The organism is Bradyrhizobium sp. USDA 4369, from assembly GCF_054056435.1.
The window spans coordinates 5731821-5962506 of the sequence record NZ_JBSRYH010000001.1 but is presented as its reverse complement, the minus strand read 5'-3'; the positions used below and the strand labels follow the sequence as shown (position 1 = coordinate 5962506).

The window sequence follows — 230686 nt, the reverse complement described above, 5'->3', positions numbered from 1 at the left end:
TCAAGCTCGTGTCGACCGCCGACACCGGCTTCTATTACGTTGCCAAGAAGAACTCGCGCACCATGACCGACAAGATGGTCAAGAAGAAGTATGACCCGGTCGCGCGCAAGCATGTCGAATTCCGCGAAGCCAAGATCAAGTAAGATCGCGGTTAGCTACGACTTCGACGGGGCCGTTTCGGCCCCGTTTTTTATTGTCCGCCGCGCCCTCTCCGGTTGTACCCGACCCAGGCTGCAACGGTATTATTTTGGTGGGTGGGCTGGAGTTTCCGGTTCCATTGCAAGGAACCATCAACCAAACCCATGCAGATTGGCAGGCAGAGCCTCCCCCCATCGCCCCCTTGCCCGGCAGATCTCGCATGACCGATTCCCAGAGCCTGCAATCCCGTCTCGACTTCCTCGGCATCGACCAGGCGACCCGGGAGATGCTGCGCGAGCTGCGGCCGCTGATCGGCAGGGTGCTGCCCGGCCTGCTCGACCAGTTCTACGCCCATGTCGGCCGGTTTCCGCATCTCTCCACGATGTTCGCGAGCCCGGCCGCGGTGCGCCACGCCAAGCAGGCCCAGCACGACCATTGGATGTCGCTGGCGACCGCCGCGTTCGACGACTCCTATGTGAAATCGGTAACGCGCATCGGCCAAGCCCACCACCGGATGGGGCTGGAGCCGCGCTGGTACATCGCGGGCTACTCGCTGATCGTGACCGGCCTTCAGAAGGCGATCGAGATCGAACAGTCGGATGGCTGGTTCGGCGGTCAGGCGGCGCGCGAGAAGAAGGCCGCAATGCACGCCGCCATCACCCGCGCGGCCATGCTCGACATGGACCTGGCGATCTCGGTGTATCTCGACGCGGCCAAGAAGGAGCAGTATCTGGCGATGCGCCGCATGGCCGATGAGTTCGAAGCCACGGTCGGCCAGATCATCAACCGGGTCCATGCCGACGCCCAGACGCTGGAGGTCTCGGCCAACACGCTGACCAGGACCGCCGAGCAGAACCAGCAGCTGTCGACCAGCGCTGCGGCCGCGTCGACCCAGGTCTCATCCAACGTTCAGTCGGTCGCCGCCGCCGCCGAGCAGATGGCGTCCTCCGTCAACGAGATCGGCCGCCAGGTCACGGCATCGACCACCATCGCCAAGGAAGCCGTGCGCCAGATCGAGCAGACCGATGTCGGCATCAGCGAACTGTCCCGCACCGCCGAGCGCATCGGTGACGTGCTGAAGCTCATCACCTCGATCGCCGCCCAGACCAATCTGCTGGCGCTCAACGCGACCATCGAGGCGGCACGCGCCGGCGACGCCGGCCGCGGCTTCGCCGTGGTCGCCTCCGAGGTCAAGGCGCTGGCGTCGCAGACCGCCAAGGCCACCGAGGAGATCGGCCAGCAGATCGAAGGCATCCAGGGCGCGACGCAATCCTCCGTCGCCTCGATCAAGCAGATCGGCGGCACCATCCAGCAGATTTCGGAGATCGCCGCCGGCATCGCATCCGCGGTCGAGCAACAGGGCGCGGCGACCGGGCAGATCTCGCGCAACGTCCAGGAGGTCGCCGGCGGCACCGCGCGCGTCGCCAGCAATATCGGCGACGTCAGCAAGGGCGCCAACGCCACCGGCACCGCGTCCTCGCAGGTGCTCGCCTCCGCGCACTCGCTGTCGCGCGAGAGCGATCATCTCAAGGACGAGCTGGAGAAATTCCTGCGTAAGGTCCGCGCGGCATAGACCACCTGTCGTCAGCGTCGCACCGCGCCCAGGATGGGCGCGGCGGCTCACGCGACGCGATCTGCTCTGAAGTCGGCGGGGCGCGCTACATTCCATGGCTCTGGAACACGGCCGAGCAACGCTTGCTCAGCTTCTGCCGGTTCTGGGTCAGGCAATTCTGGACCGCGAAATCGTCGCCGAGCTGACTGCGGCAGAATCGCTTGGCATCGGGCGCGCAGGCCTTTTGCTCCTGCGGCGTTCCCATATGGCCCTGGGCCTGGGTAAAGGACGGCAGACCAACCAGCGACAGCGCAGAGGCAAACATCAGCTTCTTCATCTCGGGGGGGCTCCTCCTTGGGAGGGGACAAACGTCTACCGCGCCGGGCGGTTCCGGTGACGCTCGACATCGAACCACAACGGAGGACGCGCGCTGTACGCCTCCGTCCTGCAAGCCCGGATGCCTCGACAGTCCATGAATATGGTCCGCCGTATCATCGAAATCGATGCAACGACCGATGCTCGCCTGTCCCAGCTGGCGGCCGAACGCGGCCAGGACGTCGCGGCCGTTCTTGCCGAGGCCGTCGCACTGCTCGATTCCGTGGTCGATATCGCAGGCCCCGATGTGGCCGAGGACCGCAGGCGTCTCGATGCATTCAAGCAGACCCGTCTCGGCGTTCCCCTGGACGACGCGAAAGCGTGGGTCGCCAGCTGGGGATCGGCAGACGAGTTGCCGCCCCCGGCCCCGCGCAAGCTCTGATGATCTTTCTCTCGCCCGAGGCGTGTCGGACCTTGAGCGCGTCAGGGCATGTCTCGATCAGCGCATGGCCGTGAGGCGCGCAGTTGACCGCCACAATCCATCACGGATGGGATGATTGCGATCCCGCCACCGCCCGCGCCAGCGCCGCGCGGGCGAGCAGCCTTGTCGAGTCCAAGGTCGGCAAGGGCGAGTTGGTGTCGTCGATGATCAGCGGAATCTCGGTGCAGCCGAGCGCGACCGCGTCGCAGCCTCTCGCCTGCAGCCGCGCGATGATCGCCTGAAACGCTGCGATGGATGGCGGCGCGAAGCGGCCGTAGACGAGCTCATCCATGATGATGCGGTTCGCGGCAATGCGATCGTCCTCGTCCGGGCGCGAGAACCTCAAGCCGCGCGCAGCAAGGCTGTCGGGATAGACATTGCTGTCGACGAGCCATTTCGTGCCGGTGATGCCGACCTGCTCGAAACCTCGCCTCGCGGCCTCCCGGGCGACCTCATCGGCGATGTGCAGCCATGGCAGGGGTGAGCGCGGCAACACGAGCGGCAGCGCCTGATGAATCGTGTTGTCCGGGCAGATGAGAAAATCCGCGCCGGCCGCCGCGAGCTTGCGCGCCGAGACCAGCATCAGTTCGGCAACGCCCGCGAGGTCGCCGCGGTCGAGACAGACCACGTAGTCGGCCAGCGACGGCGTGTGCATCGACACCTCGGGATGGGCGTGCGGGCCGAGGATGTCGGCGCCCTCCTTGCAGATCGTGCGATAGCAAAGCGCCGCCCCCTCGGCCGAGCAGCCGACGATGCCGATATGTTGCGTCATCCGTCTTAGCCTCCTTACACTTCCTCGCGGCTGATGGTCGAGAAATGCACCATCTCTCCTCCGTCCTTGCCTGGCAACGGCTCGCCAGCCAAATACACGGTGCCTCGGGGCATGTTGCGGCATCGCCAGGGCAGATCAAGCCGATCCACCCTGTCGACGACCCGCGCGGCCGGCGCCGTCGTGCGCAGCTACATCACGCCGCGCGATATCATCAGACGCGCCGTGCTGTCCTTGAGATTCTCCAGCGCGCGGTGCGCGGCGATGTGCTCGATATCGCCGCGGTTCAGCCCGATATCGATCAGCTGCGCCTCGCTCAGGTCACGCAGATGCAGTCGCATCATCCGGCGTCGGCGGCTCTCCTGAAACGCGATCCATTGGCGCGCGAGCCAACCGAAAAAGCCCGGCACGGCCGCGCCCGGCGGCCCGGCCGCGTCCTTCTCCGATGCCGCCCCGCGCTGCGCAGGGATCGGCGCATCGGGACGCGGCGCATGCAGAACGCCACGCCCGGCCTTCGCCGCAGCGCTGGGACGATCGAGCCCATGACGTGTGGCGTCGTGCGCGATCTTGAGGTGGGTCTGAGGTGGCATCGGTCGCTCCTGCTGTGTGGTGCCGGCAGGGAGCGTGACCAAACAAAAGGCCCCGTCCGATGCCGGCGGGGCCTGGTGGAATGATCGTGTCGTCGAAAACCTAGCGCACGACTCCTCCCACGGCCCGGCTGCAGCGGGTCGTATGTTTACGGTTGGAGCGGCGCACGACGTTGATCATGATTTGCAATTAGCACGGAGATGGCGCGGAATCAAGGCATGTAGTCAGGCGCGCGCAGATGACCACATCAACCGAGCTTCGAACGCTGCCAACGTCTGCGCGCAATCGACTCCGACACAGCCATGTCCACACGGGACGCCCTGCTTCTCCGCCGTCATTGCGCATGCAGCGAAGCTATCCAGAGTCGCGCGGGACCCTGGATTGCTTCGCTGACGCTCGCAATGATCTCGTGCCGGCCATCGCGTGCAGATGGCCGACATTCTCTGCTGCTGGGGCTGATGAGCGCGAGCAGCATCCGCCCCAGAACGTCATGGATCATGTTCTTCGGGTCCGCGGTTCCGAACTACATCACGCCCCGGCCCTGCCAGGGATTCATCACGTCGTTCCGTCGCGTCTCGAACGCCCGGAAGGCGACGATGTGATCGATGTCGCCGGGTGTGAGCCCGATATCCATCAGCTCCCGTTCGCTCAGGCCGCACAGGCTCGCGCGCAACCGCTCGCGCCGGCGGCTGTCTTGAAACGCGCGCCAGCCTCCCGCGAGCAGGCGAAACAGGCTCCACAGCGGCGTGCCCGGCGGCCCGGCACCGCTGTTCTCCGACGCTGCCTCGTTCGGCGCGGCGATGGATGCATCGCCGGACGGCGGCATCGCCGCGACGCCCATCGCGGTCTGCGACGGCGCGGCGTCGGGGCTGAGCAGCGCGGCGTTGCGCGCGCTCTTGCTGGTGAGATCGATCTGATAAGGTGGCATCGGCTGCTCCTGCTGTTGTGCCGACAGGGAGCGTGGCCAAATGAAAAGGCCCCGTCCGATGCCGGCGGGGCCTGGTGGACAGAGCGCGTCGTTGACGTCCTAGCGCACGAATCCTCCCACGGCCCAGCCGAAGCGGGTCATGTGGTCGAAGTTCATCATGTGCACCGAGTTGCTCATGGCATGTTGATACCATGAGGAACGAAGGATATCAAGCGACATGTCGCGGATGTGCATCCTGAAGGCGAGTTGGCCTTAGCTAACAACAACCCAACTGGCATGACGACCGAACGCCGGCGTCAGCTGTGTTGATCGAAGATCTGATCGACTCTCGTTCATTTTGGCCGAGAACGAAAACAATAGGAAACTAGTCGCGTTCTACTCAACGCGGATCATGGCGACCGTATCGTGTAATATCCGTTGCGATCCAATGGGTATGCCTCGGACGTGAAAGCGATGCATGATCGAACAGCCGATCCATATGATGCGCAGATGCGGACCTATCGCGAGTATCTTCGCGGATTGAACCGCCGCCTCGTGGAGGACTACGTCCGAGATCACAGCGAGCACGTTGAACTGGCCATCGAGGTTGACCTTGCCCCTCAGGCATAATCCAGTTTGAAGTTCGTTCTGGCCCGCAACGAGGACCAGAGCATGAAGCGCAGCCGCTTTACGGAAGAGCAGATCATCGGGATTTTGAAGGAGCACGAGGCTGGCGTTCCGGTCGCCGATCTGTGCCGCAAGCATGGCGTGAGCGATGCCAGCATTTACAAATGGAAGGCCAAGTTTGGTGGAATGGACGTCTCGGAGGCCAAGCGGCTGAAGACGCTGGAGGACGAGAACACGCGGCTGAAGCGGCTGCTGGCAGACGCCATGCTGGACAATGCCGCGCTGAAGGATCTCCTGGGAAAGAAGTGGTGACGCCCGCGGCGAAGCGGAAAGCTGTCGCACATCTCGTGGGCGTTCATGGGATGAGCGAACGGCGGGCGTGTAAAGCCATCGGCTGCTGCCGCATGACGGTCAGATATCAGACGAGCCGGGTCGATGATGCCGGGCTGCGGCAGCGCATGAGGGCGATCGCCCACGAGCGCCGCCGCTTCGGCTATCGTCGCCTGCACGTCCTGCTCAAGCGAGAGGGCTACCTGGTCAATCACAAGAAGCTGTTCCGACTGTACCGGGAGGAGCGGCTCACGGTGCGCCGCAGAGGTGGCCGCAAGCGCGCCCTCGGGACACGAGCGCCGATGACGGCGCCGCTGCTCCTGAATGATCGCTGGTCGCTCGACTTCGTGTCGGATCAGATGACCGATGGCCGGCGCTTCCGCATCCTGACCGTGGTCGACGACTGCACTCGCGAGTGCCTGGCGCTGGTGGCCGACACCTCACTCTCGGGCGCCCGGGTCGCTCGGGAGCTGGACCGGCTGGTCGCCGAGCGCGGCAAGCCCAGGATGGTGGTGAGCGACAACGGCAGCGAGCTCACCAGCAATGCCATCCTGAGATGGACCGATCAGAGCCGTGTCGCCTGGCACTACATCGCGCCAGGCAAACCCATGCAGAACGCCTTCATCGAGAGCTTCAACGGCCGCCTGCGGGATGAACTGCTGAACGAGACGCTCTTCACCTCGCTCGCCCAGGCCCGCGTCGCGCTCCAATGCTGGCGGACCGACTACAATGATGAACGACCGCACTCGCAGCTCGGGTGGAAAACGCCGTCCGAGTTCGCCGCAACCTTCAATCCGCGTCGGGATCTGACGCTGCGCTATGTCGAGAGCTCCGTGCCAGCTCCCGCCGCTACCACCGCCCGAATGGGCACATCCAACCGCCCGAACGAACTCAGACCTGGATAAAACTTGGGGGCAAGCTCAAGGTGTTGGCTCAGGCGGCTCCGGTCACGCTTGCCGTCGTACAGCTCCACAAGGCCATTCGCAGATCGCCCGCGCGCAATTTCTGGCCCTTCATCCGCAAGACAAAGGGCTTGCTGTTCGTCCGGTCAGCCGACACAGGCCGGGACAGCCCGTGGCCGTGGCAGCGAACCAAGACCGGCAATATGCGTTACGCGTTACCTGGCGTTCTGCTGTTTTCGCCATGGCTTCCGAATGTTCGTCGCCATGTGCGAAACTGCACGATCGAGCTTCAGCGCACGCGCGCGCATATCCGGTCAATGGCTGGCCAAGATGATGTTTGGTCCCAGCGCCTTCCCTGGTTCATTTTCTACGAGACTCGACGAGCCCGGTGGCTTCTTGAGGGGGTCAAAGCGCTCCAGGGGATTGCCGGGCCAGAGAGCATCGCGGCGCTGGACCGGTGGTCCGACGATCCGCAGCGGAACTCGAACATCACATTACGAATTTCGCGAAGCACCCTCGTCTATCGCAACGGGCCAGAGCGTTGCGAGATCGATCTCCCCGCCGCACTCACCAAGCCCCTCAGCATCCCCTCCACACCCGACCGGGATTTGGAGCTGCACTTGGTCAGGGCTGGACGACAATCGTATTTTCCGTAGCCGCCGCCCTGCCCTCAGCGGCCGCGGCCGGCGGCCTGCGGCAGGAATTGCGGCTGATGCACCGGGGCGATCGCCACCGCGCGGTTGCGGCCGTCGTTCTTGGCGCGGTAGAGCGCGGTGTCGGCGCGCTTCATCACGTCGGCGACCGGCTCGCCCTTCTGCTCCAGCGTGGAGATGCCGATCGAGGTCGTGACCGCGATGCGCTTCTCGCCCTTGTTCACCGCGAACGGCTCGTTGGCGACCGAACGGCGCAGCCGCTCGGCGACCATGCCGGCGACGTGGAGGTCAGTCTCGGGCATCACGATCACGAACTCCTCGCCGCCATAGCGGCAGGCGAGATCGATGCCGCGGATCGATTTGCGCACGCGCATCGCGAACTCGCGCAGCACGTCGTCGCCGGCATCATGGCCGTAGGTGTCGTTGATGGCCTTGAAGTAATCGATGTCGAGCATCATCAGCGCCAGCGGCTTGCCGCGGCTCGCCGCCTGGTCCGCCAGCGTCGCCAGATGGGTCTCCATGTAGCGGCGATTGTGCAACCCGGTCAGCGCATCGGTGATCGCCATTTCGATCGAGTTCTGCACATTGTCGCGCAGATGATCCGTGTAACGGCGCTTGCGGATCTGGGTGCGTGCGCGCGCCATCAGCTCGTTCTTGTCGACCGGCCGCAGCAGATAGTCGTTGACGCCGATCTCGAGCCCGCGCAGCAGGCGCGTGTTGTTCTCGGCCTCGGCAATGGCCAGGATCGGCACGTGCCGGGTGCGCTCCAGCGAGCGCAGCTGGCTGCACAGCCTCAGCCCGTCGAAATCGTCGAGATCGAGCGAGACGATAACGAGGTCGTAATTGCCTTCGGCGGCGTTGAACACGGCCTCGGACGGATTGGGCTCGACATCGACGGAATGCTCGGCCGCCAGCATCGGCCCGAGCCGCTCATAGGAGGACGGCCGGTCATCGACCAGGAGAATGCGCCCGCCCTTGCCCGTGTCGGCCACCGCGTTGCGCTCCGGCGCCTGCACGCCGATCTCGAGCGAGGTCAGCGCCCGCATCCGCAGCTCGTCGGTCATCATCTTGAGTCGCGTCAGCGAGCGCACGCGCGCGATCAGCACGACATCGGACACCGGCTTGGTCAGGAAATCGTCAGCCCCCGCCTCCAACCCGCGGACGCGGTCGGACGGGCTGTCGAGCGCCGTCACCATCACGACCGGAATGAAATGCGTGGCCGGATTCGACTTCAGCCGGCGGCAGACCTCGAAGCCGTCCATGTCCGGCATCATGACGTCGAGCAGGATGATGTCGCATTCGGCGCGCTGGCAGATCTGCAGCGCTTCGGCGCCGTTGGAGGCGGTCAGCACGTCGAAATACTCGGCCGACAGCCGTGCCTCCAACAGCTTCACGTTGGCCGGGACGTCGTCGACCACAAGAATGCGCGCGGACACTGCAGGAACTCCCTAGCCGATAAAGCGGCGTACCGTTTCAATGAATTTTCCGACCGAAATCGGTTTGGAAAGATAGGCTTCGCAGCCACCCTCGCGGATGCGCTCCTCGTCGCCCTTCATGGCAAAAGCCGTCACCGCCACCACCGGGATGGCGCGCAGATCCGGATCATCCTTGATCCAGCGCGTCACCTCGAGGCCGGAGACCTGGGGCAATTGAATATCCATCAGGATCAGATCGGGACGGGTCCGGCGCACGATGTCGAGCGCCTCCACGCCGCTGGAGGTCCCGGATGTCTGATATCCGTGGGCCTCCAACAGATCGCGGAAGAGCTTCATGTTGAGCTCGTTGTCCTCCACGATCAGGACGGTCTTGCCCATCCGCCCCTCCGAATCACTGACACCGGCATGCCCTCCGGCGGACGCCTGTCCACCGCTACTCATCTAATTCAAACTAGCCCCAGATTCGTTCTAAGCCGTTAAGTCGGTATTCGATCTTTCCCCGAGATGGTTTCCACTTGCTTGAACCCATTCCGAAGACTCGGGCATGATGGGCCCAAAGTAGAGACGACAAGTTAACGGAAAGGCAAATGCTCCGTTGAAAAAGCCAGTTCGAAATCCTCGCGAAGTCGCTGAAATCGTTGCAGTTCAGGCGCTCTCTTTCCTGGCTGGGGATCCCGAACGGATCGGCCGGTTCCTGGCTGAGACCGGGATTGGGCCGGAGACGCTGCGATCCTCGGCGGCCGACCCGAACTTCCTGGCCAGCGTGCTCGATTTCGTGCTGCGCGATGATGAGACGGTAAAGGCTTTTGCCGCCAGCTCCAAGTTACATCCGACCAATATCATGGCAGCAAGGCAGGTATTGGGCGACCGACAGTGGGAGCGCGACGTGCCGTGACAGCGGTTGCGCCAGAGGGAGCGTCGCGCGGGGTCAGCCGTCCGACCTGCTTCTGTCGCGACTGTCTGACGGACCTGGACTTCGGCACGCGCCGCTGCACCGCCTGCGGCTCGCCGCGCCTGGTCCGCCACGACGCCTTGCCCGCGCTGACATTGGCGCATATCGACTGCGATGCGTTCTACGCCACGGTCGAGAAGCGCGACAATCCCGACATCGCCGACCGTCCGGTGATCATCGGTGGCGGCAAGCGCGGGGTGGTGTCGGCAGCCTGCTACATCGCCCGCACCTACGGCGTGCGCTCGGCGATGCCGATGTTCAAGGCGCTGGAGCTGTGCCCCGCGGCGGCCGTCATTCCCCCGGACATGGCGAAATATGTCCGCGTCGGTCGCGAGGTCCGGCAGGCGATGCAGGCGCTGACGCCGCTGGTCGAGCCGCTGTCGATCGACGAGGCCTTCCTGGATCTCGCCGGCACCGAGCGGGTCCACGGCATGATCCCGGCCAAGGTGCTGGCGCGGTTCGCCCGCGAGGTCGAGCAGACGATCGGCATCACGGTCTCGGTCGGACTGTCCTGCAACAAGTTCCTGGCCAAGATCGCCTCCGACCTCGACAAGCCCCGCGGCTTCGCCGCGCTGGACCAGGAACAGGCCTGTCAGATGCTGGCGGACAAGCCGGTCGGCTTCATCTTCGGCGTCGGGCCCGCGACCCAGCAGCGCCTCGCGCAACACGGCTTCCGCAGCATCGCCGAGCTGCAGCGCGCCGACGAGATCGAGCTGATGAAGCAGTTCGGCGGCGAAGGCCGCAGGCTGTGGCGGCTGGCGCGCGGCATCGACGATCGCAAGGTGGTGGCCGATCGCGGCGCCAAGACGATCTCGAGCGAAACCACCTTCGAGACCGACATTCGCGATTATGCGACGCTGGAAAAACGGCTGTGGCGGCTGTCGGAGAAGGTGTCGGCACGGCTGAAGGCGAGCCAACTCGCCGGCTCAACCATCACGCTGAAGCTGAAAACCGCCGATTTCCGCCAGCGCACCCGCTCACAGTCGATCCCGGCCCCCACGCAGCTTGCCGGCAAGATCTTCGCCGTCTGCAAGGAGATGCTGGCGCGCGAGACCGACGGCACGGCGTTCCGGCTGATGGGCGCCGGCGTCAGCGCGCTGCGTCCAGGCTCCGAGGCGTCGGACACCGACATGCTGGACCGTCGCTCGGCCTCGGCCGAGCGCGCGATGGACGCGCTGCGCAAGAAATTCGGCCAGGCCGCGATCATTCGCGGCATCGCCTATGGCGGCCCGGAAACGGCGGACTGAGGCCCCGCGCGTCAGTTGCTGCAGGGCTTAGTGTCCTTGCTGTCCTTGACGTCGAACTTGCCGAGCGCGCCGGCGATGACGAAATCATTGTAGTCGAGCACAAGCGCGCGCGAGACGCCGTTCTCGTATAGTTCGAACGACATCGCATAGACTGGCGTCTGCTCGCCTTCGGTCCGCTTGGCATCGCGATCGTAATAGCTGACCGTGACCGGCCAGCGTGTCAGCGTCTTCAGCTCGTCGCTGGCCGTGGAGGCATCGGGCTTGGCCGCCGCCTTGTCGGCCGACATCGGCGCGCCGATCACGGTGAGCGTATTGTAGACCTTCTCGCCATTATCGGAGCCGTCATAGACCGACAATTCCAGCAGCGACTTGCCTTCGCGGGCCGCGGCGATGATGCGTTTGATCTGCTCGGTCGGGAACACGGTGGCGCCGTCGAGCGTGAAGGTCTTTGCTTCGGGCAGCTTGAGCTTGACGGTGATGTGGTCACCGGTGCGCTCGGCGATGCCGTCGACCGGGCTGGACGGCTGGTCGTTCATGCGCGAGTCGATCTTGAAGCGATAGCTCTTGCCGGCGCCATCCTCCCATGCGGTGGAGCGCAGGTCGCTCAGCGTCACCTTGCCTTCGCCGAGATCAAGTTCGGAGACCTGGCGGAAGTCCGACGTGTAGCCGTTACAGGCATTGCCCGTAAAATTGTAGAGGATGCGGCCGCGGGCGCTGTTGACCGGGCTCGATCCCCGCGACTTGACGAGGCTCAGCTCGTAAAGCGCCTGATGCGGCAGGAACGGCACTCCCGCCCCGGCCTGCGCCGGGCCGAAGGTGATCGCCGCAACAGCCAGCGCTCCCAGCGACAGTCGAAACGAATGAGCCATGCGTTATCCTCGCGGGATGTCTCGTTGAAGCGTCACATTAAAGACCGCTGCAATACGTCGCAACTGCGGCTGGCTCACGGAAACGTGCGATCCCGGCGGCGCTTCAGCGCCTGTGGCCGCGGCTTGCATGTCCCTGGCAACTGCGCCAAACAGGGCCGCGATCCGGCAGGCGATCGGCATCCAGGCGACAGAACGGGGATTTGATATGGCGGGTACGGTTGAACAGAATCTGGCGGCTCAGGGCATCACATTGCCAGCGCCGAAGGCACCGGTGGCCAATTACGTCCCGTTCGTGCGCACCGGCAACCTGCTGTTTGTGTCCGGGCAGGTCTGCCTTGGCGCCGACGGCAAGCTGATCGCGGCCGGCAAGCTTGGCGGCAATCTGTCGATCGAGGAAGGCTACGCGGCGGCCAAGGGCTGCGGCATCAACCTGCTGGCGCAGGTCAAGGCGGCGGTCGGCGACCTCGAAAAGGTCGTCCGCGTGGTGCGTCTCGGCGGCTTCGTCAATTCGGCACCGGACTTCGTCGACGGCCCGAAAGTCCTCAACGGCGCCTCGGACCTGATGGTCGCCGTGTTCGGTGACAAGGGCCGGCACGCCCGGACCACCGTCGGCGTGTCGTCGCTGCCGTCGGACGCGGCCGTCGAGGTCGAAGGCGTTTTCGAGATTGAATAAACAAAGCATTGAATAAACAAAGCATGGACGGGGCGAATGCGCGCACCTGACTGGCTGACGGCCCGCCCCGTCGCCCATCGCGGTCTGCACGATGCGAGCTGCGGCATCATCGAGAACATGCCGGCCGCTGCGCGCGGCGCGGTCGCCGGCCGGTTCGCGATCGAATGCGACATTCAGCTGTCCGCCGACGGCGAGGCGATGGTACATCATGATTACGAGCTTGGACGCCTGACCCAGGGCTCCGGGCTCCTGATCGAGAAGACCGCGTCAGAACTCAAAGCCGTCACATTCAAGCAGACCGACGAGCGGATGATGACGCTCAGCGAGCTCTGCGATCTCATCGCCGGCCGCGTGCCGCTGGTGGTCGAGGTCAAGAGCACGTTCCAGGGCGACCGCCGGCTGGTCCGGCGCATGGCCGAGGTGCTCGCCTCTTACGGCGGCCCTGTGGTGGGCATGTCGTTCGATCCCGACCAGGTGCTCGCATTGCGCGAGATCATGCCGAACCTGACGCGGGGAATCGTCGCCCAGCGCACCTATGACGACGGCTATTGGGCCAAGCTGACCCAGGCGAAGCGCGACAGCATGCTGCATCTCAAGCATGGCTTCAGCACCCAGCCGCACTTCGTCGCCTATTGGGTACAACAGCTGCCGGCCGCCCCGCCCTGGATCGCGCGGAACCTGTTCGGCTGCCCGCTTTTGACCTGGACGGTGCGCACGCCTGAGCAGCGCGCGACCGCGGCCCGCCATGCGGATCAGATGATCTTTGAGGGCTTTACGCCGGAGAGCTGACGCCGGCCTTGAACTCGCTGCTGCGATGCACGATCTTGAAGGGATGGCAATCCGGGCGTCTCGGCTGAGCGTTCCCTGGAACATGATGCGTTTCGACAGGAGTGCATCATGAACTTATCTCTTTGTTCGAGCATGATCTTTTCGGGAAACCGATTTCCGCTTTTTCGGATCACGCCTTCGTCGGCGCTGTTTCAAGGGTTCTATGACCTTACCTGAGATTACGCTCGAAGCCGTCCCCGGGGTCAGCGAGATCCCGTCCGCCGCCTGGGATGCCTGCGCCAATCCCGATGGCCGCGTGCCGCCCGGCTCATCTCCTCCCTGCGGCCGCGCCTATAATCCGTTTGTCTCGCACGCGTTTTTCTCGGCGCTGGAGGCCTCCGGCTCGGCCACCTTGCGCACCGGCTGGGCGCCGCGCCATCTGGTCGCGAAACGAAGCGACGAGATCCTCGGCGTCGTGCCCTGCTATCTGAAGTCCCACTCGCAGGGCGAATACGTGTTCGACCGCGGCTGGGCCGACGCCTATGAGCGCGCCGGCGGGCGCTATTATCCCAAGCTGCAAGTCTCTGTTCCCTTCACGCCGGCCACCGGACCACGGCTCCTGATCCGCGCTGATCAGGATCGCGAGGTCATCGGCAACGCCCTCACCCAGGGGCTCAAGGCGCTGTGCGGGATCAGCGAAGCCTCCTCGGTCCATGTCACCTTCGCCCAGAAGCCGGAATGGGACCTGCTCGCGGCGCAGGGGTTCCTGCAGCGCACCGACCAGCAGTTCCACTGGCACAACCAGGGTTTTTCAACCTTCGACGATTTCCTCGCGACCTTGAACTCGCGTCATCGCAAGGCGATGAAGCGGGAGCGGCGGGACGCCCTCGCGGACGGCATCACCATCCACTGGCTAACCGGCAAGGACATCACCGAGGACGCCTGGGACGCCTTCTTCGATTTCTACATGGAGACCGGCTCGCGCAAATGGGGCCGCCCCTATCTGACCCGCAAGTTCTTCGCGCTGATCGGCGAGAGCATGGCCGAGGACGTGCTGCTGGTGATGGCCAAGCGCGAGGGCCGCTGGATTGCCGGCGCCATCAACTTCATCGGCTCAGACACGCTGTTCGGCCGCAACTGGGGCGCCATCGAGCATCACCCGTTCCTGCATTTCGAGGTCTGCTACTATCAGGCGATCGATTTCGCCATTGCGCACAAGCTCGGGGTTGTCGAGGCCGGCGCGCAGGGCGAGCACAAGATCGCGCGCGGCTACCTGCCGCAGACCACCTACTCGGCGCACTACATTGCCGATCGCGGCCTGCGCCGCGCCGTCGACGACTATCTCAAGCGCGAGCGCGCTTATGTCGAGGAGGTCGGCCGCGAGCTCGCCGAATCCGCGCCGTTCCGCAAGGGCGCCGACGAGCCTTCTTGACCTGCGGCACGCGCCGGTGAAAGTAAGGCGCGACATCAGAGGAACCGCCGAGGGACTGCCCATGACCGCCTACGATCCCAACAACCCGTTCGCGAAGATCCTGCGCGGCGCATTCCCCTGCACCAAGGTCTATGAGAATGACCATGTGCTGGCGTTCCTCGACATCATGCCGCGCGTACCCGGCCATACGCTGGTGATCCCGAAGGCCCCGGCGCGCAACATCCTCGACATCAGCGAGGAGGATTATCTCCATGTCGGCCGCGCCGTGCGCACCATCGCCCGCGCCGCCAAGACCGCGTTTGCCGCCGACGGCATCACCGTGCAGCAGTTCAACGAACATGCCGGCGGGCAGATGGTGTTTCACCTGCATGTTCACGTGATGCCGCGCCACAATGGCGATTCCCTGCTCCCGCCGGCGAGCCGCAAGGAAGACCCGAAGGTGCTGGAAGAGAACGCCGCGAAGCTGATCGCGGCGCTCAAGGGCTGATCACCTCGCGTTTTCATCTCTCGTCGAGCCCGATATCGAGCGCGGCCGCCGAATGCGTGATCCAGCCGACGGAGATCAGGTCGACACCGGCCGCGGCGATGGCGGGGGCCGTCTCCACGGTGATGCGGCCGGAGGCCTCGGTGATGGCCCTGCCGCCGGTCATGGCGACAGCGCGCGCCAGCTCTGCCGGCGTCATGTTGTCGAGCAGCACCGCGTCGACGCCGAGCGCCAGCACCTCCTCGAGCTGGGCCAGGGTGTCGACCTCCACCTCGATCTTGACGAGGTGGCCGGCATGGGCCCTCGCGCTGGTGATCGCAGGCTTGATGCCGCCGGCGATCGCGATGTGATTGTCCTTGATCAGGACCGCATCATCGAGCCCGAAACGGTGATTGCCGCCGCCGCCGGCGCGCACCGCGTATTTCTCCAGCGCGCGCAGTCCTGGCGTGGTCTTGCGCGTGCAGACGATCTGCGCCCGCGTGCCCTTCACCGCCGTGACCAGGGACGCCGTCGCGCTGGCAACGCCGCTGAGATGGCAGAGGAAGTTGAGCGCGACGCGCTCGCCGGTCAGCAGCGCGCGCGCAGGCCCGCTGATCGTCGCGATCACATCGCCGGGCTCGACGACGCCGCCATCGCCGCGGATGATCTCCATACGGACCTCGGGCGAGAGCGTCTGGAAGGCGCAACGCGCGACATCGAGGCCGGCGATCACGCCAGGCTGGCGTGCCCTCAGCTGCAGCGAGGCGCGCCGCTCGGGCGGAACGATCGCATCCGTGGTGATGTCCCCGGCGCGGCCGAGATCCTCGGCCAGGGCCATGCGCACCAGCGGTTCGAACAGCAAGGACGGGAGCGGATTGAGGGTCATGGCAGAGCACTCCTGAAGGACGGCAGCTCGGTCTCGACGACATCGCGTGCGGCAGCGATCGCCTGCGACAGGGTGAAGCGCGATGGCTGCGCGACCGGCAGCGTGTCCGGACAATCGCTGCGGAAATGCGCGCCACGGCTCTCCTGCCGGCCGAACGCTGCGACCGACATCATCAGCCCGACCAGTGCCGGATCGGCCGCTGCACCAGCGGTTTCGGCCAGCGGCAGCAGGCCGCGAATGGCGGAAGCGATCGCGCTGCGATCCCTGAGCACGCCGAGCCCGTGCGACAACAGCGGCCGCACGGCAGCGGGATCGGACGCCGGCGGCGGCGCGGCGCTGTCGCGTTTCATGGCCCTGCCCTGCGCCGTGCCGGCCACGTCCTCGGCCACCCATTGCGCGCAGACGATGGCCTCCATCAGCGAATTGCTGGCGAGCCGGTTGGCGCCGTGCAGGCCAGTGCGGCTGACCTCGCCGCAGGCCCAAAGGCCGTCGACGGTGCTGCGTCCCATCGCATCAACGGCGATGCCGCCCATGTGATAGTGCACGGCCGGCCGCACCGGGATCGGATCCGCGGCCGGATCGATGCCGGCCATGCGGCAGAATGCGCTGATCACCGGATAGCGCGCGGCAAAATCCTGCCCCGGCCTGGCGCGCGCGTCCAGGAACACGCGACGGCCCTGTGCGCGCTGACGCCACACCGCCCGGGCCACGACGTCGCGCGGCGCCAGCTCGGCGCCCGGCTCGTCCGCCATGAACCGCGCCCCGGTGTCATCGATCAGGATGGCGCCATCGCCGCGGATCGCCTCGGTGAGAAGCGGCAGCGGCCGCGACGGCCCGTCGAACGCGGTCGGATGAAACTGCACGAATTCGAGATCGGACAGCACGGCCCCCGCCGATGCCGCCAGCGCCAGCCCCTGGCCGAAGCAGCCCGCCGGGTTGGTGCTGTCGAGAAACAGCCCGCCGATGCCGCCGGTCGCGATCACGACCCGCCGCGTCGCGAGCACAAGCGGTTCGTCGCCGCGCACCGCGACCACGCCCTGGATCGCATGATCTTCGACGATCAAGCGGCGCGCCTCGATGCCCTCCAGCAGCGTCACCGACGGGCAGCGCCTGACCGCGGCGATCAGCGCGCGCATGATCTCGCGCCCGGTGCCGTCGCCGGTCGCGTGCACGATGCGATTGCGCCGGTGCGCGGCCTCGAGGCCCAGGCGCCAGCGCCCGTCCGGGGCCCGGTCGAACGCGACGCCGAGCTGGGCGAGACGCTCGACCGCGGCCGGTGCGGCCTGCACGATCCGCTGCGCCGCAACGGCGTCGCACAGGCCGGCGCCGGCCGCGAGCGTGTCGGCCAGATGCAGCGCCGGATCATCATCCGCACCGACGGCAGCGGCCAGCCCACCCTGGGCCCACATGCTGGAGGCTTCGGCGCCGAGCGGCGACTTCGACAGCAGCACGACGGGTTCGGGCGCAAGCTGCAAGGCAGTCATCAGCCCGGCCGCGCCACCGCCGATGATCACGGGACGGCCGATGAGATCAGACAGATTACTGCTCATAGCGCCAGCATCCTTTCGACCGAGCGCCGCGCGCGATCCGACAGCGCCGGATCAATCGTGACCTCGTGCGCGTTGGTTTCGAGCGCTTGGCGGATGTTCTTGAGCGTGATCCGCTTCATGTGCGGGCACAGATTGCACGGCCGCACGAACTCGATATCCGGATAGAGCACCGCGACATTGTCGCTCATCGAGCATTCCGTCAGCAGCACCACCCGCGACGGTCGCTTGGCGCCGACATAGTCGGACATCGCAGCGGTCGAGCCGGCGAAATCGGCTTCCGCCACCACCTCGGGCGGACATTCGGGATGGGCGAGCACGGTGACGCCAGGATGATTGTCACGCAGGGTCCGGACGTCCTCGGCGCTGAAGCGTTCATGCACTTCGCAGTGCCCCTTCCACGCCGTGATCCGCACCTTGGTCTGGGCGGCGACATTGCGGGCCAGATATTCGTCCGGCAGCATGATGACGTGTTCGACGCCGAGCGACTCCACGACGGCGCGTGCATTGCCGGATGTACAGCAGACGTCCGCCTCTGCTTTCACCGCGACCGACGTGTTCACATAGGCGACCACAGGCACGCCCGGATGGCGGGCGCGCATCAGCCGGACATCGGCAGCGGTGATCGAGTCCGCGAGCGAGCAGCCCGCCCGCAGATCCGGAATCAGCACCGTCTTGTCGGGATTGAGCAGCTTGGCGGTCTCGGCCATGAAGTGGACGCCGGCAAGAACGATCACGTCGGCATCGACCTTGGTGGCCTCGCGGGCGAGCAGAAGGCTGTCGCCGACGATATCTGCGACGCCGTGAAATATCTCGGGCGTCTGATAATTATGCGCGAGAACCACCGCATGGCGCTGGCGCTTGAGCGCCAGAATGGCCGCGATGTCCTCCTCGAAGACCGCCCATTCGGGCGGCGGGATCACCCCCCTCAGACGATCAGGCAGCGATGAATTTGACCCGTTCGCGGGAAAAGATGGGTAGGCCATTTATACTCTCCATGAGCATAAGATGGCTTATACTTATCCTGAGCATAAGTCCTGTCAAGAGCGGGACAGCGGAAGCTTGGTTCCGACCACGGCGCGCTCGGCCAGCACGCCCTTGCGGAAGCGAAACAGCTTGGCCGGGCGGCCGATCGTGTCGGGGGCCATCGTGCCAGTCTCCTCGACGAGCTCCTGCTGCTCGATAAGGCGGCGGAAGTTCTGCTTGTGCACCAGCCGGCCGGCCAGCGCCTCGACCGACCGCTGGAGCTCCAGCAGTGTGAATTGCTCCGGCATCAATTCGAACACCACAGGCCGATATTTGATCTTGGCCCGCAGCCGGGCGATTCCGGTGGCGAGGATGCGCCGATGGTCCGCCACCATCGCGCGGCCGGGCAATGTCGGCTCGCTGCCGCCCTTGTCGCGCACGCTTTCAGGGAGCAATGCCACCTCGTACAGCAGCTCGTAGCGCTGCAAAGCCAGCTCCTCGTTCCACTCACGGCCATCGAGGCCGAACGAGATGGCGGCGCGACGCCACCGCGCTTTCTGCAGCGCCGGATCCTCTGCGGCTCTCGCCCAGTCCTTCAGCCGCGGCATGATGATCTTTGCCAACATGTCCGGCGGACCGTCGCGATGATCCTCCCAGGGGAAGTAGTCGTACCAGGACGACCATTGTGCATCCGTGCCCTCGCGTCCGCCCTCCTCGCGGGTCAGCCCGAGATAGCTGATGGAGATTCGATGCGGCGCGTCGGGATCGCCGGTGCGGCCACGATCGGCGAAGGTGTAGAGCTGCTCGACATAGCCGAGCGGAAGACCAGTCTGCGCTTCGACCCAGGCCCGCAGGCCCATCTGCAACGAGCGGTGCGCGAACTGGAACGGACCGCTCGGCAATGCCTGCGCGTGCTCGATCGTCATGATCTTGGGATACCCGTCGGTCACCGCCACCAGCACGGCGACGAGATCGGCGGTGATCGCATCCAGGGGCGTTGCGGTCTGTTGCGGCCGCTCATTCACATCAGACATCGCGTCTTTCTTATTTTCCGTCATCGTTGTCAGACGCAGCCTCGGGCGTGAACACGCAGCGATCCGGCTTCAAGTCGATCAGCGGCGTCTGGTCGAGACAATCCAGACCGCGCACCAGCACCGTGCTGCCCTCCAGCGCGACGAAACGCACCGTGGAAACGCCGATCGGATTGGGCCGCACCGGCGAGCGCAATGCGAAGGTGCCGCGGGTCTCGCCGTCATGGTGGCGCGGACTCTGGCGGACCAGATCGCGGCGCGCCTGGTTCAGCCAGTACAGCACCTGCAGATGGCTGAAGCCGTCGACGCCCTGCAGCGCCGCGACCCAGGGCTCGAAGATCTCGAGCCGGCACACCGGGCCCTCGAAGCTGCCCTGCCGCGGCGTCTCGAGCCGCGAGGTCCAGGGCGTGCGGATGCGGCCGATGAAATACAGCGACGCATCTCGAGGCAGCGGCGCATCCACCGCGACTTCACCCGGACGGAGATCGGTGTCAGTGCTCATCTCGGATCCCTTGGTTGTGGGCCATCTATTATCCCAACCTTTGCCCGCCGCAATTGCTGTGGCGCAAGTCAACCGAGCCACCATTTGCCGGTTAGCATGACCACCTCGCCGCAGACGACACCGGCGAAGATCGAGCGGCGCGTGGCCAGGAAGGCGGCGAGTCCGGCGACGACGGCCCCGTAGCGCAGGCCCCAGGGCACGCTGGCCAGCGCGCCGGGCGGCTGCACCAGGATCTGGGCGATAACGCCCGCCAGGATCGCGGTCGCCACCGCCTTGACCCACATGAGCAGATCCGAGCCTTCATCGAGCCCGCTGCCGAACCAGAGCCCGAGCAAGCGCCAGATCTGGTTCGGGATGACGCCCGCGACCAGGAGCACAAAGAGAGCATGCCAATCGCCGATGAAGTCGCTCATGCCGCCTCCCGCCGCTCGCGCCATTTGTGGGCGCCGAAGGCGATCGTTCCTGCTACGACCCCGCTGATCAGGATATCGACGCCGCTGTTGAGCTGGGCGGCCACGGGATAGAGCACGAGGCCGAGGCCCAGCGCGAGCACATCGGCGAGTCCCTTGGCGTTGCGCAGCGTCGAGAACAAGAAGGCCAGCGGGGTCAGCAACAGCACGGCGGCGCCGAAGGTCTGCGACAGGTTGGCGGCCAGGAGGTAACCGATGTTGGTCGCGACCAGCGCGACCGCCATCAATCCCGAGCCGAGCCCGTGGACGAAGGCGATGCGTCGCTCGCGCGGCACATGCGGCAGGAAGCGATAGCATTCGACCCACAGGGTCACCGCGGTGAAATGCGCGATCAGCACCAGATGCCGGCGCTTGGTCTTGGGCCCTCGGATCAGCGGCAGCACCGCGACCACCATCGGAAACAGCCGAATCGCGCTCATGGTGACCGCAATGGCCGATTGCAGGATGGTCTGGCCCGAGCCCAGCGTCGAGACCAGGATGATCTGCGCCGGCCCGGCCCAGACCAGCACGGTGCTGAGGATCGCCCACAGCATGCTGAAATGGGTGTCGTGGGCGAGCGCGCCGATGCCGATGAAGGTGACGAACAGCACGACCGACAGGATCGTCGCGGATGTCGCGCGCAGGCCGAAAGCGAACGCCTTGAGCGAGCCGTCCCATTGCGGCGAATCGAGCGGAGGAAGTGTCACGACGCGGGCGGCCCAGCAGAATGAAGCCGCGATAAGGCTGGCTCAGGCCGCTCACGTCAACCGCCAGCACGCGCGCGCGGGTCTGCGTCCGGCGCAACCATCCCCACCCGCGGCGCCGCGGCAGCGCTATCCGGCGCGATTGCGCAGCACGAAACAGGCGCCCCCGGCCTCGCGGATCCGGCTGCAGAGCGCGTCGGCCTCGGACCGTGTCTCGGCGCCGATCCGCACCTGGTAGAAGGCGCGATTGCCGCGCGAGCGTATCACCGACGACAGCAGGCTCGGATCGCGGTCGCCGATGATCGGGCCGAGCCCCTTGATCGCCCGCGAATACATCGCCAGCGCTCTGTTGCGGTCGAAACCCGCAGCCAGCTGGACGCCCCACGGTTTGGCGGCCGACAAGGCCACGTGATGCTCGAGCTCGGACACGAACGGGTTCGGCGCGCGCTTCAACATCGCCATCAGCTGACGACACGAGGTCGGCGGCGGGCTCGGCGGCGTCTTGCCGCCCTTGCCGGCGGCCGCCCACTCATCGATCGTCGCCCCCGTGATCGCCGAGACGTAGTTGCGGGTCTCCCAGGGCATTTGTCCCTTGCCGGCGAGCCAGTCCTGCACCCTGCGCGGCCCCGCACTATAGGCCGCCGCCGCCAGCCCGAGATTGCCGAACTGATCGCGCAGCTCGGCCAGGAATTGCGCCGACTTCGGCAGCGCCTGAACCGGATCGAACGGATCGAGCAGCTCGCGCTCGTTCGCCGTGCCCGGCATGAACTGCGCAATGCCCTGCGCACGCTGGCCGTTGCGCGTCACCGGCCCGACCGCATCGCTCTGGAAGCGGCTCTCTTGCCAGATCACGCGGGCAAAGAACTCGAGCGGCAGGTCGTTGGCCTTGGCCGCTGATTCGATCATCAGGCAGATCGCCTCGCGGGTGCCGCTCTCCTTCGGCTCCTCGGTCTTGTTCTCCGAGCCTTCTGCGGCAGCGTCTCCCGGCTTCGCAGTCTCCTGCGGCGAGTTCTGCTGCGCGCCGTCCTTCCGATCAGCCGGCGCGGCGACGTCACGGGTCGAAGCTTGCTCAGCCGCCATGCCGGACAACGTCATGGTCAGCATCAAGGCAAGGCCGAGACAGGCAATGCGAGCAACGGAAACCATGGAAAGCATCGTGAGCGAGGTGCAATGGAGGGCATTCTGCCGACAGACAAAGCCGAAGACCATGCGGGGTTCCACCGCGCGGCGCCTTGACACAGCGGATGAGCCGGCTAGCAATCGTCAAGTCCTGAAGGGAGCGCGACGGATGACCGCACCGACCGACGACCGACTCGGCTTCGCGCCCGACAGCGATGCGCCATTGTCCTACATGGCGCGCACACGCGACTACTATCTCGCGATCGGCTACGACACGCCCTATCGCTGGGCCCACTACACGTCGGCGCCGTTTCAGCCTTTGCGCAAGCCGCTCGCGCAGTCGCGCGTCACCATCGTCACGACGGCTGCACCTTTCGATCCCGCCAAAGGCGATCAAGGTCCCGGAGCGCCCTATAACGGAAGCGCGAAGTTCTATTCGGTGTATGACGGCGACACGCCGGCGCAACACGATCTGCGCATCTCCCACATCGCCTACGACCGCGTGCATACGACGGCCGAGGATTCCGGCACCTGGTTTCCGCTGCCGCAGCTGATCCGGCTCGCGCGCGAGGGACGCATCGGCGCGGTCGGGCCACGCTTCTTCGGCGCGCCGACCAATCGCAGCCAGCGTGTGACGATCGAGACCGACGCGCCCGAGATCCTGGCGCGCTGCCGCGCCGACGCCATCGATGCCGTCGTGCTGGTGCCGAACTGTCCGGTGTGCCACCAGACGGTGAGCCTGGTGGCGCGGCATCTCGAAGCCAACGGCATTGCCACCGTCGTGATGGGATGTGCCAAGGACATCGTCGAGCACGCGGCCGCGCCGCGTTTCCTGTTTTCGGATTTTCCGCTCGGCAACTCCGCCGGCAAGCCGCACGATCGGTCGTCCCAGGAATTCACGCTCGATCTCGCCCTGCGCGTTCTCGAGAGTTCACCAGCCGCACGCACGACCGTGCAGTCGCCGCTGCAGTGGAGCGAGGATCACAGCTGGAAGCGGGACTACAGCAATCCCGCTTTGCTCCCGCCCGACGAACTCGCACGCCGGCGCGCCGAGTTCGATGCGCAAAAGGCGATTGCGCGGGGCCTGCGCGAACAGCAGGTGTGAAAGACACACCCGACTGAAACTCGGCCGCTGATCTCTTCGGAAAAGGCTGATCAGGCTTGCCCTCCCGCCACAGTTGCGCTTGAGTTCCCCCGGGTTCCAAGGGGGATAGCACCAAATGAGAGTTGTAGCGGTGGCGTTGCTGTGCGCCGTAGTAGGTGGTTGCGCGTCGGTGACGCGGGGGACAACCGAGACGATCAGCGTGGCATCAACCCCGTCGGGAGCTGAAGCAACCATCGCGGGCCTGGAAGCGCCGATGACCTGCACGACGCCCTGCTCGTTCGTCGCCAAGCGCAACGCGGATATCTCCGTCACCGTCGAGAAGCCGGGCTACGAAAGCCAGACCATTCCGCTGACCAAGGACATCCCCGCAGCCGGCGCAGCCGGTTTCGCCGGCAACGTCCTCGCCGGCGGCCTGATCGGCATGGGCGTCGACGCGGCGACCGGCGCCGCGACCGACCACAAGCCCAACCCCGTCATCGTCACCCTGCAGCCGCGCATGGCGGCACCGGCCGGCCGAGCACAGCGTCCGCCGCGCCGTCCGGCGCCGCCCCCGGCGCAGCCCGAAGCCGGGACCTGACGATCAGAGCCCTGCTGTGCGACAGCCGGCGCGTGTCTGCTGAGGCGGCGCGCCGGTCGGTCGCGTCGTATTGGATCGCGTCTTCTCACGGATCTGCCGACGCGCTCAGCTGACGGCAGCGAGCATGCCCGTCTTGGCGTGACAGCCACGATATTCGAAGAACTGTTCGTCTGCAGCCGCCACCGTGACCTCGTGATAGAGCCGAAGCTTGGCGGCGGGGCCGAGCGACGACAGATATTTCATCGCTGCGCCGAAGATCCTGACATGGGTCGGATGCGATTCCGCCCAGCGCTCCAAGGCCGACAGGCTCTGCCACCAGCTCTGGCCGTAAGATTTTTCCGTCAGAGCCCCGTCCGCGCCTCGCAACCGCATATAGCGATTGGCATAGCAGCCGATCGACAGTCCTTGATCGCGCAGGAAATCCATGCCCTCGCGCAGCACCGGCTCGACATCGTCCAGATACATCCGGCGCTCTGCCGCATCTGTGTCGCTCCAGTCCTGGCCGGAGCGGATCATGCACAAATTGTCCTGCGCGATCACACGCAGGCGCGGCCCGTCCTGCACAAGGGTCGGCGTGCCAAGCGATCTCATCTCGCTGGTCTGCGACAGCGGGATTCGATCGCGCATGCCGCCCCAATAAGCGTGCTCCAAGACCTCGCCGCTCATGCCCTCGGCGATCACCGCGATCCCCTCCGGACGCCCCAGCGACGAGAACAACGTCTCGTAACGCTCGACGGCCGGGCGCAGCACCTCGATGAAGCGACCGCCCCCTTCCTCGGCGTCCGCCCCGGTCCAAGCCGCGCGCGCCGGCTCGAACCAGCTGTCGAAGCGCACGACATCGTCCCAATAGGCGACGAAGACATCGTTCGCAAATCCGGCCTGATCGACATGATGCGCGAGGTCCCAATGCGAGGGTCCGTCGGCGCGCGACCCCAGCGTCATGAAGTCGGCTGTCGAGGCCGTGCGGGCCGCCATTTCGGCGCGGTATTGCGCGCCGAAATAGGCCATGACCACCCGACTGACGTCCGGCCCATGACGCGCGACGAACGACGGATAAGGCGGCTTGTAGTCGTCATCGACGCGGCGATGGCGGCAACGCATGGTGGTCAGATGCGGGGGGATGGCCGACTCCATGGCGCCGTCCCTCAGATGGCTTGATCGGGCCGCGCAACGGCGGCCTCGCCGGGTGACGCCACGGCGGCGGCGCTGTCGACCGGCAGCGAGAAATGCTCCACGCGGTTGAGCGGCTTCTTGTTGAGCAGCAGCCGCGTCACGTCCGGACGCGAATAGTGGCCGGCCGGATCGGCAGCATTCTTGGCAATGCCGATCATGCCGAGGTCGATCTCGGCGATCAGCAGACCTTCCTGGTCCGGCGGCAATTGCGCGGCCAGCGCGCTGCCGTCCGGGCCGAAGATCGCGGCATGGCCGCCGCCGGCATGCAGCAGCGCGTGCTTGTCGGGCCGGTCGCACAGCTCGTCGATCATGGCCTGCGAGACCGTCGCGCATGGCGCCAGCACGAAGCACGAGCCTTCCGCGGCATAGACGCGCGATGCGGCGTTGTTGACCTCGGCGCCGAGTGCCGGCGCGAACGGATCATACAGCGAGAAGCTCGGCCAGGCCGCGACATGCACCTGCTCGTTCTGCGCATACATCGCGTATTTCGACAGGGGCTGCAGATGCTCCCAGCAACAAAGCGCGCCGATCCGTCCGATGTCCGGCCGCTCATGAACTGCGAGGTCGCTGCCGTCGCCTTCGCCATAGACGGTGCGCTCGGCATGGGTCGGCCGCAGCTTGCGGCGCTTGGCGATCGTCTCGCCATCCGGTCCGATCAGCCATTGCGCGATATAGAGGCTGCCGCCGTCGCGCTCGGACAGGCCGAGCACGGCCGTCAACTTGGCCTTGCGCACCGCGGCGCGCAGCGCCTCGGCCTGCGGGCTGTCATAGGCCAGCGAATTGTCGAAATAGCGCTGCACAAAGCCGCGTCCGATGCACCAGGCCGGCGAGTCCATCCAGATGTGCCAGGGATAGCCGGGGATGAACACCTCGGGGAATGCGATCAGCTTGGCGCCCTTGTCGGCCGCCTCCTCGATCAGCGCGATCGTCTTCTTGATCGAAGCGTCCAGATCGAGCCAGGCGGGCGCCGCCTGCACCACCGCCACCTTGTATTTCGGATGTGCCAGTCCCATCGCTCGTCTCCCCTGCCTGCCGATTGGCGCCGGCGGCGCCGCTGTCATGGCCGGACTATTGACCTCCGCCGTCATTCGCGCTCGTCTCGGAAGGAACGAAAACTCGACTGCGGCCACGGCGCGGCGTTGGCGGCCCGGAATTTGCTGCGGTGCCGGGCAAGTAATCGAAACAGGTGGGAGGCGGAGCTATGCCGGTCCTGTTCACCACGGATGGAAGCCCGGGCCACCGCCGGCTGGCGCAGTGGCAGGACATAGTTTGCGACGTCTATGTCGGCCTCGACTGCACGTCCGATCTCGGGAGCGCGTTTCGCGGCGCGGTGACGCATACGGCCTTGGGACGAGCCGTCTGCTCCGAGGTCGCGTCCGACCGGCAGCGCGTGCACCGCACGTCGCAGCGCATCGCCCGCGCCGATGCCGACTACGTGCTGATCGCGCTGGGGCGCGAGGGGATCGGCGGCGTGGTTCAGGATGGCCGAGACACGGCGATCCGGCCGGGCGAATTCGCCATCTACGACACGACCCGGCCTTACGAGCTGCAGTTCGACGGCGCGTTCCGGCAGACCGTGTTCAAGCTGCCGCGGGACATGCTGCAGCGCAGGATCGGCGCGACGGAAGCGGTCACAGCGATCAGCTTCGGCACCGATAGCCCGCTGCAGCCGCTTGCCTACGACTTCATCATCAAGCTGTGCGAGCGTGCCGACCACATCGGCACCGAACATGCCGAACGCCTGTCGGATCAGGCCGCCGACCTGATTGCGATGACCCTGGCCGAGCGGCTCCGCACCCAGCCCCTGCCCGCCTCCACCCATCGCGCGGCGTTGCTGTACCGGATCAAGGCGCATGTCCGGACGCGCCTCGCCGATCCCGATCTGTCGCTGGCGACGGCAGCCCGCGAGCTCGGGCTGTCAGCGCGCTACGTCAACGATCTGTTCTCGGACGAGCAGCTGTCCTTCCAGCGTTTCGTGCTTGCCGAGCGGCTCAGGCAGTGCCAGCGCGACCTCGGCATGCCGGCGCTGGCGCATCGTCACATCAGCGAGATCGCGTTGTCCTGGGGCTTCAACGATCTCTCGCATTTCGGCCGCGTGTTCCGGGCGCAGTTCGGTCTGTCACCGCGCGAGTGGCGACGCACCGCCGTGAAGCGCTAAGCTCGCCGGCACGCGGCGGCCCCGATGCATCGGCCGGTCGCGTCCGGATGATGCCATGCGCCGCTTTGCCATGAAGGCTCTGTTTGCCCTGCTGACGTTGAGCCGCGACGACGACGATCCGCCCCGCTGGGACCGGATCATTATGATCGCCTCGACAATCGTGACCATTGGCCTGGTCGCACTTTACGCCTATGGGAAGACGACCGGCCGCTGGTAGCCGGGACTGGAGTGAGCTGTTCCATGAGGATGCAAGCCGGGCTTGGACTGCTGTTGCTCGGTGCGCTGGCGAGCCCAAGCCATGCGCTGGACAGCGAGCAGAGCCGAGGAAAAGCGCTCTTGCAAAGGCTTTGCAGCAGATTGCCATGCGGTAGGTCGGACCGGCGCGAGCCCGCATCCCGACGCGCCGCCATTCAGGACATTTGGTGACAGCAAGCTTTACGACGAAGACTTTGCCCAGCGATTGCAGACCGGCCTCTCGACCATCCACAAGGACATGCCGAGCTTCCGCTTCGATCGGGCCGACGCGGAGGCCGCGGTCAATTATCTCAAGGCGATTCAGGTCCGCCTCAAGCCGAAATGACGCGCGCGCCGCGCTGACGAGCCTGGAACACCGTTTCCTCCGCGCGGTTGCCTGGTCCCGTTCGTTGTCCGCGGCCCGGCTGCGGCCGGAGCCGGGGCAATGACATCGACGTCCACGGTTCTGCACGCCGACGGCCTGCCGCTGCCGCAGCGGACCTGGGCGATCGTGACGATCGCGCTCGGCATCGTGCTGGCCGTGGTCGACGGCGCCATCGCCAATGTCGCGCTGCCGACCATCGCGCGCGACCTCAATGCCAGCCCGGCTTTCTCGATCTGGATCGTCAACGGCTATCAGCTGGCGGTAACGATCTCGCTGCTGCCGCTGGCGTCGCTCGGCGAGATCATCGGCTATCGCCGCGTCTATCTCGCAGGCCTCGTGCTGTTCACCGCGGCGTCTGCGTTCTGTGCGCTCGCCGACAATCTGCCGCTGCTGACACTGGCGCGCATTCTGCAGGGGTTTGGCGCCGCCGGCATTCTCAGCGTCAATTCAGCATTGGTGCGCTTCACCTATCCGCAGGCCCTGCTCGGCCGCGGCATCGGTATCAACGCCATGGTGGTCGCGGTCTCCGCCGCGGTCGGGCCGACCATCGCGGCCGGCATCCTCGCCGTCGGCAGTTGGCCCTGGCTGTTCGCGATCAACGTGCCGCTCGGCATCGTCACCTTCGTGTTCGGCTTCCGCTTCCTGCCGCACACGCCGCGCGCCCCGCACATGTTCGACTGGCAGAGCGCGGCGCTGAGCGCGGCGACGTTCGGCTTCCTCATTGCCGCCGTCGACAGCCTCGGCCATGGCGAGGCATTGGTGAGCTGCGCCATCGAGTTCGCCGTCGCCGTCATCGCCGGGGTGTGGCTGGTGTATCGGCAGACCCACATGGCCTCGCCGCTGCTGCCGCTCGACCTGCTGCGCATTCCGGTGTTCGCACTGTCGATCGCGACCTCGATCTCCTCGTTCTGCGGCCAGATGCTCGCCTTCGTGGCGATCCCGTTCTACCTGGAAAGCCATTTCGGCTACTCGCCCGTGCAGATGGGCCTGCTGATCACGCCCTGGCCGATCGCGGTCGGCCTGACCGCGCCGATTGCCGGCCGGCTGGTGGAGCGCGTTCCGGCCGGTCTGCTCGGCGGCATCGGGCTCGTGATCTTCGCCTGCGGGCTCGGCGCACTCGGGCTGCTGCCGCGGGAGCCTTCAGCCTGGGATGTGGTCTGGCGCATGGCGCTGGCCGGCTGCGGCTTCGGCCTGTTCCAGACGCCGAACAACCGCACCATGATCGCCGCCGCGCCGCGCGAGCGCGCCGGCGGCGCCAGCGGCATGCTCGGCACCGCGCGCCTGCTCGGCCAGACAACTGGCGCCGCGCTGGTGGCGATGTTCCTGGCCATCGACCCGGCGGACGGCACCCGGCTGTCGCTCCTGACCGGCGTCGGCTTCGCCCTGATGGGCGCCTTCCTGAGCATGCTGCGGCTGTCACCTGCCGGGGCGCGCGGCGCCGAGCATGTGCGAATTCACGACGGCCAGCGGCTCAAGGGCGAGTGATGCGCCCGCCGGATTATGGTACCAAGCGCGACAAAACCGTGAGACGCGGGCGACCGGAATGACCGACTGGACAATGCTGGCGCTGTTGGCCCTCGCTGCCTTCGGGTCCGGTATCGTCAACGCCCTGGCTGGCGGCGGCGCATTCCTGACCTTCCCAACGCTGCTCGCGGCCGGCATTCCCGCCATCGACGCCAACGCCTCCAGCACGGTGGCGCTGTGCCCGGGCCAGTTCGTCAGCGCCTTTGCCTCGCGCGAGGTGCTGAAGGACCCCAAGGCGCCGTGGCGCCGCGACCTCGTCCGGCTGTCGGTCATCAGCCTGATCGGCGGCACGCTCGGCGCGGTGCTGCTGCTGGTGACGCCATCGGCAGCGTTCAGCCGGCTGGTGCCGTGGCTGCTGCTGTTCGCCACCGTGGTGTTCGCCTTCGGCATGCGCTTCACGCCCAAGGACGGCAAGCCCTGGTTCGGCCCCCTGACCATCCAGGCGGTGCAGTTCGTCATCGCGATCTATGGCGGCTATTTCGGCGGCGGCATCGGCATTCTGATGCTGGCCGCGCTGGTGTTCTACGGGATGCGCGACATCCGCGCGATGAACGGCATGAAGGTGCTCCTCGCAGCACTGATGAACACGACCGCCTCGGTGATCTTCGCCTTCTCCGGGCGCGTGCACTGGATGGAAACGCTGACGATGATGGCCGCGGCCATGGCTGGCGGCTTCGTCGGCGCCCGGCTCGGCCAGATCATCCCGCCGGCCTATGTGCGGCGCTTCGTCATCGCGGTCGGCTGCGGCCTGACCGTGTACTTCTTCATCAAGCCGGCCTGAGCGCCGCAGGTCCCCGCGGCGGCGTCTCGAGCCAAGAGAAGTCCCGGCAAACAAAAAGGCCGGCACGAGGCCGGCCTTTCACATTCATGGCTATCGTGCTCACGCCTTGACCAAGGGCCCCTTCGGGGCCGGGCCCTTCGAGCCGCCGCCGCCGGATTTCGGCTTGCGCTTGCGCGCCGCCGGCACTTCCGATTTCGGCGTGACCGGCCCCTCGACGAACTCGAAGCCGATCTTCTCGTCGGCGCCGTCCTCGTCCTTGACGAGGACCACACGGACGTGGCCACCCCCCTTCAGCTTGCCGAACAGCACCTCATCGGCCAATGGCTTCTTGATGTGCTCCTGGATCACGCGGCCCATCGGGCGCGCACCCATCTGTTCGTCATAGCCGTGCTGGATCAGCCAGCTCTTGGCCGGTTCGGACAGCTCGATCGTGACGTCGCGATCGGCCAGCTGAGCCTCGAGCTGCAGCACGAACTTCTCGACCACCATGCCGATCACGTCGACCGACAGATGCGCGAAGGAGACGATCGCATCGAGACGGTTGCGGAATTCCGGCGCAAACTGCCGGTTGATCGCCTCGTGATCGTCGCCTTCCCGCTTGGAGCGGTGGAAACCGAAGGCCTGCTTGGCGAGGTCGGCCGCGCCGGCATTCGTCGTCATGATCAGGATGACGTTACGGAAGTTGACCTGCTTGCCATTGTGGTCGGTGAGCCGGCCATGGTCCATGATCTGCAACAGCACATTGTACAGATCCGGATGCGCCTTCTCGATCTCGTCGAGCAGCACCACGCAATGCGGATGCTGGTCGACGCCGTCGGTCAGCAGACCGCCCTGGTCGAAGCCGACATAGCCCGGAGGCGCGCCGATCAGGCGCGACACCGTGTGCCGCTCCATGTACTCCGACATGTCGAAGCGCAGCAGCTCCACACCGAGCGTCGCGGCGAGTTGCTTGGCCACCTCGGTCTTGCCGACGCCGGTCGGGCCCGAGAACAGATAGCAGCCGATCGGCTTCTCCGGCTCGCGCAGGCCAGCCCGCGCCAGCTTGATCGAGGCCGACAACGAGTCGATCGCCTTGTCCTGACCGAACACCACGCGCTTCAGGGTCTGCTCGAGATGCTTGAGCACCTCGGCATCGTCCTTCGACACGCTCTTGGGCGGGATCCGCGCCATGGTCGCGATCGTGGTCTCGATCTCCTTGATGCCGATCGTCTTCTTGCGCTTGTTCTCGGCCAGCAGCATCTGCGCCGCTCCGGATTCGTCGATCACGTCGATCGCCTTGTCCGGCAGCTTGCGGTCATGGATGTAGCGCGACGACAGCTGCACAGCGGCCTCAATGGCCTCGTTGGTGTATTTCAGCCGGTGATAATCCTCGAAATAGGGCTTCAGACCCTTGAGGATCGCGATCGCATCCTCGACCGACGGCTCGTTAACGTCGATCTTCTGGAAGCGCCGCACCAGCGCGCGGTCCTTCTCGAAATGCTGGCGGTACTCCTTGTAGGTCGTGGAGCCCATGCAGCGGATCGAGCCCGAGGCCAGCGCAGGCTTGAGCAGGTTCGACGCGTCCATCGCGCCGCCCGACGTCGCGCCGGCACCGATCACGGTGTGGATCTCGTCGATGAACAGGATCGCGTTCGGATGCGCCTCGAGCTCCTTGAGGACCTGCTTCAAACGCTCCTCGAAGTCGCCGCGATAGCGCGTGCCCGCAAGCAGCGTGCCCATGTCGAGCGAGAACACCGTCGCCGCGGACAGCACCTCCGGCACATCGCTGTCGACGATGCGCTTGGCCAGACCTTCCGCGATCGCGGTCTTGCCGACGCCGGCCTCGCCGACGAACAACGGATTGTTCTTCTGGCGGCGGCACAGCACCTGGATGGCGCGATTGATCTCGGAGTTACGGCCGATCACCGGATCGATTTTGCCGTCGCGAGCTTTCTTGTTGAGATTGACGCAATAGGTTTCCAGCGCCTCGCCCTTTTTCTTCGAGTCCTCGTTGCCCTTGGTCTCGGTCTCCTCGTCGACGCCGCGCACCGGGCGGGCTTCGGAGACTCCAGGGCGTTTGGCGATGCCGTGGCTGATGTAGTTCACGGCGTCGTAGCGCGTCATGTCCTGCTCTTGCAGGAAATAGGCGGCATGGCTCTCGCGCTCGGCGAAGATCGCGATCAGCACGTTGGCGCCGGTTACCTCTTCGCGGCCGGACGACTGGACGTGAATCACGGCGCGCTGGATCACCCGCTGGAAACCCGCGGTCGGCTTGGCGTCATCGCTGCCGTCCGTGACCAGATTCTCGAACTCGGTTTCGAGATAATTCACAAGACTGCCGCGCAGCTTGTCGAGATCGACGCTGCATGCGCGCATCACGGCCGCTGCATCGCTGTCATCGATCAAGGACAGCAGGAGATGCTCCAGCGTCGCGTATTGATGATGACGCTCGTTGGCAATCGCCAGCGCACGATGCAGGGATTGTTCAAGGCTTTGAGAAAAAGTCGGCATGCGCGTCCTCTGTGGCCCCCTGCCATCATGATCGCCGCCGCCCGGTCAGGCAACAACAACCTTTGTCAAATATAGTTATAACCGAGTGCGACAAAAGGCCGGCCGAGCGACTCGATTACGGGTTCACCGGATCGTCAATGCAAAACCCGTTCCGCCCCGGTTACGGCCGCCGATCGGCCCGGAACGGTCACGGCGCAAGATCGGCGCCGGGATCTCGCGACCCGGATCTCGCGACCTGGATCTCGCGACCTGGATCTCGCGACTCGATCGCGCCCGTGATTCTCCGGGCGGACGCCGTCGCGTTCGGTTGGCGGTGCGCAAGACGACCCCGCCAACAGCGCCTGACCAAAACCGCGTGACCAAAACCGCCTGACCAAGAGCGCGCCTGACCAAGAGCGCGCCTGACCAGAGGTCTCAGCGCCGCGGGAACGAGCGGCCTACTTCTTTTCCATCACACATTGCAGCGGATGCTGATGCTTGCGGGCGAAATCCATCACCTGCGTCACCTTGGTCTCGGCGATCTCGTAGGTGAAGACCCCGCACTCGCCGATGCCGTGATGATGGACGTGGAGCATGATCTTGGTCGCGGCCTCGACGTCCTTGTTGAAGAACTTCTCAAGGACGTGAACGACGAACTCCATCGGCGTGTAGTCGTCGTTCAGAATCAGGACGCGATACAGGTTCGGCCGCTTGGTCTTGGGCTTGACCTTGGTGATGACGGAGGTCACCGGGCCGCCGGTTCCGCCTGATTTGTTGTCGTTATTGCTCATCCTAGGCGCGGGTCGGTTCAATCTGGGTGGCTGCGACATTTTACATGCATTAGATATGACTGCGAGGATCCCAACAAAGGGTTTCCCGCATTGTCCCCTCGGGCGTCGTCCGGTCCGGGCTTCCGTCCGTAACACGTCCCTGCCGGGCCGCTTCCGCCGCCCGGTCCTGCTTTCCAGATCGCCTGTCCCAGCCGACCGGTCCGCTCGGACCGACACCAGGAATATGGGTCAGCAGCCGGTGTGCCGCAAGCGTAGCCGCCAATGGAGCGACATGCCGACAGGACCGGACCGATTCCCTCCCCCGGCGCTGAGCGGCAAGGTTAATCAAACCGAGCGCATTTGACAAAGCCGATTCATCGGACATTGACAGGGAACCTCCGCCGCGGCGACAGCCGGGCCGTACGGCGGCAATTGCTCGATTTTTCGGCTTTCGATTCACCCACCCTTGGCGAAAGGGCCTCGATATGGCCACCGGAAAACCATCACCGGTGAGCGACATGACCGTTGTGCCCCTCGTCCGCCTTTGCCGCCAGGTCTCGCGACGTTTTTCCGGCGACAGCAGCGGCAATATCGCCACGCTGTTCGCGATCGCGCTGCTGCCGATTCTCGCCTTCATTGGCGCCGCGATCGACTACAGCCGCGCCAACGCCGCCCGATCAACCATGCAGGGGGCGCTCGACTCGACGGCGCTGATGCTGTCGCGCGACTTGTCGCAGGGGACGATCACCGCCACCGATGTCGCAGCCAAGGCAAGCACCTATTTCAAGGCGCTCTATACCAGCACCGACGCCCAGAGCGTCGCGGTCACGGCGAGCTACACCGCGTCGACCAGTTCCTCGGCCTCCAACATTCAGCTGAACGCGTCGGGGCAGATCGTTACGCAGTTCATGAAGCTCGTGGGCTTCCCGACCATGACCTTCAACACCAAGGCCACCACCACCTGGGGCGACGTCAAGATGCGGGTGGCGCTGGCGCTCGATAATACCGGATCGATGGCCTATAGCGGCAAGATGACGGCGCTGCAGAACGCGGTTGCGGGAAGCGGCGGGCTGATCGACCAGCTCAGCGCGCTCGCCAAATCGCCGGGCGACGTCTATATCTCGCTCATCCCCTTTGCCAAGGTCGTCAACGTCGGCGCCAGCAATTACGCCCAGAGCTGGATCGACTGGACCGATTGGCAGAATCCGCCCACGATCCAGCCCAATAACGGGTCCTATCAGGCCGCAATTCCGAATGCGTCGTTCACGCAGTCGCAGTGGGACATGGTCGGACCGGGGTCGTCGTGTCCCTTTACCTCCGGCAACGGCTTTCCGTATTTCTCCTGCACCAGCGGGCCTGCGACCGCGAGTTCGAGCGCGTCGAAGATCCCCTCGAGCGGGTCGTATAGCGGCTACATCTGCCCAGGCTACGATTCCGCGTCCCACAGCTACTACAATGGCTGCTGGAACAGTGTGCAGAACAGCACCAGGGTGAATTGGTGCACCGGCAGCTATTGCAGCTGCCCCACCACCGGCAGCAATGTTCCCAACAACACCTGCAGTTGTACGGGAAGCGGCTCCAGCACGGTGTGCAAGGTCAACACCTTCACGCACACCTGGATCGCGAACGCCACGAGCACTTGGACGGGCTGCGTGGCCGACCGCACCCAGCCGAACGATGCGAACGCGGTCTCGCCGGCGAGCTCGGACGTCGCCACGCTGTTTCCCGCCAATCAGCACATGGAGAACAACGTCCAATATTGCAGCAGCTCCGCCTCGACGAAACTCGGGCAGATCGTTCCGCTCAGCTACAATTGGACATCCTTGAAGTCGGCCGTGAATGCGATGGAGCCGACCGGCGGCACCAACCAGGCGATTGGAATGGCCTGGGCGGTGCAGTCGCTGATCCCCAACGGCGTGCTCGGCGCGCCGGCCGAAGATGCCAACACGACCTACAACCGTGTGATCATTCTGTTGTCGGACGGATTGAACACCGAGGATCGCTGGCCGGACTATGGCAACGGCTCAACCCAGGCCTCGGGGAACCCGATTGACGCGCGCCAGGCCCTGCTCTGCTCGAACCTGAAGAACACGAAAGATTCGAAGGGCAATGCGATGTACACGATCTATACGATCCAGGTGAACACCAGCTCGCCCGCCGATCCGACCTCGACCGTGCTGCAGAACTGCGCCAGCAGCCCGGACAAGTTCTACATGCTGACGAGTTCGAGCCAGATCGTGACCACCTTCAACTCGATCGGCACTGCTCTGTCGAAATTGCGCGTCGCCAGATAGATCCGTCCACGACAGACGCGCGGTCGAGGCTCCCCATTATCACCAGACACAACGAAAAAGCCCGGCGTCAGCCGGGCTTCGTGCTTCCTGCGCGGGCGCAAACGACTTAGTGAGCGGCCGGCGGGGTGAACTTCGCAGCGATGCCTTCGAGCGGCTTGAACGCCTGCTTAGCGAGATCCGAGTACAGGCCGGCGATCTTCTGCGAGTCGGCGACGAAGGTCTCGTAAGCCGACTTGGCGAACTCGGTCTGGGCCTCGAGCACCTTGTCGAGCGACTTCACGCCCTGCAGCTTCTCGACGAACGACTTGGTGTCTTCGAAGGACTTCTTGGTGTAGTCGCCATAGGCGGTGGCGATCGCATGAAGGCCATTCTGCACCGTGGTCGCGGAATTGACGACGGTCTCGAACTGCTCCTTACCGTAGTTCTGGAAATCTTCGACCTTAAACATTGGCATTCCTTTCCCTGACTTTGAGCGCCCTCAGGGAAGCCCCGGCTCCCTGACGCAATCACAATATAGTGCACCGCACAAATAAATCAAGAATCTTGTGCAATGCACAATTGAGGGCATTGCGCTCCAAATCGGAGCGAATCGCCCGAAATCCTGTAGGTGCGCGCAAGATTTCTTTAATCTTTTGGCAACTCCGCCGTCCTAACCTCTCCGGTGGTCCCGGCCAGCGTCGGCGGGGACCGTAAAGCTGTTCCAAAACAGCGTCTTAACAAAACCTCAGTTCCGGACTTTCGATTGCAGGGCCACGTCAGGCCATGCGCGAGGGGTCGGCAGGTCTGATCACAGGGGCGTTCGGCACAATTTTGCCTTACGTGCCGGTGATCACGTCAGAAATTGGACGGGGATTTCATGCTTCGCAAAAACTTGGCTTCCTCGCGCCTGATGCGGGTCGGCGTTTACGGGCTGCTCACCCTGACGATGGCAGCCGTGGTCACCGTCGACAGCGCGGAGGCGCGCCGGCGCCACCGCCATCATCACGCGCGTCACTCCCCCCACAATGATGAGGGCAGCTACAGCCCGGCCTTCGCGTCGATCGTCGTCGACGGCAATTCGGGCGCTGTCCTGACCGCGACCAATCCCGACGCGCTCCGGCATCCGGCCTCGCTCACCAAGATCATGACGCTTTATCTGCTGTTCGAGCGGCTCGACTCCGGCAAGATGAAGCTAGACACCGAAATGCCGGTCTCGGAGCATGCCTCCGAGCAGTCGCCGACCAAGCTCGGCCTGCGCCCTGGACAGTCCATCCGTGTCGAGGACGCGATCAAGGGCTTGGTGACGCGCTCGGCCAACGATGCGGCCGTCGTGATCGCCGAAGCGATCGGCGGCGACGAGGACGAGTTCGCCAAGATGATGACGCGCAAGGCGCGGGCGCTCGGCATGAGCCGCACCACCTATGTCAACGCGTCCGGCCTTCCCGCCGACGAACAGATCACGACGGCGCGCGACCAGTCGATCCTGGGCCGGGCGATCCAGGACCGCTTCCCGCGCTATTATCGCTATTTCTCGACCGTGGTGTTCAATTATCGCGGCCAGTCGATCCGCAACCACAATCACCTGCTCGGCAATGTCGAGGGCATCGACGGCATCAAGACCGGCTACACCCGCGCCTCCGGCTTCAACATCGTGACCTCGTTGCGCCGCGGCAACCGGCATCTGGTCGGCGTCGTCCTCGGCGGCCGCAGCGGCGGCTCGCGCGACGCCATCATGCGCAACCTGCTCGCTGAAAACCTGGAGAAGGGCGCCACCAGGCGCACCGTGGCAGCGATCGGCGAGCGCGGCGCATCGGATGGCGGCGACACCGGCGACCAGAGCACGGTTCAGATGGCCTCTGCGGCAGCCGACGCCCCGACGCCGAGCCGCGCGGCCAAGATGATCTCGGCGCTCTCCGAGGCCACGGCCGCGCTGCCGCCCTCGCCCCCCAAGGAGACCAAGGTCGAACCCGCGCCGATGACCTCCGGCGTGATTCAGAACCAGCCGATGGCGCTAATCCCTGGCTCCACCGATCCAATGAAGCCGGTGAAGGTCAAGACGGTCCAGGTCAAGGCGGGCACCGTCAAGCTCGCAACAGCCGCGCCGCAGCCCGTCGCGCCGGCCCCCGCGCCCGCCCCGGCTCCGGCCGCCTTCGCTCAGCGCGTCGAAGCGGTCGCGCCCTCGCCTCCGCTGGTCCGCGCCGAAGCGCCGCGGCCCGAGCTGCCGGTCCAGCCGGCCGGCCACGGCACCGGCAACGGCATTCTCGGCGTGCTGCCGGCCTCCAGCCTGCCGCCGGCCTCATCGCAGGCGATGGCCTACGCGCCATCACCGCCACCGGCCCCTGCTCCGACCCAGCTCGCCTCCGCAAGTCCGACGCCCGAACCGATCTCGAAGCCGACAGTCACGCGCAGCGGCTGGATCATCCAGGTCGGTGCGCTCGACACCGAAGCCGAGGCGCAGAAGCGCATCGAGGCGGCCCGCAGCTCGGCGCAGGGTCTCCTGAGCAAGGCAGATCCTTTCACGGAGACGGTTGCGAAAGGCGACAAGAAGCTCATCCGCGCCCGCTTCGCCGGTCTCGATCGCGATCAGGCGGAAGCGGTCTGCAAGAAGCTCAAGCGCGCCGACATCTCCTGCATGACGATGCACAACTAACTCGCCAAGACACTCAGCCGATGCGGCCCGCGCGACACACGCGCGGGCCTTTTTGTTTGGCTCTGCGCGAGCGCAGGCGGGACGGCCGAGCGCAAACCTCTCGTCAAGGATTTGCCGCTAGAACTTCTTCACCATGAAGAACGATCGCGCCGGATAACGGCGCAGACCGCGGAGCACACGATGCCGCGGTGGAAGCGGATGTCGGTCTTGTGGCGTTGGTGGCGTTGCCGGAGTTAGCCGTGATGCGTACGAAGCAGAGTATCCTTGGCCTCGTTCACCCGCGCGGCGAGATACGTCGACCCCCCCTGGTCGGGATGCAGTTTCTTCATGAGCGCACGGTGGGCTCGACCGATCTCGTCGCGCCCCGCGCCCGGCTGCAGGCCAAGGATCTGATAGGCCTCCTCGTCCGTCATTTTGGAGCTCGCCGCCGCGCGGCGCTGCCGCCCTGCCGCGTCGCCCTGCGCGTTCTGACGCCATCCGGGAAACCGGCGGTCCAGATAAGTTTCAAGTAGGACCACGCTGTCCGCGTCGAGGCTCGAAATCGTCGCCGCGAGCTGCGCCAGATCGAATTCGTCCAGCGAGCGGCCGGCATGCGCGCCGGCGACGAAACGTCCCTCCACGCGACCGCTGTCGTGATCGAGCATCATCTCGATGAATTGCGAACGCACCCGCGAGCCTTGACCGCCGGAGCGCTGCGACCCCAGCCCGAACATGTTTCCGAAGCTGCCGAGGCCCGCCGGGCTCCAGCCCAGCAGCCCCGCTCCGAACAGGCCGATGGGAATGGCGACCACCAGCTCGCCCTTGATCCCGGTAAAGGCCGCGGCGGCCAGACAGCCGATGCCACCGGCGACCTTGATCGCGCGCGCCAGCGCGGCCGGGTTGGCGTTCCGGAACATCTGCAGCAACAAATAGAGGGTGACGACGGCGACAACGCCAGCGATCAGTGTCATCACTGGAATATAGGGCTTATCGGGAAAAAAGGCATCGTGCTGCGGACAACTCGGGGCGCCAACGCCCTCTCCGCCGCTGCGCACGCCAGATCGCTTTGCCGCTACCTCATTTGGCCGAGCAGCAGGGCCGCTCCGGATTCGGCCGCGGCCAGCCGACGGAGAGCCTCGCGGCCGCCGGCAGCGTAGGCCGCGGCGGCACGCAACAGATCGCGCAGCTGCGCCGCCGCGCCGGGATCGAACCGGCACCAGGCGCCGCCTGACAACCGCGCCATCTCGCGAAACGCCTGCTCGGCCGCCGGGTCGTTGCCCTCCTGGAACATGAACAGCGGCACCTTCAACAGTCCGAGTTCGCCAGCCCTGGCGCACAGATCGTCGACGCTCTCCTCCATCGCATCGCCGACGAACACCACCGCGCGAATTCCCTCGGCGGTCGCGTTGCGTCGCGCCTCGCCAAGGATCTTGCCGATCTGGGTCTTGCCGCCGCGGCAGTCAATCTTGCCCATCAGCCGCGCCAGCTCGCTGCTGTCGGAAATCCATCCAGTCGCACGGCACTCGCTGAAGCCGCGATAATAGACCAGCCTGATGTCGAGACTGCCGAGCGCCGCGGCCTCGCGAAACATTTCCGCCTGCAGCGCGCAGGCCATGTCCCAGGTCGGTTGCCGGCTCAAGGTCGCATCGAGCGCGAAGACGAGACGGCCCCTGGCGCTCTGGGTCGCGGGCGCCATGGCGCGGACCTGGGCAACGAAAGCGGCAATCGCATCGGCGCCGGACGGCTCGGCCTGCGGCAGCCGTTCGTCGGACGTCCCCTCACGCGGAGACGTTTTGGATCCGAAACGAGGTTTGGAAGGGACGTCGCTCATCACGCACCTGTTCGATGCGCCTGATGTGGGCAGCGACTCCGCGACCTTCAATGCACCGCAAGGACCATCGGCTTGTCATGGCGGCAGTCATGGCCGGCCGCACCGCCCGGCGCAAACTCAGGTCCGCGAGTTCAAGTTCGCAAGTTCAGGTCAATGCGTCAGCGGCTTGGCCGCGGTGGCGGCCTTGCCGACCGGCGCATAGGGCGCGACCGGTCCCGGATCGAGCAACGGCGTCTTGGTCTTGACCGGGGAGATGGCGCTCGAGGTGTCGCTGTCGGCCAGGAACTTGTCGAGCATGGCCTGGATCGACTGCTTGGCGTCGTCGGGGCCGGTGTCGCGCATGTCGTTATGCTGGAAATCGGTGTTGACGACGGTGATACCGGTCTTCTCGCAGATCTCGTCATCCGGAACGACGCCGGGATCTGGCTTGAACACCGGGTCCTTGGAGCGGAACGAGAGGATCTTGAACCGGCCGTCGGTCACGAACGGCACCCGCAGATTGTCGAGCGTGACCACCTTCCGCACATCGTCAGGATACTGCTTGGCGAAATACATCGAGATGTCGCCGCCCATTGAATGGCCGACGATGGTCAGATGATCGTAGTCGGCATTCGGCTGCAGCTGGCGCATCTGCTCAACGGCGAATCTGATGTTGGCAACGCCGCGCTGGATCTGCGGCAGGCGGCCGACATAGAGCTCGCCCGCCTTGGTCACCATCGGCGCGTCGGTCGGCAGGTCATGTTGAATGCTGACAGCCATGTAGCCGCGTGCAGCAAACACGTTGGCCAGGAACGAGTACTCGGTGAACTTGACGGTGTTGCCGTGGTTGAGAACAGCGACCGGCAGCTTGATCATGCCGGCTTCGGCCTGCATCTCCCGGTCGCGACGCACGGCGATATCGACCTCGACCAGCCGGTTACCGCGGGAGGAATCATAGAACCGCACCGTCTCGTGGCGGATCGCCCACTTGCTCGCCGTGAAGTAGCCGACGGTGGCCAGAACGCTGACAGACAGAAGAACGGCAATTCCACGCTTCATGTTCGTCCCTCGGGGTCCGCAACCCAAAGTCGCTTGAAACCTGTAAGACTCTCGCAGCCCGTTCTGTTGAATATATATAACGGCCCTGTGACAGAAAGGCTAAATGTTGTGTATCCGACGCCCGTTCGTTGTGCGGCGCACCTAGTTGCTGTGCAGCATGGGCCCAGCCGCCCTTCCATGAGATTTCAATCGTGAACGTCACGTTCAAATCCGTCAGGAATTTGACGGCAATCTAGCGATTACGCCCGTTTCCGCCTTGACCTGAGACAAATATGGCCAAAAGCCCGGCTGGCCAGTCCCAGGGCTCACGATGCGGAGCGGTCACCAAACACCGTCGCCTCGATTGTGAGCGCAGCGCTGGCACCCGTCCAGGACGCACAATGTCTCAGGCGACGCAGCGTCTCAGACCGGTGCCGGGTCACGCCGCCTCGGCCCGGCTGTGGGGCAAATCAGTCAGGTTCAAATCAGTCAGCGCTGACGGGCTCAGGCGCTGATGATGTCGTGCAGATCAAGCGGCTTGTCGACCTGGGCGAACCATTCGGCGCGATTGGCGGCGCGGCGGCGGCCGCGCTCGTCCAGCGGTAGCTTGAGCTGGCGCAGCAGACTCGTGACCTCCTCCCGGGCCGTGACATGGCCGAGATTGGGGCGGGTGCCGAGCGTCGCCTCGTCGATATCGTCCAGCGCCGTCAGTCCGCGCGGGAAGAATTCGCGATAGACGACGCGCTCGGCGAAGCCGTCGATGGCGCGGAAGCCGAGCCGCAGCGACAGCTCCTTCAGACCGTCGGCTACCAGCTGCTTGTTGCGCGAACCGAGCATCGACAATCGGTTACGGACGACGATCCAATCCGTCATCGCGCCGTCCACCTGGCGGCGCTTGCGCCGGACGTCGCGCACCATTTCGGCATAGTGGCTCTCACCGGTCACTGCATAGGTCGCAGGGTCGACGGTTCCGAGCACGTCGAAGTCGAGAAAGCTGTCATTGATCGGGGTGACCAGGGTGTCGGCCATCGAATGCGCGAGACGCATCAGGTAGCTGTCATTGCCCGGCGTATCGATCACGATGAAATCGAATGCATGCTCGACGGAGCACACCGCTTCCATGAACTGCTGGAATTCGGCTTTTTCATTCTCATCGATCTGCAACGTCTGGCCGAGCTTGATGCAGTAGTGAGTCGGCAGCTCGAGATGCAGTCCCGTCCGCCGCGCCCAGGCGCTGCGGTTGTTGATGTAATGGGTGAAGCTCTGCTGGCGGGAGTCGAGATCGATCGTGGCGACACGCTGACCTGCCTTCAAAAGCGCCACGGCAATGTGCAGAGCGGTCGTCGACTTGCCCGAACCGCCCTTCTCGTTTCCAAGCACAACCACATGGGCCGAGCCCGATTGTCCCTGGCTAGTCTGCAGCATGTTTTCGACCTCTTACGATCATCTTCGAGTCACGGTCGGTTGCGGTCAAGCGAAATACATCATCATCGTAAATCCACGGGGGGGGCGCATCCACCGCTACTACTTGATGTGCGCGTTTACCTACTCCGCATCGGCTGCGCAGACGTGCTAACAGAGGTGTTCAAGTCAGCTGAGCAGCGTCCCGCCTTTGTTAAGGGCGGTTGCCCGAGCGTCAAGGCCGAACGGAAAGACGGCGATTTTTCCCTGGAGACCGAGCAAAAATGTCACGAACACCATGTGTCGCCCGCAGTCTTTCCGCGCTTCGCCGCGAGCTCGACAGCCTGCGCGCGAGAAAGGCCACCGTTGCGCTCGTGCCCACCATGGGGGCCTTGCATGACGGCCACATCTCGCTCGTGCGACAGGCGAAGCGCCGCGCCGACAAGGTCGTCGTCTCGATCTTCGTCAATCCGACTCAATTCGCGCCGACGGAGGATTTCGGTGCCTATCCGCGCACCTGGAAGGAGGATGTTGCCAAGCTCGCGGCCGAGCGCGTCGATCTGATCTGGCACCCTGACGCCAAGGCGATGTATCCGGATGGCTTCACGACCCGGATCGTGCCGGAAGGCCCAGCCTTGGCCGGACTCGAGGATCGCTTTCGCCCTCACTTCTTCGGCGGCGTTGCGACCGTGGTGGCGAAGCTGTTCGCACAATGTCGTCCCGATGTCGCGATCTTCGGCGAGAAGGACTATCAGCAGCTCCGTGTGGTCACGCAGATGGCGCGCGATCTCGACCTCGGCGTTCGCGTCGTCGGGTCGCGTACGGTGCGCGAACGCGACGGGCTCGCGATGTCGTCGCGCAATGTCTATCTCAGTGCAGACGAACGCCGCGTCGCTCCGACACTTCACCGTGCGCTGAAGGAACTCGCGAGCCGGCTGCGCGCCGGCGGCGACATGCAGGACGCCCTTCGTGACGGCGCCGCCACCATCACCCAAGCCGGATTCGACCTGGACTATCTCGAGGTGCGCCACGCCGAGACGCTGGCCCCTGTCACGCAGCACGAGTCCGGGCCGAGGCGCATCCTCGTCGCCGCCCGGATTGGAACGACGCGGCTCATCGACAACATCGCGGTGTAGAGGCTGCGCTACAGCAGCCCGAGATCGCGCAACTCGCGCCGCAGCGGTTCCGGCATGGCTTCGAGCCCCGCGGCGCTGGCCTTGCCGAGATCGGCCGGCGCGTCCTCGGGGGTGAGATAGCGCCAGCCCTGGAACGGCCGCATCGGCCGCGGCGACACCGCGATCACCTTCGGCTGCATGATCAGGCGGCAACGCCCGATGCCGTCGCCATCCCGGAAGGGCTCGATGCCCACGATCTTCTCACGCGCGGCGACCTCGCCGCGGATGACCCAATAGAGCGAGCCGCCGGCGAGGATCTCGTCGACCCGCTTCGGGGTCATACGCGTGACATGGACATGCTGCTGCGGCAGGCCCTTCTTCTTGGCCGCGAGCATGCGCTCCGCGATCCATTCCTTCAGCTCTTTGACCGACTCGCAGCCGACGGCCAGCTTGATCAGATGCAGCGGCATGACGCGGTTCGACCAGCCTTATTCATTGTTCGCGGCGGGCTCTGCAGCCTCCGGCGCAGCCTGCGGAGCGGCAGCGGCGGGCTTCGGCTTGGGTGCTGCCTTCTTGGCCCCGACGGGCGCCTGGGCATGGCTGGCAGCAACGGTCGGCGGCGGTGCCGGTGCAGGAGCAAGCTGGGTGGGTGGCTTCGGAGCCGCCGGCGCGGGCGCAACCGAGCGCGTCGAGGCCGTGGGCTCAGGATTCATGATGCTGACCGCGGGCGTGTTGGCCGAGCTGGGGAACTCCGCGTTGGTCGGCTTGCCGGTCGGCGCCGACGTTGCCATGCCGGCGAAAGTCCCTGCGGCGGCCGATTGGGCGGTCTGGGCGGCCGGCGCATTCCATTGCGAGGCGTAGCGCGTCACCAGCCCTTCATAGGTCCGGCCTTCCATGTTGTTGACGAGTTGCTGGCGATCGCTGACCGCCCGGAACATCACGCAATCGGTCGGCGTGCAGCGGTCGCGCGTCAGCAGCACATAGGCCATCAGGCCATAGCGGTCGCGCTCCACCGCCCGTCGCAGCGCGAGCAGTTCCGCGGTCATCACCTTGTTGGCGCTCGCGAGGTCGCCCGCCTGGGCGAGGCGGCTCAGCATCGCCGCGGCATAGCTGACGGCGGCGGCCGTCATCTCCGGCGATCCGAACAGGTTCTTCTCGCAATTGGACAAGACCAGATCACCGGCGAGATCATCCACGCAAGCGAGGCCCGGCGGCGAAAAGCTGACGGAGGCCGTCGAAGCGGGATCGCTACCGCCCCGCGCGCCCTGATCCTGGCTTCGCATCATCGACGCCACCGCGATGCCGACGGCCAGCAAGGTGATGACCGTGAGCGCGCCATTGGCAACCGACTTCTCGGCCCTGAGCAGGGTGGCCAGCACGATCAGGGCGAAGAAGCCCGCCGCGGCCACGGTGAGCCACATCGGGAAAGCCGGTGAGTTCAAGAGCTGGTCGAACGAGGAAGGCCAGATCGAAGTCATGCGCGCTGATTCCTGCCGCGGGCCGTCGAGAACGGCCCTGATGGCGTCCTGCGATGGGGCGCCCGTGAAACGATCACCATTCCCAAACTATCACCCATCCATCACGGCCCCGCCCCATGATAAGACGATTCCAGGCCCGTTGCGGGCACAGGATGGTGCGCAGCTACCCGCTATCCCCAACGCGATCGCACCGCGGTCGCGTTCAGGCTTGGCAGCGACAGGCTGCGCCGCGGCACTGCCGCCTCTCGATCACCGACCGGCCGCGTCCGCCGACGCCGCCAGCCTCTTCAAGACAAGGCCAATTGGCTCTCTCTGGCAACCCGCTCAAAGGCTTCCGTCGAGCTTTTGATCCGGTACTGGCAGTCGTCGCCTTCTGTCGGAAGTTGCCGGACGATCTCATAGGTGCCGCTGGCCGCCGGGCGCGAGACGTTGCTCGCGGTGAAATAGACCGTCGTCCCGATCGGGAACTTGTGTTTCAACGCCCTCTCCTGCTCGCGTGCCGGCAAGAGCCCCTGGTCCCGCTGCCCGGGCCGGCGTGTCTTTATAACATTGACGTCTATAGCACGCCGGAGCGGGTTTTGACCAGCGGACTCCCGCCCGGCAACGCGGAGATTGCAAGCTTCTTCAACGAGATGGCGCCGTAACCGGTATTCCCGGACTAACAGGCGCGACCGGGAACCGGCCGCCCCCCCGCCGGTCAGACCTTCTCGACCCGCTCGATGATCCATGTCTCCGCCAGCCCGGCCTCGACCCAGGCGACGAAAGCCGGCATCGCCATCATCGTTTCCATATAGGCCCGCGTCTCGGCCACGACCGGAACCGCGAAGGTGTGGAAACGGGTGACCACCGGGGCGAACATGGCATCCGCGGCGCCGAAGCGGCCGAACAGGAACGGGCCCCCGCTGCCGAAACGGTCGCGGCAGTCACGCCAGATGTCCTCGATCCGCGCGATATTCGCCTTCGCATCTGCAGAAAGATCGACCGGGCGCACCGGCCGGTGCAGATTCATCGGGCATTCGTTGCGCAGGGCCTGGAAGCCGGAATGCATTTCCGCGCACACCGAGCGCGCGTGAGCGCGCGCCCCCGCCTCGCTCGGCCACAGTTTCACCTCGGGATAGCGCTCGGCGACATATTCGATGATCGCAAGCGAGTCCCACACCGTGACCGCGCCATCGATCAGGACCGGCACCTTGCCGGCAGGCGAATGCTTGAGGATGCGCGCCTTGTCGGCGGGATCGTCGGTGTAGAGCGGGATCACGATCTCGTCGAAGGCGATGTCGCAGCCGCGCAGCGCTAGCCATGGCCGCATCGACCATGAGGAATAGTTCTTGTTGCCGACCACCAGCTTCAGCGTCATGTCGCCATCTCCGTCCTCGTCCAACATCCAGCCGGCGCGGACTCACACGCGGCACGCGCGCCGACTGCAGCACGCATACAGGCGGGCCTCGACGGCGTCGACGATCAGCCGCCGAAATCCTGCGGCGAAAACGACAATTCGAGCACTTTCCACTCGCGATAGCGCGATGACGGCAGCATCGCATAAGGCTGGCAGGCCGCCAGCGCCTCCATCGCGCTCTGCTTCAGCTGCAGCGCCTTGACCGAGGCGGTGCCGGCGATCAACAACGGCTCGGCCGCAAGTCGCCCATCGGGGGTCATCGCCACCCGCAGCTTCACCATCACATTGTCGGCCGGAGACACCGTGGCGGGCAGACGCGCGCAGGACTTGAGATGGCGGCGAAACACGGCGACCAGATCTTCGGCAAGATTCGTGGTCGCCGTCGGCCCGGCATCGTCGCCCGCCCCATCGCCCGCCGGCGGCAGCGGCGCGAGCGGTGCCGGCAGCCCAAGCATGACGCCATATTTGACCGTGAGATCGGGCTCCGCAGGCACATAACTTGGTGAGGGAGCCGGCACCGGTTTGGTTGCGGATTTGGCGTCGGCGGCTTTCGATTGTGATTTGGCCGGAGGCTTCGTCTCGGCTTTGGAGGACGGCACCGGCGAAGGCTGCTGCTGCGCCTCCGGCGGAATCGGGGGCTTGGGCGTCTCCTTGGCCGTTTCCTTGGCTGCCTCCTTGGCATCCTGCGGCGGCGGGGCGGCCGGCGGCGGAGCAGCGGCCGTGGGCGACGGAGTGGCCGCCGGCTGCGGCAAGGTCAAATCACGCGTGGGCGACGGCGGCGGCAGTTCCGGCGTCTTCTGCGGCTCGTCGGCATCGACGATATCGACCGGCACCTCGTCGGCCTTCGGCAGCTCGTAGGGCCGCACCACGGTCGAGACCACGATCCCGCCAGCGATCAGAAGGTGCGCCAGCAGGGACGCAGCGATGCCCCAACGGATGAACTGCCAACGTTCCATGCTGCTTCACTACATCCGCGCCTGAGCGAACGCGCGCAGCGCGCGATCACCCCGATCATGGACAGGGCCCACGGCGCCAGCCGCCGTGCGGCCCGCCGGCCGCTCCCTGTCACATCGCGCTGTAGCATAAAGACGCGGGCGCCGCCCTCAATCCCATTTGGGCGCGAAGGCGAAGTCGGTCATCCGTCCCCCCGCGCTGCCCATCGCAAAGATGTCGGTCATGTCCTGCTCGGACAGCTCGAAATCGAACACGTCGAGGTTCTCGGACAACCGTTCGATCTTGGACGTCCGCGGGATCGCCACGACGTTCTGCTGCACCAGCCAGCGCAGGCAGATTTGCGCCGGGCTCTTGCCGTGGGCGTGGCCGATCCGGGTCAGGGTTGGATCATTCCTGATCTTGCCCTTTGCGATCGGACTGTAGGCGACCATGGCGAGGCCGTGCCGCGCGCAGGCCTCGCGGATCTTGGTCTGCTCCAGATAAGGGTGATACTCGACCTGGTTGCACACCAGCGGCTCCGGCGAGAGCGCCACAGCCTCGTCGAGCAGAGCGACGGTGAAATTCGACACGCCGATATTTCGCGTCAGCCCAAGCGTCTTGGCATGCGCCAGCGCGCCGAGCGTCTCGGCCAGCGGCACGTGTGAATTCGGCCAGTGCAGCAGCAGCAGATCGACGTCGCTGACGCGCAGCCGGACCAGGCTCTCCTTGGTCGAGCGTTCGAGATCGTTCGGCGCGAAATGCGTCGTCCACACCTTTGTGGTCAGGAACAATTCGCTGCGCCGGACGCGTGAGGCGCGCAGGCCCTCCCCGACCTCCTGCTCGTTCTCATAGACCTGGGCAGTGTCGATGTGACGATAGCCGAGCGTGAGCGCCTGCTCGACGATGCGGGCGCAGGTGCGTCCGCGCAACTCCCAGGTCCCAAGACCCAGGGCTGGAATCCTGGCACCATTGGCCTCGATCATCAGCATGGCCGTGCACTCCAGATACGTGCAACATTATGCATGCCACACGCGAACCGTGCCACGCTCGGCCGGTTTTTAGCTTAAGTCTTAGCTAAGGCCGCGAACACGGTATCGGGGGCATGCGCAATGACCGTGAGCAAAGCGCGGGCGGGTCCGCGCGGCATGCGCTTGCCCTGCTCCCAATTGCGAATCGTCTCGACCGGCACGCCGAGCTTGGCGGCAAATTCCTGCTGGGTCAGGTGCACCCGTCGCCGGAGATCGCGCACTTCGAGTGGCGCGACCGGCGCGGTGGTCGCAGGCGCCAGCGGAAACTCGCCGCCGTCGCGCAGCTCCACGATTCGTCCGTCTGCCTTCAGCCGTAAGCGTTGCATGATCCGACTCCGTCTCGGACGACAGTGTCGCCGAGCCGCGTTAAGGCTGGATTAACGATATAAGTCGTTCGGACAGTGGGCTTATTTCAAACCGAACCAGAGCGTCGCGATACCCAGGAAAGAGAAGAAGCCGACCACGTCGGTGACCGTGGTGACGAAGGTTCCAGAGGCGACGGCCGGATCGGCGCGTACCCGTTCGAGCACCATCGGGATCAGGATGCCGCCAAGCGCGCCGGCCACGAGGTTGGAGATGATGGCGAGCCCGATCACGATGCCGAGACCCGGCGTCTTGAACCAGGCGACCGCGGCGATGCCGGTGATGAGCGCGAAAGCGAGCCCGTTCACGAGGCCGACCAGCGCCTCGCGCATGACCACGCGCATGGCATTGTTCGGTCCGAGCTCGCGGGTGGCGAGCGCCCGCACCGCGACCGTCATGGTCTGGGTCGCGGCATTGCCGCCCTGGCTCGCCACGATCGGGGCCAGCACCGCAAGCGCCACCATCTGCTGCAGCTGGCCTTCGAACAGCCCGAGCACCGAGGAGGCCAGAAAGGCGGTGGCGAGGTTGATCAGCAGCCAGTTGAAGCGGCCCTTAGCGATGGTCCAGAAGCTGTCGGACAGTTCCTCGTCGCGCGACACGCCGCCCAGCGCCTTGAAATCCTCATCGGCCTCCTCCTCGATCACGTCGACGACATCATCGATGGTGATGACGCCGACCAGCCGGTTCTCGGCATCGACCACCGGGGTTGCGACCAGATTGTACTTGCCGAACAGCCGCGCCACCTCGGCGAGATCGTCGGTGACGGTGACGCGGCGGCGATCCTCGTCGATCAGTTCGGCGAGCGGCGCGAGACGCCGGGCGCGCAGCAGCGCGTCGAGCGCAACCGCGCCTTGCCAGTGCCGCGCCTCGTCCACGGCATAGATCTCATAGAAGCGCTCGGGAAGGTCGGGCGTCTCGCGCATGTAGTCGAGCGCCTGGCCGACGGTCCAGGCCGGCGGAACCGCAATGAACTCGCTCTGCATGCGCCGGCCGGCCGAGCCTTCGGGGTAATCCAGGCTGCGTTCGAGGACATCGCGCTCCGAGGGCGGCAGCCGCTCGAGGATCTCCTCCTTGTCCTCTTCGTCGAGGCTCTCCAGCAGTTCGACGGCATCGTCGGACTCGAGCTCGCGAACGCCCTCGGCGACGGTCGCAGGCTCCAGCTCCTCGAGGATCTCCTCGCGGACGGAATCGTCGACCTCGTTCAGTGCCGAGAAGTCGAAATCGGTGCCGGTCAGCTCGACCAGACGGACGCGCTGCTCGGGCGCGAGCGCGGCGATCAGGTCACCGAGATCCGCCTCGTGCAACTCGGCGACTTCCGCGCGCAGGAACGCCTCGTTTTCGGCGACAATCGCCGCCGTGATGGCGTCGATGAACTCAGTGCGAATCTCGCCGGAATCGGTGCGCATCGCGGCGCGATCGGATAGAGTCACACCTGGGGGGGCAACGTCCGATGTCTCGTTCATGACGTGCCTCACGAGCGGAATGCAGAGCAATTGGTCTGATTTGTGCTTTCACGCATTACATAATGGGCAACAGCGAGCGCAACGGGAAAAGATGCCTCGGACGCGACGGATGGTGGGATGGGTAAATGCAGCCGCGATGGCGGCCGCGCTGCTTGCGGGGCACTGCGCCGCGGCTGCGTCCGCCGAAGCCTGTCCGCGCGAAGGCACTCTCGGCACCTCGCGCGTGCTGAGCGTGGACCCCAAGCACTATCCGCGGGTCGGCCTGAAGAGCTTCCCTGACACGCTGCCGCTGCATGACGGCGAAGTGGTCCTCACCTTCGATGACGGCCCCTCGCCGCCTATGACCAACAAGGTGCTCGCAGCACTCGCCCGGGAATGCGTGCGCGCGACATTTTTCCTGGTCGGCAAGCCGGCCTCTGGCCGCGCCGCGCTGGTGCAGCGGATCGCGGCGGAGGGCCATACGATCGGCCATCACAGCTTCACGCATGCGCATTTTGCGCACATCACGCCGGAGCAAGCGGTCGAGGAGATCGATCGCGGCATCGCAGCCGACGAGAAGGCGCTCAACGGCATCGAGACCACCACGCCGTCGACGCCGTTCTTCCGCTTCCCCTATTTCGAATCGACGCCGGCTGCGCTCGATCTCCTGGCCTCCCGCGGCATCGCCGTGTTCGGCGCCGATCTCTGGGCCAGCGACTGGAACCCGATGTCGCCACAGCAGACCCTGAAGCTGCTCACCAGCCGGCTGAACCAGGCCCGCAAGGGCATCATCCTGCTGCACGATCCGCAACCACGCACGGCCGCGATGCTCCCGGCCTTCCTGCGCTATCTCAAGGAACACGGTTATCGCGTGGTCCATGTGGTGCCGGCCAAGGCCGACGCGCAGCCGCAACAGCACAGCGAAACACCGTCCGGTGCGGCCACGCCGCCCCTGGAAGGCGGTTAATCCACCGTTCAGGCGCGCCGGCTAGGCTGGAACGATGTGCGGCGCTTGCAAACCGGCAACAGCCATGCGCAAACCGGAACGCAAGGCGATGTGATGTCGCCGCCACCAATCATCCCTGCTATGCCTTCCTCCTTGTGGCGCGGTGTGATGTCCACGATATATCCGGGACCATCGAAGCGCCTGACCCAGCGGAGTCTGGCCATTACAGAGAATGCGGGCAGCGTGATGCGTGATCGTGCGTGGGCTTGGGTCGGATCGCCATCGTCATGGGTCGCGTTGCTGCTCGGCGCCCTGACCGCTGTCGGCTCAGGCCTGGGATTCCCGGGGGCCGCTGCGGCCGAGTGTCCCGGCCATCCCAATGCGCTCGGCACGTCGCGCGTCCTGGTTGTCGATCCGCATGAGCATCCGCGCATCGGCGCGATGCAGTACAAGGAGACCTTGCCGCTGCGGGACCACGAGGTGGTGCTGACCTTCGACGATGGTCCACTGCCGAAATACAGCAATCAGGTGCTGCAGATCCTCGCCGATGAATGCGTCAAGGCGACGTTCTTCACGATCGGCCGCCAGGCCAAGGCGGATCCCGAAGGTGTGCGCAAGCTCGCGGCGGCCGGCCACACGATCGGCACGCACAGCCAGAACCATCCGCTGAGCTTCAACCGGATGACGCTGGACCAGGTCAAGCCCGAGGTTGATCAGGGCATCGCCTCCACCGCGGCCGCGCTCAGCGATCCCTCGGCGTTGTCGCCGTTCTTCCGCGTGCCCGGCCTGCTGCGCGGCGAGGCGGTCGAGAGCTATGCCGGCGCGCTCGGTCTGCAGATGTGGAGCGCCGACTTCCTTGCCGACGATTGGCGCAGCATTTCGGGCAGCAAGGTCTATGAGCTCGCGATCAAGCGTTTGGAAGCGCGCGGCAAGGGCATTCTGCTGCTGCACGACATTCACGCCCGCACCGTCGCCGCGCTCCCGAAGATCCTGGCCGAGTTGAAGGCCAAGGGCTATCGCATCGTGCATGTGGTGCCGGCGACGCCGGATCGTCCGGCCACGCCCACCGAACCCGATGACTGGCTGGTGCATCGTCCATCCGATGAGACGCCGGTCGCCAAATGGCCTGCGATTACGCCGGTCGATCTCGCTGCTGCCGACACCCGTGCCCGCGCGACATTGGATGATTTCGGCGTGCTCGGTCCATTGCCGGCATCGCGAGCGGCGCCCAAACCGGCATGGCCGCGCCCAGCCTTGGGGTCGCGGATCGCGACTGCACCCGCCTTGCCGGCTCCCTCGGCCGATCTGTTCGTCTGGCCACCCGCAGCGCCGCTGGCATTGCTGACGGCGCAGCGCCGTCAGGTCGCCCGCGTCGAGCGTCCGGCCGTGAAGCCCGCGCCGCGCCCGGTTCGCATGGCCAGCCTGAAGCGGCGCTGAGGCGCGTCTGCAGGATTCGCCCGAGATCGCCTGATGGGGCTCGGGCGTATCGCTGCGGGTGCGTGATCAGTTGGTGACGAGCTTGCTGACGCAGAGGATGACGGCGGCTGCGAGGAAGAACAGGTCCATGTAGGACTTCTTCTCGCCGTCGCGCCGCAGCGAGCCGACATCGTTCATGGTCTGCTTGTTGACGACCTGACTGACCGGACCATCGCCGAGCATGCCGGCGAGGCGGCGAACATCGCCTTCGAGCTTTTCGATCCGCCCGAAGAAGTGGAACGAGCGAACGACCGTGACCGCACGCATGCCGGCATAGAGCAGGATGACCAACGCAAGAACCGCACGGTTCTGATATTTCTCGATGTAGTTGAGGCTCATATAGACGGCCCCGAGAAATACGAAATTGGAAACGAAGCGGTAGGCTAGGCCCGCGAAGTTCATCTGTTTACCCCACATGATGTCTGGATCACTGGCCGACAACAGAACTCACGAACCGCGTTCGCCCCCGCGTTCCGGCCCAACCAGCGCGACCCTAGGAGCGCCGGCTTGCGAATTCGTGAAGTGGGAGATTTTGACAGAACCGACCGGCTCGCTTGGTAAACGACTGGCTGAGCTTTGCAGCCGGCAATTGAAGCCTATTTAGATCACTCCTTTTCGAACATTGCTTCGCAACAACCGTGCGTGGACGCGCCTAGGTGTGGTCTTCCAGGAGGTTGTCCATCCGGTCTGAACCGAGGAAGCTGAGGTTGCGAAGCTTCAGTGTTCCAAGGAGAGACCAGATGGACGTCCACAAGAATGCGCCTATGACACCGAAAGGTCGAGAGGCGATGGTGCGCAGTGTCGTAGACGGTGGGCTGAGCTATGCTGAAGCTGCTTACCAGTACAATACGACGCCGAAGACCGTAGCCAAATGGGTGAGGCGGTTCCGCGAGGAAGGTGTCGAGGGATTGCTCGATCGCTCCTCCAGACCGCACTCATCGCCAGGCCAAACCACTGCTGCCACATGTACCGCTATCGAGGCTCTGCGCCGTCAGCGCCACACCGGCAAGCAGATTGCGGCTGAGGTTAAGGTGTCGCCGGCCACGGTCAGCCGCGTTCTGCGACGGCTGGGGCTGAACCGAATCCGTGATCTGGAGCCGATCGAACCGGTGCGTCGCTATGAGCACGCTGCGCCCGGCGAGATGATCCATATCGATATCAAAAAGCTCGGCCGTTTCGCGCAAAGCGGCCATCGCGTCACCGGTAATCGGAACGGTTATAGTCATTGTCGCGGTCTTGGCTGGGAGTACATGCATGTCTGCATCGATGACCACTCCCGTGTCGCTTTTTCACAGCTCAAGCCGGATCAGACCGCCGAGAGTGCTGTTGCGTTTCTCAAGGCCGCTGTCGCTCACTACAAGAGCTTGGGCGTTACCGTCACCCGCGTCATGACTGACAACGGAGGCTGCTATATCGGCTTCGATTTCGATAAGGCCTGCCGCGATATTGGTCTCAAGCATATCCGCACCAAGCCCTACACGCCCAGAACCAATGGCAAGGCTGAACGCTTTATCCAGACAGCGCTCCGGGAGTGGGCTTATGCACACACCTATCCCACTTCCGATCAGCGCGCCGCGCAACTGCCCATCTGGCTGCACCAGTATAATTGGCACCGGCCTCACGGCGGCATAAACTCCCAGCCGCCTATCAGCAGACTCGGTTTAACCGAGGACAACCTCCTGAGGCTCCACACCTAGGCACCGAAACGCGCCGGCGAGAGAGCATCGACCGCGACGCCGGGCGCTTCGCCGCTCATCAGTTCGGCCAGGAGACGGCCGGTCGCCGGCCCCAGCGTGAAGCCCTGATGACCATGGCCGAAATGCAGCCACAGCCCCTTGTGCCGGGCGGTCTCACCGACCACCGGCAGCATGTCCGGCATGCAGGGCCGCGTGCCCAGCCAGGGCTGCGGCTCGACCGGCTTGCCGAGATCGATCAGCTGCCGTGCCGCAGCTTCGGCTTTGCCGAGTTGCACCGGCGTCAGCTCGGCGTCCGGCGCCGACAGCTCCGCGCCGGTGGTGATGCGCACGCCCTTGGCCATCGGATTCATCAGATAGCCGAACGCCGCATCGCGCAGCGGCAGGTCGAGCGGCGCTCCGCCGCTGTAATGCCGATGATAGCCGCGCTTGCGCACCATCGGGATGTCATAGCCGAAGCGCTGCAGGAATGTCGGCGACCACGGCCCGAGCGACACCACCGCGGCCTCGGCTTCGATCCGCCCCTCATCGCTGATGACGCTCCAGCCGCTGCCCTGCTGGGCCAGCGTGGTCGCATCGCCGCGCAAGAGCTTGCCGCCGCGGCGCACGAACAGCTCGGCATAGGACGTCACCAGGCTGCCGGGATCGGACACGGTCCACGGCTCCTGCCAATGCAGCCCGCCAATGCCGCTGTCGTTGAGGCCGGGCTCGGCCTTGGCGAGCTCGCCTGCGCTGAGCACCTTGAACTTGACGCCGAACGCCTTGCCTACGGCCTCGGCGTCGTTCACTTCCTTGTCGAACTGCGCCTGGTTCCGGTGCAGTACGCGAAAGCCGTCGCGACGCACGAGATTGCCGGCGCCGGCTGCTGTGATCAGCGGCTCATGCTCCGGCGCGGCGCGCGCGATCAGCTGCGCATAGGTGCGTGTCAGCACCTCGTGCCGGGCGGGAAACGAGTTCCACCAATATTGCAGCAGCGGCCGCATGTGATACGGCAGCGCCGTCAGCTGATAATGGACGTCGTTGGTGCGTGCCAGCGCGATGTCGAGGACACCGGCGAGATCATAGGGCATCGCATAGGGCCTGACGGCCTCGCTCTGGATGATCCCGGCATTGCCGTAGCTGGTCTCGCGGCCCGGCTCCTTGCGGTCGACCACGGCGACCGACCAGCCACGGCTCTGCAGATGCAGCGCCGTGCCGACGCCGACCATGCCACCTCCGAGAACGATCGCGCTTCGCATCGTCATCACTCCTGCTCTCAGCTTCGCGCCGCCGCGACGACCGTGATCTCGATCTTCACGTCCGCCATCATCTGTGCCTGCACCGTGGTCCGCACCGGCAGCGGATCCTTGAAATGCTTGCGATAGGCTTCGTTGAACGCCGCGAAATCGGCCTTGTCGGCGAGATGCACCATGCAGGACACGACATCGTCGAGCGACAGGCCGTCGCCTTCGAGCGTCTCGCCGATCAGCTTGAACGTCAGGTCGGTCTGCGCCGCGATTCCTTCCGGGATGGTGCCGTCATCGGCGACCGGCACCTCACCCGAGAGGAACACCAGCCCGCCGGCGCGGCGCATCAGCGAGAACGGCCAGGAGGGTGAATCGGACATCGCTATCTCCAGATAGTGTTGATCATGACGGCGCGCTTCAATCCCACGCCATGAAGCCGGGTGCCTGGGCGAGCGCCGGCAGCGCGGCGAGCCTGGCGAGATCCGGCTGCGGCCGGCACAATTCGGCGTCGTCAGCGAAAGCCCGTTCCAGGGCCGCGGCAATGCCGAGCACCAGCGCATCGCCGCCCCGCGGGCCGACGATCTGCAGACCGAACGGCAAACCGTTCTCGTCGCGGCCGAGCGGCAGGCTCAGCGCGGGATGGCCGGCGAGCGTCACTGCATAGGCCAGCGCCAGCCAATGGAAGTAGGATCTGGTCGGCACGCCGTCGATCTCGGCCGGATAGAGCTCCGACCACGGCCGCGGGCTGAGCGTGATGGTCGGGCTGATCAGCACGTCATGCGCGGCGAAGAAGCTCTGATAGGCGCGGTAGATCCGGGTCTGGTTGGCCGCCGCGCGCGAAAAATCCTCGAGGCTGTAGGACAGCCCCTCCTCGACATTGGCGCGCACATTCGGCCCCAGCATCTCAGGCCGTTCGCGATAGTTCTTGCCATGCTGGGTGAGGAACAGCGAGGCGCGCAGCACCGCGAAGGTCTCGTCGGCGCCGCTGCAATCCGGCGTGGCTTCGCTGGCCTCCGCAAACAGCGGCGCGATGCGCGTCACCCGCGCGCGAAAGGCGCGGCGGATCAGCGCTTCCGTCGGCGCGAAACCGAAATCCTCGGTGAAGGCCAGGCGCAGCCTGCCGAGGTCGACCGTCGGCGGCACGGCCCAGCGCGAGGGCGCGCCGCGCACCGCCTCGCCGGGCAGCGTGTAGGCGAGCGGATCGCGCGCATCGTCGCTCGCCATCACCGACAGCATCAGCGCCGTGTCGGCCACATTGCGCGCCATCGGCCCGTCGGTCGACAGGCACGACCAGCCATGAGCGCGCTTGTCGCTGGCGACGAGCCCGTAGGACGGCCGCATGCCGACGATGCCGCAGAAGCCGGCCGGATTGCGCAGACTGCCGCCGGTGTCGGAGCCCGAGGCCAGCGGCGCCATGCCACAGGCGAGCGCCGCTGCCGAGCCGCCGGAGGAGCCGGCGGCCGAGCGCAGCGGATCGAACGGATTGCCGGTCGCACCGAACACAGGATTACGCGTGTTGCCGCCCGCCGCCCATTCCGGCGTGTTGGTCTTGCCAAAGATGATGGCGCCCGCCGCGCGCAGCCGCGCCACCGACGCCTGGTCGGCCACCGGCACATTGTCGGCCAGGATCGGGCTGCCATAGGTGGAGCGCATCCCCGCGGTGTCCTTGGTGTCCTTGATCAGCACCGGCAGGCCGTGCAGCGGCCCTTTGTCCTCGCCCCTGACGAGCTCGGCCTCGGCGGCCTTGGCCGCCGCCCGGGCCCCCGCCTCGTCCAGGGTCACGACGGCATTGACCGCCGGATTGACCACGGCGATCCGTTCGAGGCACGAATCGAGCAGGTCGACGGGGGAGATCTCCTTTGTTTTCAGCAGCTTGACCAGCTCGCCGGCGGTGTTGTCGCAAATCGATGCCAAGGGACTTCTCTTTCCGTTTCGGAAAACTATTTAGCATATAAGAAATCAAATGCACGATGTGAAAACGCAATGTTCCACCGCTGCTCATGCATGACCGCCGACGGTCGAGGCAGCTGATTGAATTGGCTGGTGTTTCGCGCGAGATTAGCCGTCCGCCTTGCGCAACGAGAAACGCGATCCGCTAACGGATTTTCCGGAGTCCCCTGTGACCGATACCGCTGTCAGCGAGTCCGCCTCCGAAAGCCCTCATTCCCAGCTCGGCCTCTGCCTGAAGGCGGCCCGGCAGGCGCGCGGGCTGACCCTGAAGCAGGTGGCGGAGAAGACGGGCATGGCGCTGTCGACCCTGTCCAAGGTCGAGAACGGTCTGATGTCGCTGACCTATGACAAGCTGCTGCAGCTGACCTCGGGCCTGCAGATGGACATCGCCGAGCTGTTCAGCCCGGCCGCATCACGCTCCGAGCCCGGCCGCCCCGTCACCGCCCGCCGCAGCATCAGCCGCGCCGGCCAGGGCCAGGTGGTGAACACGAGGTTCTACACCTACGTCTATCAGTGCACCGATCTGATCGGGAAACGCATGGTGCCGATGATCGCTGAGGTGCGCGCACGCACGCTTGACGAGTTCGGTCCCCTGCTCCGCCACAGCGGCGAGGAGTACTTCCTGGTGACCCGCGGCACCATCGCCGTGCACACCGAGTTCTACGCCCCCGAGATCCTGCACGAGGGCGACGGCATCTATCTCGACAGCACCATGGGCCACGCCTACCTCAACGCCGGCGAAACGGAGTCCGCGCAGGGCGTGTGCTTGTGCACGAGCGAGCAGGCCGATCTGTTCGAGCAGTTGCACCGGATCGCGAAGAAGGATGCGGTGTAAGCTCGGAATCGAAGCGGCCTCGTCGCTGGCCACATCGGCTGAATCAGTTTGGCCGCGTTTTCAAGACGACGCCTCGCGTGCTGAGCGGCGATAAGCCCCGCGTCCATTCTCGACCTGCTCCACGACAGCGAGATTCCTCGCGCTTCAAGAATGCAGAAGGACGTTTGTTTCTCCAGACGTTTCAGCGACCTACCCACTGTCCAGTCCCGCCAGAGAAAATATTCCGCTTTCGTTTTTCCGAAACTCATGCTTCTCTACCCCCGTCCTGCCTCGGCACGAGGGGCGTATCGCGATCGTCACGGCACGCGGGGTGGGATGCGGTGGGCGCGTGGGTCTCGCAGCATGCTGGGCATGCCGACGAACGGGGCCGGCGCGCCGGCGAAATCGTAGGGTCCTGGCCTCCCGATGCTGAGGCCAAGCTCGCAACAACGCGGTCGCGTTGCGCGGGCGACGGGGGCAAGACAGCCGGTCCCCGGGGAGAGGACGTATAAGCCGCCCAACCATCGTGCGGGGAATGCCGGACGTCTCGGCTGAACCTGTGGTTCCTGCCGCCTGCACTTTTTTCCGCAGGCGGGCCATGGGTGCGGCCAGCGCCCGGCATTCCCCGCGCCCTTGTCATTTCGAGGGCGAGACGACCGGCCCAACTCGGACGCATCTGCGCCGCGAGGCAGCATGGCGACGCGCGGATCACATCATCATCGCTCGGGGGTCATATCGCCGGGCTCATGTCGCGGTCCTGTCGCCAGCCGGCCGGCCAGGGACGACACGATCGCTTCCGACAATTGGCCGAGCCGGAACGGCTTGGCGAGCAGCCTGGTCGTGGCCCGGAAATCCTCGGGGACAAGCGAGGGGTCGGCGAAGCCGGACATGAAGACGATGGGCAGTTCCGGCCATCTGTGGCGCGCCTGGCGTGCGAGGTCGATGCCGTTGACGCCATCCGGCAGGACGATGTCGGTCAGCAGCAAAGCAATCGGCTCCGGCTGCTCCAATTCGGCGATCGCCGCGGCCGCATGGACGACGACGACCGGGCTGTAGCCCATCGACGACAGCATGGTGGAGGCCATCGCGCCGACCAGCGGATTGTCCTCCACCACCAGGATCCGCTCGGCGCGGTCGGGCCGCTTCTGCCGCGTCGTGCCGGCGCGCGCCTCCCCGCTTCCCCCAGGCCCGGCGCTCGGCAGGTACAGCGTGACCTGGGTGCCCTGCCCGACCTGGCTCGCGATCACGGCGGTGCCGCCCGACTGCCGGGCGAAGCCATAGACCATCGAGAGCCCGAGACCGCTGCCCTTGCCGAACTCCTTGGTGGTGAAGAACGGCTCGAAGGCACGGCGCGCGATCTCCGCCGGCATGCCGGTGCCCCTGTCGGCCACCGCGATGGTCACGTACTCGCCGGGGCCGATGCGCTCGTCGCCATCATCGAGCGGCTGATCGAGCACGGCATTTGCGGTCGTGATCGTCAGTCGTCCCTGGCCGGCCATCGCATCCCGCGCATTCAGCGCCAGATTGAGCAGCGCGTTCTGCAATTGCGTCGGATCGATCAGGCACTGCCACAGCTTCGGGTCCTGCGCGACCTCGATCTCGATGGTCTCGCCGAGTGTCCGCTGCAGGATCGTCGTCATCGCGCAGACCAGTTGGTTGACGTCGGTGACCTGCGGCCGCAGCGTCTGCTTGCGCGCGAATGCCAGCAGGCGGCGATTGAGATCGGCGACCCGCTCCGCCGCTTCCGCGGCGCGCTCGGCCAGGCTGCGGGCGGAGACCTCGGCCGGAGGCAGCGTATCGAGCAAGAGATCGAGATTGCCGAGCGTCGCCGCCAGCATGTTGTTGGAGTCATGCGCGATGCCTCCGGCGAGCTGTCCGATCGCCTCCATCTTCTGCGCCTGACGCAACTCATCCTCGATCCGCTTGCGCTCGGTGATGTCGACCGACAGCACGAAATAGCCGCGCACCGTGTCATCCTGGCGGCAATCCGGCACCCTGATGGTCTCGCACCAGCGTTCACGGCCGTCGGGAAACGTCGTCTTCTCCTCGCCGCCCGTGGTTCGGCCGGCCAGCGCGGCCTCGATCTTCGGTCTCGCCTCGCCCAGATGCGAGGGGTCGATGAAATCCTCGATCTTGCGGCCGCAGATGTCCTCGGTGGACGGCGCAGCATACCAGTCGCGTGCGACCCGGTTGGCATAGCGGATGCGGCCATCCGCCTGGACATGGACGATCAAGGCCGGCACGTTCTCCGTGACCAGCTGATGCTGCTCCAGATTGTCCCGCAAGGCCTGCTCCGACGTGGCGCGCAATCGCCATTGCCGCGCCAGGCCGAAGCCGAAGCCGGCGATCAGCAGATTGAGACCGGCCGCGATGACGCTGTAATACAGCGCATTGTTCTTCCAACCCGCCAGAAACTCGACCGGGTCGCGGGCGATCGTCACCACCAGCGGCATGCCTGCGACACGCCGATAGCTGATGCTCCGGGAGGTGCCGTCCGTCATGCCGCTTCCTTCGAAGCTTCCGCTTGGCGCCTGCGGAAGATAATAGGTAAACAGGCGGTTCGCGCGGACGTCGCGCCCGGCAAACTCGTCGGCATTCGGCGTGCGCAGCAGGATCGTGCCATCGTCGCGGTAGAGCGTCACGGTGCCCCGCTGGCCGACGTTCAGCGACAGGAAGAACCGCCGCAGATTCTCATAGTCGATCGGCACGAAGACGATGCCGCCAAAACGCCCCTCCGGCGTCAGGAAGGCTCGGCTGACCGCAAGAACGAGGCTGCCGCGAACGCGGGAGAACACCGGCACATCGATGAACAGGCCACGACCGGGGTCATCCCGCTGCGCCTTGTAGTAGGTTCGATCGGCAAAATTCCGCTCCCGGCCCGGGCCGCCATTGCCGAGGCTGTCGCCCAGCAGGTTTCCATCGGCATCGAGCACGACGATCGCATGGGCGATCGGATAGGGCGCAACCTTCTGCTTGAGTTCGCTGATCAAAGCCGGGTTGCCGGCGGTCAGCAGCGCCGGGTTCTTCGAAAGATCGTTGATCGTCCCGCTCAAGAGAACATCGACGCCCTGGATATTGCGCAGCATGTATTCTTCGAGGGCGCGGGCCAGATCGCCATTCGCGCCCTTGATGGTCCGATACGTCTCCCAATAGTTGACGGAGAGCATGTGCGCGACGAACGCATCGCACAGAACCGCCAGCACAAGGCCGCTCAGGACGATGATCCGCGGCGTCCAGCGCCGGTTCAAGCCAAGCCGAGCCTCTGCTCTCGTCAGGGCGCCGGCGAAGCCCTTGTGCCGCGAAGCGGGCTGATCGCCAGCTTGCGCTTTGGTTTGGTCCAACATGGCGCGAGAATTCAGGAGGCCGTCGAGCGGTTCGATGATCGGTTGAATGATGTGCCAGGGTCAGCTGACGGTTCGGAACGATGCGACATCTCGAAGTTGACGCCGCGCAACATTTCCCGATGTCGTGGTAGCATGTTTTGTCGCGGGATGTCATCTTTGGCGGCCAAGCGCAGACAGCGGTCCGGCGTGACGCCATCGGCACGTGCCGGACGCCTTTCACATGGTCGATGGCCTCAATCCTGGCCCGGAGCGGCCCTGCCTCGTCATTGGCGATGGAGCACGGCTCGCCCCGATTCGGCAATTGCGAATACCGCTCATCATAAACCCGCTTGCAAGCAACGGAGCTCTATGATGAAGCCTGACGGCGTTCATTCGCGCGCCCGGAGTCCGTCCAACAATTCGCCCCGGTGAGGTGGCAGATGAGCAAGACGCTTCGCATCTTTCCGACCGTCCCGCGCAATCTGCCGCCGCGCGATCATGTCGAGCAGTTGCTGCGCCTCGCCCGGTTCAGCGATGACAGCGAGCTGACGGGCATCCTGCTGTTCGCCGGCAACGACACGGTGGTCGAACCGTGGCCGATGGCGCAGCACATCGTGGCGAACACTCAACGGTGCTCGCCGTTGATCGCGGTCAATCCGGCCTATATGCATCCGTTCACCGTCGCGAAATTCGTTTCTTCGCTGGCGCTTCTTCATGGCCGGAAATTGTTTCTGAACATGATCACCGGCGCCGCCATGAGCGACCTGCAAAGCCTCGGCGAGACCCTCTCCCATGACGACCGCTATGCGCGGCTCGGCGAATTCGTGCATGTGGTCCGGCGGCTTCTGACCAGCGCACGGCCCCTGACGTTCAAAGGGCAGTTCTACAGCGTCGAACATCTGCAGCTGCGTCCGTCTCTGCCGCCCGCACTGATGCCGGAGTTCCTGATCGCGGGACAGTCCGACGCTGCGCGCCGGGTCGCGCAGGAGACCGGCTGCCTGATGATGCAGATGCTGCCGCCCGACCTCGATCACGGCATCACCTCCCCCGGCATGAATCTCGGAATTTTCGCGCGGCCAACGCGTGATGAAGCGCGGCACGAGGCGACGCTGCTGTTCCGGGACGATGCCGAAAAGCGCGCCCTGCTCGACTACAGCATGGCGCAGACCGACTCGGTCTGGAAGCGGCGCCTCAGGGATTCGGGCGAGACCGGCGACATTCATGACAACGGCTATTGGCTGCTGCCTTATCTGACCTTCGAGGCCGACTGCCCCTATCTCGTCGGCAGCTATGACGAGATCGGCGCGCGGCTGCGCCAATTCACCGAGCAGAATGTGACGACCATGATCCTCGACGTGGTCGCAAGCGACCACGAGCTTGCACACATCCGTAAAGCGCTTGCGTCTTGTGGGGTAATCTGATGGATTGAGGGCGCGAGATGAAGTCGTCTTCGTCCGCCCATTTTCATGTAGCAAGCGTACCGCCACAGATTTCGAGCGTCCGGGCTGACCGGGCGCTTCCATCGGGCCCTTCATTGTTCGCCCGGACGCGCGCCATGAGCCTCTCCCAGTCATCACGACGGTCTCGGCGCGCGCCATCCTTCACCAAGCGCACGATCAGACGGCGCGCAGGCGAAAGCCTGCATCACTCGGGACAGACATGTCGAACGTTCCAGCCCCATCATCGGTCACCGCGACGCCCAACGTGCAGCCGCAGTTCTGTTCACTGGCGGATGCCCTTACCCATTACGGACGGGTCCAACCGGAGCGCCTCGCCATTCTGGCGCCCGATCGAACCGCACTGACCTATGGCGGGCTGTGGCGGCGGACGACGGAAATCATCGCCGAGTTGCGCGGGTTCGGCATTGGCGCCAGGGATCGTGTGGCCGTGGTGTTGCCGAACGGCGCCGATGCCGCAGTGGCGACGGTCGCCGTCGCCTGCGGTGCCGTCTGCGTGCCGCTCCATGCCGGTTTTTCCTCCGACGAGGTGCGGCGCGCACTGAGCGACCTCGAGATCACCGCACTGCTGACCTGTCCGGGGATCGAGTCGGTCAGCCGCAGCGTGGCCTATGCGACGGCGATCCCGGTCATCGATCTGTCGTTCCGCACCGACGCGGCGATCGGATCCTTCGGTCTCACCTGCTCGGCGCCGCGGCCGGCCGTAACCTGCGACATGCCGCAACCGTCGGACGATGCCTTCGTGCTCCTGACATCCGGCAGCACGGCGCGGCCGAAGCTGGTGCCTCTGACACAGGCCGGCATTTGCCACTCGGCCTATAGCGCGGGCGTTGCTCTGGCGCTCGCGCCGCACGACCGGCTGATCAACGTCCAGCCGCTGGTGCATGCGCACGGCCTGATCTCCGGCCTGCTGACGGCGCTTGCATCCGGATCGAGCGTCGTCTGCCCGACGGAGTTCGACGCCGCGGCGTTCCTGGATTGGCTCACCACTTTCGAGGCCAGCTGGTACACGGCCGTGCCGCCGATCCATCGCGCGTTGATCGCAGCGGCGCGCCGGCGCAAAGACGGCATCAAGACCCACCTGCGGCTGATCCGATCCGCATCCTCTTCGCTGCCCACCAGCGTCCTCGACGAGCTGGAAAGCCTGTTTGGCGTTCCCGTCATCGAGACCTATGGCATGACCGAAGCCGCGAGCCAAATCGCCGCCAATCCCCTGGAACGGCGCAAGGCCGGCTCGGTCGGCAAGCCCGCCGGCGCTGCCATCGCGATCATGGACGACCAGGGCCGCGTGCTCGCGGCCGGGCAACGTGGCGAGGTCGTGCTCCAGGGGCCCGCGATCACCCGCGGCTACTACAAGAACGAGAGCGCGACGCGCGCAGCGTTCCGCGACGGCTGGTTCCGGACTGGCGATCTCGGCTACCTCGATTCCGATGGCTATCTCTTCTTGCTCGGCCGCATCAACAAGGCCGACATCATCAACCGCGGCGGACAGAAGGTCTCGCCGAAGGAGGTGGAGAATGCCTTGATGCGCCACCCCGACGTGGCCGAAGCCGTGGTGTTTCCGATTCCGCATACGCGGCTCGGTGAGGACGTCGCGGCCGCGGTGATCGCGAGGCCGCAGCACAAGATCGACGTCAAGAAGCTCCGACGCTTCGCCAGCGAGCGGCTGGCGCGGTTCAAGGTCCCCGGCCTGATCCGCGTCGTCACTGCTTTCCCGAAAGGCGCCGACGGCAGCGTTGTTCGCGGTGAGCTGGCCGGCCAGCTGTCGATCGCGGCGCCGCGTTCGCACATCCATCGCGGTGGACATCTGGTGCCCGCGCGGTCGGAAACCGAGTGGCAACTCGCCAGCATGTGGGCCGACCTGCTCGGGCTCAATGAAATCGGGGTGAATGAGGACGTCTTTGCGCTCGGCGCGGATTCGCTCACGATCACCCAGCTGATCGCCCGCCTCCGGGCGCGCTATGACGCCGAGATCACGTTCAAGGACATTTTCGACGCACCGACGGTGGCCGCGCTGGCGGAACGTGTCGAGACTCTGCAGGATCATGCAGGTGTGCAGCGCCTGCAACCGGCCGGCGCTCCGGACCAGAGCGGCCCCCTGTCGCTTCAGCAGCAGCGCATCCATCTGCTCGCCGCGATCGATCCCGATCCATCCAGATACCACGTGATCTCGGGACTCATGCTGACCGGCCCGCTCGACATCGGCGCGCTCGACGCCAGCATCGCGTCGATCTGCGACCGCCACGAGACGCTGCGCTCGATCTTTCCCGACCAGCTCGGAGAGGTGCGGCAGACCGTAACGCCCCGACATCCTTCGATCGAGCGGCGCGATCTTCGCGCCGTCCCTCAATCCGGGCAGATGGCGGCCGTCCAGACTCACATGCTCGACGTGCTGCGGTCTCCGTTCGAGATCGAGACCACCCCGCCGGTGCACATCCAGCTTCTGCAGCTCGGCGATCAACAGCACGTCCTTCTGGTCAAGCTGCATCATCTGATCACCGATGGCTGGTCGCACCGGTTGTTCTTCGACGAGCTCGAACGACTCTACAACGGCTACTGCCAGGGGAAGCCGTGCCGCCTCGACGCGCTGTCGCAACAATATCGGCACTTCGTGCAGTGGCAGCGCGCGTGGCTCGCCACGCCGGCGGCCGAGGCGCAATTGAACCACTGGCGCCGCCGGCTGGAGGGCCTGACCGAACTGCCGCTGCGAACCGACCAGGCCCGGCCCGAGCAGTGGACCGGCCGCGGCGCCCGCATCCCGGTTCGTTTGCCGGCAAAGCTGTCGGAGAGGCTGCGCAGCTTCAGCCGCGCCAACCATGTCAGCCTGTTCATGACGCTGCTGGGCACGTTTCAATGCCTGCTGTCGCGCTACACCGACCATCATGACATCGCCGTGGGCTCGCTGATTGCCAATCGCAGTCAGCTGGAAATCGAACGGCTGATCGGCATGTTCGCGAACGCGATCGTGCTGCGAACCGATCTGGCGGGCGATCCGACCTTCCGCGAAGTGCTGAAGCGGGTCCGCGACGTGACGCTGGAGGCCTATCGCCACCAGGAGCTGCCGGTCGAGGAGCTCCTGCGCACGCTGCGTCTGCCGCGCAGCCTGGACCGCAATCCGCTGTTCCGGGTGATGTTCATCCTGCAGAAGGCGGCGAAGCCGCTCGCGCTCGAGAGCCTGTCGGCGCGCGCCATCGATCCCGACCCGGGCATCGCGCGATCCGACCTTGTGTTGGAGCTGATCGACGACGGCGGAGCGCTGGGCGGCTGGCTCGAATATAGCAGCGAATTGTTCGAAGCGGCGACGATCGAGCGGATGGTCGGCCATTTCCGCACCCTGCTGGAGCAGGTCATCGCGGCTCCCGATCTGCCATTCTCGGAGCTGCCCTTGCTGTCACCGGCGGAGCAACGGCACCTCGTCGAGGGCTGGCCCCCCAGCTCGGCAACGCCGGCAAGCTCAGACGATGTCCTCACGCGCTTCGCGCGCCAGGTCGAGTGCGAACCTGAGGCTCCGGCCGTCTCCTGCGGCGAGACGAGGCTCAGCTATGCCGGGCTGGCGCAGCGCGCCGAGGCCATTGCCGGCGGGCTGCAACGCACGCCGATCAGCGACGGCGACATCGTCGTGCTGTTCGCCGAACGCAGCGTCGATTATGTCGCGGCGCTGATCGCCGTGCAGCAGGCCGGGGCGGCGTTCCTGCCGCTCGATCCCAGCTTACCGACGCTCCGGCTGACGAAAATTCTCCGGCACAGCGCAGCGCGGATCGTCCTCGCCACGCAGCGGAGCGCCGCAGCGCTACGAGCCGCACTCGCCGACCTGCCGCGCACGGCGCAGCCCGACGTGCTGCTGCTGGATGACATCGCGACCAACGACATCGCGCCCCCGGAGACGACGCGCGCGGTCCCGGCTTCGCCGCGATCGCCCGCCTCGCTCGCCTGCGTCATCTACACGTCAGGCTCCACCGGCGAACCAAAGGGGGCGATGATCGCGCAGCGGGGCATGGTCAATCATTTGCTGTCCAAGATCGCCGATCTTGGCCTGTCATCCGGCGACGTGGTCGCGCAGACCTCACCGCAGAGCTTCGTCATCGCAATCTGGCAATGTCTCGCACCGCTGATGGTCGGCGCCCAGGTCCGTATCATCGGTGATCACGATGTTCAGGACCAGGCGCGGCTGATGTACGAGATGGCGCGCGAGGGCACAACGGTGCTGGAGATCGTGCCGAGCCAATTGCGCACTTTCCTGCAGCCGGCTCCGGATGCCGCCACGAAGCGCGGACTCGGCCAGCTGCGCGCGCTGATCGCGACCGGCGAGAGCCTGGCGCCGGATCTGTGCGAGGACTGGTTCAGGCACTTCCCGCAGGTGCCTCTCATCAATGCCTACGGCGCCACCGAATGCTCCGACGACGTGGCGACCCATCGCATGATCGCGCCACCGTCCGCATCAAGCACGGTGCCGATCGGCCGTCCTATCGCCCATGTGCGGCTGCACGTCCTCGACCGGCACCTGCAGCCGGTGCCGATCGGGATCGCCGGTGAGCTCTATGTCGGCGGTGTCGCCGTCGGGCTCGGCTATCTCAACGATCCCGGTCAGACACGCAGCCGCTTCCTGCCTGATCCGTTCTCGCCGGACAGCAGCGCGCGCCTGTATCGCACCGGCGACCTCGCACGTTGGCGCGCAGACGGCACGCTGGAGTGCTTCGGCCGGGTCGATCAGCAGGTGAAGGTCCGCGGCTGCCGGGTTGAGCTCGAAGAGATCGAGCATGCATTGGCGCAGCACCCGGCCGTGCGAGCCGCGGCCATCCTGGCGCGCGACACACGCTATGGCGACACGCAGCTGACCGCCTATATCGTTGCTGCAAACGGCCAACTGCCAGCCGCCGATGAACTGAACGGCTTCGCCCGGAGCAGGTTTCCGGCGCATATGATTCCAGCCGGCTATGTCATGGTGGATCAGCTGCCGATGACCACTCACGGCAAGCTCGACCGCACCGCCCTGGCGGCGCTGGGATCGCTCCCGGCAACGACAGGCGGTGACCACGTTGCGCCGCGGACCCCGACCGAGCAACTGCTCGCCGGCATCTGGGCCGACGTGCTCGGATGCGGGGAATGCGGGGTGACCAGCAACTTCTTCGATCTTGGGGGACATTCGCTGCTCGCCGGCCGCGTCCTGGCGCGCGTGGCGAGCACACTCGGCGTCTCTCTGCCAATCCGAACCTTGTTCGAGGCCAGCACCATCGAAGCGCTGGCGCTGCGCGTCGACCAGGCCCGCGCCACGGCCGCACCACAAACGCTGCAGGTGCAATGGCGATCCGATCAGCGTACCGTCATCTCGATCCAGCAGGATCAGATCGTCCGTACCGAGCGCGGCCTGCCGGGCCTGCCGCAATTCAACCTGCCCTATGCCTACCGGCTGCGCGGCCTGCTCGACGCCCGGGCGCTCGAAGCCAGCCTCGTGGACGTCATCCGCAGGCACCCGTCCTTGCGCACCAGCTTCCACTCGGTTGACGCCGCCCCGGAGCCGCAAGTGCTGGACAGCACGGCGATCACGTCGGTGCTCGAGACCGAGACCATCGCGATCCCCGCGCCTCCAGGAGACAAGCGGGCCCGGACGCTCATGCTGAAAAAGGCGGAGCTGCGCATCGCGCAAGAGGCCTGGCGTCCATTCGACCTCGCACGCGCCCCGCTGCTGCGCGCCCGGCTGCTGCGGTTCGGTCCCGACGACCATGTCCTGGTGCTGATCGTGCATCATGTGATCGTGGACGGTTGGTCCATGGGTGTCCTGTTCGAGGAGATCGCCGCGCTGTATGCGGCCCACATAGGCGGTCGTGAGGCATCGTTGCCGAGCCCGGTGGTCTCATTCTCCGAATTCGCCGCCTGGCAGGCCAAATGGTGCATGAGCGCGGCCGCCGCCCGGCAGCTTGCCGATTGGACGCATCGCCTGCGCGGCGCCTCGCCCCTTTTCAACGCGCCCACCGGCCAGGCCGGAGAGCAGCTGAGCGCGCGTGTCGCCACTGCAGCGTTTCATCTGCCGCGGCGATTGATCGACCGGCTGACCAGGCTGAGCCATGGCGACGGCGCAACCATCTTCATGGCGCTGTTGGCGGGCTTCAAGGCGATGCTGATGGCACGCACGGGCCGCGGCGACATCTGCGTCGGCACCACCATGGCCAACCGCGTCGAGCGCTGGACGGAGCGCATCGTAGGCCCCGTCGAGAACACGACGATCGTCCGTACCCAGCTCGAACCCGAGCTGTCGTTCCGCGAGATGCTTCGGCGCGTCCGCGACAGCCTGCTGGACGCGCATGCCCGGCAGGAGCTGCCGTTCGAAACTCTGGTCGCGGAGTTTTCCGGCGCAGCCGAGCTCGACCTAGCCGCGCTCACGCAAGTGTATTTCATCTTCCAGAACGCGATTCCGAAGCCGTTCGAGCTGTCCGGACTCGACGTGCAGCGTTTCGACAGCGCAACGGCCGAGGGCCGGCCCGTGCTGCCCGTCGACAGCGCCTACCTGACCATCATGGTCGAGGAGTTGCCGACCGGGCTCACCGGCGCCTGCATCTACAAGCCGGACCAGCTCAGCGAAAAAACTGTGAAGTCCTGGCTCGATGACTATTTGGCGATCCTGGCAGATGGCGCCGATCGGCCGGACAGCCCGCTTCACCTCCTGCCCATCTCGCGCATGGTCGGCCAAGCCGACCATCACACCAGGCAAAGCCGGGCAGAATAGCGCAGGACGACGCATCGGCGGCTGCGCGACCACGTTGAGAGCCGTGCCGCACGGGTCATGCCCACCGCGCGGCGGCCGTGTGGGTCACATCAGAACCGCATCGCAAGCTCCACGAGCCTGCGGTGTGCCTGCTCGCGTGCCGAATGGATGCGCTCGTTCGGTCCGCTGGTCGGTCCGATCGCGACAAACGTGACGTCGAGAATGCCCATGAAGCGAAGACTCTCGCGGAGGTAGGGCGTTGCGTGATCGGTCCGGCCGCGGCTCATGCCGGTCGAGAAATCGCCGCCGCTCGCCAGGACCACCAGCGTCGGACGATCCTTCAGCAGCGGCAGATAGCCACGGGCGGGCTCGAAGCGGAAGGTGAGGCCCGGCTGATTGATGATGTCGAGCCAGTGCTTGAGCTTATAGGGAATGCCGAAATTCCACATCGGCGTCGAGATCACGACGCGCTCGGCGAGGTCGAGCCGCACCGCCATGCGCTCGGCCACCGCGAACGCCGCGCGCTGGCTGTCGGTGAAAGCGCGCCCGCCCATGCGGGCATATTTGGCCTGCAGGATCTCGCCGTCGAACTCCGGCAACGGCTCGCGCCACAGGTCGACCTCGTCGACCTCCCAGCCAGGACGCGCCTGTCCGAAGCGATCGAGAAAGGCGCGCGCGCCGGCGCTGGACTCGGAGTCCGCGCGTGGCGAGGCGATCAGATGAAACAGCTTCGGCATGTCTCACCCCAGCGCCTTGATCACCGCATCGGCCCGGGTGACCACGGCGACGTTCTGGAGCGCGAAGTTGATCGACGCGCTGTGCCAGTCGGCGTTCATGGTCGAGCAGCAGTCTTCCGGCACCACCATGAAGTAGCCCTTGTCGGCACCGGTGCGCGCGGTGTGCTCGACCGACATGTTGGTCCAGGCCCCGGTGTTGATGAGAATGTCGCGGCCAGTGGCCTTCAGAATGGTTTCGAGCCGGGTGCCCTCCCAGGCGCTCATCCGCATCTTCTCGACCACGAAGTCCCCGCTTCGCGGCTCGAGGCCCGGCACCGGCGCTGCGCCCCAGCTGCCGCGCACCAGCGCCTTGCTATCGACCAGCCCCTCGAACAGCGGCGCGTTCAGGGTCACGCCGGGCGCGCCGGGCTCGACGACGAACCAGACGTGGATGATGACCACGCCGCAGGCGCGGGCGGCCTCGGCGAGCCGCCGGACATTATCGACAACGCGCTGCTGCTTGGCATGACCGGGGGCGCCGGAATCGGCGAAGGCGCCGCCATCCATGATCACGTCATTCTGCAGGTCCTGGATGATCATGGCGCAGCGGCGCGGATCGAGCTGCATGTCGCCGGACGCCAGCAGCGGCGCCGATGGCGCGCCTGCGGAACTCGCGCTCGATGCCGCCGAGCCCGCTGTCGCCGCCCCGCGAGACCGTGCGCTCATATAAGGCTCGTGCCGCGGCCCGACCTTGGTCGCGATCGCATAGAGCGAATGCGTGGCGGTGAGATAGAGCGTGCGAAAATCCGCACCGCCCCAGGCCAGATTGGCGACCAGCTCCGGCACCCGCACCTTGCCGAGCAGCTCGCCTGTGGGGGCATAGACCCAGACGCCGCCGGGCGCGGTCACCCAGACGTTGCCGCGCTGGTCGCATTTCATGCCATCGGGCACGCCCGGCTCCAGTTCCGAGCGAATGCCGCTGGCAAAGACGCGGCCATTCGACAGCCCGCCATCGCTGCCGACGTCGAATACGCGGATCAACGCCTGCACAGTGTCGTTGACATAGAGCAGCCGTTCGTCGGGCGAGAAGCACAACCCGTTCGGCTGATCGAACAGACAACGGTCGACCAGCAGCCGCGGCGCGCCGCCGCCGGGCGGCACGCGATAGACGCCCTGGAAACCAAGCTGGCGCGGCCGCTCGACGCCATAGACCGGCATGCGGCCATACCAGGGATCGGAGAAATAGATCGTGCCGCTGGAATGGACACAGACGTCGTTCGGACTGTTGAGCTCCTGATTCTCGACATGCGACGCCACAATCTCCCGGCGGCCGTCTGGGCGCTCGCGCACCAGGGACGACGTCGCGTGCTCGCAGACGATCAAATTGAGGTCGGCGTCGTAGGTCATGCCGTTGCACTTGTTCGAGGGACGCCGCATCTCGACCACGCCGCGCTTCGCATCCCAGCGGCGGCGAACGTCGGCCGGCATGTCCGAGAACAGCAGGTACTGCTCGATCGGATGCCAGATCGGTCCTTCGGTGAAATCGAAGCCGGTCGCAACCTGCGCCACAGGTGCGTAGGGATCGATCAGGCTCTCAAACTCACTGCGCAAGGTCACGTGGGTCATGGCTGCGCCTCAAGCCTTCACGCCGGAAACCAGTGACGCTGCGGCAGCGACTGCACAACCGGGCCCGGCACCTGGTCGTGCAGTCGCCCCATCACCGTTCCGCCCTCGATCTTCGCTGGCCGATCATGCACCGGCAGCAAATAGCGCGAGCTCGACAGCAGCTTCTTGATCGCGGCTTTCTCGGCGCGCTTGCTGGTGCCGTGATTGCCTGTCGTGCGCGGCTCGCCGTCCTGGATCTCGTTGAACGGCGTCACGATCTGGTCGTTGAAATCGTAAATGACATCGCCACAGATCGTGGCGATGCCGTCAGCGGTGTGGACGTGGATGTTCATCGAGCCCTCGGTGTGGGCGTTGGCCGCCTCGCAATACACGCCGGGCATCAGCTCGACCGCGCCGGTGAGCTCCAGGTCGAGGAAGCGCAGCGCGCTCTTGGTATGCAGCCGGTCGATCAAATGCTTGATGTCGGGCGCCGGATATTGCGGATGCATCAGCCCGGAGACGGAATATTCCAGCTCACGGCGATTCAGCACCACCGTCGTGTTCATCGGAAACAGATCGTCCTTGCCGGCATGATCGATGTGCAGATGGGTGTGGCAGACATAACGGACATCGCCCATGCGCACGCCGTGCCGCGCCAGCTGGTTCTCGATCATGTTCTCGTGGTACTGCAGCCCGCGCATGCCCAAGGTCTCCATGATCTGGTTGGAGCGATAGCCGGTGTCGACCACGACCGGATAGGGTCCGCCCAGGATCAGGAAGCCGAGCGTCAGCACGCGGCGAGTGCGGCCGCAGTCGCGGCCGAGCACGAGGAAGCTCGATTCCAGCTCGATATCACCATAGTCGAGAATCTTGATTTCCAGCGCCATGAGCGTTCCCTGTTGCTTTTGGTGTCGTTGCGCGGGGCGTCATCCGAGTCGATAGATCCGCCGCGCGGTCTCTCCCATCACCTGCGCCCGCGCATGCACATCAAGATCCTGGATGGCTGCCTCGTAGGCAGCCACCAGCGCGCGATAGTCCGTCCAGAGCTTTTCGATCGGGAAGTTCGAGCCGAACAGGCAGCGTTGGGCACCGAACAGGCCGATCGTCTCGCGTACGATGCCTGCAACATAAGCGGGATCGGTGCGGCGGATGAAGGTGCCGAGGCCGGAGAGCTTGCTGACGACGTTGCGGCACGCGGCGAGCCGCTGCATGCCGTCGCGCCAGGCCTCGCGCCCGGCGGGCGACAGGTCCTCCAGCATGCCGGCGTGCTGCAGGATGAAGGTGACCGACGGACAGCTCTCCGCCAGCGCTGCTGCGCCGGCCATTTGCCCGGCGAACACCTGCAGATCGAACGACCAGCCATAGTCGGCCAGTCGCGCAACATTCGCACGGATATGGAGGTCGTTGCACAAATCCGGCGACGCAGCGAAGCGATACAGCGGATTGTCGTGCCAATGCAGCTGCATGCGCACGCCGCGGACCAGCGGATAGCGGGCGAGCCGATCGAATTGCGGCCGCGCGTCATCAACGGCGAGATCGGCATAGGCGACGGTCGCGTGCGGAAAGCCGTGCTCTTCAGCCGTTCGCTGCACCCACGCGGCCTCGTCCTCGAAACCGTCCTTGGCCCAGTTGGTCTGGACATAGACCGATTGCGTCACGCCGCTGCCGGCGATGTCGCCGAGATATTCCGAGATCGTGTAGTCGCGCCGAATGGGCTCATAGGGTCCGAAGATGCGCGGCTGCATCGGCCCGACCAGCCAGGGCAGATCGGCCTGGCGCCAGATGTGATGATGCGCGTCGACGTATCCGGTCATGCCGCCCTCCTCTGGGCCAGCGACAGCACATGGGCAACGATGGCCTCGTCGGAGCCGCCTGGCACGATGTCATCGACGAGCGGCGCGATCGCCTGCAACGCTGCCGTCTGCGGCTTGAAGCCGGGTCCGGTCGCCAGCGGCGTCAGCCAGCTCAGGCGCCAGGCGCGCAGCGACAGCTTCCACACGGCATCGCGGAGCGCCTGATGATCACCGCGCTCCAACCCATCCGAGATCACCAGCACCGCCGCCCCGCGCGCGTAGGTCGAGAAGCGCGGCACGGCGAGGAACGCCCGCAGCGCCTCACCGATGCGTGTGCCGCCATCCCAGTCGCTGACGAGATGCGAGGCCGCGAGCAGCGCCTGCTCGCGCCGCTTCAGCCGCAGCGGACGCGTCACGCGCGTCAGCCGCGTGCCCAAAGTGAACACCTCGACTTGCGGAATGGCCTGCACCAGCACATGGGCGAGCCGCATGTTGTCCTCGGTGCGCGCCTTCATCGAGCCGGACACGTCGATCAGCAGCAGCAGACGGCGCAGCCGCGGTCGCCGCCTCAGCCGGCGCAAGCACAGCACCTCGCCATCGTGCCGCACACTCTCGCGCAAGGTTCGGCGCAGGTCGACGAAGCCGCCTTGTCGCGCGCGCATCCGCCGGTGACCGCGCCGCTTCGGCAGCCTTGCCCGGGCCTGTCGTGCGAGGCGCTGCAAGGCATTGCCACCGGTCGAGGCAGCAAGGCGCCGCGCGACCAGCGCCTCGGCGCGCGTCGCCGCCAACCCCGACTCGTTCTGCTCCTCGGCGAGATCGGGGTCGACGGCGCCGTCGCTTTCCTCCTGCAGCCGCACGACGTCGTCACGCTGGTCGGACTCGCTGAGGGCCGCGGCTTCGCTCACACCGAAATGGATGTCGAACAGCAGATGATAGGTCGCAAGGCGCTCGGGCGGCGGCGCCAGCGTCGCCGCCCCGGCGCGGCGGATGTCGTCGAGGGAGGTCGGTCCCAGCAGCGCGATGGCCTCGAGAAACGAAGTGGTCTGCTCCGGCGCGATCGCGAAGCCGTTCCGCCGCAGCAATGCGGCGAAGGAGATGAAGATCTGGGTAGCATTGGGCAGGCGAGGCTCGCTCATGTCATCGCCTCCGCCAGCAGCGCATCGAGCCGCGGCGCGATGAAGGACAGATCCTCCTCGTCCTTCAGCGCGACACCGATCGAGCGCTTGAACGCATCCGGCCAGCGCGCGCCGGTCTGGTTCAGGAGCGTCGCGGCCTCGGCCCAGTCGACCGCTTCGGCGATCCCGGGTGCCTTGCTTAACGGCTCGCGCCTGAGCTTCGCCACGGCCGCCACGACGGCGCGCGCGGTCGCCTCGGCCACGCTGGAAGCCCGCATCATGACGATGCGCGCTTCGCGCGCCGCGTCGGGATAGTCGATCCAATGGTAGACGCAGCGGCGGCGCAGCGCCTCATGCAGGTCACGGGTACGGTTCGAGGTCAGGACGACGATCGGCCGCTCGGCGGCGCGCACCGTGCCGCGCTCGGGGATGGAAATCTGGAAATCGGACAGGAATTCGAGCAGGAACGCTTCGAACTCCTGGTCGGCCCGGTCGATTTCGTCGATCAGCAGCACCGTCGAGTCGGGCGCGCGCAGGCAGGCCAGCATCGGCCGTTCGATCAGAAAACTCTCGCCATAGATGTCGATGCTCTCCTCGCCAGCCTGGCGGATCGCCAGCATCTGACGCGGATAGTTCCATTCATAGAGCGCCGCCGCGGCGTCGATCCCCTCATAGCATTGCAGCCGGATCAGCTTGCGGCCGAGCACTGCGGCGATGGCCTTCGCCGCCTCGGTCTTGCCGACGCCGGGCGCGCCTTCCAGCAGCAGCGGCTTGCCAAGCGCGAGCGCGAGATAGGCCACGGTCGACAGCCCGTCATCGGCGAGGTAGTACGCCGCGCGCAGCGCCTTCTCCAGCGCCTGCGGCGAGTCGATGCCGACGATGTTGCTGCGGATCACCATCTCGCTCTATCGCCGCGTCTGCGGCCGCGCGCCGCCCTGGGCCCTGATCGCGCGCAGCACTTTTTCCGGCGTGATCGGCAGCTCGTCGATGCGGACGCCCACCGCATTGAAGATCGCATTAGCGATCGCCGGCAGCACCGGGTTGGCGCACATCTCACCCGGCCCCTTGCCGCCGAACGGACCATCCGGCGCCGGCCGCTCCAGCACCGCGATGTCGTGCGGGCAGATGTCGCCGGGGCCGGGCATCAGATAGTCGACGAAGTCGCGCGGCCCCTGCCTCGGATCCGGATAATACGGCTCGGTCGTCTCATACAGCGCGTGGCTCATCCCCATCCAGGCGCCGCCAACCAGCTGCTGCTCGACCAGACGCGGATTGAGCGCGCGTCCCAGCTCGTAGGCAGAGTCCATCCTGACCACGCCGACCTCGCCGGTCTCGTCATCGACCTCGACCTCGGCAACGAGGCAGGCATGTGCGTAGCAGGTGGCAGGAGACATCTCACCGGTCTCCGGATCGACGTCCGACAGCGGCACCAGGAAGATGCCCCGGCCGGAGATCGTCTTGCCCTGCTGGAACTGGGCGGCAATGGCGACATCCTTCACCGAGATCGAGCGATGCGGCGCGCCCTTGACGTGGATGTTGCCGCGGCCATCGGTCTCGAGATCGGCAGCGTTGACCTCGAGCTCTTCGGCCGCCGCCTCCATCATCACGCCGCGCGCCTCCTTGGCCGCCGCCATCACGGCATTGCCGACGCGATGCGTGCCACGCGACGCGAACGAGCCCATGCAATGCGGCCCGGTGTCGGAATCGGCCGTGTCGACATAGACGTCCTCGACGGGCACGCCGAGCGTCTCGGCGCAGATCTGCCGCGTCACCGACTTCATGCCCTGTCCCAGATCGATCGAGGACAGCGCCACCGTGAACTTGCCGCTCGGATTGGAATGCACCAGCGCCTGGCTCGGATCGCCGCCGAGATTCATGCCAATGGGATAGTTGATCGCCGCCATGCCGCGGCCGCGGTGCCTGGTCATGTCAGCGCCTCCTCGTGCCGAACACGGATGAGAACCGCGTCGCGCCATGCGACGATGAAGGCGCCGGGCTCTGCGGCGGCGGTGGCGGCGGCTCGGGCGGTGGAGATGAGAGCCCGCGGTCATAGCTGGTGCGCTGCTGCACCGGCGCAGGCCGCGCGCTGACCGGCTCACGCGACGTGGGGAGAACAACGGCCCGCGCACCGCCGCCATCCTTGCGCGACGACATCCTGCGGAACTCCTCGCGGATGGGCCATTTCGCCTTCTCGGCCGCGACCTGGACGCATTCGATCAGCGCGGTGTTCTTGGCCTCGCGCCGATGCGCCTTCATGTCGCCGTCGCGATAGGCGTTGAGGATGCGGAACTCCATCGGATCCATGCCGATGAGATGCGCGAGCTTGTCCATCTGGCATTCGAGCGCGAAGTCCATGCCGGTGATGCCGAAGCCGCGCATCGCGGTGGCCGGCGTTCGGTTGGTGAAGACGCAGTAGATGTCGCCGTGGACGTTCGGGATCGTATAGGGACCCGGCAGATGCGCGGCGCATTTGACGACGGCGTAGCTCGACAGCCGCGTATAGGCCCCGGAGTCGAAATAGCCGCGGATCTGACGCGCCACGATGCGGCCGTCGCGCATCACGCCGTCCTTGATGAAGATGCGCTCGGCGCCGCGCGGCGGCCCGAACTGCATCTCCTCTTCTCGCCCGAGCACATAGCGTACCGGCCGCCCGCTCAGCATCGCGGCCAGGATGGCGAGCGGCTCGGTCAGGGTATCGACCTTGCCGCCAAAGCCGCCGCCCACGGTGCCGCCGATGAAATGGAAGGTGTTCGACGGCAGATCGAGGATCTTGGCGCAGGTATCGAGCGAGAAGAACAGCGCCTGGGTCGAGGTGTAGACGACGTAGCGCCCATTCGTATCCGGCGCGGCAATGGAGCCGTTGGTCTCGACCGGCGCGTGCTCGATCGGCGACATCTGGTAGCGCTGCTCCAGCACGTGATCGGCCTGGGCAAAACCGCGCTCGACATCGCCGAAGCGCAGCTTCTGGTGGTCGTAGCGCTCGTGATAGGTGAAGGTATTCTTCGGATAGGTCTCGTTGACCGTGGGCGCACCCGGCTTCAACGCCTCCTCGACGTCGAACACGGCGGGCAAGGTCTCGTAATCGATGCGCACCCTGGCCGCCGCCTCGGCCGCTGCACGCGGTGTCTCGGCGACGACAGCGACGATGGGTTCGCCGCGATAGCGCACCTTGTCGACGGCGAGCGTCGGCTCGTCGTCCTTGCCGAAATTGATCAGGCTGAGCAGCGTGTTCAGGTTGCGCGGCACGTCGGCGCCGCGGATGATCCGCCGCACGCCCTCGCTCCGCTCGGCCTCGCTGGTGTCGATCCGGCGCAGCCGTGCATGCGGCTGCGCCGACCTGACGACCCTCAGATGCAGCATGCCCTGCAGCTTGTGATCGTTGAAATAGGTCGAGGTGCCCGTGACGTGGCCGAGCATGTCCTGGCGCTGGGTGCCCTTGCCGACCTCGTTGAGATTGTCGTCGCGCTCGTCGGCGAAGATGTCCTTGCGCAGTTCCAGCATGGCAATTTCCCCCTCACGCGCTCGCGCGACGCGATGCGGCCGCCGCCAGCACCGCGTTGATGATCGGCTCGTAGCCGGTGCAGCGGCAGATGTTGCCGGAGATCGCTTCCACCACCTGCTCGCGGCTCGGCTGCGGAATCCTGTCGAGCAGCGTCTTGGCCGCCATCAGCATGCCCGGCGTGCAATAGCCGCATTGGGCCGCGAACCCTTCGGCGAACGCCTGCTGCAGCGGGTGCAGATTGGGGCCGGTCTTGATACCGTCGAGCGTCTCGACCGCGCGCCCCTCGACGGTCTCGGCGAGCGTCAGGCAGGAGAGATGCGCTTCGCCGTCGATCAGCACGGTGCAGGCACCACAGCCGCCCTGCCCGCAGCCGAATTTGGGCGTGACGTCACCGACCATCTCGCGCAGCACGACGAGAAGATTTGTCCCGCCGTCGACGAACAGCGCGACGTCACGGCCGTTGTGACGGAATTGCAAAGGGGTCTTGGTCACGCTCTAGCTCTCCTGTCCCGACAGAAGCCGCCGCAGATGCACGCCGACGACCTCGCGGCGGTACCACGCGCTGGCCAGTGAATTGTCAGTCGGCGCGGTCCCCTCGCTCGCCGCGGCAGCGGCTGCGTTGATCGTGCTGGCGTCGAGCGGACGGCCTTCGAGCGCGCGCTCGGCGCCCTTGGCGCGGATCGCGGTCGGCGCCATCGAGCCAAGCGCAATGCGCGCGCCGGTAACGCGGCCGCCGCTCTGCGGAACATGCGCCGCGAGCGTGATGACGGATCCGCCCTTCGGCTTGATGCGGGCGATCTTGCGATAATAGAACGCTTCGGCCGACGCGGGCCGGATGCAGGACACGGCAACGACCAGCGCGCCGGCCTGGCGGTCGCGCGATTGCAGGAATTCCTCGAGCGGCATATCGCGCAGGCCGAAGCCGCCCTGCATGGCGACCATGCCGTCGAGTGCGAGCAGCGCGACCGTGAAATCGCCGAATGGCGCAGGCGCAAACAGATTGCCGCCGACGGTGCCCATGTTGCGGACCGCGGGCCCGCCGATCGAGCGCGCGGCCGGATGCAGGAAGGCGAGATCGCGCTCGGCCAGCACGCGCGCAAAGGTCACTCCGGCACCGATGCGGACGCGCGCGCCAGACGCGTCGATGGTCTGCAGTCTCCGATCGGTGGCGCGGACCACGGTCGCGATCGACACGTCACCCTCGTTGAGATCGCGCATCACCAGCGTGCCGCCGCCGAGATAGCGGGCGGCGCGGTCCGACGACAGCGCGGACGCCGCCTCACTCAGGGCCTGGAAGGTCTTCACCGTCACCGGCATCGGTTCACCTCGTGCTCATGCCGCCTGCTTCAGATGCGATCGGATCGCTTCGAAGCCGGCTTGGTAGATGTCTTCCGCGACCATGCGCGCCAGCGTCTCCGCCTGCTCGGGCCGGGCCGTGAAGCGGCTCTCCCAGTGCCAGAACGTGCGATCGCCGTCGGTGACCGGCAGCAGCCGGACATGGGCGACATAGTTGAACATCGGGATCGGCGTATCGAGCAGGCAATAGCTGAAGGTCTGTTCGAGATCCGACAGCGCGAGCAGCTGCTCGCGCAGCTCCGAGCCGTCCTTGAGGCGGAAGCGCCTGACACAGCCGATCTTGTCGGACGTCTGCGAGCGTTCGATCGCCGACGTGGCAACCGCCGGATGCCAGCGATCGTGGCCGTTGAAGTCGCGCAGCACGTCCCACACGACCGCGGTCGGCGCATCGATGATCGTGCTCTTGACCACGTGCGGCACCGTTCTAGCCTCCAAATGCCCGCTTGAGCGCGTCGAAGCCGCCCTGGAACACGCCGCCGCCGATCGAGCCAACCAGATCAGCCTCGCGCTCGGGCGCGCAGTCGAACTCGGCGGTCCATTCCAGGAACGTCTTGTCGCCGTCGGTCACCGGCGTCAGCCGCAGCGTCGCCACGTAGTTCGAGACCCCCATCGGCGATTCCAGAATCGAATAGGTGCAGAACATGTCGTAGTCGGACAGGCCGAGCAGCTTCTCGCGGATGCGGTCGCCATTGCGCAGGCGAAAATCCCTGACGCAGCCGATCTTGTCGGCTGGCTCGCCGCCTTCGATGCGACTCTCGGCGATAGCGGGATGCCAGTTCGGCAGGCCGTTGAAGTCGCGGACGCGCGCCCACACCCGGTCGTTGCGGGCATTGACGACGGTGGAGACGTAGACCCTAGCCATGACGCCTCACCCCTTCTTGCGCGGACCGCGATCGGCCGGCGGCTCGGACGAGCCGCCATCGCCCGCTCCGCCGCCCGTTTCCTTGCGCGCGGCGGTGTCCTTGCGGATGCCCTGCATGTCCCTGGCTTCGCGGATCAGGCCGGGCATCTTGGCGAGGCTGCCGCCTTCGACACCGATGTCGGACAGAATGGAATCGATCAGCGGCGCCTGGACGCGGTAGCGCAGAGCCGAGTCGATCACCTCGTCGGTGGCGCTGCGGCCGCCATTGCCGTTGCCGCCGTTCCCGTTCAGACCATCGACCTGGAGAATGCGGATGCCCTCGATCTTCTCCATCGGCTTGACGCTCTCGCGCACGATGCCCTCGATGCGGTCGAGCAGCTTGCGCCGGAACAGCGAGTAGCGGGCCTGATCGGTCAGCACGTTCTCGGCCTCGTTGAGCAGCCGCTGCGCTTCGGCCTCGACCGCGGCGCGCACGCGCTCGGCTTCCGCGGCGATCCGCGTTTCCTCCGCCTGCTTCTCGGCGATCAGCACCTCGACAGTCTTGCGCCGACGGGCGATCTCGCTCTCGCGCGCGGTGATGACTTTCTCCGTCGCTTCGGTGGCGCGGGTGCGCGCCTCCTCGGCCGCGACCTTGGCCGCGGATTCCTCGAGCGACTTCTGGTACAGCGCGATCGCCTTCTCCATCAGCGCGGTCTCGACGTCCTTCTCGCGGTTGACCTCGAGCTTGCGCAGCTCGCGCTCCCTGCCGATGCGCGCCTCGTCGAGGCCGCGGTCGGAGGCGATACGCGCACGTTCGACCTCCTCGCGCGCCGCGATCTCGGCCTCCTGCAGCGACTGGACGCGGGCGACCTCGAGCTGCTCAATGGCGCGGCGGCGCTCCAGCCGAACAGCCTCCAGCGCCTGCTCGCGGGACACGTCGGCAGTTTCGACCTGCTTGCGCGCGATGATCTCGGCCTCCTTGACCTGCCGGTCGGCATCGATGCGCTCGGCGCGCTTGGCCGCGAGCTCGATCACCCTGACCTCATCCGCGAGCTCGATCGCCTTCTTCTGATCGATGTTGAGCACCTCGCGGGTGCGCGACGAGGCGATGCGCTCGGCCTCCAGCGCCAGCTCGACCTCGATGCGGCGCCGCTCGACCGCCTCGCGCCGCTTGAGATCGGCGGCCTCGACGGCCTCGGTGCGCTCGATCTCCAGGCTCCGCGTCGCCTTCTCCGACTCGATCCGCTTGGCGGCCACAGCCAGCTCCTGGGCAATCCGGGCCGCCTCGATCGCCTCGCGCGAGGCGATGTCGGCCTCCTCGATGGTCCTGATCCGCGCGATCTCCAACGCACGCACCCGCTCCTCCTGCGCGATGCGGCTGGCTTCCGTGGCCTCGCGCGCAACGATGCCGGCGATCTCGATGCCCTGATTGCGCTCGATCTCCAACTTGCGCGTCGCATGCTCGGCGGCGATCCGTTCCGCCGACAACGCCTGTTCGCGCGCGATCCGGGCCGCCTCGACCGCCTTCTGCGCCTCGATCTCCGCCTCCTGGATGGCGCGCACCTGCGCGATCTCGGTGGCGCGCGTGCGCTCGTCAGAGCTGATGCGTTCCAGATTGACGATCATGGTCTGCGCAATCCGCGCCTTCTCGGTCGCCTCGCGCGCGGCGATCTCCGCCTGCTCGATGGCGCGGGTGCGCTCGATCTCGCGGCGGCGCGTCTCCTCGTCATTGGCAATTCGAGCATCGGTGACGACGCGATCCTGCTGGATCCGCGCCTTCTCCACCGCCTCACGCGCAGCGATCTCGGCTTCCTCGATCGTCCTGGTCCGCTCGATGTCGCGCTGGCGCACCTCGCGCTCCGACTCGATGCGCGCGGCATCGATCGCGCGCTGATTTGCGATCCGGGCCTTCTCGATGTCCTCGCGTGCCAAGAGCTCACGCTCCTCGACCGCGCGCGTGCGCTCGATCTCGCGCTGCCTTGTGTCGCGCTCGGCCGCGATCCGCGCTTCCGCAATCGTCAACTCATTGGCGATGCGCGCCTTCTCGATCGTCTCGCGCGCCATGATCTGTGCCTGCTCGGCCTCAGTCTCTCGCAGCGCGCGCTCGCGCGCGACCTCTGTTCGCTGCAGCGCGCGGCGCATCTCGATGTCACGCTCCTGCTCCAGCCGCGCCGTCTCGCTCTCGCGCTCGATCTCCAGAGCCTCGCGCTCGGCTTCGAGATTGCGGGTGCGGATCTTGATCATCGAATCCTGCTCGATGTCGTTGCGCAGCTTGCGCTTGCTCTCGATGTCCTCCATCAGCCGGGTCAGGCCCTCGGCGTCGAACCGGTTCGACGGGTTGAAGAACTCGAGGTCGGTCTGATCCAGATCGGTGATCGCGACCGATTCCAGCTCCAGACCGTTCTGAGCCAGCGCCTCGGAGGCGGCGGCCTTCACGCGGGACACGTAATCGCCGCGCTGCTCGTGCATCTGTTCCATCGTCATCTCGGCGGCGACCGAGCGCAGTGCGGAGATGAACTTGCCGGAGAGCAGCGCGTGCAGTTTTTCCGGTTCCAGGGTACGACGGCCGAGCGTCGCGGCCGCAATCGACACGGCCTCGCGGGTCGGCTGAACACGAACGTAGAAGTCGGCCTCGACGTCGACCCGCATCCGGTCACGCGTGATGACGGCGTCCTGCTTCGCGCGCGTGATGCCCATCGGCAACACGTTCATGTTCACGGGGGTGTAGTCGTGAATGAACGGCATCACGAAGGCGCCGCCATTGATCACGACGCGCTCGCCCATGAAGCCGGTGCGGACGAAGGAGACCTCCTTCGAGGAGCGGTGGTACAGCCAGTTGACGATGTAGACGGCGACCACGATGACGATGATCGCAACGATCAGCCACAGGATCAGCTCACCGATCAGAACCCCGGACATCCGTTTTCCTCCCTCAGTCCTCCGTCCGACGCGCGTGGCGCTAGGCGCCGCTGTCGTCGGATCACGTGTTGTCGCTTCAGACGCGGCGCGGCCGCGAGCTGATCGCCTTGAAATGCCGCACCTGCTCCGTCAGCGCCCGCTCCACCGGCAGCCGTTCCATCGAGGACGCGCCGTAGAAGCCGTGGCAATTCTTGGTATGTTTCATGATGAAGTCGGCATCGGCGGGCTCGGCGATCGGGCCGCCATGCGCCAGGATCAGGATTTCAGGATTGACGCTGAGCGCAGCCGAAGCCCAGCTGTCGATCAGGCCCGGGCAGTCTTCCAGCTTCGGCGCGGTCTGCGCACCGATCGAGCCGCCGGTGGTCAGACCGAGATGACAGACGATGATGTCGGCACCTGCGATCGCCATTCCCGTCGCCTGCGCCTCGTTGAACACGTAGGGCGTCGTCAGCAAATCCTTGTCATGGGCGCGCCCGATCATGTCGATCTCCAGCGCATAGGAAATGCCCGTTTCCTCGAGGTTGGCCCGGAACGTGCCGTCGATCAGGCCGACCGTCGGAAAGTTCTGCACACCTGAGAAGCCGAGCGCCTTGAGCTGATCGAGGAACACATCCATGTCGCGAAACGGATCGGTACCGTTGACGCCGGCGAGCACCGGCGTGCTCTTCACCACCGGCAGCACCTCGCTGGCCATCTCGACGACGATGGCATTGGCATCGCCATAGGCCATCAGCCCGGCGAGCGAGCCGCGGCCGGCCATGCGGTAGCGGCCGGAATTGTAGATCACGATCAGGTCGATCCCGCCGGCTTCTTCGCATTTGGCCGACAGGCCGGTGCCGGCGCCGCCGCCGATGATCGGCACGCCCCTTCGCACCATGTCGCGAAACTTCTTCAGCAGCGGTGCGCGCTCATATCTCGGCATCACCATCACCTCACCTGTCTGCGCCGCGCCGGCAGCCGCCCGAGCATCGGCCTGATGGCGCCGACGATCGTGGCGACGAACTCATGATCGTTGATATGATGCGGCACGCGGATCAGGCGCCGGTTCGAGGTCTGCCGCATGGTCTGCTCCAGACTGCGGAACAGCGCCTCATCCGCATCGTGGTCGAAGAACGGCTGCCCCTGGGCATCGAGTGCCGAGACGCCCTTCTCGGGCAGGAAGAACCTGACGGGCCCACCCATGCGATTGAGCCGCTCACCGATCCAGCGCCCCATCTGCGCGTTCTCCGCAGGCGTCGTGCGCATCAATGTGACCTGCGGATTGTGGACGTGGAACTTGCGGCCGCGGTAGCGCTCGGGAATGGTGTCCGGCGCGCCGAAATTGACCATGTCGAGCGCGCCGACCGAGCCGACATAGGGCACGCGGGTGCGAATGATGGCGCCGAACCGGTCTTCGGTGGCCGGAAACACGCCGCCCATCAGCAGGTCGCAGACCTCGGTGGTGGTGAGGTCGATCACGCCTGCGAGCATGCCGGAGTCGACCAGCTTCTCCATGGCGCGGCCGCCGACGCCGGTGGCGTGGAACACGAGGCACTCATAGTCGTCGCGCAGCTCGGCCGTGATTCTCTGCACGGCGGGCGTGGTGACGCCGAACATCGTGATGCCGATCGCGGGCGTCCGAGGCATGGCGCGATCGACCGTCGCAGCCTGTTGCTGCCGCGCAGCCACCATGCCGGCCAGCGCATGGGCGCCGTTGCTCAGCACCGCGCGCGAGATCGAATTCAGCCCCTGCACGTCGGTGACCGAGTACATCATGGTGATGTCGGCCGGGCCGACATAGGCGCCGACGTCACCCGACGCCACCGACGAGATGATCAGCTTGGGTACGCCCACGGCGAGCTCGCGCATCCCTGGCGCGACCAGCGACGTGCCGCCGGAGCCGCCGGCCGAGATGATCCCAGCGACGTTATCCTGTCGGCGCAGCCAGCGCGCGAACGCCTCGGCCATCGCGGTGACGGACACGCCGCGATCGGCGCCGAACACGGCTGAGCCGCCACGGGGATGATTGAGCGCGATCTCCTGGGCCGAGACGTCGCAGCTTCCCTGCTTGCCGCTGGTGGAGACATCGACCAGCCGGGTGCGCAGGCCATGGCCGGCAATGATGTCGCGGATGAAGCGAAGCTCGTCGCCCTTGGTGTCGAGCGTGCCGACCACGATCACTGCCGGCGGTCCGAATGTGATCGGCCCGGCGCGCTCCCGGCTCGAACGCGCCGCCTCGTCGAGCCGGGTGACGCTGGTCGAGACCGTGCGCACCTTGGCCTCGATCTGCGCGATCGGCACCGGCTGCGACCACCGCGTCGGCAGCACGGGGTTGGAAAGGTAGACTTTGACCGGCGCGGCCTTCGGCGTTGCTGGCGTGACCGGCCGCGCGGCAGCGTCCTGAGCGGCCTGCTCCGTGCCGAGATCCGTGTCATCCCCGGCATGCTGGCCGACGCCGAGCAGGCGCTGCTGCAGCTCGCGATCGGCGGCGAGCCGCGCGGAGTCGATGATGCGGTTGATGCGGCCGTTGACCATGATGGCGACGCGCGGCGAGACCGCCGTGGCGACGCCGATATTCTGCTCGATCACGAGCACCGCGATGTCGCTGTCCTGGCCGAGGCGGATCAGCATCTCCTCGACCTGGGTGACGATGACCGGCGCCAACCCCTCGGTCGGCTCGTCCATGATCAGGAGCTGCGGATTGGTCAGCAGCGCGCGCGAGATCGCCAGCATCTGCTGCTCGCCGCCCGACAATTGTCCGCCACCATTGTTGCGGCGCTCGGCCAGCCGCGGAAAGGTCTCGTAGACGCGGTCGACAGTCCAGGCGCCACGGCGCAACCCGGCCGCGAGCCGCAAATGCTCGTCGACGCTGAGCGAGCGCCACAGACGCCGCCCCTGCGGCACGTAGCCGACGCCGAGCCGGGCGATGCGGGCCGGATTGAGCCCGGTGATGTCCTCCCCGCGCAACCGCACCGATCCGCCGGACGGCCGCAGCAGACCCATGATGGCCTTGCACAGCGTCGTCTTGCCCATGCCGTTGCGGCCGACCAGCGAGAACACGCCGCTCTCCAAGCGAAGGTCGACGCCCTGCAGCGCATGCGAATGGCCGTAGTAGACATCGAGTCCCCGGACGTCGAGCGCGGGCGCGGAGCGGCTGCGATCATTCATGGCCGCCCCCGAGATACAGCTCCTGCACCTCCGGATCGGATTCGATCTCGTGCGGCGCGCCCTCCTTGAAGATGCGGCCATTGTGCATCATCGTCACGCTCTCGACGACACGCAGCGCCACGTCCATGTCGTGCTCGATGATGATGTAGCCGATATGCGCCGGCAGCGCGGTCAGGATCTCCACCAGCTCGCGCCGCTCGGTCGGCGACAGGCCTGCGGCCGGTTCGTCGAACAGGATGAAGCGCGGCGCCCCGGCCAGCGCCAGCGCGATCTCGAGCTGCCGTTGCTGGCCATGGGCGAGCTCGGAGACGAGATGCTCGCGAACCGACGTGAGATGCACGGCTTCGATCAGCCGTTCGGTCGCCTGCATCAGCGCATCATTAGCGCGGGCGCGCAGCATCGAGAAGCGCGCGCGCGACACGCCGCGGCAGGCGAGATAGACATTGTCCCGCACCGACAGGCCGAGGAACAGCGCGGAGATCTGGTAGGTCCGGCGCAGCCCGCGGCGGATCCGCTCGTGGGGCGGAAAGGCCGTGATGTCCTCGCCGAAGAAGCGGATCGTGCCCGAGGTCGGCAGGAAATCGCCGGTGACACAGTTGAACAGCGTCGTCTTGCCGGCGCCGTTCGAGCCCAGCACCGCGCGCCGCTCGCCTGGCCGAACCGTGATGGTGATATCGGTCAGCGCTGCCAGCGCGCCGAACATGCGGGTGACGCCGCGCAGTTCGAGTGCCGCCGTCGAGCCGAGCGCCGAGAGCCGGTCCGCCACTCTATCCATGGCCGTGACCTCCCGGCCGCGCCCGTGTGTCCCTTTGCTGGCTGCGCCGGCGCCAGCGCTCATAGAGACCGATCACGCCGTCCGACGACCAGAATACGATCGCGAGGAAGCCGAGGCCGATCAAGAGCCGGAAGCGGTTGCCGTCAAGCCCGACCTTGACCAGGAAATCGAGCGCGAAGGTGCGCAGCATGACGAAGATGAAGGCGCCGATATAGGCGCCGATCGGCCGGGTGACGCCGCCGACCACGGCGACGATCAGAATGTCGATGCAACGCTCGACGGCGACAGATCCTGGCGAGATCTGCCGGTAATTCCAGACCTGGAGCACGCCGCCGAGGCCGGCGATCAGGGCGGCGAAGGCATAGGCCGCGATGCGATGCGCATTGACGTTGAAGCCGAGCGCGGCCATGCGCCTGGGATTGTCGCGGACGCCCTGCAGCGCCAGGCCGAACGGTGCGCGGGACAGATAGAGCACGACGCCATAGCACGCGACCGCAACCGCCAGCGTCAAATAATAGAAGGCGATGTCGGAGCGCCAGTTGATGCCGAGAAAATGCGGCGTCGCGATCGTGTTGATGCCGGTATGGCCGTTGAAGATGGCCCAGTTCTGATTGGTGAAATAGTAGAACGCCGCGCCGATCGCGAGCGTGATCATGATGGTGTAGATACCCTCGGTCCGCACCGCCAGCGCACCGCCGAGCGTGCCGAACAGCACCGCGAGGACCAGCGCCATCGGCGTCGCCAGCCACCATGGCCAACCCAGGCTGATATTGGCGTTGCCGCTGACACCGAACACGGCGACCATGTAGCCGGCAAAGCCGGCGATCGTCAGCTGCATCAGGCTGACCATGCCACCATAGCCGGCGAGGAACATCAGGCTCAGCGCGATGGTGCCGAGGATCAAGGTCGTGCCAAAGATCTCGATCAGGAAGAAGCCATTGGCGATGAGCGGCATGATCAGCAGCAGCGCCGCCACGGCCCAGGCCCACGGATGCTCGGTGACCGACCACACGGCCGGCTGCGACGCGGCGCCCGGTTGCGCCAGCATGCCCTCTCTCGCCCGCGCCTCCTGGATCAGCGACATCTCACCGCCTCGCCAACAGGCCCTGGGGCCGCAGCGCCAGCACCAGCACCATAATCAGGAAGGTGACGACGATCGCGTAAGTCGGGATGTAGACCGACCCCAACTGCTCGGCGAGCCCGATGATCAGCGCGCCGAGCGCAGCACCGGGAATCGATCCCATACCGCCGACGATGACGACGACGAGCGACGCCAGCAGGAAGCGCGTATCCTCGCCCGGTGAGATCGATTGGAAGGTTCCGCCGACCACCCCGGCGATGCCGGCAAGCCCCGCGCCGAGCGCGAACACCAGGACGAAGACGAGCTGGATCTGCACGCCCGTCGCAGCAAGGATCTCGCGGTCATCGACACCGGCGCGCACGATCATGCCGACCCGCGTGCGGTTCAGCGCCAGCCACATCAGAACACCGATCACCACCGAGCTGCAGAAGATCACCAGGCGCACCAGCGGATATTGCAGGAACACCGCCTCGCCCGATGACTTCATTGCGGTCATCAGCGGCAGCTGGACCGGTCCGATCAGCCATGCCGGCGTCTGGATCTGATAGAAGTCGCCGCCGAACGCCCACAGCATCAGATCGGCGAACACGATCGACAACCCGATCGTCACCATGGTCTGGCGCAGATCCTGGCCCTCCATGCGGCGGAACACCAGGAACTGAAGCAGAATGCCGATGGCGGCGACCACGACGAAAGCGACGATGAAGGCGAGAATCCATGAGCCGGTCGCGGCCGAGATGCCATAGCCGACATATCCGCCGAACAGATAGAGCGAGCCGTGCGCGAGATTGACGTTGCGCATCAGGCCGAAGATCAGGGTGAAGCCGCTCGCCACGAGAAAGTAGAGTCCACCCAGCGTGATCCCGTTGAACACCGCGCTGAGAAACACCTTCTTCCGGCCGATCGCATCCTCCAGCCCGGGCGGCCAGACGGCGAAGATCAACCAGGCGAAAAGCGCGATGGCCAGAAGAATGACCAGCGACCAGATCGGCTGGCGCTCGATGAAGCGGCTCATCGCTCCTCCCTCACGCGCAGGCGGACCGGTCCGTCAGCGGCGCGGCAAGGCGCGTTCAGCCAGAGATCGCCGGGTGTGCCGGCCATCGCTCGTCCTCCCTCGTCGGATCCTTTGGCGGATCACGTTGCTCGCAGTGTAGCGGGGGACCAGCGTTCGTATTTGATCGACAGTCTCTTTTCGCGCGATGCGCAGCAGCACGTCAGGCGCGCAACACTTTTGCAGCGCGGCGATAATCAGTCGGCGCCATGCCGACATTGCCGGCGAAGAAGCGCGTGAAGCCGCTCTGCGAGGAAAAGCCGAGATCGAAGCCGATGTCGGCGATCGGCGACTCGGTCGCGACAAGCGCATCCAACGCCCGCTCCATCAACAGCGTGTTGAGATAGAGGTTCGGTGTCACACCGGTCTGGCTACGGAACAGACGATAGAAATGTGGCCGCGACAACCCGGACTCGCGCGCGATGTCATCGAGCTCGATCTCCGCGCAGGGGCTGTCGGACATCAGCTTGATGCATTTGCGAACACGGAAATCCGTCACCTCGGCACAGCGCCGCTCCGGCATCAGTTCGACGATCCGCCAGCTCTCCTCATAGCAACTGTCGATCAGCTGTCGCAGCTCGCCGTCGAGACAGCCGAGCGATGGCGCGCCACATACCAACGCTGCGGTGCGGCGAATGCAGCGGTCGAGCGCCGTCGTCCGCCGAAAACAGGTCCGGCCGAAGCGGAGGCCCTGCTCGCGCGCGGCCGAGGGCGCAAACCAATCGGCGTTGACATAGAGGACAAAGAAGATCGCGCCATTGTCGACGTCGTTAGGGAGGAAATTATGCGGTTCCCAGGGGTTGACCGCGACGATCCAATCTTCACCGATCTGATAGCGCTGCTCACAGACATCGATGTCGGCCGGCGTGCCGCCAACGTGGAAGATCAGATGCCCTTCACGATGCGCATGCACATTGAACGGCCGATTGAGCTGATAAACCGTTGCGCGACCGAAGCGAGCATGAAAAACGGCGAGAGCCCTACTCATCACTCCCCCACTGACAATGGTTTTCTTGCTTATAGCTCAGCGTCGATCATTGCTCCGTCAAAAGCAAGCGACGCGACGACGCGGCCCGAGCAAGCTCGAGCCGCGACGCTTCTGGAAAGGTCAGTATTTCTTACATTCAGGAACAGTCCGGCTGGGCAGCCCGATCTTGGCGAAGGTCGCGGGATCGTAGCCCAGCGTCTGGTTGACGTCGGGAATGACCTTCACGACCTTGCTGAACAGCGCGCCCTTGCCGTCGTCGACGACCTCGGTCACGAAGTTGGTACCGATCGCCTGGCGATTGGAGTCGAGCTTGATCTTCCCGTTCGGCGCATCGATCTCGATCTTCGCGAGCGCCTCTTTCAGCTTGGCCTGGTTGTTCGACAGATCGCCATTCACCTCCCGCAGCGCCAGGATGAGCGCCATGGTCGATCCGTAGTAGTTGGTCGCAAGCAGGGACGGGCTCGGGAAACGCTTCTCCGGCGGGAACGAGTCCTGATAGGCCTTGACGAATTTCTGCCAGCGCGGATCTTCCCAGGTGTCGGCTTGGCCCGACGCCGCGATGGTCCCGATCAGCGCGTTCTTGGCATTGCCTTTCGACGACAGGATGGTCTGATCTATCATGATCGAGCCGCCCATCAGGTGCGCCTTGCCGCCGGCCTGCTGATACTGATTGAGGAAGTTGACCGCATCGGCGCCGCCGAGGCCGAGATAGATCGCGTCGACATCGTCGGGAAGCGCCGCGATGACTGAGGCGAAATCCTTGGTGCCGAGCGGCACCCATTGCCGGCTCGTGATCTTGCCGCCGAGGCCGCAGAACTCCAGCGCCAGCCCGAACACCTGAGTATAGATGAAGGAGTAATCCTCGCCGACGGTCGCGATCTTGCGGTAGCCCTTGGTCTCATAGGCGTATTTGCCGAGACCGACCTGCCACTGGGCACCGTCCATGTTGTAGCGGAAGAAGTTCGGCGCCGGATCGACATAGGTCGTCTCCTGTGCACCCGACGCGGCATTGACGAAGGTGAGCTCCGGGTGCGTCTTGGCGAAATTCTTGACCGCGATACCTTCGTCGCCGGACAGCGGCGACAGCAGGATCTGCACCTTGTCCTGCTCGATCAGCTTGCGCACGGCACGGACGGCGGAGTCCGGCGTGGCATCCGTCGAGGCCACGACGAATTCGAGCTCCTTGTCACCGATCTTCTTGCCCAGCACGTTGACGGCGGTGACGTGACCGCGCATCCCGTCCTCGCCGAGCACGGTATAGGTCCCCTCAAGGGTGGCGGTGACCCCGACCCTGATCTTCTCCTGGGCAGAGGCCGTGCCTGACAGCAGCAATGCCGTGAGCGCAGCGAACCCCACACGTCGCATGACCATCGAACTCCTCCCTTTGCAAATCGCCGAAGCACTTGGATCGTGCCGGCCAGTCGTTGCTGGCCTCGTCGTGGACTTCGCCGGCACATGCTCGACATGCCGGCGACCCACGATCTGCAGGGAACGCTATCCGATGGGGCGAGAGAGGCGTGCGTGGTCCTCCTCGTCACCTTGACGGGGAGTCTCATTTTCCATGGTGCGGCGCAATCGCACGCGACTGACAGCTGGCGCTCAACCGCGCGTCGAGACGGAAAGCTTCAAGATCGGACGATCAAGACCGCTTCTTCGCGGCCGGACGGCAGGCCGTGCCGTCTGCAGCCGACGCCTCGGTCGCGGCGCGCGCCCCGTTCCACTTGCCTTTCACGACGAGGTTGAGCAGCGTCGTGCGACACAGCGCATGGACGCTCGACACGGCATGGCTGAGCGGCCGGTCCACCGGATGGGCCAGATGAACGGACCGTTTGATTTCGGGCTGGGTGATCGGCCAGGCTAGAAGCCGTTCGTTCTGCACATCACGCGCTATCGAATTATAGGGCAGAACCGAATAGCCGATGCCCTCCTCGACCAGCCCCTTGATGTTGGCGTAGGAGTCGACCTCGATCACCGGATCGAGCGACAGGCCGCGCGCGGAGGCCTCGCGCTCCAGCAGCATGCGCAGGCCGTGGTCGGCGCTCGGCAGGATCAGCGGCAGCTGGGTCACCTTGGCGTAGGCCACGGCGCCCGAGGCGGGCGGCTTGACGCCGGCCGGCATTTTCATGGGTCCGAGCAGCCACAGCTCCTCGCTGATCACCTCCGATGAGTTCAGCGCGTTGTCGCTGACCGGCATATAGAGCACGGCGAGATCGATGCGTCCCTCCCGGATCCATTCGGTGACGAAGCCGCTCATCGCCTCCGCAATGCACAGCTTGATCTTCGGAAAGCGTTTACGCACCTCGATGATCAGCGGCACCGACAGGATCTGACTGATGGTGCCAGGCAGCCCGAGCCGCACCTCGCCGGACGGCTCGGCCTCCTGCCCCTTGATCTCGTGCCGCGCGATCGACAGCTGGTCGATGACGATGCGCGCGTGGCGGATCAGGATCTCACCGGCCTCGGTCGCCACCACGCCCTGGGGACTGCGAAACAACAGCGACGAGCCCAGCTCCGCCTCCATGTTGCGCACATGCAGGCTGAGCGCGGGCTGGGCCACGTTGAGGGTCTCGGCTGCCTTGGAAAACGACCCCTGCTCGACGATCGCAATGAAATAGCGAAGCTGCCGCAGATCCATTTCCGCCCCAACATTCTTCTATGCAGGCCATATCTTTTCTGTATGGCAAGCGCGCAGCCGATCGACGATCGCTATAGATCAACGGCATCATGAGGCTGTCAAGCACAGGGGCTGCGCGCGCTCGGCGCGGCAGCCATACCACTTTGCCGTCAGCTGGCCGCGCCCCAGGCCACGCAAGGGGTCCGCCTCAATCCTGCGGCTTGGGCGCGAATTCGCGGCGCAGCCGCTCGCCATGCGCCCCGAGCGCCGGGATCGGCCCGAACGCAGGCACTTGACCATCGGCCACCGCGCCGGGCGCCATCATCACGACCGGCCCTGTCGGCGTGTCGATCTCGATGTAACGGTTCTGCGGATGCTCGGCGAAATCGGCCAGAGTCGAGACGCGGCCGAAGGCGAGCCGTGCTGCGCTGAGCAACTCGATCGCGCGATCGAGGTCCATGCTGAGCAGGATCGGCCCGATCTCGGCATCGAGGGCCGCGCGGTTCCTGACCCGCTCGCCATTGTTGACAAAGCGCGGATCGCTGGCGAGGCCCGGGCGCTGCAGCACCTCGCGACAGAGAATGACCCATTCACGCTCGTTCTGGATCGCAATCAGGATCGAACGGCCACCGCCGCAGGCGTAGCTGCCATAGGGCGCGATCGTCGGATGATGCAGCCCGACCCGGCCGATCGGCACGCCGCCATAGGCATATTGCAGATACGGCACGTTCATCCAGTCGGCCATGGCATGAAAGAGCGAGACCGCGATGTGCCGCCCCCGCCCGGTGCGCTCGCGGGCATAGAGCGCCTGGAAGATCGCCTGCGTCGCGGTCATGCCGGCGTTGATGTCGCAGACGGAGACACCGACCCGCGCCGCGCCATATTCGTTGCCGGTGATGTTGGCGAGGCCGCTCTCGCCCTGCACCAGGAGATCGTAGGCCTTGGCGTCGCGCAGCGGCCCCTCGTCGCCATAGCCCGAGATGGCGCAAGTGATCAGCCGCTCGTGCCGGGCCCGCAACGCCTGCATCGAGAAGCCGAGCCGGTCGATCGCGCCCGGCGCGAGGTTCTGGATGAACACGTCAGCCTGTTCCAGCATCGCTGCCAGCACGGCTTTGTCGGCGTCATCAGCAAGGTTGAGGCAGATCGATTCCTTGCCGCGATTGAGCCAGACGAAATAGGCGCTCTCGCCATGCACGAAATGATCGTACTCCCGGGAGAAGTCGCCCTCCGGGCGCTCGATCTTGATGACGCGCGCGCCCGCATCGGCCAGCTTGCAGGAGGCATAGGCCGCCGCGACCGCCTGCTCGATCGAAACAACCAGAAGTCCTTCGAAATCGGCAGCCATGGGTCCTCATCGCTTCCGGTAGCGGCACGCGCTTACCGCATCACGAACGGGTTCGGCACGTCCTTGCCATAAGACATCCAGACGCATTTCGTTTCCAGATATTCCATGATCGCGTCCTGTCCGCTTTCCCGTCCGATCCCGGACGCCTTGAAGCCGCCGAAGGGCGCCATGTAGCTGACGGCACGATAGGTATTGGTCCAGACCGTGCCGGCGCGCAGCCGCCTGGCCGCGGTGAAGGCGCGGCGCTGGTCGTTGGTCCAGACGCCGGCCGCAAGGCCATAGGCGGTGTCGTTAGCAACAGCATAGGCCTCATCGTCCTCGCGGAACTTGATGACGGACAGGACCGGCCCGAACACCTCCTCCTGCGCGATCCGCATCGCATTGTTGACGCCGGCAAACACCGTCGGCTCGACGAACCAGCCCCGGCCGCATTCCGGACGATCCGCCGGCTTGCCGCCCATCACACATTCGGCGCCCTCTTCGCGCGCCATCGCGATGCAGGACAGCACGCGCTGATATTGCGGCTGCGTGGTCACCGGCCCGACTTGCGTATCCATGTTCATCGGATCGCCCATGCGCGCCGTCCGCGCCAAGGCGACGAACTTGTCCAGGAACGCATCGTGGATGCTCTCATGCACCAGCAGGCGCGAGCCTGCGATGCAGGTCTGCCCTGTGGCGGCGAAGATGCCGGACACCACGCCCTTGACCGCATCGTCGAGATCCGCGTCCGGGAATACGAGCTGCGCCGATTTGCCGCCAAGCTCCAGCGTGGTCCGCTTGAAGGTTTGGGCGGCGTTGCGCAACACATGGCGGCCGGAATTCTCACCGCCGGTAAAGGCGATCTTGTCGACGCCCTTGTGGCTGGTCAGCGGCTCGCCGACGTCAGTCCCGAACCCGGTGACGACGTTGAGCACGCCGGGCGGAAAGCCCGCTTCCTCCGCCAGCCGCATCAGCTCGAGCGTCGATGCCGAGGTGAATTCGGACGGCTTGATCACGATGGTGCAGCCGGCCGCCAACGCCGGCGCGAGCTTCCAGGTCGCGAGCAGCAGCGGTGAATTCCACGGCGTGATCGCGGCGACCACGCCGATCGGTTCGTGGCGCGTGTAGGTGAACATGTCGGGCTTGTCGATCGGGACCACCGCACCCTCGACCTTGTCGGCGAGCCCGCCGAAATAGTGGAACCATTGCGGGATGTAGCCGACCTGGCCGCGCATCTCCGCATAGAGCTTGCCGTTGTCCTGCACCTCGATGCGGGCCAGATGATCGGCATCGCGCGCGATGAGATCACCGAACCGGCGCAGCAACTGCCCGCGCTGCGACGGATGCATGCTGGCCCACTCACCCTGCTCCAGCGCCTGCCGCGCAGCAGCGACGGCCGCGTCGACGTCGCGTGCATCGCATCTCGGGATCAAGGCCCAGGGCTGGGCGAGGAATGGATCGAAGCTTTCGAAATAGTCGCCGGAGGCCGGCTGCCGCCACTGGCCGCCGATGAAACATTGATAGCGCCGCATCGGCTCGATCCTGCTCATGCAAACCTCTCAGTTGAATTCGACGACCTGGCGGATCGCGCTGCCGTCGGCGAGGCGATCGAAGCCGGCATTGATGTCGTCCAGCCGGATACGGTGGGTCAGCAGCCTGTCCACCGGCAGCCGGCCGCGATGATAGAGGCCCAGGAAGCGCGGAATGTCGCGCGACGGCACGCCGGAGCCGAGATAGCTGCCTTTCAGCGTGCGCTCCTCCGCAACCAAGGACACCGCCGGCAGCGACAGCACCGCCTTGGGATTTGGAAGGCCGGCCGTCACCGTGGTGCCGCCCCGCCGCGTGATGGCGTAGCCCATCTCCAGCGCCTTGACGGAGCCTGCGAATTCCAGCGCCGCATCGACGCCGCCCTTGGTCGCCTCCTTGACCTTCGCAACCAGATCAGGATCCGAGCCGTTGAAGACATGGGTCGCGCCGAGCTCGCGTGCCAGAGCGAGCTTCGGCTCGAACATGTCGATCGCAACCACGGTCTCGGCGCCGATCGCGACCGCGCCCATGACCGCAGCCAGCCCGACGCCGCCGAGCCCGATGATGGCGGCCTTGCCTCCGGGACCGACGTCGCCGCCGTTGAAGACGGCGCCGGTGCCGGTCAGCACGGCGCAACCCATCAGCGCAGCAATGTGCAGCGGCACTTCCTTCTGTACCTTCACCAGCGAACGGCGCGACATCGTCGCGTATTCGGCGAAGCACGACACGCCGCAATGATGATGCACCCTGGCTTCGCCGCGATGCAGCCGGAAACCGCCGCTGAGCAGGTCACCCTTGCCATTGTGCTCGGCGCCCGGCTCGCACAGCGCCGGCCGCCCTTGCGCGCACGGCGCGCAATGGCCGCAGTTCGGCACGAACACGCAGACGACGTGATCGCCGCGCACGAGATCATCGACGCCGGCACCGACCTCCTCGACCACGCCGGAGGCTTCGTGACCCAGCACCATCGGCAGCGGGCGCGGCCGGTCGCCATTGATCACCGAGAGATCGGAATGGCACAGGCCGGCGGCGGCGATGCGCACCAGCACCTCGCCCGGACCGGGGCCGTCGAGCTCGACGTCCTGGATCTTCAGCGGACGCGAGGCGGCATAGGGGCCGGCGGGGCCCATATCCTCGAGAACGGCGGCCCTGATCTTCATGCGGTCATTCCCTCGAAAACTTCGGCGCGTCGCTCAATGGACGGCCGCGTACATGATCTTCTCTTCAGTCGCTTCATCGGCCGAGAATTCCTCGACGACGCGGCCCTGGCGCGACACCAGGATGCGGTCGGCCAGATTGAGGATTTCCGGCAGGTAGGACGAGATCACGACCACCGCAAGCCCGGCATCCGCCAGCTCGTTGATGACGTGATGCAGCTCGGCGATGGCGCCGACGTCGACGCCGCGGGTCGGCTCGTCGAAGATGATGAGCTTGGGCTGCTGCACCAGCGCGCGCGCGATCACCACCTTCTGCTGGTTGCCACCGGACAATTCGACCACGCGCGCCGCATTGCTGATGGCGCGCACGTTGAGCCGCTTGGTCCAGGTCGCCGCCAGCTCCATCATCTCCGAATAGGAAATCACGACGCTCTTGTTGAGATCGGCCGCCAGGAGGTTGAGATAGATGTTCTCGGCGATGGACTTGGTCTCGAAGAAGCCCTCGATCTTGCGGTCTTCGGTGACGTAGACGATGCCGTCGCGCACCGCCTGGCGCGGCACCCGGTAGCGCACCGAGCGGCCCTCCAGCTTGACCTCGCCGCCATGGAAGAAATCACGCTTGACCACGCCGGAGATGATCTTCGCGGTTTCGGTGCGGCCCGAGCCGATCAGCCCGAAGATGCCGGTGATCTGGCCGGCATAGACCGAGAACGAGTTGTTGCGGACCATGCGACCCATCGACAGGTTCTGCACGCTCAGCATCTTGCGCCCGTAGGGCCGCGTCGCATGGCCGTCGCCGGCCTTGCCATAGAGCTCGTCCGACAAGGTGCGGCCGACCATCGCGGTGATGATCTTGTCGCGGTCGAAATTCCTCGCATCGTCCGTCACGACATGCTGGCCGTCGCGCATGATGGTGATGCGGTCGGAGATCGATAGCGCCTCCTCCAGCGCATGCGAGATGAAGATGATCGAGACGCCGTCGCGCTTGAGCCGTTTCACCAGAGCGAAGAAATGGTGCTTCTCTTCCGGAGTCAGCGTCGCCGTCGGCTCGTCGAAGATGATGACGCGCGCCTTGTGGTGCACGGCGCGCGCGATCTCGACCATCTGCTTCTGCGCCGCGCCGAGCTGCGACACATACATCGTCGGATCGACGCCGAAATTCAGCGACTGCAGGAATTGCTGGGCGGCGATGTAGATGCCGCGCAGCCGGTTCAGGAACTTCTCGTTGCCGAGGTAGATGTTCTGCGCGACCGTCAGCGACGGCACCAGGCTGGTCTCCTGGAACACCATCGCGATGCCGCTGCGCAGCGCCTCCGCCGGTGTCTTGAACGACACCTTGGCGCCGTTGACGATCAGTTCGCCGCTGGTAACCTCGTAGACACCCGCCATGATCTTGGTCAGCGTCGACTTTCCGGCGCCGTTCTCGCCGAGCAGCGCATGGACCTCGCCGGGCCTGAGATCGAACGAGATGTTGCGCAACGCCGGAATGCCGTGGAATTCCTTGGTGACGTTCTTGAGCTCGACGACCGGCTGCATCACTTCACCTCCCCCGCCGTGCCATCGATCATGACGATTTCGTCGCCGCCCTTGGCGGTCAGCCATAGCCGTCCATCGATGTCGACCGCCGACGTGATGCCGTGGCGCCTGCCACCGGCACGGCTGTGCAGACTCTGGAGCGGCACGAAGTTGGCGTCCAACGCGACGACGAGGCCGTAGGACAAGGTCGGCGCCCATGGCTTGAGGATGCCCATCTGCTTCAAGGCGCCGCCCTGCATCGGCTCGTGGAACGAGATGCCGCTGCGCAATGCCGGCGCGATCCAATAGGCCGGCGGCACCTCGGCCAGCATCGCGCGGCGGTAATCATCCTCGCGCAGCGCAAACTCGATCAGCGGACTGCGCGGCGCGAACACCGTCAGCCAATAGCCGCCGCGCGCGGATGCCGCGATGCGGCCCGGATAGCCCGGAAGGTCGTCGAGCACGACGGCGAGCTCACGACCGTCCGGCGCGCGGCGCACGAGGCGGACATCCCAGGCCTCGCTGACGATCAACGTTTGATCGGCCGCGGCCACGACGCCGTTGGGGTAGCCGAGCCCTGCGGCCAGCCGCTTGGCCGCGCGCGTCACGAGATCGAGCTTCCACAATTCGCCGGCGCGGCGGTGCTCCATCAGGTCGCGCTGCCAGGCGTCGAGAGCAGTCTCGACCGAGCCGATGCAGACGACGAGGCTCGCCTCGTCGTCGAACGTCATCGCGGTGATGCAGGCGGCCGGCCAGCCGCTGCTGCGGCCGGTATCGGTCACGGTGCCGTCGCGGGCCAGGATCGAGATGCCCTTGCCGTCGCAGGCGACGGCAATCTGCCCGCGCGGCGACACGGCCAGCGCCGAGATGACGCCATCGAGTGTCGCGACCGGCTCCGGCTCGGCTCCGGCGGCGGCACGAAACAGCCTCGCCCCGCTCGACCACAACACCGCGCCGTCGCAAGCCACCAGATTGTCCGGCGCGTCGCTCGCGAGGCCGCGCGGCGCGTCTTCGAGACGATTGTTCGGCTTCAACGCCCCATCCAGCGGCGGCACAGTAACCGCAGCCCGGCCACGGCCGAGGAAACGCTCCAGCCAGCTTCCGACCAAGGCGCTCATGCCCGCTGCTCCCAATAGCTGCGCATGCCGCTCCAATTCGGATCAGCCTTGTCGAGCCTGATGCGGCCGATGCGGTTGTTGGTAATGCCGCCGAGATAGAGATAGCCGCGGTGCTCGCGCATCGAGGTGATCATCGGGTGGTTCTTGGCGCCCTGATCCCACAGCGACTCCAGCACCTCGCCCTTGTCATTGAAGCGGATCACGCAGCCGATGTTGAGGTTCGGGTACAGCCACTGGTCTGGCGCGATGCGGCGCGCCATCCTACGGCGGAAGCCCGGCATGCGCAGCGCGAGGTCGAGCGCCGGCGAGCGCATGCCCATGATCGCGCACCAATAGGAGCCGTCCGAGGCGCGGTTGATGTTGTCGGGATAGCCGGGCAGCGCGTCGAGCACGCGCTCGACCTGCCCTGCCTTCGGCCCGGCGATCCACAGACGGCTGACGCGGCAGGCCCAGCTCTCGGCGAACAGCACCGACTGGCCATAATGGGCGAGACAGACGCCGTTCGGGAAGATCAGGTTGCGCAGCGCCGTATGCGTCTTGCCGCTCTTCGGATCGTAGCAGATGATGCGGCCGTTCCCGCGGCTCTCCAGCGCGTCGACCGGCCAATCATGCATCTCGTAGCGGATCGTGGCCTCGCTGAAATAGATCCGGCCGTCGGGCGCGATGTCGAGATCGTCAGCGAGCCGCAGCCGGGAATCGTCGACCACGGAGAAGGCCGAACGATTGGTCTCGTCGGTGACCTTGCTGACGTTCCGCGCGCGGTCGATCTTGTAGAGGCCCATGCCGCCAACGCAGACATGCAGGTCGCCGGTCCGATCGAAGGCCATGCCGAGCGGCGAGCCGCCGATATGGGCATAGACCTCCCAGCTCGTGTAGTCCGGCGGCGCGAAGCGGACGATGTCGCCGTGGCGCGTGCCGCAATAGAGATAATCGTCGTCATCGAGGATGACGTCCTCGGGCGACTCGACCTCACCGAGGCCGATGATCTCCACTTGGCCGAGTCGGTCGTTGAGCGCGAACGCGCCGCCGGTCTCGGCCGAGGTCGAACGCGGCACCGGCAGCTCGACATAGGTCGGCGACACATAGACCTTCGACAGGAGCTTGTCTCGGTTCTTGAGCCAGCGCACGTCGATGAACACGGCGAGCAGCAGGGTCAGGCCGAGCACCATCGGGCCGGAGCCGCTGTTCAGGCCGATGCGCAGCACGCCATTGGTCATGACCAGCACGATGACGGCGCCGATAAGCGCCTTGGCGACCGAGCCGCGACCGCCACCGAGGCTGTTGCCGCCCAGCACCGCCGCCGTCAGCGCCGAGATTTCCAGGCCCATGCCGGTGTCGGTGCCGGCGCCGCTCAGCCGCGCCGCATAGAGCACGCCGGCGAGACCGCACAGCATCCCGGAGATCGTATAGGCGGCGCAGACCATGCCGCGCACGGAAAGACCAATGTTGTGCGCCGAGCGCCGCGAGCCGCCGATCGCCATCATGCGCCAGCCCGGACGGCTGCGCGTCAGCAGCACGTGGCCGATCAGCGCGACGATCACGAGGATGATGAAGCTCGACGGCACCTCGGCGAGGCCGCCCAGGCCGATCAGGTCCCAGACGTCGGACTGGTAGAAGCTGACCGACATCGCCTGCGCATATTTCAGGAGCAGCATGTCGACGATCGCGCGCACGATGATGAGCGTCACCAGCGTGGTGAGAAAGGCGCGCAGCCGGAGGAAGCCGATCAGGTAGCCGTTGAGCAGGCCGACGCCGCCGCAGATCAGGACGACAGCGGGGATCGCGAGGCCGACCGGCCAGCCGCCGAGATTGAGCAGCGCCAGGGTCATGAAATTGCCGAGCGCGAAATTGGAGCCGACGCTGAGATCGATGCCGCCGACGATGATGACGACCATCATGGCCATGCAGACCAGGCCGAACTCGCCGAGTTCGCGGGCACTGATGGCGAGGTTGGCGCCGGTGAAGAAGTTCGGGATCAGCGAGCCGAAGATCGCGATCACGCACAGCAGCACCAGAAACGGGATCGCGTTGTCGATCCACTTCTTCGAGAGCAGCTCGCCGATGACGTGGTCCGGGATGAAGCGATATCTCAGCTTCGTGAAAGTATGGGTCGACGCCAAGGCAGCCTCTGCACGCGATCGCGGGAAATCATTGTCGAAGAAAGCGCGTGGCCGCCGCAACCGGCGACCACGCCTGGATGAGGCGGATCAGCGCAGCAGCTTGGCGTACTGCTCGGGATCCCAGCAGGTGCCGGCCTTGACGTCGGCCTTGGTCATGACGCGCGTGGGCGAATAGAGCTGGAACTTCATCGTGCCGGCCTTCTGCTTGCCCTGTAGCACCGCGCTGATCGCGGTGAAGGCATCGCGGCCCATGCCCGGCGCGTCATAATTGATCGCGGCCGAGAAGGTGCCGTCGGCAAGCCGGTCGCACATACTCTGCGCGCCGCCGCCCGAGGTCACGAAGTAGACCTGATCCTGCTTGCCGGCCTGCTTGATCGCGGCCCCCGTGCCGACACCCTGGCCATCCCAGACGTCGATGACGCCGCACAGATCCGGGTTTTGTTGCAGCACTGTCTCGGTGATGGCGCGCGCCTTGGAGGCGTCCCAATCGGCCGCCTGGCTCGACACCACCTTGATCTCGGGGTTGGCCTCGAACACCTTCTTGATGCCCTGAACCTGGTAGTAGCTGACGCCGCCGGTGAGCACGCCCTGCACGATCGAGACCTTGTGCGAGGTCTCGGTGCCCTTGCCGCATTTGGCGACGACCATCTTGGCAGCCTGCTCGCCCATGGCGATGAAGTCGGGGCCGACGAAGGCGTCGGTCTGCACCGCGCCCTGCATGTTCATCTGGATCACGACGATGCCGGCGGCATTGGCCTGCTTGAGCAGCCGCGCCAGCGATTGCAGGTCCGGGTTCTGCGTCACGATCACGTCGGGCTTCTCGGCGATCAGCGAGGTCAGGCCCTGCGCCATCGCGCCGGTGTTCCAGTTCGGATCCTGCGACTTGAACTTCATGCCGTAACGCTCGGCCTCGGTCTTGACGACACCGCCCCAGGCCTGCGCCAGGTCGAAGCCGATCGAGATCGGCAGATAGACGATCGACTTGCCCTTGAGCGCGTCGAGCGCCGGCTGCCGATAGGGATCGTTCATGTCGTCGGCGCGGGCGGCGCCGATGGCGGCCGCAGCAATTCCGACGAACGCAGTGGCCGCAAGAGCCAGACGATGCATGGTCTTCAAGATGGTCTCCTCCGAGTTTGTTGATTGAGGCTCGTTGTCGGGGACGTCAGATGTCCCCCTGCTGGCCCGTCTGCTCGTCGCGCGGGTTGAGGATGCTGTCGACGACGATGGCGAGCAGCAGGATCAGGCTCTTGATGACGTTCTGGATCGTGTACTGCACGTCCATGATCGTCATGCCGTTCATCAGCACGCCGATCAGCAGCGCGCCAACGATCACGTTACGGACGTTGCCGCGGCCGCCGGAGAGGCCGACGCCGCCGAGTACCACGACCAGGATGACGTCGTAGATCATGTTGGAGTTGACGACGCGGGTGTTCATCGCCTCCGCCGAGGTCGCGGTCACGAGACCGGCCACGAAGGCGATGCCGCCGGCGATGACATATTGCGCAACGAGAATGGGGCGCACCGGCACGCCACCGATCCGCGCGCTGGCGAGGTTGTCGCCGATCGCATAGATGAAGCGCCCGGGCTTGGTGTAGCGCAGGAACAGATAGGCGATCAGCGCCACGGCGGCCGCGACGACGATCGGCATGGGAATACCGAACAGCGCCCCCTGCCCCAGGCCTGCAAGCAGGCCGATGTTGGGCGGCAGATAGACGACGTCGGTGCCGGTGATCAGATGGGCGCGACCGAAGCCGTAGACGAAGGTCGCCATCGCCAAGGTCGCAAACAGTGACGGGATCTCGGCATAGGCGATCAGGATCCCGGTGACGAGGCTCATGCCGAGGGCGAGCAGCAGGCCGATGCCCATCGCGCTTGCGACCGATAGGCCGCTGGCCGCAAGCTGCAGGCTCCACGCCACCGAGATCGCCATGGTTGCCACCAGCGACAGGTCGATGCCGCGGCCGAGCACCACGACCAGCATGCCGAGTCCGAGAATGCCGAGCACGGCGACGCTGCGAACCAGAGAGAGCAGATTGCTCGGCGCCAGGAATTTCGGCAATGTCAGCGCGAACAGGATCAGCAACAGCACCGTGAGGGCGAAGACGATCCGCTCCTGGTTGAAATAGCGAGTCCAAACGCGCATTCGCCGCCCGTCACCTTGTTCGCTTCATCCCGGCTCGACCCGGCGGCAGACGGCATCAACGCGTCCTCTGCTGATGGCGCAGGACTCGCGGACCGGCTGCGGCGGTCGAGCTATTTGAGGATCGACGCTAGGCGACGACCGCTGGCCCGCGGAAATACGGATTTGAGCTAGCGGCTATATCGTCGCGTTATCAGCGCACGCCGTGATCAAGGCGCAAGTAATGTCACATTCGGCGAGGGCAGCGGATCTTCTTCTCGCGCGCGCGGTCAATCTGCGGCACGGACCAGGCTTTGACATCGGAGCCGCCGCGCGAGCCGCCGTCATCTCCCGACTGGCGCGACGGCCATCACAGATCCGGTTCGACGCCCCATCTCCACCTGGTGCGCCCACTCGTCCGCCCGTGGCTTAACCGCTCAGGCGCCTCCGGACCGCCCCTTCCGGCTCCGCGTATTCTCAATCACGATGTGACCACCCGGCTCTCAGATCTCATCGAGATGTGCCCACGGTCGGATTTTGCCTCGAAGCCCTATTGGTCGAAATAGATGTCGGCGAGGCGCGCATTGATTCCGGTGACGCCGAGCGTGTGGTTCCTGATCGTCTTATTGAACAGCGTCACGCCATCGGGCGCGACCAGATGGATGGCTGCAACGTCGTCATAGATCAGGTTCTGGAACTTGAACCAGAGCGCTCTGCGCTTCTCGGCATCCGGCTCGACGGCGGCATCTTCGAGCAGCTGGTCGACGACCGGATTGGCGTAGTGCGAGGCGTTCGAGAACGGCAGGCCGATCTTGAATTTCTTTGACCAGAATGCGCGCTGGATGCCGGGTGTGGGATCGACGGTATTGGACAGCGATTCGAGCGTGATGTCGAACTCGCGGCCGGTATAGGTCTTGTTGATGTAGGTCGAGAAATCGAAGAACTGAAAATCGACGGCGATGCCGAGCTTCGTCAGCGCCTGCTTGACGAAGTCGCCGGCCGCCTGCAGGTTGAACGGGTTGGCGTAGAGCCGGATCGGGAAACGCGTGCCGTCGGCCTTCTTCGGATAACCGGCCTCATCGAGCAGCCCGTTCGCCTTCGCGAGATCGAGTGCGTAGGGCTTGATCGACGGATCGACAAACTCGGCCAGCTCAGGACTGACCGCCGACGGCGCGACCTTGCCATAGCCAAAATAGACGAAGTCGAGCAACCGGCCATAATCGATCGCGTGGGCGATCGCGAGCCGCACCCGCTTGTCCCTGAGGACCGGGTTGTCATAGTTGAACTAAAGCTGCGTCATGCCGGCATTGTAATCGTAACCGCGCGTCTCTGAGCCGAGATGCGGCAAGGCCTGCAGCCGCGCGAGATCGGAGCGCGGCACCGGCGGCCCGCCGCCGAGGTCGAGCTCGCCGGTCTCGAATGCGACCGAGCGCGCCGCCTGGTCGGCGATGAAGCGCACGATGATGCGGTCGAGATAGGGCTTGCCGGGATCCCAATAATTCGGGTTGCGTACGAGGATGATATGGCTGCCCTTGACCCATTCCTTGAACACGAACGGTCCGGTGCCGATCGGCGCGCTCGCGTTCTTGTTTCCACTTGTAAATGCTGGCGTCGCTCACGCCATGCTTGCGGCACAGATCGGCGACCGGAACGCCAGCCTCGTGCTCCTTCAAAATCCCGATGATCTGCTCTTCCGTAAAGCGGCTGCGCTTCATGCTCTGGTCCTCGTTGCGGGCCAGAACGAACTTCAAGCCGGATTAAGCCTGAGGGGCAAGGTCAACGGAGTCGCGACAGCCGGGCCAACGGGAAATAGGCAAACGACTCAAGTCGCCAGACGCAATCCACAACGATGGTATGCACGGCCACTCGTATTCACGCGAACAGCAAGGCGGGCGACTCCACCGAACACACGTCCGGCCGAGGAGAAGCGACCGATAGCCCTCCTCTTCGTACATGGGACATCGGCCAATATCGTAACGCTCGCGTACTACGTAGCGCGGCGCCGCGATCATCGGAAGTGTGAAGGTCGTGCCGGCCCGGAGTTCCTGTTTCCGCAGCTTCCATGCAGGATCTTCGAGGCCGTTTACCTAAACGCGCTTGCAGCCACCGTCGTCTTCCGCATGCCGCCGAACCTGCTCAGCAGCAGAGCGAAATCTGCCCCCTGGAGGCAGCCGAAAGAATCCCGCTTTCCTCCAGGATCCGTCAGCGCAAGCGTGCTTCGGTCACCGGCAGAGGCAGAAGCATAGTTTGTCGTCCCACATGATCATGATCTGGTAGTCCGGTGGCCATTGATTTTGACTGCATAGGTGCGCGATCTTCGGCTCCAGTTTTTTGCACACCTCGGGCGCGCACGGAGGTACGGGGTCCCCTTGCTCATCCTTGATCGTAGTCATGGTCGCTCTCCTCTTTCCCCATCCGCTCGGGCGGGAGCGGTGAGTTCTTCGACGTACCCACGGCTGCGTCCCTTGCAGCGACAACCTCACGCCGCTCCGCTGTCCGGATCCTGCTTTGGACGTTCGGTTCTCCCCAACGTGTGAGTGCAGGTCGAACAGGATCGGCGTCGGGACAGGACTCTGTGACTCTCCGCGCCTTGCTTGCGGTGAAGCAGCCGCAGAGCGAGCAGATGCTCCCGCTTGCGGCGTTACCGTCGAGTTGCGCGGCAACACCGTAAATGACACGATCCGGCCGCGGCTTATGGTGCGGACATGAGGCACAACCGGAGAGGCGCGCGCGATAGGTCTCCTCACTCACCGCCTCCAGCCCGGCGCGGGACCATACCCATAGTGATCTGGCGGCCTTGGCGAGAAGCTCGACAGCAGGGCCGCATTCTGTGGCGCCGCCCGAATCGGAATCGCGGTATAGCGGGGTATCTAGCAAATGGTTCAGAAACGCTGGCGCGGAACGCGCAGACACGAGATTGCGCGCATAGGTCCAATCCCGCATAGCGCGATCGAACACCTGCTGCGAAACGGGGCCGTCGAGGCCAAGAGTTGCACCCAGTTCGGCACGACCTTCCTCCATCGACGCGAACTCATGGAACGGCCGCAGTTGAAAGCGGTCAGAGACGGCTGGGTTCGCGCCCGCACTCAATAGCGCGGCTCTGTCGCGTTCCTCAGACAGATCTTTGGGCTTGTGCGCGGTTGACGGACGCTGCCGCTTGCTACCTTTAACACGCGCCGCCCGGGCGAGAGAATGCCAAGCGGACTCCCGCTCGAACTTCGCGAAGAACAGCTGCACGGCGAAGTCACCGGACACAATGCCCGCTGTGTTCAAAAGATGCATGTCGAGCCTCGTCGGTTCCTCGTCCAGTGTGGCAATGCGCCAAATATATCCGCGATAATCCGGGTACGGATCGCGCATGACCACGGCCGCGTCGTGGCCATCCGCAAGCAGCACCCTGTCTCCGATGGCAAGTTCGCCAGCTCGGACCAGCCTGCCATCCGGAGCGACGAACGGATGATCGGGCACAACGCTCAGCGTCGTCCCGGACCCCGTCGCCACCTTGATCCGGATCAGCCCGCCGTCATGTTCCGTTATAGCTATTCCAGCGCTGAAGCGTACAATCGCAGGTGACCATGCGAGCGCGGGACCGGCTGCCAGAACCGTCTCGCCGGGATCGAGCGCACTCATCGGCTGCCCACCAGAGGGGGTCGCCACAGACAGAATGCCGTCCTGTGGTCCGCAAGCGCATTCACAGGCTTTCAGCGTACGGCCGTCCACAATCAAAACTCGCTGCCCTGGCAGCAAGCCGCGCTGGACGCACGCCGTGTCGAGCTCTCTTGCGAAGCCGGCGGTAATCTGATGATCACATTCGGAGATCGTGTCTGCGCCATCTACTCGCATCTACTGCCTCTATCCGATGATCCTACAGGAACACTCCTGACGGCCTGCCGCGCCCGTTCGCGACACAATCCGCACACCATCTGGCAGCGGCCGGCCGCAGCGGAACTCTCTTTGCGCGGCACACCGCAATGATCATTGACCGGCCAGATACCAGCTCGCATGTAGACAGGAACGCCGGCTTGAGCAGACCCGTAGTGTGAGGCCTCGACGGCTACCGGCGGCGCCGGACTACAATCGTCCTGAAGATTGACTAAGGCGAATGCCCCCTGCGTCAGGAAGGCGGGTATCCATTGCGACCTTCCACCACCGACATGTCATTTCTCCTTTTTACATAACTGCGCTCGAACGGACGCCGAATTCTGCCTGACATAGCCACGCACCAGATCGCAATGGAGTACCATGTCTATAAACGACGCCCCCTGCAAAGCAGACCATAACGCCACTCTACTTGACATGGAGCACCTCGATGGACGGCACACATCCTATGGTTGGGAAAATAGGATAGTCAGATCGAACCAGATTTCAACTATAAATTGTTATACCAACTCGCCTGCTCGAGCAAGGTCGGTGACCGACAGAGTGAGACAAGAACAGCGTCTCGTTCACCAGTCGTCGCCCATTCGGCCGTTGAAGCTTTGGACGAAAGCATTCTGGATCTGTTTGCCCGTCGTCTTAAAGTAACAGCCAATAGCGCTGTCCTCGCACCAAGCCAGCATTGCATCGCAGGTAAGCTCGCTGCCGTTGTCCGAGACATCGGCCCGGCTTCCCCCGTCGAGCGATAATCGAGGCCGGCTTCCGCTCCGCTACGCCCACGTGGGAGGCTTATTTGCAGTGATATTTTTGCGGACAAGGTACATGGGAGGGGCCTTGCAGAATTTCTGCAATCTTCGATTGTGCACTTGACAAGATGAGTTTTCCCCGTCTATCAATTTTTGATTGCATAACTGTAGTTAGCCGTATCGCTACCTGTACTTCCGCGCACATGTTCCTCAGCAGATACGAGGCGGATCAGCCATGGATTCGTTTCCGACAGCGCACGTCAAGAATGTAACAATCAAGAAATTCCTAGAAGAAACTGCAGGGATAGACCTGCGCTCGTTTGACTTTCACGATCGCTCGGCCCTGGCCGAGCTTGCGGCTAGGCGCGCGCAGCAAGCGAGGCCCGACGCCGACCAACCGGCAAAAACCAAAGCCGGCGAGGACCGCAGACAGGCCGGAGCTAGCGCCGGCCGGCGCCCTAGCAGGGCGGCACTAGAAGCCGCCATTGGTCATGAAACGCTCGAGGCCCTGCGCTCTTTCCAGCGCAGCTACCGACTCACTCGCGACCTGGAGACCGCCGAAGGCCTGATGGAGCTCGGCCTCGATTCCGCTGCCAGGATTGCAGCCATGTCGCCCGCCCGCTTCGTCGAAACGACGAAGGAATTGTTCAAAGGCGACAAGGCGAGAGCGCTCGATGTTTACGGCCGCGCAGGCCATCTCAAGACGGCTGCTTTGCAACTTTATGGCAGCGTCAAGGATCTCGTCGCCTCTCCCTATTACAGCGGCACCAAGTTCAATACCGCGTCCGACGACTTGGTCGACTATTTTATGAACATCCCGAGCTACACGGCGCTGTTCGGCAACATGAACTATTTCGACGCCGATCCTGGCCAGACGATCTTCAGCCCATCAGCCTACTTTTTTGATGCGATGCGCATCATTGACGAATATATCACGTATCCCAATTGCAACCCGGTGCGCACCATACCGCCGGGCTATACTCTGGAAGAGCGCCGCCCGGATATCTTCGCGCTCAAGCTGACACCGACCAACACGTTTACGGAAATTCCCACCCTCACGCTCGTCAATGACGTACTCGCCTTTTCGATCAAGGCACGCAGCGGGCAGGACCCGTATCAGTATCTCGCCAGCGCACCCTATCCGTTCGACCTGCCGTTCACGCAGCCGCTCGTCGCATTGCGCCGGCCGCTCGAGGTGATGAACACGCCGCTATTGGCACTTTATCGCGGCATGGTGGTGCAGGGAGGCAGCGCTAGCAATGTGCTGCCGCTGGACGTGGCGCGCGAGGCGCTCAGGCTGTCCGTCACGGACTTGACACGTTTCACCACGCCCGATCCCAGCATCGCCGGCGTGACCGCCGCCTATGGCTACGATATTCCACGCACGCCCCTGCCCTATGCCGGCGTCGGCGAGGTCGGTACGTTGGTCGGCTCGACGGCGGTAGGCGGCATCGGCACGCGCTTTACCGGAGAAATGGCGGTCGGCGATACCATCAGCGTCGCCGGCGTGCCGCGCAAGGTCACCGCCATCGCCAGCGACACGCAAGCGACGGTGGATGCGGCCTGGGCAACACAAACGGCGCTGAACTACATCGTCGCACCGAACGCCGCACCGCCCAAGCCGCCCTTTACCGGTCAGGGCACGGTGTCGATTGAGCCCGACAACACCATCGTGACGGGTGTGGGCACGGCCTTCATCACCCAGATAGCCGTCGGCGACAAGCTTACCACCGCCGGCCAGACACGCACTGTCGCCTCGATCACCTCGGACACGACGCTGAACGTCGATACTGCTTTCCCTTATATCTCGACCGGCCTCACCTATACGGTGACGCCGGTGGCGCCGCAGCCGGTCCCTCCCTATGCGGGCCCGGGCGGCATCGTATTTGAGAAGAGCGGTACCGCTGTCACCGGCATCGGCACGGCATTCCTCACCGATTATGCCAATGGCGGCTCGATTGCAGTGGGCACGACGACGCTCATCGTCGGCACGGTATTTTCCGATACGGCACTCGCGGTCACGGCCGCATGGCCGTCGACGGGCGGTGTCGACTACATGGTGCAGCCGGCGCCTCGCACCGGCACCATCGTCGACGTGCTGCCGACGGCCGGCACCGGCAAGGTCTCCTGGCAGAAAACCTCGACGCAAGTCGTCGGCACCGGCACCAATTTCGTCAAGGAATTGCGCGTCAGCGACCAGATCACCGTGGGGACGGAAACGAGGACGATCACCGCCGTCCTGTCGACCACGCTGGCCGAGATCGAGATGGCGCCGAGCGCCGATGCCAGCGCGCAAACCTTCACCATTCTGAAGATGGACGGGCTCGATCTTGTCGACATCTTCCAGGCGCGGACCGGGCTGCTCCCCGAAGAGCTGACCGCACTGCTCGACCAGAATTTATCGAAATCTGAACGCGATGCCGGGGGCGCCAACGGGTTCTTCATCAACGATACCGGCGAGCAGCCTGCCGCCATCACCACCTATTTCTGCAACGATCCGGGCAATCCGACGCATCGTCTCGCCGGGCTGACCTTGAAGCGCCTTGATCGGCTGAGCCGCTTCATCCGTCTCGGCAAGCTCTGCGGTTGGTCATCTGCCGACCTGCAATGGGCGATAACGGCAACAGGCGCGACCGAGATCACTGAGGATTACCTGCTTGCGCTCGGCCGCATGGCCGGATTGATCAGTGCGGAAAGCGTCACGGCGCTCGATATCACGGGGCTGTTCTACGCACTCAAGACCACCGGCAAGATCGACGACCGCAACCCGCAGGATCAGTTCGATCTGATTTTCAACGCGCCTGCGATGCTCCAGGGCGCCCATCCGTACCTGCCGACCAGCGCCACGCCCTTCAATCCCTTCCGCACCCCGACGCAGCAATGGACGATCGCGAACACCGCCGGCACCGACGGCATTATTCGCGGTCGGTTGCGGGCGGCCCTGCAGATTGGCGACGCCGACACGACACGGCTAGCCACTTACGTGCAGAGCCTCATCGGCGCGCAGACGCCTGCGGTGATGGACTTGACTCTGGGCAACCTCACCTGGCTATGGCGGCTGGCAACGACGGCCCAGCGCCTCGACTGGAGCATCGATACCTACCTGACCTTCCTCGGGCTGATGTACTACCCGAGCGCACCCAACTATTATCTGCCGCCGAAAGACGCCGTCACCTTCGCGCTCGACACGCTGGCCGACCAGTTCGCCATGGCGCATTGGCTCGCGAACAGCGATTTTTCGGCTGCTGAGATCCAGTACATCACCACCGGCGCTTCGCCCGATTTCCCGACGCCCTACCCGGTTCAAGACGTCCCTTCCTTCCAGGCGGAAACAGCCGTTTCGGCCGCCACCACGCACCTGACGCCTGCAACGCTGGCGGTGCTGCAGCTCAACGGTGAGCAGGCGCAGGCGCTTTTCGACAAACTCGTGGTGCAGACATTCGTCACCGATATTGGCATTTCGCTGCGCTATGCCGCGACCTATACCGATGTCAGCGCCTATCTGCCGGTACGGGTCGGCGAAAGTGCCACCGTTTTCGGTTTTGATGAAGCAAGTTTCGTCGACGCGACGCTCGGCATCGACGCAGCGCAGTCGCAGCAGGTCTATGCCGCACTGCTTGCCGCCAGTCCGCCGGCGCTCGTTGCGGTCACCGCGACGATCGCAGCGGTCGCCCAGGACTTTACCGCTTCGACCGATCTTCCCTATCTGGCGACGATTTTCGCCGCCAATGCCGATCCGACCGCCTGCACGCAAGCGGTACGCACCACGCTATTGACCGCGCGCGCCGGCATCGACGGGCTGATCAAGACGATTGCACAGACCGCCAATCTACAGGTGACCAGCCTGGTGCGGGCCTTGAGCGAGTTTCTGGGCCTCTCGACAGAAAGCGTCGCGGCACTGCTGCCCTTTGCGTCAAGCATCACACCGCTCGCCGATTACCTCGCCGCTTTCCTGACGCCCCTGTCGTCCGGCACGCAGCCACCGTCGACGCTGAACACCTTCATCGGCTGGATCTCGCGTGCCGGCTTGATTGTCGACACCTGCCGGCTCAACGCGGTGGAAACCGCCTATATCACCTCGCTGGAGGGCGCGCCGCATTTCAACATCACTGACTGGAGCAAGATCGACATCGCCGGCATCGCCGCCATCGACGCCTACGCAGAACTGCGCAACGCCGTCGGCGCGCAGCAGAACCAGCTGATCGTCTATTTCCAGACGCCGACAACCGATCCGGTCAAGAAGGTTGCGGCGCTGGCCGCTGCGACCAATTGGTCGGCGAGCGATATCGCCCTGTTGAACGCCTATTTCTGGCCGACGGCGAGCCCGACCGACGCCAACACGATGGCCGGGCTGATCAGATTGTCGACCGTGTTCGATCTGCAGCGGCGCCTCGGCATCGGCACGTCGACCCTGAAGAGGCTCATCGGCACCAGCCATATGCCGGTTGAATCCGCGCCGGGCGTCGTCGATCCAGCAGCCTGGACAGCCTATGAAGACGTGGCACAGACAGCCCTCGGCATCGCCAATGCCAGCTTCACCGGCGATGTGCTGACCGAAGCAAACACCGCCATCACTGCCACCATCAACGGGCTGACGCGCGATGCGCTCGTTGGCAACGTGCTCTGGTGGATGAACGCCCGCAATCCGACGCTGCGCAGCGTCAACGACCTTTACAAATTCCTGTTGCTTGACGTTGAGATGGGCACTTGCGCGACCACCTCGCCGATCGCTCAAGCCATCGCCTCGGTGCAGCTCTATATGCAGCGCTGCCGCATGATGATGGAACCGGGCGTGCTCCAGATCGACATTCCGACGATCTGGTGGTCCTGGATCATGAACTATAGGGTCTGGGAAGCAAACCGGCGAATTTTCGTCTATCCGGAAAACTATGTCGAGCCCTCGCTGCGCCAAGGCGCGACGCCGCAATTTCGCGAACTGGCCGACGATCTGCTGCAGAACGACCCAACCAAGGCGAATGTCGTTCCGCCGTTCGAGGATTTCATCAAACAGCTCGCCGTCCTCGGCAACCTGAGCCCGGTCGGCTCCTATCAGGCCTCCACGAAAGATCAGCGCAGCGGCGAGGTGAAGGACACGCTGTTCATCGTCGGCCGCACGCGCACACAGCCTTACGAATTCTATTTCCGCGCCCTCGACAACGCTGTGGAATGGAACCCCTGGTACAAGATCGACCTGACGATCGGCGGCGACCGGGTGAGTCCCGTCTACGCCTTCGGCCGGATGTTTGTTTTCTGGACCGAATTCGATACGGCGAAGAGCAATTCCATTGCCAATCAAGCCTCGAACACCGAAACGGTCGACAAGGCGACGCTCAAATATTCGTTCTACAACAACGGCGCCTGGTCGAGCGTGCAGACGCTCGACAGTGCGGCGATGATCAACACATATCCGTCGACCTATCCGACGATCAGCAATCCAGGTCCAGTCGCCGACCTGTTGCGCAAGGAAAACAGCTACTGGCAGTTCCCCTACGTCGTTTCAACCGGCGATGGGCTCGTCGGCGCCGGACGGATCTCGATCTCAGCCGGACTCGGCACGGTCGACGGCACACGCACGCAGTTCACTCGCGAGGTACGGCCGGGCGATCGCATCGTCTGTTTCGGCGAGAAACGTGTTGTCGGTGCAGTGGCGAGCGACCTCTCGCTCGTCGTCACCGAACCGTGGACGTCGGCGGCGGACGATGCCGAATACAAGATCATCGCCTTCACGCAGGGCGGCCGCTTCCGCCCCTTCGTCGGCACCGGTACTGCCTCGACCACCACCGGCATGCCGCTGGTCAGCGGTGACGGCACACGCTTCCTCGACGAATTCGTATATGGCGACACCATTGCCATCGACAACGAATCCTACATCGTCATCCTGATCCAGGATCAGGAAAACCTGCTGGTCGATCAGAATTGGATCGGCTCCTACAACGACGCGCAATTCACCGTTGTGCCGGGCAACCAGGGTCAGGAGAATATTCTCGTCGCCTATAGCCCGCCGACCGACACCTCAAAGCCGCTCGCCTACGGCTCGAAGGTGATCACATCGAATCCGACGAAGAACAGTTTCATCACCGCGCAGAACCTCCTCAATACCTCCGTCTACAACGGCTTGTGGCTGGCCTCGCAGTATCAGCCGGAGCAGCAGAACATCCCCGGCGCCGTGCCGATCGTCGATTGCGCCTTCCTTGACGCCGACCTGTCGCGCGGCGCCGCCAAGGTGCTGTTCACGGAATACTTGTATGGCGCGGCGGCCAATCCGCAGCCCTACCGACCTGAGCTGATCCGCCGATATGCGCGCCTCTCGGTCTATCCGAGCAAAAACATCCTGTGGGACAATTACTGGGGCACCAACCTGCCGGGACAGTTCGATTCTGACCGCTTGCCATCGAGCAACCAGGGCATTGATCTGCTGTTCAACGTCGCCAAACAGACCTCGGCGTTGATGCCGGTCGGGAACAAGCCCGGATCCTTCGTATTCGACAATGTCGACGAAGCCTATCTGGCGCGGCCAACGACGCCGAACATCAACCTGATCTCCGAGATGATCCTGCGCACCCAGCGCCCGTGGAAACCCGATCTGCTCAACAGTCAGATCATCGCCACCGGCGCTTACACGGCGCAGCCACAGGCGCTCGCCGACACAAAGTTCTCGTTCGTGCGGCTCAACACCATCGTCATGCCGACGCTGGAGGCGCGGCTGTTCGCCGGGGGCATCGACCGCCTCCTGACGCTGAGTTCGCAATATCTCCCCGAACTCCCGTTCAACCGCTTCTACCCACCACCTGGCACGACGCCGCCGCCGAACGTCATTCCCGTCCCCTCGGCCTTGATGGATTTCGACGGAGCTTTCGGGCTGTATTTCTGGGAAATCTTCTTCCACTCACCGTTCCTGATCGCCGACAGGCTGCAGGGGAACGGGCGATTCGAGGAGGCGCTGTCGTGGCTCAACTACATCTTCAATCCGACGCAGCCGCCGAACGAGGCCGAGGATATCTACGACGCAGATCCGGCCAAGCGCTATTGGCGTTTCCGTCCATTCCGCGACATGGACCAGCCGTCGCTTCGCAAGGTGCTGACCGATCCGCTGCAAATCCGCCGTTACAATTACGACCCATTCGATCCCGACGCGATTGCCGCAGTCCGCCCCGTCGCCTACGCCAAGGCTATCGTGATGCGCTATGTCGACGTCGTGCTTGACTGGGCCGACATGCTCTTCACGCAATATACGCGCGAGACCATCACGCAAGCGACGAATCTCTATGTGCTAGCCGAAGACCTGCTCGGCGACAAGCCGCGCTCGCTCGGTCGCCTACCATTGCCCGAGCCGAAGAGCTTTAACGAGCTCAAAGCTGAATACCCGACCAACCAGATCCCACAATTTCTCATCGATCTCGAGAACACGCCCTATCTCGACCCCGATCACGACAATGAGCGTTACCCGAGTCAACCGGTCAACGATATCATCGCCTATTTCGCTGTTCCCGAGAACGCCAACTTCATGGCCTATTGGGACCGCGCCGAGGATCGCCTGTTCAAGATCCGCCATTGCATGAATATCGACGGCCAGGTGGTGCCGCTGGCGCTGTTCTCGCCGCCGATTGACCCCGCGCTGCTGATCCAGGCGATGGCATCGGGAGCCAGTTCGGCCCTCGCCCAGGCCTTGGCCGAAGACGTACCCTATTACCGCTTTGCCTACCTGATTGATCGTGCCGAAGCGCTGGTCAACCAGCTTGCCGGTCTAAACGCTGCGCTGCTCGCGGCGTTCGAGAAGAAGGATGCCGAGGCGCTCAGTGTGCTCACCAACCGGCAGGAAGCGGTGCTGCTCAAGCTAACGACGACGATCAAGGAACAAGAGATCGCCGACGCGGAGGTGAATGGCGAAGCGCTGCAGCAGAGCCTCGCCAGCGCCCAATATCGGCAGAACTACTATGCTGCGCTGATCAAGACAGGGCTCTCGGTGCGCGAGCAGGCCAGCCTCGACGCGATGCTGGCGGCTCTGGTGTTCAACACCTTGAGCACGGTCACGAAGACGGCCGCTTCGATCGGCTATGCCGTGCCGCAGGTCGGCTCGCCTTTCGCTATGACCTACGGAGGCCAGCAGATCGGTAATTCGCTCAACGCCGCATCAGGCGTCTTCGAAATCGGCGCCGCGGTTTCGACCTTCATCTCGCAGCAATCGCAGACACTGGCGAGCTACGAGCGGCGCGCCGAGGATTGGGGCCTGCAGGAGAAGCTCGCCGGCTATGATGTGGCGCTGTTCGAGGATCAGATCAAATCGAACCAGATCCGCATTGCCATCGCCAAGCAGAACCTCGTCATCCACGAGGAGACGATCAAGCAGAATTCCGAGCGGGCGAAATTTCTCAAGGACAAATTCACCAACACCGCGCTCTACCAGTGGATGGCCAATCAGATTTCGCGCGTGCAGTACCAGACGTACACGCTCGCGTATCAACTGGCATTGACCGCACAGCGCTCCTACCAGTTCGAATACGGCACCAGCCGCAGCTTCCTGAATTTCGACTATTGGGACGCCGCCCATCGCGGCATCACCTCGTCGGACGGGCTGCAGCTGGCGCTGGCGCAAATGCGCGCCAGCACCTTCGATGTGTCGCGCCCGCTTGAAATCGAACGTACCATCGCGCTGAGCGACATCGACCCGACGGCACTGCTCAAGCTGCGTCAGACCGGAGAATGCCTGTTCAGTTTCTCGGAAAGACTGTTCGACTACGATTACCCCGGCCACTACGCCCGCGTAATCAAGACAGTCAGCGTCTCCATCCCCTGTATTGTCGGCCCCTATCAGAATATCAAGGCGACTCTGACGCAGCTCAGCAACCAGGTGGTGCTGACCGCGGGCGATGCCGGTCTCAACGCCATCGCCTTCCTGCTCGGCAGCACCAGCGCCAAGACGCCGCCGGCCACCGCCATGCGCAGCAACTGGCGCAATTATCAGGAAATCACGATGTCCTCCGGCCAGAACGATAGCGGGCTCTTCGCACTCAATCTCGACGACAGCCGCTATCTACCGTTCGAGGGTACCGGCGCAGTCTCGAGCTGGCGCCTGAGCATGCCGAAGGGAACCAACCGCATCCTGTTCGAGACGATTGGCGATGTCATCGTCACGGTGAAGTATACGGCGCGCGATGGCGGCGAGGCGTTTCGCCGCAAGGTCGCAGGCCTTGATGCGCTAAAGCCCTACGCGGGCGTCGACTATGTCGATTGCCGGTCGATGTATTTCGACGCTTGGCAGTTGCTATTCGCCTCGGTCGGACCGGGCGTAACAACCCAGACACTGACCCTTGCCATCCCCGACTTTACGCCCCCGCATGTCGATAAGAGCAAGCTCATTGGCTTCTACATCCTGCTCTCTGCCGACGCGTCCGTGCCGGGCCAATATATCACCGTCAAATTGACCAACACATTGAAAGCCGACGTGACGCTCTCGGCCACCAACGACATGAGCTATTTCTTCGAACAGCAGCATCAGACTGCCCCGACTGTCGCCAAGGTGACGGCAAGCCCGATCGAGGTTCAGTTCGACCTCGGCAAGACGCCAGATTCCCTGAAGAACGCAAGCCAGACAGGGCTTTCGCCGGAAGCGCTGAGAGATATCCAGCTTGTCTTCTACTACACCGGCACGGTCATTCTTTAACGATAGACTTCGAAAGGATCATTCAATGCCGACCCAAAAGTGCCTGGACAACATCAAGTCCGAAGACCCGCCATACAACGTCTCCTGCACAGCCGATTTCTGCTACAAAACCTCGTTCGCGCGCGACGTGCATTGCTCGAAGCGCGGTCTCCCGGTCGATACGCCGGTGCTGACTTGGGACCCCAATCTCAACGGCGGCCAGGCCTGCTATTGCTGTTGCTCCTGCTTTGCGCTCGACACGCCGATCGAGGTTAAAAAGGGGCTCTACACGCTGATCCAGGACATCCAGTCGGGCGATCTCATCATCGCCTGCGGCGTCGATCTGATCTGGAAGCCGCACAAGGTCAAATATCGCACCGGTGATATCGACAAGTCGAATATTCCAAATATGTATTACGTCGAATATTTGATGCCCGGCGAGAAAGCCAATCGCAACCTGCTCGTCACCGCCGACCATCTGTTCCTGATGAACGGCACGAAACATCTCAAGAAGGTGCAGTTCCTCATCCCCGGCGACAAGCTGACCACTGCCGACGGCGCCGTCGCCGTCGTGCAGTTCGTCACGCACGGCACGCACTACACCGCGATACAGACCATCGAGATGAGCGGCCGCATCAATCCGCGCACGCTCGACGGCCACCTGATCAACAGCAACGGTGTGGTAACCGCCGACTACGCGGTTCAGGTTCACTACGAGCTCGGTGACCAGCTTAACGCCCTCCACGCCTCGCCGGACGAAGTCGAGGGTATGGCGGTGGGCAGCGACGCGTACGAGGCCAAGCACGGCAACGCGCAATCGCGCGCCTTCGCGCAAAACCCCGCATCCTGGCCCAAGGGCTTTGTCCCCGATCAATCGACCGAATTGTCGATCCCCAACTATGCGACCAGCTACATCTCGTCGGAGCAGGCTAAATCGGTCCGCAAGAACGGCAAGTTCAATCCCAACAACAACACGACCGGTCGGGCCAACATCCTCTATCTCTTCCAGCAGAGCCAGAAGATGTACCCGGATATCGTCTGCATTCTCGACTGGAACAACCGCACGCCCAATGCTTATGCCTGGGAAGCGTCGGGCCAGAAATACATCGTCTTCTGCGGCGGGTTGATCCGCCTCAAAGGCCTGTATCTCGACGGCCTTTCGCTCATTCTGGCCAGCCTGCAGGCCTCGCTCCAGGCCCAGGCCTGCGTCTGCGAATGGGATTATGCTGCCACCTCTTCCATCCTGCGCACGGCCTGGCCCGACAGCATTCTCGCCAAGCTCGTGCCGACCGGCATCGCACAGGTCCAGGATTACTTCAAGGCAGCACATGATGCGCCACCGCCTGACGGCACGGATCCCTGCAACGCTCCGACACTCGACTGCCGTATCCAGTCCTATTGGGCCGGCTTCAGCTTTGACCGTCTGCCCGAGTGCGCCGGCGTATTCCCCCGGTATCTGATGGTCGGAACGGCGTTCGCTACCATGGACAACCTCACGGTCAGCATCGTCTTCAATGACGAGCTCGATCCTGCAACCGCCACCGACATCGCCAACTACGCCTTCAGCCCGACCGCGACAATCACAGCTGCTGCGCTGAGCCCGACCGATGCGCGCCAGGTCGACCTCTCGGTCTCGGATCTGGACCCGGACAGCTACTATGTGCTGCTGCTGCAGAACCTGCAGTCGGTGCATGGCGCGCCGCTCGGCCCCGATCAGAACAAGGTCATCATAGCCACGCACGTCGTCTGAGCCGGCGACGCCCAACCCATGCGGTGCGCCGGTCTCCCCCGGCGCCCCCTTCTCCAGGGAGATGAGCATGTTGCCCATTTTACGCAACCTCGAAGCCGCTGGCGACACCTATGCCATGCAGGTACAGCTTGGCGTGCTCCTCGGCCTCGAGCAGGCCGTGCCGGTCGAAGTACTGGAGCGCGCGCACGCGGACGATCACTACGCCACCTATCTGTTGCGCAGCCGTGGCCATCCCGAACTTCTCACCATGCTGCTCAGCAGGGCGACCGACAACCGCCAGATGAGCCGAGCTGCGCCGCAAGTCGAATTGTCGAATACCGAATTGCTGCGCAAGGTCGGAAGCGCCACGCTCAAATGGGCGGCGAGCGGCTTCAAGCATATCGAACCTGAGGTGCTCGAGCGGCGTAACGCGGCCTGCAGTGCCTGCCCTTATCTGCAGGCGGCGCCCGACCGCATCCTCTACAAGGTAACCTTGAGCCCGCGGTCCGACCAGCGCGTCTGCAGTGCCTGCGGCTGCACCGCATCGCGCAAGGCCGGTCTGCCAGATGAGTCCTGCCCAATGGAGGATCCCGAACGGCCCGGATTCACGCGTTGGCACGACCCGATCCGTCCCGTGGACGGAAGCGTTCAGGACTAGGCGCGGCCTGAATCGGCTACGGGAGCACGAGTGATGCAGGCGCCGCCGGAAATCCAGGTTCCCAAGATCGACGCCAAGGAAGGCGGCAAGATTTCCGGCAATGGCGAACGCTTCGAGGTCAATCTCGTCAGCGGCTCTGCCAGCTTCGCCATGCCGGTGGTCGCACCGAAACTGCGCGAAACTGCGCCCGACCTGTCACTCAGCTATAGCGGCGGCGTCGGTAACAGTCCTTACGGCCTGGGATTCGATCTGGCGCTACCGGCGATTTCCCGCCTCACCGACAAGGGCATCCCGCGCTACACCAACGACGACCGTTTCGTCTTCGATGGCGGCGAACTGACCGCGCGTTACGATCTCGTCGGCGATGATTGGAGGAAGAGCGAGCGTATCGAGGGTGACTACCTCGTCATCGGCTTCCGGGCGCGCATCGAAGGCTCGGGCACGCTGGTCGAATGGTGGCAGAACCAGACAGACGGCACGTCCTACTGGCGGACCGTGAGCGCCGAGAACGTCACGGCACGCTATGGCGTCACCGCCGACGCCCGCATCGCTGATCCACAATACCCGACCCGCGTCTATTCCTGGCTAATCAGCGACAGCTGCGACGCGCATGGTAATAAGATCATCTATGATTACAAGCGCGAGGACGGCGCCGAGCTACCTGCTGGCGCCAATTGTGCTCAGCGCTACATACGCTCCATCCGTTACGGCAACTATCTCGATAACGCGACAGAGCGCTTCGCCGTCAATATCCTTTTCGATTACGGCGAGTATTCGCTGCCCTCGATCGACCCCGCCAAGCCCTGGCTCCTGCGCAGCGATCCCTTCTCCACCTATCGACCGGGCTTCGAGCTGCGCACGTGGCGACTTTGCCGCAACATCCTGACCGTGCACGACTTTCCCTCGCTGCCGGGAAACGGACGCTGCCTGAGCAATGTGCTGGCGCTCGGCTATGATGAGACGCCGTATTTCTCGATCCCGACCTCGGTGCAGCAGATCGGCTGGAAGACGCTGACCGACGGCTCGCAAGTGAGCGAAGCGAAATCGCCAGTCACCTTGTCTTTCAATCCCTTCAGCGCTGCCAATTCCCAGATGCAAACGCTGCAGGTATCAGGGCTGCCGCCGTTCCAGGGGCCGCCGGGGCGTGGCCAATACCAGTTTGTCGACCTCTATGGCGACGGCATACCCGGCATGTTGTTCAACGACACCAGCACGATCACCTATTGGCGCGCGCTCGGCGAAGGCCGTTATCAGCCACCGGTCGCGCCCGCGCAGTTCCCCATCGACCGGGCGCTCTCCGAGGGACGCTGCGCCCTGATGGATATTGACGGCAACGGCCAGCTCGATCTGGTGGTGCGCGATCCCAGCCGCGCCGGCTTTTACCGCAACAACAATGACGGCAATTGGGAAAGCTTCATACCGTTCTCCAGCGCACCGCCTGAAATCACCATGCCCGGCATGGAATTCGCCGATCTCGACGGTGACGGCAGGCAAGACCTGATGATCGGCGCCGGGAGCGAGCGCATCCGCGTCTATTCCTCGCTCGGCACGAGCGGTTATGCTGCGCCGACCCTGCACGGCATTTCAGAGCTTTTCCCGCTCGCTGCGGGCGAAAGCCCTGTCACCCTCGTCGGCTTCGCCAATGTTCTGGGCGACGGGCTGCAACATCGCATTCGCCTGACCGACGGGCTGCTCACCGTCTGGCCGACGCTCGGTTATGGCGAATTCGGTACGCCGCGGACGATCCGCAATACGCCGCGCTATGGCGCAGGCCTGACAACGGCGCGCATCTTCTTCGCCGATATGACCGGCTCGGGTTACGCCGATCTCATCTACGCCTACGACGATTATCTGGCCATTCATCGCAACGAGAGCGGCAACCGGTTTTCCGATCCGCTGCTGGTGCCGATTCCGCAGGGCATCGACGATCTCGACCAGGTCAACTTCGCCGATATTTTCGGCGACGGCCGCGCCGCCTTCGTGCTGAGCAAGGCGGCGGCACCGGTGTCACATTATGCGTTGCGTTTTCCCGACACCGAGGCGCCGTTCCATCTGAGCAGCATCGATAACGGCTTTGGTGGCACGACCGCCCTCACCTATCGCAGCTCCACGCATTTCCAGCTTGCTGACCGCAAGGCCGGGCGCCCCTGGCCGACGCCGCTTTCTACTGTTGTGCAGCTCGTCGAGCAGACGGTCATCACCGACGCCTCGACCGGACTCGCAAGCACAACGCATTACCAGTACGCCGACGGCTATTACGATCCGATCGAACGCGAGTTCCGCGGCTTTGCCTATGTGCAAACACTCGACCGCCAGGCGATTTCGCCGGTGCTATGGCATTTTCCCACTCCCGGCGGCCCGACCTTCGCGCCTGGTGAACCCTGCCTGAGCCGACGCTGGAACAACACCGGCGCGGCGACGCTGGTGGAGGCGCGTTCGATCCCTCTGCCGCGCTTTCGCGGCCAGCCGCTGGTGCCGGACGATTATCTCGACCCAGATATTTTCGCAGCGGGCGGCGCCACGGTGCGCGAAGCTTATCGTGCGCTGAAAGAGCGCGAGGCGGCGAAAAGCACCACCGGCCTCGATACCAGCGGAGAGGAGCGGCCGGTCGCCTATCAGAGCACGGCGCAAAATTACCGGGTACGCATGGTGCAGCCGCGCATCGGTGTGCATCCCGCCTCGTTTCAGGTAACGCAGCGTCAGAGCCGCACGCTGTCGCAGGAGGATAATCCGGCCGAAGCGCGCGTCGCGGACGCTTTCAATCTGAAGCAGGACGATTTCGGCAACGTCACGCTGATCGCCAATATCGCCTATCCCCGCCCCACCGGTCCCGATGTCGCGCCCCAACAATTGGCGTTGATCGCCACAGCAACGACGCGCGCCTACATCAATCATCCGGCGACGACGGCCGAACCCTATCGCTATGTCGGGCTGCAATGGCAGGAATCCGATCTCGATATTGGGGGATTGACCGCAGGGAGCGGCTTTTTCGACTTCGACACGCTCAATATTGCCTATACGCAGGCGCTGGCCAACACGATCGACTATGGCACGCCGTTCACGCCGGGAAAGATGCAGGCGCGCCCCTATCACTGGACGCGCGATCTCTACTGGAACGCGGCGCAAAGCGCACCGCTGCCCTTCGGCAGCCTCTCGGCGCAGGGCCTGGTCTACGAACAGCAGAAAGCAGTATTTCCGCCGAGCTTCGTCTCCGCCATTTACGGCACGCGCGTCGACGATACGATGCTCGAAGCCTCGGGCGGGCGCGGCGCCGGCTATATCCTCGCCGACGGCTACTGGTGGAACCCCGGCAGCCGGCGCTACTATGCCGATGGCACGCAGTTCTATCTCCCGATCGCGGTCGCAGATCCCTACGGCGCGCGCACGCAATACGGCTACGACGTTTACGCGCTCGAGATGATCTCGAGCACGGACGCGCTCGGCCAAATCACGCAATTCGCCATCGACTACCAGGCGCTGCAGCCCTACCTCGTCACCGACATCAACGGCAATTTCACCGAGACCTTCTACAGTCCGCTTGCTGCGATGCTGGCGTTCTCGCGCTACGGCACGATTGGCGATGTCAGCGTCGGCGACGCGCCGCTGACCAATTACAAGTATATCGCGCCGAAATCCCGCGCCGACATTCTGGCCGATCCGGAAAAATATCTGCAGGGCGCCGGTAGTTATTATTGGGAAGACTATTTCTCGGTGGCACGCGGCGACGGACCGGTCTGCAGCGTGCTGATCGACGCCGACCGGGCGATCAAGCCCGACGATCCGAAATGGGACCCAGGCCCACGGCGCTACGGCGCGACCCTGAGCTATATCGATGCGCAAGCGCGAGATCTCGCCAAACAGATCAAGGTCGAGGCAACGGCGCTCGATGCCGGCGCCAAGGGCGACAGCTGGGTTGTCACTGATCAGCTGGCCTATGACGAGCAGGGCCGCGAGGCGCGCCGCTACGCTCCCTATGTCAGTAGTCTGCCCGTGCTCGATCTTTCCCCGGACGCGCCCTGCACACTGAGTTTTCACGATGCGCTGGGACGCGTCATTCGCAACGATACGCCGCCGGGTTTCTTCTCGAAAACCGTCTACCGCACCTGGGCGCGCATCGTGTGGGACGAGGACGACACCATCATCGAGTCCTCCTACTACCAGGCGAATATCGGCAACCTGGACCCGTCCTTCGCCAATGAGCGCAATGCCTTGCTCAAGGCGGCGCAGTTTTCCGGAACGTTTACGACCATCAGCCTGGATCCTTTGGGGCGCGACTGCGTCGAGGCGAAGCAGATGACCTACGCTCCGGTGGGCACGACGCCGCCGCCACCGGAGTCCTATCAAACCGGCAGCTGGTACGACAGCGCCGGCTCGCTCGCCAAACAGGCAGACCCGCGCTTCTACAAGGGTGCGGGAACGGTGCTGTTCAATGTCGAGCAGACCTATGCGATGACCGGCGAGGTCGTCAGCACTATCTCCACCGATTGCGGCAAAGAGCAGCCCGGCACCGGGCGTGCGCTCACCGACAGTCTCGGCAATCCGCTCGACCGCTGGGACAATGCCGGCCAGCATGTGCGCCATGCTTACGACTCGTTGCGTCGGCCAACAGGGCTCTTCGTCGATCCGGTGATCGGTGCGCCCTATCAGGCCGAAAGCCTCATCTACGGGACGGATCCGAAAACCAACAGCTGCAACCGCATCGTCATCCGCCGCGATCAGGCGGAGGAAGCGCGCATTGCGCTCTACAACCTCACCGGCCAGCCCGCCGCCGAAACCCGCCAGTTTCCGGTCGACTACGGCACGCCGATTGATTGGAGCGATCCCTCGAAGGTCGCGATGCTGCCAAAGATCTGGGATCTCGGCGCGGTGTTCAATCGGCGCTCCTGGCCGCTCGCCCAATTCAACGCCGACGGCACGGTGACGACAACCAGCTATTATGTGAATGGCTGGATCTTGGCGGGCGCACTCGCTGCCGATGCCGGCCAGCCGGCCGCGCCAGTGCTGAGCGTGCGGCGCTATTTCGCGAATGCCCAGCCCACCGACAGCGTTTTCGCCAACGGCACGACGACGAGCCGCGCCTATGACACGCAAACGCAGCGGCTGAACGCCATCCGCACAGTGCGCGCCAGCGACGGCGCGGTGCTGCAGGACGACGATTTCTACTACGACGCCATCGGTAACGTGACGCGCATCGTCCACAAGGCCGAGCCGCCGAATTTCTGGAACAACGGCGTCGCCACGCCCGACAATGATTACACCTACGATTCCATCTACAGATTGCGGTTGGCGACGGGGCGCCAGCAGGCCGACCTGACGGCACCGGAGGCGCGACGCTTCGCTGGCGCGGCCGGCGACCAGCTCGTCTCCTATACGGAGAACTACACGCTCGATCCCTCCAACAACCTGCTGCAAGTCCAGCATGTCGCTGCGGGCAGTGGCGGACAGGGAAGCTGGACATGGGATTTTGCGGTTTCGCCGACCTCCAACCATGCCGTGCCCGCCGACATGGCGACCGGCGGCAAGGTCCCGGACGACTTTTACGACTTCAACGGCAATCTCGCGCAATTGCCCAATCTGCCGGCCATCGCTTTCGACTATCGCAAGCAGATGAGCACGGCGACGCTCGTCATGCGCTCGGACAGCACGGATGATGCGGAATTCTACCGCTATGACCGCGACGGCGCGCGCCGGCGCAAGACGAAACGCTTCATACAGAGTCCCACCGTTACGGTCGTCGAAGACACGTTCTATGTCGGAGCACTCGTCCATACGACGCGTACAAAACTGACCGGAGGTGGCAGCACGCCCGATGGTGACGCCTCCTCGCTCAGCGTCGGCGCAGGTAACGAGCGCCTACTCATCATCGACAGCGACAGCTCACAGCCAACGCCGCAGCAGCGCTATCAGGTCGCCAACAATCAGAGCTCGGTGACAATCGAACTCGACGAGACCGGGCTGCTGATCACGTTCGAGGAATATCTGCCCTATGGCGGCAAGGCTCTGGCCAAGGGCAAGAGCCAGCTCGATCTCGACCGCAAGCGGTACCGCTATGTCGGGCGTGAGCTCGATCCCGCGACCGGGCTCTATTGCATCGGCCTGCGTTATTACATTCCGTCGATGGGACGGTTCCTGACCACAGATCCGGCCGGCTACAAGGACGGACTCAACCTCTATGCCTATACAGGCTGCAATCCGACGACCTTTGTTGACCGAACCGGTACGGTGCGCCTGACCGGACAGAATACGCTCGTCCGACAACGTCAGGCGCGAATGGACGCCGATTTCCATCGGGCTGTCGATATGGTCGATGACGCGATCACTCTGCTCGAAGCGCAGATCGCCACCCGCAACGGCTGGTGGAACAGCACGCTCTGGAGCCGCGGCACGATCAATAACCCCGATCCACTGATTCAGCAATATTTCGGCATCACCGGCACGACGCGAACAGACGCGAACAACCTATTTGAGGTACTCGACAACTTCCGAACGATCCGCGATTATTTTGCCAGACCTCCCGTTCAAAGCCGCCTCTCCTGGCGCTACGTGCAAAGTTTCTTTGTGCATATCCCGCAGTTCAACGTGAGACCCGACCCGCCGAAGAACACAACGATCGCGTTCGTTCAGGGGGGCAGCGTCAGCTGGCCTGACTGGCGTATTCTACCACAATCGATCCGAGCGCGCCCGATGGGGCCCTTCACCGGGATTGGTCTGATTACGCCGCTGGCGAGAGGACTTATTCGCATGACCCCCTATGCGGGCATCAACCTTTACGACCGACTGCATTTCGCTCAATCGAACGGAAATACGCGAGCGTCGACGATCGTGCATGAAGCGACCCATCTGATCTTCTATTCGGAAGACTACGCTTACGGCTGGGATCCGGCGTTTCACAACCTTTCGACCCCACAGCGCATGTATAATGCCGACAGCTACGGGTTGTTCGCCCGAGCCGTCTATGAGCGCGATCACCACTAGGAACGTCATCGATGAGAGGACGCGTGATCTTTTCGGGCATGCTGGCAGCGGCTTCGCAGCTGAGCGAAACGCCTTTGCCGCATGATGAGGCGCGCCTCGAACTGATCCCGGGCAAGAGCACAGTGCTGGTTGCGAAAAAAGTCACACCGCGCCGGTTCTTCACCTACGATACCGGCTCGACGGAGACACTGTTCGTCGATCTCGGGTCGAATTTCGATCCGCAGCGCGAGGCGTTCGTCCTTGAGCAATTTCCGGCCGCCGGTCTGCAAATCGCCAGCATGCATATCCTCTATCGGAGCCAACGCGCCAGCGGCAGAATCGAGTTGCGCAAAGCGCTGAAGAAGCCGTGGTTCGGCAGGGCACACGCCGTGTTCGACGTCAGCGTCAACTTGTTATTCGACGAACCGACGCTCGATCGGCCCGGGTTCGGCGCCGTACCGATCGATTGGCAGCTCTCAATACCGGCCGATCTTCAATATAGCGATTGAAACCACACCGGCGAATACCACAGGGCCCGTTCGAGCCTTGGTGCCACCTTCCGTAACGGGCCTCGCTGCGAGCCACACCGGATCTGGAGGAAGATCAGGGTCACCAGCATCAGCTGGCTGAAACGGTCGACGAGCACGTTCAAATCCCTGAGGCTCTACCAACACTTCCTATCGTGGCCATTTAGCCGCACTAGCTCGGTGCGTTCAGCTTGGAAGGGTTTCGGCGCCTGAATGTTCTTAGGGCCCATTCGGACGGCGACCCGACCATTGGGGTGAGGTCCGGCAAGGCAAAAGCCAGCCGCGAGACCGGTGGGCTTGTCCCCTGGACCGAGGAGGATATGGCCCTCTATCGCGCGAAATGGCCGCTCGGCACCGAGGCGCGGCTGATGTTCGACATCCTCCATTACGCCCTTCTGCGACGAGGAGACGCCCACCGCTTTGGGCCGCCTCACCTGCGTCGGATCGTGCGCAAGATACGCCGCGCAAATCGCCACTGTGCCCGTCCACCCGGAATTCGCCGAAAGCCTCCGGGCGGCTCGCGCTCACGGGCTCATCGGCGCGGAGGTCTTCACCGGCAAATTGGTCAATGGGCGCGTGCTGCCGATGAACAAAAAGGCATGGGCGATGAAGTTCAAAAAGTACGCCGTCCTCGCCGGTGTCAACGAGCCGAAGAAAAGCTGCCCCAGGCTTCGCAAAGCCTGAGCGGAAGTGGCGGCTTATGCGGACTGTACCGAACGCCAGATGATGGCCCTGTTTGGCCGGACCGCCAAGATGCCCGCGCACGACATCGCAAAGGCAAATCGCGAAAAGCTCCGCATCAGCGGAATGGACAAGGTCGTGGCGTTCGATCAGAGCCAATCGCTCGATGACTTCCTCGCGATCCCCGATGGGAACTCCCCGGGAACGACGAGGGAGAACAGAGCAGTAACTTTGCGTAGTAATTTTTGGAAAAAGCGCAGATTTTACAGATGTTTATGTGTGGGCTTGGTGCGCTCGGAGGGACTCGAACCCCCACGGTGTTACCCACTGCCACCTCAAGGCAGCGCGTCTACCAATTCCGCCACGAGCGCTAAGGAGAAGCCGGAACCAGAAGAGAGAGGCACCGGATCAGTGGCGCCCGTGTATCAAATCGATGCCGGGGGGACAAGGGCCGCACAGGCCCTAAATCCGGGATTGTGGACGGTTTTTTGCTCCGCCGGTCCGCTAGCGCGAATGCGCCGTGGGCGACCGCGGCAGCATTTCCTTGACTTCCACCGCAATGCGGTTGCGATCGACCAGCACGACGCCATTGGCGATCGGCAGGTTGTTGGCGAGCACCTTGACGTCGTCGGCCTCGGTGGCGTCCAGCTCGATGATGGCGCCTCGCGACAGGCGCAGAACCTGGTGGATAGGCATAGAACAGGTGCCGAGAACGACCATCAGGTCGACTGTCACTTTGTCGAGGGTTGACACTGCAGGACCACCGAAGTCACGACTAGATTCCGTTACCGAAGACATCACCATGTTGTGGTTAGCCAATGGTTAACAGCCGCGAAACGCTCGATCTGACCACCTTCGCAGGCCCTGCCGGCAATGCCGTGGACTGGCGCATCTCCGATTCGCGGGTGGATTATGCCGCGGCCGTCGCGTTCATGGAGGCGCGGGCGGCCGCGATCGCCGCGGGCGAGGCGCCGGAGCTGGTCTGGCTGCTCGAGCACCCGCCGGTCTACACGTCGGGCACCTCGGGCAAGCCGGAAGACCTGCGCGATCCACGCTTTCCTTTGGTGGCGACCGGGCGCGGCGGCCAGGTCACCTATCACGGTCCTGGACAGCGCGTGGCCTATGTCATGCTCGACCTGAAACGGCGCCGGCCGGATGTGCGCGCCTATGTCGCGGCGCTGGAGGAGATGATCATCCGCACGCTCGACGCCTTCAATGTGCGCGGCGAACGGCGCGAGGACCGCGTCGGCGTCTGGGTCCGGCGGCCGGACAAGGGCGAAGGATATGAGGACAAGATCGCCGCCATCGGCGTGCGGCTGAAGCGCTGGGTCAGCTTCCACGGCATCGCCATCAATGTCGAGCCGGACCTGGCGCATTTCCAGGCGATCGTGCCTTGCGGGGTCACCGACCCGCGTTACGGCGTCACCAGCCTGGTCGATCTCGGCCTGCCGGTCACGCTGACCGATATCGACCTCGCGCTCCGGCAGGCCTTCGAGAGCGTCTTTGGCGCAACCCGCGCCAGCCTGCCGGCGACGGCCTAGCTCAGACCTCGCGCTGATGCGCCGGCACACCGAGCCGGGCCGCGACATAGCGGCGCTCCTGGGTGAGGCCGCCGAAGCCATAGGCATCTCCCCTCACCTCGTCGACATGCAGATAGGTCTCGGGATGCAGCGGGCCGATCAGCGACGCCATGCGGTCGAACGCCGCCGCGAGATAGGCGGCCTTCTCGTCCTTGGTGTTGGTGCCTTCGCTGACGTGGACGTCGATCCAATAGCTGGCAAGCCCCTGCTCGGCCAGCGAGGCGCCGCCGGCGAACCAGTCCGCCGCATCGGCTTCCGAAACGATGACGGCAGTGACCTTGGGATCCTTGCGCAGGATCTCTGCCGTCAGCGCGGTCACGGCATCGGCGATCTCCCGCTTCAGCGAAAGCGAGCGACGCTGGCTGGCATAGACGATGTTGATCAGAGGCATCGGGGTTTCTCCGTTCAGGGCGGCAACGCCGCCACCGCCCTAAGAACCTAGCCCTTCCGCCATCATTTCGGTATGCTATAGCTGATGATATCAATGATAAGAATTTATAATGAAGATCTCGCTCGACATCGGCGCGGTCCGCGCCTTTCTTCTGGTCTCCGACCTGCAGAGTTTCACGCGGACGGCGGAAGCGCTCGGCACCACCCAGGCGGCCGTCAGCCTGAAGCTGCAGCGTCTGGAGGCTACCTTGGAGAAACGTCTCCTGGAGCGTTCGCCGCGCGCGGTCCGGTTGACCGCCGAGGGGGCGGCTTTCGTGGAGAACGCGCGCGCGCTCGTGGCCGCGCATGATCTTGCCGTGGCCGGCCCTGCCCGCATCCGCCCCCGCCTGTCGCTCGGCATCAGCGATCATGCGGCCGGCCCGGAGCTGGTGCCGATGCTGCGACAATTCCAGGCCAGCACGATGGAGCTGGCCCTGTCGGTGAGCATCGGGTTCTCGCGCGACCTGCTCGATCTCTATGATGCGGGCACGCTCGATGCGGTCATCGTGCGGCAGGAGGCCTCGCGGCGCGGCGGCGAGACCTTGGCCGAGGACGAGTTCGGCTGGTATGCGAGCCCGCGCTTCGGCTTTGCGTCGGGAAGTCCCGTGCCGCTGGCGACTCTGGCCGCTCCTTGCGGGGTCCGCGCCATCGCGGTTCGCGCGCTCGACAAAGCGCGGTTGCCCTTTGTCGAGAGCTTTGTCGGCGGCGGTGTCGCTGCTGTGGCCGCCGCCGCACAGGCCGGACTCGCGATCGCGCCCCTGGCGAGGCGAATCGCGCCACCCGGCCTCGTCGATGTCGGGCCAGCCCTCGGCCTGCCCAGGCTAGGGCGATCGAAGGTCATTCTCCACGCCAAGGTCAGCGATGCTGCCAAACGTGCAGCGCTGCGGACGCTGGCTGCGGCATTGCGAAGCGCATCGCACGCGAATTAGTTGACGGCGACCCGCTGTCCTGTAGCATGGGTTAATTCCCGGAGTTCAGGAGCAGCGGCTTGAACCGTCTCTTGACCGCAGCTGCAGCTGACATCGTCAGCGCCGCACCACAGCCGAGCCCGGCGCCGGGCAAATTCGGCCTGGAACCGCTGCACCGCCACGCTCTGATCCGAACCTCCAACGCCGAACTGCTGCGCGATCTCGGCAGCCGTCTGCTTGGCGCCGACCGCATCGATTTCAGAAGCGCCAACCGTTTCGAAGCCGTCGTCAACCTGATCGAGCTCGACAGCATCGGGCTCGCTTTCGGCGCGACGAGCTGCGACATGGTCAGCGACCACCGCGCCGCCGACTTCATCAGGGTGCAGATTGCCATGACAGGCCGCGCGGTCAGTTGCGCCCGCGGCGAGGCGACCGACGTCACCGAGCAGCAGATCGCCGTCGCGCCAGCCGGCGTCCCCTGGCAGATGGCCTGCCAGGGCGGCCATCGCCGTCTCACTCTGCGTCTCGAACCGCAGGCCTTGCGGCAACGGCTGGCGGCGCTGGTCGGCGTGCAGCCGCGCGCCGACTATGCCATCGGCTCCGCGATTCCGGCCAACGACCCGCACGCCCGCAGCCTGCTGCGGCTGCTCGATTTCCTCGGCACCCAGCTCAACGAGCAGGATGCCGCCTTCCCGGCCGCCGTCTACCGAGAATTGGAAGAAGCCGTTCAGGTCGCCTTCCTCTGCGCCAGCCGCCATCGTTTCCGCGACGCGCTGATCGATCCGGCCCCGATGCCGGATTTCGGTCTGGTCAAGCGGCTCGAGGACTATATCGAAGCCAATTGGCGCGAGCCGATCACGATCGAGCGCCTTGTGCGCGAGGCCGGCGTCAGCGCCAGATCGATCTTCCGCGTGTTCGAACGCGTCCGCGGCTATTCGCCGATTGCATTTGCCAAATCCGTCCGTCTGCGCCGCGCGCACGAGATGCTGCGCTCGGGCGATCCCTCCGTCACCGTGGCGGCGGCCGCCGCCGCCTGCAACTTTGCCAATCCCGGACATTTCGCGCGCTATTACCGCGCCACGTTCGGCGAGCTGCCATCGGTGACGATGGCGCGCGCCGAACGCTCCTGACGCTTAGCCGGGTCAAAGATTAGGACGGCTCAAAGGATCGCCTCGAGCGCGCTCCGCAGGCTCTGGTGACGGAACACAAAGCCGGTCGATAGCGCCTTGTTCGGCACCACGCGCTGACCGCCGAGCAACAGCTCGTCAGCGAATTGGCCGCCGATCCGGCGTAGCAGGCCGGCGGGAACGCGCAGCAGCGCCGGACGCCGCAGGCAACGCGCCAGCTCGGTCGTGAAGGCGCCGTTGCGCACCGGCAGCGGCGCCGTTGCGTTGACGGGTCCGGTGATTGCGTCGGTGGCCATGACATGGGCGATCAGCCGGATCAGATCGTCGCGCTCGATCCAGGACATCCATTGCAGCCCGGAACCAAGCGGACCTCCGAGTCCGAACTCGAACGGCGTCAGCATGCGCGACAGAACGCCGCCGTCGCGGCCGACGACGAGACCGATGCGCAGCAGCGCCACGCGCGTCCCATGGGCTTCAGCGCCGCGGGCGGCCTGCTCCCACGCCTCGCAGAGCTCATGGCTGAAGCAGTCATGCGCCTTCGCCGATTCCGTCAGCGGCTGGTCCTGCCACAGGCCGTACCAGCCGATCGCGGAGCCGTTCACCAGCACCTGCGGCTTGCGCGCGAGCCGTGCGATCAGCGCCACGACGGCCTCGGTCGTGGCAAGGCGCGACCGCAGGATCTTCTCGCGCTTCGCTGCCGTCCAGGCCGCGTTGCCGATCGGCTCCCCGGCGAGATTGACGATCGCGTCGATGCGGGTGTCGGACGCGATCTGGTCGAGGCTGGTGATCAGCGTCAATGGCGGCGGCAACGCATTGGCCTTGGCCGGATCGCGCACCAGCGCGATGACGTGATGGCCTGAAGCCGCGAGGCCCGCCACCAGCCGCGTACCGATGAAGCCGGTGGCCCCCGTGACCAGGACCGTCTGCGCCGGCGGCGACGCGGCGAACAGTTCAGCGGCATCAGGCAGCGACATCCGTGCCAGCCGCCGTGCCGCGGCGACGTCGCGCAGCCCGCACAGAGCGGCGCCGATCGCGGCTGCGGCCGCGATCCAGCTCAACAGGCCAGCATAGGCCGGCACGATGGCAGAAGGCTGCATCGTCCAGTCGATCAGCACCGGCACCAGCAGCATCAAGATGGCGCCGTAATTGATCGCGAGCAGCGTGTGATTGATGCGCTCGCTCGGCGGCAGCTTGCGGGTCAGATCCTCTTCGACGAAATCGGTCAAGGTGATCGCGATCTCCGCGACCAGCACCGCGAGCACCAGCGCGGCAAACAGCCCATGCACCTCGCACCAGCCGAGGATGGCGAACAGCAGCGCGTAGAGCAGATTCCGGACGGCGTGCAGCTTGAGCTCGCTCTGCTGGGACGGCCGCCAAGCGAGACGCTCGGTGAACTCGTGATGATAGAAGGTATCGAACACGCCCATCACGATCTGGAGGGCGATCAGGGACCAGAGCAGCGGCGTCATGGCGCGGACTCCCGAAACATTGCGCTCTGGCGGATGATGCGCCCGAAGCGCGGGTGGATGATCTCCAGCGTGAAGCGAAAGGCGCCGGCGCCGAGATCGGCATGTGTCACGGTGAGATCACCGGGCGTCAGCCAGGCTGGCAACTGTAAGCGCCGACCAGCGAATTCGAAGGTAAAGCCGGCGCTCTGGAAGACGAGCGCGCCATCGGTGACGCAGACGCGCAGGCTCATGCTGAGACCCCAGCCGAGATACTCTTCGAGCCCGGTCGGACCGGCGAAGCGCTTGGCCGAATGGATCACCTGCGGAAAGCCGTGAGGACGGCCGCAGATGCGCGTCCAGATCTGGCCGCCGCTCGCCGCATCCTCGGTCACCGCGACGATCATCGGCACGCCGAGATCCGCGCGCGTCGGCAACGGTCCGCCGATCAACCGTGCGAGCTGCGCGAACCAGAAGCCGGCGGAACTGATCTCGGCCTGGTCGATCTCACCGACATAGACCGCCGTCGCCCCCTCGGCGAGGCGCTTGGAAAAGCGGCGCCAGATCGACACCGGAAGGCGACCCCAATCCTCGGGCGACAGCAGCGCGCGAAATCTGTGATCGTCTTGGAGCCTGGCGTTGGAGGGCGCTGCAAGTCCGAGATGTCGTAGGCTCACCATGGCGCCCTCCTCGACTAATCGCTGCCGGACCGGGACCGTCCCGACGGCAGCAGGTTTGCAATCTTCTCGCCGAGCTTGATCAGCGCGACCAGGCGCGGCCGCGGCACCTTCAGCATCTGCACGTACCAGCGGTCGACGAGTTCGGTGAACGCCAGCATGTCCTTCAGCCGCTTGCTTGCGATCGGGCTGATGCCGGGATCGCCGGCGGCCTCCGCCACGCAGGCGCGCAGCGCCGCAATCGCCGGATCGATCTCGCGCTCCTTGCGTCCCGCCGCGATCCGCTGCGCCACCTCCCAGATGTCGGTCTCCGCCTCGAAATGGTCGCGGCGGTCGCCGAGGATCGGCACCCGGCGGATCAGATCCCAGGCGAGCAGCTCCTTTAGCGAGTTGGAGACGTTGGAGCGCGCCATGCCGAGCGTGTCGGCGATGTCCTCGGCCGTCATCGGCTTCTCCGCCAGATACAGCAGGCCGTGGATCTGGCTCACCGAGCGGTTCACGCCCCATTGATCGCCCATGTCGCCCCAATTGAGGATGAAGCGCTCGACGGCGGGAGGAAGTTTCTTTTTGCCTGATATTTCTGTCATAACAGAAATATCAGATTGATGAGCACGGATGTCAAGAGCGGTTCTGCTGTGAACCGCGCGGCTGATTGGCAAGACGGAGAGGAAGGGGCCCCTTTCGCCGGCGGCGATGACCGCCTGATCGCCCCCCGCCCCTTGGAACAGGAGCAAGCCATGACGGCATCCGACAAGGCTTTCACCGGATCGATCCCGCAGATCTACGACGAACTGCTGGTTCCCCTGATCTTCACGCCCTATGCCCAGGACCTCGCGGCGCGGATCGATCGTCGCCAGCCTCGCGACGTGCTGGAGACGGCGGCGGGAACCGGCGCGGTCACCAGGGCTCTGCACGCCGGGCTGCCGCCGGAGGTCAGGATCACCGCGACCGATCTCAACGAGCCGATGCTGATGCAGGCGAAGTCGCATCTTGGCGATGCGGCACGCATCGGATGGCAGCAGGCCGACGCGCTGGCCCTGCCCTTTGCCGATGCGAGCTTCGACGCCGTCGCATGCCAGTTCGGCGTGATGTTCTTCCCCGACCGCATCAAGGGCTACGCCGAGGCACGCCGCGTGCTGCGGCCCGGCGGCCGTTTCATCTTCAATGTCTGGGACCGGATCGAGGACAATGAGTTCGCTCATGTGGTGCATGAGACGCTGCAGCAGATCTTTCCCGACGACCCGCCGCAATTCTTCACCCGGACGCCGCACGGCTATTTCGACCCGGCGCGGATCACGGCCGATCTGAACGAGGCCGGCTTCACCGACGTCGAGATCGACACCGTCACCCATCGCAGCCGCGCGGGCTCGCCGCAGCCCCCCGCCACCGCCTACTGCCAGGGCACGCCGATGCGCGGCGAGATCGAGGCGCGCGGGACACTGGATCTGGCCGCGGCGACGCAGATCGTGGCGGATGCACTTGAACGGCGGTTCGGCAGCGGACCGGTCGAAGGGCGGATTCAGGCGCTGGTGATTTCGGCGGCCTGAGCGGCGGCCTGGTCTCGCCAACTAAAGCGTCGGCAGCACCGAGAAGGCTTCGCCGGGCCGTCGCAGCGCGAGCTCGTCGGCCGTGCCCGGCTCCGCCACCACCGCGTTCACCCGCGCGGCCGGCGGTCCCTTGTGGCAGGCCGCGACCATGGCCGTGACGTCATCGGCGAGGCCGGCAAACACCGCCTCGACACTGCCATCGGAGCGATTGCGCACCCAGCCTTCCAGGTCGTTCAGGATGGCCTGGTCCTCGACCCAGGCGCGATAGCCGACGCCCTGGACCCGGCCGCGGACCGTGACGTGAGCGATCGCATGATTGCTCATGATCCCGGCTCCAGATAGACGCGCAGGCGCCGTTTCACCTCGGCCTCGCGCATCATTTGTGCGGTCAGTTCGGCCGATGGCAGGCCCTTCAGTTGTTTGGGCGCGGCGCCGCCGCGCAGCGCCTTCAGCGTCTCGTACACGGCCTGCGTCGCGGCCGCGATCGGCGCATGGCCTTGCAGCGCAACGCGGACGCGGCGCGCGGCGAGATAGCCGAGATCGGACATATCCTCCGGCGCGCCGCCGAGCACGATCGGCAAGGTCGTGGCAGCGGCGATGGCGTCGAGCTGATCGCGCGCGGTGACGCCGGTGAAGAACAGCCCGTCGACGCCGCAGGCCTCATAGGCCCTGGCGCGCGCGATCGCGTCGTCGAGTGAGGTGATGGAGACAGCGCCGGTCCGCCCGAGAATGACCAGCGCAGGATCACCGCGGCCCTCGAGCGCGGCCTTCACCTTGCCGATGCCCTCGGCCAACGAGATCAGCTGCGGCTTGGCGGCCCCAAACGCCTGCGGCAGCAGCGTGTCCTCGATCGTCAGGCCGGCGGCGCCGGCGGCCTCGAGCTCCTGCACGGTGCGGCGCACGTTCATCGCATTGCCGTAGCCGTGATCGGCATCGACCAGCACCGGCAGCGTCGCGGCACGCGACATCCGCCGCATCTGCTCGGCAAGCTCGGTCAAGGTGATCAGCGCGATGTCGGGATCGCCGAGCACGGCGAGCGACGCGGCCGAGCCGCCGAACATGCCGAGCTCGAAGCCAAGGTCTTCAGCGATCCTGATCGAGATCGCGTCATAGACCGAACCGGGATGGATGCAGCGCTCGCTGGCGAGGATGGCGCGCAAGGCGTCTCGGCGTGAACGGAAGGTCATCCCGGACTCCCCTCTCGTCATTGCGAGGAGCGGAGCGACGAAGCAATCCAGAGTCGCATGCTGAGCCCTGGATTGCGTCGCTTCGCTCGCAATGACTTCGGTTAGACTAACTACGCAAATTCCAGGATCAGCGCGTCGACCGCCAGCGTGGCGCCGGCAGTCGCGTGGATCTTCTTCACGGTGCCGTCCTGCTCGGCGCGCAGCACGTTCTGCATCTTCATCGCCTCGATCACGGCCAGCGTCTCGCCGGCCTTGACCTCCTGCCCTTCGGTCACGGCGATCGAGACGACCAGGCCCGGCATCGGGCACAGCAGCTTCTTGCCGCTGTCGCCGGCGGTGACGACCGGCATCAGCCGCGCCGCGGCGGCTTCGGCCTCGGTATAGACGTAGACCGGCGCTTCGACACCCTGATGCGCAAGCCGCACGCCGTTCGGGATCGGCCGCGTCTGGACCGCGATTTCCGCGCCGTCGATGGTGCCGTGCCAAACCGCATCGCCCGGCTTCCAGTCGGAGGCCAGCTGATGCGGCGCGCCGACCTTGCCGTCGGCGCCGACGAAGCGGACCGTGATCGCGCCGTTGTCCCTGGCAATATCCAGCAGGATCTCGTCACGCCCGAGCCACACCGCGCGGCGGCCCTGACGTTTCACCGGCCGGCCGATCATCTGCTGAGAGATCTGGCGCTTGCGCTCGCCGAGCACGTGATCGATCGCCGCGCCCACCGCCGCGAGCCGGCGCGCAATCTCGCCTTCCGGCGCACGCGCGGCAAAGCCCTTGGGAAACTCTTCGGCGATGAAGCCGGTCGACAGCCGGCCCTCGCGCCAGCGCGGATGGTTCATCAGTGCCGACAGGAACGGAATGTTGTGGCGGATGCCGTCGACATAGAACGCGTCGAGCGCGGTCGACTGCGCCTCGATGGCGGCGGCGCGCGACGGCGCGTGGGTGACCAGCTTGGCGATCATCGGATCGTAATAGATCGAGATCTCGCCACCCTCCTGCACGCCGGTGTCGTTGCGCACGGTGATGCCATCCGCCTTGCTCTCGGCCGGCGGACGATACTTCACGAGGCGGCCGATCGAGGGCAGGAAGTTGCGGAACGGGTCCTCGGCATAGACGCGGGATTCGACAGCCCAGCCGGTCAGCGCGACGTCCTTCTGCGCCAGCGAAAGTTTCTCGCCGGCTGCGACGCGGATCATCTGCTCGACGAGATCGATGCCGGTGACGAGTTCGGTCACGGGATGCTCGACCTGCAAGCGGGTGTTCATCTCCAGGAAGTAGAAGCTCTTGTCCTGGCCGGCGACGAACTCCACGGTACCCGCGGAATCGTAGTTCACCGCCTTGGCGAGTGCGACCGCCTGCTCGCCCATCTTGCGCCGCGTCTCCTCGTCGAGCAGCGGCGACGGCGCCTCCTCGATGACCTTCTGATTACGGCGCTGGATCGAGCATTCGCGCTCGCCAAGATAGATCACGTTGCCATGCTTGTCGCCGAGCACCTGGATTTCGATGTGGCGGGGATCGACGATGAACTTCTCGATGAAGACGCGGTCGTCGCCGAACGAGGCCTTGGCCTCGGCCTTGGCGAGGTTGAAGCCCTCGGCCACCTCGGCGGTCGAATGCGCGATCCGCATGCCCTTGCCGCCGCCGCCAGCGGAGGCCTTGATCATCACGGGGTAGCCGATCTCGTCGGCGATGCGCACGGCGTGCTTGTCGTCCTCGATGACGCCGAGGAAGCCTGGCACGGTCGAGACCTTGGCCTTGGCGGCGGCCTTCTTCGATTCGATCTTGTCGCCCATCGCGGCGATGGCGCCGGGGTTGGGACCGATGAAGACGATGCCATTGTCCTGCAGCGCCCGCGGAAACGCCTCGCGCTCGGACAGGAAGCCATAGCCGGGATGCACCGCCTCGGCGCCGGTCTTCTTGCAGGCGTCGACGATGCGGTCGATCAGGAGATAGCTCTCGGCGGCGGCGGGCGGCCCGATCAGCACGGCATCGTCGGCCATCTCGACATGCAGCGCATCACGATCGGCTTCCGAATAGACCGCAACGGTCCTGATTCCCATACGGCGGGCGGTCTTGATGACCCGGCAAGCGATCTCGCCGCGGTTCGCGATCAGAATGGTCTTGAACATGTTTTTTCTTGATACCTTTGGGCGGGCTCCCCGCTCGCGACGCAGGCGCATGGACCGCGAGCTTGACCGGTTCGTCTATAGCAAAATCGGCCGCGCGCAACCTGCCTGTCATCCCGTGGATGCAGACGGTCAGGCATGCCAGCCCCGCCGCGTCCCGTCACCCGGAATAGCTGTGGAAACGTCCGCGAGCATAGGCGTGCGACACCGCCTTCATCAGCTCGGTGACCTCAGTCTCAAGATAATCATTTGCAACAATCAACGCGCGAATGGTGGCCCTGAGGTCACCACCACAGGCTGCAATCGCCTGATCCATGGCGGCGTCCAGCGCAAGGTCTTCGCTGAGCTCGGTCATGGCATCGGTTTTGGCATGGGATTCAGACGGCATGGCGTGGCGGCAGCCCCTCGCTTCCGGTCAGCCACCATGTTCACTTTATGTTCTCAGGAGTCAAGCCGGATCACGCCGCCCCGATCTCCTCCTGCTGCTGGCCGGCCGGCAGCTTTGGCGCGGCCGCCGCCTTGGCGCGGACACCCTGCCGCACCAGCTCATGGATGAAGCCCAGCTTGGCGATGACCGGCGGTGTCAGGATGAAGGGATAGAGATCGCGGGCGCCCATCGCCCGCGCGACGCTGTTCATGGCAAAGGTGAAGGGCAGCCAGGCGTTGACGATCAGATCGAAATCATCAGCCACATAGGGATCGAAGGTGACGCGCGCGGTGAGCCCGCCGATCTGGTCGGCGGGCGGATCGATCTCGATGCCGAATTCCGAGGCCATCTCCAGCGTATCGACGATGTGCAGATAGTGCGCCCAGGTTTCGGCGAAGTCCTCCCACGGATGGGTGGTCGCATAGGCCGAGACGAAATTGTCCTGCCAGTTGGCCGGCGCGCCGTCGTCGTAATGGCGTTTCAACGCCTCGCCATAGTCCTGCGAGTCATCGCCGAACATCGCACGGCATTCCTCGAGCCTGCCGGCATCGCGCACCAGCACGTCCCAGAAATAGTGGCCGACCTCGTGGCGGAAGTGGCCGAGCAAGGTCCGGTACGGCTCGTCCATTTCAAGCCGGCGCCGTTCGCGCTCGATGTCGTCGGCTTCGGCCAGCGCGATCGTGATCAGACCGTGGTCGTGGCCGGTCATCACCTTCTGCTGGCCGGCGGGGTCATCGGCCAGGAAGTTGAAGATCAGGCCATGCTCGGGATCCTCGATCCGGGTTTTCACCGGCAGTTTCCAGCGGATCAGCGAATAGAACAGCCGGTGCTTGGCCACCTCCAGCTCGCGCCATCCGGCGAGCTGCGCCGGGTCCGACAGGTTGGGAATGGTGCCATTATGCCGGCATGCGCGGCAGAAGCCGGCGGTCTCGCCGATTTCCAGCAGCCAGTTACAGGCGTCGTGCTCCGCATTGGCGCAGAAGAACCTCCCCTCGCCGCCGTCGGCCAAGGTCCGAAAGCCCTCGCCGGCCGGCTCGATCGCCGAGAGCGTCTGGCGCTCCGGCATAAAGGCGAGCCGATGGCCGCAGCGGCCGCAGCTGCGATTTTCGAAATACAGAATATTCTTGCAGGCCTGACAGACGAAGAGCTTCACGGTATGGACCTACGCGTTGCAGTGTCTAGCGCCTGACGACGCATGACAGTAACAGTCCGTTCCGGGGCTGCGGAACTTTTTATCTGCCTCAACGTTTTCGTCCTGCGGGCGTTCGTCCGCCCCAATCGCTGGCCAATCTGCTGTCCCTCAACCCAATGTCGCCACGCTTCCGAACACCTGCGGTGAAATGGTCTGGCGACCGCTTGCCTTCCCGATGCAGGTCAGCATGAACAGCGCGGACGCGCCACGAGACGAAGTCGTCCCCGATATTGCCGGCGCGGCCGAGTTGCGCCAGCATATCGAGGAGATCGCGCGCGATCGCGACCAGGCCTATCGGGCGCTGCAGGAGCGCGAGGCAGAGCTGGCACGCATCCAGCGCATCGCGCGGGTCGGCGGCGTCGAGGTCGATCTCCGGGAAGGCTTTCGCAACCGCCGCTCACCCGAATACCTGATCATTCACGGCCTGCCAGCCGAGGCTGCCAACGAGACCCACGAGGACTGGGTCAACCGGGTCCATCCTGACGATCGCATCAAGGCCGAGCAGGACTTCATCGCCGCGGTCAACAGCAAGCAGGAAGACTACACCACCGAATACCGCATCATCCGGCCGAGCGACGGCGAAATCCGCTGGATCCGCGTCATCGCGCGCATCGAGCGCGACTGGAATGGCCGTGCCATCCGCCTGGTCGGCGCGCATATCGACGTCACCGACCAGATGCTCGCGCAGGCCAAACTGCGCGAGAGCGAGGAGCGTTTCCGGCTGATCGCCGACAGCGCGCCGGTGCCGATCTGGCTGACAAGGCTCGACCGCACCCGCTCCTTCGTCAATCGCGCCTATGTCGATTTCCTCGGCCTGTCTCACGACGAGGCGCTCGCCTTCGACTGGCGCAAGGCGCTGCATCCCGAGGACCTGCCGCGCATTCTTGTCCAGCAGCAGACGGGCGAGTGCTCGCTGAAGCCGTTCTTCCTCGAGGCGCGCTATCGCCGGGCCGACGGGCATTGGCGCTGGCTGCGCTCGGAGTCGCAGCCGCGCTGGGACGCGAACGGCCGGCACATCGGCTTCATCGGCGTCGCCCATGACGTGACCGCCGCCAAGCAAGGCGAGATCGAACTCCGCCGTATCAACGAGACGCTGGAAGAGCGCATCCGGGAGCGGACCGCGCAGCTCGAAGCCAATGAGGCGCGGATGCGCGCCATCTTCGACACCAGCAATCAGTATCAGGCCATCCTCGACACCGAGGGCAGGATCACGCATGTCAACCGCATCGCAGTCGACAGCATGCGCGCCGGCGGCGTCGATGTCATCGGCCATCCGCTGTGGGACGGCCCCTGGTTCGTGCATACGCCGGGCGTGAGCGAGATGCTGCGCAAGGCGTTTGCGCGGGTGCTCGCCGGCGACAGCTTCCGCACCGAGGTGCGGCTCGACTTCGCCAATGGCGACCGCCACTTCGAACTGTCGATGCGGCCGCTGTTCGACCAGCATGATGCGATCATGGGCGCGGTCGCCGAAGCCGTCGACATCACCGAGCGCATCCAGGGCGAGGAGCTGCTGCGGCAATCCCAGAAGATGGAGGCGGTCGGCCAGCTCACCGGCGGCGTCGCGCACGACTTCAACAATCTGCTCACGATCATCCGCTCGGCCACCGACTTCCTGCGCCGCCGCGATCTGCCGGAAGAACGGCGACGGCGCTATGTCGACGCGATCTCGGAGACGGTGGAGCGCGCCTCGAAGCTGACCGGGCAGCTGCTGGCGTTCGCGCGCCGGCAGCCGCTGACGCCGCAGGTGTTCAATGTCGGCGAGCAGGTCGAAAGCGTCGTGCAGCTGATCCGCCCGCTGGTTGGCAGCCGGATCCAGATCGAGCTCGCGGTGACCGAGACCAGCCTGTTCACCTTGGCCGACATCGCGCAATTCCAGACCGCGCTGATCAACCTCGCCGTGAACGCGCGCGACGCCATGAATGGCGAGGGACGCCTCACGATCAGCATGCGCAGCACCGACACGCTGCCGGCGCTGCGCGGGCAGAGCGCGCGTCCTGGCGCCTTCATCGCGATCTCTGTCACCGACACCGGCGCCGGCATTGCGCCCCAGCATCTCAACGCGATCTTCGAGCCGTTCTTCACCACCAAGGAGGTGGGCAAGGGCACCGGCCTCGGCCTCAGCCAGGCCTTCGGCTTCGCCAAGCAGTCGGAAGGCGATATCGCGGTCGAGAGCCGGCTCGGCCAGGGCGCGACCTTCACGATCTATCTGCCGCAGGCGACGGCGCCACAATCCGGTCCGGAGGCCGGACATGCGCGCAGCGAGCCCGCCACCATCGGCCGCGGCTATCGCGTGCTCGTGGTCGAGGACAATGACGAGGTTGGCCAGTTCTCGACCGAACTGCTCGAGGACCTCGGCTATGTCACGCGCCGCGTCGCCAACGCCCATGATGCGCTGGCGATCCTGGAGACCGACGAGTTCGCGGTCGACCTGGTGTTTTCCGACGTCATCATGCCCGGCATCAACGGACTCGAACTCGCCGGCATCATCCGCGACCGCTATCCCGGCCTGCCCGTCGTGCTCACGTCGGGCTACAGCCACGTGCTGGCGGAAAATGCCCATCACGGCTTCGAGCTGATCAAGAAGCCCTATTCGGTCGAGTCGCTGTCACGCATCCTGCGCAAGGCGATGACCGAGAAGGCGCCGCTGCCGCGGTGAGCGCAGCGGAAACCTCTACCTACCCCCTCACCACATTGTGGACCACGATTCGGCTCCGGCGCACGAGGTGGCGCGGAACCAACACCCGTGCAGCGCGGTTTCGATTGATCACGCGCAACGGGGCGGCATGACGGATTCCGAAAGCAGTAAAGAGCTCGCAGGCGCCGGCCACGCACTCGACGCCGCCAATTTCTTCCTGGCAGATGTGCGCGACGGCCTCGGGCCCTATCTCGCGATTTATCTGCTCACCGAGCAGAAATGGGACGAGGCCTCGATCGGCCTCGTGATGTCGCTGGCCACCATCGCCGGCATCGTGGCGCAGACCCCGGCCGGCGCAATGGTGGATGCCACCAGGGCCAAGCGCGTGATCATGATCGCAGCGGCGCTCATCGTCACGGCGGCGTCATTGCTGCTGCCGCTGATGTCGAGCTTCTGGCCGGTGGCGATCTCGCAGAGCATCGCGCATGCCGCAGGCGTGATCTTCGCCCCAGCCATCGCCGCCGTCTCGCTCGGCATCTTCGGTGTCAGCGCGTTCACGGCGCGGATCGGCCGCAACGAGACCTTCAATCACGCCGGCAACGCCGTCGGCGCCGTGATCGCCGGCGCGGCCGCCTACGCACTCGGACCATCGGCCGTGTTCTACCTCATGGCGTTGATGTCGGTCGGCAGCCTCGTCAGCGTGCTTGCCATTCCCGCGCGCGCCATCGACCATGAGGTCGCGCGCGGCCTGTCCCATCACAAAGCGGACGATGCCAAGCAACCAGACGAGCAGCCGTCCGGTCTCAGCATTCTGCTGACCTGCCGGCCTCTGCTGATCTTTGCGATCTGCGTCGCGCTGTTTCATCTCGCCAATGCAGCGATGCTGCCGCTGGTCGGGCAGAAGCTCACACTGCAGGACAAGAATCTCGGCACCAGCCTGATGTCGGCCTGCATCGCCGCGGCGCAGCTCGTGATGGTGCCGATGGCGCTCCTGGTCGGCGCCCGCGCCGACCGCTGGGGCCATAAACGTTTCTTCCTGGCGGCGCTCATGATCCTGCCGCTCCGCGCCGCGCTCTATACTCTGTCGGACGACAAAGCCTGGCTGGTCTGCGTGCAGCTGCTCGACGGCGTCGGCGCCGGCATCTTCGGCGCGATCATGCCGGTGATCGTAGCCGACCTGATGCGCGGCACCGGCCGCTTCAACGTTGCCCAGGGCGCCGTCATCACCGCGCAGAGCATCGGTGCGGCGCTCTCGACGGCGCTGGCCGGACTTGTTGTGGTCCAGGCCGGCTACAGTGCCGCTTTCCTGACGCTCGGAGCGACCGCCGCGCTCGCATGGATCGCGTGCTGGCTGCTGCTGCCGGAGAGCAGCGGAGCCGCCGCATCACAGCCGGGCCCCGTTCCGTCGCCCGCTATCGCCGCCGAATGATTTGCTCTATCCAGCGCTGACCATGTCCCTGCACGATCCCTGGCTCGCTTACGCCATCATCATCCCCGCCACCGCCGGCGTCATCATCCGCCCGTTTCGGCTGCCCGAAGCCGTTTGGGCCGTGGCCGGCGCCATCCTGCTCGTCGCGCTCGGCCTGATCACCACAACGGACGCGCTCGCCGGCATCCGCAAGGGTCTCGACGTCTATTTGTTCCTGATCGGCATGATGCTGATCGCCGAGCTCGCCCGCCGCGAGGGACTGTTCGACTATCTCGCCGCCTATGCGGTGGAGCATGCACGCGGCTCGCCGCAACTGCTGTTCCTGCTGGTCTATGCGGTCGGCACCTTGGTGACAGTGCTGCTCTCGAATGACGCGACCGCGATCGTGCTGACCCCGGCGGTCTATGCCGCAACGCGCGCCGCCGGCGCCTCGCCGCTGCCGTATCTCTTTGTCTGCGCCTTCATCGCCAATGCCGCGAGCTTCGTGCTGCCGATCTCCAACCCGGCCAATCTGGTGGTGTTCGGCGCGCGCATGCCGCACCTGACGGAGTGGCTGCGCCAGTTCACCTTGCCCTCGATCGCGGCCATTGCCCTCACTTATGCCGCGCTGTGGCTAACGCAGCGCCGTGCCTTGCGCGCAGAGAAGCTGCGCACCGATGTCGACAAGCCGCATCTCAGCCGCGAAGGCCGGCTCGCGGCGATGGGCATCCTCGCGATCGCAGCCGTGCTGCTGACCGCCTCGGCGCTCGACATCCAGCTCGGGCTGCCGACCTTCGTCTGCGGGGTGGTCACGGCGGCCGCGATCCTGCTGGCCGGCCGGCAATCGCCATGGCCGGTCGTCAAGGATGTGTCGTGGGGCGTGCTGCCGCTGGTCGCGGGACTCTTCGTGATGGTCGAGGGTTTGAGCCGCGCCGGCGCGATCGGCCAGCTCAGCTCCTGGCTGCACCAGGGTGTTACCGCCTCGCCGGCGGGAACGGCGTGGGCCGCCGGCCTGATCACGGCTGTCGCGGACAATATCGCCAACAATCTGCCGGTCGGTCTGGTCGCAGGCTCGGTCGCCGCCAGCGATCACCTGCCTCACGAGGTCGTCCGGGCCATCCTGATCGGGGTCGATCTCGGCCCGAACATCTCCGTCACCGGATCGCTCGCCACCATCCTGTGGCTGACCGCGTTGCGGCGCGAGAAGATCCAGGTGTCGGCCTGGCAATTCCTGAAGATCGGACTCGTGGCAACGCCGCCGGCGCTGATCGCAGCGCTGGCGGCGGCCATGTGGTGAGACGACGAACGCTTTAAGCAGCAGCCTCGTAATTGACCTCGCTCTCGGCGACCTTGGTCAGCAATTCGTCGGTCTTCTTCTCCTCGCTGAGGGTCTGGTCGAGCAGCTTGACGGCCTGCTTGAGGTCGAGCTTGTTGGCCCAGGACTTCAGGGTGCCGTAGCGCGAGATCTCGTAGTGCTCGACCGCTTGCGCGGCGGCGAGCAGGCCGGCATCCAGCGCCGCCGTACCCTTGTACTCCGTCATGATCTCCTTGCCCTCGTCGATAATGCCCTCGATGGCGTCGCACTTCTTGCCGCGGGCCGGCTTGCCGAGCAGCTCGAAGATCTGCTCGAGACGCTCGATCTGGCCTTCGGTCTCCTCCTGGTGCTTCTCGAACGCCGCCGCCAGCTTCTCCGACTGCGCCGCCTTGGCCATCTTCGGCAAGGTCTTCAGGATCTGCTTCTCGGCGTAATAGATGTCCTTGAGCGTATCGAGGAAGAGCTCGTTGAGGTCTTTGTCTGCAGGCATGGTGTGCTCCCTGGGTTGATGTGAGCCGACAACCGGACAGCCACACCCTGGTTCCTGCCATCCCCGACCGTCGCCATAAAATCCTGGCCGGAGCGGCGTCGGGGGCCCGCAACCCTCTTGTAACGAAACTGTCACCCGGCAAAACTAAAGCTCCTCCCTGCGGCGAGACGCCGCGATTCCGCCGATTGCTTTCAGGAGTTTTCAATGCGCCGCCCGCTCGTGCTGCTGTGCGCCGGACTGACCCTGCTGTCGTCCAGTGCCGCATTTGCGCAGAACGCCACGCCTCATAACCTGATCCTGTTCATTCCCGATGGCCTGCGGGCAGCGAAGGTGACGCCGGACGCGACGCCTGCCATGGCAGCTGTCCGCGACAAGGGCGTCAACTTCAAGAACTCGCACTCGCTGTTTCCGACCTTCACCATGGCCAACGGCTCGGCCATGGCCACCGGCCATTATCTCGGCGACACCGGCACATTCTCGAACACGATCTTCACCGGCTACACTTCGGTGCCCGCCGGTGACACCGTCGTTCCCTTCATCGAGAACGACGCCGTGCTCGGCGACATCGACGAACATTTCAACGGCGACTATCTCAACGAGGACACGATCCTGAAGCTCGCCCGCAAGGCCGGCTATTCGACGGCGGCGATCGGCAAGCTCGGCCCGACCTATCTGTTCGACCACACCGCCTGCCCCTGCAAGCCGGGCGCGACCTCCTCGATCGTGATCGACGATTCCACGGGCGGCAAGAACGGGGTGGCGCTGACCGACGAGGTCAAGGACGCCATCGGCAAGGCCGGGCTGCCGCTGGCGACGCCATCGCGCGGCGACAATGGCAAGGCGGGCGACGCCAAGACCCCCGGTACGACCTCGGCCAACGTTGCGCAGCAGGCCTATATGGTCGACGTCGCCACCAAGGTGGTGCTGCCGATGTTCAAGGCCCGCAACAAGCCGTTCGTGCTGGTGTTCTGGTCACGCGATCCCGACGGCAGCCAGCATAATCATGGCGACAGCCTCAACACCATCACGCCCGGCATCAACGGCCCGACCTCGATGGCCGGCATCAAGAACGCCGACGACAATCTGGCGGCCCTGCGCAAGGCGCTCGACGATCTCGGGCTGGCTGCTTCGACCAACATCATGGTCCAGGCCGACCACGGCTTCTCGACCATCTCCAAGGAAAGCAAGACCTCGCCCTCGGCCAAGGTCAGCTATGACGACACGCCGAAGGACTTCCTGCCGATGGGCTTCCTGGCGCTCGACCTCGCCAAGGCGCTCGATTTGCCGCTGTTCGATCCGAACGACAAGAACGCCGCCGTGCCCACCGGCAAACACCCGAAGGCCGGCAACGGCGTACTCGGCAAGGATCCGACCAAGCCGGATCTCGTCGTCGCCACCAATGGCGGCTCGGACCTGATCTATCTGCCCAACAACGACAAGAAGCTCGCCCGCCGCACCGTCAAGGCGCTGCTGGACCAGGACTACGTCTCCGGCATCTTCGTCGACGACAAGCTCGGCGAGATCCCCGGCACGCTGCCGCTGTCGCAGATCAACCTGCAGGGCAAGGCGGTGACGCCGCATCCGGCGATCGTCGTCAATTTCCGCTCCTATGTCGCACCGGGCTGCGACGTGCCGAGCAACTGCTCGGTCGAGGTCGCCGACACCGTGCTGCGCCAGGGCCAGGGCATGCACGGCTCGTTCAGCCGCGGCGACACGTACAACTTCATGGCGGCGATCGGTCCGGACTTCAAGGCGGGCTTCATCGATCCCCTGCCCGTCAGCAATGCGGATGTCGGCATCACCGCCGCCAGGCTGCTCGACCTCAAGGTCGCGGCGAAGGGCAGACTGATCGGCCGGGTCATGACCGAGGCACTGCCGAACGGCGCCACGCCGAAGGCGGTGTCCGACGTCATCAAGTCGGACCCGGCCTCGGGCGGCCTGCGCACCGTGCTGAAGCTCCAGCGCGTCGGGAGCCAGCGTTATTTCGACGCCGCCGGCTTCCCCGGTCGCACGGTCGGCCTCGACGACGAGGCGCCGAAGCAGAAGGCCGCGGCGAAGTAGTCAGATCACGCGAATGCACATCTCCCCGGGCGAGCGGAAGCGAACCCGGGGACCTCGTCCCACGTGTCTTTTCGCAATGAGAAGTACCGCCCTCTCCACGTCATTGCGAGCGCAGCGAAGCAATCCAGAGTAGCGCGCGCAGCCCTGGATTGCTTCGCTGCTGTTTAGCCCGGGGACATGGCTGACGGGTGTTCGGGGACATGGTTGACACGTCAAAATCGGCTCGATTCGTCAAACAAGGGGGCGAGCGATGCCGTGGCGAGAGGTGTCTGTCATGGATCAGCGACGAGAGTTTGTGATGCTTGCCAAGCAGGAGGGAGTAAACCGGCGGCAGCTGTGTCGGCAGTTCGGCATCAGCCCCCAGACCGGCTACAAGTGGATCCAGCGGGATGATGCTGGCGATACGACGCTGGCGGACCGATCGCGGCGGCCGCATCGGAGTCCGGAGCGCACGGCGGCTGCGACTGAGCAGCAGATTGTCGCGCTGCGCGATGCTCACCCGGCCTGGGGCGCGCGCAAGCTCGCACGTCGTCTCGAGCGCGATGGGCAAGCTGTCCCGGCGATATCCACCGTGCACTCCATCCTGCGCCGTTACGATCGCGTGAGCGAGCCTGCAGGCACGCCCGGGCAGCCCTACACGCGCTTCGAGAAGGATGCGCCCAATCAGCTTTGGCAGATGGACTTCAAGGGGCACAGCGCGCTGGAGAACGGCGTGTCCTGTCATCCGCTGACGGCGTTGGACGACCACTCGCGCTTCTCCTTGTGCCTGGCCGCCTGTGACAACGAACGAGGCTCTACGGTACAAGGCCATTTGGAGACGACGTTCCGCCGCTACGGACTGCCGGATGCGATGTTCGTCGACAATGGCGGCCCCTGGGGCTTCACCCTTGAAGACCCCTGGACCACGCTGACGGTGTGGCTTCTGAAGCTCGGCGTCCGAACGATCCACAGCCGGCCCTACCATCCTCAGAGCCGGGGCAAGAACGAACGCTTCCACCGCACCTTGAAGGCCGAGGTCTTTGCCCTCAAGCGCTATCGCGACCTGATCGACGTCCAGCGGGCGTTCGACGACTGGCGGGCCGTCTACAATCTCGACCGGCCGCACGAGGCGTTGGACTTCGATGTGCCCGCAAGCCGCTATCGACCCAGCCAGCGCACGATGCCGGATCGCCTTCCGACGGTGGAATACGACGATGGCGAGATCGTCCGTTCGGTATCCACCACCAAGGCCTATGTCAGTTTCAAGGGACGGCTCTGGAAAGTCCCGCAAGCCTTTCGCGGTGAGCGGCTCGCTATTCGTCCGCTCAGTTCCGACGGAAAATTCGGAATTTTCTTTGCCGCGCATCAGATCGCAGCGATCGATTTGCGCTGCCCGAAAAGTGTCAACTATGTCTCCGAACAGGTGTAAGCTATGTCCCCGGTCTGAACACTGCGCTCGCAATGACGCCATGGAAACATCCAATTGCTTCACGACCACCTCACCGCGCGACGTCGAGCGTCACCCGGACCTCGATCGTCTTGCCGGCGCGCCGGACCCGCAGCACGACGCGGTCGCCGGGAGTCTTGGTCTCCAGCGCACGTGTCATGTCGTCGGGGGAATCCACCGCCTGCCCGTCGATGGCCAGCAGCACGTCGCCAAGCGCGAAGCCGCCGTCGCGGGTCAGGCGCGCCGGGATCAGCCCCGCCTTCTCCGCCGCCGAATCCGGCTCGACATCGAGCACGAACACGCCCGACATATTGAGACGTGCCGACAGCACCTCATTGGCTTTTGGATCGGTCCGGATCCCGAGACTCGGGCTGACATAGCGGCCGCTCGCGATCAGCCGCGGCACGATGCGATTGACCTTGTCGACCGGCACCGCGAAGCCGATCCCGGCCGACGCGCCCGACGGGCTGTAGATCGCCGTATTGACCCCGATCAGCCGTCCGGCGCTGTCGAGCAGCGGCCCGCCGGAATTGCCGGGATTGATCGCGGCATCGGTCTGGATCAAGCCGTTCAGGGTGCGCTCCTGCGTGACCTGCAGGTTGCGGTTGAGCGCCGAGACGATGCCCGTGGTCAGCGTGCTGCTGAGGCCGAACGGATTGCCGATCGCGAACACCTTCTGCCCGACTTTGAGATCGGCGCTGGTGCCGATCGGCAGCGGCTTCGGCCGGTCGGTGCCGACGCCGATCAGCAGCACCGCGAGATCGTTCTCCGGATTGGCGCCGACCAGCGCCGCGCGGAACGAACGCCCATCGGTGAGACTGACCAGCGCCTCGGTCGCTCCTTCGATGACGTGATAATTGGTGACGACGTGGCCAAGATCGTCCCAGACGAAGCCGGAGCCAGTGCCGGAACGCTCCTGCTGCGCATCGCCGGTCCAGGCATTGACCGATTGTTGAACGGTCGTGATGAAGACCACCGAGCCGCTGCGGCTTTCGAACAGCGCAATCGTGCTCTTTTCGTCGGCGGCGAGGTCGCCGCGCGCCGTGATCTCGCGCGGCTTGGCGCGCCGGCCCAGGATCTCCGCCTGGATCAGCGGGAAAGTCTGCCACGCCATCATGAGCAGCAGCGCCGTCGCCGCGACCGCCAACAGGCGCGCGGCAAAGCTCCATCGGCTCATCTCGACATCTCCGTGCTCCAGGCCAGATCCATGCCGGCCGATCTATTCACCGGCAAGCGGGCTTCATCAAGAGGCCCGGCCCCTCCCGTCGAGCCGATCGCGTCGGAGCAACCGAAAGCCGGCGCAAAAGAAAAGAGCGCGATGAGATCATCGCGCTCTTTGAATGGGGAGTGTTCGACGAGCGCGTCGCGCTCACATGCCGATATCGATCATCGAGGGCAGCTGCGCCAGGGGCAGCACGCTCACGCCGACCAAGGTCGCGACCATCGCCCGCAGCACGCGGTTGGCCTGACGCTTGCCGCGCATGCGCTTGGCGACCCATTCCAGCGCATCGGTGCGCACGCCACGCGCATTGACCGGCGCCCAGCTCTCGATGGCGGTCTCCGCCGCCAGCGCCACGCTGCGCGGCGGCACCGGCAGGCCCGAGGCCGCGGCGGTGTGATGCGCGACCGCCTTGGCGAGCAGATCCTCGAAACGGCCGTCGTCCTTGCGCTCGGTCGCGGCAGCATCGATCTCGAACAGCGCCTCGGCCTCGGCGCGGCTGACCGGCGTGTCGTTCAGCGCCGCAGCCGTCAGGATGCGCGCGCACCAGGCCACGTCATCGGCATCAAGCACGCGGGAAAAATGCACGCGTCCCGCAGTGGTCGGGCCCTCACCGGTGATCACACCGTCGCGCACGATTCCGAGCGCGTCAGCAGCGGTTTCACAGGAGGACGGTTCGAGACCATCGAGGGAACCGATGGTTTTTGGTGCAGAGGCAGACATGTTCTCTTCTCAGTTGCTGTGTTGACCCACCTTGTCGGTCCGCGTCTGAACGAGTGGTTAACGGTTCGAAACGCTGCAGTGGGTTTTTTGTCTCGGTTGCCGATTTGCCGCAGTGACCCGGATCACGGTTCAAAGCGCCCTTCGGCGGGGGCGGCGTGTTGCGACCAAGACGTGGCGAAATCTGGGCAGCCGGTGGTCTTACGGATGTTTCGCCGCAGGCCGGGAACTCAAAACAAGTTGTTGCGCGCGTGAGCTGAGATGGGACGTTTTTCTCTTTTTCGCGGAACGGTTCCCTTGGAGGGCGGTATTTCCTATAGTGCTTAGAAGAATTTATTCCCGTCACCTGCAATGAATTGAGGTCGTCATGGCTCTCCAAATCGGCTCAGTCGCTCCGGACTTCGAGGCGCAAACCACCGAAGGCAAGATCAAATTCCACGACTGGATCGGTGACAGCTGGGCGCTGCTGTTCTCGCACCCGAAGGATTTCACCCCGGTGTGCACCACCGAGCTCGGCGCCCTCGCCCATCTGAAGCCGGAGTTTGACAAGCGTGGCGTCAAGCTGATCGGCCTCTCGGTCGACCCGGTGGACAAGCACTCGCAGTGGGCCGAGGACATCCGCGAGACGCAAGGCGCGGCGCCGAACTATCCCTTGATCGGCGACACCGACTACAACGTCTCCAAGCTCTACGACATGCTGCCCGCGGCGGTCTCCGGCGATCCGTCGAAGCGGACGGCCGCGGACAACCTCACCGTCCGCAACGTCTTCATCATCGGCCCGGACAAGAAGATCAAGCTGATCCTGGTCTATCCGATGACCACGGGCCGCAACTTTCAGGAGATTCTCCGCGTCATCGACTCGCTGCAGCTCACCGCCAAGCATCGCGTCGCCACCCCCGCCGACTGGAAGCAGGGCGAGGACGTGATCATTGCCGGTTCGGTGTCCGACGATGAGGCCAAGACGATCTATCCGAACGGCTGGAAGGCGCCGAAGCCGTATCTGCGCGTGGTGCCGCAGCCGAAGTAACGGCCGAACTCAGCCCTTTATTCGCCCTTCTCATCGGAGAAGGGCGAATGCCGCGGCAGATCCATGCGATCATGGAGGATGTGACCGATCTCGATGATCTGCTCGCCGCCCGCGCGATAAAGCAGCAGATGCCGCCCGGGTCGGCCGTGTCTCGCGACATGAAGCGTTCGCACGCCCGGTGCGATGTCGTCCCCAGCTCTCGAACCTGCCATTTCAGGCCCGTGCGTCTCGATGATCTTGTCCTGATGGTCGGTCAGCACGACGTTTCGGGTCGGCATCGCTACTCCGCGGCGCGACTTCATGCGATTGCCGAGGACTTTACCCGAAATATCCCCGTCGCGCCAAATCGCATGCGGCAGCCGCCTTCTACCCCCGTGGCGTCACCCAGTCCGCGATCAGCAGCCCCACCGTGGCCGACGCCGCGGTGACGAACACGCCCCAGCTGATGTCGACCGCGACCACCGCCCAGGTCCACTGCTTCAGCATCGCCAGCGAGGTCAGCTCGAAGGTCGCGTAGCAGAACAGGCCGAACAGCGCACCATAGAGCAAGGTCGAGCGCCAGGTCGCATCGGCCGTGCCGCTGACGAAGATCAGCACGCCGGCGATATAGAGCAGATAGAACAGCACCGCCGGCACGGGACGAATCTCGCCGAGCATCTCGCCGACCTGCGACTGGAAGAAGCCCTTGGCGACGATGCTGAGGAATGGGATGTCGAAGCCGAGCAGCACGGCCAGCGTCGCAAAATAGAGAACGGCGTAGCGGCTCATGCGGCTCCTCCCGACTTTTCGCGCAACCGGCCCCTCATTTCGACCGGACCGATCAGCCGCGGCGCTTGCCCTTGGGCGCCTTGCCAACCGGCGCCTTCGACCGCGCGCTGTGGGACGGGAACGTCTGTCCGCTGCGGCTGGACTTCTCGCGGTGCGGCTTTTTCTTCGCGAAGGCCGGCTCGTCTCCGAATTTTTTCGAGGGACCGTCGCGATACGGCTTGCCGCGGGGCCTGGCATCATTGCCGCTCCGCGGCTCGTCGCGTCGCAGCGGATGGTACGCGCTCTCCTCGGCCGCGCGGCGCGGCCGCTTGTCCGGGCGCGGCTTGTCCGATGCCCCCTGCCCCGACGGTGCGGCAGCGAGCGGCTCGATGCGGATCGTATCCTCCTTGTCGGGCCGGCGGATGTTGGCCGCGAAGGCGTCGGCCACGCGCGCGGCGATCTCGAACTCGGTCGTCGTGTCGGAGATCTTGATGGCGCCGATGTCCAGCTTCTCGATGCCGCCGCGACGGCAGATCATCGGCAGCAGCCAGCGCGCCTCGGCCTTCTTTTTCCGTCCGACCGCGGCGCGGAACCACACGCTGGGCTCCCCCATGCCGTGGCGCGCCGATGGCTTTCCGGTCTTGGTTCGCGGCGCCGGCGGACGCTCCTCGCCGCGCCCCGGCCGACCGTTGTCGCGATCGCGCTCGTGACGGGCGCGCCCGCGCTCCTCGGCGGGATCGAGAATGTCCTCCGGCGACGGCAGCCGGGCGCGATAGAGCCGCGCCAGCGCGGCGGCGATCTCCTCGGGCGAGCGCTCCGCAAGCAAGGCCTGGGCGAGCGCCTGGTCCTCCGCCGTCGTCTCCTCACTCAACACCGGATCGTGCAGCATGCGCTCGTGATCGAGCCTGCGAATCTCGTCGGCCTGCGGCGCCGTTCCCCACACGGCTTCGATGCCGGCCAGGTTCAGCAGCGTCTCCGCCCGCCGCCGCCGGGCCGGCGGCACCAGGAGCACGCTGACGCCCTTGCGGCCGGCGCGGCCGGTGCGGCCCGAGCGGTGCTGCATCACCTCGGGATCGTTCGGCAGCTCGGCATGGATGACGAGATCGAGATTGGCCAGGTCGATGCCGCGCGCCGCGACATCGGTCGCCACGCAAACGCGCGAGCGGCCGTCGCGCAGCGACTGCAGCGCCAGGGTCCGCTCGTTCTGGGTCAGTTCGCCGGAAAGCGCGACCACCGAGAAACCGCGCTCCAGCAGCGCCGCCTGCAGATGCCGGACGGCCTCGCGGGTGTTGCAGAATACGATCGCGCTCGGCGACTCGTAGAAGCGCAGCAGATTGACCACCGCATGCTCGGCATCGGCAGGCGCGATGCGGACGGCGCGATACTCGATGTCGGCGTGCCCGCCCTCGTCGCCTTCGACCTCGATCCGGAAGGCGTCGTCCTGATACTGCTTGGCCAGCGCCACGATGCCGCGCGGAAAGGTCGCCGAGAACAGCAGGGTCCGGCGCGTCTCCGGCGTGGTCTTGAGGATGAACTCCATATCCTCGCGAAAGCCGAGGTTGAGCATCTCATCGGCCTCGTCGAGCACGACCGCCCTCAAGTCCGAAATGTCGAGACGCCCGCGGCGCAGATGATCGCACAACCGCCCTGGCGTGCCGACGACGATATGCGCCCCCGCCTCCAGCTCTCGCTGCTCACGGCGCGGATCCATGCCGCCGACGCAGGAGACCACCCGCGCGCCGGCATGCTGATACAGCCAGGCCAGCTCGCGCTGGACCTGCAGCGCGAGCTCGCGCGTCGGCGCCACAATCAGCGCCAGCGGCGCCGAGGCCCGCTCGAACCGCTCGGCGTCGCCCAACAGGTTCGTCGCCATCGCGAGCCCATAGGCCACGGTCTTGCCCGAGCCGGTCTGGGCTGAGACCAGCAGGTCGCGGTCGACCGCCTCGTCATCGAGCACGGCGAGCTGAACGGGGGTCGGCTGCTCATAATTGCGCTCGGCGAGCGCGCGGGCGAGCGGCGGAACTGTAGCGGGAAAGGACAATGGGGGAAAACCTCGTTTTGGTCCGGCTGCTTTACGCCATGCCGCTCCGGAACACGAGCGCCGTGAACGCTCGGTCCAGGGGCATGCTAGACTTAAAGAAAATTCCAGGGAGCCTGAGCGGTGTATGTCGCAGGATTCGTAATCCCCGTACCAGAGGACAAGCTGGAGGCCTACTGCGAATGGGCGGCGCGCAGCGCAGCACTGTTACGTGAGTACGGCTGCCTCGAGATCGTCGAATCGTGGGAAGACCACGTGCCGGACGGCACACTCACCGATTTTCGCCGCGCCGTCGCGGCGAAGACCGGCGAGAAGATCGTATTCTCCTGGCAGGTGTGGCCGGACAAGGCGACGCTCGATATCGCCGAGGCGCGCATGCACAGCGACCCGCGCTTCGAAATCTCAGGCGAGATACCGTTCGACCCGAAACGCCTGATCCTCGGCTGCTTCAGACCGGTCCACGTCATGGGACGCGGCTGAGCCCGCGGCGCCGCCTGCCGACGGCTACTCCTCGCTCCACGGCCAGTGCCAATGATGCCAGCCCCAATTGCGCGGACCGCTGGCGTCCATGGCCGCCTTCTGCTTGTCGTCGAGCGAATCGTAGAGCGCCTGGAACGCCGGCCGGACCAGCTTGATCGCCTGCTGCATCGCGTCGAGGCGCTGCTCGGCCAGCGCAAGACGCTCGGTCGCCCTGGCGGGAGGCGTCGTCGGACAGTCCTTGGTGATCAGTTCGGCCGCCTTGGCCGATGCGGCCTTGAGATCGTCGAGCCGCGCGCGCTGCGTCTCGTTCGGCCTGATCGCGCTTTCGATCTGCGACAGGCGCCATTCGGCAAAGCCGGCCATGCGGGGATTGCAGAGAAAGCCGAAACCCCGCCCGCCCATCATCCCCGGGCCCATCATCATGCCCGGGCCCCAGCCCGGCGGTCCGCCTGCACCCGGCTGGGCAACGGACGGTGCAACGGTGGCCATCACGACGGCGGCGGCCAGGATCAACGCACGTGGATCTGCTCTCATGGCGGAACTCCCTTGACGTGGCATCAATGAGTTTGTGCAAACTAAGCGGGCGGCGCGTTCGCGTAGTTGAGCAGGATCAACGGAACCGTGATGCGCTTCGGACGAAATGACGCGATGACAATGACGCGCAGCTATCGCTGGATAGGATCGTCGCTGGTGGCGTCGGGCTGCGGGACGCTGGCGCATATGGGGCTGATGGAGCTCAAGACCGCGCTGCACATCCTGCCGCAGTTCGATCCGTCGTCCGCGCTGCTCGAGACGCTCCCGCCGCTGTTCGCCAATGTCACGCATGTGCAAGCGCCGGTCTGGCTGCTCTCGCAGCTCAACGGCGCCTTCCTCATCGGCCTGCTGTTCGGCTACGTCTTCCACCGCCTGCCCGGGCGGAGCGGCCTCGCCAAGGGCTTTCTGCTCGGACTTGCCGGCTGGCTGCTGCTCGGGATCGTGCTGTTTCCGGCCATCGGTCTCGGGCCGTTCGGCATCTCGCTCGGACTTGGCGCGGGCCCGGGCCTGTTTTCGCTGGCCATGGTCGAGGCCTATAGTCTGGTTCTCGGGGTGGTCTATGCGGCCCTGCAGCGGCCGGCCCACGGAGACTGAACCGCGATCAAGCGCGCCTGGTCCCTGCTTGCGCACCGCCGCCGCGAGAATTTCGACAAAATCGAATTTTGATCTTTCGCTTTCTCGGAAATCATGTATGATCCGCGTCGTCCCGCCCCATGCAGAGCAACTGTGGAGTTTTGGACCTGTAAGCCGGCTTGGTTCAAGGCTGGCGCTGGGCGCGCCACCGCCTTCGGCGGCTTCGGCCTTGAGCCAATCCGTTCACAGGTCCAGTCGACTTACATGCGCTCGGTCGGGAACCGAGCGCGGCAGGAGCGCGCTCGATCAGCTCGCCACGCAACGTGCCGGATCCCATTGCTGGCCGCGTGCGAGCATTGTGTTGAGGATGATGATCAGCTTGCGCATGCAGGCGATGACGGCCACTTTGGGCTTCTTGCCCTTGGCGATCAGTCGACGATAGTAGGCCTTGAGAACAGGGTTGTTGAGCGTTGCCGCGCCGAGGCAGGGCATATAGATGGCGTTGCGGACCCAGCGGCGACCTCCCTCGATATGACGCTCACCGCGGTGCTTGCCACTGTCGTCGTCATAGGGGGCCACACCGATCAAGGCAGCGGCGATCCTGTCACTGACTCGGCCGAGCTCAGGCATTCCGGCGACGAGGTTGGCGGCACTGATCTGACCAAGTCCTGGGACGCTGGCGATGATCTCCGCACGCTCAGCCAAGCTCGGGATGGACCTGACCTTGGCTGATATCTCTGCTTCGAGCTTGGCAATTTCCTTGTCAAAGCTCTCCAGGATGCGCGCCTGCGCCTTTTGGACCGTCCGCGGCGCGGCGTGTTCACTCTGGCACCCAAGGGCTATTCTGGCATTGACCAGTCTCACACGCGCCTTCACCAAGCCCTGCAGTTCCTCAAGATCTGCATCGTAGACCTGACTTGGCCCATCGCTGAATGTCTCGCCAAACCAAGCGATCATCTCCGCGTCGATCGCGTCGTTCTTGGCTAAGCGTCCGGCCGATAATGCGAAGTTGCGAACCCGCTTGGGGTCGACAACCTGCACCTCGGTGCCAGCCTGGCGCAGCAGTTTGGCCCATTCCCGCTCATAGCCTCCACTCGCCTCCATCACGACCTTGGTGACCTTGTGCTTACGCACCCAGGCGACCAACCGGCGTTGTCCTACCGCGGCGCTCAGAAAAGTTGGACGTTCGGCGACTGTCCGAACGCACGCATCCACCTTGTCCTTTGCCACATCGATGCCCGCGACAACGCTGTCAGTTTGTGCCATCTTCGACTCCCTTCCTTGCTCGGTTCGGGCTCAAAGCACTTGCAACTGTTCGGGTTGAGGAAGACACCGGATCTGTCCCTCGCTCTGAAACAAGCTTCATCGCTTTTGGGACGTAACGGGCTCAGATCCAACGACGGGCGGTTGGTCAGAACCGCCCGTTTGCGCATCTTGGCAGAGCTTCTCTACACAAGGGATGTACGCGTCGTCACGAACGTCGGGGTGAGATGCGGTGCCGCAGGTCATGCCGGACGCGCTCGATGCGCAGACGACCGGCATGCCCAGCGGACGTGAAGTCGCAGCGTCCTGACACCCCGAAGCTGGTGTTACGTTCGCAGCGATGCTGACGCATCGCGCGGATCATGGTGGCCAACAAGCCCGGCGCACCAGGGAGGCTGCGTATAAGCGTGAAGACACCGCGCAGGGAATGCCGGATGTTCGGCTGAACCTGTGGTACCTGCCGCCTGCATTTTCTTTCGCAGGCGGGCCATGGGTGAGGCCTTCACCCGGCATTCCCTGCGTCCTCTCGTTTTGTGTGAGGGTGAACTGATCGCAGAACTCGGGCGTGAAGTGCCGCGGGAACGAGAACGCTTGTGTTCGAACTGCTCAGCACGCGCTGCAATCTCCGCTGTCGTCCCGGACAAGCCGCGGCGCGCGCCAGCGCGACGCGGCGCTGATCCGCGACCCATACGCCAGCGGCGGACATGAGGCGAAGATGGCAAACGACCAGCCTGCCCCAAACGACTCCCTGGGGTTATGGGTCCCGGCATTCGCCGGGACGACGGCGGGGCGTAGGGTCGGCAGCGAAGCGCTGCACGCGACGTCGCGTCGACGCACGAGCGAACAACGACATCGTCGATCAGCAAGATTGAGCGCGCTCGCTATCACGACCTCAAGTCCGCACCGCACAAATGCAGAGCAGCAAGACACATCTCCGCTGGCGCAATGGCATAGGACTTGCTCAACTCGTCCATCAATTCGTTGCGGAGATCTATCGTATGCTTGAAGGAGCCGAAGTCCGGCTGGCCGTCGATATCGGTGGCACGTTCACCGATATCGTTCTCGACATCGGCGAGCTTCGCCGCACACGCAAGGTGCTGACGACGCCGACGCAGCCCGAGCAGGCCGTGCTGGATGGCACGCGCCTGATCCTCGCCGATGCGAAGGCGCGCATCTCCGATATCGACGTCTTCATTCACGGCACCACGCTCGCCACCAACGCCATCATCGAGCGCCGCGGCGCCAGGACGGCGCTGATCGCCACATCAGGCTTCCGCGATGTTCTGGATATTGGAACCGAGAGCCGCTACGACCAGTACGATCTCTCGATCGACAAGCCGAAGCCGCTGGTGCCGCGCGCCCTGCGCTTCACCGTGCCCGAGCGCGTCGATGCTCATGGAGATGTCAGACTGCCGCTCGATGAAGCGGCAGTGCGCGCCCTGGTGCCGCAGCTGCGCGCCCTCGACGTCGCCAGCATCGCCATCGCCTTCCTGCACGCCTATGCCAATCCCGCGCACGAGCGCCGCGCGGGCGAGATCCTGGCCGAGGAGATGCCGGGCGTATCGATCACGCTCTCCTCTGCCGTCTGTCCCGAAATCCGGGAATATGAGCGAACCTCGACCGCGGTCGCCAATGCCTATGTGCAGCCGCTGATGGACAGCTATCTCGCGCGCATGGAGCAGGCGCTCAGGATCGAGCAGTTCCGCGGCGCGATCTATCTGGTCACCTCCGGCGGCGGCGTCACCTCGATCGACACCGCACGGCGCTTTCCGGTGCGCCTCGTCGAATCCGGGCCCGCGGGTGGCGCGATCTTCGCCGGCCAGATCGCGGCCCGGCTTGGCGAACGCAAGGTGCTGTCGTTCGACATGGGCGGCACCACCGCCAAGATCTGCCTGATCGAGGACTTCGAGCCGGAGAGCTCGCGCGTGTTCGAGGTCGACCGCGCCGCGCGCTTCCTCAAAGGCTCCGGCCTGCCGGTGCGCATTCCCGTCATCGAGATGGTCGAGATCGGCGCCGGCGGCGGCTCGATCGCACGCATCGATGCGATGAAGCGCGTCACCGTCGGCCCCGAAAGCGCCTCCTCCGAGCCGGGACCGGCCTGCTACGGCCGCGGCGGCCAGCGTCCCGCGGTCACCGATTCCGATGTCGCGCTCGGCATGATCGATCCCGACGCGTTCGCCGGCGGCACCATCAAGCTCGATCCCGAACTGTCGCGACAGGCCCTGCTCCGCGACGTCGGCGCGCCGCTTGGCCTCGATGCCGAGACCGCCGCCTACGCGGTGCACGAAGTGGTGTGCGAGAACATGGCGAGCGCCGCGCGCGTCCACGCCGTCGAGCGCGGCGCCGTGATCGGCCAGCACACGCTGATCGCGTTCGGCGGCGCCGCGCCGCTGCACGCCGCCCGCGTCGCCGAGAAGATCGGCGTCTCCCAGGGTGATCGTGCCGTCCAATGCCGGCGTCGGCTCGGCAGTCGGCTTCCTCGCCGCGCCCATCGCCTATGAGCTGGTACGTAGCCGCCACGCCCGGCTCGATGAGTTCGACACCGCCCTCATCTCCGGCCTGCTGCAGGAGATGGCGGACGAGGCGCGCGCGCTGGTCGAGCCCGGTGCGGCCGGCGCTGCGGTGCGCGAGCACCGTGCCGCCTTCATGCGCTATGTCGGCCAGGGCCACGAGATCAGCGTCGAGCTGCCCAACCGCGCACTCACCGCCGATGATCTGCCCGCACTGCGTAGGACCTTCGAGGCCGGCTACGCCGCGCTGTTCGAACGGGCCATTCCCGGCGCCGCGATCGAGGTGCTGAGCTGGTCGGTGCTTGCGACGACGGACGCGCGCCAGCCGCCGGCCGTCGCCGCGGTGACGCGCAGGCCCGCTGGGCCAGCCGCCGGCCACCGCAAGTTCTTCGACGGCCGCGCCGGACACTTCGTCGAGATCCCGCTGTATCGCCGCGAGCAGATGGCGCCGGGCGCCGTCATCGCGGGACCCGCCGTGATCGCCGAGGACGAGACCTCGACCTTCATCTCCAACAGTTTCGATGCGCATATCGACGGTGCCGGCAGCATCGTCATGGAACGGAAGGCGGCCTGAGATGAGCTCGTCACAAACCAGCCTGATCGACCTGCAGATCATGTGGCACCGGCTGATCGCCGTGGTCGAGGAACAGGCGCAGGTGCTGCTGCGCACCGCCTTCAGCCCGATCGTGCGCGAATGCGGCGACCTCTCCGCTGGCGTGTTCGACCTGAAGGGACGCATGCTGGCGCAGGCCGTCACCGGCACGCCGGGCCATGTCAACTCGATGGCCGAGTCGGTGAAGCACTTCATCGCGCACTTCCCGATTGCCACGATGAAACCGGGCGATGCCTACATCACCAACGATCCGTGGATGGGCACCGGCCATCTCAACGACTTCGTCGTCACCACGCCCTGCTTCAAGGACGGCGAGCCGGTCGCGCTGTTCTCCTGCACCAGCCATCTGATGGACATCGGCGGCATCGGCTTCGGCCCCGATGGCACCGACGTGTTCATGGAGGGGCTGTACATCCCGATGCTGAAGCTGATCGACCAGGGCGTCGTCAACGAGACCCTGATGGCCATGGTCCGCGCCAACACGCGGCTGCCGGTCGACACCGAGGGCGACACCTATTCGCTCGCCGCCTGCAACGACGTCGGATGCCAGCGCCTGGTCGAGATGATGCGGGAGTTCGGCATCGCTTCGCTCGACGAGCTCGGCGATTACGTCTGCGACCGCTCGCGCGAGGCCGTGCTGGCCGAGATCGCCAAGCTGCCCAAGGGCACCTGGCGCAACGAGATGGTGGTCGACGGCTATGATGCGCCGGTCACGTTGAAGGCGGCGCTGACGATCTCGGACGACGGCATCCATGTGGATTTCGACGGCACCTCGCCCGCCTCGAAGTTCGGCATCAACGTGCCGCTGTCCTACACCACGGCCTACACCGTGTTCGGGCTGGGCTGCGTGGTGGCCTCCGAGATCCCCAACAATGCCGGCTCGCTGTCGCCGCTCACGGTCTCCGCGCCATCGGGCGCGATCCTCAATGCGCCAAAACCCGCGCCGGTCGCCTCGCGCCATGTCATCGGCCAGATGCTGCCCGACGTCGTGTTCGGCTGCCTCCGGCAGATCATCCCGGAGCGCGTGCCGGCCGAGGGCACGTCGTGCCTGTGGAATCTCAATGTTCGCGGTCAGACCCGCTCCGGCGCCGGCGGCAATTACGGGTTCTCGATGGCGGTGACGTCGAACGGCGGCACCGGCGCCCGCTTCGACAAGGACGGGCTGTCGGCCACCGCCTACCCCTCCGGCGTGCGTGGCACGCCGGTTGAGATCGCCGAGACGCAGACGCCCTTGATCTTCTGGCGCAAGGAGCTGCGGCCGGATTCCGGCGGTCCTGGCCGCACGCGCGGTGGCCTCGGCCAAATCATCGAGGTCGGCAGCGGCGTCGACGCCCCGTTCGACATCCTCGCCGCCTTCGACCGCATCGATCACCCGCCCCGCGGCCGCGATGGCGGCCACGATGGCGAGGCCGGCTATGTCGGGCTCAAGTCCGGCAAGAAGCTGCGCGGAAAAGGCTTTCAGACCGTGCCGCCGGACGACCGGCTGGTGGTGCTGACCCCGGGTGGTGCCGGCATCGGTGATCCCCGGGAGCGCGCGACGGCGCTCGTGCAGAGCGATGTCGAGAGCGGGCTGGTGTCGGCGGAGAATGCGGCAGCGGTCTACGGGCGGGCACGATGAGGGACGATCGCATGAGATGGCAACTCAGTCGTCGCCCAGCGCGAGGCACCCGTCGCGCCGCCCGAGCGGTGCACGATCACAGCTAACTCACAACAGCGGAGACACCCATGATCACACGACGGACGTTCACCGCAGGTGCAGCGGCGTTGCTCACGGCGAGCCAGGTCTCGACCCGCGCCCGCGCGGCGACGACGAACTGGGACATGTCGACGGTCTGGCCGGAGGGCAACTTCCACACCCAGAACGCGATGGCGTTTGCGGAAGAGGTGAAGAAGCAGACGAACGGTGCCGTCAACATCACGGTGAAGGCCGGCGGTCAGCTCGGCTTCAAGGGCCCCGAGCATCTGCGTGCCGTACGCGATGGCCTGGTGCCGCTCGCCGACGTGCTCAACATTCAGCAGGTGGGCGACGAGCCGTTCATGGGCGTCGAGAGCATCCCGTTCCTCGCGGGCTCCGTCGACGAGGTCAAGGCGCTGCACAAATATGTCCGGCCCGAATACGACAAGATCGCCGCGCGCAACAACCAGAAGATCCTCTACATCGTGCCGTGGCCGACGCAGTATCTTCATCTGAAGGTCAAGACATCAGAGGTCGCCGGGCTGAAGAACATCAAGATCCGCGTACCCGACAAGAACGCGGTCGACATGCTCAACGCCATCGGCATGGCCGCGGTCATGATCCCCTGGGGCGAGACCATTCCGGCGCTGGCCTCTGGCGCGGTCGCGGGCGTCTCGACCTCGTCGGTGTCGGGCGTCGACGGCAAGTTCTGGGAGTTTTTGAAGTACGTCTACCCGACCAACCATGTGTGGTCGTCGCAGATGCTCAACGTCAACCTGGATTCCTGGAAGGCGCTGACGCCGGATCAGCAGAAGATCATCACCGACATCGCCGCCAGGATGGAACCGACCTTCTGGGCCAACTCGGTCAAGGCCGACGTCGACAGCCTCAACCGCCTGAAGGAAGGCGGCATGGAGGTGGTGCCGGTGTCCGAGGCGATGATGACGGAGATCCGCACCAAGACCGCGCCGCTGATGGAGGCGTTCCTGAAGCGCGTGCCCGCTGCCGAGGCGCCGGTGAAGGCCTATCTCGCCGAGATGAAGCGTGGCTGAGGCCATCATGGAGCCATCGCCGGGCGAAACGGCGAGCCTCAACGCGGCGGCGCCCGCACCGCTGCGTATCCTGCTCGATGTCATCGACCGGCTCGGCCGGCTCGATGGCTGGATCGGCGGCGGCTGTCTGCTGACCTTGACGGGCCTGATGCTGGCGGAGGTCACGACGCGGGCGCTGTCGAACGTGCTGCCGTTCTTCCCGCCGACCATCTCGATCGCCTGGGAGTACTCCTCCTATTTGATGGCGGCGTCCTTCACCTTCGGCGCCGCCATGACCCTGCGCGTCGGCGGCCACATCCGGGTGGTGCTGCTGCTGAAGAACGTACCGGCGCCGTTGCAGCGCGCGATGGAGGTGCTGGCCGCGGTGGCCGGCTTCGCCTTCATGGCGTTCCTGACCTGGGCGATGATGAAGTTCGCCTTCAGCTCGTTCATGCGTGGCCAGGTCTCGACCTCGAGCGACACCCCGCTGTGGTTTCCGCAGGCCGTCGTCACCTTCGGCATGCTGCTCCTGACCCTGCAATTCCTCGCTCGCGCCATCCAGGCCGCGCTGGGGTTGCCGGTGGAGGACCACCGGATGAAGGCGTCGCCGGTCGAATGAAAGCTGCGACACAGACCCGGACGAGCTACTCGCTAACTCGGACGCAGGCCGGCATTTGGAGACGTCTCCAGTTGGCTGATCGAGAAGCCCTCGCCCCGTTGAATTACTCCGTCATGCCCGGGCTTGTCCCGGGCATGACGACGTGGAGACGGACGAGCGCGCCGTTCCGATCGCCGTGCGCGATAGCACTGCCGCAGGCAGGAAGAAGGTGAAGCGCGCTCGGGGCGCGATGTGTACGCGTCACGACCAAGCGATCAGAAAGCAGCCGTCCAGCCAACCCTCCTTCCGCCGATTCCCGCCCGCCCCACTCACCGCGGACTGCATCGCCCCATGACCATCGAAGTCATCGCCCTGTTCGTCATCCTGTTCGCGCTGCTGGCCGGTGGCCTGTGGATCGGGCTCACGCTTGCGCTGACCGCCACCCTGCTGCTGGCGATGTTCCGCTCGATCCCGCTCGACAAGCTGCTTCCGCAGTATGCCTGGAACATCCTGACCACCCAGGAGCTGCTGGCGCTGCCGCTGTTCATTCTGATGGGCGAGCTGTTGTTCCGCACCCGGCTGTCGCGCTCGCTGTTCCAGGGCCTGGCGCCATGGGCCGGGCTGCTGCCGGGCCGCCTGCTCCACGTCAACGTCATCGGCTGCACCATCTTCGCCGCGATCTCCGGCTCTTCGGCGGCGACGACGCAGGTGATCGGCCGGATGTCGCTGAACGAGCTGCTGCGCCGCGGCTATTCGCGCGACATCGCGATCGGCTCGCTGGCCGGTGCCGGCACGCTCGGCTTCCTGATCCCGCCGTCGAACATCATGATCATCTATGGCGTGCTTGGCGACGTTTCTATTCTCAAGCTCTTTACTGCCGGCGTGCTGCCGGGACTGCTGCTGGCCGCGACCTTCATGGGCTGGGTGATGCTGCACACCACGCTGAAGCCCGCGATGGTGCCGAAGGCCGAGGCGCAGCTGTCGCTTGTGCCCTGGGCCGAGCGCTTCGCCGCACTGAAGGATCTCGCGCCGGCGCTGTTCCTGATCGCCTGCGTGCTCGGCTCGATGTATGGCGGGCTGGCCACGCCATCGGAAGCCGCCGCCGTCGGCGTGCTCGGCGCGGCGCTGGTGGCGTATTTTCAGGGTGCGATGTCGCAGCAGGTGGTCCGGGATGTGATGATCGGCTCGGTGATCACCTGCTCGATGATCGCGCTGATCGTGCTCGGCGCCTCGATCCTTGGCAACGCCGCAGCGTTCCTCGGCATTCCGCAGGCGGTGGCCGCCTTCGTCAAGGGGCTCGGCCTGTCGCCGTTCATGCTGATCGCCGTGCTGATCGTGTTCTATCTGATCCTCGGCTGCTTCCTCGACGGCTTCTCGATGATCGTGATGACACTGCCGATCGTGCTGCCGATCGTGAAGGGCGCGGGCTTCGACGAGGTCTGGTTCGGTATCTTCCTGGTGCTCGCCGTCGAGATGGCCCAGATCACCCCGCCGGTCGGCTTCAACCTGTTCGTGATCCAGGGCCTGACCGAGGACGGCCTGGGCTATATCGCCCGCGTGACCGCCCCCTATCTGATCATCATGATCGCCTTCGTTCTGCTGCTCACTTTGTTCCCGGGCATCGTGACGATCCTGCCCCGGCTGCTGTATGGGTGAGTCGCCGTGTCAGGCCGCCTGCATGTTGTCGAGGAACTTCTGGACCTCGGCCTTCAGCCGCAGGCTCTCGCCGGAGAGCGCCTGCGCCGAGGTGAACATCCGGTTGGAGCTTTCGCCGGTCTCGCCCGCCCCGCGCGCCGCGCTGCGGATGTTGTTGACGACCTCGGCGGTGCCGCTCGCGGCCGAACGGACGCTCTGGGTGATGTTCTGCGTGGCCGCGCGCTGTTGCTCGACCGCGGCCGAGATCGATGCGGCGATCTCGTTGATGCGCTCGATGGTCGCGCCGATCGCCTTGATGGCGTCGACCGATTCCTGGGTCACGGTCTGCATGTTGGCGATCTGGCTGGAAATCTCTTCGGTCGCGTTGGCGGTCTGCCCGGCGAGCGTCTTGACCTCCTGGGCGACCACCGCGAAGCCGCGGCCGGCGTCGCCGGCGCGGGCGGCTTCGATGGTCGCGTTCAGCGCCAGCAGGTTGGTCTGCTCGGCGATCGAGGTGATCAGCTTGACGACGTCTCCGATCCGGTTGCCGGCGTCCGACAGCTCCTTGATGCGCTGATCGGTGGCGGTGGCCTGGTTGACCGCCTCGGCCGCGATCGCATTGGATTCCTGCACGCGGCGGATGATCTCGGCGATCGAGCCGGACAGTTCGTCGGACGCAGCCGCCGCGGTGTGGACGTGCTCGGACGCGGTCTCGGACGCCCCGGCCGACTGGCCCGACAGGTCGGCGGTGGTGCGCGCGGCCTCGGTCAGCTGGCGGGCCTCGCGTTCGAACTCGCTCGCCGACGTCAGCACGTTTTCGATGATGCCGCCGATGCTAGCCTGGAACGAATTCACGAAGCACTGCAGCTCGGTCTTGCGCTGTTCGACGGCGGCCGCAGCCGCGGCCGCCTGCTCCTCGCGCATCCGGCGCCGCTCGCTGGCGGCGCTACGGAAGAACACGAGGCTGCGGGCGATCTCGCCGATCTCGTCAGTGCGGTCGTCCGACCTGATCTCGATGTCCTCGCGGCCGTCGGCGATCGCGGTCAGGGCTTCCGTCACGGCGGTCAATGGCTTGGTGACGCGCCGCACGGCGAGCATGGTCAGGCCAAGCACCAGCAGAGCGGCGATGCCGGCTGCGACCATCATGGTCTGCATCACCTGCGACAGCATGGCGTCGAGCTCAGCCATGGGCACGCCGACATAGAGAATGCCGAGCACCTTGCCGGCCGGATTCGTCACCGGGAAATAGGCGGTCATGAACGGCTTGCCGAACAGGACAGCCGGGCCCTTATAGGCCTCGCCACGCCGCAGCAGCGGCTGCGCCGGATGGTCGGCGGCAAGCTGGGTGCCCACCGCGCGGTCGCCATTCTCCTTCTTCACATTGGTCGAGCGCCGCACAAATTGTCCGCTGTCATCGACGACGAACAGCGTGGCGCTGCCGCCGACATAGGACGTGGCGCGATCGACGGTCGCGTGGTCCTTGATGTCGGACATCGCAGGGACCTCGATACGGGTGACCGCGCCGTTCTGCACGCTCACCTTGGCGTCCTTGAACGTCTCGGCGAAGGTCAAGGCGAAGGTGCGCAGATTGCCTTCAATGTCCCGCTTGGCACGATCGGCGAAATCGGACGACAGCGACCAATAGGCGGCACCGACCACGAGAGCTGTATTCAAAGCGATCACGACCGCGGCGCCGATCAGCGCCTTGGTGCCGAGCTTCAACTTGAGGGACACGTCAAAAACCTTCTGGGGAACTGCAACTGAATCTCAAACTGCCCGTAGTTGGTTTCCAACAGTTATTTTTCCGGCGTGTAGAATTCGCAAGCCTCCTCGAAAACGGCAGCCAGATACCCAGTGATGTCTTTTTCCCCCATCATAGTATGGTTTCGCGAGAGCCTACGACTCTCTGACCACCCCGCGTTGCATGCAGCTGCCACCTCCGGCGCGCCCGTCTTATGCTGTTACATTTACGATACTGAGAGCCTTGCACTCCGTCCCCTCGGTAGCGCGTCGCGCTGGTGGTTGGCGCAATCACTGCGTGCGCTTCAAGACGAACTCGACCCGCTCGGCGCCAAGCTCGTGATCCGTCGCGGACCTTCGGCGAAGGCGATCAGCGAGCTGGCGCGCGAGGCGAGCACGAGCGCGGTCTATTGGAACGATGTGGCCCAGGCCGGACCGCGCGCGGTGGCCGCAGAGGTCGAGGCGGCGCTCGATGCGATCGGCGTCAAGTCGCGTGTTTTTGCCGACGACCTGCTGATCGATCCGGCCGAACTGCGCGGCAAGGACGGTCGCGGTCCACGTGTGTTCACGCCATTCTGGAAGCGCGTGCTCGCCTTGGGCGACCCGCCGAAGCCGCTGCCCGTTCCGGTCCGGCTGTCGTCGCCATCGGGCGTCGCGAGCCTCACGGTCGACGAACTGGCGCTGGAGCCGACCAGCCCTGACTGGGCCGGCGGTCTGCGCGCGACCTGGCGCGCCGGCGAGCGCGCCGCGCAGGCGCGGCTCGTAAAGTTCCTCGAGACCACCGTGCGCGGCTATGCCGCCGACCGCGACCGGCCGGACATCGAGGCGACCTCGCGCCTGTCGCCACATCTGCGCTTCGGCGAGATCAGCCCGCGTCAGATCTGGCACGCGGCGCGGTTCGCCGCCGAGCAGCAGCCGGCCTTCGCGGGCGGCATCGACAAGTTCCTGAGCGAGCTCGGCTGGCGAGAGTTCAGCCGCCACCTGCTGTTCAACAATCCTGACCTCGCAACCCGCAATCTGCAGCCCTCCTTCGACGCATTTCCGTGGACGCAGGACGATGCGGCGTTGTGGGCGTGGCAGCGCGGGCAGACCGGTTATCCGATCGTGGATGCCGGGATGCGCGAACTCTGGCACACCGGCAGCATGCACAACAGGGTCCGCATGGTCGCAGCCTCGCTTCTGGTGAAGCATCTCCTGATCGACTGGCGGCTCGGCGAACAATGGTTCTGGGACACGCTGGTTGATGCCGATCCCGGCAGCAACCCGGCCAGTTGGCAGTGGGTGGCCGGCTCGGGTGCCGACGCAGCGCCCTATTTTCGCGTCTTCAATCCGGTGTTGCAGGGCGAGAAGTTCGATTCCAGCGGGACCTATGTGCGGCGCTGGGTTCCGGAACTGGCGCGGCTTCCGGCCGCCCTGATCCATCAGCCCTGGGCGGCCAAGCCGCTCGAGCTCGCCGAGGCCGGAATCGTGCTCGGCCGCTCCTACCCGGCGCCGATCGTCGATCACAGGCACGGACGGGAGCGTGCATTGGCCGCCTATGCGAGCCTGCGCACAAGTGATTAGTTGCGGTGCGCTTTGACAGCCGGCAGAATCCAGCTATCGTTGCAGTGTTTCCAACACATCGGGGGACCGATATGGACGACACTCCACTCTCTGACCCTACCGTGACCGAGACCAGCACGCCCGCCGAGCCGCCGAAGGATCCGGTGGTCGCGGCGGCCCCGAAGGCCAGACGCGCGGCCAAGAAGGCAGCCAAGAAGACCTCCAAGAAGGCTGCACCCAAGCGGGCCGCCGCCAAAGCCAAGAAGGTCGCAACCAAGAAGTCGGCCAAAAAGACCGTGAAGAAGGCCGCCAAGAAGACTGCGAAGAAGACGGCGAAAAAGGCCGCCAAGAAGACGAAGAAGGCCAAGCGCTAATCCGCTTGGTCGGACTGAAGCCAGCAGGCGATCGCTTGCACTGCCGGTCTCGGCGAAACAATCCAGTGCCCGGTAGTGGGGACGATCTGGCGCTGGATTGTTTCGTGGATTGCTCAATACGAAGACAGCTGACGGTTTGGCGACAGAGCCGCATTGTGCCTCCCTCTCCGGCCCTTTGACGTTAGACTGAACAGAAGACCTGCTGTCGTCTGCTTCCCTGGAGACACCACATGAGCAAGCTTACAATATTCGTCGCCACCTTGATCCTGGCTGCGGCCACCCTGGTTCCCACGGCCTCGGAGGCCCGCAGTCATCATCGTCATCACCGCCAATATCACGGCCTGCCTTACACGATCAGCTTCCTGCACAATTACGGGCCGGGTCCGCTGCCTGGCACCTTCGCCTTCTATGACGGCCCGTCGACCAATCACTGCTACCAGAGCGCGGCGAGCTATATCGGCCAGGACCGCCGCCGCCATCCCTGCTTCTGATCGGGTTATCGACACCGTTGCGGCAGTCTGCGCATTCGGCCGATCTCGAATGTCGTGCATCCGAGCGCCGCGAAGGCTGGCCTTGCCCCGCCAAGTCTGATATCGAGGACCTCGCGGGATCGGTCCTGCACATTTTGCGCTCGTAGCTCAGCTGGATAGAGCATCGGATTTCGATTCCGAGGGTCGGGAGTTCGAATCTCTCCGAGCGCGCCACTTCGGTACAGAACTGGGCACTCCAAAACCTGCCGTTTTTGCGCTCGATGCGGCGACGAGCGTGCGCAGAAGCACGCTTTTCGACCCCATGATGCGAATCTCTTTCGCGTCGACTTCGACCCGCTGGGCCAGGGCGCGGAGGTGGTCCCGGCGGTAACCGCCCGACTCGGTCCGCATCCGCCTGCGGGCCTGGCTGGCGAAGGTCTTGAGTGCCTGGGGTGTGATGCTCGGCCCAGCCCGATCCAGCGCGCCCTCGGCCCGCTCTGCGTCGGCGCGGGCCTGGTCGCGGATGGACTTCAGCTCGGTGACGCGCTCCTTGAGTAGCGGATCGGAGATGTCAGCGATCCCGTTTTCGATGGCATCGTACAGCCGCTTGAGTTTGGCTTCTGCTTCGGCCGCACGCTTGCGCAATTCGGCGATATGCGTGGTTCGGCGCTCCGCGCGCTCCTTACGGCGATGCAGGACGGCCGATAAGACTTCCTCGAGACGTTTCGGCTGCAAAAGACGGTGCTCGATGTGCTCGGCCACCACGCTGTCGAGCTTTTCCATGGGAACGGTGCGGCCCTTGCAACCGGTCTCGCCCTGCCGGGACTTGGTCGAGCAAGTGTAATACTTGTATCTCCCGCTCTTTCCGGTCCTCAGCGTCATCGCCCCGCCGCAGGCAGCGCAAAAGCAGATCCCGGTAAGGAGAGTTGGGCCGCTGACGATGCGCGGCGCGGTCAGTGCCGGGCAGCGTGTCTTGAGCAGCGTCTGCACCGCCTCGAACTCCGCGGCCTCGATGATCGACGGCACCGCCATCTCGACGATCTCGGCCTCCGGTTTGCGCTCGCGCGTTTTCCAAAATTTGGTGTTGAAGCGATGGCGGCCGATATACGTCGTTCGCGTCAGCACCTTGTGCACGGCATCGACGCCCCAGCGCCCGCCATCACGGGTGCGGATGCCGGATTCGTTCAGATGTTTGGCGATCGATTTGACGCCCATTGATCCCGACGAGCCGTTTCCTTCGCGCGCCAGGCGATAGATCAGTCGCACGGTCTCGGCCTGGATCGGGTCGATCTCCAGCGCCTTCTTCGTGCGGTGGCCGCGCTGCTCGGCGGCTTCCACGACGCGGTAGCCGATCGGCGGCAGCGCTCCATTCCAGAAGCCCTGCCGCGCGTTTTCCTTCATGGCGCGAAGCGTATGCTTGGCGTTCTCCTTGGACTGGTACTCGTCGAACAGAGCCATGATCTGGCGGATCATGTTGCTCATCGGATCGTCGCCGAGCTCCTGCGTGATCGACACCAGACGCACGCCGTTCTTGGCAAGCCGGCGGACATAAAACTCAAGCTGGAACTGGTCGCGGAAGAAGCGGCTGAAGCTGTGGACCAGGATCACATCGAACGCCGGCGGTTTGACCGACGCCGCGTCAACCATGCGCTGGAACTCCGGCCGCCGATCGTCGGTCGCGGACGCGCCCGGCTCGACGTAGTCGGCGACAACCTCCCATCCGCGAGACGCGCAGTAGTTCTTCGCCTGGCGGCGCTGGTCCGGGATGGAGAGATCGCTCTCGGCCTGCCGTCCCGTCGAGACTCGCAAGTACAGCGCCGCCCGAACCGTTGCAGCCATGGTGATGTCCTCTCAGCCTTTCCCAAACAACTCGTCGAACAGATCACCGGACCAGGCTTCGAAGACATCGATCTCGGTTTCGGTCACGGGCACGTCCGTCGGCCAGTCGTCCGTCATGGCCCATGTTATCGAAACGCGCTTCGCTCGTCGTCGGCCACGACGAGCGGGCGCATGCGCGTAGTCATAGAGATCGTCAAGTGGCGCGCGGGTCGGCGGACGCCGTAGCCGGGATTTGTGAGCGGGAGCCATGGCGCCACTGTGGCAAGCCTGGCCAATCCACAGAACGGCCGATGTCTACGCCACGTTACGCTGGGGTGCCACGAAAGAGGCCAGCCGCTCAAAGGCAGGATAAAAGCACGCAAGGTGCGTGCGGTCGGTTGGGGTCGGAGGCACCAGCAAATTCCAGTGACGCGGCAAACATTGCGATATACCGGCACAACCTGCCGTTCTCACCAATGCGCCGCCGTTACAAAGCTTTAGAACACCTTGCGGTACTCGAGATGACTCAGCGGCAAATTTCCACACGGATCGTGGTCGCTCCCTTCGACACCAGCACAGATGCGTTCGCGCTAAGCGAGTAGCCATGATCGCTTGGCGGCAAAGCCGCCGGCTCAGCGTCAGTCCGTCAAGGCCCGCGTTTCTCGCGACCGGCTCCGCTCGGCTTGCGGCCTTGACCGGCTGCCGACGAACCGGCTGAGCTCGCCCCGAGCACGCAGCCCTCGGTCAGTAGTGTCGGGTATTGTCGATAGCGGACCAGTGAGCGGACGCGGCAATCTCGACGCGAATGACCCGAAGCAGTCATCGCTCAAAGTTCATTCAACCATTCGACCGATCGCGTCAGAGCAAGCCTTCCAGCCTCCACATCCAGATCGAACTGATATTCGTGTCCAAGGCGCGGCTCGTAGTCCGGCGGGAAGAATAGTTCTTGGACTTTCACAGCCTTCGCCTTCAGCGCTCCGGCCATGGCGAGAGACTGTGGGCTTAAAGGGTCGGCATTCCCCGCGCTGATGAACGTCGGTGGAAATGCTTTGGTTACGTTGGGTGCGACCGACATCGTCTCGAATCCTTTTGCTTGCCGCCAATCACGCTTGCCGCTGTAGGCCCACGTCGTCGATTGAATGAACCAACTGAGGATACCGCCTCGGCCTCCCATCCCGGTGATGTCATAGACGCCACAGAAGAGAATCGTCCCCACAAGCTGAAATGGCGCCGCCTCCCGGGTGAGACCCACCCTTTGCGCATATTCCGGGTTTGTAATGATCGCTGCGGTCTGTGCCGCAATCTGGGCTCCGGCGCTGTCGCCAGCGATGACAATGCGATCTGGGTCAACACCCAGCCGTCCGCCCTCACGGCCGAGATAGCTAAGGGCCTTGTTCACCTGCCTGATTGGCGTGGGATAGGTCGCTTCCGGAGCGATCGTGTACTCGACATTGACGACGGTGAAACCGTATCCGGCGAGTACTTTCAAGTAGTTTGCGACATCCGAGCGACGGCCGGAAACGAAACCGCCGCCGTGGACCCAAACTACGGTAGGGACTTTGGGCCTTTGCTGCGGCGGCCGGTAGATGTCGAGAAACCCATCCTTATCGGCCGGATCGTAGCTGACAGTGGTCACGCGGACCAATTGAGGTGTATGTTTCTCAAGTTTTGCAGACGCCTCAGCCGCGCCTTTGTCGAAAACTAGCCTAATCAGGTAAACGCTCGGCCAAGGCGACAAGAAAAACGCGGCAACGACGATGCCGACGATGCCGAGCAGCCCAATGAGCCACCAGCGCACTGCGTCCTCCTAGAGCGGGTCGGTTCAATTGTCTTGTCAACAGTAGCGAAAAACGGGCACAGCCACCATCAACACTGTTGCCTGACGTTGTGTCGCCTCATGTGCCCGTCATGTCGATCCCGCGGCTGGTCGAAAGGGCCGCTATCGAAGGGTAACCGGACCACCAGCGAAATCAGGAAGACGGCCGCCCATAAGGCGTAGCGCAAGATCGTAGTCCATCGCTGGTTATTCGGCAGGATCGTCTTGGCGGCCGCAGCATCATAGCGCTACGGCGAAGCAATAGTGCCCATCTTCATCGGCCGTGGCGCGCCAGGGCCACCTTCGCCGCGCTTCACCAGCCATCGCCCGTCATCACCGAATGCTCGATAACGCCTTGTATAATCGGGGATTTTCTGCGCTACCGGTAGTCCTGGCGCATGATCGGCCACACTTTTTACTCGGCGTCGGCAAGCGTCAGGAACCAATGGGCGTTGAGGCATTCCTCCCGGAATGCGGCCGTTGAACGCCTCCATGAACGCGTTGTCGCGTCGGCTCGCCTGGCCTGGAGAAGTCCAGCGTGACGCCGCGCTGATAGGCTCAGACGTCGAGATCGCGCGATACGAACTCGGTGGCTTGATCGACGCGGATCGTCGCCGGGACTCCCACTTCATTGCAGACTCTTTCCAGTATCTCCACGACATCGGTGCCGCGGAAGGTGAACCGCGGTGCCAGCGCCGGCGAGAAGCGGGAGAAGATGTCGACAACCGTGAGCCCCCGAAGCTTGCGTCCCATAGCCAACTGGTCATGGACGAAATCCATTGCCCAGGTCTCGTTCGATCGCGTCGCCGGGCGGCGATCCCGCAGCTTGCCCTTGACCCTGCGTTTCGGCGTCTCGTTGCGCAACTGCAGGCCCAACTCGCGATAAACCCGCCGCGTCTTGTTCTGACCGTGGCGCCATCCCTCGCGACGAAGCACGACGTGAATGCGACGATAGCCGTAGCGAACGCGGACATGACAGATCTCCCTGATCCGTTGTTCGAGGGCAGCCTGGTCGGAGCGACGAGATCTTTAGTGGTCGGTCGACCTGTCGAACTCAAGGGCCTCGCACGCCCTGCGGATCGACACCTGCCATTCGCTGCGTACCTCGTCGACGAGCTTGCGCTTCCGACCAGGCTTCACAGCTTTCGGCGGATCACGTCCTGCAGCATCTCCTTGTCGAGCGACAAATCCGCGACCAGCCTCCTCAGCCTGCCGTCCTTCTCCTCGAGAGCAGCTTCAATCGACGCATCTCGGTCGGCAACAGCCCGTCATACCTTTTCTTCCAATTGAAATAGGTGTCCTGGCTGATCCCGGCCCTGCGGCAAACCTCCGCAAGCGCCGTACCGTCCTCAGCCTGCTTCAGAACAAATGCGATCTGAGCCTCCGAAAACTTCGATGCCTTCATGGAACTCTCCTCTGTCCCGGGTGGGATCATAAGTGGAAAATTCCAGTTCAAACTGGCCTAATTTGGCGGGGGCACGTCAGCGCCTATGTAGAGCAGGTTCTTTTGCCTACCCTTCATCCCGGCGATATCGTGATCTTGGACAATCCCGGCAGCCGCAACCACCGCCTTGCGGTTTCCAGAGCACTTGGCGACCGCCAGTCCCCAGGTCTTGACCTTCTCCCGACGCTTGAAGCGCGTCAGCAGCGCGCTCGCCGCCTCGTAGAAGCGTCGTCCGCCCGCGAACTGATCGGACACGAAGTCGAGCGTCGAGCGCGCATTCGGCTTCGCCTCCATCCGGATCGGCACGCGGACACACCACCACAACCCTTGCGGCGGGTGCCGCGCTTGCGCACCGCGAGCCCTTCCTCCCGGTAGAGCCGATTGATGCGATTGATCCCAGACGGCTCACGGTCCCGCCGCAGCAGGATGAATAGCGGCCGATAGGCCGAGCCTTTGGGTTTCAAAGCACGTTGCGCAGAGACACTGCAGCAATGACAGCCTGATGCCTCAAGCGCAAGCTGAGGATGGCTAACAGCTCGTGCCTTGAGATTAACGCGCCATTGGCGGGCCCATCCTCATCAGAGCGCTGTCCAGGTCTGTCCAGAAATCCGGTCCCTTCCTGACGTGATGGGTTCCGACCCGTTCGCATCTCTGCAGCGTATGCTGATTTTTGCTGCCCGTTATGATGATCACGTTCGCTGGGACGCGATCCGCATCGAGCAGATGCCCGCAAACCGACAGGCCGTCCAATTCAGGCATATTGACATCGATCACCAGCACGTTGGGCTTGCCCCTCGTGACCTTCAAAAAGGCTTGAAGCCCATCGGATGCGGTATCCACACGGAAGCCCAAACGCGCGAAATGGATTGAGAGCAGCCCGAGCACCGCGGCGTCATCATCGGCGACGAGCAGACTGGGCTTGGTGCTAAAAGTCCGCGTCGTTTCTATATTGCTGATTATTTCCTGTACGCCGAAAGCCTCGATCGGCCTCGCAGACCGCTGCATGTTGCCGCTCCTGTCGTTGCTGCCGGATCTGGTCAATCGACCGTCCCGCATGCCTGTCCCCAAGCAGACGGGGTTGAGCCTAAGGCTTCCTTAGCCACCTTCCAGGTAGGAATACGCGGATCCCTCCGACGTTTGACGCTATGCCTGCTGCAAGGACCGTGTGGCAGACTGCATCGAGCACCCGCACCGCTGCATCTCGCTGATAAGACTTTTGAGCGCGCGATCGGTGTCAGCGCCATGTGCTTCGCCACGGATTTCAGCCACGACTGCATCCTCCAGATCTGCAGCAGCCTCGCTCAATGCGGTGAACCCGTAGATGCCGCTGGCGCCCGAGAGGGCGTGGGCCGTCAATCTGATCTGATCCAACAGGTACGATACTCGCCCCTCGTCCTCCAACATCTGCGAATGATTGGAGAGGAGCTCAGCATCTCGCCGGACCCTGAGCAGGAACTCCGCCCGCAATTGCTCAAGCGGATCATGCGAAGGCCTCAGATAGGTCCGGAGCGACGCCGCAAGTGTCAACGGATCGAACGGCTTTTGAATCACGCCTGCAGCCCCCAGAGACCGAAAACGATCCGTCTCCCGTGCCTGGGTTCGGGCCGTCATGAAGACGACGGGCACGTCGGCCGTTGCGGTGCTCTGGCGGAGGCGAACCAGCGTCTCCGGCCCGTCCAGAACCGGCATCATGACATCGAGCAAGATGAGATCCGGCGCCAGTTCAGCTGCCATCGCCACGGCCTCGCGTCCTGAGGCGCAGCTGTGCACTTTGAATTCGGGATCGAGGCCGAGTGACAACTCGACGACGTCTCGGATATCCCGCTCATCATCGACGTGAAGAATGCGAATCTCGGTCATGCGACCTCCCTTACAGACAACGATGTTGAGAGCCCAAGTCGATCGCGCACGATGCGTCCAAGGCGGTCGAGGGAAGATGTCATCTTGGGCAAGGCTGGTTGCGATTGATCATCGTCCGGCCAGACCTGATCCAAGTTGGAGAACATGATCACGGGTATGATCTTGCCGTCTGGATCGCGCAAGTCCGGCAAGAGATCCAAGCCTGACTCTGTACCCAAGCGGGTCCCCACGATCGCGAGATCGATGCGTTCCGTCGCCAATATGCGCCGCGCAACCTCCGCACTGTCGGCAGAGACCATGTCGGCCACGACTTCCAGCGCACGCGCGACGACAGCGAGCGTTTCGTGATCGCCATCGACGTGAAGAATGCGCGGCCTCGCACGACGCGACGGTGGCGTTGCAGCAAGATGGGATACGAGACGCTCGACATCGATCGGGCGCTCCTGCCATTGCAGGTCGCTCGTCTCTCGACGACTGGCATCGGCGTCCCCGCCCCCAGGCGCGTCGGAGCAGACGATGATGTCGGTCTTGTCGTGGTGAGGAATGCTTCGAATCTGCCTCGCCAGATCGATACACTCGTCGTCATCAAGCGGCAGATCGACGACGACCGCCGCGTACCGGCCGGTGCTGGCACGCAAGAGCGCGGCTTGTACCGAATGCGCGAAATCCACCGTCAGGCCGACAGAGGCCAATTTCGTCCGGATCGTCTTCTTGACGACCGGATCGGTTTCGCACAACAGGATCCGCGACGAAGCGCCGGTGACGGTCGTGTCGATCCTGCCGCCGACGGTATCGTCCCACATCGGCAGATCGACATAGAACATCGCACCGCCGCTGTCGGTGTTTTCGAAGCCAGCCTTGCCTCCGAGCCGCTCCGCGATCTGCTTCACGATACTGAGGCCGAGGCCGGTCCCGCCCTTTTGGCGGGCATCCGTGGCATCCGCCTGGGCGAACTTCTCGAAAAGATGCGGTTTGAAGTCCTCGGGTATGCCCGGACCATGATCGCGCACGGCGATCCGCAAGCTGTCTCCGTGATCCTCCACCGTCACCTGTACGACCCCGCCGGACACGGAGAACTTGATTGCATTCGACAGCAGGTTCGCAATCGCTTGCGCCAGTCGATCCGGATCCACATTGGCATGGATCTCCGCGGCGCCGGCCAAGAGTTCGACGCCCACAGAAAAATGGTCTGCGTAGCCGCGATTGTCCTCGATGACCTGACTGACCAGCGACCTTACTTCAACCCTTCTGAGGTTGAAGGCAGTATCGCCCGCCTCGATCTTCTCCATGTCGAGGATGTCGTTGACGAGACGTCCCAGACGTTCGCTGTTCGCGTGGGCGATTTTCACCAGTCGCGCGGCGGACTCTGGGATCTTCTCGATCCAGCATCCCTTGAGTAGCCCCAATGAACCGGCGACCGAGGTCAGCGGCGTCCGTAGTTCGTGGCTGACCGTCGCCACAAACTCGTCCTTCAGACGTTCGACGCGCCTGCGCTCGCTGACGTCGACAACGACGCCGAGAATCATGAGCCCTTGGCCGGCGCGAATCGGATTGAGACCGACCTCGACGGGAAACTCGCTGCCGTCCTTTCGCCGTCCGGAGAGTTCACGGGCGGCGCCCATCTGGCGGCCTTCGGGGTGCGACGCGAAGGTTTGCTGAAACGTTGCGTGCTTCACCTTCGAACGATCGGGGACCAGAATATCCACCGACTGACCGATCAACTCCTCACGGCCGTAACCAAACAGCCTTTCGATCTCGCCGTTGGCCATCGAAATCCTGCCCCGGGGATCGATCATCAACATCCCGTTCGGACAGGCCTCAACCGCCAGGCGGAACATCTCGTCCGCGAGACTTCTCGCCGCAATGGCCATTTTGGCGCTATCGCGCTCCAGCGTGCGCTGCTCCAGCAATTGGCGTGATCGCTCGATCGCAGCAAGCGCATCGTTGATTTCCTTGACGTCGGATTTCGGAGCCGCGGCAGCTTCGCCTGCCGGCAACGCAAGCGCTTCGGGTATCAAGCCCTGCACGGCGCGCGCGATCCGCTTCGATTCATACATCGCCAGGATCAGACCGACGACGAGGACGCCAAAAACACCGGCGCCGCCATACATCAGAACCAGGTTCGGCTTGCGGTACAGATCGGCGATTGGAACTCCGAGCGAGACGGTCCAGTTCGACTGCTCGGACCGACTGAACCCGACGAGTATTGGCGTGCCGTCAACGCGGTGGGTTTCAACCACACTGGGCTGCGACGATTCGATGGCAGCCAGTCTGACCGGCGCACGCATCCCGATCTGTTCGGGGTCTTGGGAGCGCGCAACAATGACACCGTCGGAGTCCGTGACGGAGGCGATCCAACCGGCCGGCAGTTTCTGATTATCGAACAGGCCATTCAGCCTACCCACGTCCAAGGCGACGCCCAGCGTGTATTTCACCTTCCCGTCGCGAAATACCGGGACATCAATGGACAGTGCCGGCTTCTGCGAAACGGCGCCGTTGAAGACATCGGAGACCGAAGGCCTGCCTGTCGCAAATACCTTCTGGTGGTTTACTATCTCTGCGCGTACCGGCAGCGGGGCGCCGAAGGGCAACGAGGTGTTAACGACTTGCTGGCCGGCTGCATCCGCAACCACGACCGCGGAGCCATGCAGGTATCGGAGGCTTCCCAGCGCCTCGACATGAAAGGCGGCCAGATCGTCGGACGCGAGAGCTGACGATTCCGCCAGGATCTGAGCTGCGGACGACGTTCCGGAAAGATCCCGGTCCAGAGCGGAGACGAGCGCACGGACGGTCGCCAACGCGCCCTGCGAAATCTGCTCGCGTTCGTGCCGATACAGCCCAAAGGTCAGCACCGCCAGTCCAATGAAAGCAGGAACTGACAGCATGAGAATGATTCGGAAGAGCCTCGCCTGGATCGACAGAGGCACACCAGGCCGAACCGTGCTCGGACCCCCTAACCACATCAATCGTTGCCGGATGCGGCTCGTCATCGGCCAGTCCCGCCCGCTCGAGCCCGCCTCCATCGAACGAGGCGATACCTCGGCGTCTCTCCGTGAGGTCACGGTCTCGCCCGTCAACTCCCGCATCGCATCTTCCCACGGCGCGCGGACGAGGCCGCCGGCCGCCTGGCAGCCACCAAGAGGTTAGTTTCGGCCGCGTGCTGATCCCGTGCCGCCTTGCGAAGCAGATCCGCGAGGTTCTTGGCCCTGAATTTGCGCATCAGCGCGGCGCGGTGGCCTTCGAAGGTTCGCGGGCTGATTCCCAACCGCGCCGCCCCCTCCTTGTTCGAATACCCTTCCCTGACGAGGCCGAGCACCTCCTCCTCGCGCACGGTCAACGGATGCCGACCTACCGCGCTCGCTGGAGCCGGTCGTGTCTCATCTTTGGCGTTGCCGGCTCTCGCCCACCACCTGATGATTTCACGCCCTTGCGCAAACGCGCTCTGCTCCACGAGCGGCGCCTCGAACGTATGGCCCAGCCGCTGCACGAGGCTGCAAACACATTCGGCCTCGCGCAACGCGCGCTCCGCGACCTCCCTCCACGACACGCCATCCTCGCCTCCCGTTGAAAAGCGGTCGCCGTTCTGGCAAAGGTCCTCGAGATAGAGCAGGAGCGCCGTCAGGGGCCCATTCAATTGGTGAGCGATCGCGGCGCCCACCTCGTTCGCCACGATTGCGCGATCAGTCCCGGAAGATCTCGCAGCCGATCGCTCCGCATCTGCGACGTCGCCGCTTGGCCCTCTCATCGCAGCGTAGCTCCCGTTTGAGCTTCCGACGTCAGGCTTGAGTCTACGGCCTCGATCAACTGGAGCGAGGAGAACGGCTTGCGAATGCAACGGGACGCACCGCGTTGCAGAGCGGTCTGCAGGTAGTCGATCGGCTCGAGCGAACTGCGCAGCCTGAAGCCAGACATGGCGATGATGGGAACGGTTGATCGTTGCCGGATATGCCCGATCGCATCGATGCCGCTCATCCCTGTCATGAAAAGGTCGACCAGAACGAGGTCGAAGCATGATCGCGCAAGCGTCTGAATACCGGCATAGGCGCCGGACGCCAGCTCCGTATGATATCCACGCCGCGCTAGCAGCACCTTGATCGCAGCTCCCACGCTCTCGTCGTCGTCGATGACCAGCACGCGCACGACGGGAGCCGACATAGCGTCCTGTTTGATTCGAACACGGGCGACCTGCCCTGGCGCATACATGGACCACCCCCAGCAGAGGCAAGCACGCAGCGTCGGTCACGCCGCCGTCAGTGCAGACCGCGGTGCTGCGCTACTGAAAAACTATGCGGCCATATCTGACGACGCGTTAATTTCGATGCACGTAAAAATACCTGAAATCCAACCCGCCTCTTCGAGCGACGCTACAGCAATGAATTGGCGCTCGGACTCATGCCGACCTGCTCGCCGGATCGAACGCGTGGACGATCTGACACATTGATGAGGGTGCGATGACTTGAAATTAATTCCTCCTGTAGATCCTGATCGGGTGAAGTAGGAGGATGATTGCATGACCGCCGATCAATTCGAGGCGCGCCTAGCCAAGGTGCGGCACCGCTTCGCCACTGCGCTCGAAAGCAAAATCACGGATACTCTCGTCTTCGCCGATCGCATGTCGCGCGGCGAGGACAGCAGCCTCAAACTCGTTTCCGAGTCTTATCGCCACTTGCACGGAATCTGCGGCATCGGACCGACCGTCGGCTTCGCTGCGACTGGAGAGGCGGCGCGCGCCGCCGAAAGCGCCCTGCTGCGCGCAATGGCCGAAAAACGACGGCCGACCGACAGCGAACTCATGAGGCTCAAGGAGGCGCTTGCTCATCTGCGAACGGCCGCAACATCGGAACTGCGGATGATGTATCAGCGCGGAGGATAGGCAATCCGCAACTGCGCATGGGCAAGTCTCCCGATAAGTCCACGCCCCCCGCATGAGCCACGGCATGGCGACGCTGAGACGTGGTCATGGCTTGAGCCCCGCGCAGCCGGCTCGCGATCGGGACTTTAAGCACGCTGGCGCTCGCGGCGGCAGGATGTCCGCCGACCGCCGCCGCCCCCCTCACTGCAAGCGCCAACGAGCGTCTACCCAAGATGTCTGCCGAGGCAGATCGGCACCATTCATGCCGTGCACACGAGCTGGAGCGGCAAGAAGGACCGGAGAGCGATCACGCAACGCGGGGTTCACGTCCTTAATGAGGAACCAGCCCGTCCTCGTGAACGGCGGCGAACCCGCAATATCTGTGCACGGCTTCCAGCAGCTCCGCGCCGTCAAACGACTTTTTGACGACCCGGACTGCTCCGGGGTGACCTTCAATATCTTGCAGCAGCTTGCGCTTGACCGAGCTGCTGAGGTGTCGCCCAGAATGCACGATGACCGGAATGGCGACGGTCTCGGGAGCACTCCTCAGCTTCGTCAGGAAATATACTGCATCGCCCCTCGGCATGCAGAAATCGGCGACGATGACCGTCGGATGCTCGCGCCGCGCCTTCCAGAATCCTCGCGTCGCATCTTCGGCATGGAGAAGATCAACTCCCAGCTCGTCGAATCTGCGCGCGAACGCCTTCCTGACGCAGACATCGTCGTCGACAAGCAGGACGCGCGGACGACGCTTGACGTCGACCTCTGCAAAACCTCTTGACGCCCTTGCTATCTCGGAGTGTCTCGCGGGATAGATCTCACCGACGCTCTCCGCGAGCTCCTTCCAGAACAAACGGCCCTTCCGTATGCACGTCGCGGCCAGCCCATCACAAAGTTGCAGTGTCGCTTCATCTGTCCGACCTGTCATCACTATGACGTGGGCCGCTCTCTTCGCTGCATTGGACAGGTAGGTGAGGACGCTCAGTCCATCGACCTCTGGCAGATTGACGTCGATGATGAGGAGATCCGGCCGGTTCTCGGCGGCCTTGATCAGAGCCTGCAGCCCCGTAGACGCGGTGATGACAAAAAATCCGATCGACGTACACCACTCGGTCGTCGCTCTCAGAACCAGCGGATCATCGTCAACAATCAGAATCGTCGGAACGGCGCTGCCCGCTTGCCCCGCATCCATCTCACACGCTCCCATCTGGTCCCGTCCCTTGTCTTGACGTGGGCCTGCAGCACCATAGATCCAGCCGAATTGAAGATCGCTTCAGCTTTGTATCCGGCGTTGCTGCTTATCGCGATCCGATCAACGGAGCCTGAATTTGAGGATAACATCAGTCCAGGTAGAATTACCTGGACTTGAACAGACATGCTTCGTAACCCGCGGAAATCGCTCTATATCTCGCATCCGCAATTTCTCAGTGCTGCAATTGAAGCTCGCTGTCGTGTCCAGTTTATCCATATGTAGTTGGACATCGACTTCACAACTTCCGATCGGTTGGATCTGACACATCGTCCATCTTGGCATACGATGGCGTCCCATCAGCGACGGCACCGTCTCTTCAGAGAAGACGTGATTTCGTTTTCGGCAACAGCGTATTTCTACGCGGCACGCCGTACGCTCGAAAGTAACCGAGTCAATTCAGCTTCAAACACGCACGCAAGTTGCGCCTGCACTCTCATGAGAAATTAGGACGACCGTCCATGCACCGCCATGTCGCCAGTCCACCGATACGACCGAACACGACGGCTGCGACGCTGACCGCGCACTGCCGTGCGATCGGATCCGCTGCGCTCAACCGTGGGTCATATTTCTTCTCAATCGACGGGGTAAGTATCGTGTCGTCTTTGTTGCGGTTTGTTCTTACTGCATCCATTTTGGTCCAGGCGTCGACAATCCATGCCCAGCAACGCCGGCCGTCCGCCGCCTCACCGGAGGTGACGCGGCAGACCTCTCCATCCCAGCCCCCCCCACTCATCGCGGCACTCAAGCAGGCGCCGATGGTCGACGCCCCGGCAAGATCGCTGCGCGTCGGCGTTCCAATCGCCGATGCGGGATATCCCGAAGGATTTAGGCTGTCCAATCTGGGCGGCCGCCGCGAACTATATATTCCGGTGCCCCAGGGGGGCGAACTCAGTCTTGCCGAGCTCGTTCTCTCCTACGACGATGTGAGTGCACATGAGGCGCGTCGCAGCCTGGAGCTCCTGGCCAATGATCGTTCCATCGCCTCGCTCGTTCTCGATGGCAAAGGCACCGGTCGCACGGCCCGGATCTCTCTCGCCAGTGCGTCGGCGCGTGAGGGCTTTCTCAAGCTCTCGTTCGTGTATTCCGGGGCGGCGACGCAGGACCGCTGCATCGACGTCCGCTACGTCGGCGACAGTCTCACGATACGTCCAGAGACGACCGTCGACTTTGTCATCGGAATGTCGGGGGTGCCCAACATCGCGGTGACCGCTGCGCTGATGCCGCGAGACGTCGGCATCCTGTTGTCCAGCGATACGCCGCCGCCTGCCGATATTGCGACAGCGTTGACGATTGCACGATCCCTCAAAGCCGGAGGGCGGACCGTGAGCTTCCATCACGGCAGCAACGCCATTCCGGATATGACAGACCAGGACAACAAGGGACGATGGACGCGTGGTCTCATCGTCGTCGGATCCTTGGAAAGAATAGCCGATCGGCTCGATGCCCCGGCGGCAACATTGGCGAGCTACGCCGACGGCATGTACGCCAAAAACGCGCTCGCCGTGGCGCGCATCAACGGCGTTCCGGTCCTGCTTGCAACCGATTCAGGCTCGTCCCAGGTCGGACGGCTGCTCAGCCACCCCTCGCTCATGGCTCTCCGTGATACGCCGACGGCTTCGATCGGATCGATCTCGACCGCGAGAAAGCCGACCGATCGGATCAGCATCGACGAGCTCGGTCTGATACCGCCACGCGTCGATGTCTTCGGCCGCGCTGAGCTTGCCGTATCGATTGCCAGCCAGTCGTTGCCGGGCGGAACCCGCCCCTCGCGCTTGATCCTCGACGTCATGGTTGCTCCCGACGGCGCCGGCGAAAAGGCGGTTGTCAGCGTCTTCGTCAACGAACACCTGCTCGCCAGCACAGTTGCCGCAATTGGTGGACCGACGCGGCTCGATTTTCCTCTCCCCGACGGCCTCGTCGGCGCGGTCGCGAACGTAAGAGCGATCGTGCAGCGCCGCAGTTCGCAGGGCGACTGTCGGTTCGAGCCGCAGGGCTACCCGGCGGAGCTGCTTGGCTCCAGCCAGGTCGTCCTGTCGCCATCGGGATCGGTGGCGCGCGACTTCTCCGATTTGACGAGCTTATGGGCCAACGGCATCCAGATTCTGTTGCCGGCATCGACGGCGGATCGCCCGCTATCCGTCATGACATCGCTGTCCAACGTGGTGAACGCTCTATCGAACAAGACGACGCCGATCGAGGTGACGTATGTCGACGGCAAGGTATCCGCGACGCCACAGGCGCCCTTCGTCCTGGTCGGCAATCTGCCTCCCGACGGAGTCGTTCAACGCGTGCGGTTCGATCGCGGACGCGTGGCCGTCACCGATCGCAACCAGCGTGTTCTACTCGATGTCGGAGGGATGACCACCGGCGCGGTCGCGCAGATCGTCACGGCAAACAAAGTTCCCGGGCTATGGATTCGTCCGCTCAGCAGCGACGGATCGTTGGCTGCGGCACCCGCCTTCAATCTCGACCGCGGCGACGTCGCATTTCTTGATCGGAATGGCGTAGCCCTCGCCCTCTCTACCTATCGCGACACGCTTCTGCGCGTGGCCTATCTCGATCAAACGTCGTGGACGGCCGGTCTCGATCGCGGCTGGCCATGGATCGTCGGGACCACCTGGGTGATTGTGACCCTTGCGCTTCTCGTGCTGGCCCAGCGCACCTACCGTCGCCGAGCTTCAGGCCGTGCCGGAGAATAGGACCTGCGATGCAGTCGCTGTCAGCCTCCGATCGCGCACTCGGCGACATCCTCGTCGCCCGTCGCGTCCTCACGCTCGGCCAACTCGACGAGGCAATCGCCCTCGCCGAGGCTTGGCACGTCAGCCTCGGCAACGCCATTCTGTCGCGGAACTGGGCTGAGCCGGCGGTCTATTACCAAGCCGTCGCATACCACTACGAACTGCCATTCGTCGACCTCATAAGTGACCCACCCGATCCCGAGCTTCTCATCGAGGGAGAAGCGGATATCTACGCCCGCATGCTGATGATGCCGTGGAAGCAGCGTGACGGTCGGATCATTGTTGCGACCGCCGATCCCGGACCTGAGACCCTGCTGTTTGCCAGGAAGCGCTGGGGAGCGAACGTCGCCTTCGTCGTCGTCACCAAGTTCGACATCGTGTGGGCGGTGCAAGCCGTATTCGACGACGCATTGTCGGAGCGCGCCGTCTACGAACTCGCCGACCTCAGCCCCGAATTGTCGGCGCAGCGGGTCTTCACCCCGGGCCAGGTCATCTTCGGCTACGCACTGCTCAGCATGATCCTGCTCGGCCTCGCAGCCTCGCCGGTCACGACACTCATCGCCCTCAACGCAGCCATGAGCGTCTTCTACCTCGGCAATTTTGTCTTCAAGGGCCTCCTCGTGCTGTTCGGTGGCGTACGCACCACCGATGAAACCATCGCGATCGAAGCGCGCGCGCTCACCGACGATGAACTGCCGGTCTTCACAGTGCTGGTGCCGATGTACAAGGAGCCGGCAATGCTGCCGATGCTGGCTCAGGCGCTGCGCGATCTCGACTATCCGCTCGGCAAGCTCGACATCAAGCTGGTGCTGGAGGCCTGCGACCACGAGACGATCGAGGTCGCCAGCAAGCTCGGTCTCGAAGGCATGTTCGAGATCATCCGGGTTCCGCCATCGCTCCCGCAAACCAAACCCAAGGCCTGCAATTTCGCGCTGCAGTTTGCGCGTGGCGAGTTCCTCGTGATCTACGACGCCGAGGACCGGCCGGAACCGGACCAGCTCCGCAAGGTGGTCGCGACGTTCCGGAAGTCGTCGGCCGATACCGTCTGCCTGCAATGCAGCCTGAGCTATTTCAACGCGAGCGAGAACTGGCTGACGCGCATGTTCACGCTGGACTACGGCCTCTGGTTCGACCAGATGCTGCCCGGCCTGGACCGCCTTCGCATTCCCATTCCCCTGGGGGGCACGTCCAATCATTTCAAGATCGACGTGCTGCGCGAGCTCCACGGTTGGGATCCGTTCAACGTCACCGAGGACGCCGATCTCGGCGTACGCCTGACCCAGCAAGGCTACCGCGTCGGCATCGTAGATTCCACGACGTTCGAGGAGGCGAGCTGCCACGCCGGCAACTGGATCAGGCAGCGCTCGCGCTGGATGAAAGGCTATATGCAGACCCTACTGGTACACACCCGGCGCCCGCTTCGTTTCATGGGCAAGATTGGACCGCTGGGCTTTCTCGGCTTTGTCTTCTTCATCGGCGGCACCGTACTGTCCGGTCTCCTAAACCCGGTTTTCTGGTTGCTCTATATCGCCTGGATGATCGCTGCCATAAGCGGATTGGAGGCCATCTTTCCAGAGCCGCTGCTGTTCCTGAGCCTGTTCAACCTTCTCGCGGGCAATGGCGCGTTGATGTTTCTCAACATGCTGGCGCCAATCCGGCGCGGCTGGCTCAATCTCATCCCCTACAGCCTCACCGCGTTCGGCTATTGGGTCATGCTCTCGATCGCGACCTATCGTGGCCTGTGGCAGCTGCTGCGAAATCCGTTCTACTGGGAGAAGACTCACCACGGCGTCTCGAAGCACGTCGCTCGCGAACTGGCGCGGGCACAGGAGGCCGTAGCATGAGCTGCCTGTTGCCGCTCGGGACGCTGATGGCAGTCGTCTGCGCGGCGGTCTTCGCAGCCTCGATGAGTGCCGTGACGACTGGCCTCGTTCCCAATGATGCCGTGACGCTGTGGGCGAGCGCGATGGCCGCGGGCGAAGGACAAATGCCGGTGGGGCGCATTCTTGCCGCCTATCCTACCATTCCCTTCCTGGCCACGACGCTGCTGCAGGTCGTCACCCCGGCCGGGACGCCTACCCCCGTTCTCCTGACCGGGGTCGTTCTCGCGCTGCTCGCCGGCGGCCTGCTGACCACCTTTCACCGTATCGGCGTAGCCGCTGCCGTCGCGCCGTTGATCGTCGTTCTGATCGTGCTGCATCCGGCGATCCTGCGTGCCGCGATTGCCGGACCATCCGAGATGATCTTCACCGCCTTTCTGTTCCTGCTCGGCTGCGCATTGTTCAGGCTACGCGCCCGTACCGGAGCCCCCGAGGTGATGGCCGTCGCCCTGTCGTTGCTCGGCCTGACCTTTTCGCATCCGATGGGCGCGGCAATGACCTGCGCCGCCGTCCCGTTTTTCGTGCTGGTGATCCATCCTGAGCAATTGTCCAGGACGACGTTGAATCTGGTGCTGGCATTGCTGTTTCCAACGGCGTTCTGCGTCGCGGCGTTCTCCTATATGTCCTGGATATTCCCCGGCAGTGGCTGGACCTTCCTGGTAGCGCCCGCCGAAGGAGTCGCCACCTGGGCCACGGGATTCTTCACCCTGTTTGGCCATGGACTATCCGGATCCCTCGCGTTCGACGCCGGCATTGCGACGATAGTGGCGATCCTGATCGGCGCGCCGATCACGGGCTTCGCGATCGTCTCGATATGGCGCCTGCGGCCGTTGCTCGCGCCGACCCTGACGTTCGTGTTGACGGCCGTCGCAGCGGCCGCTCTCGCGGCCACCACCGGCCTGTTCGGCGATCCCGCAGCGCTTGCGGTGATGCCTCCGATCCTGGCCGCGATCGTCGTGATTCACATGCCGCCGGTGCGCAAGCGTTTGGGCATCGTGGCCGTGCTGCTGGTGCTCGGATGGTTCGGCGGCGTCGCCGCTCTGGTGATTGCGGATCCCAGCGGCGCCGTCAGCGTCGCCATAGCCCTGGAAGGCCATCACGCGGACGCGGAGCGGAGCGCTGCGATCGACCTCGGCCACGCCAGCGTCGGACGCGACGGCATTCTCGTCGACACGCTGAACTCCCCCGCAATCGTGCTCGGACGGGGCAGCGCGCGCGGACTGCTGCCGCCATCGGACGAAGCGTTCACGCTCGGGATTCTGTTTTCACGGATCGATGCGCCTTTCGTGGCGGTTCCTGATCCGCAGTTCGGCAGCGGAGCGCAGGACCGCCTGAACAAGGCCTTTCCTCTGCTCTATCGGCGCGGAGCGCCGGGTTATCAGCTTATCTATGACAAGTCCGGCTGGCGGCTGTTCGAACGCACCAAGGCCACCAAGGAACAGGCCACTATTCACGACTGAATCGAGGATTCGGAGTTCAAGGGAGTTCATCATGCGTATTCTCGTTGTCGACGATTCTGAAGACGGGCGGGACCTCACAGAGGCGATGCTCCTTGCAGCGGGATATGAGCACGTCATCACCGCAGCGTCCGCCAACGACGCCTATCGTGCTCTTGGGATCGGTGTGTCGTCGGCAGGGCCGCCGACGGTCGATCTTGTGCTGCTCGACATCGTCATGCCTGACGTCGACGGCATCGAAGCATGCGCGCGCATCCGCAAGGACCCGCGCTGTGGCAGCGTGCCTATCATCATGGTGACGGCGCTCGGTGACACCGACAGCCTGGGCAATGCGTTCGTCGCTGGCGCGACCGACTACATCACCAAGCCGGTGAACCGCGTGGAACTGTTGGCACGCGTTCGGTCCGCGCTCAAACTGAAGGCGGAATTCGACCGCCGCGAAGCACGCGAGGCCGAGTTGACGAGCATCGCATCAAGATCGGGCGATCGTCGCGCATCGAACTGGATCGACGCAAACACCGGCCTGTTCGTCGGCGAGATAGCCGAAGCATACCTGCTCGCTGACGTGACTTTCCCCCCTGGCACCGAGACGTCCATCATCGCGCTCGCCGTCGATCGGCTGAGCGTGCATCTGGAAACCAGTGGAGGCCTCGGGTCCGGCATCATGGCCCGCGTCGCAGCAGCGGTGCGCGCCTCGGCGGCGTCTGTCGGCGTCGTTGCAGCCATCTACCGCGACGGTGTCATGGTCCTGATCCTTCCCGACCAATCTCGCGCGTCCGCCATCAAACTGGCCGAGACGTTGCGCGCCTCGATCGCGGGTCTCAGGATATCCAATCCGGAAGCGATTGCGTCCCATCACGTGACCGCGAGCGTCGCCGTCGTGACAGAACGCGTCAACAGCGCCGGTCGCATCCATCTCCTCACCCGCGCCATCACCGCGGTGTCAGAAATCGCTGCAGCCGGCGGCGACCGTGTCGTGCCGCAATGTGCCTAGCTCGTTCGATGGTCCGAGCGTGTGCGACGAAATTGCCCAGCACGCTGGCCAAGGGCTGGAAGATCCTGTCGATGTTCGCCATGACCTTAGCGGGCTCCGCGAGCCCGGCGTTGGCCGGAGCCTGGACACTCGATGCCGGAACAGGCGCTTTGGTGTTCACCGGTACGGCCATGCAGTCGACCCGCGTTTTTGACAGCAACAGCAGACTGCGCCCCATCCCGCGCTACGGCAAGAACGAAGCCCAGGTCCTGATCGAATATGGCCTGACTGATTGGTTGACCGCCATGGTTCAGCCCTCCCTACAGAACGTCGACATCGCAGCGCCCATCGGCGCGCAGCGCAGCGGCCTCGGCTACACCGACATCGGCGCCAGAGCCAGGATCTGGTCAGATTCCGCCTGGGTCGTTTCTGCGCAGGCCACGGTGCGCATTCCAGGCACATTCGACAGGACCAACCCTGCCGCGACCGGATACACCGATCACGAAATCGAACTTCGAGGCCTCGCCGGCTACAGCTTCGAGGCAGGAACACTTCCGGCCTTTGTCGACCTCCAAGTTGCGCAGCGATATCGCCTGGGGGGCCCGCCCGACGAATTTCGCGCAGACGTCACGTTCGGCGTTCGTCCTGCCGACAAATGGCTATTGCTCACGCAATCGTTCAACGTCGTGTCCGAGGGGGCCGGCAACTGGCGCTTCGGCAGCTTCGCCTATCACAAATTCCAGCTCAGCGCGGTGTATGCGATAACCCCGGCATTGTCGTTGCAGTTGGGCGGCTACACGACCTATTGGGGCCGCAACGCCCTGCAAGAGAACGGCCTGGTGCTCGGGGCATGGTACAAGTTCTAAGTCAGGGTTTGCGACAGACGCCCGTCCATGCGCATGCCAGGACGGCTTCCGCCGGCTTGCCCTGTACGGTGAAGTCAGTGTCGGCGCCCCCGCCGACGGCAGGATCGGTAAACCATCGCCAGACCAGGACGCCAGCAACGGCCGGACGTTTCAGCACTGCGAGCCAGTCTGTGATCACGTCGGCCTGAAGCTGCGCGTCCACGGGCGCGGCCCGCTCCTCGGCGCTTTCCCAGGGCTTGGCGGCAGCACCCTTGGCCGAGCGCAAGCCAATCTCGGCGACCAGCACAGGCTTCCCCCAACGATCCGACAGCGCGTCGAGTCGCTTCGCCACCGCCTCCATCGCTGCGATGCGGCCGGCCCGGTCATCGTCGGCACCAAGTGGCGGATACAACGAGACGCCAATGACATCGAGTAGAGGCCAGAAGCCGACCGTTTCGGCTTCATCCGCGTTGTGCGCAACGTAAAGCAGAGTGCGCGGAAACGCTGACCTCACTGCCGCGATCACACTGTCCCATTCGGGGCGCTGCGTGGTCTTGGCGAGTTCAGTGCCGACCGCGAGAACATCGGCGCCTTCTTCCGCTGAGATCCGGGCGATGCGCTCGAGCTCGGTCCGGTACCTCGCAAACCACGCCTTCCAGTCCTGCTCCGAAACCGGCTCGACAGCGCCGGCCCAGCTTTCCGGCACCCAGACGTGCGGCTTGACGATGACCGTCAGGTCGCTCCCCCGCACCTGCCGAATCGCCAAACGCAGCGTCTCGTCCGACATGTCGCTTCCCCTGACAATGTCCGGCGCCTTTGGGCCGGATTGCCATAGAAACGGGATCACGGCGACCGAAGTGGCACCAAGCCTCTTCGTCATCGACAGAGCACGTTCCGCCGCCGCGCTGCCGAAAGGATGGTTTGGTGTCGCCACGATGTTGAAGCCGTCCAGGCGCCGGCCGAAAGCCGGATTCAGGATGTCGACTGCGAAGGCCGCCCACAGCAGCGACCGAAATACGATTGGGTTGGATAAGACTTGCATTTGATGCGGCCTGCTGCCCATTTGCAAACCAGTCTTCAGGTCGCGGACTACGACGAACCGCCTGCGAGTCGCTCGCGTCACGCGCCACAGTTCAAAAAAAGCTGCCCGTCGATGTCGGCTGCGCATCCGCGATGGTCCGCATGTGGAGGATTGCGCCTGTCGCAACTTGCCGTCAACGCACAAGAATTCAACCGCCTCCCCGCAATACTCCGGATATCCGTCAATCAACTGCTACTTACGCAAGCTGCAATTCGCTATCCAAACTCCCGACTCTAATCTAAGATAAGATCGTCAAGGTATTATTACGCAAAGACCTGTCAACTCAGCATTTAGGCACCGCTGCTATTAGTTATGTCTACTTTTGTGCACATCGTCCGAGTGAGATCGCGCTCATGTCCGCTACTGGATGCCGGTCAATATCGAAATGAATTTTGAGCCTCAGATATCTCCGGTCGAAGTCCTACATGTCGACGACGACGCCGACGCCCGTGAGATCGTCGGGACAGCCATTGAATTCGATCCCATCCTTTGTTTACGTAGTTGCTCCTCAGGAGAGGAGGCACTCGCCACGACTGAAAAATGGTCGCCGGATCTCATCCTGCTCGACCTCAACATGCCCGGAATGGACGGCCCAACGACGCTGGCGCGCCTGAGGGAGCGACCGCAGACGGCCGGCATTCCGGTCATCTATGTTACCGCCGCTGCGACGGCAAAGGATCTTGAAGATCTCCGGGGCCTCGGTGTCGCAGGTGTCATCGCAAAGCCCTTCGATCCAGCTTCCCTCTGCTCGCGGATCAATGGAATCCTCTGCAAGAGCCATCGCGCACTCGAAAGAGCCAGGAGTGAGCTGGAAGAAAAGCTGGCAGTCGCCAATGCTGTCATCGACTCGTCGGAGGACGCCATCGTTGCGAAGGATCTCTCGGGGACCATCCTGTCATGGAACCCGGCGGCCGAGCACCTCTTCCAATTCCGACCGAACGAGGTCATCGGCCGAAGCATCCGCATGCACATCCCGCCAGAGCAGTTTGTCCATGACCAGTATATTCTCGATCAGGTCAGACAAGGCAGAAGCATCGACAGCCTGGAAACGAGGCGCTTGCGCAAGGACGGCACGGCGATCGACGTGTCACTCCGCGCCATACCGATTCGGCGGCGCAACGGGACGATCATCGGCGCCTCGATTGTCGAGCGCGATATCAGCAAGCAGAAGCAGGTCGAGGAGAGTTTCCTGAAGACCAACTCTTCTCTCGAGCAAGAGGTTGCCGCCAGAACTGCAGAACTGAAGACCATCATCGATGCGATCCCGAGCATGATCGCCTATTGGGACCGGGACCTTAGATGCCGTTTCGCAAACTCCGCCTACGTCGAATGGTTCGGCTGGTCGCCTGAGCAGCTCATCGGCAGCCATATCAAGACGCTGCTCGGCGACTCGCTGTTTGCCAAGAATGAACCCTACATTCTGGGAGCCCTGGCAGGTCTGCAACAAAACTTCGAGCGCACGCTGGTCAAGACGGATGGAAGCTCCCGCTACACCTGGGCAAATTATGTTCCGCATCGCAACGAGTGCGGAGACGTGCTCGGCTTTTTCGTACTTGTAACCGACATCACCGAGATGCGCGAAGCGCAACGCCGGATCAAGGAAAGCGAAGATCGGTATCGCATTTTGGCCGATCACAGCTCAGACTTGATCATTCAACTCGATCGCGATCTTCGCCTACGTTACGTCTCCCCCGCCTGTCGCGACATTCTCGGGATGACTGAAAGCGAGCTCCTTGACAAACAGCTTTTCGGTCCAATCCATCCAGAACATGTGGAGCAGCTGCAAACCACCTTGAATTCGCTCCTTGCCGACACCGTCGAGCAGAGTTCGATTTCCATCCGGGCTCACGATCGCGGCGGACGCTGGATCTGGCTCGAGGCCGTGATGAGATCGCTCAGGGATCCAGTTTCGGGAGAGATTTGCGGTATCGTCGGCGCGCTTAGAGACATATCGGCTCGCAAGGCTGCCGAGGAGCGCTTCCGCCTCGTGGTCGAATCCACGCCGACCGCCATGATCATGATCGATCGATCTGGTCGGATTTCACTGGTGAACCGCCAAGCCGAACGGCTGTTCGGCTACGACAGCAACGAACTGCTCCATCAACGAATTGAACTATTGATTCCGGCCCGCGAACAACATCAGCACCAAGCCCATGTCGATCACTATTTCGCCAGTCCCGCACTCCTGGAGTCGTCGCAGCGAGCGATGGGTGCCGGACGCAAGCTTCATGGCCGGCGCAAGGACGGCAGCGAGTTTCCCGTTGAGATCGGACTGACGCCCATCAACACGGACGAGGGCGTCATGGTCCTCGGCGCTGTCGTCGATATCACGCTCAGAGAGCGGGCCGAGGCGGAACACCGTCAGTTCAATAAGAGGCTTGAACAGCAGGTCGCGCAACGTACCGCCGAACTCGAGACCGCAAACAAGTCGCTAGACGACTTCGCCTACGCCGCATCGCACGATCTCAAAGCGCCGCTGCGGGTCATCGATAACGCCTCGAAATGGCTCGAGGAAGATCTCGCACCACACCTGACCGGAGAAAATCGAGAGAACATGCAGCTGTTGCGTGGCCGCGTGAGGCGGCTCGAGAAGCTGCTCGATGATCTCCTGCAGTTCTCACGGATTGGCCGTGAAGCCGCCGGGACTGAGATCATTTCTGGTGCGGAGCTCATGGACAATGTGCTCGCTCTGGTCGATGTTCCGGATCAATTCGAGGTGGTCGTGGGGACAGAATTCGGCGCGATCAGCGTCTATCGCATGCCGTTGCAGCAGATCATGATGAACTTGGTCAGCAATGCCATCAAGCATCATGACAAAACCTCGGGTCGTATCGAGGTCAGCGTCATGGCTTCAGGATCGCAGCACGCGTTTGCCGTCAAGGACGACGGCCCTGGCATTCCCGCCCAGTTCCATGACAGGATCTTCAAGATGTTTCAGACGCTCAGACCTCGCGACCAAGTCGAAGGCAGCGGCATGGGCCTTGCCATCGTGCGCAAGCAGATCGAGCTGTCGGGGGGATCGTACGCCCTCGAATCGAGCGCAGGCAACGGGACGACCTTCCACTTCACACTACCGACTCCGGAAAAGGGGCGCGAGCCGTGACTAGCGACCTTGTCGAAAGGGCCCGAGCCGTCACCATCTTGCTGGTCGACGACGACGACGGCGACGCCAAATCGGTGCAACGCGCGTTCAAGTCTGCCAGGATCATCAATCCACTGTTGAGAGCAAGCGACGGCGTGGACGCGCTCGACATGCTGCGCGGGACGAACGGAAAAACACGGCTGAGTTCCCCGATTGTCCTGCTCGTGGATATCAACATGCCGCGCATGAACGGCATCGAGCTGGTGAAGGAGCTCAGGCTGGATGCGGAATTGCACCGCACCATCGTGTTCATCCTCACCACCTCCAGCCGCGACGAGGACAAGCTCGCCTCCTACGATCTTAATGTGGCGGGGTATATACTCAAGGAGCATGTCGGAGACAGGTTTCATAACCTTGTCGAACTAATGGCAGGGTATTGGCGGATCGTGGAGATCCCATGAGTATCTCCGGAGATCCTGATGACGCCCTGAGAATCCTCATCACCGACGACGATCAGGGAGACCGCAAGCAAGTTCTGCGTGCTCTCAAACTCGCTGGAATACCCTGCGAATGCGTCGAGGCGAGCGACGTCGACGAGGCGCTGGTCGCATGCGAGCGACAGTCCTTCAATGTTGCGGTCGTCGACTACAGGCTGCCGGGATGCGACGGGCTCGACGGCGTGGAAGTCCTCCACCGAAGCGCCCCGGCAATGTTCATCATCATGGCGACGGGCCAGGGCGACGCGACCGTTGCCACCGAGGCTATGAAGCGCGGTGCGTCTGACTATATCGCGAAGGAACACATCAACGAGCGGTCAATCGGTCGCATCCTTCGCTATGCACGCAAAAAGGCAGCGATGCAGCTTGCTATCGATCAGCAACGCGAGGAACTGGAGCGCTTCGCCGACGTGCTCGTCCATGACCTGAAGTCGCCGATTTCGTCGATCCGCGGATTTGCGTCGATCATTAGCCATGCCGTCAAATCAGGCAAAGCTGACCCAGACAAGATCGCCGACTACTGCGGACGTATGGTCCACCTGGGCGAGCGCATGGTCGCATTGGTCGACACCCTCCATGAGTACACCAAATCGGACGCGCATGTGGTCTTCGAGCCGGTCGACCTGAACCTCGTGGTAGAAGACACGCTGTCCAATCTGGGGCAGATGATCAGCAACAGAAAGGCCCAGGTGACACATGACCATCTACCGGTCGTCTTCGGCCACGCACCACTCCTGACGCAGCTGCTGCAGAATCTGATCGGGAACGGCATCAAGTATTGCGAAGCCGCGGTGCCCGCATTGCACGTTTACGCCACATCAGCGGAGCCAGACTACTGGCGGATCGGCGTTCGCGATAATGGCATCGGCATCGCTCCGGAATTCCACCAGCAGATCTTCGAGCCGTTCAAGCGCCTGCATGCGCGGGACAAATTCGAAGGAACCGGCCTCGGTCTCGCAACCTGCCGAAAGATCGTCGAACGCCACAATGGCAAGATATGGTGCGAGTCGAATGTTGAAGGAGGCACGACGTTCAATTTCACTCTTCAGTCACCTAAGATGCTTTTGAGAACGGTTGGCCCAATCATCTTGTGACAAGCCCCACACCCATTCCTCATCGACGTGCCGTGCTTCCTGCAATCCAGCCGTCGCGGTGATCTGCGTTGAGTGGCTGCAAAGGCCTGATCATCGTGGCGGGTTTCCTGACCTGGCCGGTTGGCGCTGCCTCGATCCGACGCCTTCCGGCGGGAAACGAAACCAGCACAGAATTTCCAAATGAGGGGGATGGAGAATTTCCAAATGCGACCGAGAGCACCACGGACGCATGCGATTCAGGCGGTAATATCAGCGGAGTAAGCTGGCGGGGCGGGAGGGATCGAGCGATCCGTCGAGAACGCGGAGGATAGCCTCATGCAGCACGTCGGCCCAGCCGATCCCTCCGGGCCGCCTGCGGCTCCACAATTGCGCCAGAGCCTTCAGCCGCACCAGATCGGTCTCAGACAGAGCCTCGATCGCCGCTGCTGCATCGGCGACGGTGCGACCGACGTTCAAGCCAACTCCAGGGGTGCCAATCGATCGTTCCATGACAGCTATTATGCGGCCGGGCAGATCCGTTGCGGACAGCCCTCGGGAAAAAATTTCGGTCGTGTCCGCGCTACCGATCCGAGATCCGCATCCTCTCCATGCACAAAAGGAGAGAACCGTGGATCACATCGCCAAAGCACGCCGCTGGTATGCTGAGGACCTACGCTGCAAGACGCCAGTTCTGCGCAACCCACACATTGTCGAAGCCTTCGGCGCCGTCCCGCGAAAGGCGTTCGTCGGCCCAGGTCCTTGATCATACCATATCCCTACCGGGAGCCGTTCATCACCCCGGACGACGATCCAAGGTGGCTCTATCACGACGTCCTGGTCGCGATCGACCCGAGCCGGAAGCTCAACAATGGGATGCCGAGCTTTTGGGCCCGCAACTTCGAGCACCTCGATATCGCACGGGGTGAGCGGGTGCTGCAGGTCGGAGCGGGCAGCGACTACTATTCGGCCGTGCTTGCCGAAATCGTCGGACCCTCCGGCCGGGTGACGGCGGTCGAAGTCGATCCAGCTCTCGCCGCTCGAGCCCACATTAGCCTGAAGGGCTGGCCGCAGATCCAGGTGATCTCCGGCGATGGCCGGGATTTCCATGCCGACACGAGCGACCCTGACGTCGTGATCATGTTCGTAGGCTGCACGCATCCCGCCCCGCAATGGATCGATGGCCTCGCCGAAAACGGCCAACTACTGCTCCCGCTGACACGCGAGGAGGCCAGCATCTGACCTAACACACGCAATTACGGGGCCCTGGCTTTTCCTTCCAAGCGAGCCCTGTCAGTCGCGCAACATTTTCCGCAGCCTGTCTGGTGCAAGGATGCAGATACGGCGGTACGATAGCGTCACGTGCCCGTTCGACTCAAGCTTGCGAAGGATGGCGCCGGCCGTGGTTCGGGCAACATTGGCCATATAGGCAATGTCTTCATGATTGAGGTCAACTTCGATCGCCTGTCCGTTTTCCAGATTTGCGATGCGGCAGTCGCCGAGGCGGAGAAGCACAGCGACGAAGCGCTTGACGTGATTGCGGATCATCAAGTCATCCGAGCCCCCCATTGCCAGATCGAGGTGCTCAAGGGTCAAAAGCCCGAGAGACCGCCAAGCAGCAGGGTCACAACCAATAATCTCGTCAACGCTGTGCAGAGGCAGATGTAGCATCGTGGTTGGCCTGGTAGTCGTTAGGCCGACCCGTCGTGGCTGACGGGTAAAGACTGCGCCCTCACCAAACCAAGTGCCGGGCATCGCGAAATGCGCGGTATAAGGTCCAAGCTCCCGGGGCGCAATCGAGATGCCGAGCCCGCCCTCGACCAGCCCAAAGAGACCGCCGGGCTCATCGCCGACCGCATAGACCGGCTTGTTGGCTCCAAAGCGCACGATCAAGCAGTGCTTCAGTACAGCACTCCTAAACGACGGCGTCGTATGACGGAGCCAGCCCTTGCGGCTGACGATTTCACAAGCGTGTTCCCTGCTGAGCATTTTAGCTCCAATAGGTCGCTGGTGATCAATCTTGATCCGGCTTTCTTGATAGCCAGCGTTCCGTACGCCCGATTGATCGAGATCAATCCCGCAACGATTGTTTTTCTGTTCGATACTACCTTCGCCCGCCGCTTCGGCGACAAACGGATGAAACTCAGCCTGCAGCGCAGCAAAACCTACGGGTTCATTTCAATGTGAAGCGAGGAGGTCAGGATCATGCTGAAACGAAAGCGATCAACGCTTCCTGCTTCGATCGCCTTTGCGGTTGCCGGGCTTGCGCTCGCTGCTGCCCTGCCCGAAGCGGCGCAGGCACAATCCGCGACGACCGGCGCTCCCGACGACGTTGCGGCCAAAGGCGCATTCGACCCGGATGACGGCGTTGCCCGCGAATCCAGGCCGGAGACGCCGGCCGCCGTCCAGGCGAAGGAACGCTACTCGCCCTATGCCGGCCGCAAATATCCGACCCGCGTGTTTTTCGGCGACACCCATCACCACACCGCCAATTCCGGCGACGCGTTCATGGGTGGCAACAAGCTGACGCCGGAGCAGGCCTATCGTTTCGCGCGCGGCGAAGAGGTCGTGTCCTCAAGCGGCGTGCCGGCGAAGCTGTCCCGTCCACTCGACTTTCTGGTTGTCTCGGACCACGCAGAGGGGCTCGGCCTCATGTTTCAGGTCGCGAACGGCAACCCAGCGTTCGCTTCGGATTCAACTCTCACGCGTTGGGGCAAGGCGCTGAAGAATGGCGGAAAGGAGCAGCAGGACGCCATGAACGAGCTTGTGTCGGCACAAGCCAACAACAAGCTTCCGCCTCCGATAAAGGACCCCAAAATTGTCGGGCCGATCATGAGGTCTGTCTGGCAGGAATACACGTCGACCGCCGAGAAGTTTAACGAACCTGGGCGCTTCACCGCGATGATCGGCTTCGAATGGACCTCGGTTCCCGGCGGCAACAACCTGCATCGCAATGTCCTGTTCCGCGACAACAAGGACCGGGCCGATCAGATCCTGCCGTTCTCCGCCTGGCAGAGCGAGGACCCGGAAAAACTCTGGGACTGGATGGAGAAGTACGAGCGGAAGACCGGCGGCAAGCTGCTCGCCATCCCGCACAACGCCAACCTGTCCAACGGACGCATGTTCGAACCGGTGGATTTCGCCGGCAAGCCGCTCACCAAGGATTACGCCGAGCGCCGCGCGCGCTGGGAGGTCTTGCAGGAAATGATGCAGACAAAGGGTTCGAGCGAGACACACCCGTCGCTGTCGCCGAACGACGAGTTCGCGGACTTCGGAATTGCGGGTTGGGAGTACGGCAACCTGACGCTCGAAGACAAACCGCTATCCCGCGACATGATGCCGACCAACTATCTCCGCTGGGGATTGCTTCAGGGGCTGATGCAGGAGCAGAAACTCGGCGTCAACCCGTTCAAATTCGGCTTTATCGGCGGCACCGACGTTCATAATTCGCTGACGTCGATCGAGGAGGACAATTTCTACGGCAAGCACGTCAACCAGGAGCCGAGCCCGAAGCGCTGGGAACACGTCTCCAAACAGGGCTTCGGCAAGACGCGATACACGTGGCATTATACGGCGGCCGGCTACGCAGCGGTATGGGCGACCGAGAACACCCGCGAAGCGCTATGGGATGCGATGAAGCGCAAGGAGGTCTACGCGACCTCGGGCACCCGCATGACGGTCCGCCTATTTGCCGGCTGGGATTTCACGGCCGACGACGCCCGCTCGCGCTATGTTGCCGAGACGGGTTACACTAAGGGCGTGCCGATGGGCGCCGACCTGCCAAAGCCGCCGACAGCCGGCAAGGCCCCCTCCTTCCTCGTCGCAGCGATGAAGGACGCCTTGGGCGGCAACCTCGACCGCATACAGATCGTCAAGGGCTGGCTCGATAAGGCCGGTAAACCACAAGAAAAGATCTACAACGCGGTGTGGAGCGACGCGCAGCGCCGCAGGCTGGAAAAGGATGGCAGGCTACCGCCTGTGGGGGACACTGTCGACGTGGCGCACGCCACCTGGACCAACACCATCGGTGCGTCCGAACTCGTCGGCGTCTGGAAGGATCCAGACTTCGATCGATCCGTGCGGACGTTCTACTATGCGCGCGTCATTGAGATCCCGACGCCACGCTGGACCGCCTATGATGCGTTCCGGTTCGGGATCAAGATGCCACCGGAGGTGCCTATGAAGCATCAGGAGCGCGCCTGGACCTCGCCCATTTGGTACACGCCATCGTAAACGGGGGCACGCCCATGATGAGACGCCTCCTCAAAGAGCCTTTGTTGCATTTTCTGGCGCTGGCCGCCGTTGTCTTCGTCAGTTACGGCGTTTTCAATCGCTTTGAGGCTGGCAAACCTGACGAAATCGTCATCACAGAGTCCCGAATTGCCCGACTTGCCGAGCAGTTTGCCGCGATGTGGCAGCGGCCACCGGCATCCGCCGAGTTAAAGAACCTGATCGACGACTACGTCAAGGAGGAGATCCTCGTCCGAGAGGCCCTCGCGCTAGGTCTCGACAAGGACGACGCGATCATTCGTCGTCGTCTGCGTCTCAAGATGGAATTTTTCAACAGTGCCGAAACCGCGATCTTGACGCCGACCGACACCGAACTCGCAGATTATCTGAAGAACAATCCCGAAAAATTCGAGATTGATCCGGCTTACGCTTTCGAGCAGGTATTGCTGAGTCCCGACCGCCACGGCGAAAGGATCAGTCAGGACGCAGCGTCAGTCCTTCAGATCCTGCGCAGCAAATCGTCGATCGATCCGGACGAACTCGGCGACGCCACGCTACTCCCGTACAAGCTCGAACTCACCGGAAAGGCGCCGATCAGCCAGACGTTTGGTCCCGCTTTCGCCGACGCTCTCGACAAGATCGCACCTGGACAATGGAGCGGGCCGGTCGAGTCGGACTTCGGGCTCCATCTGATCCGGATCACGGAGCGACAGGTCGGGCGCGCCCCCGCGCTCGCGGAGGTTCGCGCGCCGGTCGAACGCGAGTGGGCCAATGAGAAACGAAAGGCGATCGAAGAGCAACGGCTCACCGCTCTGTTGACCCGCTATCGGATCACGATGGAGCAGATGCCGAAGGGTGCCGCCCGGCCGGCGGACGCCCCATGACTCGTATGGCCAGCATGATCCTCCTTCTTGCGCAATTGTTTGCGATCAATCTCGCCGTGGCCGATGAGCTCCGGCCCGCCTATCTCGACATCCGGGAGACAGCAGCCGACGAATTCGCGGTCGTCTGGAAGGTGCCGGCGCTCGGCGACTTGCGTCTCGGCATCTATATGCGTATGCCGGCGTCGTGCCGGCCCAAGGCGGAGCCGATTAGAACCATTCAGGCGGGATCGTTTTTTGAACGGTCGAGCGTGGTTTGCGTCGGTGGATTGAAGGGCCGGGAGATTTCCGTTGATGGGCTTCGGTCAGGCGCGACGGACGCACTGGCGCGAATTGAATATCGCGATGGCACCACAGAGGTCGCTCGCATCACCCCAGACGCTCCGACCATTCTCGTCGTGGGCGCCCAACGCAAACTCGATGTCGCCGAGACCTATCTGCTGCTGGGGATTGACCACATTCTCACCGGATTCGATCATCTGCTGTTCGTGCTGGCGCTGATGCTGCTGATCCACGACCTGTGGATGCTGGCCAAGACAATTACTGCCTTCACGATCGCGCACAGCATCACGCTGGCCGGCGCCACCCTCGGCTATTTCAGTCTGCCGCAGAAACCCGTCGAAGCCGCCATCGCACTCAGCATCGCCTTCGTGGCAAGCGAGCTCATCAAGATCAAGGTGGACAGCGAACGGCGTCTCTCGCAAGCCTACCCTTGGGTGGTCGCCTTCGCCTTCGGCCTGCTTCACGGCTTCGGCTTTGCCGGCGCCCTCAAGGAAACCGGATTGCCGCAGCTGGACATCCCGGTGGCGCTCCTCATGTTCAACGTCGGCGTTGAGGCCGGCCAGCTCCTGTTCGTTGCGGCGATACTGATCGCGGTCAGAGCGGCGACCGCTCTCGTCGCATGGCCGGTCGCGCCGGCCCGCCTCGCCGCCGCCTATCTGATCGGCACCATATCGATGGTCTGGTTCGTGACGAGGGTCACCAGTTTCGCAATCTAGAGGCACGATCCGTCGTGAGTATGCTCAAGCGCCTCCTGTAGCGATTACTCATTTTGGGGCTGGGCATTTTTGTCGTTTGGCTGATCGTCTTTGTGGTCTTCAAGGTGGCGGACCGCCGGTTGCCGTGGGTTCTTGCTCTGGGCTTCACCTATGGAGCTGCGGCGTATCTCGTTCTGCCGCGCGCCATCCGCCTCGGCTTGAGAATTCTCCAGCACGATCGTGTGCCGAGCTACAGCATCACGGGCGACGGGCTTCCCGGCGCCCCGTCGACATCGTGCTCGTCGGCACGCTGCAACAGCTTCGTTCCGCCATTGCCGGGATCGGCCGGTCCAAGGCGGATCAGCTCGGTCTGTCCAGTTCATGGGGCCTGGTCCGGGCCTTCGTGCTCAATTCGCCATACCCCACCGCTCCTTTCAGCACCCTCTATCTCTTCGGACGGGCCCAGGACATCGGCTTTCAGAAGGCCATCGATAACAGCCGCGGCACCGCCATCACATACGATCCTAGGGGTTGAGCCAGACGCGGGCTCAGGACACATGGCGATCGGCCGGCTTCTGGTCGAACAACGACCGGCCAACGGAGGACGAACACGTTCTCTGGATTGGCGCCGGGACAAGAGATACCGGTTTGTCCCCGACTCGGCTCTCGTATCAAATCACGTACGCGACGGCTTCGGATACGAACGCCGAGCGTGACTATATCATCGCCGAGTTAGCGAAGGGCAAATCGATCGGGGTGGTCGAGACCTATCGGGACGGCGAGCTGTGACCGACGGAACGCGTCAATCACTACGTTACCGACGGAGACGTCACCCTCGCGCGCCTTGTGGGGAACCACGCGTGATACGCCGCTGTTTGGTGCATGGCGCGACTCCCGCGCACTGCCCGGTAAAGGCTGCTTCATAGGGTAACATTCGCCATCGAATGGGCCGCCCACGATCAATCGCATCCTGGGTTGCGTGCTAGTTAGAGGCTGAAGCGACGCAGATTGACTCACCTCAAGGGTCTCGTCCGCAGGGCGTGCGTCGCTACGGTACCGATCTGCCGCACCATATCGTCGTCTGACGATGACTCCGCAGTCGATAAGCAAGCCGCAAATCAGGCCGCAATTGGCATCACATCACAAACTCTTGAAGGAGAGATCGCCGTGGCCACCAATCTCATCGCCGTTGTAATGCAATTCTTGACCCCTGACATGATCGCAAAGATCGCCTCTGCCTTGGGACTTGACCGGAGCGTAGCTCAAAAGGCGATTGGATGCGCGGTTCCCACACTCCTGTCGAGCTTGACGGACCTGGCTTCTACGCCGAGTGGCGCACGCCAGCTCACCAATACGTTGGCGCAACAAAAGCCGGATTCACTCGAGAGCCTCAAGAGCCTCATCGCGGGCTCAGGTCAGACGGCGCTCGCTGAAACCGGATCGAACATGCTCTCAGGACTCTTCGGTGGTGGAGCAACGGACACCATGGCGCAAACGATCGGCAAGTTCGCAGGCACTGGCGAGGGCTCCGGCAAGTTGCTGATCGGAATGCTTGGCCCCGTTGTCCTCGGCGCGCTTGGTCAACAGCAGCGCAGCGCCGGCCTCGACGCAAACGGGCTGGCGTCTCTTCTCGGCTCGCAAAGAGAGCATATCGCCGCGGCGCTTCCGTCGGGCCTGGCCGATCAGCTGAGCGCGGCCGGGCTTTTCGACAAGGCAGCGGGAACTCTGCGCAGCGGCGCAGCGGCAGTTTCGACCGCCGGAAGCCGAATTGCCGGCGCCTCGGAACGCACGATTTCCAGGGCCAGCCAGGCAGCTTCCGCGACGACCAGCGCGGCATCATCGCAGTGGCCTTATTGGCTGGCCGCTCTGGCGGTTCTGGGCGGCTTTGCCTGGTACGCTTTCGGGCGTCCCGGCAGCGAAACGGTCGCTCAGTTGTCGCCTCCCGCCGCGACGCAGCCTGTGACCGGAACCGTGGGCCTGGCGCCAGCGGCTCTCACGGTCGACGGGGTAAACTTGGCGAACCAGATCAACTCATCGGTAGGCGCCTTGAAGTCCGTGCTTCCGGGCATCACGGACGCCGCCTCAGCTCAAGCCGCGCTGCCAAAAATTCGCGAGGCAACAGCCCAACTGAATACAATCGGAAACCTCGCGGGAAAGCTCAGCCCAGAGGGAAGGAGCGCGCTTGCCAAGCTGACCGCAACGGCAACGCCAAAGGTCAACCAGATGTGCGACAAGGTGCTGGCGACCCCAGGCGTGGGAGGCGTCGCACAGCCGGCAATCGATGAATTTCGTGGAAAACTTGATGCGCTGTCGCGCGGTTGAGCGTCGGCGCTTGCAGCGCAGGTCGGCTCGAGCCGCCGACCGCGCTGCAACACCAAATGCAACCCGCAAAGCACTGTGCGCGAGTGCAAAAGACTGTGTCCCGGCATCCCCTGCGACATTTAACCTTCAATTGATCGCCCGTGATCAATGCCGATTCCATCACGTATGCAAAGTGGATGGGTGGTGCGAGCGGCGGCTCCGATCCGAACCTCGACGGACATCAGCGGCAACTTGAGCAATGTCACTTGGCGTCGCCGGCGACAATGGGCGGGACACACGCGGTCTGCGCCTGGTGGGCGTGCCGATGCCGGAACAAGGCTAGGAGGTCAGAATGCAGTTCACGCTGCAGAGTTTCGGTCCATTCCTGCATTGGCTCACGCTCGGCATTCTCTGCGTGATGTCGGTGGTTATCGCCCTGGTCATCTACAAGCTCGGAAGCCTGCCCGGTGACATCGCCAGAGCGCGCAACCATCCGCAAGCAAGGGCTATCGGAATCTGCGGCTGGATGGGCGTCATCACGCTTGTGCTGTGGCCTGTTGCGATGGTGTGGGCGCATCTCGACCCGCCGACCGCGGCGGACGACGATCCGAGCTCGGCAACAGTTGCCCCGTCGGTCATTGTCAAGCTGCAGCAGGCAACGCAACGACTCGCCGCGATCGAGGCACGCCTGCCCAAAACACCTGCGGAACGCGGAGCCTAGCCATGCTTTGGGCGATCGTGAGCTCCGCCTTCGTAATCTACCTTTACCGCATGCTCAACGCGCCTTCCGGCGCAGAAACCTCCGCCATCGTGACGCCGGCCGATGCGATCGAGGCCGAGCTGACAAGGCTCCTCAACCGAATTGAAGCGATCGAGACTGTCACCGGCGTCACGACGCGGAGAACCACGCCATGATGGCCGCCATCTTCGGTGTCTACATGCTGATCATTTGGCTGATCTTCGCCAAGCTCAAATTGATCCGCCTCAGCCTACCAATCGCGCTTGTACTAGCGGCGGTCGGGCCAGCCTTCGCCTTCTTCATTCTCGTGTCGATGAACAACTATCATCCGTCATCCACTGACGCGCGTGTATTCCAACGCGTCGCTCAGATCGTACCGCACATCACGACGCCAGGACGGATCCAGGACATCCTCGCGCAGCCGAATACGCCGATCAAGAAAGGCGATGTCATCTTCCGGATCGATCCGCAGTCCTTTCAGTTCGAGGTTGACCGACTGCAGGCTTCGCTGGCAGCCGCACAGCAAAGCGTGCCGCAGCTCAAATCCTCGCTCGATCAGGCGTCCGCGGGCGCGGAAAAAGCGACGGCGCAGCTCAACCTGGCAAGGGCAGATCTGGAGCGGCAGCGGGAGCTGTTCGCAAAGCAGGTGGTCGCCCAGGCGACGCTCGATCGCGCCAAGCGCAACGCCGAGACTGCGGAACAGACGCTTGCCGAGGCCAGGGCGGCCGAGGACCGCGCGCGGCTTGCCTACCATTCCAACATTGGCAACGACAACACCGCCGTGGCGCAGGTGCGCCAGCAGTTGGCAGCAGCACAATATAATCTCGACGAAGCGGTCGTTCGCGCGCCCTGCGATGGCTATGCGGTCAACCTGCAGCTTGTGCCTGGTGCCGTCGTGAGCGCTGCCGCAGCCGTGCTGCCATTCGTTTGCGACCGCGACGAAAGCAACCTCGGCATGGTGGTCGCGAGCTTCATGCAGGGCCCTTATCTCCAGATCAGGCCCGGCGACTATGCGGAAGTCGTGTTCCCGATGTATCCCGGTCGCGTGTTTCCCGGAAAAGTGGTCACGACTATCGACGTCGCCAGCGAAGGACAGCTAGCGGCAACCGGTCTGTTTCCCGGCGTCGGCAGCCCCAGCAACGCGCGATTTGCAGTTCGAATCCGACTGGACGACGCGGAGGAACTACGACTACCCGCAGGCGCTCAAGGGGATGCCGCAATCTATAGCGGCAACGTACAGATCGCCGGCGTCATTCGCATGGCGCTGATGCGGATCACGAGTTGGACCAACTACCTGTACTTTACGTCATGAGCCGGAGGGACGTCGTCATGATCAGAAACGGGCTGTACGCGCTAACCGTCGAGTTGCAGGACGGTATTCAAGGCGGAGGAAATGGCGTCCTTGTGCTGCGCGACGGCACCATCCGCGGCGGCGACTCCTTCTTCTACTTCACCGGCAGCTACGTCTGTAGCGGCGGCAAGTGGAAAGGCGAAGTCACTTCGCAAGAGCACAAGCTAGACTTGGCGACGCGTGTTTTCGCGCGAAAGGTCGCCACGATCGGCTTCAGCGGAACCTATACGGATCACAGTGCCGAAAACGCCAACACCGCGTTGCTTGGCAGTCGGAGTATTCCCTTCCGAACGACCCTGCGCCTGCTGCTCGCCGACCGGAACGGTGAAATGCCGGCGCTCGATCGCCGACACGACGAACATCGGCGTTATAAGGAAGTCGGCGCGACTGACCGTGTCGGGCAGCAATAAGAATAATTCATTTGCCCAAGGCTTCGCGATCCAGGGAGATCTATTTGGCGGCTGTGTACCAGATCGGCGAAGTCCAGGCCCGCTCCTGCACCGTGGCCGCCACACCATCGAGCAACGGCAACTTTGCGCGCACGGCGTCATAGGTGCTCCAGCGCGGCGTCGGGATCTGCAACACGCGCGCGTAGTAGAGGGCATGCAGTGAGGGATCAAAGTCGCCATCCACCCAGGTCCCCGTCAATTGCGGACTCCCGACCGAATTGCTGTAAGTTGCCGTCTTCAGATCGACGGTGTTGGCGACAGCAGGCAGCTTGCCGTCGGGCTCGAGCTTTCGATCGCCCGACCACGCGATGTTGATGATCTTCTCCTGCGGCGCGCCGTCGGCGCCGATCCAGCCCTTGATGATCTGGACACGATCGAGATTGGCGTCCTTCGGACCCTTGATCGCCATCACGTTGAAGCGCAAGGGCCGCTTCTCGCCGGGCGCGACCGCCGGCAGGGTTCCACCCATCGGCACGCCGAACCTGTAGCCGTTCTCGACCATGGCTTTCGGATTGGCGTCCGGCCCCGGAAGATCAAAGCCTGCGAACATTCGGACCTTGATGCGGACACCGCTCGTGGCAAACGTTTCTTTCGCCTTCATCGCGTCCCAGATGGCGCCGCGCGTATTGCTCGTCGCCCAGACGCCGGCCAGCGCTCCGGGATTGAGGTCGATCCCGCCGATCCAGCCGCCGACCTCAGCGGTTCGGCGTCGCTCGACCGTGCCGTCGGCGGCGCCATGGCTGCCAACCTTGAAATTGCCTTCGTCGGTATCGCCGGGCGTGCCGTTGTGGCTGTCGGTCCCTCCGACGACGCCATATTTGTAGGGATTGGCGCCCAGGGTGCGCTCGTATTCCAAGCCCTTCACAAGCCCGTAGCGGACGAAATTCTCCTTCTTCGCCACGCGCCCGCTGTAATTGGCCATCGAGTCCGCATTCTCGAAATTCGCGAATTCGTCGGCGGCCCAGAAACTCCGATGAACCTCCGAATTGCCCTTCACCTGCATCATTTCGATCAGTGGCTCGAAATGAGCGCGGGTTTTTGCATAGGCCGCATCGATCGGCTTGCCCTGGGGATCGAGCGGATCGAACATCATGCCCTTGCTGGCGTTCGAATTGTGCGGGATGGCGATGACCGAGGCGCCGATCTTTTCCAAGCCGCCCATCCAGGCCCAAAGCCCTTCCTCACGATTGATCTCGATGTAGCTCATCGGCCTCTCGGGAACACGGATGTCCCGGAAGAACACGTTGCGGTGCAGATTGCCGCCCTTGGGCGCAGCGCTCCATTCAAAGGCGGGAATGGTTGTGAACTTGCCGGGCTGATAGTTCCGCTCGGTGGCCTCGAGCTCGATGACCCAGGCACTCTTCGTGGTCTCCGGACCCGCGAAGAACGGCGGGTGCTGCGGCGTGTCGGAGCGATTGCTCTTCACCACATAGTTCAGAAACCAGGTTTCGCGGTCCTCGATCGAGGTCATCGACCGCAGCTCCTTCAGCTTGTCCTGATTATGCCCCGGCGCACCATCGACCATGGTCGAATACATCTCGCCGAGATACTCGGCGTGATCAGTCACCGCCGCGAAATCGAGCGGCTCGGCGACACGATGCACCTGCCCGTTGACCGTCATCTTCTCCCCCTGGGCAAAGCGATACGCGGTATCGGGCGTGAGCCGCGCTCCGCCGAGATAGGCGTCCAGCGAGTACGCGGTGTGGACGTGCGTTTCGCCGAAATAGGCCTCCCGCAGCGGGTTGGACGGAGCCTTGGCCTCGGCGGCAGCGATCCGCGCCTGCTCCTTCTGTATCGCGGGACTAGCCGCCATGAGCTTCAATTCGTCCGCATGTGCGAGCCGCGCGAACAAGAATGCGGCCAGCACCACGCTGGCGCAGATGGCGTCATGTCCGATTGCGATGAATTCACGAGCGGTCTTCATGGTCGGACCTCGCATTTGTTTGCCAAAATGCCTCGGTCCGGAGAGACGCACACCAGCCGGAACGGGACATCAGATCTGTCTCTTACTACCGCAGGCCGATTGACATTGATCGCCGGCGGTCATTTCGAATTGGCGCCTTGCCGAGTCGCTGCCCCCAGAGTTCCGCCTATCCGACCGGCGCGTTCAGGTCCTTGTAGCGAGTCGTGGCGCGGCGGAACCGATTCCAAATCCCCAATCACGAAGAGATCAGCGCGGGCCCGTCAGTTCTGGAGATGCGAGTGAACCCAGCGACGCAACCTGTCACGCGCATCGAGACCATCTCCAGCCGGGCACCTTCGTTGGTCGATTTGGCGTTGCGGCAACGGACCTGACCTGGATTCTCGTATCGTTGCCATCCGCTGAAATCGTGAGTTGCGAAACCTCGCTATTCAGAAAGGCAAAGGAACGGACGGATTGTTCGCGCATGAACAATCCGAGCCCGAATGATGTGCAAAAAACCATTGCGAGTGATGAATGCTTGCCCTTGGCGCTCACCTGCAGACAACCCGCTGGACCGTTCACGGACAACGCCGGCATCCTCTCATTTTTATGGCGGCAGCTAAAATGGGCATGCAAGGACGTAAACGCGTATCTCACCGAAACGAGGGTACAATTAGATCGCTCTAAGACGCACAACCTGTTGGAGCCACGCGGCGTCAGTATCGCAGAACTTTCGTATCCAGGATCCCAGACGAGACTCAGATTTTGCATCGAGACTTTTACAAATCGGAGAGTGACAATGCAGCGATGCAGGAAAATGGCGGGAATTTTGCTTGGCTTCGGGCTGCTGGCGGGAACAGCCAACCCGGCCGCGGCTTGGCCCGCGTTCACCAGCGGCGTGCTGCTAAATCAGCACCTTCCGGATTCAACCCTGCCGGTTCGCGGCGGCCAGGGGGACGCGAACGTCAATCGCAGCAGAAATATCCACCGCAACGCCAACGTGAACCGCAGCACAAGCGTCAGCAACAGGAGGAATACCAATGTCAACGTCAACAGGACCGCCAACATCAATGTCGACCTGCGTCGTCCCGTTCGCGTCTGGGCTCCACGCCCCTACTATGGGACTATGGTGGGAGGCGTTGCCCTCGGAACGATGATCGTTGTCTCAACCGCAGGCACGGTACCGGTCGCTCCCTCATCGACCCTTTGCTGGTATTGGAGCGATCCGACCATGACGGGGGGATACTGGGACTACTGCAAATAGGCGCGGCGCTCGCGCGGGAGACAACAAGGCCTTGCTTCAACGGCCGCCGACAAAGACGAGCATGCCGTGGTCGGATTAAGAATCTTTCATCTGGATTGCCCGCACCAAGGCCGCAGCAACCGCATGGCCGCAACCGACGCCCGATACCGTCAATCAGTTGGTGTGACGGCATCAATCGAATACAGGTCCAGTCGCCGGGAAAAGACCCATGAAGAAGCCGACAGCAGAATTCACCGGGACATCCATGCTCGTTTTCTTCGGACGCGGCGCGGCGGTCTTCGCGGTAAGGGGACTGGGTAGACGGCCGTCGACGAGCTCGGCATCGAGTTCGCATGCGGATTGGTCACCGTCGCGATGTCCTATGGAATTGGTCCGGTCTCCGGTTGCCACGTCAAGCCGGCTGTGAGTTTTGGCGTGCTCGTTTTCTCAACGGCAACGCTGATGTGACCGTGTTCAGCACGAAGGACCGGTACCGAAGCATCATCAACAGCAGCGCAGAACCGATAGGAATGCCAGTATGCTTCATCGAGCCTTGCCACTTATCCTGTGCCTGCTGTTCAACGGCGCTGCCGTCGCCGCCGGTTCGGGTGTTGGTCCTGATCAGGTTCGGGTCGAAGAAAAACTGATACTTCTCTCAACACCGATTCCTCTGCTCGCCTACGAATTTCGTCCCATCATCGAAGGCCCCCTTCCCCTCGTCATCATGAACCATGGCGAGTCGCTGGATGCCACCGAGCGCAGCTTCTTTCCGCTGGTCGAATTCCGGGATGCCGCTCTGTGGTTCGCGCGGCGACGCAATCTGGTCGTTGTTCCGATCCGGCCTGGCTTCGCGCGCTCCGCGATCGACCTTCCCGAGCGCGGTCTCTACGGGCTGTATTTCGGCGATGTCGGGACATGTTCGGCTGTCAATTTCCGCGACGCGGGGATAGCCGTTGCCACGATCAATCAGTGGGTCATCAACCATATGATCGCTCAAAACGAAGTCTTGCCGAAGGGCATCATCGTCGTCGGTCAATCGGGTGGCGGCTGGGGGGCCATCGCGCTCTCAAGCCTGAAGTCGGACGCGATCCGGGCCATCATCACGTTTGAGGCGGGCCGTGGCGGCCATGTCGACGGCAAGCCCAACAACAATTGCGCGCCTGACAAGCTCGTGGCGGCTGCCGGCGAGTTTGGTCGCACAGCCAGGATCCCGATGCTATCGATCTACGTCCACAACGACACCTATTTCGGACCCGACCTGTCGAAGCAGGTGCTGGATGCCTATCGGGCTGCCGGCGGAAACGCCGAGTATCACCTGCTTCCGGATTTCGGAGACGAAGGGCATTTCTTCCTCCACTCGGCTGACGCCATCCCGATCTGGTCGCCGCTCGTAAGCCGATTCCTCGATCAGCATCCATAACCCTCCCGCGGAGATCAATTATGGTAAGTGGCTCGCGGAACGCCTCCCCGCTATTGGCTCTGGCGATTATCGCCCTCGCGGCGGCGGGAGGACGCGCCAAAGGGCAGGAGCCGAATTCAGCAAACACGGCTGCGGCCGCGAAATCTCCGGAGGCGATGATCGCCGACCGCGGCGAGCGTCAGCTCAAGCCACTCAAGTTCTCCGGCTGGCGCAAACTGTGTTTTCAACCGTCCGAAACCATGAACTGCCGGACCAGCATCAGCGGCGTAACGGAGACGGGCCAGGAGATGCTGCGGGTCGATCTAATCGAAGGAGCAGCCGGCAAGGGCGGGCGACTGCAGATCTTCGTGCCGCCGATGTTGTTCCTGGAGGCCGGCGTCAGAGTTTCCATTGGTCAGGGTAACGTGGTCGGCATCCCCTTTGCCTGGTGTTTCTCCAACACCTGTGTCGCCGCGCGCGCGGTGGATGCGGCCTTCATTCGCCGGATGAAGGCGGGACGGGAAATGACACTAAAAGTGGTGGATTCACGCATATCGACAGTCGTGACCTCACTGCCGCTTGATCAATTTGCGTCGATCAATGGCGGAGCGCCCAGCCTGACGTTCGGTCGAAGCCTTGAGGCTTCATCATCGTCCAGCAAGTGAAGCCGCGTGGTCATCTGCCGCGCTAATGGGCCGCACCAGTTTCGCACCAGAAACGACTTGGTCATAACGGAACAAACGCGATCGAACACGATCAAAGATCGTAGACAAGTCAACGATCCTCATCAATATCCTCCCGATCATAACGGCCAGAGCGTGACGCCGCCTGGGACGGCCTCCGCACAGCGGGATCAACGACCTGTCCACTAAGTTAGCCCTCGAATGAACCTGCTGCGAAATAGTGAAGATATAGCAACATGTTAGATCTTCAGTTCGGATCTCTCCGAGAGCGCCATCCGGTCCTCCGCCCGCTCAATATCCGGCCAAGCCGGTCGCACGTGCCCCTTGGCTCGGCCAGGCGGTCTCTGCATGGGATCGGAAAGCTCAGCGAGGCGGCTATGAATGCCCGCGTTGTCGAGACCGCCAATATCTGAACGGAATGCGTTTCGAGCCGATCGAAGCCCCACAATGGGCGCGAAACCTGGATTGAGGGGCCGGCGTGCCGAAGACCATTCATCCCGCTGTGGACAGCCGCCGCGCGTCGCCACGGAGATCCGCGTGCGCCGAGCTTCGCGCCGCCGATAGAGATGCTGAGACCGCGTGAGATCTGGATTGCCTCCCGCCGTCGCGGTTCCTAAAACGAGACGAACAGACTTTCCTTCCTCTCGACGCAGCCGGATATTCCTCCAGCGTGAATGACCAGCGTTTCATCGGCTCGCTCACCGGCCTGCGGTTCGTCGCGGCCGCGACGGTCGTGGTCGGGCATGGCGCGCCATCATTGGCGCGTGGCGCGCTGCCGGAATTGATCGCCCAGGTCAGCAGCATCGGCATGACGATGTTCTTCGTGCTGAGCGGCTTCGTTCTCTGGTTCAATTATGCGAAGCGCTTCCAGTCACAGCCGCTGCGCTCCGCACTGCGCGAATTCGTGATTGCGCGACTTGCTCGGCTCTACCCCATGTACGTCGTTGTCGTTCTCGGCATCGTGACCTTTCTGATGATCGTCAGGGGCGCGGCCGCACCGTCCCTGGGATTCATTCTGACGATGACGCAAGCGTGGTTTCCCGTGCAGAACGGGACCATGCTGGTGGCGGTCGTTCCGTCGCTGCAGCACCTCTGGTCCATCAGCGTGGAGCTGTTCTTCTACCTCCTCTTCCCGTTCGTCTGCCTGCTGTTCTCCAGCGTCGACAAACTGAGGACGATGATCCGGATCGCCCTCGCGAACATCCTGCTGTTTACCATGATCATCGTTGCCTTCTTCACGTGGGGCGAACGGGTGTTGCAGGTCATCGCTCCGTCCCTCCAGCACGGCGGGATGCAGTGGCTCACTTATTACTCGCCGTTCCTGCACCTGTCGCAATTCGTCGCCGGATGTGTTGCTGCCATGATCTATCAGAACCGCGCCGAGGCAGCGGTCGGCAGCACCGAACGTTGCGGCGTTGCGGTCATGTTTTATCTGGCAACCGCGGGCCTGGTCTGCTCGCCTGCGCTGCTGTTCCTGCAGCCCCGCTTTCCGGATTGGTCATTCTCGATCGAGCTCGCCGTGCGTCTGATCGAGATCGTGGGATTTTCCGTCATCTTCATCGGGACCAGCCGCTACGGCCACGGCCGTTGGCTGTCATCCCGGGCCCTGGTGATCGGTGGGGAATGCAGCTATTCGATCTATCTGCTGCATCCGTTCCTGATCCGGCTCGCGATGCTCGGCAAGTCCGACGACCCCGGCGCGCTCGAATTGGTGCTTCGATTGGGATTGTTCGTCGCCATTGCAACGGCCGTCGCGTGGGTCACCTACGCGCTGATCGAGGCGCCGTCGCGCTCATGGTTGCGCAGAGCGTTCCGCACGCGCCCGCCACGCGAGGTTATCCCGGCCAAGTCCGGCTGAGCTTGGAGAACGCATCCGAGGCGCGTCTATGCCAACACCATGCTACCACCGATTTAATCAGAACATTTTGCACGAACTTAATTCGATTGCGGCCACGCTCGGTCATCCAATCATGGCGAAAGATGCGGTGATGAAGGTTCAGATCAAGGCGATGTGCGAAGCAAACGGCTCCCTCCTTGCCGCCACCAGCTACGACAGTACCAATGACGACGCTCGAACCAATGCGGTGATTGCGCTGCTCGAGCAGGTGCTGGCGCGCGCCGAGAACACCGACCACCAGCGACTGTTCACGTTGGACATCGAAGCTGTGTCGCCTGAAGCGCCCGGCGCCTCGAGCACTTGAACGGAGCAGCGCCGGACGATCGCTGCCGGTGCTGAAACGCGGGGGTGGTCCGCCCTGAGGATCACCTGATCAGACAGGCCTTCGCTCGTCTGCTCCAACTGAGGCTCGATCCGCAGGGAGGTCTCGGCCGGGCGCCAGCAGGGCACTCGTTCCAAACTGCCGCGCCAGTTTCCCAGCCGTTCACCACACATCCCCCATTCGGCGCCACGTGGCAGCCGGGACCGCAGGAGTCGTTCGCCTGGGCGGGCTGAAGCCCCAAAAGCAGCCCCGCGATCGGCAGCACCATCAAAAACATCAATCTCATTTGCGCGACCTCCCGCATCGAATTGCAAAGCGCAACAGAAACAACATCGCCCCTTCGGCGTTCCAGCGGTCGTTGCACTCCGCGTATCCTGTCTCAGCTCACGCGCGAGGGTCACCGCCCATCTCTGTGACGAAAGGCCGCGTTGCGAGCCGCGTCGCGGCCATCTTTTTTGCACGACAGCACCACAACTCGGGCCTCGAATTGGGCTCGGCATCGAGGCTCGAGACGATTCACCATGTGCGGGAAGACCGCTCGGTCTGGCGACCGGGCGCAACGCGACAGTTACAACTTATGGCCCAAACAACAGCAAAGCCGGCACGGCCAAGACCAATGCAGAGAGCGGATTTAGGGTCAGAGCGCGAGCATCATTGCGGTCGAATTGACGACTGCTCGGCCTGAATGCGGCGCGCCTTTCCGGAAGGACAGCCGAGCCGATAAGCATCTGCGGGGGAAAAAGGATTGGCCGACAATGAGGGAGCAACGGTCAACATGATGTCTCGCAAATTCACGGTGCGCGAAGCCATCGCCAGATCTTACCCAACTTGGGACTACGACATGGCCGACCGGCTGATCGCCTGGCTCGATCATTGTGGTTACGAGATCGTGGAAAAGAAGCGGCTCAGTCCTGCCATGCATGCTGCCGAGGACGAAGCTTCAGAGACGATCATCGCATAATGAGGGTACCCTGCGCTGTGCCTCTCCGGCGGCATTGCCAACGCCGGCAGCCGAGCCCTTTTGCACCCGTTCAGCACGAGGCGATCATCAAGGCGGCCAGGGGCAGGAACCATCGCGTCACGCCGGGTTTCAGAAGACAGCCCCCGGACGTTAGATGCGTTGAAGAATTTGCGTGCGATCAGCGAAAGGAATCCCAGATGACTCGCAAGCTCACGCCACGCCAAGTCATTGCCCGCTCCTATCCCACCTGGGATTATGCCATGGCTGACCGCCTCATCGCTTGGCTCGATGAATGTGGTTACGAGATCGTGGAAAGAGGCTCGCAGCATACCGATGCGAGCCTGGTGCCCACCGAGCCGCAGTCCGCGCCGGAGGTCGCGCGGACCATGTAATTTGCGTGCCGAGCTTCTACAGATAGGCAGACAGGTCGCCCGAGCGGCTGGAAGCGAGCGCGCGATCAGGCCAGCAGTTGCTTCTCGATCTCGTAGACCGGGAGCTTCACCAGGTCCTTGTGGATCTCGCCGTGCAGCACCTTACGCACGGCGTCGGAATAATCGGCTCGAATCATCCCAAGCGCGCGCGGTGACGCCACCATCGTCACGGCCTTGGTCTCGCCGCCCTGGACGGCGTGATGCAGACGGTCCGCCAATTGCTTGAGGAAAGCGCGTTCGGATTGGTCATGCCAATCGGTCTGCTCGACCGAGCTCCGCATATGGCCGACGGACTGTTGCACCGATCCCGGAGCATCGGTTCCCTGTGCGCTGGTCCGTTCATTCACATGCTCATGAACTTCCTTGGTATGCAGGTTCGGAAACATGCTGTCTCCGATGTTTTCGAGGATCAGCGCCTTGCGCCCGTCGCACACCACGACCCAGTCACCGGTCCCGACCTTCATCTTGTCCATTGAGCTACTCCATCCTTGCCTCGCGCGTTGCGCGAGCGCTTCGCTTGCTATTCGTCGTCGACACGTGGCCGCAGGCGTGACCAGCCTCCGCATCATCGTGACACGGCGCGTCAAAGGCTTTCTTCGAAATCCTCCAGGGACAAGCCGAATTCGGACAAGGCCTCTTCCAGGTAGTCGCCCAGCATCGGCGTTTCGATCAGATAAGTGGCGGTGCGGTTGTTGTGTGCCTGTGCCGCCTGGGCACGCAGCTCATCCCAATTGTCGAGAGAGCCGTCGCCACGGCCCAGCCACATCAACGCGACCAAATCGATCTGTTCGTCGACATTCAGCCCCCTGATGAAGCTGACGAGTTCAGAGCGATCCGTGGTCGCACCTCGGCCACCGGTGCCGGGCGCGGAATCGTCGTCCGTCAGATCGGCCAGCAGCTCGGGTTCGGCGGCCTCCATCTCATATTGATGGATCTTCGTGACGACGAAGGCGACCTTCTCCGGCGAGATCGAGAGGTTGGGCGGGGTTGCGGTCATGCGGCGTCTCCGTAGGTCCGAGGGCAAACGCGCCTCGTCCTCATTGGAGATGACGCTAGGCGCTCCGAAGGGAGCGCACTTTGCGCAAGATCAAGGCAGTCTGGCGGCGCGTACACGCCCCTGGCGAGCAATCAGCGATTGCGCTTGGCAGCGACCAACTGGCATCGGAAGCAAGTCTTACCAGGTCGAATTGAACAGTCCGAAATGCGGCTGTTGCGCCACCAGAATCATGGGTTTGCCGGGATGCGTCTTCGCAACCTTCCGCTTCTTGGCGTCAGCCGGCCTGGCTGCGGTTTCGGAACTCTTCATCGCTCGCGCCAGCGGCTTCTCGACCGCGGCTGCCGTGGGTGCCTTGGCCTCGGCGACATTCAGCTGCGCATAGGCGTCGCGGACGGCCGTTTTCGCGGGCTGTACAGCGGCCACAGCTGCCGAGGGCTCGACCGTCGCAACCTTGGTTTGGGCCGGCGTCGCGATCGACGTATCGATGACGATCCGCTCCGGCCACTTCCGGGTGGATTGGATACGCACCGGCGGCAGATCCGCTGCGGAGGTCAGGCTGGCAGGGAGAGGCACGCTGGGAAGCACCGCGTCCGCGAGGACCAGCAGCGCGAACAAAGTTCCGCCGACAAACAGAAAATAACGCAAGATAGGCATAATTTACCGCTCCGTCGGCGCGCCCTCGGCCGACTATCCACCTAACGGAGGACCATGGAAGTATGTTCCCGGGCAAACCGAACAGGTTCAAGCACCGCCGGAAACTAGCGCGACATAATTAGATTTTCGTCGCTGCAACCAGCGCGCATTTTGCCGAGCTGACGTTAACGTTGACAAATCCGACATGAACTCCGGCGAAGGTCCTGCGGCCGCCCGGCTTTACCGTGCCCGGGACAACACGCCTTCGCGCGGTGAGCGGTCCGCCGTCATCTCTGCCGAAAGCGCAGTTGATCTCAACATCCTTGATCGCGAATGGGTGGGTATTCCGCAGCGTGAAGGTGACCAGCGCCCGCGATCCCAATCCGCCCCGCCGCCACGACTGGGAGCTGATCCGAACGCCCGACAGGACCAATGAATCCTGCAAGGCGGACAAGCCGGGCTGCGCGGCCGAGGTGAGTCTCGCATTGGCGTCCAAGACGCTGCCGCCTGGGGTGGCCGCTGACGACGGCGGCGAGCCGGAGCCGCCCGCCCCAACCGTCACCGCCAGCGGCAAGCCGTACGATGTCCCTGCCCCGTCCTCATCACCCGCGCCGGCGTTGCTCGCCTGATCCGACGTGAGCGGGGCAAGGCCGACATCGGCGGTCTCAGCGTCATCGAGAGACATCATCAGCCAGCCCGCCGCCACGATCACGCCTACGAGCGCGACGAGGCCGAGCAACGCCGGTCTCCAGGGAACCTGCGATGCAATTTGCCGAGTAAGCACCGGCAAGGTCGCACGTCGCAGCAAAACAGAAAGACCCACGCTCATGTCCGCCCCATGGCTGCCGGTCAGGACTCTGAAACTTTCAATCTGCAAACGTCAGCAGGGTTGCACGCAAAACCGACATTTGGAGGGCTGGCCCCGGCCACCGGTTCGCTGACCGGACCGGACTGGCGCAGCCGAGGTCGAGCCGATAAACATCGGGATTGTTGCCGATGCAGCAGCTACGCTGCTACGTCCGAAGACGTTTCACTTTTTGAGAGATATCGACGATGTTGAATGTCACCTGGGACCATATTCACCTCCGCAGCCCGGACCCCGAAGCCACGGCCAACTGGCTCCATGACGTTCTCGGTGGCGAGATCATTCGCAATCCCGGCCGCATCGATGTCAGGCTGGGCGGCGCCAGCGTGTTCATCGCCAAGGTAGAGCCCGGTGACGGCGTCCATGAGCCCCCGACGACGCCCTATCAGGGCCTCGATCATTTCGGTCTCACCGTAAAGGACATTGACGCCGCCGCCGCGGCGCTCAAGGCCAAGGGCGTCACCTTCACGACCGAACCGACCACGATCCGTCCGGGCGTGCGCATCTGCTTCATCCGCGGCCCTCAGGGTATTTCCATCGAGCTGTTGGAGCGCGACAAGAAATACACCTGAGCCGCGGCACGTCGCTAAGTCATGCTGCCGGGCATGAAGCAGCGGATTGAGAGGCCTTGATAGCCCCGCATCGGCCAGACCATTGTGCGGCCGACACGGTTGGGCTCGGTGATCACAGCCTCGTCGGGCACGTCGAACCATTCGCCTTCGATGCGCACGCGGTAATGGCCGTTTCTGCTTTCCCAATCGACGTCGCTGACGGCGCTGCCGTCAGCATCGGAACAACAGGGACCCTTGCCGCTGCGCAGCCCATCGAACCAGGCCTTCAACTCCGGCGACGAGTTCGCGTATTGACCGCGGTCGCGTGCCAGCCCAGGTGGCGCGGAAAGCGCGATCAGCAGGGCTGCCCCCGTCATCTGGATGGGAGGCGTCCTGCACTTGTCCCTCCATCGCGCGCGACGCGTCGTCCCGGGCTCAATTCGATGCGGCTCATGGCCGCCTGACACGATCCATTTGCTCATTGCCGTCTGGTCCATCTGCTCTGGCACCACTCAAGGGTGCGCAGATTGCAATGCATCAACCGGGCCAGTTTACGATTCGATCGCGGTTTCGTGAGCGTCAATCCGGAGTCTTACCCAGGAGATCGTGGCCGATCTGCCTACTCGGCCGCCTGCTCCAGCGGCGCGACGCGCGGCAGAACGATCTGGATTCGTGTCCCCGCCCCGGGCTCGGACTCGAGATCGAGCCGTCCGCCGAGACGATTGGTGACGATGTTGTAGACGATGTGCAGGCCGAGGCCAGTACCGCCCTGATCGCGCCGCGTCGTGAAGAACGGATCGAATGCGCGGCGGCGGACGTCCAGGCTCATGCCGCAGCCATTGTCGGAGAAGATGATCTCGACATTGTCGCGTCCGGACTCGCGGGCCTGGATCTCGATCGTGCCTCCACGGCCATCCGGAAACGCATGCGCGACGGCGTTGAGGAACAGGTTGGTCAGGACCTGGCCGTAAGGGCCGGGATAGCTGTTCATCAGCAGATCGGGCTGGCAGTCCACGTTCAGCGTCAGGTTCTGCTTGCGCAGGCCCGGCCGCAGACTCAGCATCACCTGCTCGGTGAGATCGGCGAGATCGAACGTCCGCTGGTCCGAATAGTTGCGGTCGGCAGCGACCTGCTTGAACGACTGGATCAGCTCGGCCGCACGATTGAGATTGGCGACCAGTTGCCCGGCCGCGTTGCGACTGGTTTCGATGAACTCGTTGAGGCTCGAGCGGCGCAGTTCACCGCGGCTTACGGCCTCGCTGAATCGCTCGGTCTTGCGCTCGAGCGCGGAGGCCACCGTCAGGCTGATGCCAACGGGATTGTTGACCTCATGCGCGACGCCCGCAACCATCCGCCCGAGAGCGGCGAGTTTCTCGGCTTCGATCAGCGAGGCCTGCGTCTCGCGCAGGTTCCGGAGCGCCGTTTCGGCGGCCTCCTTCGCCTTGCGCATTTCCAGCTCGCTTTTCTTGCGTTCGCCGATGTCCAGCGCCACCGTGACGATCTTGTCGACCTCGCCATCGGCATCCAGCAGCGGCAGCTTGTTGACCAGCCATTGCCGCATCACGCAGCAGGAATCGAGGTACTCCTCCTCGTAGAATCCGAGGCCGGCCTTGGTCGCCAGCACGCGCTTGTCGTTCGAGTCGGTCTTGCTGGCACCGTAGCGCAACATCAACTCGCCGGTGGTGCGGCCGAGCGCATCCTCAGGCTCGACATTGAAGATGCCGGCCATGTAGCGATTCATCAAAACGTAGCGCAGCTCGCGATCCTTGACGTTGATCACCGCCGGCACCGTGTCGATGACCTGCTGCAGCAATCGGCGGCCTTCGGCGATGGCCGTCTCGGCGCGCTTCTGATCGGTGATGTCGCGAACGACGCCTTCGTAGCGCAGCACCTCGCCGCTCTCGTCGCGCACGACGGTGGCGCTGTCCGACAGCCAGCGGATCTCGCCATTGCGGCGCCGCACCTGATACTCGAACTCACGCACCATGCCATCGCGCTGCATCAGCTTCTGATAGCGCTTGCGCGCCAGCGGGTGCACATAGATGGTGTCGGCGATGTCGCTCACGCTCTGGATCAGATCGCTCGCCGAATCGTAACCCATGATCCGCGCCAGCGCCGGATTGGCATTGAGCACGAGCCCGTTCGGCGTGGTCACATAGATGCCGTCGATCGAGGCCTCGAACAGCTTGCGATAACTCTCCTCGGCCAGCCGCTGCTCGGCGAGCGCGCGCACCGCGGCCTCGCGCGCGGCGTCGGCGTCCTGCAAGGTCTGTCGGAACACCTCGGCGGCGCGGGCGATGTCGCCGATCTCGTTCTGCACGTCGGTCTGCGGGATCGCGGTCGACTTCTCGCCTGCGGCCAGCGCCCGGATCGAGCGAGCGATCGAGGCCAGCGGCCGCACCGTGCGGCGAACCACGAAGGACGCGGCGAAAATGCCGATCAGAACGCCGGCCGTTCCGAAAATGATGCTCTGCCATTTTGTCTCCGCCAGGGTACGGGCGAAGTCGCGCGCCAGGACCTTGCCCTGGCTCGCGCTCAGCGCCCGCAGCAACTCAGTGACGCGGCCGATCAGCCGGCCCTCGATACCGAGCACCTCCTTGTCGAGCCGCGCGATCTCGTCCTCGGTACCGGCGATGGCGATGATCGCCTCCGCGTAACGATCCGCCGCCGCGCGCAGCGCCTTGTCCTGGATTGGTGTCGCGCGGATGCTGCGCGCCGCCTGCTCGGCGCCGGCCGGATCGCGCGCCAGCAGAGCGGCGCCGATCTGGTTCTGCACCTTGAACAGCGCCCGCGCGGTATCGCGCTCGGTGACGGCCGCGATCGCCTCCTCGAATCCTTCGCGCGCCGCCGGCAGGCCGGACAGCAGCTCGGCGCGCTGCGCGATCAGCGCGCTGATCCGGTCGATGCCCTCGCGATAATTGCTGAGCCGCTGCGCCACGCCATCGATCGTCGCCTGCTGTTCCGGCGCCAGCTGCAGGCGCGTCTTCTTCAACAAGGCGCTGAGCTCGGTCGCCGCCTCCATGACGCGGTCGGAGCGCGAGCCTGGATCGGTGACGAAATCGCGCGCCGCGAGCCGCAGCTCGTTCATGCGCTGATCGATCTCCTCGGCGAGATCGCCGACGCCCTGCAGGCGCTGCAGCTCGGCAAAGGTGGAATCGATGTGACGAATGGCGATGACGCTCGCCATGCTGGTGGCAGTGATCACGGCGAGCAGCAGCAAAAAGCTGCCAAAAATCATCCGGCCGATCGTCATCGATCGGAGCGAATTGCAGGCGATGCCGAAATCAACTGGTTTACTCATGGGTCCGGTGCTCGGAACCGCAATATATGCGAGCCGCGACGCGGCCAAATGAACATATCAGGAACAGAGCCGATCCACACCCACTCCGCAAGACGAAAAATGGCTTGTGCGGTTAACCGGCCGCACCGAATTCGAAGACCTCCCCATCATAGCCTGCCTCCGGCGGAATGCGCAGCTGCCGGCCGCCATCCGCGGTCTTGGTCATGACCGGCATGACGGTGACGATGTCCATGGCCCGCGCCGCGGCGAGTGCATCCGCCACCGCCGGCTGCTTGCCGAGCCGGATCAGGTTGCGGGTCGTCGGGAACGGCAGCTTGAAACGGCCATCCTCGCCGCCCGCGAGCGCCTCGCGCGGCGAGACCCAGACCGAGTCAGTCGATTCCCTTCCATCATGGGCGCCGAGCTGGTCCGGCGGCGCCGCCGCCAGGAAGAACCAGGTGTCGAAGCGCTTCGGCATCCCCTCTGGGGTGATCCAATGCGCGTAAGGCACCAGCGCATCGAGCGCCAGCACCAGGCCATGGCGCTCGAGCACTTCGAGGAAGCTGACCTTGCCTTCGCAGAGCGGCAGCCGGTGCGCGGCCTCGATCTCGCGTGCCGCGGCGGCATCGATCAGTGCCCCGGAGCCCCTGGCCCGCGCCAGCAAGATGCCGCTTTCCTCGAACGTCTCGCGGATGCCGGCAATCCGGAAGCCGAGCGCCTCGGCCTGAACGGCATCGCCGCCGGCATAGAGTTCGGGCATTCCGGCAATCTCACGGTCGCCCTTGTCGACGCTGCCGCCTGGAAACACCAGCGCGCCCGAGTTGAACTCGATCTGCTGGTGACGCACCATCATGAACACCTCGATCTCGCGGGCGGCTGCGTTGTCGCGCAGCAGCAGCACGGTCGAGGCGGGACGGACGGCGGCAATGTCGGCCATGGTCACTCCGCGGCGCTGGCGTGGGTTTGCAGATTGGCCCGGGCATCGTAGCGCGCGACCCGCGACAGGAGATAGTCGACCTCGGCCCTGGCCGCCGCGCTGATGCCGGAGGCCGGCTTGCGTTGCGCAGCGGAGGCGATGGCACCGCGCTTCTGCAGCACGTATTTGCGCACGGCGAGCCCTGCCCCCGGCTGCTGCTCGTAGCGCACCAGCGGCAGATGCGCATCGAACAGGTCATGCGCGGCATCGCGTTTTCCGGCCTGCGACAGCTTGACGACATCGACCAGCATCTCCGGGAAGGCATAGCCGGTCATGGCGCCGTCGGCGCCGCGCTCCATCTCGAAATCGAGGAACAGGCCGCCATTGCCGCACAGGATCGACAGCGGCTTGAGCGAGCCGTCCTTCTGGAAGCCGCGCAGCGCCGAGATCTTCTCCAGCCCCGGCCAATCCTCGTGCTTGAGCATCACGCAGGAGGGGCTGTCCATGACGATCTTGCGGATCACGGCCGGCGTGAACACGACCTGCTGGGTCAGCGGATAGTCCTGCAGCACCCAGGGAATGTCCTCGCCGATGGCGTCCTGCGCCTGCTTGAAATAGCCGATGATCTGGTCATCGGTGCGCAGGCTGGGCGGCGGGGCGATCATGACGCCGGCAGCGCCCGAATCCATCGTGGCGCGGGCCAGCGCGCGCATCGTCGCAAAGCCCGGCGAGGACACGCCGACGATGATCTGCAGATTTTTCGCGCGCTTGACGAAACGGATCGCCACCTCGGCCGATTCAGCCGCATCGAGCTTCGGTGCCTCGCCCATGATGCCCAGCACGGTGATGCCGTCACAGCCGGCCGCGGCATAGAAGTCGACCAGGCGGTCGATCGAGGCCTCGTCGATGCGGCCGTCATCGTGGAACGGCGTCGGCGCGATCGCGAAGGTGCCCTTGGCGGCGGCGGTGAGTTTCATCGTCTGGTCTCCAACATCTCTGGCCTCAGTCCGGGTTGCGCCAGGCGCAGGCCGGAATGACCATCTGAATACATCAAAACCGCCGGGCGGACTTTTGAATGTCGGCCTCCGAAAAGAATATCTCCTCTGCATGAACAGCGATGTCCTCGGGCCTCCAGGCCGAGGATGGCGGCTTCCAGCCGTCCATTTCCATCATACGCAACTCGCGCACGCCACGCGGGCCGGAGACGCCGAGCACCTTGCCGGTCTGATCGCCGGAGAGGTGGCTGACCATGTAGAGAACCGCCGGCGCGATACCTTCGGGCGTCAGTGCGGCACCCGGATTCTCCTTGTAGCGCGGCAGGTCGGCGGTCATCCGCGTCAGCGCGCCCGGCGCCAGGGTCCACACCCGGATGTTGTACTTGCGGCCCTCGATCGCCAGCACGTTGGACAGGCCCCAGATACCGCCCTTCGCCGCGCCGTAATTGGACTGGCCGAAATTGCCGATCAGCCCGGAGGTCGAGGAGGTATTGACGATGACGCCGCCGCCATTGTCGCGCATCCAGCGGAACACCGGCAAGGTGCAGCAGAAGGTGCCTTTGAGGTGGACCTGGATCACCTTGTCCCAATCGGCCTCGCTGGACTTGGCGAAGGTCTGATCGCGCAGGATGCCGGCATTGTTGACCAGAATGTCGGCGCGGCCGAAATGCCGGATGGCATCGTCGAACACCGACTGCCCGCCCGCCATGGTCGAGATGTCGGCACCATTGGCGACCGCGCGGCCGCCCTCGGCCTTGATCGCGGCCACCACCTGCTCGGCCATCGACAGATCCGAGCCGGACCCGTCACGCGGCCCGCCGCGGTCGTTGACCACCACCGCCGCGCCCTCGCGCGCGAACAGCCTTGCATAGGCCTCGCCGAGCCCACCACCTGCGCCGGTGATCAGCGCCACCTTGCCGTCGAGCAGTCCCATGAGTGCCTCCTCGCGCATCATTGTTGCAGCAACGGTACCGGTTGTTCACCTCTCCCCGCTTGCGGGGAGAGGTCGGATTGCATCGAAGATGCAATCCGGGTGAGGCGAACTCTCCGCGCGCTCATCTGTCAATGACTTCGCGGAGAGTCCCCCTCACCCCACCCTCTCCCCGCAAGCGGGGCGAGGGAGCCCGCGGCCGGTGCCCAACTAACTAACCGAGCACCGTCTTGCCGTTCTTGATCACGGTGACGTTGCGCGACTTCACGCGCGCCTCGAACGACACAACATTGCCGTCCTTCCACAGATCGACCGTCACGGTCTCGCCAGGGAACACCGGCGAGGAGAACCGTGCCGCATGCTGCCTGAACGCCGAGGCATCATAGTCGGCATAGGTCTGCAGCACGGCGCGGCAGGTCAGGCCGTAGGTGCACATGCCGTGCAGGATCGGGCGCGGAAAACCGGCGCGGCGCGCAAACTCGGGGTCCGAATGCAGCGGATTGCGGTCGCCGCACAGGCGGTAGATCAGCGCCTGGTCAGGCCGCGTCGAAATCTCGACGCTGCGGTCCGGCGCGCGGGAGGGCACCGGATGCGGCTCCGGGATGCCGCCCGAGGGACCGCCAAAGCCGCCATCGCCGCGGGGCGAAGCGCGAGGCCACCAGGGTCGCCAGCGGCGCGCCGCTCTCGTCGCGCAGGATGGTCTGGTGGCGGATGACGGCGCCCTTGTCCTTGCCCTTGTCGGACACCGCCAGCACCGAGGAATCAGCGGTGATCTTCGCCGCCACGGCGAGCGGCTGATGGAACGTGATGTCCCGCTCGCCATCGACGACCAGCACGCGGTTGAGCTTCATGTCACCCGGACCCGCGCCCCAGGCGGCGACCGAGGCGAAGGTCGGCACCACCTTCAACGGCCGCGGCTCGGCAGTGGCCTCGTTGACGAAGGCGAGCTCCCTTTCATCCATCGGATCGGCGCCCATGCCGATGCCATAGGCGTACAGCATCACCTCGCGATCGGTGTAGGCATATGGCTGCCCGATCGCCTTCATGGCCATCAGCTCATCGTAGTTGATCGGCATGTCGCCTCCCCGTATCTCGTTGTTTGTAGGGTAGGCAAAGCGAAGCGTGCCCACCGCGTTTGTCTTCATAGGACGGCAGGCACGGCGCTACGCGCCTTTGCCACCCTACGCACCTTCTCCGGCGCCAATTGCTGCGCCCTCTCCCCTTGTGGGAGAGGACTACACACCTATCAGCCTCAGGCTCGCTCCCTCTCCCACAAGGGGAGAGGGGGCACCGTTGGTGTCGCAACGGCCACGATCGTCATTGCGAGCGAAGCGAAGTAATCCAGAGCCGCACGAGAACTCTGGATTGCTTCGTCGCTTCGCTCCTCGCAATGACGCGGGGCTGCATCTGTTCTCCTCACCTACACCGGCGTAAAGAACGGCAGCGGGGCGCCGTCGGTCGGCTTGAACACCACCTTCACCTTCTGGCCGATCTTCAAGCTGTCGAGATCGCAATCGACGAAATTCGTCTGCAGCGACGGCCCTTCCTTCAAGGTGACGTAGCCGATCGCATACGGCCCTGTCGGCGACTTGCGCATGATCGAGAACGTGTAGATCTCGCCCTCGCCCGCGCTCTGCTCCCACACCGTCTGGTCGGAGAAGCAGAACGGGCAGATCGAGCGTGGAAAGTAGTGCGCCTCACCGCAGGCGGTGCAGCGCTTGATCAGGAACTTGCCCTCGGCGGCGGCATCCCAGAACGGCTTGGTCTCGGGATTGGTGATGGGGGCCGGCAGTTTCTTCGCTTCAGACATCACACGCGCTCCAGAATGCAGGTCGAGGCAGCGTGGCGCACGCCCAGCAGTCCACCGGTGCCATGGGCAACAGCGAGATCGCAGTTTGGCACCTGGACCTTGGGATGGGCTTCGCCGCGCAACTGGCGCACGGCCTCGATCACCTTGGTCATGCCGCCGCGGTTGACCGGATGGTTGCTGCACAGACCGCCGCCATCGGTGTTGAACGGCAGCTTGCCGACGCCCGAGATGAGGTTGCCGTCGGCGACGAACTTGCCGCCCTCGCCCTTCTTGCAGAAGCCGAGATCCTCGAGCTGCATCAGCACGGTGATGGTGAAGCTGTCGTAGATCGAGGCGTATTTGATGTCCTTGGGCGTGACGCCCGCTTCCTCGAAGGCGCGCGGGCCGGACCAGACGCCGGCCGAATAGGTCAGGTCGAGATCCTTGCCGCCGCGCGGCCCCTTCATCGCCTCGCCATGGCCGATCAGCCGCACCAGCGGCTTCTTCAGGCTCTTGGCGATCTCAGGCGTAGTCACGATCAGCGCGCCGCCGCCATCGGTGACGACGCAGCAATCCATGCGATGCAAGGGATCGGAGATCATCGGCGAGTTGATGACGTCCTCGACCGTGACGACCTCCTTCAGCATGGCATGCGGATTGTATTGCGCGTGATGCGAGGCGGCGACCTTGATCCAGGCGAGCTGCTCGCTTGTGGTGCCGTAATCGTGCATGTGGCGCATGGCGCACATGCCATAGGCGTTATGCGTGGTGGCGCCATAGGCCAGCTCGAAATCGGCCTCGGCGCCGGCGGCACGCGGCGGCATCGGCCCGGTGCGCGGCTTACCGGCGAGCGTGATCAGCGCGATCGAGCATTTGCCGGCGGCGATCGCCTCGGCGGCATGCCCGACATGGATCAGATAGGAGCAGCCGCCGGTCTCGGTGGAATCGATGTGCCGCACCTTGAGCCCGAGATAGTCGACCATCGGCCAGGCGCCGCCCGGCGCATCGCCGGCGCAGAAATAACCGTCGACATCCTTGGCGCTGAGCCCAGCATCCTCCAGCGCGCCCTTGGCCACTTCGGCATGCAGCTGTGCGGTCGATTTGTCGGGTGCGTGCCGGGTCGGATGCTCATAGATCCCGGCGATGTAGGCCTTGCCCTTGATGGTCAATTCCGTCTCCGCTTCTCGTCGTTTCGTCCCAAGATGGTTGGCGATTTTTTGGACCGTTGCAGGAGGCTTGGCAAGCGCGGAAAATATTCCGCGCGGTGGAGATGGCCCATGACCTGCGCCTTTGACTCCGCTGTCGTCCCCGGGGACGCGGGGACCCATACTCCGCGGCTGCAATTGTAAAATCCGCTGGTCGA

General features: G+C 64.4%; 190 protein-coding genes, 2 tRNA genes and 9 pseudogenes (1 of these 201 running past the window's edge). 84 read left to right on the top strand and 117 right to left on the bottom strand.

The genetic code is table 11. From position 1 onward, the window contains the following. On the top strand, positions 1 to 143 hold the 3' portion of the coding sequence (gene rpmG, locus ACVIJ6_RS27065; protein WP_015666342.1) for a 50S ribosomal protein L33. The gene continues 25 nt to the left of window position 1, outside the view; 143 of the gene's 168 nt are visible here — the last part of the coding sequence; its start codon lies beyond the left edge, outside the window; it ends in the stop codon at positions 141 to 143. 215 nt (positions 144 to 358) lie between these two features. Then, on the top strand, positions 359 to 1711 hold the full coding sequence (locus ACVIJ6_RS27060) for a protoglobin domain-containing protein (RefSeq protein ID WP_456775204.1): 1353 nt from the start codon (positions 359 to 361) through the stop codon (positions 1709 to 1711). Positions 1712 to 1796: 85 nt separating this feature from the next. Here ACVIJ6_RS27060 and ACVIJ6_RS27055 read toward each other — a convergent pair whose 3' ends face one another. Continuing rightward, on the bottom strand, positions 1797 to 2027 hold the full coding sequence (locus ACVIJ6_RS27055) for a hypothetical protein (protein WP_456775203.1): 231 nt from the start codon (positions 2025 to 2027) through the stop codon (positions 1797 to 1799). A gap of 135 nt (positions 2028 to 2162) precedes the next feature. On the opposite strand from ACVIJ6_RS27055, the gene ACVIJ6_RS27050 reads away from it, so the two are divergent. Further along, positions 2163 to 2447 (top strand): hypothetical protein, encoded by a 285-nt coding sequence (locus tag ACVIJ6_RS27050; RefSeq protein ID WP_456775202.1) that lies wholly within the window; start codon positions 2163 to 2165, stop codon positions 2445 to 2447. A gap of 100 nt (positions 2448 to 2547) precedes the next feature. On the opposite strand, the gene ACVIJ6_RS27045 is transcribed toward ACVIJ6_RS27050, so the two are convergent. From ACVIJ6_RS27045 to ACVIJ6_RS27035, 3 genes are all read right to left on the bottom strand, one after another. Next, positions 2548 to 3258, bottom strand: coding sequence for an aspartate/glutamate racemase family protein (locus tag ACVIJ6_RS27045; protein ID WP_456775201.1), 711 nt, complete (start codon positions 3256 to 3258; stop codon positions 2548 to 2550). Between the two features lie 188 nt (positions 3259 to 3446). Further along, the gene (locus ACVIJ6_RS27040) at positions 3447 to 3845 is read right to left on the bottom strand and encodes a DUF1127 domain-containing protein (RefSeq protein WP_456775200.1); all 399 of its coding nucleotides are present in this window, start codon (positions 3843 to 3845) and stop codon (positions 3447 to 3449) included. A gap of 521 nt (positions 3846 to 4366) precedes the next feature. Further along, entirely contained in the window at positions 4367 to 4771 is a 405-nt protein-coding gene (locus ACVIJ6_RS27035) for a DUF1127 domain-containing protein (protein ID WP_456775199.1), read from the bottom strand. Between the two features lie 651 nt (positions 4772 to 5422). Between ACVIJ6_RS27035 and ACVIJ6_RS27030 the strand changes: the two are divergent. The 3 genes and pseudogenes from ACVIJ6_RS27030 to ACVIJ6_RS27020 form a co-directional block, all read left to right on the top strand. After that, positions 5423 to 5575 (top strand): annotated as a pseudogene (locus ACVIJ6_RS27030) (transposase); the annotation flags it as partial. Further along, positions 5542 to 6612 (top strand): IS3 family transposase, encoded by a 1071-nt coding sequence (locus ACVIJ6_RS27025; protein ID WP_456773770.1) that lies wholly within the window; start codon positions 5542 to 5544, stop codon positions 6610 to 6612. The pseudogene ACVIJ6_RS27030 and the gene ACVIJ6_RS27025, both read left to right, overlap by 34 nt. Positions 6613 to 6632: 20 nt before the next feature. Beyond that, positions 6633 to 7265: a hypothetical protein gene (locus ACVIJ6_RS27020; RefSeq protein WP_456775198.1), complete on the top strand. Its 633-nt coding sequence runs from the start codon at positions 6633 to 6635 to the stop codon at positions 7263 to 7265. Between the two features lie 14 nt (positions 7266 to 7279). Here the strand turns inward: ACVIJ6_RS27020 and ACVIJ6_RS27015 are convergent, their stop codons facing one another. Next, positions 7280 to 8698 (bottom strand): PleD family two-component system response regulator, encoded by a 1419-nt coding sequence (locus ACVIJ6_RS27015; RefSeq protein ID WP_456775197.1) that lies wholly within the window; start codon positions 8696 to 8698, stop codon positions 7280 to 7282. A gap of 12 nt (positions 8699 to 8710) precedes the next feature. Then, positions 8711 to 9076: a response regulator gene (locus tag ACVIJ6_RS27010; RefSeq protein WP_012044758.1), complete on the bottom strand. Its 366-nt coding sequence runs from the start codon at positions 9074 to 9076 to the stop codon at positions 8711 to 8713. A gap of 217 nt (positions 9077 to 9293) precedes the next feature. On the opposite strand from ACVIJ6_RS27010, the gene ACVIJ6_RS27005 reads away from it, so the two are divergent. Continuing rightward, positions 9294 to 9593, top strand: coding sequence for a DUF3572 domain-containing protein (locus ACVIJ6_RS27005; protein ID WP_456775196.1), 300 nt, complete (start codon positions 9294 to 9296; stop codon positions 9591 to 9593). Continuing rightward, a complete protein-coding gene (locus ACVIJ6_RS27000; RefSeq protein WP_456775195.1) occupies positions 9590 to 10897 on the top strand; it encodes a DNA polymerase IV in 1308 nt (435 codons plus the stop codon). Before ACVIJ6_RS27005 ends, ACVIJ6_RS27000 begins: the two co-directional genes overlap by 4 nt. Before the next feature lie 11 nt (positions 10898 to 10908). On the opposite strand, the gene ACVIJ6_RS26995 is transcribed toward ACVIJ6_RS27000, so the two are convergent. Beyond that, entirely contained in the window at positions 10909 to 11766 is an 858-nt protein-coding gene (locus ACVIJ6_RS26995) for a cell envelope integrity EipB family protein (RefSeq protein ID WP_456775194.1), read from the bottom strand. A gap of 205 nt (positions 11767 to 11971) precedes the next feature. Here ACVIJ6_RS26995 and ACVIJ6_RS26990 point away from each other — a divergent pair, with 205 nt between their 5' ends. From ACVIJ6_RS26990 to ACVIJ6_RS26975, 4 genes are all read left to right on the top strand, one after another. Then, the gene (locus ACVIJ6_RS26990) at positions 11972 to 12439 is read left to right on the top strand and encodes a RidA family protein (protein ID WP_456775193.1); all 468 of its coding nucleotides are present in this window, start codon (positions 11972 to 11974) and stop codon (positions 12437 to 12439) included. A gap of 36 nt (positions 12440 to 12475) precedes the next feature. Further along, positions 12476 to 13228 carry a glycerophosphodiester phosphodiesterase family protein gene (locus ACVIJ6_RS26985; protein ID WP_456775192.1) on the top strand — a complete coding sequence of 251 codons (753 nt, stop codon included), beginning with the start codon at positions 12476 to 12478 and terminating at the stop codon, positions 13226 to 13228. 202 nt (positions 13229 to 13430) lie between these two features. After that, positions 13431 to 14639, top strand: a complete 1209-nt coding sequence (locus tag ACVIJ6_RS26980; protein WP_456775191.1) for a GNAT family N-acetyltransferase — start codon at positions 13431 to 13433, stop codon at positions 14637 to 14639. A gap of 61 nt (positions 14640 to 14700) precedes the next feature. After that, a complete protein-coding gene (locus ACVIJ6_RS26975) occupies positions 14701 to 15126 on the top strand; it encodes an HIT family protein (protein ID WP_456775190.1) in 426 nt (141 codons plus the stop codon). A gap of 13 nt (positions 15127 to 15139) precedes the next feature. On the opposite strand, the gene nadC is transcribed toward ACVIJ6_RS26975, so the two are convergent. The 8 genes from nadC to ACVIJ6_RS26935 form a co-directional block, all read right to left on the bottom strand. Continuing rightward, a complete protein-coding gene (gene nadC, locus ACVIJ6_RS26970; RefSeq protein WP_456775189.1) occupies positions 15140 to 15988 on the bottom strand; it encodes a carboxylating nicotinate-nucleotide diphosphorylase in 849 nt (282 codons plus the stop codon). After that, complete coding sequence (locus ACVIJ6_RS26965; RefSeq protein WP_456775188.1) at positions 15985 to 17538, bottom strand: L-aspartate oxidase; 1554 nt, start codon at positions 17536 to 17538, stop codon at positions 15985 to 15987. Before ACVIJ6_RS26965 ends, nadC begins: the two co-directional genes overlap by 4 nt. Continuing rightward, the gene (nadA, locus tag ACVIJ6_RS26960) at positions 17535 to 18521 is read right to left on the bottom strand and encodes a quinolinate synthase NadA (protein WP_456775187.1); all 987 of its coding nucleotides are present in this window, start codon (positions 18519 to 18521) and stop codon (positions 17535 to 17537) included. Before nadA ends, ACVIJ6_RS26965 begins: the two co-directional genes overlap by 4 nt. Positions 18522 to 18575: 54 nt before the next feature. Beyond that, positions 18576 to 19535: an NUDIX hydrolase gene (locus tag ACVIJ6_RS26955; RefSeq protein WP_456775186.1), complete on the bottom strand. Its 960-nt coding sequence runs from the start codon at positions 19533 to 19535 to the stop codon at positions 18576 to 18578. Between the two features lie 10 nt (positions 19536 to 19545). Next, on the bottom strand, positions 19546 to 20034 hold the full coding sequence (gene tsaA / locus ACVIJ6_RS26950) for a tRNA (N6-threonylcarbamoyladenosine(37)-N6)-methyltransferase TrmO (protein ID WP_456775185.1): 489 nt from the start codon (positions 20032 to 20034) through the stop codon (positions 19546 to 19548). Positions 20035 to 20102: 68 nt separating this feature from the next. Further along, complete coding sequence (locus tag ACVIJ6_RS26945; protein WP_456775184.1) at positions 20103 to 20447, bottom strand: AzlD domain-containing protein; 345 nt, start codon at positions 20445 to 20447, stop codon at positions 20103 to 20105. Then, a complete protein-coding gene (locus ACVIJ6_RS26940) occupies positions 20444 to 21190 on the bottom strand; it encodes an AzlC family ABC transporter permease (RefSeq protein ID WP_456775183.1) in 747 nt (248 codons plus the stop codon). The genes ACVIJ6_RS26945 and ACVIJ6_RS26940 overlap by 4 nt, the downstream gene beginning before the upstream one ends. Positions 21191 to 21316: 126 nt before the next feature. After that, positions 21317 to 22342, bottom strand: coding sequence for a transglycosylase SLT domain-containing protein (locus ACVIJ6_RS26935; protein WP_456777091.1), 1026 nt, complete (start codon positions 22340 to 22342; stop codon positions 21317 to 21319). Positions 22343 to 22475: 133 nt separating this feature from the next. On the opposite strand from ACVIJ6_RS26935, the gene ACVIJ6_RS26930 reads away from it, so the two are divergent. Both ACVIJ6_RS26930 and ACVIJ6_RS26925 read left to right on the top strand, forming a co-directional pair. Then, the gene (locus tag ACVIJ6_RS26930) at positions 22476 to 23411 is read left to right on the top strand and encodes a glycine reductase (protein ID WP_456775182.1); all 936 of its coding nucleotides are present in this window, start codon (positions 22476 to 22478) and stop codon (positions 23409 to 23411) included. A gap of 115 nt (positions 23412 to 23526) precedes the next feature. Beyond that, positions 23527 to 23988, top strand: a complete 462-nt coding sequence (locus tag ACVIJ6_RS26925) for a PEGA domain-containing protein (RefSeq protein ID WP_456775181.1) — start codon at positions 23527 to 23529, stop codon at positions 23986 to 23988. A 105-nt stretch (positions 23989 to 24093) separates the two neighbouring features. On the opposite strand, the gene ACVIJ6_RS26920 is transcribed toward ACVIJ6_RS26925, so the two are convergent. Both ACVIJ6_RS26920 and ACVIJ6_RS26915 read right to left on the bottom strand, forming a co-directional pair. Then, complete coding sequence (locus tag ACVIJ6_RS26920; RefSeq protein ID WP_456775180.1) at positions 24094 to 25122, bottom strand: phenylacetaldoxime dehydratase family protein; 1029 nt, start codon at positions 25120 to 25122, stop codon at positions 24094 to 24096. 11 nt (positions 25123 to 25133) lie between these two features. Beyond that, positions 25134 to 26174: a carbon-nitrogen hydrolase family protein gene (locus tag ACVIJ6_RS26915; protein ID WP_456775179.1), complete on the bottom strand. Its 1041-nt coding sequence runs from the start codon at positions 26172 to 26174 to the stop codon at positions 25134 to 25136. Positions 26175 to 26362: 188 nt separating this feature from the next. On the opposite strand from ACVIJ6_RS26915, the gene ACVIJ6_RS26910 reads away from it, so the two are divergent. The 5 genes and pseudogenes from ACVIJ6_RS26910 to ACVIJ6_RS26890 all read left to right on the top strand — a co-directional run bounded on the left by ACVIJ6_RS26910 (position 26363) and on the right by ACVIJ6_RS26890 (position 30243). Next, positions 26363 to 27319, top strand: coding sequence for an AraC-like ligand-binding domain-containing protein (locus tag ACVIJ6_RS26910; RefSeq protein ID WP_456775178.1), 957 nt, complete (start codon positions 26363 to 26365; stop codon positions 27317 to 27319). A 55-nt stretch (positions 27320 to 27374) separates the two neighbouring features. Further along, positions 27375 to 27536 carry a hypothetical protein gene (locus ACVIJ6_RS26905; RefSeq protein WP_456775177.1) on the top strand — a complete coding sequence of 54 codons (162 nt, stop codon included), beginning with the start codon at positions 27375 to 27377 and terminating at the stop codon, positions 27534 to 27536. A gap of 23 nt (positions 27537 to 27559) precedes the next feature. Continuing rightward, positions 27560 to 27899 (top strand): annotated as a pseudogene (locus tag ACVIJ6_RS26900) (c-type cytochrome). 99 nt (positions 27900 to 27998) lie between these two features. Next, a complete protein-coding gene (locus ACVIJ6_RS26895) occupies positions 27999 to 29423 on the top strand; it encodes an MFS transporter (RefSeq protein ID WP_456775176.1) in 1425 nt (474 codons plus the stop codon). A gap of 58 nt (positions 29424 to 29481) precedes the next feature. Beyond that, entirely contained in the window at positions 29482 to 30243 is a 762-nt protein-coding gene (locus ACVIJ6_RS26890) for a sulfite exporter TauE/SafE family protein (RefSeq protein WP_456775175.1), read from the top strand. 99 nt (positions 30244 to 30342) lie between these two features. Here ACVIJ6_RS26890 and clpA read toward each other — a convergent pair whose 3' ends face one another. Both clpA and clpS read right to left on the bottom strand, forming a co-directional pair. Then, entirely contained in the window at positions 30343 to 32733 is a 2391-nt protein-coding gene (gene clpA / locus ACVIJ6_RS26885; RefSeq protein ID WP_456775174.1) for an ATP-dependent Clp protease ATP-binding subunit ClpA, read from the bottom strand. A 437-nt stretch (positions 32734 to 33170) separates the two neighbouring features. Beyond that, a complete protein-coding gene (clpS, locus tag ACVIJ6_RS26880) occupies positions 33171 to 33503 on the bottom strand; it encodes an ATP-dependent Clp protease adapter ClpS (RefSeq protein ID WP_008960690.1) in 333 nt (110 codons plus the stop codon). A 497-nt stretch (positions 33504 to 34000) separates the two neighbouring features. On the opposite strand from clpS, the gene ACVIJ6_RS26875 reads away from it, so the two are divergent. After that, positions 34001 to 35776, top strand: a complete 1776-nt coding sequence (locus tag ACVIJ6_RS26875; protein WP_456775173.1) for a pilus assembly protein TadG-related protein — start codon at positions 34001 to 34003, stop codon at positions 35774 to 35776. Positions 35777 to 35882: 106 nt separating this feature from the next. On the opposite strand, the gene ACVIJ6_RS26870 is transcribed toward ACVIJ6_RS26875, so the two are convergent. Continuing rightward, positions 35883 to 36224 (bottom strand): phasin family protein, encoded by a 342-nt coding sequence (locus ACVIJ6_RS26870; protein ID WP_012044785.1) that lies wholly within the window; start codon positions 36222 to 36224, stop codon positions 35883 to 35885. A 408-nt stretch (positions 36225 to 36632) separates the two neighbouring features. On the opposite strand from ACVIJ6_RS26870, the gene ACVIJ6_RS26865 reads away from it, so the two are divergent. Then, the gene (locus ACVIJ6_RS26865; RefSeq protein ID WP_456775172.1) at positions 36633 to 38405 is read left to right on the top strand and encodes a serine hydrolase; all 1773 of its coding nucleotides are present in this window, start codon (positions 36633 to 36635) and stop codon (positions 38403 to 38405) included. Between the two features lie 233 nt (positions 38406 to 38638). Here the strand turns inward: ACVIJ6_RS26865 and ACVIJ6_RS26860 are convergent, their stop codons facing one another. From ACVIJ6_RS26860 to ACVIJ6_RS26845, 4 genes are all read right to left on the bottom strand, one after another. Beyond that, complete coding sequence (locus ACVIJ6_RS26860) at positions 38639 to 39355, bottom strand: DnaJ domain-containing protein (protein ID WP_456775171.1); 717 nt, start codon at positions 39353 to 39355, stop codon at positions 38639 to 38641. 101 nt (positions 39356 to 39456) lie between these two features. Then, on the bottom strand, positions 39457 to 40215 hold the full coding sequence (locus ACVIJ6_RS26855) for a VWA domain-containing protein (RefSeq protein ID WP_456775170.1): 759 nt from the start codon (positions 40213 to 40215) through the stop codon (positions 39457 to 39459). 150 nt (positions 40216 to 40365) lie between these two features. Further along, complete coding sequence (locus ACVIJ6_RS26850) at positions 40366 to 41253, bottom strand: alpha/beta fold hydrolase (protein WP_456775169.1); 888 nt, start codon at positions 41251 to 41253, stop codon at positions 40366 to 40368. Positions 41254 to 41736: 483 nt separating this feature from the next. Beyond that, positions 41737 to 42657 carry a division plane positioning ATPase MipZ gene (locus ACVIJ6_RS26845; protein ID WP_456775168.1) on the bottom strand — a complete coding sequence of 307 codons (921 nt, stop codon included), beginning with the start codon at positions 42655 to 42657 and terminating at the stop codon, positions 41737 to 41739. Positions 42658 to 42917: 260 nt separating this feature from the next. Here ACVIJ6_RS26845 and panC point away from each other — a divergent pair, with 260 nt between their 5' ends. Next, a complete protein-coding gene (gene panC, locus ACVIJ6_RS26840) occupies positions 42918 to 43769 on the top strand; it encodes a pantoate--beta-alanine ligase (RefSeq protein ID WP_456775167.1) in 852 nt (283 codons plus the stop codon). A gap of 8 nt (positions 43770 to 43777) precedes the next feature. On the opposite strand, the gene ACVIJ6_RS26835 is transcribed toward panC, so the two are convergent. The 8 genes from ACVIJ6_RS26835 to mgtE all read right to left on the bottom strand — a co-directional run bounded on the left by ACVIJ6_RS26835 (position 43778) and on the right by mgtE (position 50409). Beyond that, complete coding sequence (locus tag ACVIJ6_RS26835) at positions 43778 to 44218, bottom strand: DUF1489 family protein (protein ID WP_456775166.1); 441 nt, start codon at positions 44216 to 44218, stop codon at positions 43778 to 43780. Positions 44219 to 44236: 18 nt separating this feature from the next. Further along, the gene (locus tag ACVIJ6_RS26830) at positions 44237 to 45226 is read right to left on the bottom strand and encodes a hypothetical protein (protein ID WP_456775165.1); all 990 of its coding nucleotides are present in this window, start codon (positions 45224 to 45226) and stop codon (positions 44237 to 44239) included. Positions 45227 to 45513: 287 nt separating this feature from the next. Beyond that, positions 45514 to 45705, bottom strand: a complete 192-nt coding sequence (locus tag ACVIJ6_RS26825; RefSeq protein ID WP_012044794.1) for a hypothetical protein — start codon at positions 45703 to 45705, stop codon at positions 45514 to 45516. 218 nt (positions 45706 to 45923) lie between these two features. After that, a complete protein-coding gene (locus ACVIJ6_RS26820) occupies positions 45924 to 46583 on the bottom strand; it encodes a glutathione S-transferase family protein (RefSeq protein ID WP_456775164.1) in 660 nt (219 codons plus the stop codon). 104 nt (positions 46584 to 46687) lie between these two features. Continuing rightward, on the bottom strand, positions 46688 to 47578 hold the full coding sequence (locus tag ACVIJ6_RS26815; protein WP_456775163.1) for a hypothetical protein: 891 nt from the start codon (positions 47576 to 47578) through the stop codon (positions 46688 to 46690). Positions 47579 to 47725: 147 nt separating this feature from the next. Then, positions 47726 to 48544, bottom strand: a complete 819-nt coding sequence (locus ACVIJ6_RS26810) for an aldo/keto reductase (protein WP_456775162.1) — start codon at positions 48542 to 48544, stop codon at positions 47726 to 47728. A gap of 74 nt (positions 48545 to 48618) precedes the next feature. After that, positions 48619 to 48909, bottom strand: coding sequence for a helix-turn-helix domain-containing protein (locus ACVIJ6_RS26805; protein WP_012044798.1), 291 nt, complete (start codon positions 48907 to 48909; stop codon positions 48619 to 48621). An 81-nt stretch (positions 48910 to 48990) separates the two neighbouring features. Continuing rightward, positions 48991 to 50409: a magnesium transporter gene (gene mgtE, locus ACVIJ6_RS26800; RefSeq protein ID WP_456775161.1), complete on the bottom strand. Its 1419-nt coding sequence runs from the start codon at positions 50407 to 50409 to the stop codon at positions 48991 to 48993. Between the two features lie 109 nt (positions 50410 to 50518). On the opposite strand from mgtE, the gene ACVIJ6_RS26795 reads away from it, so the two are divergent. Together ACVIJ6_RS26795 and ACVIJ6_RS26790 are read left to right on the top strand one after the other, a co-directional pair. Then, complete coding sequence (locus ACVIJ6_RS26795) at positions 50519 to 51355, top strand: polysaccharide deacetylase family protein (protein WP_456775160.1); 837 nt, start codon at positions 50519 to 50521, stop codon at positions 51353 to 51355. A 225-nt stretch (positions 51356 to 51580) separates the two neighbouring features. Then, positions 51581 to 52771, top strand: a complete 1191-nt coding sequence (locus ACVIJ6_RS26790; protein WP_456775159.1) for a polysaccharide deacetylase family protein — start codon at positions 51581 to 51583, stop codon at positions 52769 to 52771. A gap of 66 nt (positions 52772 to 52837) precedes the next feature. Here ACVIJ6_RS26790 and ACVIJ6_RS26785 read toward each other — a convergent pair whose 3' ends face one another. Continuing rightward, positions 52838 to 53212, bottom strand: a complete 375-nt coding sequence (locus ACVIJ6_RS26785) for a hypothetical protein (protein ID WP_456777090.1) — start codon at positions 53210 to 53212, stop codon at positions 52838 to 52840. Positions 53213 to 53550: 338 nt separating this feature from the next. On the opposite strand from ACVIJ6_RS26785, the gene ACVIJ6_RS26780 reads away from it, so the two are divergent. Further along, positions 53551 to 54507, top strand: a complete 957-nt coding sequence (locus tag ACVIJ6_RS26780) for an IS481 family transposase (RefSeq protein ID WP_456775158.1) — start codon at positions 53551 to 53553, stop codon at positions 54505 to 54507. Here the strand turns inward: ACVIJ6_RS26780 and ACVIJ6_RS26775 are convergent. Genes ACVIJ6_RS26775 through ACVIJ6_RS26765 form a run of 3 tightly spaced genes read right to left on the bottom strand, consistent with a single transcriptional unit; the run spans position 54504 to position 57644 of the window. After that, positions 54504 to 55742 (bottom strand): NAD(P)/FAD-dependent oxidoreductase, encoded by a 1239-nt coding sequence (locus ACVIJ6_RS26775; protein WP_456775157.1) that lies wholly within the window; start codon positions 55740 to 55742, stop codon positions 54504 to 54506. The genes ACVIJ6_RS26780 and ACVIJ6_RS26775 overlap by 4 nt on opposite strands. A 17-nt stretch (positions 55743 to 55759) precedes the next feature. Next, positions 55760 to 56110, bottom strand: coding sequence for a RidA family protein (locus ACVIJ6_RS26770; RefSeq protein WP_456775156.1), 351 nt, complete (start codon positions 56108 to 56110; stop codon positions 55760 to 55762). A gap of 37 nt (positions 56111 to 56147) precedes the next feature. After that, complete coding sequence (locus ACVIJ6_RS26765) at positions 56148 to 57644, bottom strand: amidase (RefSeq protein ID WP_456775155.1); 1497 nt, start codon at positions 57642 to 57644, stop codon at positions 56148 to 56150. 205 nt (positions 57645 to 57849) lie between these two features. Between ACVIJ6_RS26765 and ACVIJ6_RS26760 the strand changes: the two genes are divergently transcribed. After that, positions 57850 to 58515 (top strand): helix-turn-helix domain-containing protein, encoded by a 666-nt coding sequence (locus tag ACVIJ6_RS26760; protein WP_456775154.1) that lies wholly within the window; start codon positions 57850 to 57852, stop codon positions 58513 to 58515. A gap of 695 nt (positions 58516 to 59210) precedes the next feature. On the opposite strand, the gene ACVIJ6_RS26755 is transcribed toward ACVIJ6_RS26760, so the two are convergent. After that, positions 59211 to 61838 (bottom strand): ATP-binding protein, encoded by a 2628-nt coding sequence (locus tag ACVIJ6_RS26755; RefSeq protein WP_456775153.1) that lies wholly within the window; start codon positions 61836 to 61838, stop codon positions 59211 to 59213. A gap of 419 nt (positions 61839 to 62257) precedes the next feature. Here ACVIJ6_RS26755 and ACVIJ6_RS26750 point away from each other — a divergent pair, with 419 nt between their 5' ends. Beyond that, entirely contained in the window at positions 62258 to 63238 is a 981-nt protein-coding gene (locus ACVIJ6_RS26750; protein WP_456775152.1) for an LLM class flavin-dependent oxidoreductase, read from the top strand. A gap of 238 nt (positions 63239 to 63476) precedes the next feature. Next, complete coding sequence (locus tag ACVIJ6_RS26745) at positions 63477 to 69995, top strand: amino acid adenylation domain-containing protein (RefSeq protein WP_456775151.1); 6519 nt, start codon at positions 63477 to 63479, stop codon at positions 69993 to 69995. An 89-nt stretch (positions 69996 to 70084) separates the two neighbouring features. Here ACVIJ6_RS26745 and ACVIJ6_RS26740 read toward each other — a convergent pair whose 3' ends face one another. From ACVIJ6_RS26740 to ACVIJ6_RS26585, 32 genes and pseudogenes are all read right to left on the bottom strand, one after another. Further along, the gene (locus ACVIJ6_RS26740; protein WP_456775150.1) at positions 70085 to 70711 is read right to left on the bottom strand and encodes an FMN-dependent NADH-azoreductase; all 627 of its coding nucleotides are present in this window, start codon (positions 70709 to 70711) and stop codon (positions 70085 to 70087) included. 3 nt (positions 70712 to 70714) lie between these two features. Then, a complete protein-coding gene (locus ACVIJ6_RS26735; RefSeq protein ID WP_456775149.1) occupies positions 70715 to 72316 on the bottom strand; it encodes an isochorismatase family protein in 1602 nt (533 codons plus the stop codon). A 17-nt stretch (positions 72317 to 72333) separates the two neighbouring features. Then, positions 72334 to 73182: an MBL fold metallo-hydrolase gene (locus tag ACVIJ6_RS26730; RefSeq protein WP_456775148.1), complete on the bottom strand. Its 849-nt coding sequence runs from the start codon at positions 73180 to 73182 to the stop codon at positions 72334 to 72336. A 39-nt stretch (positions 73183 to 73221) separates the two neighbouring features. Next, a complete protein-coding gene (locus ACVIJ6_RS26725) occupies positions 73222 to 74109 on the bottom strand; it encodes an amidohydrolase family protein (protein ID WP_456775147.1) in 888 nt (295 codons plus the stop codon). Further along, positions 74106 to 75224 (bottom strand): VWA domain-containing protein, encoded by a 1119-nt coding sequence (locus ACVIJ6_RS26720; protein WP_456775146.1) that lies wholly within the window; start codon positions 75222 to 75224, stop codon positions 74106 to 74108. Before ACVIJ6_RS26720 ends, ACVIJ6_RS26725 begins: the two co-directional genes overlap by 4 nt. After that, on the bottom strand, positions 75221 to 76102 hold the full coding sequence (locus ACVIJ6_RS26715) for an AAA family ATPase (protein WP_456775145.1): 882 nt from the start codon (positions 76100 to 76102) through the stop codon (positions 75221 to 75223). The genes ACVIJ6_RS26720 and ACVIJ6_RS26715 overlap by 4 nt, the downstream gene beginning before the upstream one ends. A 6-nt stretch (positions 76103 to 76108) precedes the next feature. After that, the gene (locus ACVIJ6_RS26710; RefSeq protein WP_456775144.1) at positions 76109 to 77131 is read right to left on the bottom strand and encodes a xanthine dehydrogenase family protein molybdopterin-binding subunit; all 1023 of its coding nucleotides are present in this window, start codon (positions 77129 to 77131) and stop codon (positions 76109 to 76111) included. A 1-nt stretch (position 77132) separates the two neighbouring features. Further along, positions 77133 to 78704 carry a xanthine dehydrogenase family protein molybdopterin-binding subunit gene (locus ACVIJ6_RS26705; protein WP_456775143.1) on the bottom strand — a complete coding sequence of 524 codons (1572 nt, stop codon included), beginning with the start codon at positions 78702 to 78704 and terminating at the stop codon, positions 77133 to 77135. A 13-nt stretch (positions 78705 to 78717) separates the two neighbouring features. Next, a complete protein-coding gene (locus tag ACVIJ6_RS26700) occupies positions 78718 to 79197 on the bottom strand; it encodes a (2Fe-2S)-binding protein (protein WP_456775142.1) in 480 nt (159 codons plus the stop codon). 3 nt (positions 79198 to 79200) lie between these two features. Continuing rightward, positions 79201 to 80022 (bottom strand): FAD binding domain-containing protein, encoded by an 822-nt coding sequence (locus tag ACVIJ6_RS26695; protein ID WP_456775141.1) that lies wholly within the window; start codon positions 80020 to 80022, stop codon positions 79201 to 79203. Between the two features lie 15 nt (positions 80023 to 80037). Beyond that, complete coding sequence (locus ACVIJ6_RS26690) at positions 80038 to 80481, bottom strand: SRPBCC family protein (protein ID WP_456775140.1); 444 nt, start codon at positions 80479 to 80481, stop codon at positions 80038 to 80040. Positions 80482 to 80485: 4 nt separating this feature from the next. Beyond that, positions 80486 to 80923 carry an SRPBCC family protein gene (locus ACVIJ6_RS26685; RefSeq protein ID WP_006609919.1) on the bottom strand — a complete coding sequence of 146 codons (438 nt, stop codon included), beginning with the start codon at positions 80921 to 80923 and terminating at the stop codon, positions 80486 to 80488. Between the two features lie 6 nt (positions 80924 to 80929). Beyond that, positions 80930 to 83821 carry a flotillin domain-containing protein gene (locus tag ACVIJ6_RS26680; protein ID WP_456775139.1) on the bottom strand — a complete coding sequence of 964 codons (2892 nt, stop codon included), beginning with the start codon at positions 83819 to 83821 and terminating at the stop codon, positions 80930 to 80932. Positions 83822 to 83897: 76 nt separating this feature from the next. Further along, entirely contained in the window at positions 83898 to 84743 is an 846-nt protein-coding gene (locus ACVIJ6_RS26675) for a phosphoenolpyruvate hydrolase family protein (protein WP_456775138.1), read from the bottom strand. A gap of 5 nt (positions 84744 to 84748) precedes the next feature. Further along, positions 84749 to 86968, bottom strand: coding sequence for a Tm-1-like ATP-binding domain-containing protein (locus tag ACVIJ6_RS26670; protein WP_456775137.1), 2220 nt, complete (start codon positions 86966 to 86968; stop codon positions 84749 to 84751). Further along, positions 86961 to 87743, bottom strand: coding sequence for an ABC transporter ATP-binding protein (locus tag ACVIJ6_RS26665; RefSeq protein ID WP_456775136.1), 783 nt, complete (start codon positions 87741 to 87743; stop codon positions 86961 to 86963). The genes ACVIJ6_RS26670 and ACVIJ6_RS26665 overlap by 8 nt, the downstream gene beginning before the upstream one ends. Further along, positions 87736 to 88827 (bottom strand): branched-chain amino acid ABC transporter permease, encoded by a 1092-nt coding sequence (locus ACVIJ6_RS26660; protein WP_456775135.1) that lies wholly within the window; start codon positions 88825 to 88827, stop codon positions 87736 to 87738. Before ACVIJ6_RS26660 ends, ACVIJ6_RS26665 begins: the two co-directional genes overlap by 8 nt. A gap of 1 nt (position 88828) precedes the next feature. Further along, positions 88829 to 89839: a branched-chain amino acid ABC transporter permease gene (locus tag ACVIJ6_RS26655; protein WP_456775134.1), complete on the bottom strand. Its 1011-nt coding sequence runs from the start codon at positions 89837 to 89839 to the stop codon at positions 88829 to 88831. A 199-nt stretch (positions 89840 to 90038) separates the two neighbouring features. After that, entirely contained in the window at positions 90039 to 90863 is an 825-nt protein-coding gene (locus ACVIJ6_RS26650) for an AraC family transcriptional regulator (protein ID WP_456775133.1), read from the bottom strand. 120 nt (positions 90864 to 90983) lie between these two features. Continuing rightward, positions 90984 to 92234: an ABC transporter substrate-binding protein gene (locus ACVIJ6_RS26645; protein WP_456775132.1), complete on the bottom strand. Its 1251-nt coding sequence runs from the start codon at positions 92232 to 92234 to the stop codon at positions 90984 to 90986. A 268-nt stretch (positions 92235 to 92502) separates the two neighbouring features. Further along, complete coding sequence (locus ACVIJ6_RS26640) at positions 92503 to 93498, bottom strand: LysR family transcriptional regulator (RefSeq protein ID WP_456775131.1); 996 nt, start codon at positions 93496 to 93498, stop codon at positions 92503 to 92505. A 187-nt stretch (positions 93499 to 93685) separates the two neighbouring features. Continuing rightward, complete coding sequence (locus tag ACVIJ6_RS26635) at positions 93686 to 94822, bottom strand: CaiB/BaiF CoA transferase family protein (RefSeq protein WP_456775130.1); 1137 nt, start codon at positions 94820 to 94822, stop codon at positions 93686 to 93688. A 32-nt stretch (positions 94823 to 94854) separates the two neighbouring features. Continuing rightward, a complete protein-coding gene (locus ACVIJ6_RS26630; RefSeq protein ID WP_456777089.1) occupies positions 94855 to 96333 on the bottom strand; it encodes an aldehyde dehydrogenase in 1479 nt (492 codons plus the stop codon). A gap of 27 nt (positions 96334 to 96360) precedes the next feature. Beyond that, a complete protein-coding gene (locus tag ACVIJ6_RS26625; protein ID WP_456775129.1) occupies positions 96361 to 97488 on the bottom strand; it encodes a zinc-dependent alcohol dehydrogenase family protein in 1128 nt (375 codons plus the stop codon). A 33-nt stretch (positions 97489 to 97521) separates the two neighbouring features. Beyond that, positions 97522 to 99021, bottom strand: a complete 1500-nt coding sequence (locus ACVIJ6_RS26620) for a sugar ABC transporter ATP-binding protein (protein ID WP_456775128.1) — start codon at positions 99019 to 99021, stop codon at positions 97522 to 97524. Beyond that, complete coding sequence (locus tag ACVIJ6_RS26615) at positions 99021 to 100118, bottom strand: strictosidine synthase (RefSeq protein ID WP_456775127.1); 1098 nt, start codon at positions 100116 to 100118, stop codon at positions 99021 to 99023. The genes ACVIJ6_RS26620 and ACVIJ6_RS26615 overlap by 1 nt, the downstream gene beginning before the upstream one ends. Further along, positions 100115 to 102238, bottom strand: a complete 2124-nt coding sequence (locus ACVIJ6_RS26610) for an ABC transporter permease (protein ID WP_456775126.1) — start codon at positions 102236 to 102238, stop codon at positions 100115 to 100117. Before ACVIJ6_RS26610 ends, ACVIJ6_RS26615 begins: the two co-directional genes overlap by 4 nt. A gap of 87 nt (positions 102239 to 102325) precedes the next feature. Continuing rightward, positions 102326 to 103345, bottom strand: coding sequence for a sugar ABC transporter substrate-binding protein (locus ACVIJ6_RS26605; RefSeq protein ID WP_172236021.1), 1020 nt, complete (start codon positions 103343 to 103345; stop codon positions 102326 to 102328). A 55-nt stretch (positions 103346 to 103400) separates the two neighbouring features. Next, positions 103401 to 104381 carry an ABC transporter permease gene (locus ACVIJ6_RS26600; protein ID WP_456775125.1) on the bottom strand — a complete coding sequence of 327 codons (981 nt, stop codon included), beginning with the start codon at positions 104379 to 104381 and terminating at the stop codon, positions 103401 to 103403. A 526-nt stretch (positions 104382 to 104907) separates the two neighbouring features. After that, positions 104908 to 105909, bottom strand: a pseudogene (locus tag ACVIJ6_RS26595) (ABC transporter substrate-binding protein). A 37-nt stretch (positions 105910 to 105946) separates the two neighbouring features. Continuing rightward, positions 105947 to 106072 (bottom strand): annotated as a pseudogene (locus ACVIJ6_RS26590) (transposase); the annotation flags it as partial. Between the two features lie 658 nt (positions 106073 to 106730). Next, complete coding sequence (locus tag ACVIJ6_RS26585; protein ID WP_456775124.1) at positions 106731 to 107987, bottom strand: hypothetical protein; 1257 nt, start codon at positions 107985 to 107987, stop codon at positions 106731 to 106733. A gap of 1599 nt (positions 107988 to 109586) precedes the next feature. Here ACVIJ6_RS26585 and ACVIJ6_RS26580 point away from each other — a divergent pair. The 6 genes from ACVIJ6_RS26580 to ACVIJ6_RS26555 all read left to right on the top strand — a co-directional run bounded on the left by ACVIJ6_RS26580 (position 109587) and on the right by ACVIJ6_RS26555 (position 129171). Then, entirely contained in the window at positions 109587 to 118640 is a 9054-nt protein-coding gene (locus ACVIJ6_RS26580) for a Tc toxin subunit A-related protein (RefSeq protein WP_456775123.1), read from the top strand. Between the two features lie 25 nt (positions 118641 to 118665). After that, a complete protein-coding gene (locus ACVIJ6_RS26575; protein WP_456775122.1) occupies positions 118666 to 120369 on the top strand; it encodes a hypothetical protein in 1704 nt (567 codons plus the stop codon). Between the two features lie 61 nt (positions 120370 to 120430). Continuing rightward, entirely contained in the window at positions 120431 to 121006 is a 576-nt protein-coding gene (locus ACVIJ6_RS26570; RefSeq protein WP_456775121.1) for a hypothetical protein, read from the top strand. Between the two features lie 33 nt (positions 121007 to 121039). Next, on the top strand, positions 121040 to 127981 hold the full coding sequence (locus tag ACVIJ6_RS26565; protein ID WP_456775120.1) for a SpvB/TcaC N-terminal domain-containing protein: 6942 nt from the start codon (positions 121040 to 121042) through the stop codon (positions 127979 to 127981). 38 nt (positions 127982 to 128019) lie between these two features. Next, positions 128020 to 128469 (top strand): hypothetical protein, encoded by a 450-nt coding sequence (locus ACVIJ6_RS26560; RefSeq protein ID WP_456775119.1) that lies wholly within the window; start codon positions 128020 to 128022, stop codon positions 128467 to 128469. Between the two features lie 438 nt (positions 128470 to 128907). Then, complete coding sequence (locus ACVIJ6_RS26555; protein ID WP_456775118.1) at positions 128908 to 129171, top strand: hypothetical protein; 264 nt, start codon at positions 128908 to 128910, stop codon at positions 129169 to 129171. A gap of 283 nt (positions 129172 to 129454) precedes the next feature. Here the strand turns inward: ACVIJ6_RS26555 and ACVIJ6_RS26550 are convergent. Continuing rightward, a tRNA-Leu gene (locus ACVIJ6_RS26550) sits at positions 129455 to 129539 on the bottom strand. A 133-nt stretch (positions 129540 to 129672) separates the two neighbouring features. Next, entirely contained in the window at positions 129673 to 129921 is a 249-nt protein-coding gene (locus tag ACVIJ6_RS26545) for a FliM/FliN family flagellar motor switch protein (RefSeq protein WP_041750832.1), read from the bottom strand. Positions 129922 to 129986: 65 nt separating this feature from the next. Between ACVIJ6_RS26545 and lipB the strand changes: the two genes are divergently transcribed. After that, positions 129987 to 130709, top strand: coding sequence for a lipoyl(octanoyl) transferase LipB (gene lipB, locus ACVIJ6_RS26540; protein ID WP_456775117.1), 723 nt, complete (start codon positions 129987 to 129989; stop codon positions 130707 to 130709). A 1-nt stretch (position 130710) separates the two neighbouring features. Here lipB and ACVIJ6_RS26535 read toward each other — a convergent pair whose 3' ends face one another. Beyond that, positions 130711 to 131139 carry a tautomerase family protein gene (locus ACVIJ6_RS26535; protein ID WP_456775116.1) on the bottom strand — a complete coding sequence of 143 codons (429 nt, stop codon included), beginning with the start codon at positions 131137 to 131139 and terminating at the stop codon, positions 130711 to 130713. Between the two features lie 109 nt (positions 131140 to 131248). Between ACVIJ6_RS26535 and ACVIJ6_RS26530 the strand changes: the two genes are divergently transcribed. Both ACVIJ6_RS26530 and ACVIJ6_RS26525 read left to right on the top strand, forming a co-directional pair. Beyond that, complete coding sequence (locus tag ACVIJ6_RS26530; protein WP_456775115.1) at positions 131249 to 132106, top strand: LysR family transcriptional regulator; 858 nt, start codon at positions 131249 to 131251, stop codon at positions 132104 to 132106. A gap of 59 nt (positions 132107 to 132165) precedes the next feature. Beyond that, positions 132166 to 133215 (top strand): AraC family transcriptional regulator, encoded by a 1050-nt coding sequence (locus ACVIJ6_RS26525; RefSeq protein ID WP_456775114.1) that lies wholly within the window; start codon positions 132166 to 132168, stop codon positions 133213 to 133215. Between the two features lie 29 nt (positions 133216 to 133244). On the opposite strand, the gene ACVIJ6_RS26520 is transcribed toward ACVIJ6_RS26525, so the two are convergent. From ACVIJ6_RS26520 to ACVIJ6_RS26510, 3 genes are read right to left on the bottom strand one after another with little or no spacing between them, the layout of a single operon-like run. Further along, entirely contained in the window at positions 133245 to 134681 is a 1437-nt protein-coding gene (locus ACVIJ6_RS26520; protein ID WP_456775113.1) for a TIGR01777 family oxidoreductase, read from the bottom strand. Then, entirely contained in the window at positions 134678 to 135337 is a 660-nt protein-coding gene (locus ACVIJ6_RS26515; RefSeq protein WP_456775112.1) for a DUF4166 domain-containing protein, read from the bottom strand. The genes ACVIJ6_RS26520 and ACVIJ6_RS26515 overlap by 4 nt, the downstream gene beginning before the upstream one ends. Before the next feature lie 14 nt (positions 135338 to 135351). Further along, a complete protein-coding gene (locus ACVIJ6_RS26510; protein WP_456775111.1) occupies positions 135352 to 135921 on the bottom strand; it encodes a GbsR/MarR family transcriptional regulator in 570 nt (189 codons plus the stop codon). Positions 135922 to 136071: 150 nt separating this feature from the next. Here ACVIJ6_RS26510 and ACVIJ6_RS26505 point away from each other — a divergent pair, with 150 nt between their 5' ends. Continuing rightward, complete coding sequence (locus ACVIJ6_RS26505; RefSeq protein WP_456775110.1) at positions 136072 to 136881, top strand: class I SAM-dependent methyltransferase; 810 nt, start codon at positions 136072 to 136074, stop codon at positions 136879 to 136881. A gap of 21 nt (positions 136882 to 136902) precedes the next feature. Here the strand turns inward: ACVIJ6_RS26505 and ACVIJ6_RS26500 are convergent, their stop codons facing one another. The 5 genes from ACVIJ6_RS26500 to ACVIJ6_RS26480 form a co-directional block, all read right to left on the bottom strand. After that, positions 136903 to 137205: an acylphosphatase gene (locus tag ACVIJ6_RS26500; protein WP_456775109.1), complete on the bottom strand. Its 303-nt coding sequence runs from the start codon at positions 137203 to 137205 to the stop codon at positions 136903 to 136905. Continuing rightward, positions 137202 to 138068, bottom strand: coding sequence for an isocitrate lyase/PEP mutase family protein (locus ACVIJ6_RS26495; protein ID WP_456775108.1), 867 nt, complete (start codon positions 138066 to 138068; stop codon positions 137202 to 137204). The genes ACVIJ6_RS26500 and ACVIJ6_RS26495 overlap by 4 nt, the downstream gene beginning before the upstream one ends. Positions 138069 to 138178: 110 nt before the next feature. Next, positions 138179 to 140194: an acetyl-CoA carboxylase biotin carboxylase subunit gene (locus ACVIJ6_RS26490; RefSeq protein ID WP_456775107.1), complete on the bottom strand. Its 2016-nt coding sequence runs from the start codon at positions 140192 to 140194 to the stop codon at positions 138179 to 138181. 157 nt (positions 140195 to 140351) lie between these two features. Next, the gene (locus ACVIJ6_RS26485; RefSeq protein ID WP_456775106.1) at positions 140352 to 140579 is read right to left on the bottom strand and encodes a hypothetical protein; all 228 of its coding nucleotides are present in this window, start codon (positions 140577 to 140579) and stop codon (positions 140352 to 140354) included. Between the two features lie 70 nt (positions 140580 to 140649). Continuing rightward, positions 140650 to 141771 (bottom strand): zinc-binding metallopeptidase family protein, encoded by a 1122-nt coding sequence (locus ACVIJ6_RS26480; protein WP_456775105.1) that lies wholly within the window; start codon positions 141769 to 141771, stop codon positions 140650 to 140652. Positions 141772 to 141997: 226 nt separating this feature from the next. Here ACVIJ6_RS26480 and ACVIJ6_RS26475 point away from each other — a divergent pair, with 226 nt between their 5' ends. The 3 genes from ACVIJ6_RS26475 to ACVIJ6_RS26465 all read left to right on the top strand — a co-directional run bounded on the left by ACVIJ6_RS26475 (position 141998) and on the right by ACVIJ6_RS26465 (position 147150). After that, complete coding sequence (locus ACVIJ6_RS26475) at positions 141998 to 144466, top strand: PAS domain S-box protein (RefSeq protein ID WP_456775104.1); 2469 nt, start codon at positions 141998 to 142000, stop codon at positions 144464 to 144466. A 127-nt stretch (positions 144467 to 144593) separates the two neighbouring features. Further along, a complete protein-coding gene (locus tag ACVIJ6_RS26470; RefSeq protein WP_456775103.1) occupies positions 144594 to 145874 on the top strand; it encodes an MFS transporter in 1281 nt (426 codons plus the stop codon). A 22-nt stretch (positions 145875 to 145896) separates the two neighbouring features. Continuing rightward, a complete protein-coding gene (locus tag ACVIJ6_RS26465) occupies positions 145897 to 147150 on the top strand; it encodes an arsenic transporter (RefSeq protein ID WP_456775102.1) in 1254 nt (417 codons plus the stop codon). Positions 147151 to 147163: 13 nt separating this feature from the next. On the opposite strand, the gene ACVIJ6_RS26460 is transcribed toward ACVIJ6_RS26465, so the two are convergent. Beyond that, positions 147164 to 147658 carry a YciE/YciF ferroxidase family protein gene (locus ACVIJ6_RS26460; RefSeq protein ID WP_456775101.1) on the bottom strand — a complete coding sequence of 165 codons (495 nt, stop codon included), beginning with the start codon at positions 147656 to 147658 and terminating at the stop codon, positions 147164 to 147166. Between the two features lie 204 nt (positions 147659 to 147862). On the opposite strand from ACVIJ6_RS26460, the gene ACVIJ6_RS26455 reads away from it, so the two are divergent. Then, positions 147863 to 149719, top strand: a complete 1857-nt coding sequence (locus ACVIJ6_RS26455; protein ID WP_456775100.1) for an alkaline phosphatase family protein — start codon at positions 147863 to 147865, stop codon at positions 149717 to 149719. Positions 149720 to 149969: 250 nt separating this feature from the next. Next, on the top strand, positions 149970 to 151127 hold the full coding sequence (locus ACVIJ6_RS26450) for an IS481 family transposase (RefSeq protein ID WP_456771698.1): 1158 nt from the start codon (positions 149970 to 149972) through the stop codon (positions 151125 to 151127). A gap of 70 nt (positions 151128 to 151197) precedes the next feature. Here the strand turns inward: ACVIJ6_RS26450 and ACVIJ6_RS26445 are convergent, their stop codons facing one another. Both ACVIJ6_RS26445 and ACVIJ6_RS26440 read right to left on the bottom strand, forming a co-directional pair. Further along, positions 151198 to 152322 carry a S1C family serine protease gene (locus tag ACVIJ6_RS26445; RefSeq protein ID WP_456775099.1) on the bottom strand — a complete coding sequence of 375 codons (1125 nt, stop codon included), beginning with the start codon at positions 152320 to 152322 and terminating at the stop codon, positions 151198 to 151200. Between the two features lie 192 nt (positions 152323 to 152514). Then, the gene (locus tag ACVIJ6_RS26440) at positions 152515 to 153087 is read right to left on the bottom strand and encodes a hypothetical protein (RefSeq protein WP_456775098.1); all 573 of its coding nucleotides are present in this window, start codon (positions 153085 to 153087) and stop codon (positions 152515 to 152517) included. A 364-nt stretch (positions 153088 to 153451) separates the two neighbouring features. Here ACVIJ6_RS26440 and ACVIJ6_RS26435 point away from each other — a divergent pair, with 364 nt between their 5' ends. After that, the gene (locus tag ACVIJ6_RS26435) at positions 153452 to 154111 is read left to right on the top strand and encodes a peroxiredoxin (RefSeq protein WP_456775097.1); all 660 of its coding nucleotides are present in this window, start codon (positions 153452 to 153454) and stop codon (positions 154109 to 154111) included. 17 nt (positions 154112 to 154128) lie between these two features. Here ACVIJ6_RS26435 and ACVIJ6_RS26430 read toward each other — a convergent pair whose 3' ends face one another. The 3 genes from ACVIJ6_RS26430 to ACVIJ6_RS26420 all read right to left on the bottom strand — a co-directional run bounded on the left by ACVIJ6_RS26430 (position 154129) and on the right by ACVIJ6_RS26420 (position 156899). After that, a complete protein-coding gene (locus ACVIJ6_RS26430) occupies positions 154129 to 154389 on the bottom strand; it encodes a hypothetical protein (RefSeq protein ID WP_456775096.1) in 261 nt (86 codons plus the stop codon). A gap of 88 nt (positions 154390 to 154477) precedes the next feature. Continuing rightward, positions 154478 to 154879 carry a DUF2177 family protein gene (locus tag ACVIJ6_RS26425; RefSeq protein WP_456775095.1) on the bottom strand — a complete coding sequence of 134 codons (402 nt, stop codon included), beginning with the start codon at positions 154877 to 154879 and terminating at the stop codon, positions 154478 to 154480. A 52-nt stretch (positions 154880 to 154931) separates the two neighbouring features. After that, the gene (locus ACVIJ6_RS26420) at positions 154932 to 156899 is read right to left on the bottom strand and encodes a DEAD/DEAH box helicase (RefSeq protein ID WP_456775094.1); all 1968 of its coding nucleotides are present in this window, start codon (positions 156897 to 156899) and stop codon (positions 154932 to 154934) included. Between the two features lie 120 nt (positions 156900 to 157019). On the opposite strand from ACVIJ6_RS26420, the gene ACVIJ6_RS26415 reads away from it, so the two are divergent. Beyond that, a complete protein-coding gene (locus ACVIJ6_RS26415) occupies positions 157020 to 157376 on the top strand; it encodes a DUF1428 domain-containing protein (RefSeq protein ID WP_456775093.1) in 357 nt (118 codons plus the stop codon). Positions 157377 to 157400: 24 nt separating this feature from the next. Here the strand turns inward: ACVIJ6_RS26415 and ACVIJ6_RS26410 are convergent, their stop codons facing one another. Next, positions 157401 to 157910, bottom strand: a complete 510-nt coding sequence (locus tag ACVIJ6_RS26410) for a Spy/CpxP family protein refolding chaperone (protein ID WP_456775092.1) — start codon at positions 157908 to 157910, stop codon at positions 157401 to 157403. Positions 157911 to 158024: 114 nt separating this feature from the next. Here ACVIJ6_RS26410 and ACVIJ6_RS26405 point away from each other — a divergent pair, with 114 nt between their 5' ends. Next, positions 158025 to 158504 (top strand): DUF6789 family protein, encoded by a 480-nt coding sequence (locus tag ACVIJ6_RS26405; RefSeq protein ID WP_244424083.1) that lies wholly within the window; start codon positions 158025 to 158027, stop codon positions 158502 to 158504. A 285-nt stretch (positions 158505 to 158789) separates the two neighbouring features. Here the strand turns inward: ACVIJ6_RS26405 and ACVIJ6_RS26400 are convergent, their stop codons facing one another. Beyond that, positions 158790 to 159749, bottom strand: coding sequence for an IS110 family RNA-guided transposase (locus tag ACVIJ6_RS26400; RefSeq protein WP_456772080.1), 960 nt, complete (start codon positions 159747 to 159749; stop codon positions 158790 to 158792). 995 nt (positions 159750 to 160744) lie between these two features. Between ACVIJ6_RS26400 and ACVIJ6_RS26395 the strand changes: the two are divergent. The 5 genes and pseudogenes from ACVIJ6_RS26395 to ACVIJ6_RS26375 all read left to right on the top strand — a co-directional run bounded on the left by ACVIJ6_RS26395 (position 160745) and on the right by ACVIJ6_RS26375 (position 167829). After that, a pseudogene (locus ACVIJ6_RS26395) lies at positions 160745 to 162830 on the top strand (hydantoinase/oxoprolinase family protein). A gap of 1 nt (position 162831) precedes the next feature. Beyond that, a complete protein-coding gene (locus tag ACVIJ6_RS26390) occupies positions 162832 to 164487 on the top strand; it encodes a hydantoinase B/oxoprolinase family protein (protein WP_456775091.1) in 1656 nt (551 codons plus the stop codon). Between the two features lie 107 nt (positions 164488 to 164594). Then, positions 164595 to 165596 carry a TRAP transporter substrate-binding protein gene (locus tag ACVIJ6_RS26385; protein ID WP_456775090.1) on the top strand — a complete coding sequence of 334 codons (1002 nt, stop codon included), beginning with the start codon at positions 164595 to 164597 and terminating at the stop codon, positions 165594 to 165596. Between the two features lie 7 nt (positions 165597 to 165603). After that, entirely contained in the window at positions 165604 to 166194 is a 591-nt protein-coding gene (locus ACVIJ6_RS26380; RefSeq protein ID WP_456777088.1) for a TRAP transporter small permease subunit, read from the top strand. Between the two features lie 330 nt (positions 166195 to 166524). Then, positions 166525 to 167829, top strand: coding sequence for a TRAP transporter large permease (locus ACVIJ6_RS26375; RefSeq protein ID WP_456775089.1), 1305 nt, complete (start codon positions 166525 to 166527; stop codon positions 167827 to 167829). Between the two features lie 9 nt (positions 167830 to 167838). On the opposite strand, the gene ACVIJ6_RS26370 is transcribed toward ACVIJ6_RS26375, so the two are convergent. Then, complete coding sequence (locus ACVIJ6_RS26370) at positions 167839 to 169542, bottom strand: Cache 3/Cache 2 fusion domain-containing protein (protein ID WP_456775088.1); 1704 nt, start codon at positions 169540 to 169542, stop codon at positions 167839 to 167841. 123 nt (positions 169543 to 169665) lie between these two features. Between ACVIJ6_RS26370 and ACVIJ6_RS26365 the strand changes: the two genes are divergently transcribed. The 4 genes from ACVIJ6_RS26365 to ACVIJ6_RS26350 all read left to right on the top strand — a co-directional run bounded on the left by ACVIJ6_RS26365 (position 169666) and on the right by ACVIJ6_RS26350 (position 172168). Continuing rightward, complete coding sequence (locus tag ACVIJ6_RS26365; RefSeq protein ID WP_456775087.1) at positions 169666 to 171111, top strand: cryptochrome/photolyase family protein; 1446 nt, start codon at positions 169666 to 169668, stop codon at positions 171109 to 171111. A gap of 101 nt (positions 171112 to 171212) precedes the next feature. Further along, entirely contained in the window at positions 171213 to 171464 is a 252-nt protein-coding gene (locus ACVIJ6_RS26360) for a histone (protein WP_456775086.1), read from the top strand. Positions 171465 to 171694: 230 nt separating this feature from the next. After that, positions 171695 to 171955 carry a hypothetical protein gene (locus ACVIJ6_RS26355; protein ID WP_456775085.1) on the top strand — a complete coding sequence of 87 codons (261 nt, stop codon included), beginning with the start codon at positions 171695 to 171697 and terminating at the stop codon, positions 171953 to 171955. Positions 171956 to 172091: 136 nt separating this feature from the next. After that, positions 172092 to 172168: transfer RNA gene (locus ACVIJ6_RS26350), tRNA-Arg, on the top strand. A gap of 573 nt (positions 172169 to 172741) precedes the next feature. Here ACVIJ6_RS26350 and ACVIJ6_RS26345 read toward each other — a convergent pair. From ACVIJ6_RS26345 to ACVIJ6_RS26305, 9 genes and pseudogenes are all read right to left on the bottom strand, one after another. Next, a pseudogene (locus ACVIJ6_RS26345) lies at positions 172742 to 173773 on the bottom strand (recombinase family protein); the annotation flags it as partial. A gap of 805 nt (positions 173774 to 174578) precedes the next feature. After that, positions 174579 to 175550: an alpha/beta hydrolase gene (locus ACVIJ6_RS26340; protein WP_456775084.1), complete on the bottom strand. Its 972-nt coding sequence runs from the start codon at positions 175548 to 175550 to the stop codon at positions 174579 to 174581. Between the two features lie 439 nt (positions 175551 to 175989). Then, positions 175990 to 176973 (bottom strand): annotated as a pseudogene (locus ACVIJ6_RS26335) (IS3 family transposase); the annotation flags it as partial. A 261-nt stretch (positions 176974 to 177234) separates the two neighbouring features. Next, a pseudogene (locus ACVIJ6_RS26330) lies at positions 177235 to 177455 on the bottom strand (IS3 family transposase); the annotation flags it as partial. Positions 177456 to 177561: 106 nt separating this feature from the next. Next, the gene (locus ACVIJ6_RS26325) at positions 177562 to 178017 is read right to left on the bottom strand and encodes a response regulator (protein WP_456775083.1); all 456 of its coding nucleotides are present in this window, start codon (positions 178015 to 178017) and stop codon (positions 177562 to 177564) included. Positions 178018 to 178155: 138 nt separating this feature from the next. Beyond that, positions 178156 to 178872: a response regulator gene (locus tag ACVIJ6_RS26320; RefSeq protein WP_456775082.1), complete on the bottom strand. Its 717-nt coding sequence runs from the start codon at positions 178870 to 178872 to the stop codon at positions 178156 to 178158. After that, positions 178869 to 181862: an ATP-binding protein gene (locus tag ACVIJ6_RS26315; protein WP_456775081.1), complete on the bottom strand. Its 2994-nt coding sequence runs from the start codon at positions 181860 to 181862 to the stop codon at positions 178869 to 178871. The genes ACVIJ6_RS26320 and ACVIJ6_RS26315 overlap by 4 nt, the downstream gene beginning before the upstream one ends. Before the next feature lie 83 nt (positions 181863 to 181945). Continuing rightward, entirely contained in the window at positions 181946 to 182542 is a 597-nt protein-coding gene (locus tag ACVIJ6_RS26310; protein ID WP_456775080.1) for a LuxR C-terminal-related transcriptional regulator, read from the bottom strand. Between the two features lie 71 nt (positions 182543 to 182613). Next, positions 182614 to 183027 (bottom strand): response regulator, encoded by a 414-nt coding sequence (locus tag ACVIJ6_RS26305; RefSeq protein ID WP_456775079.1) that lies wholly within the window; start codon positions 183025 to 183027, stop codon positions 182614 to 182616. 355 nt (positions 183028 to 183382) lie between these two features. On the opposite strand from ACVIJ6_RS26305, the gene ACVIJ6_RS26300 reads away from it, so the two are divergent. Further along, complete coding sequence (locus ACVIJ6_RS26300) at positions 183383 to 183745, top strand: hypothetical protein (RefSeq protein WP_456775078.1); 363 nt, start codon at positions 183383 to 183385, stop codon at positions 183743 to 183745. Between the two features lie 310 nt (positions 183746 to 184055). Here the strand turns inward: ACVIJ6_RS26300 and ACVIJ6_RS26295 are convergent, their stop codons facing one another. After that, the gene (locus ACVIJ6_RS26295) at positions 184056 to 184916 is read right to left on the bottom strand and encodes a response regulator (RefSeq protein WP_456775077.1); all 861 of its coding nucleotides are present in this window, start codon (positions 184914 to 184916) and stop codon (positions 184056 to 184058) included. A gap of 479 nt (positions 184917 to 185395) precedes the next feature. Here ACVIJ6_RS26295 and ACVIJ6_RS26290 point away from each other — a divergent pair, with 479 nt between their 5' ends. Genes ACVIJ6_RS26290 through ACVIJ6_RS26270 form a run of 5 tightly spaced genes read left to right on the top strand, consistent with a single transcriptional unit; the run spans position 185396 to position 192890 of the window. Continuing rightward, the gene (locus ACVIJ6_RS26290; RefSeq protein ID WP_456775076.1) at positions 185396 to 187675 is read left to right on the top strand and encodes a hypothetical protein; all 2280 of its coding nucleotides are present in this window, start codon (positions 185396 to 185398) and stop codon (positions 187673 to 187675) included. An 8-nt stretch (positions 187676 to 187683) separates the two neighbouring features. Next, complete coding sequence (locus ACVIJ6_RS26285; RefSeq protein WP_456775075.1) at positions 187684 to 189558, top strand: glycosyltransferase family 2 protein; 1875 nt, start codon at positions 187684 to 187686, stop codon at positions 189556 to 189558. Beyond that, a complete protein-coding gene (locus ACVIJ6_RS26280) occupies positions 189555 to 191054 on the top strand; it encodes a hypothetical protein (protein ID WP_456775074.1) in 1500 nt (499 codons plus the stop codon). The genes ACVIJ6_RS26285 and ACVIJ6_RS26280 overlap by 4 nt, the downstream gene beginning before the upstream one ends. Then, a complete protein-coding gene (locus tag ACVIJ6_RS26275; RefSeq protein WP_456775073.1) occupies positions 190984 to 192045 on the top strand; it encodes a response regulator in 1062 nt (353 codons plus the stop codon). Before ACVIJ6_RS26280 ends, ACVIJ6_RS26275 begins: the two co-directional genes overlap by 71 nt. Positions 192046 to 192077: 32 nt before the next feature. Continuing rightward, on the top strand, positions 192078 to 192890 hold the full coding sequence (locus ACVIJ6_RS26270) for a hypothetical protein (protein ID WP_456775072.1): 813 nt from the start codon (positions 192078 to 192080) through the stop codon (positions 192888 to 192890). 1 nt (position 192891) lies between these two features. Here ACVIJ6_RS26270 and ACVIJ6_RS26265 read toward each other — a convergent pair whose 3' ends face one another. Then, positions 192892 to 194037, bottom strand: coding sequence for a glycoside hydrolase family 113 (locus tag ACVIJ6_RS26265; RefSeq protein WP_456775071.1), 1146 nt, complete (start codon positions 194035 to 194037; stop codon positions 192892 to 192894). 280 nt (positions 194038 to 194317) lie between these two features. Here ACVIJ6_RS26265 and ACVIJ6_RS26260 point away from each other — a divergent pair, with 280 nt between their 5' ends. The 3 genes from ACVIJ6_RS26260 to ACVIJ6_RS26250 are packed head-to-tail and all read left to right on the top strand — an operon-like array spanning position 194318 to position 198623. Beyond that, a complete protein-coding gene (locus tag ACVIJ6_RS26260; protein WP_456775070.1) occupies positions 194318 to 197053 on the top strand; it encodes a PAS domain S-box protein in 2736 nt (911 codons plus the stop codon). Then, positions 197050 to 197493 carry a response regulator gene (locus tag ACVIJ6_RS26255; protein ID WP_456775069.1) on the top strand — a complete coding sequence of 148 codons (444 nt, stop codon included), beginning with the start codon at positions 197050 to 197052 and terminating at the stop codon, positions 197491 to 197493. Before ACVIJ6_RS26260 ends, ACVIJ6_RS26255 begins: the two co-directional genes overlap by 4 nt. Next, positions 197490 to 198623 carry an ATP-binding protein gene (locus tag ACVIJ6_RS26250; RefSeq protein WP_456775068.1) on the top strand — a complete coding sequence of 378 codons (1134 nt, stop codon included), beginning with the start codon at positions 197490 to 197492 and terminating at the stop codon, positions 198621 to 198623. Before ACVIJ6_RS26255 ends, ACVIJ6_RS26250 begins: the two co-directional genes overlap by 4 nt. A gap of 249 nt (positions 198624 to 198872) precedes the next feature. Here ACVIJ6_RS26250 and ACVIJ6_RS26245 read toward each other — a convergent pair whose 3' ends face one another. Next, the gene (locus tag ACVIJ6_RS26245; RefSeq protein WP_456775067.1) at positions 198873 to 199079 is read right to left on the bottom strand and encodes a hypothetical protein; all 207 of its coding nucleotides are present in this window, start codon (positions 199077 to 199079) and stop codon (positions 198873 to 198875) included. A 282-nt stretch (positions 199080 to 199361) separates the two neighbouring features. Between ACVIJ6_RS26245 and ACVIJ6_RS26240 the strand changes: the two genes are divergently transcribed. Further along, positions 199362 to 199841: a protein-L-isoaspartate O-methyltransferase family protein gene (locus ACVIJ6_RS26240; protein WP_456775066.1), complete on the top strand. Its 480-nt coding sequence runs from the start codon at positions 199362 to 199364 to the stop codon at positions 199839 to 199841. A gap of 51 nt (positions 199842 to 199892) precedes the next feature. On the opposite strand, the gene ACVIJ6_RS26235 is transcribed toward ACVIJ6_RS26240, so the two are convergent. Then, positions 199893 to 200486 carry a Crp/Fnr family transcriptional regulator gene (locus ACVIJ6_RS26235; protein ID WP_456777087.1) on the bottom strand — a complete coding sequence of 198 codons (594 nt, stop codon included), beginning with the start codon at positions 200484 to 200486 and terminating at the stop codon, positions 199893 to 199895. A 45-nt stretch (positions 200487 to 200531) separates the two neighbouring features. Between ACVIJ6_RS26235 and ACVIJ6_RS26230 the strand changes: the two genes are divergently transcribed. The 11 genes from ACVIJ6_RS26230 to ACVIJ6_RS26180 all read left to right on the top strand — a co-directional run bounded on the left by ACVIJ6_RS26230 (position 200532) and on the right by ACVIJ6_RS26180 (position 209488). Further along, a complete protein-coding gene (locus tag ACVIJ6_RS26230) occupies positions 200532 to 200786 on the top strand; it encodes a hypothetical protein (protein ID WP_456775065.1) in 255 nt (84 codons plus the stop codon). An 18-nt stretch (positions 200787 to 200804) separates the two neighbouring features. Next, the gene (locus tag ACVIJ6_RS26225; RefSeq protein ID WP_456775064.1) at positions 200805 to 202832 is read left to right on the top strand and encodes a DUF3604 domain-containing protein; all 2028 of its coding nucleotides are present in this window, start codon (positions 200805 to 200807) and stop codon (positions 202830 to 202832) included. A 14-nt stretch (positions 202833 to 202846) separates the two neighbouring features. Further along, a complete protein-coding gene (locus ACVIJ6_RS26220; RefSeq protein WP_456775063.1) occupies positions 202847 to 203713 on the top strand; it encodes a peptidylprolyl isomerase in 867 nt (288 codons plus the stop codon). Positions 203714 to 203769: 56 nt separating this feature from the next. Further along, positions 203770 to 204708, top strand: coding sequence for a HupE/UreJ family protein (locus tag ACVIJ6_RS26215; protein ID WP_456775062.1), 939 nt, complete (start codon positions 203770 to 203772; stop codon positions 204706 to 204708). 274 nt (positions 204709 to 204982) lie between these two features. Beyond that, positions 204983 to 205222, top strand: coding sequence for an LssY C-terminal domain-containing protein (locus ACVIJ6_RS26210; RefSeq protein ID WP_456775061.1), 240 nt, complete (start codon positions 204983 to 204985; stop codon positions 205220 to 205222). Then, on the top strand, positions 205219 to 205476 hold the full coding sequence (locus ACVIJ6_RS26205; protein ID WP_456775060.1) for an LssY C-terminal domain-containing protein: 258 nt from the start codon (positions 205219 to 205221) through the stop codon (positions 205474 to 205476). Before ACVIJ6_RS26210 ends, ACVIJ6_RS26205 begins: the two co-directional genes overlap by 4 nt. A gap of 378 nt (positions 205477 to 205854) precedes the next feature. After that, complete coding sequence (locus tag ACVIJ6_RS26200; protein ID WP_456775059.1) at positions 205855 to 207009, top strand: DUF937 domain-containing protein; 1155 nt, start codon at positions 205855 to 205857, stop codon at positions 207007 to 207009. A 331-nt stretch (positions 207010 to 207340) separates the two neighbouring features. Next, on the top strand, positions 207341 to 207709 hold the full coding sequence (locus ACVIJ6_RS26195) for a DUF3302 domain-containing protein (protein ID WP_456775058.1): 369 nt from the start codon (positions 207341 to 207343) through the stop codon (positions 207707 to 207709). A 2-nt stretch (positions 207710 to 207711) separates the two neighbouring features. Then, on the top strand, positions 207712 to 207903 hold the full coding sequence (locus ACVIJ6_RS26190; protein WP_456775057.1) for a hypothetical protein: 192 nt from the start codon (positions 207712 to 207714) through the stop codon (positions 207901 to 207903). Further along, entirely contained in the window at positions 207900 to 209039 is a 1140-nt protein-coding gene (locus ACVIJ6_RS26185; protein WP_456775056.1) for an HlyD family secretion protein, read from the top strand. The genes ACVIJ6_RS26190 and ACVIJ6_RS26185 overlap by 4 nt, the downstream gene beginning before the upstream one ends. A 17-nt stretch (positions 209040 to 209056) precedes the next feature. Then, complete coding sequence (locus ACVIJ6_RS26180) at positions 209057 to 209488, top strand: hypothetical protein (RefSeq protein ID WP_456775055.1); 432 nt, start codon at positions 209057 to 209059, stop codon at positions 209486 to 209488. A gap of 40 nt (positions 209489 to 209528) precedes the next feature. Here ACVIJ6_RS26180 and ACVIJ6_RS26175 read toward each other — a convergent pair whose 3' ends face one another. Then, a complete protein-coding gene (locus tag ACVIJ6_RS26175) occupies positions 209529 to 211451 on the bottom strand; it encodes a DUF3604 domain-containing protein (RefSeq protein ID WP_456775054.1) in 1923 nt (640 codons plus the stop codon). 463 nt (positions 211452 to 211914) lie between these two features. Between ACVIJ6_RS26175 and ACVIJ6_RS26170 the strand changes: the two genes are divergently transcribed. The 3 genes from ACVIJ6_RS26170 (at position 211915) to ACVIJ6_RS26160 (ending at position 214737) form a co-directional block, all read left to right on the top strand. Beyond that, a complete protein-coding gene (locus tag ACVIJ6_RS26170; protein WP_456775053.1) occupies positions 211915 to 212694 on the top strand; it encodes a hypothetical protein in 780 nt (259 codons plus the stop codon). A 517-nt stretch (positions 212695 to 213211) separates the two neighbouring features. Continuing rightward, positions 213212 to 214093, top strand: coding sequence for an alpha/beta hydrolase family protein (locus ACVIJ6_RS26165; protein WP_456775052.1), 882 nt, complete (start codon positions 213212 to 213214; stop codon positions 214091 to 214093). A 20-nt stretch (positions 214094 to 214113) separates the two neighbouring features. After that, positions 214114 to 214737: an invasion associated locus B family protein gene (locus ACVIJ6_RS26160; protein ID WP_456775051.1), complete on the top strand. Its 624-nt coding sequence runs from the start codon at positions 214114 to 214116 to the stop codon at positions 214735 to 214737. Positions 214738 to 215368: 631 nt separating this feature from the next. On the opposite strand, the gene ACVIJ6_RS26155 is transcribed toward ACVIJ6_RS26160, so the two are convergent. Continuing rightward, the gene (locus tag ACVIJ6_RS26155; RefSeq protein ID WP_456777182.1) at positions 215369 to 215500 is read right to left on the bottom strand and encodes a hypothetical protein; all 132 of its coding nucleotides are present in this window, start codon (positions 215498 to 215500) and stop codon (positions 215369 to 215371) included. Here ACVIJ6_RS26155 and ACVIJ6_RS26150 point away from each other — a divergent pair. Together ACVIJ6_RS26150 and ACVIJ6_RS26145 are read left to right on the top strand one after the other, a co-directional pair. After that, the gene (locus tag ACVIJ6_RS26150) at positions 215444 to 216613 is read left to right on the top strand and encodes an acyltransferase family protein (protein ID WP_456777086.1); all 1170 of its coding nucleotides are present in this window, start codon (positions 215444 to 215446) and stop codon (positions 216611 to 216613) included. The genes ACVIJ6_RS26155 and ACVIJ6_RS26150 overlap by 57 nt on opposite strands. Positions 216614 to 216743: 130 nt before the next feature. Beyond that, positions 216744 to 216956 (top strand): hypothetical protein, encoded by a 213-nt coding sequence (locus tag ACVIJ6_RS26145; RefSeq protein ID WP_456775050.1) that lies wholly within the window; start codon positions 216744 to 216746, stop codon positions 216954 to 216956. A 61-nt stretch (positions 216957 to 217017) separates the two neighbouring features. On the opposite strand, the gene ACVIJ6_RS26140 is transcribed toward ACVIJ6_RS26145, so the two are convergent. Next, entirely contained in the window at positions 217018 to 217260 is a 243-nt protein-coding gene (locus ACVIJ6_RS26140) for a GCG_CRPN prefix-to-repeats domain-containing protein (protein WP_456777085.1), read from the bottom strand. A gap of 492 nt (positions 217261 to 217752) precedes the next feature. On the opposite strand from ACVIJ6_RS26140, the gene ACVIJ6_RS26135 reads away from it, so the two are divergent. Together ACVIJ6_RS26135 and ACVIJ6_RS26130 are read left to right on the top strand one after the other, a co-directional pair. Next, complete coding sequence (locus tag ACVIJ6_RS26135; RefSeq protein ID WP_456777084.1) at positions 217753 to 217935, top strand: hypothetical protein; 183 nt, start codon at positions 217753 to 217755, stop codon at positions 217933 to 217935. Between the two features lie 197 nt (positions 217936 to 218132). Beyond that, the gene (locus ACVIJ6_RS26130; protein WP_456775049.1) at positions 218133 to 218327 is read left to right on the top strand and encodes a hypothetical protein; all 195 of its coding nucleotides are present in this window, start codon (positions 218133 to 218135) and stop codon (positions 218325 to 218327) included. Between the two features lie 65 nt (positions 218328 to 218392). Here ACVIJ6_RS26130 and ACVIJ6_RS26125 read toward each other — a convergent pair whose 3' ends face one another. From ACVIJ6_RS26125 to ACVIJ6_RS26110, 4 genes are all read right to left on the bottom strand, one after another. Next, positions 218393 to 218839: a host attachment protein gene (locus tag ACVIJ6_RS26125; RefSeq protein WP_012044980.1), complete on the bottom strand. Its 447-nt coding sequence runs from the start codon at positions 218837 to 218839 to the stop codon at positions 218393 to 218395. A 110-nt stretch (positions 218840 to 218949) separates the two neighbouring features. Next, positions 218950 to 219363, bottom strand: a complete 414-nt coding sequence (locus tag ACVIJ6_RS26120) for a DUF3775 domain-containing protein (protein ID WP_456775048.1) — start codon at positions 219361 to 219363, stop codon at positions 218950 to 218952. A 177-nt stretch (positions 219364 to 219540) separates the two neighbouring features. Then, entirely contained in the window at positions 219541 to 220017 is a 477-nt protein-coding gene (locus ACVIJ6_RS26115) for a hypothetical protein (protein ID WP_456775047.1), read from the bottom strand. A 118-nt stretch (positions 220018 to 220135) separates the two neighbouring features. Further along, entirely contained in the window at positions 220136 to 220735 is a 600-nt protein-coding gene (locus ACVIJ6_RS26110; protein ID WP_456775046.1) for a hypothetical protein, read from the bottom strand. 314 nt (positions 220736 to 221049) lie between these two features. On the opposite strand from ACVIJ6_RS26110, the gene ACVIJ6_RS26105 reads away from it, so the two are divergent. Next, positions 221050 to 221433 (top strand): VOC family protein, encoded by a 384-nt coding sequence (locus ACVIJ6_RS26105; RefSeq protein WP_456775045.1) that lies wholly within the window; start codon positions 221050 to 221052, stop codon positions 221431 to 221433. 14 nt (positions 221434 to 221447) lie between these two features. Here ACVIJ6_RS26105 and ACVIJ6_RS26100 read toward each other — a convergent pair whose 3' ends face one another. The 8 genes and pseudogenes from ACVIJ6_RS26100 to ACVIJ6_RS26065 all read right to left on the bottom strand — a co-directional run bounded on the left by ACVIJ6_RS26100 (position 221448) and on the right by ACVIJ6_RS26065 (position 230492). After that, positions 221448 to 221894 (bottom strand): hypothetical protein, encoded by a 447-nt coding sequence (locus ACVIJ6_RS26100; RefSeq protein ID WP_456775044.1) that lies wholly within the window; start codon positions 221892 to 221894, stop codon positions 221448 to 221450. A 137-nt stretch (positions 221895 to 222031) separates the two neighbouring features. Continuing rightward, positions 222032 to 224713 (bottom strand): PAS domain-containing protein, encoded by a 2682-nt coding sequence (locus ACVIJ6_RS26095; protein ID WP_456775043.1) that lies wholly within the window; start codon positions 224711 to 224713, stop codon positions 222032 to 222034. Positions 224714 to 224825: 112 nt separating this feature from the next. Next, complete coding sequence (locus ACVIJ6_RS26090) at positions 224826 to 225629, bottom strand: NUDIX hydrolase (protein ID WP_456775042.1); 804 nt, start codon at positions 225627 to 225629, stop codon at positions 224826 to 224828. Positions 225630 to 225631: 2 nt separating this feature from the next. Next, positions 225632 to 226585, bottom strand: a complete 954-nt coding sequence (locus tag ACVIJ6_RS26085) for a dihydrodipicolinate synthase family protein (RefSeq protein WP_456775041.1) — start codon at positions 226583 to 226585, stop codon at positions 225632 to 225634. A gap of 73 nt (positions 226586 to 226658) precedes the next feature. Next, positions 226659 to 227537: an SDR family oxidoreductase gene (locus ACVIJ6_RS26080; RefSeq protein ID WP_456775040.1), complete on the bottom strand. Its 879-nt coding sequence runs from the start codon at positions 227535 to 227537 to the stop codon at positions 226659 to 226661. A 211-nt stretch (positions 227538 to 227748) separates the two neighbouring features. After that, positions 227749 to 228610 (bottom strand): annotated as a pseudogene (locus ACVIJ6_RS26075) (MaoC/PaaZ C-terminal domain-containing protein). Between the two features lie 344 nt (positions 228611 to 228954). Continuing rightward, positions 228955 to 229344, bottom strand: coding sequence for a Zn-ribbon domain-containing OB-fold protein (locus tag ACVIJ6_RS26070; RefSeq protein ID WP_012044992.1), 390 nt, complete (start codon positions 229342 to 229344; stop codon positions 228955 to 228957). Then, positions 229344 to 230492, bottom strand: coding sequence for a thiolase domain-containing protein (locus ACVIJ6_RS26065; protein ID WP_456775039.1), 1149 nt, complete (start codon positions 230490 to 230492; stop codon positions 229344 to 229346). The genes ACVIJ6_RS26070 and ACVIJ6_RS26065 overlap by 1 nt, the downstream gene beginning before the upstream one ends. Positions 230493 to 230686 lie beyond the last annotated feature (194 nt).

Excerpts from the sequence above, each read along its gene's own strand:
- ACVIJ6_RS26320 (WP_456775082.1), bottom strand. The coding sequence starts at position 178,872 with ATGACCGAGATTCGCATTCTTCACGTCGATGATGAGCGGGATATCCGA.
- ACVIJ6_RS26375 (WP_456775089.1), top strand. The coding sequence starts at position 166,525 with ATGACCATCGAAGTCATCGCCCTGTTCGTCATCCTGTTCGCGCTGCTG.
- ACVIJ6_RS27010 (WP_012044758.1), bottom strand. The coding sequence starts at position 9,076 with ATGGGCAAGACCGTCCTGATCGTGGAGGACAACGAGCTCAACATGAAG.
- ACVIJ6_RS26820 (WP_456775164.1), bottom strand. The coding sequence starts at position 46,583 with ATGACGCTGAAGCTGGTGGTCGGCAACAAGAACTATTCCTCATGGTCG.
- ACVIJ6_RS26695 (WP_456775141.1), bottom strand. The coding sequence starts at position 80,022 with ATGCCGGTGACGGTGAAGACCTTCCAGGCCCTGAGTGAGGCGGCGTCC.
- ACVIJ6_RS26785 (WP_456777090.1), bottom strand. The coding sequence starts at position 53,212 with ATGAACTTCGCGGGCCTAGCCTACCGCTTCGTTTCCAATTTCGTATTT.
- ACVIJ6_RS26575 (WP_456775122.1), top strand. The coding sequence starts at position 118,666 with ATGCCGACCCAAAAGTGCCTGGACAACATCAAGTCCGAAGACCCGCCA.
- ACVIJ6_RS27055 (WP_456775203.1), bottom strand. The coding sequence starts at position 2,027 with ATGAAGAAGCTGATGTTTGCCTCTGCGCTGTCGCTGGTTGGTCTGCCG.
- ACVIJ6_RS26160 (WP_456775051.1), top strand. The coding sequence starts at position 214,114 with ATGGTAAGTGGCTCGCGGAACGCCTCCCCGCTATTGGCTCTGGCGATT.
- ACVIJ6_RS27060 (WP_456775204.1), top strand. The coding sequence starts at position 359 with ATGACCGATTCCCAGAGCCTGCAATCCCGTCTCGACTTCCTCGGCATC.
- ACVIJ6_RS26870 (WP_012044785.1), bottom strand. The coding sequence starts at position 36,224 with ATGTTTAAGGTCGAAGATTTCCAGAACTACGGTAAGGAGCAGTTCGAG.
- ACVIJ6_RS26850 (WP_456775169.1), bottom strand. The coding sequence starts at position 41,253 with ATGAAGCGTGGAATTGCCGTTCTTCTGTCTGTCAGCGTTCTGGCCACC.
- ACVIJ6_RS26735 (WP_456775149.1), bottom strand. The coding sequence starts at position 72,316 with ATGACCCACGTGACCTTGCGCAGTGAGTTTGAGAGCCTGATCGATCCC.
- ACVIJ6_RS26855 (WP_456775170.1), bottom strand. The coding sequence starts at position 40,215 with ATGAGCGACGTCCCTTCCAAACCTCGTTTCGGATCCAAAACGTCTCCG.
- ACVIJ6_RS26125 (WP_012044980.1), bottom strand. The coding sequence starts at position 218,839 with ATGGACAAGATGAAGGTCGGGACCGGTGACTGGGTCGTGGTGTGCGAC.
- mgtE (WP_456775161.1), bottom strand. The coding sequence starts at position 50,409 with ATGAACGAGACATCGGACGTTGCCCCCCCAGGTGTGACTCTATCCGAT.
- ACVIJ6_RS26130 (WP_456775049.1), top strand. The coding sequence starts at position 218,133 with ATGACTCGCAAGCTCACGCCACGCCAAGTCATTGCCCGCTCCTATCCC.
- ACVIJ6_RS26260 (WP_456775070.1), top strand. The coding sequence starts at position 194,318 with ATGCCGGTCAATATCGAAATGAATTTTGAGCCTCAGATATCTCCGGTC.
- ACVIJ6_RS26285 (WP_456775075.1), top strand. The coding sequence starts at position 187,684 with ATGCAGTCGCTGTCAGCCTCCGATCGCGCACTCGGCGACATCCTCGTC.
- ACVIJ6_RS26720 (WP_456775146.1), bottom strand. The coding sequence starts at position 75,224 with ATGAGCGAGCCTCGCCTGCCCAATGCTACCCAGATCTTCATCTCCTTC.
- ACVIJ6_RS26315 (WP_456775081.1), bottom strand. The coding sequence starts at position 181,862 with ATGACGAGCCGCATCCGGCAACGATTGATGTGGTTAGGGGGTCCGAGC.
- ACVIJ6_RS26830 (WP_456775165.1), bottom strand. The coding sequence starts at position 45,226 with ATGACTTCGATCTGGCCTTCCTCGTTCGACCAGCTCTTGAACTCACCG.
- ACVIJ6_RS26725 (WP_456775147.1), bottom strand. The coding sequence starts at position 74,109 with ATGACCGGATACGTCGACGCGCATCATCACATCTGGCGCCAGGCCGAT.
- ACVIJ6_RS26755 (WP_456775153.1), bottom strand. The coding sequence starts at position 61,838 with ATGTTGGACCAAACCAAAGCGCAAGCTGGCGATCAGCCCGCTTCGCGG.
- ACVIJ6_RS26745 (WP_456775151.1), top strand. The coding sequence starts at position 63,477 with ATGTCGAACGTTCCAGCCCCATCATCGGTCACCGCGACGCCCAACGTG.
- ACVIJ6_RS26980 (WP_456775191.1), top strand. The coding sequence starts at position 13,431 with ATGACCTTACCTGAGATTACGCTCGAAGCCGTCCCCGGGGTCAGCGAG.
- ACVIJ6_RS26105 (WP_456775045.1), top strand. The coding sequence starts at position 221,050 with ATGTTGAATGTCACCTGGGACCATATTCACCTCCGCAGCCCGGACCCC.
- ACVIJ6_RS26565 (WP_456775120.1), top strand. The coding sequence starts at position 121,040 with ATGCAGGCGCCGCCGGAAATCCAGGTTCCCAAGATCGACGCCAAGGAA.
- ACVIJ6_RS26600 (WP_456775125.1), bottom strand. The coding sequence starts at position 104,381 with ATGCGCGTTTGGACTCGCTATTTCAACCAGGAGCGGATCGTCTTCGCC.
- ACVIJ6_RS26935 (WP_456777091.1), bottom strand. The coding sequence starts at position 22,342 with ATGCTTTCCATGGTTTCCGTTGCTCGCATTGCCTGTCTCGGCCTTGCC.
- ACVIJ6_RS26475 (WP_456775104.1), top strand. The coding sequence starts at position 141,998 with ATGAACAGCGCGGACGCGCCACGAGACGAAGTCGTCCCCGATATTGCC.
- ACVIJ6_RS26365 (WP_456775087.1), top strand. The coding sequence starts at position 169,666 with ATGTCTTTTTCCCCCATCATAGTATGGTTTCGCGAGAGCCTACGACTC.
- ACVIJ6_RS27035 (WP_456775199.1), bottom strand. The coding sequence starts at position 4,771 with ATGCCACCTTATCAGATCGATCTCACCAGCAAGAGCGCGCGCAACGCC.
- ACVIJ6_RS26955 (WP_456775186.1), bottom strand. The coding sequence starts at position 19,535 with ATGTCTGATGTGAATGAGCGGCCGCAACAGACCGCAACGCCCCTGGAT.
- ACVIJ6_RS26530 (WP_456775115.1), top strand. The coding sequence starts at position 131,249 with ATGAAGATCTCGCTCGACATCGGCGCGGTCCGCGCCTTTCTTCTGGTC.
- ACVIJ6_RS26390 (WP_456775091.1), top strand. The coding sequence starts at position 162,832 with ATGAGCTCGTCACAAACCAGCCTGATCGACCTGCAGATCATGTGGCAC.
- ACVIJ6_RS26445 (WP_456775099.1), bottom strand. The coding sequence starts at position 152,322 with ATGAGCCGATGGAGCTTTGCCGCGCGCCTGTTGGCGGTCGCGGCGACG.
- ACVIJ6_RS26810 (WP_456775162.1), bottom strand. The coding sequence starts at position 48,544 with ATGCTGATGATCGAGGCCAATGGTGCCAGGATTCCAGCCCTGGGTCTT.
- ACVIJ6_RS26180 (WP_456775055.1), top strand. The coding sequence starts at position 209,057 with ATGATCAGAAACGGGCTGTACGCGCTAACCGTCGAGTTGCAGGACGGT.
- ACVIJ6_RS26740 (WP_456775150.1), bottom strand. The coding sequence starts at position 70,711 with ATGCCGAAGCTGTTTCATCTGATCGCCTCGCCACGCGCGGACTCCGAG.
- ACVIJ6_RS26920 (WP_456775180.1), bottom strand. The coding sequence starts at position 25,122 with ATGGAGTCGGCCATCCCCCCGCATCTGACCACCATGCGTTGCCGCCAT.
- ACVIJ6_RS26775 (WP_456775157.1), bottom strand. The coding sequence starts at position 55,742 with ATGCGAAGCGCGATCGTTCTCGGAGGTGGCATGGTCGGCGTCGGCACG.
- ACVIJ6_RS26860 (WP_456775171.1), bottom strand. The coding sequence starts at position 39,355 with ATGACACTGATCGCTGGCGTTGTCGCCGTCGTCACCCTCTATTTGTTG.
- ACVIJ6_RS26085 (WP_456775041.1), bottom strand. The coding sequence starts at position 226,585 with ATGAAACTCACCGCCGCCGCCAAGGGCACCTTCGCGATCGCGCCGACG.
- ACVIJ6_RS26115 (WP_456775047.1), bottom strand. The coding sequence starts at position 220,017 with ATGCCTATCTTGCGTTATTTTCTGTTTGTCGGCGGAACTTTGTTCGCG.
- ACVIJ6_RS27040 (WP_456775200.1), bottom strand. The coding sequence starts at position 3,845 with ATGCCACCTCAGACCCACCTCAAGATCGCGCACGACGCCACACGTCAT.
- ACVIJ6_RS26930 (WP_456775182.1), top strand. The coding sequence starts at position 22,476 with ATGACCGCACCGACCGACGACCGACTCGGCTTCGCGCCCGACAGCGAT.
- ACVIJ6_RS26560 (WP_456775119.1), top strand. The coding sequence starts at position 128,020 with ATGCTGGCAGCGGCTTCGCAGCTGAGCGAAACGCCTTTGCCGCATGAT.
- nadC (WP_456775189.1), bottom strand. The coding sequence starts at position 15,988 with ATGACCCTCAATCCGCTCCCGTCCTTGCTGTTCGAACCGCTGGTGCGC.
- ACVIJ6_RS26095 (WP_456775043.1), bottom strand. The coding sequence starts at position 224,713 with ATGAGTAAACCAGTTGATTTCGGCATCGCCTGCAATTCGCTCCGATCG.
- clpS (WP_008960690.1), bottom strand. The coding sequence starts at position 33,503 with ATGAGCAATAACGACAACAAATCAGGCGGAACCGGCGGCCCGGTGACC.
- ACVIJ6_RS26645 (WP_456775132.1), bottom strand. The coding sequence starts at position 92,234 with ATGGTCATGCGACGTGTGGGGTTCGCTGCGCTCACGGCATTGCTGCTG.
- ACVIJ6_RS26175 (WP_456775054.1), bottom strand. The coding sequence starts at position 211,451 with ATGAAGACCGCTCGTGAATTCATCGCAATCGGACATGACGCCATCTGC.
- ACVIJ6_RS26675 (WP_456775138.1), bottom strand. The coding sequence starts at position 84,743 with ATGCCGAGATATGAGCGCGCACCGCTGCTGAAGAAGTTTCGCGACATG.
- ACVIJ6_RS26630 (WP_456777089.1), bottom strand. The coding sequence starts at position 96,333 with ATGCGGCGCTATCAATGTTTCATCGGCGGCCAGTGGCGGCAGCCGGCC.
- ACVIJ6_RS26470 (WP_456775103.1), top strand. The coding sequence starts at position 144,594 with ATGACGGATTCCGAAAGCAGTAAAGAGCTCGCAGGCGCCGGCCACGCA.
- ACVIJ6_RS26905 (WP_456775177.1), top strand. The coding sequence starts at position 27,375 with ATGCGCCGCTTTGCCATGAAGGCTCTGTTTGCCCTGCTGACGTTGAGC.
- ACVIJ6_RS26135 (WP_456777084.1), top strand. The coding sequence starts at position 217,753 with ATGTCTCGCAAATTCACGGTGCGCGAAGCCATCGCCAGATCTTACCCA.
- ACVIJ6_RS26680 (WP_456775139.1), bottom strand. The coding sequence starts at position 83,821 with ATGTCCGGGGTTCTGATCGGTGAGCTGATCCTGTGGCTGATCGTTGCG.
- ACVIJ6_RS26465 (WP_456775102.1), top strand. The coding sequence starts at position 145,897 with ATGTCCCTGCACGATCCCTGGCTCGCTTACGCCATCATCATCCCCGCC.
- ACVIJ6_RS26250 (WP_456775068.1), top strand. The coding sequence starts at position 197,490 with ATGAGTATCTCCGGAGATCCTGATGACGCCCTGAGAATCCTCATCACC.
- ACVIJ6_RS26660 (WP_456775135.1), bottom strand. The coding sequence starts at position 88,827 with ATGTCGCTGATCCAGGAGGCGCGGGCGAGAGAGGGCATGCTGGCGCAA.
- ACVIJ6_RS26805 (WP_012044798.1), bottom strand. The coding sequence starts at position 48,909 with ATGCAACGCTTACGGCTGAAGGCAGACGGACGAATCGTGGAGCTGCGC.
- ACVIJ6_RS26715 (WP_456775145.1), bottom strand. The coding sequence starts at position 76,102 with ATGGTGATCCGCAGCAACATCGTCGGCATCGACTCGCCGCAGGCGCTG.
- ACVIJ6_RS26915 (WP_456775179.1), bottom strand. The coding sequence starts at position 26,174 with ATGGGACTGGCACATCCGAAATACAAGGTGGCGGTGGTGCAGGCGGCG.
- ACVIJ6_RS26895 (WP_456775176.1), top strand. The coding sequence starts at position 27,999 with ATGACATCGACGTCCACGGTTCTGCACGCCGACGGCCTGCCGCTGCCG.
- ACVIJ6_RS26750 (WP_456775152.1), top strand. The coding sequence starts at position 62,258 with ATGAGCAAGACGCTTCGCATCTTTCCGACCGTCCCGCGCAATCTGCCG.
- panC (WP_456775167.1), top strand. The coding sequence starts at position 42,918 with ATGTCACGAACACCATGTGTCGCCCGCAGTCTTTCCGCGCTTCGCCGC.
- ACVIJ6_RS26995 (WP_456775194.1), bottom strand. The coding sequence starts at position 11,766 with ATGGCTCATTCGTTTCGACTGTCGCTGGGAGCGCTGGCTGTTGCGGCG.
- ACVIJ6_RS26845 (WP_456775168.1), bottom strand. The coding sequence starts at position 42,657 with ATGCTGCAGACTAGCCAGGGACAATCGGGCTCGGCCCATGTGGTTGTG.
- ACVIJ6_RS26620 (WP_456775128.1), bottom strand. The coding sequence starts at position 99,021 with ATGCAGCCGGTCGTCGAGCTCAAGAACGTCACCAAGGAATTCCACGGC.
- ACVIJ6_RS26090 (WP_456775042.1), bottom strand. The coding sequence starts at position 225,629 with ATGGCCGACATTGCCGCCGTCCGTCCCGCCTCGACCGTGCTGCTGCTG.
- ACVIJ6_RS26400 (WP_456772080.1), bottom strand. The coding sequence starts at position 159,749 with ATGGCACAAACTGACAGCGTTGTCGCGGGCATCGATGTGGCAAAGGAC.
- ACVIJ6_RS26440 (WP_456775098.1), bottom strand. The coding sequence starts at position 153,087 with ATGTCTGCCTCTGCACCAAAAACCATCGGTTCCCTCGATGGTCTCGAA.
- ACVIJ6_RS26460 (WP_456775101.1), bottom strand. The coding sequence starts at position 147,658 with ATGCCTGCAGACAAAGACCTCAACGAGCTCTTCCTCGATACGCTCAAG.
- ACVIJ6_RS26435 (WP_456775097.1), top strand. The coding sequence starts at position 153,452 with ATGGCTCTCCAAATCGGCTCAGTCGCTCCGGACTTCGAGGCGCAAACC.
- ACVIJ6_RS26430 (WP_456775096.1), bottom strand. The coding sequence starts at position 154,389 with ATGCCGACCCGAAACGTCGTGCTGACCGACCATCAGGACAAGATCATC.
- ACVIJ6_RS26230 (WP_456775065.1), top strand. The coding sequence starts at position 200,532 with ATGACGGAGCCAGCCCTTGCGGCTGACGATTTCACAAGCGTGTTCCCT.
- ACVIJ6_RS26265 (WP_456775071.1), bottom strand. The coding sequence starts at position 194,037 with ATGCGCAGCCGACATCGACGGGCAGCTTTTTTTGAACTGTGGCGCGTG.
- ACVIJ6_RS26615 (WP_456775127.1), bottom strand. The coding sequence starts at position 100,118 with ATGAGCGCCTTGGTCGGAAGCTGGCTGGAGCGTTTCCTCGGCCGTGGC.
- ACVIJ6_RS26965 (WP_456775188.1), bottom strand. The coding sequence starts at position 17,538 with ATGAGCAGTAATCTGTCTGATCTCATCGGCCGTCCCGTGATCATCGGC.
- ACVIJ6_RS26280 (WP_456775074.1), top strand. The coding sequence starts at position 189,555 with ATGAGCTGCCTGTTGCCGCTCGGGACGCTGATGGCAGTCGTCTGCGCG.
- ACVIJ6_RS26410 (WP_456775092.1), bottom strand. The coding sequence starts at position 157,910 with ATGAGAGCAGATCCACGTGCGTTGATCCTGGCCGCCGCCGTCGTGATG.
- ACVIJ6_RS26500 (WP_456775109.1), bottom strand. The coding sequence starts at position 137,205 with ATGAGCAATCATGCGATCGCTCACGTCACGGTCCGCGGCCGGGTCCAG.
- ACVIJ6_RS26925 (WP_456775181.1), top strand. The coding sequence starts at position 23,527 with ATGAGAGTTGTAGCGGTGGCGTTGCTGTGCGCCGTAGTAGGTGGTTGC.
- ACVIJ6_RS26220 (WP_456775063.1), top strand. The coding sequence starts at position 202,847 with ATGATGAGACGCCTCCTCAAAGAGCCTTTGTTGCATTTTCTGGCGCTG.
- ACVIJ6_RS26875 (WP_456775173.1), top strand. The coding sequence starts at position 34,001 with ATGACCGTTGTGCCCCTCGTCCGCCTTTGCCGCCAGGTCTCGCGACGT.
- ACVIJ6_RS26730 (WP_456775148.1), bottom strand. The coding sequence starts at position 73,182 with ATGGCGCTGGAAATCAAGATTCTCGACTATGGTGATATCGAGCTGGAA.
- ACVIJ6_RS26515 (WP_456775112.1), bottom strand. The coding sequence starts at position 135,337 with ATGGTGAGCCTACGACATCTCGGACTTGCAGCGCCCTCCAACGCCAGG.
- ACVIJ6_RS26655 (WP_456775134.1), bottom strand. The coding sequence starts at position 89,839 with ATGAGCCGCTTCATCGAGCGCCAGCCGATCTGGTCGCTGGTCATTCTT.
- ACVIJ6_RS26580 (WP_456775123.1), top strand. The coding sequence starts at position 109,587 with ATGTCGCCCGCCCGCTTCGTCGAAACGACGAAGGAATTGTTCAAAGGC.
- ACVIJ6_RS26155 (WP_456777182.1), bottom strand. The coding sequence starts at position 215,500 with ATGCCCGACCACGACCGTCGCGGCCGCGACGAACCGCAGGCCGGTGAG.
- ACVIJ6_RS26080 (WP_456775040.1), bottom strand. The coding sequence starts at position 227,537 with ATGGGACTGCTCGACGGCAAGGTGGCGCTGATCACCGGCGCAGGTGGT.
- ACVIJ6_RS26585 (WP_456775124.1), bottom strand. The coding sequence starts at position 107,987 with ATGAGTGCGCTCGATCCCGGCGAGACGGTTCTGGCAGCCGGTCCCGCG.
- ACVIJ6_RS26640 (WP_456775131.1), bottom strand. The coding sequence starts at position 93,498 with ATGGATCTGCGGCAGCTTCGCTATTTCATTGCGATCGTCGAGCAGGGG.
- ACVIJ6_RS26385 (WP_456775090.1), top strand. The coding sequence starts at position 164,595 with ATGATCACACGACGGACGTTCACCGCAGGTGCAGCGGCGTTGCTCACG.
- ACVIJ6_RS26780 (WP_456775158.1), top strand. The coding sequence starts at position 53,551 with ATGGACGTCCACAAGAATGCGCCTATGACACCGAAAGGTCGAGAGGCG.
- ACVIJ6_RS26225 (WP_456775064.1), top strand. The coding sequence starts at position 200,805 with ATGCTGAAACGAAAGCGATCAACGCTTCCTGCTTCGATCGCCTTTGCG.
- ACVIJ6_RS26100 (WP_456775044.1), bottom strand. The coding sequence starts at position 221,894 with ATGAGCAAATGGATCGTGTCAGGCGGCCATGAGCCGCATCGAATTGAG.
- ACVIJ6_RS26295 (WP_456775077.1), bottom strand. The coding sequence starts at position 184,916 with ATGGATGCGGGGCAAGCGGGCAGCGCCGTTCCGACGATTCTGATTGTT.
- ACVIJ6_RS26195 (WP_456775058.1), top strand. The coding sequence starts at position 207,341 with ATGCAGTTCACGCTGCAGAGTTTCGGTCCATTCCTGCATTGGCTCACG.
- ACVIJ6_RS26520 (WP_456775113.1), bottom strand. The coding sequence starts at position 134,681 with ATGACGCCGCTGCTCTGGTCCCTGATCGCCCTCCAGATCGTGATGGGC.
- ACVIJ6_RS26705 (WP_456775143.1), bottom strand. The coding sequence starts at position 78,704 with ATGCTGGAACTGCGCAAGGACATCTTCGCCGACGAGCGCGACGACAAT.
- tsaA (WP_456775185.1), bottom strand. The coding sequence starts at position 20,034 with ATGAGCACTGACACCGATCTCCGTCCGGGTGAAGTCGCGGTGGATGCG.
- ACVIJ6_RS26670 (WP_456775137.1), bottom strand. The coding sequence starts at position 86,968 with ATGAATGATCGCAGCCGCTCCGCGCCCGCGCTCGACGTCCGGGGACTC.
- ACVIJ6_RS26490 (WP_456775107.1), bottom strand. The coding sequence starts at position 140,194 with ATGTTCAAGACCATTCTGATCGCGAACCGCGGCGAGATCGCTTGCCGG.
- ACVIJ6_RS26890 (WP_456775175.1), top strand. The coding sequence starts at position 29,482 with ATGACCGACTGGACAATGCTGGCGCTGTTGGCCCTCGCTGCCTTCGGG.
- ACVIJ6_RS26275 (WP_456775073.1), top strand. The coding sequence starts at position 190,984 with ATGACAAGTCCGGCTGGCGGCTGTTCGAACGCACCAAGGCCACCAAGG.
- ACVIJ6_RS26380 (WP_456777088.1), top strand. The coding sequence starts at position 165,604 with ATGGAGCCATCGCCGGGCGAAACGGCGAGCCTCAACGCGGCGGCGCCC.
- ACVIJ6_RS26605 (WP_172236021.1), bottom strand. The coding sequence starts at position 103,345 with ATGCATCGTCTGGCTCTTGCGGCCACTGCGTTCGTCGGAATTGCTGCG.
- ACVIJ6_RS26815 (WP_456775163.1), bottom strand. The coding sequence starts at position 47,578 with ATGGAACGTTGGCAGTTCATCCGTTGGGGCATCGCTGCGTCCCTGCTG.
- ACVIJ6_RS26495 (WP_456775108.1), bottom strand. The coding sequence starts at position 138,068 with ATGACCTTCCGTTCACGCCGAGACGCCTTGCGCGCCATCCTCGCCAGC.
- ACVIJ6_RS26770 (WP_456775156.1), bottom strand. The coding sequence starts at position 56,110 with ATGTCCGATTCACCCTCCTGGCCGTTCTCGCTGATGCGCCGCGCCGGC.
- ACVIJ6_RS26140 (WP_456777085.1), bottom strand. The coding sequence starts at position 217,260 with ATGAGATTGATGTTTTTGATGGTGCTGCCGATCGCGGGGCTGCTTTTG.
- ACVIJ6_RS26510 (WP_456775111.1), bottom strand. The coding sequence starts at position 135,921 with ATGACAGAAATATCAGGCAAAAAGAAACTTCCTCCCGCCGTCGAGCGC.
- ACVIJ6_RS26070 (WP_012044992.1), bottom strand. The coding sequence starts at position 229,344 with ATGTCTGAAGCGAAGAAACTGCCGGCCCCCATCACCAATCCCGAGACC.
- ACVIJ6_RS26945 (WP_456775184.1), bottom strand. The coding sequence starts at position 20,447 with ATGAGCGACTTCATCGGCGATTGGCATGCTCTCTTTGTGCTCCTGGTC.
- ACVIJ6_RS26535 (WP_456775116.1), bottom strand. The coding sequence starts at position 131,139 with ATGCCTCTGATCAACATCGTCTATGCCAGCCAGCGTCGCTCGCTTTCG.
- ACVIJ6_RS26650 (WP_456775133.1), bottom strand. The coding sequence starts at position 90,863 with ATGAGTAGGGCTCTCGCCGTTTTTCATGCTCGCTTCGGTCGCGCAACG.
- ACVIJ6_RS26185 (WP_456775056.1), top strand. The coding sequence starts at position 207,900 with ATGATGGCCGCCATCTTCGGTGTCTACATGCTGATCATTTGGCTGATC.
- ACVIJ6_RS26485 (WP_456775106.1), bottom strand. The coding sequence starts at position 140,579 with ATGCCGTCTGAATCCCATGCCAAAACCGATGCCATGACCGAGCTCAGC.
- ACVIJ6_RS26910 (WP_456775178.1), top strand. The coding sequence starts at position 26,363 with ATGCCGGTCCTGTTCACCACGGATGGAAGCCCGGGCCACCGCCGGCTG.
- ACVIJ6_RS26795 (WP_456775160.1), top strand. The coding sequence starts at position 50,519 with ATGGTGGGATGGGTAAATGCAGCCGCGATGGCGGCCGCGCTGCTTGCG.
- ACVIJ6_RS26120 (WP_456775048.1), bottom strand. The coding sequence starts at position 219,363 with ATGACCGCAACCCCGCCCAACCTCTCGATCTCGCCGGAGAAGGTCGCC.
- ACVIJ6_RS27050 (WP_456775202.1), top strand. The coding sequence starts at position 2,163 with ATGAATATGGTCCGCCGTATCATCGAAATCGATGCAACGACCGATGCT.
- ACVIJ6_RS26835 (WP_456775166.1), bottom strand. The coding sequence starts at position 44,218 with ATGCCGCTGCATCTGATCAAGCTGGCCGTCGGCTGCGAGTCGGTCAAA.
- ACVIJ6_RS26305 (WP_456775079.1), bottom strand. The coding sequence starts at position 183,027 with ATGTCGGCTCCCGTCGTGCGCGTGCTGGTCATCGACGACGACGAGAGC.
- ACVIJ6_RS26635 (WP_456775130.1), bottom strand. The coding sequence starts at position 94,822 with ATGGCTGCCGATTTCGAAGGACTTCTGGTTGTTTCGATCGAGCAGGCG.
- ACVIJ6_RS27025 (WP_456773770.1), top strand. The coding sequence starts at position 5,542 with ATGGAAGGCCAAGTTTGGTGGAATGGACGTCTCGGAGGCCAAGCGGCT.
- ACVIJ6_RS26405 (WP_244424083.1), top strand. The coding sequence starts at position 158,025 with ATGACAATGACGCGCAGCTATCGCTGGATAGGATCGTCGCTGGTGGCG.
- ACVIJ6_RS26325 (WP_456775083.1), bottom strand. The coding sequence starts at position 178,017 with ATGCAGCGGTCTGCGAGGCCGATCGAGGCTTTCGGCGTACAGGAAATA.
- ACVIJ6_RS26190 (WP_456775057.1), top strand. The coding sequence starts at position 207,712 with ATGCTTTGGGCGATCGTGAGCTCCGCCTTCGTAATCTACCTTTACCGC.
- ACVIJ6_RS26990 (WP_456775193.1), top strand. The coding sequence starts at position 11,972 with ATGGCGGGTACGGTTGAACAGAATCTGGCGGCTCAGGGCATCACATTG.
- ACVIJ6_RS26985 (WP_456775192.1), top strand. The coding sequence starts at position 12,476 with ATGCGCGCACCTGACTGGCTGACGGCCCGCCCCGTCGCCCATCGCGGT.
- ACVIJ6_RS26425 (WP_456775095.1), bottom strand. The coding sequence starts at position 154,879 with ATGAGCCGCTACGCCGTTCTCTATTTTGCGACGCTGGCCGTGCTGCTC.
- ACVIJ6_RS26570 (WP_456775121.1), top strand. The coding sequence starts at position 120,431 with ATGAGCATGTTGCCCATTTTACGCAACCTCGAAGCCGCTGGCGACACC.
- ACVIJ6_RS26625 (WP_456775129.1), bottom strand. The coding sequence starts at position 97,488 with ATGAAGATCAGGGCCGCCGTTCTCGAGGATATGGGCCCCGCCGGCCCC.
- nadA (WP_456775187.1), bottom strand. The coding sequence starts at position 18,521 with ATGGCCTACCCATCTTTTCCCGCGAACGGGTCAAATTCATCGCTGCCT.
- ACVIJ6_RS26355 (WP_456775085.1), top strand. The coding sequence starts at position 171,695 with ATGAGCAAGCTTACAATATTCGTCGCCACCTTGATCCTGGCTGCGGCC.
- ACVIJ6_RS26505 (WP_456775110.1), top strand. The coding sequence starts at position 136,072 with ATGACGGCATCCGACAAGGCTTTCACCGGATCGATCCCGCAGATCTAC.
- ACVIJ6_RS26300 (WP_456775078.1), top strand. The coding sequence starts at position 183,383 with ATGACCGCCGATCAATTCGAGGCGCGCCTAGCCAAGGTGCGGCACCGC.
- ACVIJ6_RS26975 (WP_456775190.1), top strand. The coding sequence starts at position 14,701 with ATGACCGCCTACGATCCCAACAACCCGTTCGCGAAGATCCTGCGCGGC.
- ACVIJ6_RS26450 (WP_456771698.1), top strand. The coding sequence starts at position 149,970 with ATGCCGTGGCGAGAGGTGTCTGTCATGGATCAGCGACGAGAGTTTGTG.
- ACVIJ6_RS26170 (WP_456775053.1), top strand. The coding sequence starts at position 211,915 with ATGAACAATCCGAGCCCGAATGATGTGCAAAAAACCATTGCGAGTGAT.
- ACVIJ6_RS26865 (WP_456775172.1), top strand. The coding sequence starts at position 36,633 with ATGCTTCGCAAAAACTTGGCTTCCTCGCGCCTGATGCGGGTCGGCGTT.
- ACVIJ6_RS26145 (WP_456775050.1), top strand. The coding sequence starts at position 216,744 with ATGAAGGTTCAGATCAAGGCGATGTGCGAAGCAAACGGCTCCCTCCTT.
- lipB (WP_456775117.1), top strand. The coding sequence starts at position 129,987 with ATGGTTAACAGCCGCGAAACGCTCGATCTGACCACCTTCGCAGGCCCT.
- clpA (WP_456775174.1), bottom strand. The coding sequence starts at position 32,733 with ATGCCGACTTTTTCTCAAAGCCTTGAACAATCCCTGCATCGTGCGCTG.
- ACVIJ6_RS26710 (WP_456775144.1), bottom strand. The coding sequence starts at position 77,131 with ATGACCAGGCACCGCGGCCGCGGCATGGCGGCGATCAACTATCCCATT.
- ACVIJ6_RS26665 (WP_456775136.1), bottom strand. The coding sequence starts at position 87,743 with ATGGATAGAGTGGCGGACCGGCTCTCGGCGCTCGGCTCGACGGCGGCA.
- ACVIJ6_RS27045 (WP_456775201.1), bottom strand. The coding sequence starts at position 3,258 with ATGACGCAACATATCGGCATCGTCGGCTGCTCGGCCGAGGGGGCGGCG.
- ACVIJ6_RS26790 (WP_456775159.1), top strand. The coding sequence starts at position 51,581 with ATGCGTGATCGTGCGTGGGCTTGGGTCGGATCGCCATCGTCATGGGTC.
- ACVIJ6_RS26165 (WP_456775052.1), top strand. The coding sequence starts at position 213,212 with ATGCTTCATCGAGCCTTGCCACTTATCCTGTGCCTGCTGTTCAACGGC.
- ACVIJ6_RS26685 (WP_006609919.1), bottom strand. The coding sequence starts at position 80,923 with ATGGCTAGGGTCTACGTCTCCACCGTCGTCAATGCCCGCAACGACCGG.
- ACVIJ6_RS26455 (WP_456775100.1), top strand. The coding sequence starts at position 147,863 with ATGCGCCGCCCGCTCGTGCTGCTGTGCGCCGGACTGACCCTGCTGTCG.